Genomic DNA, 230,686 nt, shown 5'->3' on the forward strand with positions numbered 1-230,686 from the left:
CAGTATTGTAAAAATGGTAACGTACAAACATACAATGGTGTAAATCCATACACGGATGGTATGCCTACTTATGGTGGTTATTCTAAAACAATTGTCGTTAACGAAGATTTTGTTCTACATGTGTCTGATAAGTTAGATTTAGCTGCAATAGCCCCTTTATTATGCGCTGGCATAACTACGTATTCTCCCCTACGCCACTGGAAAGTGGGAAAAGGTCACAAAGTGGCTATTTGAGGATTAGGTGGCTTAGGCCATATGGGAGTGAAATTTGCTGTGGCATTTGGTGCTGATGTTACGGTGCTCAGTACTTCACCTAAAAAAGAAGCTGATGCTAAAAAATTAGGTGCCCACCATTTTGTTGTAACAACAGATCCTGAACAGTTTGAAGCGGCTAAAGGAACATTTGATTTTATATTAGATACCGTCAGTGCAGAACATGATATCGCATCATATTTGTCTCTCCTACGCACAAATGGAACTCATATTTGTGTTGGAATTCCTGCAGTTCCTTCTCAAATACCACCATTTGCACTACTGGATGGACGTAAAAGTCTAGCCGGCTCGGGTATAGGCGGTATTAAAGAAACGCAGGAATGTTAGATTTCTGTGCTGAACATAATATTGTATCAGATATTGAACTGATTGATATTAAAGATATTCATGAAGCATATAAGCGGATGGAAAAAGGTGATGTTCGGTACCGTTTTGTCATTGATATGGCAACGCTATAATCAATAACAGATACTGCTTTACCTACATAAACTGTACCTCTTATGAAACAACTCTTGCTGATTTATAATGTATTAATCAGCAAGAGTTTTAGGTATAAACAATGCGACTAATCATCATTTTTTCTATTTTCAAATAAAATGCAACTGTACAATTAAGTTTATGTTTACATTTAAGGTATAATAAGTCGCTCGATATTGGAGCAATAGAACCTGAAACAATCGTTTTAAATGATGATGCAAGAAATAGAAATATTTTATCCTATTGATAGTAGAGCCTGGCGCGAATGGTTAATGGAAAACCATCAGACAAAACAGGCTGTATGGATTGTTTTTCATAAAAAAGTTCTGAAAAAAAATCGATTACCTGGAGTGAGGCGGTTGATGTTGCACTTTGCTTTGGATGGATTGACAGTAAAAAGATTTCTGTAGACAACGAAACTTCTCATCAATATTTTAGTAAACGTAAACCTAAAAGCACTTGGTCCAAAATCAATAAACAAAAAGTGCTCGACCTTATTGACAGCGGACTGATGCACGATGCTGGTCATAAGAGCATAGAAATCGCAAAAGAAAATGGTTCGTGGATATTACTGGATGAGGTGGAAGAATTGATTATTCCAAAAGATCTGGAAGTCGCATTTGCAACTAAATCTCATGCTAAAGCATTCTATGTAAGTTTAAGCAAATCAGTAAAGAAAGCTATTTTACAATGGATTGTTCTTGCCAGACAACCGCAGGTGCGACAAAAAAGAATTACTGAAATCGTCGAATCAGCAGAACAAAATTTAAAGCCGAAACACCTTCGATAGAACAGCTATAATTTTTAAAAATATCTGGTTGGATATTCGGAATACTTTCTATGATATACAAAAAGGCACACAAGTAATATGTGTAATTAATTTAGAAAATCCTTAAAATAAAAAATATTTAAAATTATTTGAACTTTTTCTGAAGACAGGTGTTCATCTAGTACAAATCAGTAGTAAACATACTTTTAATTAAGTATAAAACGATAAATGACGTAGTACAGTAATAAAGTCCAATTGTCCCAAAACCATTTGGATGATGAAACAAAAAGAGGAAACGATAAGAAACATAAAATTACTGTGCAGTTGAACGCCAAGATAAAGGGTCTAATGAAAATTAGGCCCTTTTGATTTTATTCAATTTGTGACAAAGGCCTGGAGATGAACGCTGAACGTATAAGTTAAACAAGAAGATCGATTTATAAATTACATAGAGCAGGGAATTAAATTTCCAACGCAATTAAAACATCATTTTTAAATCATCTTTAACAACGAAATGTAATAAATTCGTATTTCCTTATGGCATGTAAAGAACAATCAAAAAATACCTAGCCTTCACGAATTTCTACGGTTTATTACTACAACACTACGTTATATTCATTCAAAAAATACTGTTTGATCGACAATGCTAATTTGTTATAAATTATCTTTCCATTGGATGGATATAAAAAACTTAATTCACTTATTTTTAACCGTTAAAACCTAAATAAAGTCCACTAAATGATGGTAAGGCATCTTTAAATAAGATGATTATCGGGAAGGTTTAATGCACCGTAAATGATCCGCTTGTAGAAAATTATAAAAAATAAGTTGCTTGTAAAGGCATAGTATTTGTAAAATTGATTCTATAATTAATATATTTTGAAATGAAGTCTACACATCCTGATAAAGACTTCATGTAACGAAAATAAATTTTATGATAAATGAGAATCTCAACATATATCTTCAAGCCTTAAATTCGGCAAACTCGGGTATTATTATCACAGATAATTTGCAGCCCGATAATCCTATCATATATTGTAACAGCGCGTTTGAAAAAATATCTGGCTACAACAAGGATGAAATAATAGGTCACAACTGTCGCTTTTTACAAGCACAAGACAGATCGCAAGCTGAGCGACAACTTATTAAAGAAAGTATAAGAGATGGGAAAGAATGTAAGGTTGAAATTAGAAACTACCGAAAGAATGGTCAATTGTTCTGGAATGAACTGTTCATATCTCCTGTTAAAAATGATGATGGAATGATCACCCACTTTATCGGAGTGCAAAATGATGTAACAGATCGGAAAAAGGTAGAGTATGATTTGCGTGAAGAGAAATCATCTGTAGAGGAAAAAATACAGCAACGCACGAAAGAGCTGATGGGAAAAGAAGCTTTTTTATCCAGTATCATTCAAACGGTTCGGGAAAGCTTATTAGTTCTCGATTCGAACTATGTTGTTTTGAGCGCCAATAATCATTTCCTAAGTTCATTTAAAGTGACTCAGGAAGAGACTGTCGGGAAAGTACTTTTCGAACTCGGAAACCATCAATGGGACATTGATACTTTAAAAGATCTCTTAACGAAAATATTGCCAACAAATAATCCGGTCACCGATTATGAAGTCGAGCATCATTTTCAACATATTGGAAAAAAAGTGATGCTTCTTAATGCTTATAGAATAGAGTTTGAAGGACAGTACAAGGATAGAATACTCATTGCTATAGAGGATATTACAGATAAAAAAGAGTTGGACCGCAGAAAAGATGATTTTCTTTCTATAGCAAGCCATGAACTGAAGACACCGTTAACGACAATAAAAAGTCTGATACAACTACTTCAGCGTATGGATCCTGCTAAAAACCCAGATCAGTTCACAACCTCTCTTGATAAAGTTTCTATATATATTGAAAAACTAAATAAGCTGATCTCTAAATTACTGGACACATCAAAAATTCATTCCGGCAATATAGAACTACATCTAGAACCTTTTGAAATTGATAAAACTATAAAAGAAGCAATTGAAAACCTATCTGTTGTTAATCCTGAGTATGAGATCTCATTTTCCGGATGTACAAATGCCTCTGTACTTGGTGATGAAATGCAGATTTTACAGGTGTTCAACAACTTAATTTCAAATGCAATCAAGTATGCTCCAGGATCTAAAAATATCGAAGTTTACATCAATACTGTCGGAAATTTTGTAAAAATTTCGGTTAAAGATTTTGGAATGGGTATCAGCCACCAAGATAAGATCAAAATCTTTGAAAGGTTTTTTAGAGCAAGTAATATTCAAAAGAAATATCCCGGATTAGGAATCGGACTATATGTTTCTCATGAAATTATCGTGAATCATAAAGGAACGTTATGGGTAGAGAGTGAAGTTGGCGAAGGATCGACCTTTAATTTTACGTTACCGGTCATAAAAAATTAATGCTATGGATAAGAAAAAGATAATGATTTGTGATGATGATCAAGGAATACTTGATGTGCTCCAGATGTTACTGGAGATTGAAGGGTTTGAGGTTTTGCCACAGATCAATAGTATTCATATTATTAATGAAATTTTAATGCAATCGCCCGATCTGCTATTGCTGGACCTTTGGATGCCCATCTTACCGGGGGATGAGATTTTAAAAATAATTCGGGATAATCCGGAGATAAAAAAGTTACCTGTTATTGTGATATCTGCGAGTGGAGATGGAAATAAGATCGCCATGGAAGCGGGAGCTGACAGCTTTCTAGCAAAACCTTTTGATCTCAACGAAATCATATCGGAAGTGAACAATTTATTGTCAAATTAATAGTAAAACCCAATTTTGATAATCGCGATGTTAGATATAGGAACATTCACTGGACATGCCAATGAAATGATTTTTAGCTGATGCAGTGATCAATATTCAAAATCTTTTTAGTGAAATTTTCTTTATGTGTATCTGGCTCTTGCCGATAATTCATTTTTTCAGAACCTAAACCGTCATGTACTACATTAACTTACTGACCTAAATGTGTATCTGTAAAAAAGCTATTTTCTTCATAATAATTTATTCACTTGACTAGATCTGATATGGGCCAAAAGTAACTATTTTTTCAATAGTGCTAATGCGTGCGTGAGGCGGATTTTTTATATGCGCCAGCAAATAATATGGCTAATATAGACGAAATTATAAGAACTAAACCAAAATCTTGAATCCACCCTGATACTGTAAGACCTAAACCGATAAGTGTATAATAGAGTAATCCAAAGAGGGCTCCCGCAGTTCCAACAACATCCTTATACTTAATAAGTGCCTGACTTAATATATTGGGTATTGCAATACTAAATGCAATCAGTATGAAAAGCATGGGAAATAAAAACCATAGACTGCCCTGCAATATAAAGGTGCCTACTGCACCGATTATAGAAATCGCCGATGAAATATAAATCAATCTATATGCAGAAAAATTTAAATGAATAAGTTTTTTATTCAGTACCCCCCCAGCTAATGAACCAATGGCAAGTACGATACCGCTATATCCAAAGTGTGTAGGACTATAGCCGGAGTGCTCAAATATAAATGGGGCTAGAGAATAGTAACTAAATAACATGATATTGAATAAGGCTACCAATAGTGCACTTAACCAGATCATCCGATCACTTAATAATTCTCTCAAAACTGCTCCAATTTTCGGACGGTCTTGTTTAATAGGCGCTTTTGTTTCAGGCAAAAACTTAATAGCATTGATTAACAACAATACCGCAACTAACAAAACTACCATAAATACACCCTGATATCCAAAGCTTTCAGTCATATAACCTCCTGTTATAAAACCGATAATAGGACTTAAAGAGAGCGCAATTCCAATAATAGAAAAAACGTAACCAAGTTCTTCTTTTCGATATACATCCCGAAGGATAGTCTGTGTTATAATAGAACCTACGGAAGCTCCAAAAGCAGCGACTACCCGAGCGATTAATATCATATTGAAATCCCTGGTTAATAGTGCCATAACAGCTCCAATTGCATAAGAAAATAGTCCCCAGATCATAGCACTTCTTCTCCCTATTATATCGGATAATATGCCCCAAAAGATTACACCAAATGCGAAAGCAATAAAGTAAAATGATAGGGTTAACGACGCCTGCTGATTGCTTACCTGAAAAGCTTGTGCGATACCGGGTAATGCAGGGCTATAAATTGTTTCGACAAATTGTGGAAACATAATCAAGATGATTAATAGCATTAAATTTGGTTTATTTTTCATTTTTCACTTTAATTATTTTGCAAAATAACACATGATTTATCGTATCTTGTTATTGGTATTAAGACAAAAAATATCAATATCAAGACAATGACATACATAGCTAAAGATGATTACTTTGATCCCGACAAAATAGATGCTGCTGTAATTGGTATTGCGTCAGAACTGAATGCTCATGATTCAGGAAGCCACAAACATCAAAAAGCCCAACTATTATATGCTCCAAGCGGATGCATGTCAATACGAACAGATAGTACACAGAGTTTATTACCGCCCACAATGGCGGCATGGATTCCACCAAATGTATTACATAGCGTTACGATTAGAAATACAGTCGCTTATCGTTCTATATATTTTGATCCCAGTAAGTTTAAAAATTTACCCGATGAACTAATAATTATGAATATCAGCCCTTTATTACGAGAGGTTATTGAACGCATATCGTATTGGCCTTGGGATATGCTCTGGAACAATCAGAAAAATATAACAGCTGTTTTTTTTGAAGAATTTCAGAACGCATCCCGTGAAAACTTAACTTTAGTAGAGCCATCGGATCCAAGATTTCAACCCTATATAGACCAATGGAATATAGGGAAGTCAAAACCTCCGCTAATGAAGAAATTTGCGTTAGAAATCGGGATAACTGAAAAAACAATTGGACGCATTTTTATGAAAGAAACAGGCATGTCTTATCAGGACTGGAGGCAACAATGGAGGCTGCATCAATCAATAGAATTATTAACCAATGGTAGAAATGTGAACGAGACGGCTCATGAATTAGATTTTTCTAGCCCGAGTGCATTTATAGAATTCTTTAAAAAATATCTGCGAAAAACGCCAAATCAATATTTATAATTTTAAATCTAAAAGAGCCAAAAGACTTAGTAGATCAACCTATTGATGTCAAAATGTAATGACCTCTTTCAATTTTCTTTTAACTCTTTTAAGCTGCTTTTCCAGCCATTGCATTTCTGTTTTGAATCAGATAATTTGATAGATTAAAAACCATTTCTAATGGCTATTTGTTAATCTTTTAAGCTCGCTTAACAGGCAATATTTACGATAGCAAATTATAAGCAGGCAAAATTAATCTAACTTGACTATGAAACACATTTTAAAATTTACAATTTATCTCTTCACTTTACTGATATGCGCCACCACAACTATTGCACAGCAAAAAGAAGATGTCATCTATCTGATGGACGGTGGACAGAAAAAAGGAAAAGTCATCACGATTGGGGACGAAATCATCAAGTTTTCTTATACCGGTGAGGAGTTACAATACGAACTTAAAAAATCTTTAATTGATAAAATTGTATTTGCCAATGGAAGAGAAGAATCCTTTAGGTCAGCTGGTAATCCCAGCAGTACAGTAAATGCAACAGCATTACAATCTAGCGCTATACAGGGCGGGAACAGACTTGCTGTTATTCCATTTGAAATTGCCAGTAATGACCAAGGTCTTACCACCGATGTGATGAGACGGGAAGTGCAGCAGGCCTGTGTCGATGCTTTGAGATCACGATCACTTTCTATTCAGATGCAAGATTCAAGGACGACCAACGCTACCCTTTCTAAAGCAGGTATTAATCTCGCTGATATTGCCAATCATACACCGGAAGAATTAGCAAAACTATTAGGTGTAGATTATGTAGTATTAGGGGTTTATGATATTGAAAATAAAGGAACATTCAGCTATGGATCTGGGGTAGCATCTTATGATGACAAGAAAAAAGATAATAAAACGAAGGGTACTGTTGTCCAATCAAACAACAGCTACACCAGTACAAATTATGACACAAAAGTTTTAATGACTATTTATGATGCGACTGGAAGGCAACTGTTTTCGGACACAAGAAAACCTTTTCTTGGCGGAGTCGATTCTTATAAAGGAGCATTAAAAACATTAGCCAAACGAGTACCTCTAAAATAATTATAGTTGACTGAAAGTATATAATATTATGTAATCAGAAAGATTAAAAATGAGCGTGAAATAAGTAATAAAAAAACAGGCCCTTACTACTGTAAGAGGCCTATTTTTATTAAAAAGCAATTCATATTATAAATTAGGATTTCTAACAATTTCTTCGTTTGGAATAGTGAATAGATAATATGGGCTATTAGCGACGAAATTAGATCCATCCGGAAATTTCACTACGCGATGTCCCTGTCCATTAACAAGTTTAGTACCTCCATTTGCTGTTTTGATCGAAACCTGGATTGGTTTACCTGTTTCATCAATAAACAATTTACGCTGTACTTTTCCTTGCGTTCTAATAATATCCGATAAAGCGAAGCCTTCTCCCCAAAGTTCTTTACGTCGTTCTATCAAGATCTCTTCAATTAAGTTTTTCCCTTGGCTCACATCATAAAGTTTTGCTTGACGGGCTGTACGCAATGTGTTTAATGCAGCAATGGCTTTGTCCTGCAGCCCTGCGCGCGCATAACCTTCGGCTTCAATCAATACCATCTCGGAAGAACGCATATATACGATATCTCCGATCACGTTGGGTTTAAATTTGAATTTTTTATATCTTAAAAACCCTTCACGTCCAGCCAATGGATCCCACTCGAATAAACTGTAGCGCGTATCGCTTTCGTCAAATAAATTCTTAAAATAAGGATCTGCCATAAAGCTGAAATAATAAGATGCATCGGAGGATACGTCTAAATAATGGAAGGTATAACTAGCATTGCTTTGTTCAGTAGTCTGCTTATGTCCCCATATCCATTCTGAATTCCCAAGATCATTGAACCCTGCCTGATAATCAGCTGCACCCATAAGATTGTAAGTACTTCTTGCTTTTTCTGCAGCCTCAGCTGCTAGCTTCCATTCACCCACCTGCAGATAGGTACGTGCCAATAAACCTTGAACTACATTCTGATTGATCTTATATTTCTCGGTACGGGTATATCCTTCAAGAAGTGTTTGGCTATCTTTTAAGTCACTTAAAATTTGATCGTAAAGTTGCTGTAGACTTGCTCGCGGATTTCCTTTGGTCGCTGTGGTGCTTGGTTCAGTATAAATCGGTGCTGTTAACGCATTTTTATCTTTCTGGTAGCTGAACTGATAAAAAGAGGCTAGATTTAGATAAGCAAATGCACGAAGTGCTTTTGCCTGTCCCTTTAACCGATTCTTATCTTCTATCCTGCCTTCAGCCCCATCGACTTTAGCCACTACATTATTGGCATTATCGATGACTTTATAAAGCAAAGTCCAGAAAGAGTTAATGCGGTAAGATCGGTTATTATTGAGTTCTGAAAATGTATAAGCATCGCGATATCCGTATTTTGTCGTCAAAGCAACGTCACTCCCCATGGCATCACTGGTACGCAAAATAGCTGAGTAGCCCGGATTGGCATACGTGAAAAACGTATCATTGAGGTATTTCCAAGTTCCATTAATAACCGTTTCAACATTCGCGGTCGTTTTATAAATCTCGGACTCAGCGACGGCAGTTGTCGGATTCGTGTCCAAGACATCTTTACAAGATGTACCGAGTAAGGAAACTGCCAAAAGTATATAGGTAGATTTTAATTTCATATTCATACTGTTTTATTTTTATATGATTGCCTAAACATTAAAAAACAAGCTGTAAACCTCCTGAAATGGTACGCATAGCCGGGTACCGGAAATAAGTAGCTCCATTTAATGTCTGCTCCGGATCCATTCCTTGATGTCCATAAAAAGTTAGCAAGTTTTCTGCTGTTGCAAATACGCGTAATTTACCGAGTCCAATTCGTCGGATTAAATCTCCAGGTAAACTATAGCCTAAACTCACATTCTTTAAACGCGCATACGTTGCATCATATAAAAAGCGTGTGGAGGTTGAAGTCCAGTTTAAATTATCTGTGGTCAACTTTGGGACGTTTGTAGCTGTATTTTCTGGTGTCCAATGATTCAACATTTCAACACTCCACGCTCTTCCCACATTATTTCCGGTATGCATCAACTGGATATAATCGTTATCCAATACTTGTCCACCTAAACTGAAGCTGACCAAAGCAGATAAATCAAAATTCTTATAACTAAAGCTATTGCTTACACCACCTATTAAATCAGGCAATGAGCTTCCGGCATCAAAAAATCCAGCTTTAGTATACTCAGATGTTTTTTGATCTGTTTTTTTCCCGTCCTGATCGGCCACATACCATTGAGGTAATCCATTTTCAGGATTTACACCCGCCCATTCCGGCATAAAGAAATCATAGATCGTACCACCAACTCGTAATGCACGTGTGCCCGTAATGATATCTTTGTTATTATTTGGCAACGAGGTGATTTTATTGGTATAATGAGATAGATTCACATCCAAGTTCCATCTGAAGTTTTCAGTCAGTACTGGGATCGTGTGTATATCGATATCGAATCCTCTATTTCGAAGTGATCCAATATTGGCATCATAACCTGAATAACCGCTCGAATAAGGCATCGGCATTGTAAATAACAGATCTTTACTTTGGCGATTAAAATATTCCACACTTAATGAAACTCGATTTTTAAAAGCAGCAACATCCAAACCCACATTAAAGTTCAAGTTTGTCTCCCATTTCAGATCTGGTGTTGGCAATCGGCTTGTAACCGTTCCGCCTTCACCTAAACTATTGGAAATAGTATATAAGCCTTGGTAAGCATAGTAAGTTCCCAAGTTGTCATTACCCTGGCCTCCATAACTAGCTCTCAAGGTTAACTGATTAAGAGCTGAAACATCTTTCAAGAAATTTTCCTGCGCAATTTTCCATGAACCGCCCACTGACCAGAAAGTTCCCCAACGGGTTTCAGGTGCAAAACGGGATGATCCATCGGTACGTAATGAGGTCGAGAAATAATAACGGTTATCATAGTTATATTCGGCACGTCCAAGGAAACTCAATAAGCTGTAATCGACGCTAGATCCTGTAAAATTATTCAATTGCGACGCTGCGACCGGTTCGTAAAATCCTGGAAGTACAAATCCCTGACGACTACCACTCATATTGGAACTGTTGAAATCATAATATTCCTGACCTGCCAATACATTCAAGTGATGTAGGTCAAACTGCTTATCAAACGTTAAAATATTGTTCCAAGTTTGTCCTACTGTTCGTACATTGGATTTGGACACAGATCCTTTTGTATCGACACCAAAACCAACCGTAGGATTGGTATAATTATGGGTATTACTATTGATATAGTCTAGACTATAAGTAGATCGGAATTTCAGATCTTTTGAAAAAACAGCCTCAAGGTAGGCTCTAGCGGCAACATTTTCTCTTCGGATATCATTTTTATCTAAAGGCAGTGAAGCTGCCAGATTGTTCTTTGGAGTAGCGCCACTCGGACGGTAAAGTCCAAAATCATATATTTTATTTCCGTTTTCATCCAGCACATAAGAACCGTCTGCTGCACGCTCGTAGTAAGGATAAAAAGAAGGTACTAAGCGGGAAAAATTGATAATATTAGCGGTGTTGCTATCTTCGGATTGCGGATATTTCTGCTGTGTACTGCTACCTGCTATATTGAGACCTGCATTTAACCAGGATTTCATCTTTCCATCGATATTGGCACGTACATTATACCGTTTGAAACCTGATTCAATTGCAATACCCTGATCATCCAAATAACTCCCGGACATAAAATAGGTATTTTTAGGACCACCACCACTGAAACTTAAATCTCCTTGTGTACGCACACCTGTACGTTGCAAAACATCGGTCCATGGATCATTCCATAATGCTTTTGCTCCTGGAACTAATTTCCCATCCAGTCCTACCGGCTGCGGAAATGCCGACCCATATGGATTTTTATTCAGATCAGTTATAACACTGTTCGTCGCATTTGTTGCTGCCTGCGCGGCTGTCAAGCCATTTGAAAGGTTTTTATTACGAAGTGCCTCCCAATACATTTGGAAATAATCATCCGTAGATACCTGATCGTAGTCACGAACCGCTCTTCCAGAATAACCTTGGGTAAAATTGAGATTGATCGTCGTATTTTCAGAAGACTTACCACTTTTTGTCGTAATGATAATGACACCATTAGCACCTCTAGATCCATATAAGGCGCTTGAAGCAGCATCTTTCAAAACAGAAACGGATTGAATATCATTGGGATTGATCGAGTTGATATCTCCTGAAAATGGATTTCCGTCCACGACAAATAACGGTGAACTGGAGGCGTTGATAGAACCGATACCGCGGATTCTGATCGCCGCATCGGTACCGGGCTGACCAGAAGATGCGACCGACTGTAAACCGGGTACTTGACCTTCCAAAGCTTTAGAAATACTGGATACCTGTCTATTTTCAATTGCTTTTGCATTGATCGTGCTGACTGAACCGGTAATATTCGCACGCTTAGAAGTACCATAAGCCACTACAACAACCTCATCAAGGTTTTGACTGGTGACCTGCAAAGCGACAGTCAGATTAGAACCATCGGCTTTTACCCGTTGTGACTCATAACCAATGTAGGAAAACTCAATAGTGGCGTCGGTAACCTGTTGTACAGGAAGTGTAAATTCGCCATTTAAATTGGTTGTTGTTCCCCTAGTCTGTCCAGTGAATACAACATTGACTCCAGCTAGTGCTTTTCCTGTTGTGGCATCTGTAACTTTACCTTGTACATTGCGTTGTTGTGCCTGGAGCTGGCTCACACTTGATACGGTTAATACCGTGGCTACTAATGGAAAAATTTTGTTTGTTAACTGCATGTAATACTGTTTAGAATTTTAATACTGCACTTATAAAGCATATAACATAGACACTATTTTTATTCATATTTATTGAAAATCAATAGTCTACTAATTAGGTAGTCTTTATTATGTGGCAAAAGTAATATTTTTATATATAGATTTAGTAGTCTTTTCTATTAAAATAGAAATTCAATCAGCAAATCACTCATTTTCAAGTAATTATTTTTTAACAAAATTTAACAAGAACATAATAGTCCGAAGTTGAGGTTTTATGAAATCTCACTTATCAAAAATTTATGGTTAAAAAATAAAGAAAACAGATTATTACCCTCAAATACAATAAATTAACTTATGTAAAATAAACAGTTTTAAATCTGCATAAACTAAAATAGTCTCTTACTCTAGCTATTCTAATAAAAAATACAGAGCTTAATGAAAAAATTAGAACGCCGATGTTTTGAATTTCATATTAAAGTACTATCTTGGTCCTGTCTTACGACATACTGGGGTATTAGCTCATTTGGTAGAGCGCTTCGCTGGCAGTGAAGAGGTGATCGGTTCGATTCCGATATGCTCCACATTAAAAAGGCTTATACATATTTTTATGTATAAGCCTTTTTATTTTTTATAAATAAATTTAATGAATGACCACATTCATTCTTGCTGAATTATCGACCACCTGTAAGCAAATTATATTTAATTATCTATTTCTTGCATGGTAATCTCGCTTTTTACCTCAGAACAAAAGCAAACCAATCCGTATCAGCCAACGCTAAAAACAAGAATATTTCTATGTGCCCGTACAAATACGCACGCTCTACGCTTAGTACTGTAGATAAGTAATAATCTACTTTAACTGACCTAAAAACTACGGTTATGTACATAAAAACAAGTTTTAGGTACATCTTTTGATTCACAATCTGCATAAAATAACGTAGCATTTATTTATATAATATATCATGGAGCATATCGATCAAAAAGCAAAAGAAATGGGCTTAGACAGGGGATACTACTTATTATTGATGGCGATTTTGGATATACCTGTTGAGCAGGAAGAAAATAACATTAATTAGTGGCAGTAATATGAAAAAGATAGTCATTATTAGTACCTGCCCTCCCCAACAATGTGGACTGGCAACCTTCACAAATGATCTGAAGCAAGGAATGGAACTCGATCCAGATGTTACAGTCGACCTTATTGCAGTATGTAAACTGGGTAAAGAGCAATTTGACAGTTCAGTAAGATTTGTTATTGATAAAGATCGAGTGGATAGTTATATTCAAGCCTCGTGCATCATTAATGAAGAATATGACTATTGCATATTACAGCATGAATTTGGAATTTTTGGTGGTGCTGACGGAATTTTCATCAATAACCTGATCAATAACTTAAATATACCATTAATAACGGTTTTTCACACTATAATACAAGATCCAACCTTAAGGAAAAAAGAAATCATGGAATCACTGCTGAAAAAATCAAAGCAGGTCATTTCTCTTTCGCCCAAAGGGTGTACAATTTTGAAAGAGATTTTTCCCAATCAGGATCATCAAAAGATTAAAATGATTCCACATGGGGTTCCTCAGTTTGATTATAACCAAGGGCTAGCGAAACAAAAATTAGGCTTACAGCAACATTTTATGATGATGACCTTCGGCTTAATAAGACGGAGTAAAAATTTGGAATATGCCATTAAATCTTTGGTAGGTCTCAATTTACCAGATTTTAAATACTTTATTGTCGGCAAGACACATCCTCATGTATTGGCAAGTGAAGGGGAATCCTATCGTTATGAATTACAAAATCTGGTCGAACAATTAGAATTACAGGATAAAGTTGTATTTGTAGATGAGTTTTTATCTGATGAGCAGCTTAAAGAATATCTTACAGCATGCGATATTTATGTATCTCCCTATCAACATAAGGAACAATCAAGTAGTGGAACACTATCGTTCGCAGTTGGAGCTGGAACAGCTGTTATTGCTACTCCCTATTGGCACGCTAAGGATTTATTGATCGATGACCGAGGCATACTCACACCTTTCGATGATATAGAAGCGATGCGCGAAAACATCAGTCTTTTATATCATTCCCCAAGATTATTGGCTTGGTATCGGTTCAAAGCGCAAAGTTTTGGAGAACTATCAACATGGAGATTGATGGCAAAAAATTATCTAGAACTGTTGAGCAACCGAACTACTCCCATAAGATCATTGGAGTATTTTGAAAATTACATATCTTTTGATATAAGAAGAGAAGCATAAGAAACCGAAGCCTCAATATTACAATACTGAGGCTTTTTTAATATATAAAGAAACTATAAAACAAGGCTGGTAGGCTTAAAACTTTGGTTCCCAAATTAATCTGGTCATAAAATCCATTTGAAACTCTTTTGATTTTATCGGAACACCGCATACTAAACCTACTGCAAAATTCGGAGATAATGCGAGCTTCATCTGAGGTCTCATGATATATTCCAAATGACCATGCTCCAAACGCATATCATTTTCAATACCGATATAATGACTTGAATTGGGAACCATATAATGCACGTTTGCATTTAATACAAAATTGGTTTCCATTTCTTTCTTTTTAAAGTGATATTCAAATTCAGGTCCTGTATAAATCAAGGTACTGATCTGATTAAAATTCTTAGCTGCTATAAAGAAGGGTGATGATACAAAACCATCAAAAAGAGGTGTATTTCTTACAGTTGGATTTGAACGGCCAAATTCCATTTCATGCACATACCCGATAGCCAAAGAAGTCTGGTGTTTCTCATCTACCAGAAACGTATATTGTGTTCCTAATTTTAAACCTTCTATATGATTGGTTCTTTGTCCTACATTATCTTTTGCAAATAGTACAGGAACTTCAACTTCCAGTCCCAGACGATTGGCAACAGCCCACTCGTATTCGATAAAAGCATTATGCTCAACTTTATTTTTGAAACGTCCAGTACCATATCCTACATTAAATTCTGCTTCGCCTTTTCTAGCGCCAAGATCCCGCATGAGGTCTAGATAGAGTGGTTCTGCATGTTTTACTTTTGCTGGCTTAGGTATTGTGGTTTCTTGTGCAAATAAAAAATTGGAAACGAATAGGAAAAATAAAAGTGTATATATAAATTTCATGATATTAATGTTTTAAACAAACTTATAGGCACATTTAGGAAAAAATTAGGAATTCTAATTTTATGTTGTCCTTATCTGAAATTTTTCACTTATATCAAAATTGCTCTTCATAAATTATAATGTCGAAGTGATAGTAAGCTTTTTCATAGGTTAAAACATGATCTTAATTTAACACCACCTTAATACTGACGTCATATGAGCACTAAGTAGCTCTTATTCGGCAGTTTAAAAATGGTTCTTAAAAACACATTAGGACGATGATCATTTTTTCTTTTCTAAAATTGTGACTAAACTTGCAGTAATATTAGAGTGAGAGAATATGGGGATGTTAGCCATTAAGAATAAAGCCTTAGATTTTAAACAATTCTATTTAACCTATAAAGACAAAGTTTTCAAGTATGCCTTTTTGCATTTTAAAGATGAAGAAATGGCTGCAGATCTTGTACAGGAGGTTTTTTCAAAATTATGGAATAAATGGGATACGCTGGATGAAGAGGGTAATATGCGCGCTTATCTATACACTGCTTCCCGAAATCTTGTTTTTGATGAACTTCGTAAAGTCAAAGTGCGCTTGGACTACAGCACAACAGATGCGAACAAAAACAATGAAATAGACAATTCAAATGAAGAGTCAATCGCTTATAAAGACTTAGAAAACCTATACAAACAAGCAATCGGTAAACTTCCCAAAGCACGATTAGAGGTTTTTCTATTGAGCAAAGAAGCTTTTTTAAATAATCAGGAAATCGCCGATCAATTGGGTATTTCAGTCAATACCGTCCGCGATCAATTGGTCAAAGCAAATAAATCTGTGAGACAATACCTCATAGCCCATATGAAGGATTCTATTGCGCTTTTAATTTTTTTAAGAATATTTTAAGTTCCCATCGTCTTTTCGTCTTTACCACCCGTATATACTATAACAATACGAAAAGATGCGTAAAGAAGAACTAACCCTTTTATATAAAAAATTTCTATCTCCCGAGACCTCGGATAGAGATCGTGCATTAATCTTGACGATTTTGCAGGACTGTGATGAACAAGATCTCCCAAACTTTGAAGACGTTTTAAACAGCGAGAACAGAAATATTGTTTTAAACGATCATAAATCGGATGAAATTTTTACGTCAATAACAGGTGAAAAATTATATCCTGCTGTTAAACCGATCTGGAAGAGAAAAGTTTTTCTAAGGGCTGCGGCCGCACTCATAATAACTGGGTTTTCTATCCTATTCTACTTGAATAATACTGGAATAATTAGTCCGAACCATAACAAACCTGAATCTAACTTCGAAAACACCACCAAATTTGTTAAGCAAATCAAATTAAATGATGGAAGTACAATCTCCTTAAAGCAAGGAGCTAAATTGCTCGTGCTGTCTGATTTTACAAAAGATACCATAAGACGTGTACAATTGATCGGAGAAGCTTTCTTTGAAATTTCAAAAAATCCTAAAAAAGCATTTGTCGTAGAAAATTCGGGTGCTTTTGATGTGAGAGTACTCGGAACAGCTTTCAACCTGATCAACACCCCTCACAAAAATCTACTAGTTCTAAACCATGGAAAAGTACAGGTAAAAAATGGTCTAAAACAAGTAATTATTCTACCGGGTCAAAAAGCTGCGTTTGATAAAACAAAACAATCTTTTGAGGTCTCTCCTACTGACACTGTTGAATCTTCCAACTGGATAAATAATCTACTTGCCTTTGACCGGGAACCGATACAGAAAATATTTTCGGATTTAAACAGTCTTTATCCTGAGCAGCGTCTACGACTTAATGAGAAATTTGAAGCGGAAATTTTCACGGGCTACTTACCTTCCAATGACCTGGATAAATCACTTGAGATCTTAAATCGAGCTTTTAATACGACAATTATTTATAAACATCAGTAATATGAAAAAAACCAATTACTATTTTAAAATTATGGGAACAGGGATCCTTCTTCAAGCACTTGCCTTACAGGTAATGGCGTCCCACGCGATGCAAGAGGAAGGGATTGGGTCTGTGATCACCAGAGTGGAAAAGAAACTCAACATCAAATTTGGGTATGATGCTTCTATTTCCAATCAACAGGTACGCGAAAATTCAGATTTAAGCAAAGTAAACAAAAGCAACATCGCGACTTTCATCCAGACGATTTCTAACGGGGAGTTATCGGTCAACAAAATTGACGACAAGATGTATGTGATCACGAAGAATGGTGCTTTGAAAGGTGTACAAAACAATCTAATCACAGCTAGTACACAGCAAAGTGACACAAAAGGTAAGGTCATCGACCAGGAAACTGGTTTACCACTAACCGGAGTAACGATCCGCATTTTAGGAACAACACATGCAACTAGTACCGATAATACAGGTGCTTTTAGTTTAAAAGTAACTGATCCTAATGCTGTTGTTCAGATTTCTTATATTGGATACGGTACTGTAGAAATACCATTATCACAGATTTCATTGATCAGATTGCAAAAAACGTCTTCAGAATTACAGGAAGTGGTAGTTACAGCACTCGGAATCAAAAGGGATAAAAAATCATTGGGTTATGCCACGCAAAATATTGGTGGGGAAGAATTATCAAAAGTAAAAGGGGTTGATATCGGAACAACACTAACCGGAAGAATTTCAGGTGTCCGTGTATTAAACAGTACTGAATTTAATACTACACCTGCTATTCAGGTACGCGGTTTAAATCCGATTTTGGTTATCGACGGTGTACTTTATGAAAATATGACACTGCGCGATATTCCAACTGATAATATCGCTGATATGAATGTTCTTAAAGGTGCCGCAGCCGCGGCTCTTTATGGAGAAAGAGGCTCTGGAGGTGCAATCATGATCACCACAAAAAAAGGATTGAAAGAACAAGGTGCTGAAATTAATGTAAATAGCAATAATATGTTCTTCTCTGGTTTTCTTAAGCTCCCTGAGGTACAGCATTCTTATTCGTCTGGAGAGGGTGGAAAATTCAACAATAACGATTATGTCTGGGGCGATAAAATGGATATTGGCAAAATCTATTCACAATGGAATCCGATGACCAAACAAATGGAGGATCAGCCTCTCACCTCTCGTGGGAAAGATAATTTCAGAAACTTTCTAGTTCCGTCCTTTATTTCGAATAACTCACTGAGCTTTACAAATCAGGGTGAAAACGGAAGTGTCCGTACATCCATAAGTCACATATACAACAAAGGGCAATACCCAAATCAACAGTTGAACTTAACCAATATATCGGTAACGGGAACAACCAAATTAAGCAATAAAGTCGATCTAGAAACAAATCTTGGCTACAACCGCAATTCGTCCAGCAGTAATTTTGGATCGGGATACAATAATCAAGGTTACATCTATAATATCTTAGTTTGGACTGGAGCAGAATATGATTTACGAGATTATCAAGATTATTGGCTGGTAAAAGACCAATCTCAAAATTGGATGTACAAAGGCTGGTATGACAATCCTTATTTGACTGCTTATGAAAAAACAACACCGGAGCTGATCAACAAAATTAACGCAGCAGTTACCTTAAATTATAAAGTTAATGACTGGGGTAAAGTGATTGTGCGTTCGGGCTATGATTATTATGGTAAAGAAAGAACGCAACAAAACCCGATGGGTATTTATGGTACCCGTGGAGGATTTGAAGGCTTTGGTGGATTTCATAATAAAGGAAAATTCCAGAATGCACAGTATAATGGATTCAGTTCTAATTCGGATATCATCTTTACAGCAAAGAAAACTTGGGGTGACTTTGGATTGGACGGAATGGCCGGTGGATCGGTTTATTACAAATTAGATAAAACGAGTAATTCATCTACCGTTAATGGCCTATCGATACCAGGTTATTATTCTTTACGGAATTCCATTGACCCGATCAGTACCGTTCAGAGTCGTTCGGAATTAATGACCAATGCGCTATATGGACGATTAGCACTTTCTTGGAGAAATGCTCTTTTTATAGAAGCTACTGGCCGTAATGACTGGTCATCGACTTTACCGGAAGAAAACCGCTCCTATTTCTACCCTTCACTTTCCGCAAGTGCATCACTAACTGATCTCATTGATTTTAAACTATCGTGGTTAGATCAATTTAAAGTAAGGGGCGCATGGGTAGTTACCAAAAAAACACCTAATCCTTATGATGTAAGACAAGCATTTTCAATCAGTAATAACGTATGGGATGGCTATCCAACAGCTTCTTATCCAAATTCAATAAAGGATTACGCCATATCACCTACTCAAAATGATTCATATGAGTTTGGTTTCGATTTTGCCGTTTTAAAAAATAGAGTTTTTGGTAACTATACCCGTTACTACCGTCTCGAGCATAACAAGATGCTTAATGCTTCTATCTCTAACATGACCGGATTTGAACGCCGCCTGATCAATACAAAAGAAGAGATCATGACGAAAGGACATGAAATCACCGTAGGTGGAACACCAATAAAAAACACCGATTTTCAATGGGATATTATTGGAAACCTATCTCAAAACATGAATTACTTCCATAAGCTGGATCCACAATATTCTGCTGATGCGCTGTATGTAAAAAAAGGGTTAAGAACGGATTACATTGTCTCTTCAGACTGGGAAAGGTCACCGAACGGGGAAATTGTACATAATAGTTCAGGAATGCCAATATCTGGAAAATATGCCGGTCAACTGATTGGCTATACAGCTCCAAAATGGTTCTGGGGTTTATCAAATCAATTTCGCTATAAGGACTTCCAACTATCTTTGAGTATCGATGGACGTATCAAAGGGATGTCCTATTCCGGTACAAACGCCCGTCTATGGCAAACAGGTGCCCACCCCGACTCGGATAATGAATACCGTTATGAAGAAGTGGTCAATGGTAATAAAACATATATTGCTCCAGGTGTAAAAATCGTATCGGGAAGTGTGACCTATGATAAGTACGGTCAAGCTGTAGAAGATACACGCGTATTTGCACCGAATGACAAAGTAGTATCGTACGAATCCTACTGGAAATCTGCATATTCTGGCCGTCGCAATTATTGGGATGAAACTTTTATCAAATTGCGCGAACTTTCATTGAGCTACGCTGTTCCAACAGCATTTGCAAGCAAAATGAAAGCTAAAAAAGCGAGTATAGGTATCACGGGACAGAATTTATTTCTGTGGACCAAAGAATATAAATATGCTGATCCAGATGTAGGATCGGAAGATTTAAGCTCGCCTTCTTTACGCTACATCGGATTTAATATTAACCTGACTTTTTAATGCAGACCAATTATACCATCATGAAAATAAAAAGTACATGGATAACAATGGCTACTTTAGCTCTTGTTAGTCTTTCAAGCTGTTCTAAATTTGACGAAATAAATACCAATCCGGAAACACCTGAAAAGGTAAAATCTTCGATGTTGGCAACACGGATTATTCTAAACATCAGTAATCAGTCCAGTCAGAAGAGTTTTATGCAACCCTATCTTTTAACAAAACAGATTGTATGGACTGAACTTGTTGAAGGCTATCAATATAATGGATTGGGAACCATGGATATGAGCTTAACGTCTATCAATGACGCTCACTTTATGGGTAAATTTGCAACCAGTGAAGCACTTAAAAGCTCTTATGACGGCTTAATGCATTTTGCGCGTGCCATCAAATTCTATGATCTAACGATGAGTCTTGGAGATATCCCTTATAGTGAAGCTCTTCAAGGTGAATCGGAGAAAGTGTATTTTCCAAAATACGATAGTCAAAAAGATGTATTCTTAGGTATCCTGAAAGAACTGGATCAAGCAGATCAATTATTTGCTGCCGGAACAAAATTTGAAGGAGATCCCTTATATGCCGGTGATGTGGCTAAATGGCGTAAACTTGTCAATAGCTTTCAGTTGAATGTATTGATTCAGTTAAGTAAGAAAGCTGATGATACTGATTTAAAAGTTAAAGAACGATTTGCAAATGTTCTAGCTGGAAAACCTATTTTCACTTCAAATTCAGATAACTTTCAATTAATGCGATCGGATAAAAGTGGTCAGGTATATCCTTTTTATAAGGTAGGAAATAACTTTGTCATTTATCCGATGGTATCTGATGAAATCATCAGCCCATTGAAAGCATTAAAAGATAGAAGATTATTTTTCTATGCAAATCCTGCAGCAGCCCAACTTGAAAAGGGTTTAAAGCCAAATAACTTTGATGCCTATACTGGAGTTGATCCTTCTTTACCTTTTGAAAATCTGAGCGGAATTGCAAAATCTAAAGATTTTTCAAAACTCAATGATCGCTATACAGAGCTGGTAACAGGAGAACCAACACAACAGTACAGTTATGCACATCTCTGCTTCGTAATTGCCGAAGCCGCATCCCGGGGCTGGGTAAAAGAATCAGCTGTTGACTGGTATAAAAAAGGAATTGAGGCCTCCATGAGTTTCATTGCTAGCAATACACCGGCTACAAGTCAATATACACACGATATGCCTATGGATGCCACTTACATAGCAAATACAACAGCGCAATATGGGGCAACATTTCCTGCAAATGCAGAAAAACAAATCGAGGCTATTATTAATCAAAAGTATTTAGCCAGTTTCTTACAGGCACGCATCACGCCGTACTACGATTACAGACGTACAGGTTATCCAAAATGGAAAATCAATCCTGCCTCTAGTTTAAATGCAGACGCTCCGACTAAAATTCCGGTACGCTGGCGTTACCCAAGTGTAGAGTTTCAAAATAACAGTGCAAATCTGGACGAAGCATTGAAAAGACAATTTAATGGTGTTGATGACATCAATAACCTAATATGGATCTTGAAATAAACCGTTAGCAAATGATGAAACTGTGGGAGAAAAAAATCTTCCACAGTTTTTTTTGAAACCTAATCGTTACATAACATACTTACAAATTCTTTTTACTTTTAAACCTAATTAAGACAATAAAACACGAAATGGACAATAGAAGAGATTTTTTAAAGAAAGCCTCCCTTTTAGCTGGAGCGATGGGTTTAGAATGGGGATTGCCCGACGCCATACAGAAAGCGATGGCAATCGAGCCTCTTGCCGGATCTAGTTTTTTAGATGCGGAGCACATTGTCATGCTTATGCAGGAAAATCGTTCATTTGACCATAGTTTTGGTACGCTGTCTGGTGTACGTGGTTATGGAGACCCTAGAGCGATACAATTACCGAATGGAAATCCAGTATGGTTACAATCTGGAAAAGATGGGAAAACGTTCTCTCCTTTCCGGTTGGATATTAAAAGATCTAAGGCGGCCTGGACGAGCTATCTACCACACTCCTGGGAGAATCAATCTGCTGCACGCAACCAGGGAAAACACGATAATTGGATCGACGCAAAACGCTCTGACTATAAAGATTTTAGAGATATACCTTTAACAATGGGTTATTATACACGGGAAGATAATCCATTTTACTATGCATTTGCTGATGCTTTCACAATCTGCGATCAAAACTTCTGTTCTTCAATAACCGGTACGACAACAAACCGACACTTTTTTTGGACAGGTACCTGTGTACCGGGTAAAGGAGAAAAACCATTAGTACGCAATTCGGATATTTATTTTAACCGCTGGGCGAGCTGGAAAACATTTCCAGAGAAACTTGAAGCGGCGGCTGTATCTTGGAAGGTGTACCAAAATGAAGTAAGCATACAATCTGGCCTACAAGACGATGGGTTATTGGGCAATTACACGGATAATAATCTGGAGTGGTTTTCACAATATCATATAGAATTTAAGGAAAGTCATTTAGCATTTCTAAAGAAACGCGTAGCAGAGCTTCCTGCTGAAATCGCTGGTATAGAGAAACTGCTTCAGGACGGTCAAGCAACAAGTGTACAAAAAGAACAGAATAAACTGAAGCAAAAGAAAGAACAGCTGCTAAGTTTTGAGAAAAAGCTTGAGTCATTAACACCGGAAGCCTTCAACAAGCTATCACCATCAGAACAAGCCCTTTTCCGTCGTGCCTTCCAAACAAATGAAAACGACCCGAATTATCGCGAAGCCATTACCGTAAATGAACAAGGTACAGACATTCGGGTTCCTAAAGGTGACGTATTACATCAATTTAGACAAGATGTAAAATTGGGAAACCTACCGACTGTCTCTTGGTTGGTCGCCCCAGAATATTTTTCAGATCATCCTAGTGCCCCCATGTATGGTGCATGGTTTACTTCAGAAATTTTAAACATATTAACTGAAAATCCTGATGTCTGGCGTAAAACAATTTTCATCTTAAATTATGATGAAAATGATGGTTATTTTGACCACGTTCCCCCTTTTGTAGCACCGAATCCTGCCGATCCTACTTCTGGAAAAGTATCGCCTGGACTGGATATTTCTGGCGAGTATGTCAGTCTGCAACAGGAATTGGACGCAGGTGTTGATAAGGAAAATGCCACCGAAGGACCTGTCGGACTAGGGTACCGTGTTCCTTTAGTTATAGCTTCCCCTTGGTCTAAAGGTGGGTGGGTCAATTCCGAAGTTTTTGATATTACGTCTACTATTCAATTTATTGAGCAATTCGTAAATAAAAAATATGGTAAAAATATCCATGAAGATAATATTAGTTCATGGAGAAGAGCAATTACTGGAGATCTGACATCTGTCTTTCGCACTGCTGTTTCAGGCAATGCTAAAAAACTTCCTTTCTTGGATCGTAATGCGCAAATTCGTGCTATTGATGAAGCTAAAAAATTACCACTGCCTAATAAATATCATCAATGGTCTGAAGTAGATATTGCGCAATTGAAACTTCATAAAAAAAGCAATTCGTTATTAGCGAAGCAAGAAAAAGGACAACGACCATCTAATGCACTCGCTTACGAACTATATGTGCATGAAAAAATTGATAAAAAAGAGAACAAAATTAATTTAAAACTAGAAGCAGGGAATTCCATTTTTGGAAAAATGGCGCTAAGCAGTCCATACAATGTATACGCAGGCTCAACTTATAAAGGTTGCGTGAAGTTTTGGCCTTTTGCTGTTCTTGCTGGAGAATCTCTAGATTTCAGCTGGAATTTATTGGACTTTAAAGACCATACCTATACTTTAACAGCCTATGGGCCGAATGGATTTATGCGCGGATTTAAAGGTAAAGATGAAGCGCTAGAGGTACAGTCTTCTTATGAATTGGATAAAGGAAAGCAGGCAACAGGTAACCTATTGATTACTTTAATAAATGAAGGAAAAGAAGCCTTACTTATTGAAGCAAAAGATAATGCATATAGCAACTGGCATAAAAAAGTATCATTACCTGCAGGAAGATCGATCACTTGGAAAATTGACACACACCAACAATCTGGCTGGTATGATCTCAGTTTACATGTAGTCAATACAGCTTTCGAACGCCATTTTGCAGGCCGTGTGGAAACTGGAAAACATTCAAAAACAGATCCGCAATTAAGTTAGTTCATTACTATAATCCAATAATAGTCGTCACTGTAATCTGAACGAATATTATTGGATTATTGATCTTTGCCCTTTCTCAAAAAGTGATTTTATAAAAGGTTTCTAAGTAATTCAAATGCTACTCCAGATATTTAGCAACAATATTTTCAAGATCCTCTAAATCAAATGGCTTAGCAAGATAATCATCTGCACCTGCATCTGCTGCAAGAGACGCGATATCACTATTTGCTGTAACGTAAATAACGGGTATATGTTGAAATAAAGGATGTTGTTTCAATAGTTTTGTTGCTTCTTTCCCTCCAATATCCGGAATCCAATTGTCCATCAAAATCAAATCGGGTGTCAGTTCAGCAACCTTCTCAATAATATCGTGAGAGGTCTCAGATATGGCAATTTGATATCCCGCATCTTCTAAAATAATGGTCACAATTTCTAAAATGGAAACATCATCTTCAAATATTAAAATCTTCTTTCTATTATCCATGGCTCTATCTTTAAACTGTTCGTGCTAATTTTTTTGTAGTATGTTCATTTTCATCAAGGGTGATACTGAGGTTTTTCACATTTTTGGAAGCTCGGGTAATTTTAGTGTACTACTCTTAAAGGAAGTGTAAAATAAAATGTGGTACCTTCACCTGCTTTACTCGTCATACCATATTGTCCCTCATGTTGACGGATAATTTCGGCACAGATATACAAACCCAATCCCAATCCCTGAAAGCGTACCGAAGTCTCCTCTACCCTATAAAATTTATCAAATATTGGCGCTTGATTTTGAAGCGGAACACCAATACCAAAATCTTGCACACTGACTTTCACTTCCTTATCATCCTTTTCCGTATGAATTATAATATGGTCAGAATCTGGTCCATACTTAATTGCATTGCTCATAAAATTGATCAAAACTTGTTCTATACGCATCTCGTCTCCAAAAATCGGGATTTCCAATTTTTCACCTGTGCGTTCAATATTTAATATTCTCTTTTCCTGAGTCTGATGCATCGTATCGACCACTGTATCAATCACAGCATCTAAATCAAAAAATTGGTGATCGACGTATAATTTACCATTATCAATTTTTGAAATATCGAGCAGGTCTGCAACCAAAGTACTTAGTTTATTTAATTGTCCTTCAACCCGGTTCATATATTTATATGCTTTTGAATGTGGCTCGTCTTTTAAAGAACGATTCAGAAGTTGCACATAACCACGCATGCTTGTAAGTGGTGTTTTTAACTCATGCGACGCAATACTTAAAAATTCATCTTTCTTTTGTGAAAGCTGTTTTTGATCATCAATATCTGTAAAAGTACCAACCCAATGGGTAATGAATTGATCCTCTTCAATAGGTACAATTCTTAAAAGATGATAACGGTAAAGTTGTGCATCTAAAGGTTTTATTCGAACCTCCATTTCCAGAGCAGTTCCTTTTTGAATGTGTGATCTTAAAGTTACCAGAATAGCTGGATCATTTGGATGACATTCTGGAAAATCATTTTGCGTCCTAGAAAAAGTAAACCAGTTACGATTAACAAAATCAATCCTCCCATCCGGTGTTACAGTAAATGCGATCTGTGGAAGAGCTTCTAATATCAAACGTAAATGATTGGCTTTGGCGACTAACGAATATTGGGCTTTTTTACGGCGTTCAATTTCGGCCTTTAAATCTTCTTGCACGGCATTAAGAACCAAAGTCTGTTCGTATAGTCGATAAAAATTTTTTACTTTGAGCAGTAATATATCCATATCAACTGGTTTGGTCACATAGTCAATACCGCCAGATTTATATCCCTGTTCTATAAATCTCTTGTCACGATTAGCTGCTGATAAAAATATAATCGGAATATCTTTGGTTTTGCTATACTTTGCCAAGTGATCAGCCACTTCAAATCCATCCATATCGGGCATCTTTACATCAAGAATGATAAGCGCATATCGATTCTTAAACGTCTTTCTCAATGCTTCGTCTCCTGAAAAAGCGGTATCTACACTAAAACCTCTAGACTCTAACAGTTGCTGCAAGGAATAGATATTCTCTGGTTTATCATCAACAATTAAAATCATAATTTAGTTCTTCTACTATTTGACTGTTTTTTATTTTGGGTATTAAATAAACTGTTTGTGTGCCGTAAGTTTATAATAAGTCTCCACGATAGTAAAATCAAAAATCAATCCAAATAGTTGCCATCTACTAGGTTAGCGAAAAAGATATAAATCACATTTTAAATCTTCACGAAATACTTATTTTTATAGAACAGGTATAAAATCAGAAATACGATATAAAAATTTCCGGCAGTTAATATGATTGGAGCAAGTTCCGCCCACTGGTTCTCTAAACCAAATGTCAAAGAATGAACTACTGATCTGAAGTTAACAAATTCACCAATAAAATAAGCAACAATAGAATTCATGCCATATATTTTTAACCATCTAAAGGGCTTAACCACCTTTTTAACATCAATCACATAATAAAATATAGCCATCAGAATAAAGCAGATTCCACCTGAAAACAAGGTCATACTACTGGTCCAGATACGTTTAATAATAGGCATTTGAAAATGCAATAATACTCCTGCCAATAAACATATAAAACCGATAGCGATCAAATCACGAAAAACTCTATTGGGATTAATACGTGCATTTTCTTTAATGATTTTACCTGCAAAACAGCCCATCATCACGGTAACTGTAAAGGTCAAACTGCTCCATATCCAAGAGTAATCATAGGTGTCTGAAAAATCCCAAATGCCCTGATCCCAGTACACTCCATCCATCCAGGAACCTAATATTTTTTTATCCACACGAATTGCAAAGTTTTCTTGCGGGCTATAATTCCCGTCCAGTACAAATGGGATAGCATATACAACCAATAAACAGACACTCAAAGTAATTAACTTTTCGTATCGGCAAATTAAAGTAAGCTAATGAAGTGAATAAATATCCCACAGCTATGGCCTGCAATGTATTGGAATAAAGTTTGAAGTAATGCCAATCAAAACTCAGTAGATTTCCCTGTATAATCATCCCTAGGAACCAAAGGGTAGCAAAACGTCTAAAAATATGCCTATATATCGGTCCAACAGGTTGCCCGATCTTACTGTCAAGAGAAAAAGGAATAGTAACACCGGTCATAAATAAAAACAAAGGCATAATCAGATCCCATAATCGGAAACCTTCCCAAACTTCATGATCAAATTGATACAAAAAGGCATGATAATAAGAATTGTCCCATACCTGACCGATCGCGACTAGCACAGGTTGTAAAGCAACCAATAAAAATAAGTCAAATCCCCGTAGAATATCCAGTGACTCCAGTCGCTGTGATTTTTGGTCTTGCATAATTAAGTTTAGTTTAGGCGTGTTGTTTTCTAAGCGAATATATACAATGAAGACGAATAAACAACTGTTGCTATAGCCATTTTACCTGGTAAATCAAGATATAAAAAAATGAACTGTAATTTTTATTTACTACATTTACACTAATAATATTAGCAAAAACAACATGAAACGTTCCGGGACAGCCGATTTACCGCTTCACTATGGAAAAGTACCTGCTTGGCTTTATGAACGTATGTCGGCTTTGGGACTTTCTATAGTAGAGGCAATTTTAACGGAATATGGTAAAGATGAAGTACTTCGTCGTTTGTCCGATCCATTTTGGTTTCAAAGTTTTGGCGCTGTACTCGGTATGGACTGGCATTCTTCCGGTATCACCACATCGGTAATGGGTGCTTTAAAACGAGCCATCAATCCAAATTCCACATCTTTAGGTCTATACATTTGTGGCGGAAAAGGTAAGTTATCCAAAGAAACCCCAATGGAGCTATTGCGGGTAGCCGATCATGCTGGTCTAGCAGGACAGGAATTAGTGCGTGCGAGCAAATTGACTGCAAAAGTGGACAACACCGCAATACAAGATGGATACCAATTGTACCTGCACAATTTCATTGTGTCCGATAAAGGAAATTGGACAGTTGTCCAACAGGGAATGCATGATCATGATGGGACTGCTAGGCGTTACCACTGGCATTCGGAACAATTAAAATCTTTCATCGATGAACCGCATACCGGTATTAACGGTATATCACAGGGGCGAATATTAAACCTAACAGCTTCGGGCGCTTCTTCCAATAGACAGGGAATTCTCGCCATTGCAAAAACAGATCCTGCAAAAACAATACAAGAATTTGCACATTTGATCATGCCTAAAAGACACGATATCCAATCTTCTGATGTTGATCTTAAAAGGCTTGGCGCCTTATTATATGTAACTCGTGAACTACAGACCGACAATTTTGAAGAACTGTTGCTTTTAAAAGGTGTAGGCCCCCGCACCATGCAGTCCCTAGCTTTGGTCAGTGAGGTTATACACGGTGGTCCGGCCCGTTTTCAAGATCCGGCCCGTTTTTCATTTGCACATGGTGGTAAAGATGGCCACCCTTTTCCCGTGCCAATAACAATATATGACAATAGCATTGCTGTTTTAAGAAAAGGAATAGAAAAATCAAAATTGGGACAGTCTGATAAATTACGTACGATCAATAAACTGCATCAGATTGTTCTTCAGGCTGAGGCGAATTTCAACCCTCAGTTTGATATTCAAGAAATCATTGAGCAGGAACGACGAGATTCCTGGAAATATGAAGGTAGAACTGTCATGGGAAAAGCCCAGAAACCCGACCCAAATAAACAAGGCATTCAACTATCTCTTTTTTAAACTGATACTGCACTTAATTTCCAACAAGCTTCATCCATTCTCGCTAAAAGCGAATCAGATTTCCTATCAATAAAGATGGAAATAAAAAGCTCCGAAATGGGGTTTCGGAGCTAACTAAACATAAATTGACCAAAGTAATAACAACTAATTACGTGTCATTTTCTACTTCTGCTCCTTCACATCATTTTATATCATTTTACCACCGTGTTCAAGGTAAATTTCAATACGATCATGTCATGATATTCGGTCTAAAACAAATATCGCATGTATAATCGTTTGCGACTTACCACAATTACTGAAATAGGTATACAAATTACTGTTTAACATGCTTCATAAAGTGTGACATCGACTACAATCTATTAATAGTCGATGTCCTTTTCCATATTGATTCCTTTACCAATGAAATGAATAAGCGGTTTGTACTTATATTAATTATGCATAAATAGATTTGCTATCAGGATTTATCACTAAATTTAAACTATGCGACCAGATATAAGTATTAAACGTATCTATGAAGAAACCGATAGTCATGACGGTTATCGAGTTTTGGTGGATAGACTATGGCCAAGAGGTCTTACTAAAGAAAAAGCTCATATTGACGAATGGGCTACTGAGATTGCACCTTCTACAGCAACCCGGCTCGCCTATGCTCATGTTCCGGAACGATGGGAAATCTTTAAAATCCAGTACAAAAACGAACTCCTAAACAATGAACAGTTAATTTCTTATCTGGATAAATGGGAAGAACATCCCATCATAACATTACTTTATGCTGCTAAGGATAAAGAGCACACGCATGCGCTTGTATTGCAGGAATATCTGATATTTTGCTACAATTCCCGAAAGTAATTTTAATAATAAACTCATCATAAACCTAAAACCTACACCCAATGAATAACAAAAGCATCGATTTTGGAACACTTGCCATACATCAATTGCATACTGATGGTCACCATTCTCATTTAGCACCCATATATGCCAGTTCCACTTTTACTTTTGACAGTGCCGAACAGGGTATGCGAAGATTCTCCGGTGAAGATTCTGGTTATATTTACTCCAGGTTTGGAAACCCAACTACTGATGCCACAGCTCAAGCTATAGCCGATCTTGAAACTTGGAAGATCTTAAATGAAGACGGAACGCCAATGCGCGCCAGGGCGCTGTTAACCTCAAGTGGACAGGCGGCGATGGCTACCTTATTTATTTCTTGCTTAAATGCCGGAGATGCACTATTGGCTACGCCTTCTCTTTATGGTGGCACTCATGAATTTATCACGAAAATGCTTCCTAAATTTGGGATCAAAACCTATTTTTCGGATATGACAGATGTTACTGAACTGGAAGCACTTTTGAAAGCAAATCCCGAAATTAAGCTTGTTCATTTTGAGTCCCCCGCTAATCCAACGATGCAATGCATCAATATTGAACGTGTTGTTCAGATTTCAAAAAAATATCAGAAGCTAGTTTCTGTAGACAACACTTTTGCAACGCCTTATTTACAACAGCCATTTAAATATCAGGTGGATTTTATTTTTCATTCCACTACAAAGTTTTTAAATGGACACGGTAGTGCAATCGGTGGTGTCCTGATTGGCCGTGATCTAAATGCTATGCAGACTTACGTGCACCAGACACATAAATTACTGGGTGTAAACAGTAATCCATTTGATGCATTTTTAGTTTTGCAGGGAATAAAAACGTTACCATTAAGAATGGAACAGCATTGCCGAAATGCCATGGATGTAGCCTATTTTCTGAATAATCATCCGGAGATTGCTAACGTACATTATAACGGTCTACCGAGCCACCCAGATTTTGAAATTAGCAAGAAGCAGATGCGACATGCGGGATCTGTCATGAGTATTGAGCTAAAAGGTGGATATGAAAAATCAATTGATTTTGTCAATAAGCTACAGATATGTACACGAGCTGTTTCAATCGGCACTGTAGATACTTTGGTCTCGCATCCGGCCTCAATGTCGCACGCTGGTATTCCTCGGGAAATCAGACTGAAAACCGGTATCACGGATGGTCTTATCCGCATCAGTGTTGGTCTGGAGTCCATCGAAGATTTAATTGCAGACCTCGAACAAGCTTTGCAATAAACTGAGCAGATCAGAATTTACATCAGAACCTTTTTATTAGATTTTTATTTTTAGTCCTATGAGATATTTCACACTGTCTTTGTTTTTAGTATTTACATACTGTAATCTGTTTGCGCAACAAAGCGACCCATGGTATGCATTTTACAATCAAGACAGTACTCTTATTGGTTTTAAAGATGGACTTAGCCATGTGAAAATCAAACCTAAATTTGAAGGTGTCACAAGAGCAAATCGTTTTGATGATATCTTAGCTGCTACTGAAAAAAATAATGGTCAATGGAATTCATTCTATCTAACAAAATCAGGCCGTAAAATTGGTCACGATAGCCTACATATCATCGACAATGGCGCCGATTGTGAAAGTGAGGGATTTATCCGATTTAGAGATCCACAAACTTATTTAACAGGTCTTTTCAACCGGAATGGCGATATCGTCATTCCCGCCATGTACAGTGGCTTGACCCGCGTTCATAATGGTCTTCTGGTTGCTTTAAAAGGAGCTACAAAAAAACGCGTCGGAATAGACAGCTTAATAACTTGGGTTGGTGGTGAAGAAGTACTTTTAGATACAAGTAATAACGTTATAATTGCAGATTTTAAATACCAACCAACTCTAAATTTTTTCTCTCTTCAAAAAACAAAAGAGCTTTTAGATGATCCCGCTCGAATTTCTTTTGTCGGAAATGACGGTTTACATTATTCCTTTATTAATTTTCAGAAAGAATTTGAAAATTGGTTAAAGACAGACTTACTGGTTGATTTAACAAAGTCAAAACTATTAACGGCAACTTATCCAAAAGTTACTTGGGAAACGTCCATTGCTTGGGAAACATCGGATAAAATCGTGTTTATCGAACATAATTTTGATCTTATTAAAAATAAATTGATGGAAATTACAAATTTAGATACGGATTATTTCATTTCGGCAGATGGCTTAAATCCCTTTATGTTCGATACCCCAGAATTTCAGAAATATTTTAATAATTGTGGTGAATCAAAAGATTGGCAATATCCGACCATGTCTATCATTATTTCCCATAAGAACAAAAAGGATATGGTTCAGGATCATCTTGAATTCTTAAGAACAGATGAAGGGTATCAACTTTTATGTGTCACCATCAGAAAAGGTCAGTTAAAATAGCTTACATATGCAGACCTATATTACGATTTATCGTGAGGTGGAAAGAAAAATGACCTCGGACTAATTTTAAAATAAATCCAGACTGCTTTTGCCATTTTAATCAATTCTCCAAAGGATAAATTACGGGATCGAAATGCGAGCGTCAACGATAATGAAAAACTAACAGCAAAATTAAAAAAACCAATAAGCCCTATACCTAAAATACCCCAGATCCACATATCAGTAGTCAGCGACATGTTATTCCCAAATAATCCTAAAGCTAAATTTCCGCTCGCAAAAGTAATATGCCTAATATCTAAATTAAGACCTAAAAACATACCGACTGAAGCTGTTGTTCCCATAAAAACCCCGAACCAGATATTAGAAACGATCCCTGCCCATTTCTTTTCATAAAAACGGGCAACTTTTGCAGTTTTCTCCTTACCGAATACTTTCTTTAACACCGGTTGTTCCTCGATTCGATAATACACTGAATTGTGTTTATCACGGTTAGAGATACTACCGGCAATAATTCCTGACAAAAACAAAAAAACACCTGCTATACAAGCATGCAAGATCATAGGAGTTTCGGTCGGATTAAGATCATTGACCAAGGTCATCCATTTCCCTGCTGCCGCATTATAATGGAAAAGTTCCTGTATACCCCAAATTAAAACAAGACTTACGGGAAAAGCCATTATCACATTACCTACAAATGCAATGAATTGTGAACGGAACAATCTTGCAAAAAATACCGCAAAATTCCAGTATCTGTGTCTGGTCTCATCTTGTGCTGATGACCCATTCTCAATTGCAGCAACTAAAGCAGACGCAGTCATTGCGGGTTGCTTTGTCGCTAAGGTTGCTCCAAATAGATAAATAGCTGTAAATCCGATCGCATAATTTATACTATAAAGTAAAGCATGTCCAAATTCGCTTGTCTCTACTTTACCTAAAAACAATTTCAGGATACACATAACGCCTACAATGATGCCGCCACCACAGGCCGAGCGAAACATATTCCAATATTCTTTCTTGCTGGAGGTAATATAATGCTCTCCGGTCTGTGCGGTATGGTGCGTGATTTCGTAAGCCAATAATTGTGTACTCTGTCCAACAAGTTTGCGAATATTACTCTTACGGCAGTTGTAACCGATCAACGTCTGAGCAAAAGCAATACTTTTATCAACCTTTTCCTGCTCTTTATCAATAACCAAAAAAGAAATGATGGCTTTAATTCTTTCCAATTGTTGCCGGATCCTTAATAAAGATTGATTGACCTTAATTGAGATGCCAAAACGATGAGAGTTTGCAAAGGCGGTATCAATATAATTTTCACATTGCTTATGCAAAACCAGGATTTGTTTATAAGCAAGATCATCGGAGGTCATAAAATGCAAGTTACCCGCTAAAAAACGATCGTTAAGTTCGCTAAACTCACGCATGATGGCAATAAATGGACTATCAAAATTTTGAAATTCAGGAACCATCTTGTTGACATCTGTTTCCATTGCCCTACCTGTAATACGTTGAACCAATACTTCAAGACCATAGAGAATCTCCTTGATTTCGAAGTTGACATCGCTCTCGTATAATGAATTGAAATCACATATCAGATAGAGTCGTTGCAACTGATCATTGGGAATGACGGCAACCCAATCTGCATCTTGCGAATGATAGAAAATCTGATTTAACACATATTGCAATGTTGATTTGGGAGGTTGTGAAGGAAGGTATTTCTCCGTTATTCTCTTTTTGATCTCATACCTAAAATCGGCATAACTGATAATTCCGGTATCTGAAATTAATTGATCAAAATCTTTATGATCAATAACTCGACGCACATAAGAAGAAAAACTGAACCTGACATCAGGTGAAGCTTCTAAATAAATCAATAATGGCGCAATATCGACCTGGTAATATAACGATCGTCGCTTTGGTCTAAAGATATCTATTAATGCAGCCAAAAAGTCCAGCTCGATGTAGGCTGGATCACTAAGTTGAGCCTCGAATCTCTCAAAAAGTTGTTTTATCTCTTGACTGGCATTTACTTTTTCTCTCATGTAGAACAGCTTGAAATTGCGTAATAATAAAATTAGAGTATGATGATGCTATTTACATTATAAAATACAGCAGGCATATGGCTGTTAAAAATTTCTCTTGTACTATTGGAAATTTCTAAAATGGTAAAACCTAAAGTCATCGTAATAATTCGTATACTTTTCATTTTTTACATTTCTTCAATGATAATGCCACTTTATCATTGCGTACAGAGAACTGATATGTTCCTCATCATCATATTAAGAGTTCTCTCAACTGACCTTATTGCTTAAATATACGACACAAATGATCAAATTGTGAGGAAAATAGTTAAAATCTGTTAAAATTCATGATCAATTATATTAATCGGCATACTAAATGCGTTTAGTATGTATTCATAATTTAGGTTAATAATTGGTTAGTTAAAACGCCTGGAGTTCCCCGCTTCAGGCGTTTTTTAGTACACCATGTAACGTTTTCTTTTAGAAATTTAACGCTATCCTTAATTTTTGCTAGATCAAACAATAAAAATCACTTTGTCTAATTAATGATTAAAACGAATCAAAAGCTATAACCATTTAGTCCAATTTGATGAAAAATATTTATATTGCAGCTTAAACAGTATAAATCGAAACATAACCAAAACCGTGTTTCAATAAAGCTATAAATTATGAATCACCTTCATTTGTCACGCATGCGTTTTTACATTCTTTTTTTCTTTGGGCTATTTCTATTTACCGCTTCTGAAACCAAAGCGGCCGAAAAGGATGGTCAGCCTATGTTCTGGACTTGGTTGGATTACAGACCTACAAGCAATTTTGATTCCTTATGCCGTGAAATGCAATATCTAGGTATTGACGGAGTGATGCTCAATGCACCATCACCCGACGATTACAGAGTTGCTATCCCGATAGCACATAAGTATGGGATTAAAGTTGTGGCTTGGTTATGGACCATGAATCTAGAACATGATCGCGAGAAGATATTAAAAGAACATCCGGAATGGTTCAGTGTAAACCGTAACGGAAAAAGCCTAGCAGATACAACAGCATACGTCGGTTATTATAAATTTTTATCTCCAGTCTTACCTGAAGTCAAAGACTATATTAAAAAGAAAATCGAATCATACTGTGCTGTAGAGGGCTTAGATGGTATATCGATCGATTATCACCGCTATGTAGATGTTGTGCTCCCAACTACACTTTGGCCAAAATATAATATTGTTCAAGATCGCGAATATGCGGCCTGGGATTATGGTTATCATCCCGTCGCAGTCCAAAAATTTAAGGATCAATATGGCTATGATCCTAGAACACAAAAAGATCCTTCCAGTGATCTTAAATGGAGACAATTCCGTTGTGATCAGATTACAGATGTGGCTAATATGATCGCAGACGTTGTACATGCTAGTGGAAAAATTATGGCAGCATCGCCATTTCCAACCCCTAAAATGGCATCCCGTATGGTAAGACAAGATTGGGGAAAGTGGAATCTGGATATGGTATTCCCAATGGTATATAGTAATTTCTACACGGAAGATGCTAGTTTCGTCAGAGACTGTACAATTGAAAATGCAAGAGATAAAAATAAAATGACCAGCTTATATTGTGGGCTGATGGCTAGTAATAGCGATGCTATGTTTACAGAGATGGACGAAGCTTTAAATCATGGTGCACAGGGAATCGCAATTTTTACGGTAAACAGCATCCGTGATCCTAAAGTCAAAGAAAAATTTAAAAATTATACTACACAGGCAAAAGCAAAAAAAGCAGCTAACAATGGAATAATGCCTCTTGTTGGGACGAATAAGGTTGAAAAAGATCCTTTCAAAAAAGAAGGTATTATGAATTCGATCACAGCTAAAATCCAAAAGATGGTATCTGGTTCAGAAACTGCAACCAGCCTTCCTGCGGTAAAATTATCAAGTTTCAAAAAAGTAGCTTCCTATGATGTTACAGAACGTTATTTGGTGTCTGATAAAATCAGTAATAAAAAATTCCACGTCACTTTTTATTTTTATGGAGGTATCCTATCAGGCTGGAATGTAGATGCAGTAAAGGAAACCGTGTAAAATTTACTCATCCAAGAAATCGGAACATATTTCAATATCGAAAAGGGTTGATCATAGCGATGATCAACCCTTTTTAATTTAACTCAAGTGGTAACTCTGGTTCTTGAATTCCATAGAAGTATAATATTTATATTTCTCATTATCCAGTGGATAATCCCAACAGCCCATACGATGAAAGATTTCACCACCAAACCCCGTTTTAAATCGGTACAATCCATACATCGGATGTGACTCATCTGCCTGTGGAGCAACTCCAAAAAAATCATATTCAGTACAGCCTTTTTCTTTTGCGATTTGCATAGCACGCCATTGCAATGCATAGGTTGCCATATAATTTCTATTTTCTGTGGCTGATGCTCCGTAAAGATATGTCCCCCTATTTGCTGACACGACTAAAAACATGGCTGCTAACGGTTTGCCCTCGACCTCAGCAACTAATAAATGAACATCTGCCGGTGAAAGGGTATCATTAGCACGAGCAGAAAGTACAATTCTAAAATAGCTGATATCATGTAAAAAGAAATTATTCCGCACTGCAGTCTGTTTATACAGGTCATACCAAATCGCTAAACTATCCATACCAAGAGAGCGAATGTTGACTCCTTTTCGCTTTGCTAAATGGACATTATAACGCGTTTTGGCCTTCATTGCACCTAATAAGCTATCTTCATCTTTTCTCAAATCCATAAAAATGGTATTTGAAGGTAAAATATCGGTATTGGCTTTTCTTAAGTTCCAATTATTGGTATTAAAATTAAAACGGATTTCCTGAATTTTTTTATCCGGAACTCCTAACCAGTTGCCATTGATATCATAACAGTCATCGTCTTTTGCCCAATGTGATTCCCAAGATAAATCATAACGAATCATAATGCAGTTTTTAGGTAAACAAGATCTTAAACTCTCGGACAATTGCTCCAAGAAATAGCCTTGATTTTCAACCGATGGTTCGATCTCTGGTCCATAGGGAACGTAGGCAATACTGTGCTCCTGATCGATAGCCTGAATCAAAATCAATAGATCTCCTATAAAATAGGCACTGTCTTCGGAATCGACATAAAGATCTGCTATTTTAGTTTTAAAATTAAATGCTTTTGAAGTTACACCCTGTAACCTTTTTACTTCAGACCAATAGGCCGTTTGCTGAATGATTGATGTTTGATAAATCTGTTTAATTTCTTTGTCTTCTATTTCGGCAATCATGACGTTTTTTAATATTAAATCAATGGGCATTGAAATTTGAAACTTCCGTTTTCAAATTTCAATGCCCAAAACGACAAACATAACCATAAAGATTAAAGACGGCAAGTCCATTTGTCAGGGACTTGTTAAAATGAAGCATAATTATCAAAGATGCGAGATCTTCTTGCTGACTTCAAATAAGAAAAAGGGTAAAGTAAGACTTAAAAATTATGAGCACTCTTCAAATTGGCTTAAAAATTCAATAACCAACGAAGAGTACTACTGAAATAACCCACAGTTATTTGAACAATTCCATTAATTCTGCAATATTAACTTTACCGAAGTAAGCCGTTACATCATGCTTTTCCAGTAATTGTGCAAGGTGGACAGCCTCATGTTTTTGTCCAATCAATATATTCTCCAGCTCCTCAATTGGTTTTGATGCAAAAAAATCTCCAAATATCTTCGCCTTTTCAATATACCCTTTATGGACATCTAAATGTATTTCAATAAATCCAGCAGGTATCTTTATCGCTTTCTTAAAATTGTAATTTGGAGAAAAGCCAAAATTCCATTCCCAGGTACTGTACTTTTCTGCTACCAATTTTTCGATCCCCAGAATATCTTCATCCGTTAGTTTATAAATCTTAGCTTCAGGATTATTCTTCCTCATCTCCTCAATCAACAATTGCTTGAAAGCTGAGACTGTCATATCTTGTGGTAAGTACTCATTCAGATTAATTACACGTGCACGATTGGACTTGACAGCTTTATCTATAAACTTCAAAGGATTAACTTTTAGCGCATCGCCCAGTACCTCCATCTGTGAACTAATCAATAACGTACCATGTTGGATCATTTTTCCATTTTTTGCAAGTTTGGCATTTCCACTAAATTTCTTCCCTTCAATCAACAGATCATTTCTCCCCTCCAATTTTGCAGGTATGTTCATACTATTTAACAACGATACGACGGGCTGAGTAAATGTCGAGAAATCCATAAAATCATTTTCGCCCAACAAGATGTGAAAAGAAAAATTCAGATTTCCAAGATCATGATAAACCGCTCCTCCCCCTGACATCCTTCGAACGACCTTTATTCCTTGAGCTTGAACATAATCCAAGTTAATTTCAGCTAATGTATTTTGAAATTTGCCTATGATAATTGAAGGTGCATTAATATACAGAAGGAAAATAGCTTCTTTTGGGTATTTATATAATAAGTATTCTTCCGATGCTATATTAAAATAAGCATTATTAGAAGGTGAATCGATAATCAACATAAGATTGAAATTTTAACAAAAATAATAAGTTTTTGACAGAAAGACGATGCCGGGCCTTCGGTGCTTTATACAGGATCAAGTCTGGTCAATAATACCTTCATAAATAAACAGTTTTAATCTCTAACAATGAAATAGCTTCAATAATTGAAAAAAGCGGAACATGGATTAAGAAAAATATTAAATGAAACCATTATATTTACAAGAGAAGAGCTATTAAAATAACGTTAAATACTTTTCCACGAAGTGTATTACGCTGCTTTTTTTATCAACTATACTTCGTTCAGATTACATTAGAGAAATAAATGATTAGAATTTTATTGCAAAATAATAGATCGTGCATATTAAAGAAATAAGGGATGCCAGAAGAAACAGAAAAAAAAATAGCGATCTTAATTGATGCTGATAATATCTCCTATAAAAAGATAGAAGAGATATTGAATGAAGTAAAACGATATGGGATCCCTACTATCAAGCGTATTTATGGAGACTGGACTAGTCCTTATGTTGAAAACTGGAAAGACAGTCTTTTGACTCATGCTATAACACCTATTCAGCAATACAGTTATACACAGGGCAAAAACTCGACTGATTCGGCTTTAATCATAGATGCCATGGATATCCTACACTCGGATCGGGTAGATGGATTTTGCATTGTTTCAAGTGACAGTGATTTCACACGTTTAGCAACTAGGCTACGTGAATCAGGAAAACTTGTCATTGGCATAGGAGAAAGAAAAACACCAAAACCGTTCATATCTTCATGTGATAAGTTTATTTATGTGGAAATTCTTGAGAAAGAAGTTTCAAAAAAGGCGGTAAAAAAGAAAAACAATAATACCAGTCCGACGCCATCACCAATTGAACGGAATAAAATATCAGCATTGGATGAAGAGACGCTCGAACTATTAAAAGACACTGTAGATGATACGGCTGATGAAAGCGGATGGGCATTTTTAGGGGAAATTGGTAGTTTATTTAATAAAAGAAAACCTGATTTTGATGCCCGTAATTATGGATATGAAAAAATATCGCATCTTTTCAAGGCTTATAAAGAAGATTTTGAGATTGAAGAACGGAATACTGAAAAATCAAGAATAAAGAATTACTACATTAGAAATATCATTAATAAAGTCACACCGGCTACTTCTGCCGTCCCGAAAGCGGAACATCCTACTCCTAATCAATTAAAAACGACACAGTCTCACTCCAGTTCCGCGCAAACAGGACATAAAGGACATAATCAAGGAAAGCAAAACAATCCGGGGCAAAATAAAGTGGTAAATACACCGAATTCCACCAAAACAGAAAGTGTATCTAGTCATCAAGGAAAGACTGTGAATACACAGAATCCCCCTGATCAAGCAGAAAATATCTCCGGAAATCAAAAACAAGAAAATACAAAATCAAGTTCTGCGAAATCCAAAAGTGCGACCAATAATCAGAAACAAGGGAAAGCGCAAGCTCACACTGAAAAAGCTGAAATTACTGTAACTAATCAAGGTAATGCAGACAATAATGCATCAGAAGCTACTCAAACAACTGATGGAACACCTTCAACAGTAAAAAATACAACAATAAATTTAGAAACGGCAATCCTTCCCTCGAAAGGAAATCAGATCACTGCAGAAGATGTTACTAAAAATCAGATTAGGATAACGAAGGATCTAAAACAGTTGTTCCCAAATAAGACAAAAAAAATCCGAATTCTTATTGATAATGAATATGAGTGTTCCTTTTCATATAGAAGGGATCGTTCACATGTGCTCAGTCTGGGAACTGCTGCCGCACAAGAGTTGGAACTTGAAGCGGGAATATCCATTAAAGTTACAAAACTAGGCGAAAACTCTTATCAATTAGAGAAAGTGATTAAAGAAAGTAACTAAAATTACTGTAAATCATGTAATATTGTTAATGTAACACAATTAATAATAACTAGTTTATCTTTTGGCACAACATTTGAAATAACTTTTATTCATAATTTAGATTAATAATTGGTTAGAAAATGCCTAAGGCTCCCAACCTGAGGCATTTTCATTTTTAAACCTTTATGCTCAGGTTCAGAATATTCTCAAATACTCATCTAATCCTTAATTAAACATCTTTTAATCTAATAAATTAAAAGCTTAACATAATTTTAATTTAGGATAATTAACAAATTACTAAACGAAATATTAAAAATCAATATCATAGTTTTATTGTTATAGTATATAAATAAGCCGTGCATAAATGATTTCCAAAACCGAAGTGAACTTAAAAGTACACAGTATGTATAGGGCAATAGAAAAAGTTATGAGCTAACTTCCGGAACAAGCAAATACCTAATGGATTAACAATAGCATTAATCCATGCGTAAAACAGGACAAAAACATGACGTAGGAAATTTATGGCAATCGTAATACAGTTAGGCTATGTGCACTTGTAAATTCATCCGGATAAAATCCTATTTTTAGAACAGTTATCCGATAGCCTGATCAGTGATGATCATTCACATTTTAACAACAGCCCACAAGCCTTAATTTAATTTAGCAAAAAAAAGTGTAACGAAACAACCAGACCCTGTACTTACTACCAAACAAACAGAAAGGAACATATCCCTAAGCAATAGGTTTATGAAAAGAAATAAGGCATTACTAATTAAAACATTTGCAAAAGCATAATATGCAGGCAGACTCTTTAATCGAAAAAACATTTTTAAACCTAATAGAGGTTCACAAAGGCATCTTGCATAAGGTCGCTCGATTGTACATGGACAGTTCGGAAGATCGGAAAGATTTGCAACAGGAAATCATCATACAATTGTGGAGATCCTATCATAACTTTAAAGGAGAGAGTGCCTTTTCGTCCTGGATGTACCGGGTGGCTATTAACACAGCCATTTCCTATTTTAAAAAAGAAAAACGAAGAAGTGATGTGTATACTTACGACAATATAAAAGAGCCTGAAAATGAAGATTACAATCCTGAAAAAGATAGACAGCTAGAGATTTTTTACCAGGCGGTGCAGGAACTAAATGCGGTGGAAAAAGCTTTGATCTTTTACTTTATGGAAGGACTATCGCATCGAGAGACAGGTATACAGCTCGGTTTAAGTGAAGGAAATGTACGTGTAAAATTGAATAGAACGAAAGAAAAATTACAACAAATCATAAAAAAAACAAATTATGAATCTTGATGAATTAAAAACGGCATGGAATTCCGAAAGCACAAATGATGTGCGTATTCCATCAAAAATAAAACAGCTCGGGCAGGCTAAGCATCCTTTAGATAAACTAAAGCGGAAAATGAAAAGCGAATTTTATCTGCAATCTTTCTGTATCCTATTTGTGGCTTTTATCCCAAAACTGCTGAATATAGATCCATCCCTATATGTTCTATATTATGCTTTCTACGCACTATCATTAGCGATATCAGCATATTATTTAAACCTTTTCCGATTATTCTATAATAAGATCAATCATTATACAGCCGATACAAAGGATAGTTTATTGGAAATATACTATGAGCTTAAAATTAATATTGAGCGCTATCATGCCTTTAGTTTTCTCCTGCTCCCAATAGCATTAGTTACCCTAGGTATGTATAGATACAGTATGCGATTGCAGTTTACAGAATTTACCGACCCGGATCAATCCGTAATTTCTTTTACCATATTAACTTTAACTGTAAGTATCATTACGATATTAATAGTCCTTACATGGACAAGATATTTTTATAGTCCTTATCTCCTGCAGTTGAAAAAAATATTAGATGAACTTAAAGAAGAAGAACTAAAAGAGAATGAGTTTAGTATAAATAATTCGAATGAAAATATACAAAAAGACGGTAGGCAATAAACGATATCAAAAATCAATTACAGAAAAAAGCATTTGCTGAACGGCAAATGCTTTTTCCATTATATGTTGACATCTCGATTACACCAATTGTTTAAGTGCAATTTCATATGCTTTTGAAGACAGATGTATTTTGGATTCTGATATTGCTCTAATCCGATCTATAGCTTGCCCGATAACACGAGATACATCCGAAAATAACGCATCATCAGAAATTTCTACATTGGGTTGCATCAGATAGGCAAACACCCGAGCCATACCACAATTTGCTATAAAATCTGGAATGACAGAGACTTGAGAATCGGCATATTCCATGACCGGCCCATAAAATATTTCCCGATCTGAAAAGGGAACATTCGCTCCAGAAGCAATCAACTCCAATCCGTGTGTGACTAATTCGCTTACCTGTTCTTTTGAAACCAAACGAGAAGCAGCTGCCGGAATAAAAATAGATGCACCCATACGCCAGATCTGGCTATTGACTTCTTCAAAAGATAACAAATCTGGGCTTGCTAGTTCATTTCCTTTACGATTTAAAAATAGTGCAGTGATCTCGTCTTCTGTAAAGCCCAACGGATTTATTAAACCTCCTGCACGGTCAATAATGCCTACAATCTTAACCCCTAATTTGCTTAAATAAAATGCAGCCGCCGCGGCTACATTCCCCCATCCCTGTATAATTGCACTTTTACCAATACAATCGGTATCGTAACATCTGTAAAAGTGTTTAACCGCTTCTGCCACACCGTAACCAGTAATCATGTCAGCAATTTTGTATTTGCGCTTCATATCCGGACTGTACTGCGGGTCTTCCAAAACTTTAGAAACACCGTACCGCAACTGCCCTATCTGATGAATTCGTTCATTTTCACGCACATTAAAATGTCCATTCAATACCCCCTCTTGCGGGTGCCAAAGGCCATACTGTTCTGTCAAAGGAATAACATCATGAATTTCATCGACATTCAGATCACCGCCTGTACCATAGTAATTTTTAAGTAACGGAGTGACCACCTTAAACCATCTATCAAGTACTCCTTTTTTTCGTGGATCGGAAGGATCAAAGTTAATTCCAGATTTAGCCCCACCGATTGGAGGTCCAGAAACTGTAAATTTAACCTCCATGGTTTTAGCCAATGATTCAACTTCATTTTTATCTAACCCCTTTCTCATGCGTGTCCCTCCTCCTGCGGCACCTCCACGCAAAGAATTGATAACGACCCAGCCTTCAGCCTCTGTTTCCGTATCTTTCCATTCAAATACAATCTCAGGTCTTTTACGCTCAAACGCCTGCAGCAGATCTTTCATGTTTTCCATATTCTCGCTAATCTATGATTATAAATTTCCTCGCTTTGCCTGTTCACGTTCTATTGCTTCAAACAAAGCTTTAAAATTTCCAGCACCAAAACTCTGAGCACCTTTACGCTGTATGATTTCAAAAAACAAAGTTGGTCGATCTTCTACTGGCTTAGTAAAAATCTGTAAGAGATAACCTTCATCATCACGATCAACAAGTATTCCGAGGTCTTGAATAATTTTTATTTCTTCATCAATTTGACCGACACGATCGGGTAACATATCATAATACGCTTCTGGTGGCGCTCCTAAGAATTCAACACCTCGCGCTTTCAGCTCTTTTACTGTTTTGACAATATCCTTCGTCGCTAATGCGGCATGCTGTACACCTTCACCTTCATAAAACTCCAGATACTCTTCAATCTGCGATTTTTTTTGTCCCTCTGCAGGCTCATTAATCGGAAATTTCACATATCCATTGCCATTACTCATCACTTTGCTCATCAATGCAGAATATTCGGTATTGATCTGCTTATCATCAAAAGAAAGTACATTAACGAAGCCCATAACCTGCTGATACCACTCGACCGTTTCATTCATCTTGTTCCAACCGACATTTCCAACACAATGGTCAATATATAGCAAGCCTACTTCTTCTGGTTGATAATCACTTTCCCATACTTGATAACCTGGTAAAAATACACCGTTATAATTTTTACGTTCTACAAACAGATGAACCGTTTCACCGTACGTATATATACCCGAGGTAACTGCCTCTCCATATTCATCAGATAATACCTGTGGCTCCTGATACACTTGAGCACCTCGCTTAGTTGTTTCTTCAAAAGCTTTTGTAGCATCATCTACCCAGAGGGCAAGAATCTTAACACCATCACCATGCTTTTTAACATGTTCTGAAATGAGGTGGTCTGATCGTAATGCGGTAGTCAACACCAGACGAATCTTACCTTGTCTTAAAACATAGGATGCACGGTCCCGTACCCCCGTTTCTGGACCAGCATATGCTTCGGACTGAAATCCAAAAGCCGTCTTGTAAAAATGTGCGGCCTGCTTCGCATTGCCCACATAAAATTCAATATAATCAGTACCGTTAATGGGCAAAAAATCTTGCGCCAAAGCTATTTTTTCAGCAAAAGTCTGTTTCATTTTAGATTTCTTTTATAATTTATTATTAACTCAACCAGGATTTAAAATATTCTTGATCTTCAATTTCCAAAGCTTCTTCTGTCAGCATTAATGGTCTAAAAGGGTCGATCATAACCGCTAATTCATCGGTCTGTTTCTGACCGATACTTTTCTCCACAGTTCCAGGATGCGGACCGTGAGGAATTCCTCCAGGATGTAGCGTAATTTGACCACGCTCTACACTTTTACGGCTCATAAAATCGCCATCTACATAATATAGAACCTCGTCGGAGTCCACATTGCTGTGGCTATAAGGAGCTGGAATCGAGTCCGGATGATAATCATATAGACGTGGACAGAAACTACAGACAACAAAACTGTCGGTTTCAAAGGTCTGATGTACCGGTGGCGGTTGATGCAATTTCCCCGTAATAGGCATAAAATCATGGATTGAAAACGCCCAAGGATAGTGATAACCATCCCAGCCAATGAAATCAAAAGGATGACTACCATATATATACGGATATATTAATCCCTGTTTTTTAATTTTCACTTCAAAGTCACCTAATGAATCATTAGTCTCTAATTGTGACGGTTTTCTAATATCGCGTTCATAAAATGGCGCATGTTCCATCAATTGACCAAATTCATTTCGATAGCGCTTTGGCGTACGGATCGGCGAAAAGGATTCAATAATAAATAATCGATTCTCAGATTGATCAAAATGAATCTGATAAATCACACCGCGAGGAATAACAATATAGTCACCATATGAAAATGGAATCTGACCATAACCTGTTTTAACGACACCTGATCCCTGATGAATAAAAATAATTTCATCTGCTTGACTATTTTTATAAAAATAATCCGTCATAGATTGTCTAGGAGCTGCTAACGATATATGCAAATCATCATTGACCAGAACCGGTACCCGACTTTCCAGATAATCGTCTTTCGACTTTATAGCAAATCCTTTTAGACTCGTGTGTTTCAAATGCTTTCGCCGTGCTATTTTAGGAGACACATCATAGGGTTCTCCAATCTGTTTAACTAATGTTGGCGGATGACAGTGATAAACCAACGAATATGTGCTTGAGAATCCGTGTGTAGAAACCAGTTCTTCGGAATACAAAGCACCATTAGGTTTCCGAAATACGGTATGCCTTTTAGAAGGAACTTTCCCCAATTGATGATAAATTGGCATAAGTAAATAAGTTTTAAAAAGTGAAATGATATATATAGTGAAGCATGGATCAAACGAATGACACAAGCACAGATAAATAAGAAAAGAGGAAAAATTTAATACTGCGCAAACACCACAGCAGCGATCAAGGCCTTCAAGAAAGCACTCATTCCGAAAATGACTCTTACATATGTGAGTCTGCTGGTGTTCATAATTGGATTTTTGTTTATATCAAATATAATATTTTAATTTTTAATAATTCATAAAAAACAAAGAAAGTTAACCCCGAACTTCCTATATTTAACCAAATTACATCAAACACGTTGTACAAAAATTCTTTTTTAACGTTGAAAACGTACATATAAATAAAAGAAAAAACCGATTTCAATACTATATTCATGACATTATGAAACTTGTTACCTGTATTCTGGAAGATAGTGAACACCTTGCTTTTTTAATTGGTACATCTATATATCCTTGTGGGAATGTTGATTCTAAATTTCCAGATTCTATGGATAAATATCTCCATGCAGCTTTAAGTATCAAAGCCGCCATGAAGGATGCCTATCAAAAGCTCTTTAGTTCAAAAAATGAAGAAACACACCATACACTTACTAACACAATTTTAGAAGCTCCCATACCCCGTCCAGGTTCTTTACGCGATGCTTATGCATTTCGTCAGCATGTAGCAACCTCCCGTAGAAACCGTGGTTTAGAGATGATTCCTGAATTTGATCAATTTCCTGTCTTCTATTTTTCAAACCACCGTGCTATCTACGGTCCAGGCGCTGTTTCCTGCATGCCCAAACATTTAGACAAACTTGATTTTGAATTGGAAGTTGCTATTGTTATTGATAAACAGGGTAAAAATATAACTGCATCAGAAGCGGACTCTTATATTGGTGGCTTCATGATCATGAATGATATCAGTGCCCGAGCATTACAGATGGAAGAAATGAAACTTAACCTGGGGCCTGCTAAAGGAAAAGATTTTGCTACGGTGATAGGCCCCTGTCTTGTCACAGCAGATGAATTGGAAAAATATCGTGTTGATCCGCCCGTGGGCCATATTGGCGTCTGTTATGATCTTGAAATGACCTGCTCAGTTAATGGAAAATTAGTATCCAAAGGAAACCTGCGCGATATGAACTGGACGTTTGCTGAAATCATAGAACGTGTATCCTATGGTGTTGAAGTATTTCCAGGAGATGTCATCGGCTCAGGTACTGTTGGTACTGGTTGTTTTCTGGAGCTTAATGGGACTGCGAAGCTGCATGATCCATCTCATAAAGAACAATGGTTACAGATCGGCGATCAAATCGTAATGGAAGTTACCGGTTTAGGTCGATTACAAAATTACATCATAGCCGCAAATAATTAAGAACACTAAATTAAATAAGCTACTCAACATATGACTACAGAAAAAACAACAGTAATAGATCCAGTTGAACAACAAGCAATATTTGATAATCTTATCAAATATGCGGTAGCTCCGCGCCCTATCTGTTTTGCAAGTACAATTGATGCGGCAGGAAATGTCAACCTGAGCCCTTTTAGCTACTTTAATTTTATGTCTCAGCAACCCCCTATCTGTGTTTTTTCACCATTGCGGCGAATGCGCGACGGTTCTACTAAACATACCTTGGACAACATGCTAGAAGTACCAGAGGTTGTTATTAATATTGTGAATTATTCCATGGTGCAGCAACAGTCTCTCGCAAGCACCGAATATGGAAAGGGAATTAATGAATTTGATAAATCAGGTTTTACGGCTATTGCTTCAGATCTGATCAGCCCTCCACGTGTGGCAGAATCACCAGTTCAATTGGAATGTAAAGTTCATGAAATTATCAATCTCGGTGATGGTCCGGGAGCAGGAAATCTCGTCATTGCAGAAATAGTCCGGATGCATATTCATGAAAACTTACTAAATGATAAAAATGAAGTCTCACAGGAATCACTTGATCTCGTTGCCCGTTTAGGTGGGAATTGGTACAGTCGAGTAACAAAAGAATCACTCTTCGAAGTCCCAAAGCCACTCCGCAATTTAGGTATAGGAGTTGACGCACTTCCCGAACATATCCGTTATTCGGATATTCTTACGGGAAATCAGTTAGGTCGATTGGCAAATGTAGAGCAATTACCTGTATTGAATGACGAGAAGACTTTATTAGTAAATCCTGAAATTATAGCAATCTGGGAAAAATCTCACGGAGATCTTGCCCTAAGACGTAAGTTGCTCCAGATGCATGCCGCAAAACTGTTAGACCAAGGTGAATTGATTTCAGCTTGGCAAATTCTTTTATTAGGAGCCTAATATTAAAATACGGTTCAAAATACATACTGCCATGAGCTATCAAACCAATAGCTCATGGCAGTTCTTTATTACTTAGAAGCCCTGAAAAGATTTATTAGTATCCCTGGATACATTTTTAAATCTCGTTCTAATCGTAGATATGCATTACTTAGGTCCTAAAAGCAATGCTATTTGGTCGTTTTTAGCTAAGTTAATGCCATCCAAAATCAATTTACTCCAATGTTGATGATCTTGAATAATTTCCAGCAATCGATTTTCAATTTGAGTTGCTAACAAATGATCTCCATCATGAATAGCCAATTCCAGTGTTTCAATATAAGCAAGCCAATCTTCGGGATAGTTATGTGTTATATTCTGATAAATCTCACTAAGTAAAACATCCGATTCTTGACCTGTTCTTCGGTCACGAATAACTTTATAAAGCTTATTTTTTGATTTTTCGACCTCATTTTGCTGATGCACGATTGTTTTAGTTTCTGACACAAAGGCTCCTTGCTCATACGCTTCTTTATCTGCTGCTCCACAAAAAACAGATATAATCTGTTTCCCTACAGCCATGTCATAAGTTCCCCATTCTGGATCAAATAGAATCTGACAGGATCTACTATCGACAACCTGACATGGAGAAAAGGTAATCAATTGATTTTTTTTATCCCGCTGTTCTATAGACTGAACAACTCCTCTTACCTCAATTCCAGAAGTAAAGATAAGTGTGGTGTGCAGCCCTATTTCAATGCCATATTCTTTTAGATCAGCAGCATCAAAATCTTCCAGTGCTTTGACTGCTCCTAACAGATACCCAACAGGGGACCCAAATCCATCAGCATGATACGTCTTTCCATGACCAGAAAGCTGTTTATCTGCATAAGCTAATGCCGTTGGACCAACAGTCTTGATATATTCTATTTCACTCCCAGCAATACCTGTCTGAAAAAGTCCGGAGACCTGCAATCCGGAGCTATACACAATAGTACATAGGTTCTTACAAGCAATAGCCTTTTCCAAACCAACTTTTCCCCCTACCCGAAATGACATGGTATTTGCAAATTGATCTAAAACCTCTCGCAACTGATTAAAATCTTCCGTAACAAACAATTGAGGTTGTGGCTTCGTAATATCGTATGAATATGCTAATGCTTTTAATGAATAAGGTAATTTAGGAACTTCTTTACGCATACAGGACGCACTTTCTCCAATTGATGACAAAAGCCCTGCCCCATAAATTTTGGGATCATCTACTGTTCCAATTAGTCCATACTCAACCGTCCACCAATGCAATCTACTCAATAATGCCATTTCGGAAGGTTCACCCATATTTTCTTGTATCGCAGTAAGCTTTGCTTCTGCACTTGACAGCTGCTCTTCGGTTGCACTACTACTTTCTTTAAGGATAGAAAGGTTACGAATTGCCTCATACAGTTCAAAATCTTTCTCTGAAAACATTGCCTTTGTACCAATCTCGCCAAAATATTGCAAATATGCCGCATACTCAGGCTCTCCAATGATCGGAGCATGTCCAGATGATTCATGAATAATATCTGGTGCAGGAGTATATTCAATATGTTCAATCTGACGTATATCTGCTGCTACCACGAGTACCCGATAAGCTTGAAACTCCATAAAAGCTGCAGGAGGAATAAAACCGTCCACTGTAGCCGCTCCCCAACCCATATGTTTAAGACTGTCGTTCATCGTTTGCAGATTTGGGATTTCCTCAATCGTTAATCCTGCTTTATGAAGCCCTGGAATATAGGGATAATATGCAATATTACGAAGATATGCATAGTTCTGGCGCATGACATAGCGCCACACAGCCTGATCAATTGCCGTATAACGATCATATTGTTGCGGTACAATAAAACGTTTCAGATGTTGGGGTAAGCGATTTAATACTGGGTTGCCGTAAGTTTCCATTTATAATTGAGCTATAAACAAATTTAACTTATTTTCTTGAAGATAAACGATAGCATATGAAACAGTTAGGTGTAGAAAAATCTATTTACACAAGCAAAAATGACAAGATTAGCAATGAAATCTTGTTCTTTTTACAATCTTCTTTGCACTAAGTTGAAATCATCTAACTAAAAGTCCGAGTTAACTCAAATTTTCGCAAAAATTAATGATTCTAATATCTCCTAAACATATGCGCTTGCACGTGTACAGCATGTTATATTTTAAAATGCAAAAAGCTCCTATTAAATCCCATCATACTTTGTAATAGTCATCTTTTCTAATTGCATACAGAACGTTGATACGGGTGGGTTCACCATGATAAGCCACTTCTTCCAAAGCTATTTTTTGTGCCCCTAATCTCTCCATTGCTTTTTTTGATCTTTCATTATTATTCCCAACATGAAAATATACAGTATCCACATGATCAAATATATAATCGAGCATCATTTTTTTTACTTGAGGATTTATACCAGTGCCCCATGTCTTTGTACCATAAAAAGTGTAACCGATGAAAATACTGTTATCATCGGAACTATAATTGTAAAAACGTGTACTTCCTAAGATTTCATTGGACAGTTTATCCTGGATCAGGTAGGCACCTTTACTGATTACCGCACCTTCAAAGAAATTTTCAAACATAGGTCTTTTATACCGATCTTTATTAGGGTGTTGCTCCCATACTTTAGGATCATTAGCGACAGCGAAAAGCCTTTCAAAGTCATTATCCTGTAGCGGAACTAGTCTTATCTTACTATTTTCGAGTGGTGCTTGAATAGAAAATGGAATCATTGCATATATATTTTAATAACAGAAATTCAATTGGGGTAAGCTTTGCCTTTATAAAAAATGAGCTCCCGAACAACAAATTAAGAAAACCATTCGTTAATTCAACAGGGATCTATGAAATATTTCTGGAAATTTATTATTTTCGTTTTTTTTCCGGCAGGTTATGGTTAAATAATAAAGAAGGGCTAAAAATCTAAATAACAGACTGTTTTTTACCGTGTTTTAATTGCATTACAATAATTTCACATATTTTGTCAACAGCAACTTTATCAAAATTATATTCTAAACAATAAAACTAAAACGGTATCATAACTAGACCGTTTTGCAAAACGGTTCAAAAAAAGTGATTCATCGTAATCATTTTGTCACAATCTTAATATTTTTCATACTGTTGTAGAAATTATCCTATTTTTACACCTCCTTTACAACTCTTTTTGGAAAAAAGAAAAAGGCAGAATAAATAAACATACTCATTAGAGATAATAAAATTAAACTAAATACCAAAAGGCGGATCATACTTGAATATGATAACCATAATATATGAATACAACTCTCCCGAATAAACTTTACGCTGCAATTACCGCAATCGGAGGTTATATCCCTCAAAATAAACGAACAAATTCTGACTTAGAAAAATTATGTGATACGAATGATGAGTGGATCATCAAAAGAACTGGTATCAAAGAACGCCGCATCTTAGAAGAAGAATTGGCGACTTCTGACATGGCCGTTCGTGCGATTCAGGATCTCGTAGCAAAGTATGGTAAAGATTTAGCTGAAATTGATGCAATTTTAGTAGCAACTTCAACTCCTGATATGCCCATGCCAGCGACTGCGAACATCATCGCTGAAAAACTAGGTCTTACAAATGTTTGGGCTTTTGATATAAACGCTGCTTGTTCTGGTTTTCTATATGCGCTGGATATGGGTGCTTCACTTGTTGAGACAGGACGATACAAAAATGTACTTATCGTAGGGGCTGATAATATCAGTACTTATGTCGATATCCATGACCGTTCAACCAACATCCTATTTGGAGATGGTGCTGGAGTTGTATTACTACAACCTTCTACAGAAGGAGGTGTTATGGACGCATACTTGAGAAGTAATGGAGATGGTCGCGCTTTCCTAAATATTGAAGCTGGTGGAACTCAATATCCAATAAGCTTATCGGATCAAGATACACAAAAAAGATACTTACGTCAAGACGGTAAAACCGTATTTAAACAAGCAGTACAATCAATGAGTGATGCCTGCACGCAGGTCATGCAGCGCAACAACTTAACCGTTGAGGATATCAACTGGGTAGTACCACATCAAGCAAACCAACGTATTATCGATGCTGTAGGTCGCTCATTAAATATTCCTGAAGGCCGTACCTTAAGTAATATTGAGTACCTTGGGAATACAATCGCAGCGACAATTCCATTATGTATCTGGGAAAATGTAAAACAGATGAAGACTGGAGATCTTGTTATGTTAACAGCTTTTGGGGCTGGTTTCTCTTGGGGCGCAAGCTTATTCCGTTGGATGATATAAAAAATAAACCGCTTACTGAAACTGGTAAGTCTGTATAAAAAAAATCCCGCTAATCATAGATCGGCGGGATTTCTTTTTTGTGTGTTAATTTATTTATTTGTAAATCTAAACCAATTGAAATCGGCATACCCATCAACGCCAGTCTTAGTTTTACTATAATTAAACAAAGCAAAACGATTGGCTGTCCAATATAATTCTAATTGCATCTTGAGATCATTTCCGATAACATAAAAGTTTTCTCCATCTATACTGTAGTAAAACTTAGCAATAAAATCTCGATCAGTAACACGTGCTCTGATCCAAATTTTATCACCCTTAAAATTATCGATCTGCTCGATAATCTTATCATTGTTATTCATAATAATACGTCTTTGACCATCCGTCTGTTCTACTGCTACAAAAGCATAAGGAAACTGAAACACTCCGAATCCAGCGACATTACCATCTTTCAGGCTCATTAAATCAATCTCAACTGTTCCTTCTGAATTGGGGCCTTGAACGCGTTGTGTCAGTGTATTACGTGCAACTTTTAATGAATCGGCATAAGATGCTTTTAAGCGCATATATCCTTTGCGCTCTGTTAAGGACCATTTTTCATTGTCAGGATTATGATTCCATTGCCATTGCAAACCTAATTTTTGCTTTGTAAACTCATCTGTTGTTGCAGGACTTTTAATAGGATACACTTTACCAACATTAGGTTTTTTATAAGTAATCACGTCTTTATTTCCGCTTCCTAACATCGGCCAACCGTCTTTCCACTCAACAGGCAAAAGAACAGGTACTCGACCAATCGCCCCACGATCTTGCATAATAATAAACCACCAATCTCCATTTTTTAACTGCACCATTCCACCTTGGTGTAAACCATTTGGTGGATAAGAACTGCTATCATTGATAATTAATTTATGCTCATAAGGTCCGTAAATATTGTCCGACCGTAGACAAATCTGCCATCCTTCCGTACCTCCAGCTGGACAAGTAATATAATATTTTCCATTAATCTTATACATATGAGCACCTTCCATACCAAATCCACCTCCAAATTCATTAGCGTTTTTAAAACGTTTGTCCCAAATTTTAACGTCTTTACCTTTTACAGATTTAGCATCGGCATTTAATTCCGTTAGGTACAAAGTTCCTTGACCATGAGCTACATAAACTTTACCATCATCATCAAAAAATAATCCTGGATCGTATAAGAATTCTGGAAAAATAGTTCTTTCCCATGGTCCTTCTGGTTTATCAGCAATACAGATAGAAAAATTTCCTTTATCCCATCCCCAGTTCTTAGGTGTACAAAATCCAACATAAAACTTTCCATTATGATGCTTGATGGTATTGGCCCACGATCCATTGAGATACAAAGTACCACCTTTCATATCAAAACGTGGATCTTCATCATAACGCTCTACAGGATACCCAACGATCTCCCAGTTCACCAAATCTTTAGATTTTGCTATTGGGCTTCCAGGAACATAATGCATGCTTGTCGAGATCAAGTAAAAGTCATCTCCGACACGGATGATGTCCGGATCGGGCCAATCACCCCACATCAATGGATTTGTAAATGTTCCATTTCCATTATCTGGAGACCAAACCTGCTGCGCATTAGCAGTTGAAAAACATGACAAAAACAGTAGGAAGCAAATCATACTCCTAATGCTGTACTTCAAAAATTTAATCATAATATCTTTTTGGCATCTGCCCATAACTTTACCTGCTGTTGATAAACACGTAATATCAAATATTATTGCAGTCATTAATTTTTATCATTCATTGAGCGCATCCTATATGATGATGATGCGCTCAAGATTACCTTATCTTCTTTTCGTTATCTTCTCCGCTTCCCCTCTCACACTATATCGCACCAATACTTCTGTTGGAGTATCATCTTGTACGTCACAGGCAAATGCAATACTTGAATTACCTTGAGGCAAAACGGCTTTACCTTGGACAGGAAGCTTCTTTATCGTATTAAAATTTTTGTCCGTCAACAAGGCATTTCCGTCATGATCCAATAATAAGTATTGATCGGTTTCGATCGCTCCTTCTATTTTAATCACACCTTTGGAAGTTGTAAATGAAGGATTTGAAATTGTTCCTCCACCTTCTACTTTTAAACGTAGCGCATAAGTTCCTTCGTTGGGGGCATGCCAGGACCAATCAGCTCCGCCAGGTTGTCCGGGTTGCATTTCCGATAAATCACAACGATAGCGATCTGAAATATAAAGTGGATAGAGCAAAAACTGATCTTCAGTTACTTTTTTAAGATGCCATTCCGTTTCTGGATCCCGCAAACGCTTCATTTGATCGTCATTAAAAGCTTTCGCTTTTCGCAACACATCCCAATTTTTCATTGCCTCTAATAACTGATCAATCTGACCATGTTTTCGGAGTGTCTGCATATTAATACTCATTGCATATCCGGAATCAAAACCAGCTGACTCTGATAAAGCCCATTCCAGATCTTCTAAAGTTGTTGTTTCAAACTTACGATCTGCCAAACGAACCAAAAACCAACCTAGCATACGTGGAAACAGATTGCGTCTAAAATATTCCTGATTCTTGATTCTATTTTCGACCTGTCCCTTACGCATTTCTTCACCCCACGGCTCTCCCCAATTCATACGGGTATGCGTATGCCATAAAAAATGATCCAATCGACTTGCATCATTAATCAAATCGGTCTTATCTTTCAAGTTTTTATAATATTCTGTGATAAAACGTGCTGTAGCATAGTAGTCATGACCCGTATACATACTGCCCTCAAGGCCATCAAATGAAATCTGCTTGAGGCCTGTTGTATTGAATATGGTCGCTAGTCGTTGTGCAAATTCATCCTGTAGCACCAAATCAGGGAATAATGTCTTGTAAGGATAATCCCATAATTTATACAACGGTTGTACCTGATCATGTGCAGTAGCCTTTGTTCCGAAAGCCCCTCTTTTACAATCTGTCAACCGCATCCGATTGTTCATTTTCTCAACTTTACCAAATGTAATCAGCTCATCATCTATCTGCATAGCATTAAGGGAAAGTGGCATTTCAAATAAACCGGACACTTGAATTTCTATTTCTTGCTGATCTGCATTCAAATTGTGCAATAACTTCAACTCACCTTGTTTAAGCAAGTGCTTACTTGGAATCGGAGTGACATAAGTATCATTAGTGGTTAAAAAATTAGTTAACGTATGCACCCCAACACGAATACCTTTAGCCTTCGCTTTGTCTACCAGAACCTTTACACCCTGATCTCCATCCTTAACAAAAGACGATTTCCATTTAAAATGGCCCCATGTCTCAAAAGGATCCGTATGGTACACATTCCTAAAACCGGCCATCTGTACCTTATCCAAAACAAAGTCGAAATCCTCTTCTGAAAAATTTGAAATCAGGTAAGAATCCATCGCTGATCGGGATATTTTATCCCATTCACCATCAAGCATGGGATGTGGTAATCCTTGTTCCAATTCTACATGCCCTATGCGATTTAAAATTGCATCCCTATGATCTCCAAAGAGAGCGATCTTTGCACCGATTATCGATCCATCAGGACCAGAAACTGGAAGTGTCAGCGATTTTTCCAACTGTTGCACTTTCCGGTATTCAATTTTTTGTCTATTACGGGCTGACAATTGAAAAACCGTTCCATCTTTTGCATCAACCGCGACCAGATTATAGAAAGGAACGCTGGCTACTGAAAGTTCCGTATTAGCACCTGTGTATGTAAATTTAGAACTATATAAACTTGCTGATTCCTGTGGTATTCCACCATTGGTTTTCGCATTTAATGATTGCATTCCAAATGCGACATCAACATCCTGTGCAATACCTACAATTTCTCCAACAACCTCATGTGAATTGATCTTTACCGGACCAAAAACAACCATATTGTATACATCACTGATCTTAATGATTTCGTAAGTGATGGCTTGCGCCAGCTGTTTTACCTTAAGTTCAATTTGTTGACCATCTTCCATCGAAAGCAAATACTGATCTCCTTTAATCTTTAATTCTTTAGGTAGAATAATCTGTTGTGCCTTGACTGCTGACAAAATCGGATAACTACCTTTGCCTAACAATTCCTTTCCTGCAACTTTAATCGAACTGTAATATCCCTTGCCATCAAGTGTAATTTGAGTTTGTTTCGTTTTCAGTTCTACACCCTGACTCAGATTGGTCAACATGAAGATGAAACATAGTGTCCATAATATTTTCAACTTGTTCCTCATAGTTTAGTATTTCATTATATTTTTGTGTTTATAGCTCGTACAACCTGGTTCACTCATCTCTACTTTTAGTTTCTACTCATCAACTTGATTTTGATCGATTTTATTTAAAGATTGATTTAATTCTACTTAAAAACATGATGTGCAATAACTAAGTCGATTCAAAACGAATTCTCCCTAGTAAAAAAAATAGAAAATTGCAATTACTGATCCGTACTGATTAAAGCAAAAAAGCCATCGGAAGGAGACATCCCGATGACTTTTTTGCTTTAATTCGGAATAGTACTCTCCGCTATTTAACCGGAGTACTTCCCATTTCTATAATTAATTTACCTCCATTTAAAACATCACTTTGAGGAATTAAAAATCCTTCGACTTTCTTTCCATTAAGTGTTACATTTTGGATATACTTATTTTCTTTTGATGCATTTCTTGCTTCAATCACAAATTTTTGACCACGGCCATAGCGTCCTCCCATATTTAGTGTTACTTTAGGATAACGTGGCGAAGCCAACTCATAAGTAGGTGTCGTTGATGCACCACCATCTAATTGAAACAAACCCAAGGCACTCATTACAAACCAACTGCTCATCTGTCCAAGATCTTCATCACCCGGATATGCATTGTAAGGTGTGGTTCCATAATACTGTTCTTGTATGGCCCGCGACCACTTTTGGGTCAGCCAAGGAGAACCAGCCCAATTAAATAAATATGCCACTTCCATTGATGTCTGATTACCATGGTTCAACGGATAAGCACTAAAATTATCACCGGCGGCATTAAAATTTGCTTTTGCGGATTTCTCCATTGCCTCATCCAGTCTGTTTACAAAACGTGATTGTCCAACACCTTCTACTAACCCTTTGGGATCATGTGGCACAAACCAGCTGTAATTAAAAGAATTTCCTTCTACAAATCCAGGCGTATGATAAGGATCAAATGGTTCTATCCAATTTCCTTTTTCATCCTTCGGTCGCATAAAACCGGTTTTAGGATCAAAAATATGTTTCCAGTTTTCAGATCTTTTCAGGAAATAATTATAATCATCTTTTTTTCCTAGCTCTTTAGCCATTTGGGCTAGACACCAATCGTCGTAGGCATATTCTAACGTATTGGATACATAACCTTTTCCAGCAGGAACATATCCATACTTTTTGTAAACGTCTAGATGTTCCACCCCAACTGTACCACCGCCTGGATAACGTTGAGGAGAAACCGTCAACATTTTTTTTAATCCGTCATATGCTGTGCTGAGATCAAAGTCTCGAATACCACTTTGCCATGCCCCTTGAATCTGAGAGGCTACATGCATCGCGACCATGACACCAGTATGTTCAACACCCGCGGGATCGGTATTAAACCAACCCGTATTCTGATAAAGTTGTATAGCTGAACGTGCCCAAGTAGAAGAAATCTCCGGTGCAATGAGATTAAACAGTTGCTGATTATTCCAGAAAGTATTCCAATATTCACCCGCTACAATAGCATCCTTCTTATCCTTTAATTGTCTGATCTCCTCATCTTCATCACGATAACGACCATCCACATCACTCCAGATTGCTTTAGCCGATAAAGCTCTATAATAATTTGTGTAGAACTTCTTTTTTTGAAGGTAATCATCTGTTTCAACCTCTATACGTCCTAGATAATCTTCCCAGATTGTTCTCGAATTAGCAACAACCTGATTAAAATCCCATCCAAATGGAGTTGAAAGTTCAGTTTTAAGGTTATTTCTTGCCCCAGCGATATCCACAAGTGAAACTCCGGATCGTACGAGTATTTCTTCTCCCTCGGTGGTCTTATAATTCACAAAAACACCAAGATCTCCTTTTCCATGAATTTCATTGATATCCATGCGGATGTCATTTGTACTTTTAAACTCATGATTCCGGTTCCATTCCGGTATATAACCTTTCACTGCCTCAACACCTTCATTAACCCATCCTCCCATAGCATCAAAAGGTTTACTAAATTGCAAAACAAAATGGACGGTATACTCCTGTTGAAGAGAATAACCTGTAAAGGCGTTATAATAGGTTGCATAGCCTTCAATTTCACGATCATTTACCTTGGTTATTTTAGCATCCGTCAAATTATGCGGATACTCACTTGGTGTAAACATATCGATCATGATGCGTGCATCATTGCGCTTAGGAAAAGTATACTTCTGCAATGCTGCTCTACGTGTGGCAGTCAATTCAGCCTTTATCTTCGTATCGGTCATAAAAACCGAATAATGTCCCACTTTTGCTTCCTCCGTTTTTTTATCGATACGAGACCGGTACCCCTCATCAGGAAAAGCTTCCCTTCCAGGAGTAACTTGGAGTTCGCCACAAGTAGGTTGCATTAAGAGTCCAGTCATGGTCCAATCACAAAAGTGGCTAAAACCCATGATATTCTCAATCGTATATTCATAGCCGGCTTTCCAAGTTTCATCCTGATTATCGGGTGCAATCTGTACCATGCTTAATGGAAGTGCAGGTGATGGCTTAAACATCCACCTAGAATTACCCGTTCCCATTAACAAATCAACATAATCTGTCCGTTTATGCAGCTCTTGAAACGAACGTTTTATGGAACCAGTAAAGACAATGTTTTGGCCATCTTTTATGGTTAAGATGGAAATTTTAACTCCATTTTTTTTTAGTAATGCAGGTAAATATATCTCTTGAATAGAAGCACCGACTTCAATGATACGTGTTTCAACTAATTTACCATCCACTTCAAAACTCAACTTTCTAGCTACATCAAATTGAGACATATCTACAAGAACGGGCTGTACACGCATGCCCTGATCTCGTAAATATTCAAATGGCGCTGTCTCGGCCGATCGAATTAATGTAGAAGATGCTTCCTTTAATATAACTGCTACAGGAGTTTTCAATTGCATCGCATCAAAAATAGACCAGCTACCAGCTATTGTCCCTAATTGAATCTTATTCATACCCTTGTTCAACCAAGAAACTGGAAATCGAATCTTGATATGAGCTGGGTTTGCTTCTTGCGCTTTCCCTTCCAAAAGCGTATTACTATCCACTCCTTGAATATCTTCTTCAAAACGATGCCCATTCACTTCGATACGAATCTTGTTGGTTCCCGTTTTCGCACCTACAAAATCAATTGTAAATTCACATTCACCTTCAATTGCCAATTGCACTAGCTCAAAATAAAGCGACGGAAAATGACGCGGATGAAATCCCGCCCAATAACCACCACCTGCCCAATTGTCCAGTGGTCCTGGTAACACATAAGGCCATTGTTTATTTGAAAAAGAATAGCCCACATAATATGTGGGCTCTCCTGAAAAACTAGCTAGAAAACTATCATATTGGTTTGGAGACAATGAAAACTCAGAAGACTTACTATCCTTTTCTCCCACTTCAAACAACACTTTGTCTTGTGAAAATGTTGATCCGGTTAAGCAGATCAACGATAACATTGTAAAAAATAATTTCATTTTAAATTACCAGTAAATCATATACAGCGCGGTCGTTAACAAAATAATCAACAATGCACCAATTATAAATCCGGTATGCGGTTTAAACATTGTTCTGTCTATTTCCAATCCTTTTGATACAACGCCATTTCGTTGATCGATTAAACTAATGATCAACATACCAATAATACAGATGACAAAAACAAAACCCATACGGTCTAAAAATGGAATTTCGTACAGTCCTGACGCTTTATTTAAAACAGAAAAACCAGTCGAACTTAAAAACGACAGATCTGCAATATGCGGTAAAAATTTAAATAGAACGGATAAAATAAACCCGCCTATTGTTGCAAATAAAGCTGCATTTGAAGTTGTTTTCTTCCAGAAGAATCCTAAAATGAACATGGCAAAAATACCTGGTGAAACAAATCCGGTATATTCTTGAATATATTGAAAACCACCTTTACTATCTATCCCTAAATGAGGTGCTATGATCACCGCAAGTACCATCGAAAATATAATGGTTATCTTACCGACATTAACCAATTGCTTTTCACTTGCTTTTTTATTGAATACCTTCTGGTAAATGTCCAATGAAAAGATAGTTGCAATACTATTCGATTTACCGGCTAATGAAGCAACTACTGCGGCAGTCAAAGCGGCAAATGATAGACCTTTTAAACCCGAAGGAAGTAAGTTCAATAATACTGGATATGCCCGATCTGGATTTACTTCACCATTCTGAAGCATTTCAGGTTGAAATAACCCATCCTTCCATAACACATACGCAGCTATTCCCGGTAAAACAACAATAATCGGCATCAAAAGCTTCAGGAATGCTGCAAACAAAATTCCGTTTCTAGCCGTTTTAAGATCTGCACCTAAAGCTCGTTGCGTGATATATTGATTACAGCCCCAATAATTCAGGTTTACAATCCACATCCCCCCAATAAGAACAGTAAGCCCTGGTAAATCCAAATAATTCTCGTTATCCTGATGTAGGATCATATGAAAATGATCCGTGGCTTTAGTAGCCATAATCTGATATCCTTCTAGCACCCCTTCTCCACCGTAATTTTCTGCCACTAATTTCAGCGCCAAATACGTGGTTGCCAGACCTCCTAGAATCAAGAAGAAAACCTGAATAACATCTGTAAACCCAATAACCCGCATTCCTCCCAATGTAATAATAACAGCAAAGCAAGCGATGGCATACATACACACTTCTAAATCGAAACCCGAAATGCTACTAACGGCGAGTGCTCCCAAATACAAAATTGAGGTTAGATTGACTACTACGTACAACATCAACCAAAATACAGCCATAATCATGGCAACCGTGCCGTTGTAGCGTTGATGCAGAAATTGAGGCATCGTAAATATCTTATTTTTAAGATATACCGGAATAAAAAAAACTGCAACAATAATCAATGTCACAGCTGCCATCCATTCATAAGTAGCAATAGCAAGACCCATCTTAAAGCCCGAGCCGCTCATACCGATAAACTGTTCGGCAGAGATGTTAGATGCAATCAAAGAAGCGCCGATGGCCCACCAAGTTAGTGAGCCTTCTGCTAAAAAATAATCTTTAGAATCGGTACCATTAAGTTTGGTCTTCTTTTGCCGATAGACCCAAATACCGTACCCCGATACGATGATAAAGTAGATGAAAAAAACCAAATAATCTTTGGTCGCCAAGATATTATTCATATAATTAGAAGTAGGTTTATAATAAATGAATAATGTGCTATATATAACGGTTGATCAAATTCTCCATAAACTCCTGTTGACCACTGATCAACTTAGGTTCTCCCTCATTGATAGCATGAGCACGAAGATCTTCAAGAGACAGTTTACCTTGCTCAAAATCTGCTCCAGCACCTGTATCAAAACTACTATAACGCTCTTTTCTCAATTCTCTATAAGGGGAATTTTGAAGTAAATTATCTGCAGTAACCAATGCGCGTGCAAAATTGTCCATACCGCCGATATGTGCATAGAATAAATCCAAAGGATCTGTAGAATTACGTCTCACTTTAGCATCAAAATTGACACCTCCACCTTGTAATCCTCCTGCTTCAAGAATAATCATCAGTGATTCTGTCAATTCGGTTAAGTCGGTTGGAAATTGATCCGTATCCCATCCATTTTGATAATCACCACGGTTTGCATCAATTGACCCCAATAAACCAGCATCAGCAGCAACCTGTAGTTCATGTTGGAATGTATGGCCCGCTAATGTGGCATGATTTACTTCAAGATTAAGTTTAAAGTCATCCATTAGATCAAATTCACGAAGAAATCCAATCACTGTTGCGGCATCGTAGTCATATTGGTGTTTTGTTGGTTCACATGGCTTTGGCTCAATGAAAAACGTACCTTTAAATCCATTTTTACGTGCATAATCTTTTGACATATGTAGAAATTTCGCTAAATGCTCTTTCTCTCTTTTCATATTTGTATTAAGCAAGGACATATACCCTTCACGGCCACCCCAGAATACATAATTCTCACCGCCTAATGCAATCGTTGCATCAATTGCCGCTTTAACCTGAGCACCTGCATGGGACAAAACATGAAAATCAGGATTGGTAGATGCTCCATTCATGTAGCGATGGTGACTGAATAAATTTGCTGTTCCCCATAGCAATTTCACACCACTCTGTTGCTGTTTCTCTTTTGCATAAGCAACAATCTCATCAAGATGGCGTTCATTTTCATGAATATCATCGGTATAATCCACTAAATCAACATCATGAAAACAGTAATATGGCAACTGCATTTTCGTCATAAATTCAAAAGCAGCATCCATTTTATCTTTTGCACGCTCCATGATTGTTGCTTTCTTATCCCATGGAAAAAAATGCGTTTGACCACCAAATGGATCTGCCCCATTACCATTAAAAGAATGCCAATAGGCACAGGCAAATTTAAAATGCTCTGCCATGGTTCTTCCTGCGACAACTCGTGTTGGATCATACCAACGGAAAGCCAAAGGATTGTCAGAATTTACACCTTCAAATTGAACTTGTTCTACATGCTTAAAGAACACATGATTTCCTGTCAAAATTTTCATCTTATCTTAATTTATAGTTTGTCTTCTAATAATTGTTTCCATTTACCGTATACTTCCTCATATTGCGAAGTATGTTCTGGTTCGATTGTTTTGTATTTTCGAAGCCCCTTAAAAGCTTCTTGTCGATTCGCAAATATGCCAATACCCAAACCCGCTCCTAAAGCAGCCCCTACACTTCCATCATTATCATAAAGCTCTACTGGTGTATTCGTTACTCCTGCAAATGCTTCTTGAAAAACAGGACTCAAAAACATATTGGCATGACCAGCTTTAATCACTTGCGGTGTGATCCCGTTTTCCCTTAACAGATCTAATCCATAGCGAAAGGAAAATGCTATTCCCTCTTGTGATGCCCTCCAAAGATGAGCCGTGCCATGTCTGAGGAAATCTAAGTTTTGGATATGTGCTCCTATCGTTTTGTTATTCAACATCCGCTCGGCACCATTTCCAAAAGGCAGTATATGTACACCTTCAGATCCAATGGGTATACGTGAAGCTTTCGCATTCATACTTTCGTAATCATTTCCATTACCAGTGACCTGACTGATCCAACTATTTTGTATACCTGTCCCATTGATGCACAATAGAACCCCTAACCGTTCCGATTCGGATTCATAATTAACATGCGCGAAAGTATTTACCCTGGATTGCGGATCATGAGCTCTTTGATCAGTAACCGCATAGATAACGCCAGATGTACCAGCAGTAGCGGCCACTTCGCCTGGTTCAAAAACATTTAGGGATAATGCATTGTTGGGCTGATCACCGGACTTGTAACAAACCACTGCTTGCGGTGATAATCCCAGTTCATTTGCTACATCCCAACGAAGCGATCCATAATTAGAAAATACAGGTTGTACTTTAGGCACCAATTCGCGATCAATACCGTAAAAAGTTAGTAACGTATCTGAAATTTGCTGCTGATCAAAATCCCATAGAATTCCTTCTGATATCGAACTTACATTTGTATTGATTTCACCAGTTAAGCGCATGCTCAGATAATCTCCAGGTAGCATAAACTTGTCTATTTTTTCATAAACATTTGGTTCGTGTTCTTTCACCCATGCTAATTTTGAAGCTGTAAAATTACCTGGTGAATTGAGATGACTATTCAAGAATCCCTTTCCTTCTAATACAGAAAAGGCATTTTGACCAATATTTACAGCACGGCTGTCGCACCAGATAATGGCGTTACGTAAGGCGCGTTGCTCTTTATCTACCACTACTAGCCCATGCATCTGGTAAGCGATACCAATAGCCATAATATCCAACGGGTCATATAATCCAGACGCATTTGCTTTTTTAATTGCCAAACACGTATTTTCCCACCACAGATTAGGATCCTGCTCTGCCCAACCACCCTGTAGGGATATAATTTCTGCTTCTGTTTCAGGAAATTGGCAGGAAATAATTTTATTATTTGTAGCTGCATCAATAACAGAAACTTTGATCGAAGATGTACCTAGATCTATTCCTAATAATAACATGTCAATCTTATTTATTTAATTACAAACCAATGCGAATCTTTCGTGGAATATTGACATCAAATCCCACCGAATAATATAACCTTATTTTTGTATTTTGAACACTTACCTGCAAGCCTTTACATATAGGTTGCCTGTATCGAATTATTTGGTATTGACTTACCTTAATTCAATTTTATAAATAAAGCTAATGAAAGAAATATGATTTTCTTTTCCCCCACCATTCTTTACTATCCACAGTCATACTACATTTCTTCCAACGTTGTCATAATTTAAAGTTTAAGAAACGAACAAACCGGTCAAAATTTACTGATCACTACTCGAATAGTATTGGTTATATTATTAATCGCTTTTATTCACCTTCCTGTCAAAATATAAATCTCAACAAATCGGACGTCCTTTATTAGCAGTATTTTAACTTATTGTAATGCTATTTTAGCCTCTTTTAATCACGGTACGTCTATATGCTATTGTTTCAAGTCTAGAAAAAATCATAGAATCAGCTATCGGATTTAAAAAGTGTACAACATGCATTCATCCTCAGAGATGTTAATGAAACGCGATTTGGTCCCAAACCATTATGGACATATGAGAGCGCCCATTACGTTTTGCTATTTTTAGAAACCGTAATGGGCATTTATATATCCTCTGCTTCAATTACAGATTGCTAAAAATCGAGTTCTAATACATAATCTACATCATCGGGCACTGTATCAAGCAATACTAATACGCCTTCTTTTCGTTGCACGAATTCTACTGTTTTTTTATTGATAAATACTCTGGCTGATTTTACCTTTTTATCGGTCAAAGGAATAAAAAGAGCTTTATCTTGCAGATCCAATATATGTACATATAATTTATTGCCTTTTTGTGTTGTCACTCCCCATTTGTGCTGTCCAATACTTCCGCCTCGGGTACCAAATATAGTTTCACCATACAGTTTTAACCACTGTCCCATAGCTCCAAAGCGCAACACTGCCACATCAGGCAAAGTTCCATCAGGTCGAGGTCCTACATTCATCAAAAGGTTTGCATTATTACCTGCAGCTTTTATTAAATATTGGATCAAAGTTTTATCCGATTTATAATTATTATCGGTGATTTTATACCCCCATGATGTATTCATCGTCTCACAAGTCTCTAGGGGTAGTTGCGAGATTTCTACTCCATGCGAATAGCCAGCCGCGTTTTGCCCAGGAAGATCGCGTTCAAAAGCTTGCGCATCTTCTCCCTCTAATGCCGCCCAATGGTGATTATTAATCACAAGACATCCCGGTTGTATCGAATGGATCAACGCATAAATTTCATCAAATTTCCAATCAAAAGTCTTGCCTTTATCCCAAGCTCCATCAAACCAAATCGCTCCGACATCACCATAATTTGTCAGCAGCTCCTTCAATTGATTCAGCATGAATTGATGATAAGTTTTATAATCGGAACCATATGACTTTGAAGCCAGTTTACCATCTACATTATAGTCCGTTCTTCCCCAGTCCAGTAGTGAATAATAAAAATGCAATTTCATTCCATGCTTGTGACAGGCATCCGCCAATTCTTTTAAGACATCTCGTTTGAAAGGTGACCCTTTTACAATATTGTAATCCGAGTATTTGGTATCAAACATAGAAAAACCATCATGATGACGAGAGGTGATACAAATGTATTTGGCACCAGCAGCTTTTAAATCAGCAACCCATTGCTCTGCATCAAACTTAGACGGATCAAAACCTCGAGCCAATTTACTGTATTCATCAAAGGGAATATTCTTTTGCAGCATTGCCCACTCCCCATCAGCCAGCATGCTATAAATCCCCCAATGAATAAATACACCGAATTTATTATCTTGAAAAATTTTACGGTTTTCTAAATTTTCTTTAGTTGGCACATAACCTTTTTGAGCCATAGTAGGTAAAGTGGCTACTGCCAATAGTAATCCTAAAAGATACCTCTTCATAATAATTGTTAAATAAATAATTTTTACGGTTGATTTATAATGATTTAAAAATACATTTCTTTTTTATGAAAAAAGCGAACTACTTGTCAACTTCAAAAAAGTTACAGTATAGATTCTTTAGATAAAATCTTAATTATCAAAACGTATTCAATAGCAGCTGTTTTATAACATTAGTATTCATGACAAAATTCTTACATCAACCTAAATTCGTTCGAAATAAAAAATATAGGTGTTACTATGACGAACGAAATAACCGATTCCTAGAAATTTATTGTTCTATTTTAGATAATCATTGAGTAAAAAATAGAATTAAAACCCGCCAACTTTTGTAAGCATCCAATTTATCAAACACATACTACCAAACTTTAATTAGAGATTTTCCATTTTTTTTGATTTCAAAAGGTCCCGGAGCAGGGTTGGCTCTATTTCGTTTCATTCCCAAATAATCAAGATCCATTCGAATATGCGTACCATCCGGATTTTCGAATGGTAGATTCGAAATCACCGTCTTATTTAGATTTTGCGAGGTAACCATATTACGCTTTTGATTTAACCATTTATCATTAAGAGTCAATTCAAGAAATATCTGATTCTCAACTTTGCTCAATTTTGCTCCAACAACAAAACTGGTATCCATTAAAGCATTCTTTTCCACCGCATTCCTGATCTTATAACCTTTCATCTTGTTTTTACCTTCTGTATTCATTTCACCGAGTTTTTCATTCTTTGAATCAGGAGTTACAAGAACAGAACCTTTTGTATATACATTTCCATTCAATAAAACAGGCAAAAATGCTTTACTATATTGACTTACATCTGCGCCTTGGACGAAGAGATTATTCAAAAATTGCACATCACCACCTGGATTATCCTCCAATGCTTCTAGATCCGTAACGTGTGGTTTTTGATAAGGTGTCAAACGACTATCGTAATTGATCACATCCATACCTCCGGCAAATAAATTATGAACAAACGCTGCTCCCTGAGCATTCATCAATAAACTTTTATTCGAAAGCATGATATTATTTGCGAGTAACATGGGGCCATGCGTAACCTCTAAAAACACATCGAGATCATTTTCATACATTAGGTTGCCCGCTACCTGAGCCCCTTGCGCCATCCAATCCAACCAAATCGCTTTATCAGTTCTATAGATTCGATTGCCAGAAATCTTCGTATCAACAGCACCATGAAATTTGATACCCGCCATCTCGGCTCCCGTAAATAAGCGTTTTATATGAATATCATGAATGACATTATTTTCTATTCTACTGAAAGAACACCCCATGCTTCCTACAATTCCTGCTTGTTCACAATGCGCAATGGTATTATTCCGAACCACATGTTCACCTATTGTACTCTTATTCCAACCAAAATTTAAAGCCCTCTTTATTGTCCCTACATAGCCCTCAGCAGATTCAGTCATATTATTATCGTATTCATCACCATACTTACCTAAAGTAATACCTACACATTTAGAATAGCGGATATCATTATTTTCAATAATCCAACCTTTACTCCAGTGCGTTCCAATTAATCCAATTTGCTCTGCAGTTGGTGGGGCCCAATTTGTCGCCGCATGTTCCATAATTAAGCCACTTACCGTAATATAATTCACAAATGGCTTATCCGGATAGAATAACGTTTGACGTACATTAACTTCAATTGTTTCCTGATTTGGATCAATATCTTTAAACTGCGCCCAAATGGTCGTCTTCAATGAATCAACCTCAGCCCACCACAAAGGATTTTTGTCATCTACCCCTTTCAAGACCTCTTGCTTCTCAGCAGCTTCCATCAACCAGTGTCCATTGAGATACACAGCACCTGTATGATATTTACGTTCTTTAGGCGTTGGCCAGAACCAATCGCCTTTAATTTGATCCCGAAAAGGGTTAAATTTCCCAAATATCCTATTTGACACCTTTACTTCCCACGTATCATTCCCGATTAGTTTCCATCCTTTTACAATTTCAGAGCCTTTAATAATAACTTTTTCTCCAGAAGCCGCTCTATAAACGATCCGCTCCTGATTGGAATTTCCTCCGCGAGGTGGAGTTATCTGCTCCCTATAAATCCCTTCATGTATCGTAATGATATCGCCAGGCATCGCCTTTTGAGCTGCGGCCATTATCGTCTTAAAAGGCTTTGTATTATTTCCATTGTTCGCATCATTACCCGATTGCGCAACGTGATACTCTTTTACTTGTATTCCTGTTTGTGCTGTGCCATTCAATCCGAATAGCAACAGTACGATCAAGTATTTATATTTCAATTTTTTTGTTTTAAAATTTAGATATCTTAATATCCCGTAGCCCTAGTCAACTTTGCTATTAATTGTCTCCCTGAAGTTTTGTTGTTGACACGATATAGATTCCAGTTATTTGTATCCAACTCTTCCAATCTAAAACTCTGGGTCGGATCGACAAGATGTTGTTTTACCCATCTTGGAAAAGCATTTGCAGCACGCGCATTTTCCCAAGTACGGATCACTTTAAAAATCTGATCTTTCTCTGGGCAACTTTCTACATTTTTCTGATTTAATTTGAGGCTATATGTGGCACCCGTACCAACAGCCATTGCCTGAATATGTTCATACTCTTCTACTTTTGATTTTTCTGTAATCGGAAAGTTTCCTCCCATTCCCACAGGAAAATAATTAGCATAAGAAACATCTCTTAGATCTTTACCCTGACTTGTGGCACTGCCCCATTCTCGTGTCTCAGCATCATACAGATTCTTACCCCCACCTACATTCCAGATACTTTGATAGTGCCAAGAGCCTTCCGAAAGGGTAGCACCAGTAAAACGGATATCAGCTATACCGTGCACCTTAGCTTTCTCAAACATTTTTCGGAAAAACCTTTTGGTAGAATAATACCCATGCCCGTTGTTAAATAAAAACTCTTGACCATCAAAATCATAATACCCCAATCCATTAATATTGGCTAAATCAGCATAATACTCGGCAATCTTATCCTGCAATTGCATATTCGGAATCAGTCCGTCATACCCATAGTTAATCGTTACCTGCAGTTTATAAAGTGTATCAAGCGCCTGATGTGAAGTCGCTTTTGTATACCAATATCCTCTCTTAACATTCAACAATCGATATGGAGCCTTATCCGACACACCTAGATAATGAATAAGCTCTTTACCAATTTTAATAATGTTCAAGCTCTTTGAATGGCCTTCCCAACTTCCAATTTCCTGCAAATGCGTCGGATCGTTTACATATAGCAGCGTATCGACTGCATCAATATTCTTCGCTAATAAACGTTTCTGTTGGTACCATATGCTATCGCTAGGAATGGGGCTAGCATCTTTCGTTCCAGGGGCTAAAGAATTAGTAATAGGAGTTCTTCCGATCACGATATTATACTTCTTCGCCAAATCAGAAAATTCTTTATGAGATAGATTTCCACTCGCCAATTTCAAAGGTTTCTTTTCAAAATTTCGTCCATCTAAGTAGCCCAAATTTCCACGATCCGGCCTAACGAAGCCCTGATCATATAAACTAATTGCTTTAAAACCCAATTTATGCGTGTAGTCAATCATATGATCATATTGTCCTCCTTCAGTCAGCACATCTGGTACATAGGCCGCAGGATCTTTTATCCATTTACCGTTTACAGTTGGATAAGGCAAACCTTCGGCTTTGACAATATTCTGAACAACATCCATTAATGCTGTGCTATCCGGACTTCCCCAAAAAGCAATGGAAGATCCGATATAATCTACACCAGGTAAAGGTTGTACCTGTAGGTGATTAGGAGTATTGATCGCCATATTCGGGATCAATGAAAAATAAACCTCACGTGGACTTCTTCTATCTCTAGATTGATAAGTAATCGAAATCCGACCATTTTTATCCACCTCAGCAGCATTTCCATATAAAATTCGGTAGTAAGGTTCTTTATGTCCATAAAATGCAACATCATTAACACCATCCCCCCCAAGGGTAAAAACCTGTCCTTCATGCAAATGGGCAGGCAACGGAAACCGCTTATCATCTGGTGAATGAATGATGTATTGAAATGGAGCAGCATCACCTTGAATGTCAGCAGTACCGCCAATGGTATTATCATTAAGGGCAAGCATACCAATGGCGTAATTTACCGAGACACTGGTATCTCGGCTCACACCAATAATCTCTCCCATCAGGTTCGTGATATTTGTATGGTATGAACCCCATTGAATCGCTTCAATATCTTGTGAATTTGTCAAAGACAGCAACTTCATTTTAAAATATTTTGCATGCGGTTCAATACGAATCCTAGCAGAAGATCCATTCGAATAGACTACTGTAATAATTTTTTCACTTTTCGAATAGACCGCTTTTTCGGGATAAGAATAAACTCTTTTTTTTGCATTATAAAGAGTCATCAAAGGTGAAGGTTTGTCTGCAGGACTAAACTCTCTGAAAGGCCGTTTTGTTATGTTCTGCATACTGGTTATATACCCCTTTCCATCTATCGCAATCTTAAAATATGCAGTCTGTAAAACAGTTTGTGCCTGCAAAGTATTTCCGATTCCCACCAGAAGCAGAAACAAACTACAACATTTCAAAAAATTCTTATTTACGTACATCATCAATTATTTTATAAGTTGAATTTACTAAATTTTTACTGTCGCAGACTTGCCTGCTTTAATGGTTACCCTATTCTTCCAATCCAAAAAAGCATTTTCACCCAAAGGTGTCGAAGCCTGTTGCTTATCTTCTGTTAATAGCGTTACTGTTGCATCGAATGTCGTTGGATTAAAAATTGTCAATGTCATACCAACTTTCGTTTTCTTGATCTCCTTAACAACAACATGATCAAATGTATAAACCGTTCCTAGATCTTTACGTATATATATTCCAGGTATTTCCAAAGCCATTAAGGCTCCATTTGTCTCATTCCAACCTGTTTGACCTCCATCCCCACGTGAACCACGACTATCCGCGTCACAGTAAGTCAACCGTTCTGTAATCTTTCCATTGGGCTGTATTCCCTCTGCATGGGCATGAATAACATCTCGTATAAAATCTGCATATAGCGTATCTTGTGTTTTACGGTACAGTTTAAAAAGCACATCACCAGATTGGGTACAAAATCCCGGAGCACCATGCTTATTCTGTGTACTGGCCCAAATAGCTCCAGTTAAATTTGCTCCTAACTTTGCTAATGCCGTATTTTTTGGTAGACGATACGGAAATGAAACCGTCCATGATGCTGTGTAATCTGCCAATTGTTTTGTCTGATCCAGATATTTCTGTTCACCTGTCACTTCATACATCGTCATTAAAGATGTCGTCAGTGCAATAGCAGTTTCTGAATCAGCATTTTGAAGGATATCTCCACAAGCACCAGAAGTAAAACCGACCAAAGCAAAACCATCGTAATAGTCCTTGGCTGCCAAGTGAGCTACTTCCAAATATTCTGGAACATTAAAATACAACGAAGCAAGTGCTAGGCCACCTACTGCCATAGCACCGCCCGTTGTGTTATATGCAGCTACCTTTCCCGATTCAATAGCAAAATAATTACCCCATGTTCCCTCTTCTTTCCAGGTTTTTACAAAAGCATCAGCAAGCTGTCGTATATTCGTTTTCCATTCATCTGAAATCGCATTGGATCTCCCCTGTTTCTCCAGCAACATAAACTGTTTGATCATCCAGTACAAGATATCTGCATTTTTTCGGGTCAATCCGATTCCAGGAATCCACTTCGCTGCATCGCGGTTTATGACTTTTCCGTCGGCACCAAGGACATCATAGTAATATCCGCTTTTACCTTTACCTTGGGGAAGAGCAAAATCAAATGTATTCTTCACTTTTTCCAAATGTTCTTTATCACCTTGTGCTAACATGGGATAGGTATTCATCAAACCTCCGACCCATCCATAGGACATCCAATTTGCATTTTCTGGACAATAAAAAGCAACACCATCACCAACGTAATAACGCTCATCGATATTTTTCGCCATCTTGAGGAGTACCTCACTCATCGGCATCAGATTTCTTGGTTTTTCCGCTGTCACATGTGCCTTTCTTTCACGCATAAAACGATTATATAATGTCGCAACATCTTGGCTTTGAAAATTAATCTTTGTCACTCGAATCGTAATTTCCTCACCAGCGGTGACAGACACCCCTCGATCCGGACTTTCACTAAAACCAATAAATTCAGGTTTCTTTTCCCTTACTCCAGGTGCACTGATAATGAAGCTGGCCACACGACGATCTAAACTCTCTTCAATAATCAAAGCATGATCTTTCACTTCCTCTTTCCAACTTATACCCTGATCTGTAAATAAGAAAGTCCCCTTTCCTATATTTCTGTTCAAATAAGCGATCATGGGCGTTGCTGTGTTGCTCACATTAACTTCGATGCGGGATTTAGCCCCAAATTCAGGAGAAAGCTGTGGAATCGGATTAGACGTTAAAGCCAGATCTTTTCTAAAATAATCCGACTTATCCAATCCTGTTGCATATTCCCGATTAACAATGCGTTGTCTATTTCCGTTATAAACCACTGCTGGTATCATCACAAAATTGTCGCTGTTCCAATCGTATTCATCAAAAGCTACTGCAACACCAACATTGTCCATTGTTCTTTTAGCTTTAAAAGTAAACCGATAGATCGATTCCTCACCATCTTTTATGGTTTCTACTGTCTGCTTAACCTCCCAATTATCCGAATTTGATCCTATCACTTGGCTCTTTAGTAATTTCGCTTTATCATACTTGCAGTCCAGCAAACGTAATTTTACTTGATTATCTCTTTTCACAGGCAACCAATCTTGCCCAGAAACAGATATGGAGATTAAACATCCGCAGGCTATTGCTACTACTTCACTTATTTTCATTAGTTATTTCTTTTGTGCATCTTCAATAACATACCAAGCTGTACCACCCGGTTTAACCTCTACGGTCATCTCAATATCTGCTTTATCATCCAAAGCTTTTGCCGTCGTGATACCTTCTTCATTGGTAAATATGGCCTTATCTTTAATACCAGTATAATACAGCGGAAGTCTTACCTCCTTCTTGATCGTTTTATCCGTTGGGTTAAAGAAAATCACCATACCCTTTTCATTAATAAACGGATTTACATGTAGCATGCAGTCGAGGTCACGACCATTTGGGCGGCTTACATGAATAATTTCTGAAGTTAATATTTCGCGGTGCTTTTTGAACCACTTAATCTTCTGTGATACCATTGCTTTAGTTTCGGGAGTATCATACAGTCTATTGCCCCTAATTGTTAATTGACTGCCGCTTGCTAGAAATTGCATCAATTGACGTTCATAGCGATCCAGATTTTGAGCTAGCGGTTCGAGTCCAATTTTTGGATCGTTGGAATAGAATCCGACCAATTGTAAACTGATCCAGCCCATAGTTGGTAGTTTATGCCATGTACCGTCATAAATATACTGTCTTCCTAAGAGCATCTGCTGATCAGGAGTCAGATTCGCACTCGCTTCCCGATACCCCATACCTGTTGCTGATTGACCATTTAAAAAATACCAATCCGGTATCGGTACATACATATTTCGACGTTGCAATTCATGTATTACCTGCACCTGACTTTTCCACTGTTCCCATTGAGAATCGTAAAGGCCATGATGATGTGGATGCACTGTAGAAGCACAAGGATCGCCATGATAAGGACCATCCATGTTGTAGGTCATTAAGCCTGTTTTATCAAAAAACTCCCACATCTTCTTATAGTAGGTATCTTTCCAAGTACTGGCAATACAAACACTTTGTCCAAAAAGACTTCCCGGTTTTCCCGTAACGGGATGAACACAATCTACTTCCGCACCACGACCTCTGGAGGCTACCTGTAATTCATAACCGCCCATTACAATTCCCTTATTTTTCGCGTATGAGGCAATATTTTTCCATAAGGCTACATATTTATCATCCAGATTATCATGACTGATCCCTGGCCATGCCTGAATATCCAATCTTTCCATACCCAACTCCCCCATCTGATCGATAAAGTTTTTAAGCGTTTTTTCATCATGAGATGTGATGCCGCCAGTCAGTAAGGATTCCGTTGTTTGAGGCGCCAATTTTTTATACATACGACGATGTGCCAGACTTTTCCTTTCTCGGTCGTCTGCGTCTTGTAGCAATTCAAATGTCAGGTAGGATTTGAATGACTCTTTATTCGAAATATCCACATCGGGTCCCATCGGTAAATGGCTGACTAAAAGATTACGATGTGGGAAATCAAGAAAACCGTCCTCCGCTTGGTTGTGGGTAGCCCAAGTATTATATTCTTGATCCACGATCCATTTCGTTGTGGATTCTCCAGCTTGATATGCTTCTATTTTATCCCCTTGATAGTGCATCAGCGCACTACCTTTTAAGTTCGCATTAACCAATGCAAAAGAAAAGTCACTTTCGACATGAATACGATTAATTTGATCTTGGTTTACGGCCAGAACTTCTGTTTCAATTTGATTCAACCGAATCAAATTATCACTATTATTCAAAACTTCAACCCATTTGGTAATAACAGGAAGTCCCTGATAAATCTCATAGTTTACCTTTACTTCGATATTTTTAACCATGTCCATTCGCTCGGTAGGTTTGAAAGTCAAAATCAGACGAAGTCCTTTTACCGGCCAATCAGTAGCTACAGCATTGTATTTTTGTTGCCATGGATATCGTTCCAACGGAGCTGCTGTTTCAATGGAGACTAATTCAAAAGCTTGATCATCCGTTTCCATTTCAGGCAACCAGCTTTCCATCAGATAAGACTTTTCAGGTTGCCCCTTGAGCCCACCCACTTCATACCAGATACTATCGAGCATAACTCTCGCTTCCGGTTTTACTGCTCGGACATATTCTGCCTGATTGGATAAATTCTTGTAACCTATACATGCTAAGTTATCAGCTACATAAAACGTACGGGACACTAAACCATTATTCAATTGAAATTGAGCAGTTTTATTATCTTTATTTTCTTTTATATATAAATTTGTAGCATCCTTTACTGGAGCAATCAACCAGTCAGTTCCGTAGCTCTTATTTTCAAATTCACTAACCACACTCTTACCTAGACCAGGCTTTTGGATATTTTTCATTAAAGCCAATCTAGAGAGATCTCTGCTTCTATCCCGTTCTTTTTTCTTTTTATAATTGATTAAAAAATCAGATTCTTCATCGAACCCCTGTTTCTCAAAAGTACTCCATCTTACTTCATAAACTTCTCCCATAAAAGCTTGTTTTCCTTCATTAGAAATTGCAATTGAAAAATGAGGAGCTATTGTTTTAGTCGCATTAAAGCTTCCTGTTTTTTTTCCATTCATCCAAAGTTCACCAACTCCATTCCGTAATGTGGCCGCTAGATGAATCCATTGACCTTTGACTGCATTCCCAATACTTGTCGTGCCTTTATCTGCTGAAATAAACACCCAGCTTTTCCCACGTTGCGCAAAACCATAACCTTCCTTTGTCGTACCGTTCAAAGCGACAATATTCATTTCACCAGATTGTGAATCTATTTCCTTTGCTTTTACCCAGACTTCAAAAACAAAATTTTCTGTAGCTACTCCTATTCCAGATGACATACTATAACCATCAGTTTTACCATTAAATAAAATGGCTCCTTCACCCTGCTGTGCTTTTTCAGCAGGTGCATCAGCATAAAACAAGGGCCTATCTATTCGTGTCAACGTAAAATTCCCTTGCGTTGATTTCACCTTTTCAGGCCCAATTGCATAGGTTACATTTCCTACTTTCCCAAAATTAAAATGCCCTAAAGGCTTCACCTTTGCCTGTAAGGCATGATGAAGGATAATAAAAAATAAAAGTATCTGTATTCTTTTCATAATCAACTGCTAACAACCCATTAGATTAACATTGGGATTTTTATTACTGGTTAAAATCGAGAAATAAAGCGCTGGTTTTCCTCTAAAAACTTTATCTCAAACGATTCAAATGTAAACTTCACTATATTCTATCTTGATTACCACCAATAATTTGATCTATTATAATGTTATTTTGCACTTATGCTTATGATCAAAACTAATGATGGCTTCTCATGAAACAAAACGGCGACTTATTTTGTGAATAAGTCGCCATTTTATCTTAGTTAAAAAAATCTTAAAGTAGAGGATCAAATGTTCCTCCCCATTCTTTGTTTTGTTCTATTTTAGAATTCCGATTCAGTACATCCTTATGGACCGGATAAAACCAATGGTTTAGATCCAATTTAAATTGATATTGTTTATCACCATCTAGGCATTCTACAAATTCAAAACGGAACAACTTGCGTACTGATGGATCATACATATCTTTAGCCCAATCAAAATTTTTCAAATCTTGTTCATTTTTAATTACAGCATTAAGTCCAGAACGAAATTTAATAGTATTCAACAAATCATATCTTTTCCATCGACGAATATCAGTCCAACGTTTACCTTCATAAGCAAATTCAATGAATCTTTCGTCCATATAGGCTTTGCGGATGCCAGCTTGATCAGTAGCTGTAATACCATAATTTCCTGTTCCCAGCTCAATTCCCGCTCGCTTACGTATGTCATATAGTACCTGTAATGCCTCTGCACTTTTTCCAACCTCATTGGCACATTCACCATAGTTCATGAGCACTTCTGCAAAGCGGATTTCAACCCAATCTGTCTGTGCATCATATACTGTAGGTATGGTCAATGCCTTATCAATACCTTTGAGTTGAAAGTATCCGGAAGCACTACCACCTACTCCCTTACCTAACTGATCAAATATTAGGGTGGTATACTTAAAGCCAGATTCTGCTTTCGGATCGGCCACTTTACGCCAGGCATTCCAATATTTCATCCCTCCTGACAGTACATCACTTGCTGGATAAGCTGTACCTGGAGAAAAAACAGTAGCATAGAAGCGTGGATCCCGATCCACATAAAAATCGGTCATAAACTGTTCGTTATAGGCTGGATCATTTTTCAAACGATTTTCATCCAAGACAAGTTTTGATCCATTCTTTTTAGGATAAGCCATTAATAGGGGTAAAATAGCTTGATTAAAATTGGCATTATCTTTAGTTAATGGCTCAGGACGAATATTCTTTTGATCCAATCTATGATCAGGATAGTAATACTGATTGACCATAATTACTTCATTATTACGTTCGCTATACCAGATATCTTCAAATTTGCCATTAAACAATCCTTTTCCTACTGTCTTTAAAAAATCAACAGCCACTTTATTTGCTAAATAAGCTTGGTCCCATCGTACCTTATCATTAGATGGATTGAATAGCGGGCTTGCATACTGCAACAATAGACGTCCCTTAAAAGCCAGTGCAACTCCTTTATCAATTTTCCCATAATCTGCACCGGTCCAAGTATCAGGTAATACGGCGATTGCTTCATCCAAGTCCTTTAATATTTGAGCAACGCATTCTGAGGTAGTATTGCGAGAGACAAACAAGGAAGGCACATTTGTAATATCTTGAACATCCAAAATAAGTGGTACGCCTCCTGTTGCCCATACCTTACCCCAATAATCCCAGGCTCTCCAAAATTTAGCTTGACCAATCATCGTTTTCTTTTCTGAATCGGACAATACCGTCACGGTCTCCAATTGTTTTAAAAAGAAATTAATACGATCTATATTTGCATAATCCCACTTTTGACCTTGATTATCGACGTCGATCAATCCCCTAGCCAAGTTTCCCATATCTGTAGGACCATTCATACCTTCATCCGTTCCATTAGCAGCTATTGGCCACTCTGGCAACATCCTTCCATAAATATCTGTCATAAAAGCATTGATCATAACTTTATCAGACCATACATTTTCTGGACTAATTGTAGCCGTATTTTCATAATCTAAACTACAGCTGCTTAACAGCAATGCAAAAGCAGTACTATATATAATATTTTTAAGTTTCATATCGTCTTAGGTTTAGAATTTAACATCGATACCAAAATTGTAAGACCTTAACACTGGAAATGCATTCCCATTACCGATCTCAGGATCATAATATTTATTGAATTTGCTCAACACAAATAGATTCGTACCTGTAGCAAATAAGCGTACATTCTCAAATACTTTATTGTAAAATGCACCATTCTTCGGCAGATTATAACTCAGTGTCAAATATTTCATTCGCATGAAACTAGCGTCTTTCAACCAGTACTCGCTATTCGTTTGATATGTTTTTGCATTATTGGCTCCGATACGCTTTGGCAAAGTTGCATTTGGATTTTCTGAAGTCCAGCTATCATCATACCATTGATCCCACATTCGGTTCCACTCGACTCCACCTGCTAGATCTGACATCCATTTCTTTTCCCCTAAACGTCCAGATAACATCGTTTCCAAATGAAACCCTTTCCAACTTATTCCTAGATTCAGACCAAATATGACAGGGAAATTTTTTGACCGGAGCATAATCCGGTCCCAATCGTTTATAATTCCGTCAGGAACACCATCAGGTCCGTTTAAATCTTTATAGACCATCATTCCTAATTCAGGCGATAATCCATTATGTTTATATTTAGGATTGGCTTGATTAAAAGCATCTAATTGTTCCTGAGTACGGATAATCTGATCGAACGCCCAACCCGTGATATTGCTTCTAGATTTACCGACAGGAATATCAATCCATTGCGCATTCTCTGCATAATCCTGTTTAATTACTTTATTCCATCCGTAAGACATAGTTAAGTTTGCAAAATAACTTACTTTTTCATTTCCATCACGAAAGCCTAGTTGCAAATCCATTCCTTGTGCATCAATCTCGCCATAATTTTCAGCGGGCATTGATAAACTATAAGTTGACGGTAGTGTATTTTGACGGTTTCCTAAAATATCATAAGAATTACGGAACCAGTAATCCGCAGATAAATTCCATTTTTTCAAAAAATTCATATCCACACCAAAATTGTAACTCAGTGCTTTCTCCCAAGTTAGATTTGGATTAACTACGCTTCCATAAGTTAACCCTACTGATCGCGATGGGCTAGTACCAAAATATGCTGAACTACCCGATTGATACGATTGTTGCCATTGCCAACCTCCTACAGCATCGTTACCAGTTAAGCCTACGGATCCACGCAATTTTAAGGTCTGAACGATTGACTTATTAAAGAAGTTTTCTTCAGAAATCACCCAACCAGCAGATCCAGCGGGAAAAAAGCCCCAACGTTGTTCAGGTGCAAAATTCATAGAACCGTCTTCACGAAAAGAAAAGTTAAACAAATACTTATCAGCGTAAGTATAATTAAACTGACCTATATACGACATTCGTCCACTCACCCAATCCGTATCTCCATCTCCCCACGTGTCTGCCCTAGCACCACTAGCTGCCCAAAATTGATCCGTTCTATAAACTGGAAAGGTTTCGCGTCCCCCCGTTACACCAGAACCAGCACCTTCATACCATTCAGTAACTAAGGCTGCAGCTACGCGATGTTTTTCATTAAAAACATTTGCATAGTTCAATTGCATATTAAACTGTTTGTCATCGCTCCAAGTTGATTTACGCTCAATAAAATCTTTACCTACCCATGTTGATCTCCGCACACCTGTAATATCATTATCATCGGTAGACACAATACGATTATTCGTTCCGCTTCTCTTCATCACCATCATATCGTAATTTGTAAAGAAGCGATTTCTCATATTATTAGCCCAACTTCTGCTATACATCGCTTTTGCACTCAGACCTTTTAAAAAAGGAGCTTTATAAGTACCGCTCAAAATCAATTGTGGCTTCAAATGGTTTTCCTTATCGTAACCACTAGCACCTGCAACACGAGCCCCAACATTACCGATCCATCCATAATCTATAAACTGACCATTATTGGTATAAACGGGTTGATCGGGTTGCCAGATCCTCAATTTACCATAAGTATCAGCAGGATCGGCATTATCAGCAATGCGTCCTGTCATGTCATTGTACAACGCAAATCCCGTGAAAATTTCTAAATCTTTCGTAATATCAGCTGTCACATTCATTCTCACATTATACTTATCGTAAGTCATCGGTTCTAAAAATCCCTTTTGCTTTACGTAAGACCCTGCCCCAAAATAACGCACCCTTTCACTTCCACCATTAACACTTAAATTATTGGTTTGCGTTGTTGGATTTTGCCAGACATCCGCCAACTGATCGTAGCCCCATCCATTATTGATATTTTTATAATGGTCCAATTCTTCCTGTGACCATGCCCAACCAGCAGGATCTGCTGATCCATTGATGCGCGAATACAATTCCCCCGCTTGTACTGCGCTGGTTAGACCCATATTTTTAGTACGTGTATCGATACTATATCCCGTCGAAAAATTAAAAGTCGGTTTACCTAAACTTCCCTTTTTTGTCGTCACTAAAATAACACCGCCAGCAGACCTAGAACCATATATAGCTGCTGAGGCGGCATCTTTCAAAACGGTAATATCATCAATCTCGTTAGGGCTTAAATTGTTAAAATCTCCTGCACCTCTCACCACACCATCAATCACGTAAGTTACGTTTTGATCATTAAGAGATGATCCTGTTCTAATACTGATACTTGGTTGCGATCCAGGAATCGCATTTACAGTACTAACATTTACACCAGGCAGTTTTCCAATCAATAAATTTCCCGCTGATGTTGTAGGAATTGTATTTAATGTTTCATCGACTTTCATTGTAGAAACCGCTCCTGTCAATAATGATTTCTTTTGAGAAGTATAGCCAATAACTACAACCTCATCTAAATCACTGATTCCCACTTTCATTGTGATATCATGAACACTTTTACCCTGAACTGCACGCTCAAGAGTCTCATATCCGATGTAGGTGTAAACTAAAGAACTTGAAGAAGAAACTCTTATTTGATATTTACCGTCTTCTTGTGTTTTCTGTTGGTTTCGTTTCCCTTTTTCAGCTACAGTAACTCCTTTCAAAGGATTTCCATTTACATCGACGATCCTACCGGAAACAATTATTTCTTGTTGATTATTTTTCTGATTTTCAAGCTCAATTTGACCAGTATTTAAAGTAACAAATTCTGTTGCTGCATGGGTCGAGTTATTGATCGTAGCCAGCGCACATAATAGTGTTAGATTCTTTGTCTTTTTGCCAAAATTTAGAATGTGTATTAATTTGACATTTTTCATAATTTAGTATATTCTTGATTAGTTAATTAGGAAATTAATGGGCAATGAAGGAGTCGCATTCCTTCATTGTTTTTTCATTCGTCTATATTCTTATCCATAGGCAATTATATTTTTCATTAGAGTATTTATACCTAAAGAATTGCATAGTCTTTAGTTTATGCCTGTCTTCCAATAGTATAATTCATAATTTGGTTTTGATATGCTAACCTGTGGTCGCAGATTGTTTATCGGAATAAATCTCAAAATTATATAAAGGGATAACCACCAATAATTTGATTTTTTATAATGTTATTTTTGCGCACAATTATATTTAAGCAGAACAGCTTTATTTAGTTACATTTTTTATATATCTTTAGGTGCACTAAGAATATAACCCGTTATAATATCTGCTCTTCTACCAGAATTTATTACTAATATTATGCAACACATCTACGAAAATTTCACCTTTCCGCCGGATCAATCATTTACGATTCGTGCAGAAGAATTGGAAATCAAGAAATATACTTCCTTAAAATCGCATGTGAATTTTGAGATAGCCTTATTGGAAAACTGCACTGGAAAGCGTTTTATAGGTGATCATATTGAAGATTTTAAGGGAGACGAACTCGTACTTCTGGGAAGTTATTTACCTCACTGTTGGCAATATTACAATACGATAAACAGCAAGCGTCCTGCTGATGCTATTATTGTACATTTCTATCCCGATTTCCTCGGAAAAGATCTATTGACAAAACCTGAGGCAGTACACTTGAATCAACTTTTCGAAAATGCATCAAAAGGGGTATTGTTCACCGGTACAATTGTGGTTGATGCAAAGGAAATATTATACCAAATGTTAACGGCTACAGGACTTACACGTGCAGTTCTAATGTTACAACTATTGGACAAATTGGCTTTATCGACTACATGCAAAACACTATCATCACCCTCATTTCATATTATCGAAACTTCAACTGAGGCCAATCGAATTAATCGTGTATTCGACTATATATTTAAGCATTTTAAAGAAGATATTTCTCTTCAGGATGTGGCTTCTGTCGTACCAATGTCCACCTCTGCTTTTTGTCGATTTTTCAAAATGCAGACTAACCGGACATTAGTTGATTTTATCAAGGAAATACGTATCGGGCATGCTGCCAAATTATTAATGGAAGGAAATTACAACATCACGGAAACCTGCTACAAAAGTGGTTATAATAATATTTCCAACTTCAACAAGCATTTTAAAGATGTCAAGGGAAGTTCACCTCGAGATTTTGCCAAGAAATACAAAATTACCGCCGAGATTGAAACACTTTAATTGTTAAATTCATAGAAGGGCAAAGCCTCTACCCACTTTTCCCCTTCTTCTGTTCCATTGACACCTTTTTGATAGGTATTCATTAACTTATTCCATGAAGCGCATTTGGGATTATGGGCTTCAGCTACTTTCCCCATTTCATCTAGATCAGCACCCACAGGTACAGATATCGCCATTACAATGAGATCTTTAAAATGATAAAGTGTGATCCGCTTATAGCCTGCTTTCTTAAATCCAGCCTCAACTTCAGGCCATACCTGCTTATGATAAGTTAAATATTCCTGTAGCTTTTCATCATTATCAACCGTATTCACAACAAATACTTTCTCTTCAAATGTTGTAGAATCCTGATTATTTTCAGGTTGCTTGCACATGACAAATAAGATAGAACTGCATAATAAAACAAAACTTATCCCAAAATTTTTCATAACTATATCAATTAAAATAAATATATATCGCAATCATGACCGTTGCAAGAGCAGCCCATGTCCACCAAATAGAACTAGAACTGCCCATTTTATCTTTAACGTCCAATAATGTAGGGATCTCCGTCTTAACTTCAGACTTTGTTAATAAAGTTATAGCAACAATAACGACACTCAATGCTACAAAAATATAAAAAGAAAGCATTAAAAAATGAGGCCAATATCCTTCATAAGGATAATTAAGTACATGACAAGCACCTAGAACCAAGCAAATGAATCCTCCACCGTAGAGTACGACTTCAGCCGCTTTACCATTAATACGCTTCCAAAAAATGCCCCATAGAAAAACCACAGCGAGCGGTGGCGAAAGAATGGACACTAATCCTTGTGTTAGATCGAAAAATCCTTTACCGGAATACGAAAATAAAAGTGCAATACCTACCCCAACAATCGCTGCGACCACCGTAACCCATTTGCCCATCCTGACCTGCTGTTCCCGATTAAGCACCTTAAATTGCTGGACAACATCCAATGTAAAAACAGTACAAAATGAATTCAAGCTTGATGATACAGTATCGACCAACGAAGCAATCAATGCGGCAATACTTAAACCAAGAAGACCGTGGGGCATCAATTCTTTGATCATTGTGATATAAGCATTATCAGGCGCTGTATCTCGAAACAAAACATAACACATGATACCCGGCAGGATAAATATAATCGGCATAATCACTTTTAGGGTTCCAATAAAGATAGCACCGTACTGGCCTTCTTTCAAATCTCTAGCCGCCAACACTTTCTGAACAATGGTCTGATCGGCACACCAATAGTAAATTGCGACGACAGGATAACCTAATAAAATTCCTACCCAAGAATATGCGGCATTGGATGCTGGCAAAAAAAGTTTCCAATAAGATTCTGGCGTTTGACTGACTAATGCATCAACACTGCCAATTTTTTGAAACCCTAAAAAGGTAAGTATAACAGAAGAGATGATAATGATAACAGATTGAAATACACCGGTCCGTACCACTGCTTTCAACCCTCCAATTGCCGTAAAGCTTGTTGCAATAACCGCGATCACGGCGATCGCAGTAAATAACGAAATACCGAATATTCCAGATATGAGCAAACCTCCTGCATAAAGCGCACTTCCTAACCACACCACCAGAATAGAAATCAAACTATATACAATTAAAAAATTATAGGATCGCTTACCGAAACGTATCAGTAAAAATTGAGGGATTGTAGTGATCTTCGTTTTCAAATAATAAGGAAGAAAAACCATCGCGAGCAACATGAGAAAGACCCAGGCCAATAATTCAAAATTACTGGCAACAATACCATGTGTAAAACCTATACTGGCAAAACCGATCAACATCATAGGGCCAGCATTAGCACCAAAAATAGAAAAACCGATCTGCCACCATTTCAGTGTACGTCCACCCAAAAATATATCCTGCTGATTCTTTTCCTTTTTATTAAAACGAAATCCAACATATAATAAGATTAACGCGTATAATCCTAAAACTAAATAATCAATATAATTGAATGATAAGCTCACAATATGGTTGTTTTTATTTTATTACATCGTTACTAATGGGTTGTAATTCGAGACTTGATGCTTTTCCCATACCTGTTCCCGTATTACTTTATTTTCTTTATAACAATAATCCCAATCTATCCGTACTGGTAATCCTTCACATTCAGGTAAATGAAACTGTCCATTGCTTAAAGTAGGGCTTATCAAAAAATACTTTTCTAATCCATACATCAGCGAATAGAGGTATTCGATCATTCCATTATCATCGGCAGTGGTCATTAGGAAGGTCGAATATAAAGAATAACCTCCAGAAGAAAGCTGTAAATTGCGTGATTTACATAAATCACGTACCTCCATCCATTCTTTCATTCCTCCAAATTGTGTCGGCACCGGTTGCAGGTGGCCAACTCCACAATTAGCCAGCATAGGAAAAATTTTTGAAGTCCTTTCCGATTCTCCATAAGCGACAGTCAATGAGGTTTGCTTACAAAGCTCTTCGATCTGATCGTATGCGGCAGAATGGATCGGTTCTTCTATCCAACACAGAGATTGCTCGCCGATAGCGTCAATAAATTTAAACACATCTTTACACGACCAGATCTGATTGGCATCCACTGCCACCTTCATCCTATTGTTCACCAAACGTTGAACATGTTTTACGCGCTCAATATCTTCACTGATATTTGTTCCAAAATCTTTTCCGATTTTCATCTTGTAGCAATCCACTCCAGCTTCCATAAACACACGCACCTCATCCTCCAACTGTTGCAGCGTATAATTCGTTCCGCCACCACTACCATATATTTTGACCGTATTTCGAGTGCCACCAATATAGCGGTACAGGGGAATATTTTTACGTCTAGAAGCTAGATCGTACAAGGCCATATCGACCTGCCCCAATAAGGCTGAAGCCGCACCTTTAAATCCTTCATTTCGAATAGACCAATATAATTTTGGAAAAAACTCTTTGTATGGAACACCTTTACAGTGAAACAAAATTGGAAATAAGCAAGTCTCTAAAATATTCGTGTAGCTATTATATACCGGAGCCTCTCCAATATAGCCATCCTCATCTTCTATTCTGATAATGGACAAGCCAAAAGACGGGAAGGGACCCATTGTTGCATCCTGAAAGGGCGTGACGTTAGCCACTGGTTCTAAAACTCTAATGCTAATTTTTTGAACATTAAAAATTTCATCATCAATTTCATTCATTTATTATTTTTTAAAGGTTTGAAGGATTTCATTATAAATAGCTGCAGGCAAAATACCGGCTTCAATCGCATGGACCGAACTCTTAAGTTGCTCATGATCTGCGGCCCCCAGCACCATTTTAAATGAAGCAGGGATTGTACATATAAAGCGTAAGGCCAATACATCTAAGGGAATATGATATCGTTGCGCAATTGCATCTATCTTCTGAGCTTGTTCTATACTCTTCATATCGAGCCAACTTGGCGGGAAGTTTAAAAATTCTTGAAAATTACAGCCTAATAGTCCCATATTTAGTGGGCTAGCCGCATAATAGTATTTATGGGTATTTTCACAACTTCGTATAGTTGTACGAAGCGCATCAATGCAACAAGCGTTAAGCCTATTATATTCCATGATAACATCAAATACATCATCTTCAAGGTATGGCGCAAATGCAACAGGTAAATTACCCCCAATACCTATTTTCTTTGCAAAGCCATTTTGTTTAAAGTATCGCATTCGCGAAACAACATTTTCGATTTTTTCAGTAGGAATTGCCGCTGGATCATGTAAAAAAAGTACATCAATAGTCGAAATACCTAACGTTTTTAAACTATTTTCCACACTTCTTTTCATCCCATCTGCAGAATAATCATATGATGCCTGATCGGCCTTATAACTTTTTAGCCGTCCCACTTTAGTGCTAATCTTAGGTAATTCACCTTCCCATTGTACAAGTGCTTTGCCTACAAATTCTTCAGCATCTCCATATGCCGGAGCAGTATCTATTGCACTTATACCATGCGACATGGCATACTCAATTGTAGTGATCGATTCCTCTGCCTTTACATTTCCCCATACACCACCTAAACCAGCAGTTCCCAATATTATTTTATCTATTCCCAGATTGTACATTCCTAAATTTTACTTTTCAAAAAATAACTAAAGCATTTCACTGTTTACTTCAAATTCTGCATCCCTTTTTATATTGTCTGGACTTCACCTACATATTTAATTTTGTAAAACATTTAACATATCTCACTTATAAAAGTCCAATTAAATATTCACCCAAACCAGCGGTATTTTATCCAAAACATATGTTTTCTTCCCTAAGACCAAAAACTAATTTTTGTTTTTAATACATTCAATTTATATAAATTATAGCTTATAAGGTTCAAAATAATTTTAGTTGTACCGATCATAATGTTTTTAACAGGTGATTTTTTTTCATCGATCTTCGTCCATAAATTTAAAAATAACACTATGATTCTTATGTGTTGTTTTTATTCCGTTTAAAATTGGAATATTTAGCATTTTAAAACTACCCGAAACTTGACTTTTTGTAGTATTTTCTTTGCAGATTTAACAAAATATCAAAAAAAACCGTTAGCTCGAATCTCTTCAAGACTAACGGAATTCAAATGGCTTAAACAAGTTATTTTATTATAACAAAAACGATTAATGTAAAGTAGGGTCAAAGTTTCCTCCCCAATTTTTATTCTGCTCCAAGTTTGGATTTTGGTTAATATTCGACAATTGAATAGGGAAAAAATAGTAACTTTCTGGCATTACCATTGCCTTAGGTCCATTTGTAATCAATTCGACTACCTTATACGTAAAATGCTCCGGCAACAATTCAAAGCGATTAGCTTTCAGAATATCATCAGCCGTTATTTCTTCCACGGTGCGTCCGTTCACAGCTGTTGCCATGAGACCATACTTATGCATACCATCCAATTTATGCAATAAACGATGTCGTCTCAAATCCCAGAATCGCTTTCCTTCAAACATGAATTCGACATACTTCTCATCCAGTAATGCGGTACGCATTTCTTCACGGCTCATCCCCACTTTTAAGCCATACATTCCATCTATGCCCGGCTCAATACCAGCACGATGACGGATAGCTTTTAAAACTGCTAACGCTTCAGCTGGTTTTCCTATTTCATTAGCCGCCTCAGCATAATTAAACAAGACCTCTGCATACCTAATTTCTGGCCAGTCGACATCATTCAAAGTCACTTGTGCAGATGGGAGCTCCTCCATGATGCCCTTTCTCGTATAAAAACCTGTACGACTAAAATTCTCTCCTTGAATCACGAAACCAAAAGCATCCATAGACTTTGCGATTCCAGCCATCGTATACTGCCGGCGTCCTTTTATTCCACTCAATTCATAAAGCTCACCGTTCCAGACCATCGTTGCATCGAATCGAGGGTCACGATTTTTCCAATAATTCTGCAAATTATAGCTATAGGCAGAACTTGGATCACCAGGTTTCTTTCCGTCTTTCATTGGAAAAGCCTCTGCCATTGCCCAAATCGGCTCATCATTTCCTGTCGCATTTTTTGATTCAGAAAGTGGACGGATACCATCCTCTCCTCGTCCATTCGTTTTCGCTGGATTGACATAAATTACTGAAAACACATTTTCCTTATGTCCTTTAGTTTCAAAAAGTTTTTTAAAATCTTCCAATAAGCCATAACCATTCAGATCCAAAAAATCTTTTGCATCCTTATTGACAGTATAAGCATCCTGCCAATAAGCATTTCCATAAGGGTTGGTTGGATTAAATTGAGGTGAAGCTTTATACAGCAAAACTCTCCCTTTAAATGATTTCACAATTGCCTGATCAATTCGTCCTCTATCGTTATCTGCGTACTTCGCAGGTAACACCTTCGCTGCTTCATCCAAATCCTTAATAATAAAATTAAAACACTCTGCAGTGGAATTTCTTTTCACTTTTAGGTCATCAGTCAACTCCTGAGGTATTTCAATGATAGGAACACCACCATGGTAATAAACCATTTTGAAATACAAGAATGCGCGTAAAAACTTGGCTTGTCCAATCATAGGGTCTTTCTGCGCAGCTGATATCGTACTTTTCGACATCTCTTTTAAAAAGATATTGATACTTCTTACCGCGGCATAGGGCCAAAATTTCATAGTTCCATTATCAGTCGTAATTGCGCCATCTCCAATAATTCCTTTTGACTCATCACTGTAAATCCCATTATTCACAGGCCAACCCGATAAGCTTCTGGCATATAAATTATTTAAATATGCTGTTGCCGTGAGTGGATCTTCAAAAGTTCCTTCAGTAGGATAGCGACTTAAGTCATCTACATCATTCAATACTTTGCTACAACTTGAAAAGATAGCCATCATAGTCATTATAGAGAAGAAAATTGTAAATTTTCTTTTATTATTTCGTACAGTTATCATCGTTAATTTGCTTTAAAAAGTAATATTCAATCCGCCAGTAAAAGTTTTCATCAGTGGATAAGAATCCAAGGTTTCTTGTTCCGGATCATGCTCTTTTAGTCCAGTAAGGTAGAAGAGATTTGTTGCATTAAAATAAAACTGAACACGACTTAGACCAATAGATTTAAACCAATTATCTGGTAATGCATAAGCAAGATCTAAATTTTTCAATCGGATATATGCCCCATTTCTAATCCAAAATGTAGATGGTCCACCTCCTACATCGGCCACTTGAAACTCTCCTGAAACTCTTGGATATTCGGCATTTGGATTTTCAGGAGTCCAATAATTATTTGCCCATAACTCAAAATAAGGACGGTCATTTTGGAATACACCACCACCATTTCTAGTACTCACCATTCGATCATAGGCACCCACTCCTTGGAAATGCGCATTTAAGCTAAATCTTTTCCATTCAAAGTTAAAACCAATTCCATAGTTAATACGAGGAGACCCATTATCCGACAAATAGGTCATATCATTATCGTCGATTTTACCATCAGGACCTTCTGAGAAATTAGCCCCTCTAATATCTTCAAACAAGAGGTATCCCAATTTAGGAGAACGCCCATATTGTATAAACCCTTCCGGTAATTGGTCCAGTTGCTCTTGCGTCCGGATAATTCCTTTTGAGACTAAACCATAAACCCGATTTGCTGGTTGACCAATTGCACTTCTCCAATTGTCTTGATATGTTCCATCTCTAAGCGCTGCTGCCTCATCAATTATGTCCCATTGATCTACAGCATAACCCATATTAGCATAAAAAGAATACTGAAAATCATTAACTGATTTATTTTTCCAGTTAACGGAAAAATCAAGACCTTTCCATGAGCGTTCAGCATAATTCACATCGGGTAAACTAGCTCCCAAAGTAGAAGGAGTAGAAGCAAGTCTTGCTCCTAAAATATCGCTTTGCGTTCTTTTGAAAAAGTCTATTTCACCTGTTAATTTTTGACCAAAAAAGCCATAATCAATGCCGAAATCAAACATACGAGAAGTAGACCAAGTTATAGATGGATTGGGCATTGGTCCTGCTGTTAAACCGTCACGTAAGGATGAACCAAATACAAATCCAGAACTTTTAGTATAAGCCTGAGTCCAAAGAAAAGGCGCTACAGATTGGCTTCCTGAATCATCATTACCAGATGAACCATAAGAAGCCCGCAGTTTCAAATCACTTAACCAAGGCAAATCCTTCATAAATTGCTCTTGCGAAACCCGCCAAGCGGCTGATGCTGAAGGGAAAAATCCCCACTGCTTACCTGGTGCGAATTTATAATTACCATCATAACGGAATGAAACTTCAGCGATATACTTGTCAGAATAAGTATAGTTAAAGCGTCCGATCCATGAAGCCCGTGCACTTTCAGACTCATTACCGTCAAACCATCGTTTCAAAATATCGGAGGAGGTATTATAAATTTGATCTATGTTCGTCGTTAACAATTCATCTGCACGACCTGTCAAGTATTTACCATTGCCACCCGCCTGTTCATAGCCTCCTAAGGCTGAAACAAAATGATTACCAAAGGTATTTTCATATTTTAAATTCCAGTTGAGCTGATACGAATTATCTAAATTGACCTGTTCATTGATATTCGGGTAAGTCGAACTCAAATTGTGAATATTTACTTTTGTCGGATCAATGGGACCTGGGATAAATTTATTTGTTGTACTTGCCGACTGAAAGATATATGCTTTATTGTGAAGCACAAAAGCTTTTGAGTTACGATCTGAAGCCATATAATGTCCTTGCAAGCTGGTACTCAAACCTTTCAAAAAATCTGAAAGATCTAAATCAAGCCGGACAATTCCATCCAAATTTCGATTTTTTTTATGTCGATAACTGCCACTATTTTCCATTAACTCAATTGGATGCCAAGCTCCTGGAACCACAGGAAACGCCTTTGTATCCGAAGTTGGATTGCCATTTTCATCCACATAAAAAGGGTATAGACGAGTCCAGTTAAACGTCGCTCGGTAAAAATCTCCCACGTTAAAGTCATCTTCACCGTCATATGGCCAATACCATCGATCATAATTTCGTTGATTTCCACTCAAATTTACACTCACTTTAAATCGATCTGTAATCTTTGCGCTTACATCAGATCGGAAATTATAACGATCATACCCTAAATTTTTATAGGATCCCTTTTCCGTATGATAGCCCATCGAGAAATAGTAAAGGATCGATTCACTTCCACCTCTTGCAGATAAATTATGTTGTTGTACTGTTGGAGACTGCCAGATATAGTCGTTAATATTATAACTTTTATCCTTGAAATAATCTACGATATCAGGTCCATAAGGTTTTTCTTGATCTTTTGTAACAGCAACCTGATTCAAAAATTCTATTTCTTCTGCGGCACTATAATCCTGAATAGGTTTTGTAGGCGATGAGGATGAGAAAGATGTTTTATACTCAAATACTGGCTTTTGACTCACACCTCTTTTTGTTGTAACAAGTACAACACCATTACCGGCCTTTGATCCATAAATAGATGCAGTTGCAGCATCTTTAAGAAAATTGATCGTTTCCACCTCATTGGCATCTAGCGCATCAAAATCTGCCTTTCCACTTATGATACCATTAATAACATACAAAGGCTCTGCAAAACTTCCACGAATTCGAATCGATGACGAAGCTCCTGCCAATCCCGAAGTTCCAACAGCTGTTACCCCGGGAGCTCTTCCTGCAATTAAATTAGACAGATTTCCTGCTGGGATATTCTTAATTTGTTCTGTGCTCACCGAGGAAACTGCACCTGTTAGGTTTACTTTCTTTTGTGTACCATAGCCCACCACGACTACTTCTTCCAAATCGGAGGCACTTTCCGTAAGAACAATATTAATAACAGACTGATTATTGACCGGTATTTCTTTTGAATTTTTACCGACATAAGAGATCAGTAATACCGCATTTGCAGGTAAACTTGATAGTTCAAAAGTTCCATTCTTATTTGTTAAAGTAGCATTTTTTGTACCTTTAACCTTAATTGAAGCTCCTTGAATAACGTTACCTTTTTCATCGGTAACTACCCCAGTTACTATTGCTTGTTGACTACTTAAATCTAATAGATTTTCTTTTGTTACAAAAACTGAATTAGATCTTATCACTTTTGCTGATGCAAAAGTAGGCAGTGTGTGTATCGCAGAAGCGATAATCATGACGCCCATCGTCAATACTCCATTATTTAAATTTGGTTTGTAGAGTTTATATTTTTCATTCATAATTTCATAGGTTAATATGGTTAGCATTGGATAGTAATTTCTTTGGAAAAGAATATTATCAATTCCCTTACTAAAGAGTTTTTAATCAGTTTTTATCATAGGCGATCACTTTTACGGTAACGATTTAAGGTTAAATTAATTTATTATAATTCGATTAAAAAAAGAGGTTATTGATCAATTATTGACTTAACAGCTTCAGGTTTGCCTATAGTCTTGAAGTCAAACTTTAAAACAGGGGACTGCTCGCCTGAAAAATCGCTTGTAATCACAACTTCATTTTTACCCTCATCCCAATGCGGCATACTCCCTATTTTTATCTCTTTAAGCTTGTTCCAAGTTGCATCACATAAATAAAGTACCTGGCCATCACACATCAGCTTGTCACCTGCTTTAATTGATTCATCTATTTCAATCACTTGAAACTTATTTATTTCTAGCTTTAAATTGGTTATTGTTGCCGTTTTATTTCCTTCAATTGTATTCGCTTCGATATAGAATTGAACAGGTTGAGCACCGAATGAATTTTCTATATTAAAATGACTTGCAACAGGTTCGCCAGTCTGTACTTCTCTAAATTTGTGTTCATTTCCCATTGATAAACGAACAGGATAAAGCTCCCAACTAGAATCTGTCAATTTCTTCAAGTGAAACTCCTTTTTAGGATCTTTAAACATCTCAATCTGGGCAGTGCTAAATGCCCGACTATTTCTAGCCTTCTGCCATTCTCGGATAGCTTCAAAAAAATGATTTTTAAAACCGCTTTTTTCAATACTTTCGTCAATTCGCAAGAGGTAACCTGCATCAAATGCAGCACTTCGAGCCTGTATCCATTCGATTTCTTCTGGACGATAGCTTGGATCAATTTTAAACCAACCGAGCATGCCGGGCATATAATTCCGTTGAAAATAACGCTGATTTTCAATACGATAATTGATCTGACTTTCTCTTAACCCACTATACCATGGTTCTCCCCAGTTCATAAAAGAATAGATATGCCAAAAATAATGTGCCGTATTTGAGCCGCAAACCAAACGATCACGATCCAACGTCTTATACCATTCGGATATAAATTTATTCTCACCGTAAGTACCATGCCCCGTCGCCTCAAGACCTTCAAATCCATCAAAATCCATCAGATCTATACCGGTCTCATTACATACTTCAGCTAATCTTTTGGCATACTTCTGTTGCAGATATATATCAGGTAAAAATCCATTATAGCTATTATTTGGTAATTTATCGACCTTATCCCCCACCTTATGTTTTGCCTTAACCGTTTTAAACTGACCTCTAACCAAACCTTCTAACCGCCATGGTTCTTCTTTCGAAACAGACTTGTATGCCATCAACTCATCCCCAATTTTAATGGTATGTGTTGTCCCCATATTGTTAAACCATAAAGGATCTTTTATAAATAGCTCCCGGTCATCTTCACCTAGATCCTTTAGTAAAATAGAACTACCTGTTTTTGCCAAACTATCATTAGGAACTGGAGAAACATATGCATCGTTTACCCCAGTAAAAGTAGTCAGGGTATGTATACCAATCGATATACCTGCATCTTTAGCTTTTGCAGTAAACTTTTTAATATCACCAGCTCCATTTGGAAAACGTTTAGTCCGTAATCCGAAATGTCCCCAACTTTCAAAAATATCGCCAATATGTACTAATCTGAAATTAGCCTGTTTAGCGTAATTTAAACAGTGGTCCATATTACTCCCTTCATACAACATATAAGCTTCCGAAGGTCTTCTTGATCTTTTAGTCCAAACACCATCAATCATAGGGTGCGGTAGGCCCTCACCCAATTCGATTGCTTCAATCACATTCAATACCTCAGGCTCAGGACAACCAAAAAGTGCAATAGCACTACCCAAAAAATCGGAATCGATTGCAGGAACATACTGAATAGATGCATCCGCACCAATGATTCTAGGTATATTTCTATTTCTAGAAAACAGACGGAGTTCACTACCATGTGGCTTCTTTACAGCCATACTACCTCTATACATCCGTACATATTCCGGTAAATCACCATCCTTATTGACATCAATAGAAACCCTTTTGCCTATTTGATCTCTTAAAGATTCAGGCAGTTGTTGTCCTGGTAAAGGGTCAATAAACATGCCTCCACCAGCATTATCTCCACTTTCAGGAATCCCTTCTATGGTATTGATATTCAATGCTTGTATACCCAAAGCAAATTCCTTATCTCTCACCACTCCCACTGTTTCACCTACTATTTGGTTTATAGTTGTTTGATATGGCCCCCACACTATAGCTTCAATATCTTTACTAGAACTTAAAGAAAGTAACTCCAATCGGAGGTATCTTCCTTTATTGATTATTTTAACAATTGCAATATTCTTGGATGGATAGTATAGACTTATTGTCTGGGCAGTTTTATTATAGACTGCTTTTTCAGGATGGATATAAGTTGATTTCTTGTAAAGACTTAATATAGGGGAAGATTGTCCATTAGAAAAATACTCCTTTTCTTTAGATTTATCAAACAAACTCTTAATACTTCCTTTATCATCAATAGTAATTTTCAAATAGTCGCTCTCAATATGAAACTTGATGTCTACTCGAAAAGAGGAAAGTATAAATAGGCCACATAGTAGGGACAATTTAATCCATATTTTATAGTTTTTCATTGGTTTATAATACTTTGTAAGTAAACTTGGTTATTTATCCGATCATAACAGTTGGTCTGTTATGTCCTGATCATAGATGGTTAATAAAAAAACAATAATCGTTTACGAGAAACAACATTGCTTATTTATACTGTAAAGATTAAAATATGTTGCCTGAGCAGCTACGCTTATTTTGACTTTTATCAATGTTTTTTTGCACAAAACATCGGATGTACAACTAATTTTATAGTATTGTAATGACACAAAATTCACTTCATAATAGATTGTAAAATTTTAATCAAAATTTCATATCCATGAAAATTTATCCAAAGAAACACTTTAAGTAGTAGGCGAGAATAATGATAAACTAGACTTTGGTTATATAATCTTTGAGATTGACCGTCATAACTTTCAAAGCTTTTGTAATGTGATATTCCACACCTTTCACGGTAATACCCAACTCCTCTGCTATTTTCTTACCGCACAGATGCTGATGTCGGCTTAGTACAAATACTTCTCTGGTTTTTTTTGGTAAACACTCTAAAGTCTTCGCAGCTATTTCTTTGATTTCTTTCGAAAAAAGAACCTCTTCATCTCTTTTATCTAAAGTATTCATATGCTGTTGCAACTGCTTTCCATTCCATTCATCAATAGATTCGACAAATCTTTTCAGAACTTTTTGATGTTTGAGATAATCAAGAGCCTTGTTTTTTACAACTCTAAAAAGAAAACTCTTAGGAGATTGAACAATTTCAACATTCATTCGCTCCCACAACACAATCAGCGCTTCGGAAGCAATGTCTTCCGCTACTTCATTGATATGAACAAGAGATCGTGCAAATAAAAATGATCTTTGATGATATTCCTTAAACAACTCATTAAAATTTTGTTTTACCTGTACCTGCTCCATCATTCAATTCCGAAATAAAGAATAGACAGTTTACTTTGCGTATCGTATTTTTTATTAGGTTATAACAACATCGTTGTTTTCGCAGTAATATATCTTCTATTCGTACATGGTAAAGATTCGCAATTCATATAAATACAACCACGCTTAATTTGACCTATATCTATGTTTTCTTTGCAAATAGTACTATTATTCGAGAACTAAACTTTAACTAGGATATTGTCAGCTATTCTTAAATAGGTTCTAGAAACAAAATGTATGATTGAACTGCAAAAAATATTATAATAGGAATATAAATAATCCATGTAAATACCAATAAACACAAAGGGCTCCAATGCAATGGAGCCCTTTGTGTTTCACAATAAATTAAAATTACAATTGAACAATCAGCGGTTTATCGGCCGTCACCTTCATCTTTTTCAACTTGTTCTTATAACGAATGGATACCTGCTTCGTCTCGGTCGCATGTACCGTCGCTGAAGTCAGTACTCCATTTTCCCACTTCATATCCACAACCAGTCCGTTACGTGCCCGCAATCCTTTCATTTCACCTGTTGTCCAAGTCGGTGGCAATGCTGGTAAAAGATGAATCTCCTGATTATGGCTTTGAATTAGCATCTCTGCTATACCTGCAGTTCCGCCAAAGTTACCATCAATCTGAAATGGTGGATGCGTATTAAACAAATTATCCAAAGTTGTTTTAGCGAGGAGCTCCTGCACATTTTTCCCAGCCTCATCACCATCCAGCAAACGTGCGTAAAAATTGATCATCCAAGCTCGACTCCATCCTGTATAGCTTCCCATACGGTTGCCTTCATTCTCATTATAAAAACGACGACGGGCTATCGTTCTGCGTGCAGCTTCAAAAATTTCAGGGTTATTTGCATTAATTGATTTCCCTGGATACAAACCAAAAAGATGCGAAATATGTCGGTGCCCCGGTTCAACCTCTTCATAATCCTCTATCCATTCCTGAATCGTGTTATAGCGTGGACTAATTTTAACCGGAGGTAGTTTTTTCATTGCATTTTTCAAGCGATCAGAAAAATCAGATTTTTGACCTAAAATTGTTTCTGCTTCCACACATGCATGGAATAATTCATTGATGATCTGTACATCCATGGTTGCACCATACGTTAACATAAACTGCTTTCCATCAGCCATGCGATATTGATTTTCAGGAGAATTCGAAGGAGCTGTAACCAAATTTCCATTTTTATCTTCGACAAGATAATCCAACATAAACTGCGCGGATTCCTGCATCGACGGATAAGCCTCTTTTCTCAAATATTCTTTATCCTTTGTAAACAGATAATGATCCCATTGATGCAGTACCAGCCATGAAGCTGCAATAGGAAAAGTACCCCATCCAACACCATCCGTTATCGCGGTACGTCCGAATAAATCCGTGAGGTGGTTCATTGTCCATCCCGAAGCATTGTATGTTTTCCGGGCGGTGACACGACCGGGTTCACGTAAAGCCGAAATAAAGTTTGAAAAAGGCACGACCGTTTCAGAAAGATTACACACCTCTGCTGGCCAATAATTCATCTGGATATTGATATTGGTATGAAAATCAGAACTCCATGGCGCATTCATATCCTTATTCCAGATACCTTGCAGATTAGCAGGAAGTACACCTGGCGCACGGGATGACCCCATCAATAGATAGCGTCCATATTGAAAATATAGACTAATCAGAGACAAATCCAGTTGACCGTCTTTCACCATTTTTAGACGCTCATTGGTGGGCAACAGAGAGGGGGTACCCATATTAAAAACCACACGGTCAAATAATTTACGATGATCCATTACATGATGTTTCTCAGCCTCGTCAAAGGGTAAATTTTTAACCTTATCGATGATTTCCTGACAACGTAAAAATGGATCGATCGTACGGTCATAATTTAATATCGAGAAATTATAGTCGGTCGCAGCGGTAAAATAGAACAACACCTCATCGGCATCTTTCACAAAAAACGAATTGGCTGTCGCCACTAGGCTACCTCCTTTGTTTACGCCTCGCATCAAACCTGCAAACTTCATATGTAGACCTGGTTCACTCGCATCTTTCTGTGGCAGATCTGCAATCTGTCCCTGTATGCGCAGTTCCTTTTCACTCTGTGGCATCGCAGTAGCATCCTGCTCCCTACCGTACGATAAACGAAAAGTAAGCTTACCTGGTTTATCTGCCGTCAAGCGGATGACGATCACATTGTCAGGAGCCGATACAAAAACTTCTCTTTTATACTGTACCCCATTCAACTGATATTGGACAGCGGCAATACCACTTTGAATATCCAATTCACGTCTATAATCTGTAATCTGTTCAGGTTTATATCGTTCGTTCGCAAAATCAATCTGTAATTCTCCAAAAGATTGGTAAGAGCGTATTCTTAACGGATCACTTTTTAGGTATTTTTCGGATAGCGCAGCAGCTTTTTCAATTTCACCAGCGATCAATAACGCTTGTATTTCTGGCAATTTTGCAGCAGCATCTGCATTTGCATCTTGTTTGGTACCTGCCCATAAACTTTCCTCATTAAGCTGTATCGTCTCTTTATTATAATCTCCAAATACCATAGCACCCAAACGGCCGTTCCCGACCGGCAATGCTTCATTCCAGTTTTTAGCAGGTTCTTTATACCATAAAACATGATCCTGATGTTGCGCCCTTACATCCACAACAATCATAAAGAAAAGCAAGAAGGATAGCCATACTTTCACTGAAGTAAAATATGGGATTAACTTAGTTGAAAACATATAATTTATTTAAAAGATCATATAGCACAAACACCTCTAAAATATCCTGTCGATTCGGCCAGACCTGCCAAAGGATCCTCCATATCTTTTTCATGTTCCAAGCTACACTTACCACTATAGTTCACCTTACGCAATGCTTTTATAAACAAAGGAATGTTAATGACTCCACGACCAAGCTCACAGGTAGTCCCTTCTGCAGTTGCTGAAGTGACATTTTTGAGATGTATATCAAATATTCTTTTGTGATATTGTTGTAAATCTTTGATCGCGTCCTGTCCATCCCGCGTATCATGTCCCATATCAAAACACATCCCCAGGTTAGCATCTAAATCTTTGATCAGATCGTAGATCAAAGTCGCATTGGGATATAATTTATCTTCAGGACCATGATTATGAATCGCAAAACGGATACCTGTTTCCTTTGTCTTATTGGATAGATAGGTCAAATCTTCTTTATTCGGAATACCGATGATTAAATTAACTCCTACACGTTTAGCATAATCGAAAGCATCGTCGATTGCTTTTATCGAATTGGTGTAAATCGGACCTACAGCATACCCCGTAACACCAGATTGCTTTAGCTTTTCATGAAAATTACTAATTTCGGTTGCTGTACTCTTAAAAGGAAGATGAAAATCTTTGATGCATAGGTGTTTAATATCCATCCGCTTCATCATACTTAAAGACTCATCTAACTTAAAATTGACAAAACTATAACCTGCAACTCCCAAATGGAACCCATCTTCATTTCCTTTTTTTACTAAAGTAGTTGCTTGTGCCTCCAATTGAAATGTACTGGCTAAGGCTAATCCAGATATTCCCAAAAATCCCTTTTGGAGAAATTCTCTTCTTGCGTTCATAATAATCTCGGTATTACTCGAATGGTTTAATTGATAGTGGTCATACCTGCTGTCGACCTAGCTCTAAAGATATTAATTTAACACTAAATAACCGATAAATCACAATAATTTTACGCTCCAAAAAGGTATAATAGCGTTTCAACGCTTCATACAACAATTGCCTAACATTTGTTTATTTAACTTAATTTCAGTATCTTACATAAATGTGATTAAAAACTGAGATTACGCTACGTCCTCGTTCATTGATAACGACATCTCTCCTTCTATCTTTCTGGCTTTAGGCAGATCGTCTGCACTTAGCGATTCCTGCTCTTCGTAGTGAGCGGCATCAACTATTTTTTCATTTTTATATTCAGTATGAAACAAAACATTATGGTCAGCTATCCGAAGAAGACCTCTACTCCGGTCCATGTTCATTATAGCATTACGCAACAAGGAAATTTTAAAACCATCACCTGTGCCGTACCCAGTATCGAGGAGATTCCAACCTGGCTGGAACTACGCAAATTTGAACTTGTTGCAATGAAATATAACGGTAATTTTGAACTTCTATTTGAACATAGGAAGTATGAAAAAAATATGGATACTGTACTCTTTATGGACAAAGTATTTGAAAGCATCATCGCTGTTTCAAATTAATTTCCGACAGGACTATTACCTTTCGTCTTATATCCTAAAATAAAGTTTTTAAAAGATTTCATCCAAAGATTGGATGAAATCTTTTTTTACGATTATACTCTAAACAAACATGCCTACCATTTCAAAATGGCAGGCATGTAAGATATAAAGAGCAGTTCGAAATGATTGTAAAAAAGTGCTAGTATGTTCTAAATTCACTCACAATTTCTTGACTGGTCAATTTTTTATTATAAACCTTTAGCTCATCTAAAATAGCATTTTTTAAGCTGATCTCGGACAGCGGAAAAACTAAGGTCTGCACTTTCTTATATTTGATTTCTTTACCATTATTCTTATCCTTATAAGGCATCACCACATCAAAAGGTTTCATATCCTTGATCAATTTACCGTTCACATACAATTGTGTACCGATATGATCACCTGTGATGCTTACCTGACTCCACTCATTTATAGGTAAAGTATAATCAAAATAGTATTGATAACCGTCACGAGCATATCCAAGACCTTTACCATCACTGAAAACTTTTGCATTTTTCGATACAAACAGATCACCAACTAAATTTGTTTCAGGTTTGATCCAGAAAGACACCGTATACTGCTCACCAATTTCAGTAATAGGTAAAATCAATTTACTTGTTTCACCCGTAAACTTAAGACCATTATCTTTTATACCTTTTTCAAATTGAGTACCCGTGGTGCTAGCTTCTTTCCATTCGTTATCCATTTGATTGCGCGTTTGCGAATCAAAATTCAGGTGAACAATCACAGGATCAAGAGCCGCATAATGACCTCTCATATTTAGACCTGGAGCTTCAATGACTGATTTTTTCTTTTGATTGAAAGTAAATAAACTTGTATGTTGATCTGCTGCTCCCCACATTTTCTCAGCAAGTACCTGTATGGCCGGGAACACACGGTTATGCACATCTTTTTCCGATATCCCATTTCCTGCGATATCATTCCAAACGGCAAACATACCACCATCAACGATCGGATCACCTTTTTCAAAGGTGATATCACCAATCATTCTCGGCTCCCAATTATTATACAGGTGGTCGGTATTGAGGTAGTCGTAATAATAACCCGCAGCCGGTACGATATATAACCAACCATCAGGTGTACTGATCTGTTGGTAACCCAATTTTTTCATCGCGATAGGATCGGCATAACCATTGTACCACATGTTTAATCGTACATCCTTAACCCGAACAGGTGTTGTTCCTTGAGCATGTGTCAAAGCACCCCAGGCACGTACTTTCTTACCATTATCCTGCACCACTTTGATCACGTAATCGGTAAATTTTCTAAATTTCTCAGATTCACTTTTTGCATATTCATCCGTTCCGATATGTACCTCTTCTCCGATAAACACCGGATTAGGGCCTTTTGTATATTCATCAAAAATATTTTTGACCACCTCATAACTTTTTGGATTATCCAGATCAAGATGATCCATTCCAAACTTACGGCTCCCTACTTCAGGAATAGCATGGCTAATTGCCAATGAATGGGCAGGCACATCGATTTCCGGAATAATAGTCACCCCATAACGAAGCGCCTTTTTCTGTAAGGCAATAAATTCAGCTTTGGTATAGTGTCCATCTTTAGAGGCAAGATTTGGATAGCGTTCATTTTCTAACCGAAAACCTGCATAGGTTTTATCCCAATCGTAGTTAAAATATTTATCGAAGGCGTTATCCGTAAGGTGGATATGGAAATTTGACATCTTGTAATAAGACATCATCTCCACATAATCATTTAAGAAATCGATCGTAAAAAATTTACGTCCCACATCCAGCATAAATCCCCGCACCTCGTATGTAGGATAATCACGAGAGAAACCTTTCGATATGCTCAGTTGTTTTTTATTTTGAGCAAGCAATTGAAGTAATGTTCTCGTTCCGAAAACCTTACCGTTATAATTTGGAGCCTGAATACTGAAGACATCATCAATTTTTAGCGAATACCCTTCATTTCCCAGAGCCTTATCACCTTTAGATCCAATAAAAATATCACCCGCTTTTGGTTCTCCAGTTCGCACAGGCAGATCCAGTCCGATCAACTTTTTGATATCCTCTTTTAAAAGCTGTGCAACTTTTGACGACTCTTCATTTTGTTGTTCCAGCACGATCGCTGACTCAGGACGCAATTGGAATACGCCATCCACACCATACCACTCGCGCAAGGAAGGAATTACGAAAGGTTGTTCCCCCACTCCTTTATCACCATATACACCTTTGATGACAATATCTTTCATCGGAATTTCACCAAAAGCCCGATCCGATTTACGTACGATCTTATAGAGTACATTAACTTTTTTATCGATCAGAGGTTGCGATATATGACCATTTAGGTCAATCACCACTTTATTATCCGACCCGATCAGAGAGACTTCATATCCTTTTATCTGTGGGACAACCAGCTTGTTATTCTTCAGAGTCGGTTGAGAAAAGAGGGGACTTAATTTTGTAACAGCAAGGCTATCGAGCTGTTCCTGTGCAAAAAGACCTCCAGCAATAAGCTGGAATGCCAATATTGCATAGATTTTTTTCAATTTCATAATGATCTTATGTTCTTTAGATTTGATGTTGCTAAAGTGCAAAAATTTATTTAAAAGAGGGTGAATTTCCCTTATTTTAAGTATTTAAAACGCGATAAGTAAAAAGCCCCTCACTTGACGTGAGAGGCTTAATAATCCCTTCCCTGTTATTTACTTACCATTAACGGTCCAACCGTAATCAATATAGTCCCATTTGAATTTATCACCGTTCACATCCACTTTTAGGTAACCTTCTTGTGTACCATGAAATGGGCCACCCCACCAGCTCGCACAGATAGCACCTGCAGTGATAAACTGTACACCTTTTACTTTGATTTCCTCATAAAGGTGCTGATGTCCCTGCAAAACCAACTTCAGGTTATGATTACCAAAAAGATCAAAAATAGCTTTCTGATTACTAAAGGTATCTGCATCTGTATACTTTCCTTCCAATACTGGATAGTACAGCGACAAGAACGGAACGTGTGCTACTACAACGATCGGCTGGTTTTTCGGAGTACTTGCCAGCACTTGCTCTAACCAAGCTTTTTGTTCGTCATCGACACAATATTTACCATTACAAATTTGAGCCGAATTGAGCACGATAAAGCGCCATCCTTTATGCTCAAAACTATAGTAGCTTTTACCGAATACAGATTCAAACAATCCTGCACCATCCTTACCATCGTAGTGCCAATAACGATCGTGGTTACCAATAGCGTAGTAATACTTCATTTTAGAAGCATCGATCTGATCCTTGTATTTCTGGAACATACTCTTCGCTTTCGGTAACTGATCTGCTTTGTAAGCGTCGACATCAACATTATCACCACCCGATAGAACAAAATCTACTTTTTTAGACTTTGCGTGTTCCAAAGCTTTCCCTAAAGCGTCAAAACTTTTGGTTTCTTCACTCGTATTCAAGTGCAGATCTGTAAAAAATGCAAAGGAAAACTTTTCCTGCGCTTGTGCTAAAAAACTAACGACGATTACACCGATCGTTAAAAAAACTGATTTCATGTTATGAATTATTATGTTTTTGAACTTAAAAGAGCTTCACAGTCTGTCTACGTGTATCGTTAGACAGGGGCCAAAGCACATCATGAGCAGCAGGATAATCCTTCGCAACCACCTTACGTTCTAAAAGTACATGACTTTCAAACCCATCGACACGATTATACGTAATCTCGATCTCCTGACCTTTGTACCGCATCAAATCGAAACTGTTCATTCTCCAATCTTTAGCCTTCGGGAGTATCATACCTGCTTTTGCATATCCGGCAAAGGCATTCAACTTTGCTTTTTCCGATTTCGATGGAGCCTGAACTTCTCCATTGATGCGTACCTGTACATCGTGCGGCCAGCCAATAACTAACAATTCGGCTCTGTCTTTGATAGCTACAGGTACCTGCAATTTCGTCGTAACCTGGTCCACTCCTTTTTCGGTTTTAAACACCAGCTTTGAAACGACAGGTTTCATCGACGGAACTGCTCCCTCTCTAAATTCCAAAGCCATCGTTGAATAACCCGGAACCTCAATCTCCATCACCTTACCTGATGTAAAGGTTTTCGCATATTGATCATGATAAGGGTAAACCACCTGCGCATGATATCCCATGTTTTTAGCTAGTGAAAAACCTACCGTCTCATTAAAAGGGATGCGAATTGTCTGCGTTTCAGCTGCGGGATTTCTGACAGTCAGAACACCTTGTTTGCCCTCCCAGCCTATATAACCGTACACGGCTCCTTCATCAGGACGACCACCTACATAAAATGTTTTATTGAGTTCATTACGATGTTTCTTAGCCCAGTTATCTACCAGACACAAGACCTTCCATTCGTCATCTGTCATCGAAGCAGCCGAGATATACCACTCCTTCAAGAGGGTACCGCGTCCATAATGCATCAAGGCATAGTCCATCCAATCCTGCAATGTTTCATTTTCCGAAGCATCGCCCGTTTTCACGATACCATGTGTCATAATTCTGGAAATCGGCACCAAGGGACGGTCGCCAGCGTTTCCCCACATGCGCGCAAAATAAGCATCGCGGTCGGTAGATTTCATTGCCCATTTGGACAATTCAGGCCAATTTGCGTTCATTCCATCATCACCAGCCAGCAACCATAAGTAATCGGAGTAAACCAACCAGTAAGGCGAAAACCAGACCCAGTTGGTAAGATTCTGTATAATATCAGGCTTAACTGCACGAGTTGCCAGTAAAACGTCGATCTGTGCATCCAGATTAGCCTCATGTCCATGCCTGTCTGTCCCAGGATGGTTGTTACCGGTACTCTTATCCGACAGGTCATTGAAATCATGTTTATAATAAACCAAATCCAGTTCTTTCGCAATTGCAGGGATCTTTTTCATGACCTCATTTTTATACTTATCGGCACTCAAGCTGTAATAGCGACCATACTGTGAAAAATATTCATTACGCACCGCTTCTGCATAACCTGCTGCTTTCCCCCAATCAATATTGTTGGTATAACCCGATATGGATAGCCACAAACCGAAATCTACACCCTCTTTTTTCAATTTATTGCGCAATAATTTAACATCGGCCATACCATTCGGAAAGTAGCGGGGCGAAGGCTCCCAGATCGATTTTCTGTCCTGCCATCCATCATCGGCCACCATAGCGTCCATTTTCACGCCATAGGGTTCAATTGCTTTTTTAAAGCTTTTATACACGTTGAGCAGTCCGTCACCGCTCAGGTCTTTCGCGGCAGCGTCAAACCAGTTATTATAATGTAAAAATGAACGGGGTGCCTTCCACATCGTCGATAGATAGTCCATAAAAGATTGCTGGATAGAAAGATCTTCTTTAACAACCCCAGTAGCTGCTATTTTACTGTCTATGGTAAAGCCACCCGTCATATTTTGTTTCGCAAAACCCGGAAAATGCATCAGGCGCATGGCACCATTTTTTGTCTCCGGTTCGATATCCCGGCCTTCCAGATCGATGAAACTGTAATTACCAACTTTTTCAAAATTACGCGCATCTGCTTTAGGTAAATTACCATCGGTATGTCTACTGTGCCCCGCAGGATATTCAAGACCAAAAAACCACGCATTATCAATAAACACAGGCTCTCCGCGTCCACCTCCGTTAGCATTCTTCTGCATATACATACGCTCTACCTCCAGACGGTCTACCGTTACTTTTCGGGCATACGATAATTGCATTTTTTTTCTAGAAAAACGTTCGTCGGCCACCACAAAATAAGTGATCTTCAATTCTTGGGGAATCTCTAAAATTTGCTTAAACTCATCCTTCGGACGATAACTGATCTCAACAAAACAGGTATCTCCTTTGTTGAATTCTTTAGGTTTATTTACGGCTATAAACGCATCAATGCTATAGCCTTTAGTAGTTTCCATTGGTAGAATATGGATTTCATCACTCGTTACTTTCAATTTTCTTTTGTGATCCATATCCGTAAAAGAAGTTGTTCTCCATACCTGCCCGTCATAGGTCAATGTGCGCTGTATTTTATCATTCTTCAGGACCACCTGCTGTGCGAAGCTATTACTACCGAGCAACAATAACCCACATACAAATGGTAACCTCAGGAAGGCATCTTTTTTCAGTATATTCATATTATTCGTTATCTAGATTTTGGTATTTCTTCTTTCAGATACAGCTAAACAAACAGCATATTTCAAATAAAAGAGAATACCACAAATAAAAGACGACTCCACAAGACTTAACCCTAGTCAATCTCAAAAAATTATTCAACAACAAGTTCTTTAATTTCAAAATCAGTCAAAAGAATAAGCCCTTTCATATAATACAAAAGAGCTTATTGCAAAAAACTATTCCCTTTTTCGGATCCTACCAAGCAATCGACTTGTCACAAAGCTAACAACGGTTCCTAATGCGGCCATTAGCATGGTTTGGAGCACATCACCGAATGAAACAGAAGCCCAGATGGAACAAAGTGTCCCACCCAAAGCACCAAAGCGGATATCATTCAATTTCATCAGGCACCTCCTTTTCTTTATGTGACACGATCTGCTCTGGTGGCGGTGACTCATCCTCTTCATTTTTATCTTTATCATCCAGTACCGTCTCCACTACACCAAGTCCAAGTGCTATATACCTGATGATGTTTAAAGCTTTTCCCGGCAATTTAATCGGTGCCAGCAGTACAACTTGGAGTGCGCGACCTATCTTTTGAATTATTTTTTTCATTTGTATAAAAGTTAAAAGGTTAGTAAATAATTAGAAGGTTATGCAGTTAGAAGGTTAGTAAGAAAGTTATAAGTTGAGAGCGTTAGTAGGTTAAATAGTATTCCCCGTCCCCCCATTAATTGTTACTCCGTCACTACTCTACTCATTACGTTACTCCTTTACTAGTCACTTCTTTACTAGTTACTTCTTTACTAGTTATTTCTTTACTAGTTACTATGTTACTTCGATAAACACTTCCCCTAATACCATTAATTCCAACAGCAAGGCATACAATTTCTTATACGCCGTAACTGACTGCACCAATCGATAATCCCCTTTTTCGAACACATAACCCGTTCCTACGAGCAGACAACCAGCCGTTTCCTTATGCGTATTACCGATATGGAGATAGACGTAGCTGAAACCTGGAATAGCCTTGATTTCGATCATACCTTTGTGCAGTTTCGGAAAAAGGTCGTAATAGTTACCGTTCATCCCTCCATCACGGTTGAAACCAAGCTTATATCTTCCAGCGGGAATACAGGTACTGCCAGGTATTTTCTTTTCACGGGGGATGTCCTCCAAACCATAGCAGATCAACTGATTATTCAGGTAAATTTCCGACAGGGTACTGTTCTTTCCCTGCTGGATACGGATCACTTTTAAATGCATAACCATCAGATTAATATTTCCCCAGATACTCACTTCTTGAGACTTTCCGTTTGTCCCGGTCATGCAGCATCAAGTAAAGATGCACCTGTTTTCCCTTCAAAACAGAAGGAAGCTCAAGCATCATGCACGCATCCTTTCGGATTACCTGCTGTTCATTAATCGCCGCATTGCCCGCTTCAACATCATAAGCACATAACACCAACTCATCATCCCAGTTACTGTGATCCGGAAAAAAACGACCCGGTAAATGCCACTTCAACGTAATAAAATCACCTCCCCTTTCCACTTTGTCGAGCAGTACCTGGGCCAAAGTTCCTTCACTTATTTTTGCTTTAGCAGGATCGATCGTAATATCCGGATATTCTCCCGTGAGCGCATTGCATAGATGATGGGACATGGCTCTGCCAAGAGCAGTTTTTCCTTTTTTACGGGTTGCAAATCCAATCTGGATCAAAAGATTGAGCGGATTGAGGAAATACCGAACCACTTTAAAGCCAAGCTGGATGGATTTGATTTTATTAGGTTCGGGCTTCGTTTCTTTTTTATTTGATATTACTAACATATCGACACATTTTGAAGATCAGAACCAGGAGAAACTTACGCTTCTCCTGATCTGATGAATGAATAAAACTGATTACAATAAATCTATCTCTCCCAGATAGGTGCTACCGGAAACCTTTGTACCTTTACGGTCTGCAAAAAAGATCCATACATGACCTTTCGCACCCAGCAGATGGTCCGGTATGGAGATATCAATAGCGCTATCTGCACGCAAAGGTGGTGTCGGCGCCGTCATAAATTCATTCGCTGTCGGCTGGTACATCAGGATGATGACCTGATCATCGGCCTTGGACTGGTATAAAGTACTGAGCGTCGCGTCCCAGGTTACAGACAGCAGACCCAAAGAAGCCGAGGCACCTGTCGTACCACCACCGATAAATGAACCCGCGCTGATCTTGATCTTGCTATAGTCCAGCTCAAAATTTGGATAGGTTCCGATCACTGCCTGATCGATATTCTGTTTGAGTGCAACATTGGTCGGCGTCATCCTGTCGGAATTCACCAGACCGAATCCCAGACGTAGAATCGGTGCTATCGGCATTAAGAATTTTGTCATTGCATAAAAGCGTGCCTGCACGATCAACTGTTCCTCCGAAGCTGCTTTTGTCCGCTTTCTGGACAGCCCTTTTATGTAGTCGATACCCTTCCAACTGCTGCCTATTATTGAGCCGGTCTTACCGCTAAAACCCCCATTTGCGCCCTGTCTAATTGTTCCCATTTTTCTAATTTTTAAAAGATTTGACCATACGTAAAAGCCTGATGCATACCGGTATATTTCGCTTTACGATGACAAACATAGCATCTGGACATAGGGTTTGTCAAGAGGCTAAGTGAGATTGTCGGTGTTTGTCGGCGTACCGGTATGATATTGTCGGCGTTATGTCGGTGTATCCCATGAGCAGGTTCCGGTCATACGCATCTTCAAAGCAAAAAAACTCAGATCTATTACTAAAAATAAGTACCTCTTACCAAACATTAGGCTACCTGCTGGTAACCTGCTTTTAACAAAAGCTACAACTGCGTCGTATGTGCACCGTCCCTGCGCCGTCCCTGCATCGGGGAAAGGACGGTGCAACAGCTTTGCAAGTACTTTGCAACAACGATAGAACTTAAAAGCGGGTTAAAATAAGGTCCGAACAAGGTTAAAAGAAGGTCCGAATAAGATCATGGCAGATGTGTAGGCCTATAGCCCCGATATGCGATATAAAGCTGTACCACATCCTGCTTTGAAAACCTATTCTTTTTCATATTTTTAGCGATCGGACTGATCAGACCCTCCTTTACCTTGCGTTCAAAAGTGCGTTTTGAAATAGCAATAAACGCGGCAGCCTCTCGGGTATCCATCGTGCCGATGAGTCCGGCATATTCATCATTTTGTTGATCTTCCAGCAGCAGCAATACACGGTCAATTTTAGTATGCAGCAATGCTATTGCCGCATCTGGATGAGTAGGAATATTGTAAGAAAATCTTGTACCAACGCATGTTGCATTTGTTGCATAGCTGTTGTAGGACTCCTGCCACGCAGGAGTATTTTCATAAAAAAGCATAAGTAGGTTCGATAAGGGCGACCTACCGCCGAGATCCATAACCGTGCAACGCAGTAAACCTGCGCTGACCGGTCCGATCGATCTGGTTTATAATTGGTTAATTTTCAATTTATGTCAACGGAACAAAAGCGTTCCAACCTTCGTAACTAAGATCAAATCGCGATTTCAAAAACTCCTCTATATATTTATTCTTTACCTTACTTCCTTGTGCACATATTTTTAGCACTTCATTTTGGGTCAGATTTTCTCTTAAAGCCTGTAAGGTCTGGCTTTGTATCTTGATATATCCACCTGTTCTATAGTCCATAAAACACACATGCATCATATTGATATAATGCGCCTTATTGACTTTAACCAACCATTTTAGAAAACCTTTATTTTTCAGGGTACCAATAATTTTAGGACAGTCAATCCGCATTCCATCGGTCAATATGACAACAGCATGATTAGAATGCGACTCTATAGCAAAAATATGGAACAGTATGACACTTTTGAGATCGTTAAAAGATGGCTCAAGCCTAGTTGGGCTTTTAGCATATAAGCAGGCATAAAGATTCTCGAGCAGGATATTATCCAGACCATCACGCTCATTTTCAGCCTCTTCTAGTACCTCCTTAAATAACTGTTTTAAAGGTATTGTATGGAGCAGTTGCTCATCTGCAGTACTGGGAACTTGATGATCAGCAGCAAATTCCGACAGCGCATCTTTAAATAGTCCTTTTACCTGGGTATCATGCCATCTATTTTCCAGTACGGATATTATCTTATCCTCCACAACTTGCGATAGCTTTTCTACAGTATTGTCAATTTGGATATCAGGATGCATCGGTTCACGACTAGCAAGGACACCGGCACCATCAACTCTTTCTTCTATGATTACCTGAATGGGAAGTTCATGCGGAAAATACATGATCAGCAAGTTACGTTCCGGATTTGCATCCAGCCAGACCGTAAAAGATATCATGATGACCAAGTATAACAGAAACCGAGATTTCGCATGCTCCCACAAGATTGCATACATCTGTTCACCATCATACCAGATATACTTAAATACGATCAAAATGCATAGCCCTAATCCAATTGGCAGGATATAAAACAAGACTCTAGCGGTTCCATTCTTCCATACAATCTTAAAATCATTTTCTTGAATGGTACCTTTCCGTTGAATCAGAATACCTACTGCCGTTATAAAAACAATCACTAATGCAGTGAGCAGAAAAAGAGATCCAAATTTAAAAGAAAAAACCGGTAAGGCAGTCCAGGTATAATTATAGGTAATCTTATTGTACAGCAAAGGTAAACAGACAAGAATCAGATAATAAAAATAATATGACCTGAAGTGTCGATATAAGACATTAATATTTAAAATATGCTTATCAAATAGGTTAATCATCATAACAGGAAAAACATTGCCTAATTAGGTCAACATGCAAGTTAATAAAATTTCATTATTAAACAAAGTCGTCTGTAAGTATAAAATATAGGTCAGAACCTTTTATTTAAATAAATTTCAAGCTCATTTTAGAACTTAAAGGACTTTTTTAGGGTACTTTAATCTCAAATGTCCACTTTAATGGCACGTTTAACTCTCCCTTAGCCTATAAGTAGCTAAGAGTTCTTTTCGCAAAAAGATATATTTCCCAAATTTGAAATTCAACAATTATAACAAACAATGAATATTTTAATCTTTAATCAAGCAGGAGTCAACTATCTGCAAGCGCACATCCTTGGACTTTCAATGACACTATTGCTGATTGAAATGAACGAAATCCGAACTGATTTTGATAGTTGGCTTTACAAATGGTTCAACCTTACGGTAAGTCAGCTATCACAGCTCCAAAATATGGATCCCGCGTTTAAACAAGAATTAGCAAATGCCATCGCCAACAACTATGCTGCGGGCCTAACCGTCAATTTTATTAAAGAAGATAAAGACGAGGCAGAAGTGCCAGACAAAAAAAATATGGTTGTTCATGGATTGGACGAGTGGCAAGATCCCGTAGGGAGTCATTCGACAAATATGCTTATTCTTCCACTCATGATCCGTATACAATACAGCTAAACTGAGCTAGATAAATATCACTTTGCTTGGGGCGGAACCGAGATCCCCGCCCCTCAAGCAATTCCAAAACTCCTTTATAAATTTTAATACGCAATTAACCATTACAAAATAATAAACATTGTGAAAGTAGCCGACAGTTCACAGCATTCCATTTAGACGCCAATAGTATGAATTATGGAAAGAATGAAAAATTTCTTCAGTAAATACCATGAAATGAGTACCGCATCACAAGCATTCCTCAAAGAACATGGCAAGCTCAGTTTTTATAAAAAAGGAAATTATTACAAGATAGCCGGTATTCCGATGTCGACTTGGTGTTTTATTATTGATGGTGTCGTCGCCAAAGAAGTTCTCGAGGCCGATACGACCGTTCGCATAGAACGCATCAGCGGGAAGAACGAATATTTTACGGGGACCAATCATCCCTATAGCGATACCGCAACAGCAGTAGCCATCAAATTTTTGCAACCCACGATTTTATATGAGATCAGCAATACCGATTTCAAGCATGCACTTGTTCAACATCCTGAACTGAGTGTGATCTTCCATATCCTCAAGCAACATAAGGTCAACAGATTGCAGGATATTGTTCATATTCTCAACCTTCCTCCTGCACATCGCGTACACGAGCTATACCTCAAAATGCCTCATATCATGCCTTTGCTCACGATCAAGGAGCGTCGTTCCTTTTTAAATATTTCTTGTAACCGGGATTACTAGATCGCTTTACGATACCATATTAAACAAACGTAAATCTTGTAGCAATGCAACAACATCAAGATGTATATTGGTTATAACTTTAATTTAATTAGCTGAAGATAATTGTATGTGCTTCACAAGGGATAACACCTTAAACAATAAAATTTAAATAGGTAGCTATGCTACAAGACAACGAAGATTATAGACACTAATTTTACTTTAAGAAACATAACGCAAATAATAATCTTGAAAATATAGTTTTACGATTTAAATAAAAAAGAAACATGAAACAAGTTCACAAAGGTATCCAACAATACCGACGCAAATTTACGGTCTTCCCCGCTTAGCGGTACAGACATAAAAAAACAACCAAAAAAGCCGCGTTTAGATGGCATACCGTTTGGTATTCCGCAGCAATTTTAACGTGCAAAAATTATGATAACAATCAATGCGTACTAGGTATACACATTGAAATAATACAAAAAATTTCACTTTATTTATACTTGTCAATTATGGCACTATTTAATTATACGGGCTCAGACCCATCGCAACCGAGTTCTTATACTTTAGCTTCAGGTACACCAAGCTGTCCTGGCGCAACAGAACAGATGTGTACTTTAGAAGCCGCTAATAATGGTAGCGGACAACCTGTGATCACCGATGCATTGAAAAATGAAATGATTAATTCATTACAAAATCAGGTCAATGGCACGCATGTGAAGTTGAAGGAAAGAATATAAATATTGATTTAACATCTGTATTTCCTTAACGCAGAATAGGGTATGAATTTCCATACCCTATTTTGTTTTATATTACTCCACCTCTTCAATTACCAGAACCTCCTGCTCGCCCATTCCAATTTCTGCTACGATACCATAGTTGGCAAGCTGTTCGTTCAACTCATCCAACTTGCTATATTCTCCAAGTTTTATAGTTTCCTTACTTTTAACCATGTCCAACACTGGTGGAAATTTAGCTCCCATATCTAGCATAACCGCAAGAACTGAACTCCCTTGAAATGTCAAACCATTGAGAGGTAATTTACCAGTATATGATTTTACTGGACAAGGCCTAAGTATGAGGCATTCAATATTCTTGATCTTTTTATAGGTACGAATCCCCATTAAGCTATGTAGATCATGTAGTACGATTCTTGCCTGGGCAGAATCATTTCTTGATATAGCATCCAAGCGCTCATAAGAAATTGCATGTTGCACATACCACATAGCCCCAACATTAACAATATCCCGATAACGATTCGGATCGCCTACTTTCAAGCATAATCGCTCTGATCTGGGTATATAGTCCGATTTTTCTATCTTGGCCCAAATTGCCATAACAGTACTATAGATAGAACTATTATAAAAAGAACTTTTTTGCAAACCGGTTATGCTGTCCTGCTTTATTCTAAAGGATTCGAAAGGAACACCATTTTGATAGCCCAATAACGATACAGCCCCCTTTATTTGCATTTCATTTTGAGCTCCTCTTATAAGATTTCCTTTTCCAAAGTCATCTTTGAGGGGTAGATCAATTGTTCCATTAGCGTATAATTCCATAATATGCTCAGCAGTAATCACCTTATTACTCGCTATTGCCTGCACTTTTCCTTGATACAGGAATACGACATGAGGAACACTTTGATGAGGAAATCGCTCTTTCAAATACACATCCGAATAAATAACAGGTAAATTGACCTTATTTTCTTTGAGAAATTTATTTTTCTCAAAGAACTCCTCCAATGTCGCTTTATCCTGCCAACTAACAGTGATGATCTGCACCCTGTCCTTCAGTTTATCCTGTAGTTGCTGTAATTTAGGCATGGTCTGAATACAAGTGCCACAAAAGGTATCAAAGAAATCCAAGATCACGACCTTATCCGCTAATTTCTGTAGATCGATAACTTTTTCATTGCCGCGCATCTGTTGTACTGCGCTTGGCGCAACAAAAGTATCCCCCACTTTAAGTGCTTTACTCAAATCTATTTTTCTATCAGACTGTGCAGTGACATATAGAGCCGACATCAGTATCACGGACAGCAGTGCTATTATTCTTATATATTTCATGTTGCTTTTTTTTATGATTAGCGAATATTTTGAGGTATTTTTCCATTATTGATCACGATTTCAGGCAGTCTATAGGCATATTTTCGACTATTGGGTTCTAATTGGTAAATCACCCCATACATCTCGCGCTTCAACGTTTTCTGAAACTTCGAATCCAAGTTCAATCTTTTCAGATCAGACCAGCGACGACCGCGAAAGACCAGTTCTTTTTGTCTTTCTGTCAAGATCAGAGGTAATAATAATGTTGGATTACGTTCTGTAACGGCCATATATTTGTTCGGTTCATATCGTTTTTGACCCAAAGTATTCAATGCTGATAGAGCCTCATCAATCTTTCCGATTCGTGCAGCTGCCTCTGCCTTGATCAGATAGACTTCACTTGTAGTAAGCCCTACAAAGAGATTCGCCATCGAATTATCGTAGCTCCCTTTATAGCCATAAGAATGTAAGGGATAAATGTTATCTCGAAAGAAAATACCTTTGCGCAAATCTAACGACGAATAGCTCCGGTAAAGAGTCGAATCAACCAATCCATTATTGAGACTCATTGGCCCTGCAGTTGCCGATATTGCAGAAAAAAGCACTTCCACATTGAATCGATCAATTGGCAAATCCCTATTTTTATCAAGTTCGTTAAAGTCCATCAGTTCGGATTGCAATTGCAAGCAGGAGTCTGCATATAAATAGGCATTTTCATACTTTCCCATTACTAGATATGTCCTTGCCAAACCCGCATAGGCACTCGCACGCGAAGGTCTACCCTTTACTCCTTCTGCAATTGGCAACTTATAAGATGCCTCCTTGTAATCTGTGATGATCTGATCGTAAGTTTTCTGTAACGAAGCGCGGACAGAAGGTTCATCAATACCTGGATTCAAACGTAATGGGATACCCATTTCAGTAACAGCAGTTGCTTCTTGATATGCCGGTGCAAATACTTCTACCAATTGATGGAAAGCAAATGCCCGAAAGAAATGCGCCATCCCCAGTAGGTTCCTGGCTTTAACAGTATTCTCAGCAGTTCCACCAATATGAATGATTTCAATGATTTGATTGGCATTGTATACGGCTTTATAGGGTCTTTGCCATTGTGCGACATCGTCGTAGATGATATCCATCCAGGTGTAAGTATTGCGCTGGTCAAAATCTAACAGACCATCAAATATTTCGGATGTAACATAATATTCATCAGCAGACCATTCCCCATAAATCGGGTACCCTGTGTTCATCGCACTATAATCATTGAGCAATAGCTCGGCGTCTTCCAAACTTTTCGGAACGACCATTTTGATATCCGGCTTGACTTCTAATAAGTCATTGCAGCAACAAAATGATAACATCGCATAGATGCTACAGATATAAATGTATATTTTCATAATTTCGGAGGCTAAAGATTAAAATTAAGACCTACTGAAGACATCATCGCATCTGGTATATTGGAGCCATATTCGGTATCAATACCCAACCTATTGCCTCGCCAAATGGTACCTATATTTTGAAGGTAAGCGTATACACGACAATTTTTCAATTTAATCCTACTCGCAAAAGGCACATTCAGACTCAATTGGATATCGCGCAATTTGATCTGCCCGCCATTCTCCAACAGGGCTGATGATCGCATAAACACTTGACTACCTAAATCAGCAGGATACTTCAAAGCAGGTTCATCAGTCGTTAATTCATCGCCTGGCCTCTGCCAGCGCATAGAATAATCCTTATGCCCAATATTACTGTTTATAAATAATAGGTTATCAAATGAATTTCGTAGGAATTTATGCCCCAATTGATAGGAAATATTCCAAGAAAGCTCGAAGTCCTTATAGCGAATACTATTGCGCCAGCTCCCCGAGTACAAAGGAACTGTTGATCCATAGTTTTCAAGATCGCTTACCTTCGTAGCTAATATGGCATTATAATCTTTGGAAACCTCTCCATTAAGATAAGCACGAGCTTGCCCCGTTTCAGGATCTAAGCCTGCCCATTTATACGCCAATTGGCTATAGAGATCCATGCCTGCTATTGGTGTCCTTGCATTAGATTGTGCTGAACTGATAAAGTCTTTCCCATTCTCATTTTCAATGTAAGATTGTAACACTTTCGTGTGGCCGTAGGTAAAAACCACATTACTGTTCCATGTCCAGCTTTTGCCTTGAATAGGAATCGCATTTAAAGAAATATCCCAACCTTTCGTACGAATATTACCACTATTGATCATCAAGGTCGTAAATCCCGTACTAGGGTCTACCCGATCTGGAGCAATTAGATCTTTCGCATTTTTCACATAGTACTCGATGCTCCCCGAAAGCCTATCTCCTTTTAATGCAAAATCAAGCCCAAGATTCGTAATTGCTACTCGTTCCCATCGTAAACTAGGATTAGGTGGAGTGCTAATCATCCCATAATTTTGATTAGTGATATAATGTGCCTCACCTTCAATGGAAATAATGGGATAAGCAGACACACTGTTGTTCACATTTCCATTATAGCCATAGGTACTGCGTAATTTCAAATAATCAAATGGACTGCCTTGCAGAAATGATTCCTTAGATAGTACCCAAGCTCCACCAAGGGACCAAAAAGGCTGTCCACGATCATTACTCTTGATACCAAACAGATTGGAAGCATCTTTCCGATAAGAACCACTAAACAAATAGCGCTCTAAATAGGTATAACCCGCATTGGCGAAATACGAATAAAAATTATTTTGATAAAGTTCATAACGACTTAAATCATCAATAGTCGATGTCCCCATGATTCCATTTAATAAGGGCACCTCAACACCGTATGGTACAGATTTATAGGATCCATTTTCCGGATTAAAGCCATTGTATTGACTTGAGATTACATTTTTCTGAATTTTCCTAAATTCAATTCCTGAGAACAATGACAACTCATGTTTACTGTTCCATTTTCGACTATACTCAGCTGTTCCTCGACTATGATGTGTACGACTATCCCAATTGATAACGTTTAACAAATCACCCACAGGAAGATTCCATGTAACCTTTGCATCATCCCAGCTTGCATAACGATTAATATAATCCCGCTGTATCCTCGATCCAATGCCTCTCCACATTTCTATTTCTGTTGAAGAACGCTGATAAGCATACAATAGATTCAATTTTAAACCAAAATCAAAGTAATAATCAACCTTTATAGTCGTGAAAAACTCATTGATATTCTGAGTTTCTTTTGTATCATTCAATTCTTTCAAAGGATAATAGGACCAATCCAACAAACGTCCTCCAGCTATTGTATCCTTAAAAACAGGATTATAGCCCCCAACGTTTACCTCTAAAGGATTCCTATTTTCATCAGCTAACCGCATATAAGGATAATTTTGCATACCATTTGCTAACCTATTATAGCCAACTGGCAACAACGACTCTTGAATTTTACTTTCAGTGTACATGACACCTAAATCCAGCACCATATTTTTAATGGGCTTGAACTGGCTATTCGATTTCAAATTCAACCGATGATACGCTGAAGTGATAACATCATTTAAATTCTTATCATAACCAGCTGAAAAAAGTGTATTGACCTTCTCCCCACCAGACTGCAACTGTGCATGATATTGTTGATTGACTGCATTGCGGTACATGTATTTCAAGAAATCATCGCGCATATCCATATTTTTCATTTTACCAATCTCAGCGTTAAATTCGGATTCGGATAGATCACCATTCTTTTTCTTGAACATGAGCCATACTGCTGGTTGCGGATTTCTAAATTTATTCCTAAACCAGCTATTGTATTTACCTTGATCAAATAAATATTGTTGTGCATCGATATAATCTGATGTAGCCATTTGCGGATAATAATACAAATCTGGCTTAGCTTTGACACCAACATTAGAATTGAAACTTAGCTGGGTACGTTCGTTAAATTTCCCTCTTTTCGTCGTGATGACAATTACCCCATTACCAGATTGTGCACCCCAAATAGACGATGCTGCTGCATCTTTTAATACTGTGATACTCTCGATATCATTGGGGTTGATGTTATTAAAAGTTCCTTTTCCAAAGTCAGCATTTTTATTGTCATATGGCACTCCGTCAATAACAATTAAAGGAAACATTTCAGAACGTAAAGTACTTAACCCTCGCACATTCATATTTAAATAGTCTCCTCGACTATTACCTGTCTTATTAAAGGTCAAACCCGGCACGACATCCTCTAACCTACTCACAAAGTCTGTCGAGACTTTACGATTCAGTAACTTGTTGTCTACAAACTCAAAACTACCAGTGGCGCGCTCTTTTGGGATCTTCTGGAATCCTGTCGATACGACCTCTACCTCCTCTAGTTTATTGTCTTCAGGTATCAATTTTATGGTTAACGATACTCCTGCGGTATAACTGATCTCTTGAGTTCTGTAGCCTACATAAGTGAACTTTACCATCCCTTTTCGGTGTTCTACAGGCAGGCTGAATGTTCCGTCTTTCTTGCTGGAGGTTCTCTCCTTTTCGGCTTCGATTCTAACAGATACACCGTCCAATGGTCTGTTGTCTACAGCAGATACGATTGTACCGCGTAGTACATTATGATCAGACCCTTCCACCCCGCTGTCCTTGCGGGGTGTCTGAGCTGATAAACATAAACTATGAAATACTGCGATCATCATGATAGATGAGATCGCAATAACTTTTATGGCTTTTAATAAGCATAGTACAAGATTAAAGGCTAACAGCATAATGTATGTCAACCAATTGCTGACTACTACAGTCCATAACTGTTTATAATATTTTGTGTAGAGAGGTAGACCATGACCAATAAATAATGACTTCGTCTCTCCTTTCCTAGATTGGATATAATTTTTCAATACGTTTAATTTTCGGTCTGTTTTAAAATAAAGACCAATTGATACCCCTGAAGTCGGGACAATTCTTTCCCTTGGGAATAGCGCATAGCTCTCCCTATTGCAAGTTTTTTGCATTTTTCGTTAGTTAATTGAAGGTGAAACTGGAGCTAAAATCTAAGCAATAAGCTCCCTGTTCAACCGTTCAATAGTTAAAAAATAGGATGGAAAAAATGCAATATTAAATCTTCGTCAATTGGTTATAATATGGTCTTCGTCATTGCATTTCATTGTAATAAGTAAAAACCGACCACTCTTATATAGAAAAGCTATACAAAGCCGCATCAAACTATTTGGTTATCTAATTCTTTAGTGCTACTTTTAAAGTGTCTGACGCTTGAAATAGCATTTTTAAGGAGTGATAAACTAAATAAGAAATTGCAATAAGATGTATCGGTAAAAACCTCAAGCAGGGTTTTATCATTTGCACGGTTAAGCGCAATCGTAAGAACATACTGTTCCTTTCCCCTATTTTGGTTTTTATTTCTTGAAAGTAATCACTCTGGCGGAGCGATGACGTTCTTTAATGGTGGTGATCTGTAAGACCTACAACCCGGATCGTTGATCGTGCAATACAGGGTTTGAATTTGGTTTTTAATCGTTCTCATAATCTTTTGGTTTTATGCGAACGAGTCTAAAATGAAAAGATGGGCTTGCTCCATCACTCTTTTCACCAAAGCCTAAGCTTTGGCTCAGCCCCAAAGATAAATCTTCAGGGGATACCCGAAAGTGACTTCACAGCAAGACCCATCCCTACATTATATACAAAGATATAATATCCGTAGGAAATGAGCTAATCTTACTGCCTCTTTCTCGGGTATCAATCGAAAAGTTAGAGACTCATTCAGTTAATTAGGTTTTACCCAATTACAGCTCAAACAAAATTGGATTAGCTATTTACTAATCATATACAAATATACTAAAGTTGATTTTAAAAATCAACAATTATTTAAAATAAATTATGTCAGAAAATAAAATAAATCGGATATCAGAAGTCTTAGAAGAAAAAGGAATGAAAAACAATGATTTAGTAATTCATTTTAAAGTGAAAAAGGAGACTGTTTCAAGATGGGTAAATAATAAACAACAACCAACATTGAATACGCTTAATGAAATAGCTGAATTTCTTAATGAAGATATTAGAAATTTATTATACCAAAGCAAGTGGACGAAATACCAAAAGTAAGTTCTACATATGAGTTAATATTAATTGAAAAGGCTATAGAAAAAAAGCAAGGTGAATTATTTGAAATAGATGAGTCTTTGTTGAAAATTAGCCATTCCAGAAGACCTATTGGCTTAGCGAAAGCTTTAGACACGGAATTAAAACGTCTGATTAAGATTGAAAAAATTGCATTTGCTATTGAAATCGAAGTAGACGACCCTAAAAATGGTGGTAAAAAGAAATTCGATGTCATAAATCCTGAATTAATTAACAAAGTCAATCTATTTGCTGAAGAATTTAAAAGCTAGAACTTTTCAAAAATTGCTATTTATATCGACAAATCTTTTCCCGAGATCAGCAAAGAAGAGCTAAAGGGCTATGAAATTATTATTTGCAATGCTGAGGAAACTACATCAGCAAATCTAGAATTTCAGGTCGTCCATGTTGGTCTAGAAAATAAGCTAATAGCAAAATTTAATCGACCTGTCGATGCTGAAAATTATGTAGATCTAATCCTGCGAGGTTATGTACAATTTGAAGATAAAGGCTAGTGCAGTGACTCTAAATTCAAAAAGGAAAACAATCTATAGAATTTAATCTGAATTGGCACCATGGTTTGTGCTAAGATCAATTTTATGGCAATACCGAGCCTCAATTTACGGAAAGGATACCTAAAAAACTGTTAAAATGCAGTTACTACTGATTAAACTATATTATGATAAAAACAAAAGCCGGGATTTATTTCTGTGTATTATTTATTTTCTTTTTAGGGAGCTGTGCACCATTACGCTATTTCAAAAATGCAGATCAAGGTTTTATTCAAACCACAAAAGAAAAAGTTAAACATTTTCAACTAAAACATGCTAGAGATACAATTGATTTTATAGTATTGAGCGATGATTTCGATAAAAAGAAACCCGTATTGTTCTATTTACAAGGGTCTACACCTGTTCCTCTTATTTATGATTATAAATCGGATGATATGAAAGCTCTTTTAGTTTTTTCTTTTTTGAAGGATGAGACTGTAAAGAAATTGAAAGAAAAGTATCACCTTGTAGCTATTTCGATGCCAGCAGTTCCATTATCCCTTGGCAGCGAAGACCTCAATGAACAGGCTTGGCATGTTAAGGAAAAAGAACCATATATTATTTTTCATACTGAATATAATGCTGCAAATGTATTATCTAATTATGTAAATCGAACAAAAAAAGTGATTGATTTTTTAACTAAACAACCTTGGGTTGATCAAGATCATATTACTTTATTTGGACATTCGCAAGGGGCTAAAGTAGCGATTGCAGCAGCTTCTGGGAATAAACAGGTATATAAAATTGGTTTTTCTGCAGGTAATCCTTTTGGTAGCATTGACCATTTACTTAGAGAATATCGATACGAAGCGATGTTTGGCGACATATCGCACGAACGCTCGCAAGAAAAGATTAATGCTTTTTATAGCGTATGGAAAAATATTGTTGCTAATCCGAAAGTACTAGATGAAAGACAAGGTGATTCAAACAGGAATTGGTTAAGTTTTGAGCAATCCTTAATTCCTTATTTTCTGAAGACAAAACAACCCATATATGTTTGTTATGGTACAGTAGATCCTAAATCGGTGATGTGCGATATCTTACCTATTTATTTTATTAGGGCAAAAAAAACAAATCTAACGATGAAACCTTATCCTGGATTAGAACATAATTATCGTCCTGTTGATGAAAAATTAAAAATTGCGGGAGAAAGTATCATGGATTCAGTCATTATGGATTTTACAGAATGGGATTTTAAATAACTTTTTGTCATTACCCATATTTGAGAATACTGAAGATTTAAAAAAGCTCCATAGGACAGCGAATTGATCCTTGACTTGGTTATATTTCCGAAAGGAGCTAGGCTAAACTAGACTAAGCATATAATTGTACAAAAATTTGAAAGAACAAGTTAACTTTTAATCCCTTGTTCTACCTCTCCATTTTTAATATTTTAAATTTTTTGTAAAATTTAACCAAATTCTTTTAAAAATAGACTGATCCTCCGTAATTATATCACCATCTGCCAGAATACCCGGTTTCAGCTTAATAAGGGAATCATGTTCATTTCGGGCCAAGATAACCTTCGAAAAGAAAACACTGTCTCTGATCGGTATTTCAGAACAGTTACATTAGGTATAGGTTTATGCTGATTGTCAACTAATTTGCCTGAAATGGTCGTTTGGGGAAATAAATTAGTATAATAGCAGAGGGTGAATAAAAATGCGATTAAGTATTTTGACATAGTTTTTTACTGTCTTGATAACGTGTGTTTTAAAAAACAATATATTTTGTATTAATAGCATCTACCGGATTAATTCAATTGGATTATTATATGTCTTACTTTTTTCTTTTCTTCTTTCTATAGCTTGTTGTCTTTCATCTGCTGACCTAAAAGTAATTTCTCCACGAGCTTCAGAATCTTGTACGTTATTTTCAAATAATTGACGCTGTAAGCTATGGAATTCTTTTTTATTCATATATTTCGCTTTTTCTAAAAAATTTGAATTAAAGGAATTATGATTCGAGTGGATTAGCCTCAGAAGAGAAAATTTCCAAGTGCCTTTTTCGTCTGATATCTCAAAAATAAGTCCTGGAAGCCCTGAAAACTTATAAGGACCATCATTGATTGGGATCTCTTTGTTAAAATAGGCTATCCATTTTCTCTTACTGTAATTTAGTGTTGCTTTCTGGAGAGTGATGCCATTCCTAACAATTGTATCAGTTGTTATCTTCCAATCCTGCTGATTTACATGTTCATCGTAATAACAATAATCTTGAAAAATAGCCCTTAAAGGGGAATAATAACGAATATCACCTGTGTTATAATTTTTATTAATAATATAATTTAATTCATGTTCATCACGAGGACTATATCGATTTCGAGTGGGTAATTGATAATACTGTAATGTGTCAAATACACCTCTCGAAAGCGTTCTAAACCAGGATTCATTGGGATAGATGAGTAATTCGGTCATCAGTGTTCTCTTACTATTAGGATTAAGACTATCTCGCAACAATTCTAACTTATAAGTTGCCTGCATCACATCTGTATTAGCTTTTTCTTGCGCTTGTAGATGAGAAAAAGAAAAACAAAATAGTAAAATGTTTAAAAATAGAAATATTCTCATATTAATTATGTTTTTTTTAATTCTTTGAATACATCCCGATTCATTTGAATCGGGATGTATCTTAATTTAACACTTGCTGTCACATAATCCTACCATTTGATCTGATGTTAACCCGGCGCAACTTACAGATATATTGTAATATGAACCATCAGTCCCTATACATTCACAATTAAAAGAACAATTTGACCCTCCAGTTGGCAATGGAATTGTTACAGTAGTTCCTCCACCATACCCACCAAGCACATTTTTCAATTGTTCACGAGACAAGGCTTCTGTCTCATTCAGATTCAAGTTTTTTTATGAAATCTTTTTCATAACTTTGTTTTTTATTTTAACAAATCTTGCTATTCACTATTTCCTGAATAGCATGGAAAGGTCTTTTACAGGTAGCCTTCTGTTTACCTGAGTACATTTCGAACTGGCTCAGGCATTCTTATTCTAGAAAAAATTAATGAGATCCTTTATGCTATAATGATCAGGCAGTTCTTTACCATTAATAAATACTGTTGGATTTGCCCGAATCTTCATATCATCACACCACTTTCGCATAGCAACTATTTTATCCCTTTGAAGTTTCAGTTCTCCATTCATCGGATATTTTGAAGCAAATGTTATATAATCCTTATTCGGGGACATGTACCAAGCATCCAATGCTTCGTTTACCTTAGATCTTCCATACTTTTCTTGAATAGCTAACAAATGCTGTACTGGAGCAGTTTTAGCATCATGCTCATCTCCAGTAGATGTAAAAATTATCCGAACACTAACATCTTTATTTTTTTTCACAATCTCCTCTAAATCAGGATGTGCTTTAGCACATGGCCAGCAATATGGATTACATACTTTAATAATCTCTATACTGGCATGCTCATCTCCAATCAATATCCCTAAATCATCACTATCAATTGTAACAGGATTAATATTTTGGAGCAATGAATTAAAAATGGATGGATTGTAACATAATTTCATCCATTTACTTCTATATTCCTTACTATCATTTGCTCTCTTAATAACTGGAATTACAAAGTAAACGAGCAACATAGTGGTTAATCCTAAGAATAAAACTACAAATACATGATGTGCTTTTGTTTGTGAAAAATCAATTGAATGATATTGAAAATAAATAGTGGAGATTAATAATTTAATTATATATAAAATTGATTAAAATATTAATAGATGTGTAAAACTATCGCTCTATCCAATTGTTATCCTTTTTACGAGCATTAGCGTAGTTTTTTTTCATATTAACATTATTGACGTCACCTTTCATTCGAAGATTAAGTGTACCAGCAGCCTCTTGAATATCTATCATATTATCCAACATCTCTTTCCTCATTTTAAGAAAGTCTGCACGCGGAATTTCCTTTGGTTCTGGTAAATATGATAAGTTAATTTTTATATCTCCTCCTATCTTTTCTATGGTTGAAAGTATAAAAGACCATGAATTTGTTACATCATTCATTTTTACGATTAAACCTGGTAATCCAGCGAATTTGTAAGGACCATCACTAATCGGGATATTTGGATCAAACCAAGCTGTCCACTTTCTATTCCCAAATTCAATTTCAGCTTTCTGACATAAATGATTTCCAATCGTCATCGTATCGCTCAATAATTGCCAGTTTTCCTTATTTAACATAGGCTCATCATAATAAAACACACTTTTATCTTTCAGAATATCTTCATAAAATGTCAGCTTGTTCGTGTTATAATCCTTAATAATATCAATTGGATAGGGTGTATAATTCGACGACTTTTTTCTTTCTATTCCATGATATCTGATAGAATCAAACTGTGCATGATTACTCATCTGAAACAAAGATCTCCCTTCGTTAATAATTAATTGTGCTTCTTCTCGTATCTTATGAGACTCTGTCGTGTCACGTTGATAAGCAGCAAGGTAAATAATCTTATAATTTTGGGCAAAGCTATTTGTAGCAATGAATAACCCTAACACTGCCATGATGATCAATGGGCTGATTTTACATTTGTATATCATAATTATTATTTCCCTTATTCCTAATCTTTGTAAAATTTACAATAAAACAGAAGCCTTGCCTTATAGCAAAGCCTCCATAAACATGGTTCCCTTTACGGACAGCCATGCTTACAACATCATATTCAGCTAAAACATCTTATAAAGAAAGTAATGATGGATACTCAATATGAGCTTCCAAGAGATTTTGAAGGTTTAATTTATTGTACTTAACCTTTGCACTGTCTAGTACAAATTCGCAAGCACAATAAAGGTCACTCTGTTTTTTACTTTGCAGAAAATTAAAACTGCCCATAAATAAGATATTTGGTTACTTAGAAAACTATTATGTAATATATAAAGAGACTTCTAAAACTTAAGTTTATACTCTAAGATAATTAACAGCTATCAAAAATTAAAACATTAAATCAAATCAATCGATTGCGTAATTTTTAATAAAATATAAACAAATACAACCATTACTCCATTAGTTAGCAAACCTAGTTTAAACATAAACTTAAAAAACAATCACACAGATAGGAATTTCCAAATAGACTCTAAGTATAGAATAACATTCAAAGCTTAATGTGAAGCTAGTAATCATTTCACATCGTTAAAATAATAATCGATCGATTTTTCCATTTTAACGATGAAAACATCATTTAATATAAACGCTATCAAGAAGAAGCTTGATTAATATCGTTGCATATGCAAAGTAAAATATAATCAACCATTCAAATAAAATCATAAATATACGCCATTATCTACTAGTCATTGAATAATGAATAACATAATAGATCTAAATAAACGAAATCCAGAAGTTTGAATTTACTTCCGGATCATAAACCTTGATTTACATAATACGATGATAACAAAACGCATTCGATATGCAAATGCTAAAAATTATTTAGGCCTAATCCTGCGCTGATATGTACTTGCTGAAGGTAAGAATATTGTAATTACTGTAAATTGAAAAAGGAAGATAATTGAAAGAATTTAACTTATATTGATTGAGATAGAGGAATTTAAACTCGATCAAGCAAATGAAGTTTAGGAGCGTATAAGAAGTGGAAAGACCAAAGGGAGAGCTGTCTTTGTGCCTTAAAGACTTTTCTTATCAGATCATAATAAAAGCCAAATTTCGAATCGCATCTTAAGGAGATTTTCTTTCAATTAAACAGAACGAGCAATAAACTATCGTTTATTGCTCATTGACAACCTTAATTAGAAAGATTGATCACATCTGCTATTTATACTTTACATTACAATCACGCCGATTTCATTTATTTTCATTCCACTTTGATCGGCACCAATTACCGCAAGGGCTTCCAATTTAATAAAGCGAGCCTGCTTTTTACTTGGGAACATCACCTGCTGTTTTACCGGATTATTATTGATATTTCCAAATACCTTATCCGTTAGGATACGATCCCAATCTTTTCCGTTCCTACTAACGTAAAAATTGTATTTAGTAACAGTTCCGCCCGTATTACCATTGTTAGCAGGTGTATAAGTAAATCCTGCGATTTCCATTTCCTTGCCCATATCAATTGCGATTTCATAAATACCCGTAGATCCAGCAGGATTAGCTTCCCAACTAGTCCTACCGTTACCATCAAAGGCCCTGTTTATCTGCGATTCTTTTTTAGATTCACTTGCATGCAAGACTTTCCAATCGGCTGTCGAAAGATCAAAATCTGCGATCACCACATCGCTAAAATCTTTTCCGTTATTAATAAAAGCCTTTGCTTTTACAGTTCCTCCTTTTTTCAGCTCAAAGGGTTGATTGTAACGCATACTTTTCATGTTGGGTTCACTACCGTCTAGCGTATAAGTAACAATCGGATCCGGACTATTCGTCTTAATAGATACTATTCCTTCCTTGGTTCTATTGATAACAGGTACATCAAGCATTTCTGGAGCTAAATAAACCTGAATTTCAGAAAGTACTGGCGCGGCATTAGCCTCGAGTGTAATCCGAAGTTTATTCGTCGCTATTGTCGGAAAAGCAAGGATTCTTTTATAACCTATTGTGCTTTGCTTAACCAGTGCTACATATTTCTGACCGTTCCAATAGGCTACTTCAAAGGATCTTACCCGCTGTCCAAGCGGAATATACTCCTGTAGAAGTAAACGATTTAACTTTGTTTTTGTTCCCAAATCAAGTGTTAAAACTGCTTTTTTAGCGTTGCCTTCAGCTCCCCAATAAGTATCATAATTATCATCTGTGATTTGAGGTGCGCGAGTCGTATTGATCAATACAGTTTTCCCTTTAGCTAAATTTGTCTTAAAAGTAGCATCCACAACAGCTCTAAGCTCCATTAAGCGTGTCGAATCTGTCGGATGAATCTTTCCAGTACGGCTAACAGGAACATTGAGTAGCAAATTAGCATTACGTCCCACTGAAGTATAATAAATACCCAGCAATTGACTTAAGGTCTTTACTTTATCATCTGTATCCGGGCTGTAAAACCATCCAGGTCTAATGGAGACATCCACCTCACCAGGTATCCAATATTTACCGTTTTCATCACCAGAATTTAAGATTGCTTGTTTTGGCGCATCCTTTCCCATTCCAAAACCATCCGTATTGAGCGTGCTCCAGTTGGTTTCTCCTGCAAAGCCAGACTCATTGCCGATCCAGCGAGCTCCTGGGCCAATGTCGCTAAATATAACCGCATGAGGCTGATGCTTATACACCACACTACGAAACAATGGCCAATCGTAAACTTGCTTTTTACCATTTGGTCCCTCTCCATTTGCACCATCAAACCACATCTCATAGATATCACCATAATTCGTCAACACCTCTTCCAGCGTTTTGGCAAAGATATCGTTGTATTCAGGAGTTCCATAAGAAGGATGATTTTGATCCCAAGGAGACAGATATACCCCAAACTTCAATCCGTATTCTCTACAAGCTTCAGAGAGATCTTTTAACACATCACCCTTCCCACCTTTCCATGGACTTTCACGTACCGTATGTGTACTGTATTTACTTGGCCATAAACAAAAACCATCGTGATGCTTAGCGGTTATAATAATAGCTTTCATACCCGCATCTTTAGCTGTTTTAGCCCATTGACGCGCATCGAGATCAGTTGGATTAAAAACCATAGGGCTTTCCTTGCCATCACCCCATTCCTTATCCGTAAAAGTATTCGGTCCGAAATGGATAAACATATAGTATCCTAATTTCTGCCATAAAACCTGGTCGGCACTCGGCAGCGCCCCATAGGGCGCTGGAGCAGCCTGTTGCGCATTGACATGCCATGTCGTAATAAGGGTTATCACCCCTAGCGCTAGACTTTTTTTGATATAATTCATTCCTTATTAATCTATCAGTTTGTCCAATTATTCCCATCCCGGATTCTGCACATAAGCACCTGGCTTGCCTGCAGTAAGGTTAATCTGATTCAATGGTATTGGATTAAAATAGTATTTATCGTTCCATTTGCGACCATTACTGTAGTTCGTATTTACAATGATCAAAGCATTATTATCAGTCGCAATCTTACTCACATCATAACTATACTTTTTCCTCAAATCAGCATTCAGCTTCATTCCCCTCACCGTTTTTATACCTTCGATAAGTTTTCCGGCTTTCCATCTTTTGATATCATTCAATCGAAATCCCTCTCCCATGAGTTCGATACGGCGCTCTCGACGTATTTCGTACAGTAAAGGCGTCACCACATATCCATAATCAACCGGACGTGGGTCTGCTGAAACCATTGCTGTTAAATGTGGCATACCTACACGGTCACGAAGTAAATTAATACTTTTATCCAGATCAGTTTGACTTAGCGTTTTATTAATTTCATACTTCGCCTCTGCATAATTCAGCAATACCTCTGCATATCTAAAAATAAAAGCATCAATATCCGATTGATTCGCGATCTCTTGAACAGGATCACTTGACCGCCCTTTGATTAACCAATATCCACTAGAAGTCTGAGACGTTCCGATCAAAGGTAGCCCATAAGCAAGTGGTGCAACCGTACTCGTACCTATCCGATAGATAAAACCCGGGCTGGCAACCGTTTGCTTATACCGAGGATCTCTATTCTCCGCTTCTTTAGCAGGTTCGCTATCATCCGTTGGAAAAGAAGTCAAACCGCTAGGTTTTCCATCTTTGTACAAGTAAGCCTCCATCAGATCCTTACTGACACCTGTATTATTCTCATTTGCAGTACGCGTATAACCTTGTGTCAAAGTTCCAATAATATAAGCCCAATGCATAATCGACTCAGGGTTTGGTTTCAGATCAGTCTGCGTAAATAAATCTTGATAATCTTTATCCACATTTCCTGTAGTGTACAAACGGTACTTTCCACCATTTATCAAAGCCTCAGAAGCCGTTAACGAAGCCTGCAGTACAGGCAGGGGGTCGCCCAAGCCGTGATACTTACGAAAAGTTCCTTCCCATAAAGCGATTCGTGACAACAAAGCATTTGCAATATCCTTATTTAGGCGCCCCGTTTCTTCAGAACCTTTTTCAGGTAGATTACTCGCGGCATATGTTAAATCCAACAAAACCTGATCCATCACTTCATTACGCTTGACACGAGGTCCATACAATTCTGGAGAGGTCTCATCCAGATCCGATAGTACCAATGGAACATCACCAAAAGCCGTTACTTTTTGCCAATAGAAGAGTGCCCGAAAAAAACGCACTTCGGCAGCATAACGCTCCTTATTGGTCGATTGTACTTGTTCATAACGCTTAAGGAAGTAATTACATCTGCGAATCGGGAGCCAGTCATCAGTAGCCCAACCTCCGCCAGCAGAAGGGACTGAAACTGTACCGCCCAACAAAGCATCGGAAGTCGCTGGAAGCATATTATCCGAATTATTATCAGCCGAATAATTGTTCACAAATGGTAAATTATTATAAAATAGATTGGCAAACAATTTTAAATCGTTTTCACTTTTAAAATAAGTCACCTCACTAAATTCATTTTTAGGATAACGATCTAAAAATCCATCATCCTTACAGCTATTCAGACTAAGGAAAAGACCTGAAGCGAGCAATATATTCAAATATTTATGGTTGTATTTCATGGCTAGAATGTGATTTGAGCTCCCAAGGAGATATTTTTACTTAATGGATACGCAGTTCTGTCTAATTGCTCTGGATCAAAATTGTCAAACATCTTGGTAAAGGTGAACAAGTTTTCTCCAGAGAAGAATAAGCGGATCTTTTCAATTTTCGCTCGTTTCAAAATCAAACTTGGCACAGAATATCCGATCGTGATATTTTTGATGCGCATATAAGAAGCATCCTGCAGATAACGGGTCGAAGTCACTGTATTACCATTCCCTCCAAAACGGAGACGTGGAAAATACGCATCTTGATTTTCTGGCGTCCAGTAGTCCATTTGATTTTTAGTTGGCACATCCCATTCACCACCACCAAATGCATAAAAATAAGTACCACCTACTACAGCATCACGACGTCCTACACCTTGCAAGAATACCGATAAATCAAAGTTTTTATAATCAGCACCGAAACGCATACCATAGGAGTATCGAGCAGTTTGGTTACCGATAATACGCATATCACCCGAATTACTTAACGTATTGCTACCGTTATCAATTTTTTTATCCCCATTCAAATCTTCAAAACGAACGTCACCACCAAGCCACGTTCCCGAAAAAAGTCGTTCTTTATTCAAGCCATCATTTGCTTCGGCATCACTCTGATATAACCCATTGGAAGTGTAGCCCCATATTTCATCGATTTGCTTGCCGACATAATGTGACGTTAACTCACCCGTTGGGTTAAGGTCATATTTGGTGATTTTAGCCTTATTATCACTCATATTAAAGCTGACAAAATAGTTGAAGTCACTGATCTTATTGTTGTATTTAACTTCAAACTCCCAGCCTGTTGTTTTCAGATCCGCCGCATTTCTATTAGGAGCACCAACACCCAGAATCGCTGGCAATGGCTGTCCACCCACCAACATATCACGGGTATCTCTGCGGTATAAATCAAATGAACCACTCAATTTATTGTCCAACAGGGCGAAATCTAAACCAATATTCTTAGATGTCACTTTTTCCCAGGTAAACAACGTACTTACAAGTCCAGGAGCTGTAATATAGGATTGGTTAGCATTTCCAAAGATATAATTGGTGGTACCATAAGGCATCGTCGCAATGTATGGGTATAGTGAACCATTAGTCGGATTGCTATTCAAATCAATACTTTGATTAGGTAGTGTACCATAAGAAGCCCTGATTTTTAAATCGTTGAAAGTTGGTTTCAAGAAACTTAAATATTCTTCATTCGAAAGGCGCCATGCAACACTTGCCGAAGGGCTAAAGACATAGCGTTTATCTGCAGCAAAACGTGAAGAACCATCATGTCTACCGTTGATTTCTATTAGATAACGATTATCATATATATAATTAACGCGAAAAAACTGTCCCAAAAGCGCCCAATCCAACGGTAGAGAGCCTACGATAGGCTTATCGTCATTATTTAAATTAAGGTATGGAAAATCTTGATTCAACAGGTTTTTAGCACGTGCACTAAAATTACTATAAATCTTCTCTTCCCTATTATACCCTGCCATAGCTTTCAAATAATGCTTTTCAGCAAAGGTATTTTCATACTCCGCATAAATATTGATTGCTGTATAACGATCCTTTGAGTTACTCTCCGAAACCCAAGGCACACGGTTATGTGGGTAAGGTCCTACCAGATAAGCATTGTCCGGATTTGTAGGATCTTGACCAGCAGGAACCGCTCCGTATTCATCATATGATTTTGTGTTGATCTTATTGTTATAATTATAGCTATTCCAGGTCAAATCCCCTACCACTTTAAAGTTTTTAAGCGGATGAATATTGAATCCCCCCGTCAACCAGATATCGTCGGATTGATAAGTATCACGTCCATTATACTCGTTCATAGCAAATGGATTGGTCGTACTACCCTGGCCCGAGTAATGACCATCTGGATGTCTAATCGGAATATTAGGTCTTAGATCTGTCGCAATACGATCTCCAAAAATACCCTCAATAGCGGCAGACCGCGCGGGCTTGTCATCCTCCTTACGATTTAAACGAACCTTAGCATTCAGATCCAACCAAGAGGTTACCTTTGTCTCCAATCCCATATTGACATTATAACGCTTGTATTTTTGGTTCGCCGATTTAAACAAACCACCTTGATTTAAGTATCCCAGTGAAGTGTGGTATTTTATTTTCTCACTACCTCCAGTCAGACCCAAATTGTGTTCGCTCATAGGCGCCCATCCCGGAAACATTTCTTCCCACCAATCGGTATTGCCAACATAACGGTAGCGTGTAGGATTACTTGGATCAATATATACCGCATTTTCAGGAATTGGATTGGCCATGTATTCCTTCATTTTTTCAATATCAGTATCTGTCCAAACTTCCGATCCACGACCACCACCAGAAAGGTTACCCGTCAGATCCGCATATTTATACATATCTACATATTCTAAAGAATTAACCGTCTTTGGAATAGTGGTCGGTCTGGAAAAACCTTGATTGAAAGAATAATTGACACGTGTCCCCGAATTATAGTTTCCATTTTTGGTCGTGATCAAAACAACTCCATATGCTGCACGTGCTCCATAAATAGCAGACGCTGCTGCATCTTTTAGAACCGTTACGTTCTGCACATCTTGCGGATTGAGCTGATTGGGATCCATCTGAACACCATCGACAAGAATAAGTGGTCCGCCACCATTCAACGAAGTATAGCCTCTTATATTAAAACTAGCACCAGCACCTGGGCGACCATTGGAAATTCCGATATTTAGGTTAGGAACTGCACCTTGTAAACCAGCACCTATGTTCGTAATCATACGATTTTCAAGTACTTCAGAACCAACAGAACTGACAGCGCCAGTTAGGTTAATTTTTTTCTGAGTACCATAACCAACCACAACCACCTCATCCAAACCACTCATAGTTTGGGTCATTGTAATGGTTAAATTTGCAGCTATTGCACGAACTTCCTGAGTTTCATACCCCACAAATGAAACAATAAGTGTCGCATTCTTATCAGAAGTACGCAGTTGAAACCGACCGCCCTCACCACTCACCGCCGTTTGCGTTCCACCCTTAATTTTAATCGTAGCACCCGTAATCGGCATTCCTTTGCTATCCACAACTTTACCCGATAGGTTATCCTGCACCGGTTTCTCAGTTTCTTCAGCTTCTAAGGATACCGACTTACTACTAACAATGATCGAACTATTTTTAATTTTAAAATTTAAATTCTGATGCTCAAAGATCTTAGTCAAAACTGTTGATACCTTTTCATTTTTAGCATTAATGGTAACCGGTTTAGCATTAATCAACATACTCTCAGTCACCAGAAAATCATAACCCGTCTGTTTTCTAACCTTTTCCAAGATATTTGCCAGCGGAGCATTTCGCTCCGACAATGTTACATTTTGAGCAAATGAGCTTCCATTCACCCTGAGTACCATGGCAATCATTAATACAACAATCAGTTTCATAACCAATAGGATTTTAGCTACGCCCATAGTAGAAGGCCGTAGATTTGGTCTTAAATTTTCATACATTTGTTAAGTTTGGTTATACGAATATCAATACATTGTCCAGATGGCTGATATTCGTGGTTTATAATACATTAGCAATAAATTAAATCGTCCAAACAAGACCAGGATTTTGATTAGCATCAATCCTGGTTTTCTTTGATTACTATAGTGGTATAGCTATTCCATCACAGTAACCCTCCTTCCCTTGATCTTGAAATGCACCGCATTCGTCAATTCCAATATTTCCAATACCTGATCTATATCCTTATTTCGAGATACTGTACCATTAAATTTTTCTTTAGATATCACTCCTTGAAATGAAACATCGATATTGTACCATCGCGCAACTTTTCTCATGACACTTTCAATACTTTCATTATTGAATCTAAAATATCCCTCTTTCCAAGCCACTGCTTCCTCCAGATCAACTTCCAAGACATCAATTCCATCTTTCTCTTTGTTAATGCGAGACTGCTGCCCTACATTTAAAATTGAAACTACATCGTCATTTTTAACCTTTACACGTCCTTCCAGTAAAGTTGTTTTTATATACTTTTCATTATCGTAAGCATTGATATTAAAATGAGTCCCCAATACTTCTACAGTCTGTTTTCCGCTGACAACGCTAAAAGGTACTTTTTTATTCGACGCTACTTCAAAATAAGCTTCACCTGTCAAGGTTACTTTTCGCTCCTTTTTATCAAAAACAACAGGATATTTTAAGGATGATCCAGCATTTAACCATACCAGCGTACCATCAGGAAGGTTGATGGTATAGGTTTCTCCGTTCATCGTTGCAACTGTATTTAATTTCATTCTTCCAGTAAATGTATGGTCAACCTCGTAAATCAAATTGCCATCTGCGGCTTTAGTAATCAGAACACCATCTGCCTTTACCGTTTGACCAGTCTTGAGATCGGATAATTTTATTTTCTTGCCGTCTGATAATGTAAGCGTTGCAGATTGCGTACCTGGTAATATGACAGTATCTACAGCCGCTTGTTTAGGATCACTTCCATTTACATTTCCATTGTTTTGGAAATAAAAAAACAAACCCATAATAAGGAGAGCTGCGGCCGCAATACTCCACCATTTCTTTGGATTGTTTTTATTCTTTGGAAATTGTTCTGCAGTTATTCTATGCATAATATTTTCATGCATACGATCGCGGATCATTTCCACATGTGGTACATAACCCTCGGGTAGTTCTAAGATATCATCCTTGTGTTCACGATACCAACGGTCAAAATAATCCTGTTCCTCAGGACTAACTTGACCTAGTTTTAGCTTATAGGCTATCTTCAACAAAAGTTCTTTGTCGTATTCTTGAATCATAATTTGGGGTAATTTGAAGATATAGTACTGAAAAATCAGACCGACCCTTAGTCAAGATGAAAAAAAATTATTTTTCGAATAAATAGAATAACACAAGCGGAGAAATCGTGACCAGATCAGTACGCAAATCTTTTAAAGCTTTGGAGATATGTGCTTCAACTGTCTTTTCTGCAATACCTAATTCAACTGCGATCTGTTTATTAGGCATTCCTTCTTCACGGCTCAATTTGAAAACAATGCGACATTTATCTGGCAATCTATTGATAGCAGCAGAAATACGTTCAATCATTTCTTTTTCTAAAATGGATTCATCTGCCGATGGAAGATTAATCGATGAGGCATAATCGGAAATATACTTTTCTTTTCGTTCAGCCTTACGGTATTGGAGATCCAGCTGTTTAATTACCTGATATTTTACCGCTACAGAAAGATATGTCGCTAATGAGAATCGAAGAACCAATGTATGCCTACGGCTCCATAAACTACAGAATAGATCTTGTACACATTCCTCTGCTATCGTAATATCATCAAGCCGATGAGCCGCAACAACAAGCAATTTGTTCCAATAGCGGTGATAAAGCGCAGAAAGTGCCTGCTCATGATCTTTTTTCATAAGATCAAGCAGTTCAATATCTGAATATTCATCATAACGCTTCATAAGTCGATACAGATTCAATTCTTTGAAATTTGAATCAGAATTGGTTTGAATGATTTGATAAACTTACGAATATCACCGTAGATATAAAAACAATTCTGAAAGTTTACATCAGTACAAAAAAATCATTTAAAATGATAGTTCTAAATCGAAACAGGTCAACCTTCAAGAAATAATTGCAAAATAAAGTTCGATCAACGAACTTTCCGCTATCAATATGCGAGAGAACGGAGAAACAAAATCCAATCATATCACGTAGAGATTTTATTACCATAAATATAAGAGATCGCAGGTATGACCAATACAACAAGTAATAGCAATATAAATCCAATATTTTTATCTACACATTTTCCATTGCAACCTTATGACGAATAAACTTTAGCAGAACGCATTTCAAAATAAGACAAAATCAGTGTCTCAATATTTCTACTGCTTTATCCAACACTTCATCTTTCCCACTCTTCACGCCTCTTATTGTTGGATTGACTATAATATCTGGAACAATACCTACTCTTTGAGTCTCTCTACCATCAGGATAATATATACCTAATCCGGAGATTGTAGTTGATATGCCTCCTGGTAAGTTTATATACGAAACATCGCCGTCAGCTCCAGCTGTGGTATTTCCAACGATTAAAGAGTTTGGGAGAGCACGCAATGCCATTGCAGTGTATTCGGATTGGCTCTGAGATATTTCATTAACCAATATAACTACCTTTCCTCCAAATGGTTTCCTCTTTTTAATCGGATAAGTATATTTATCTGATTCAATCATTGGCCCTCTCCTAAAATTAAACTCTCCTGGCTTTTTGATATTCGCAACAGAAAATTTCACAAATTCTTTTTTATTAGAAACAAATAAAGAAGGTAATTTTAAGGCAACAAAATTATTTGGATAATTTCTAATATCTATCACGAGCCCCTTAAGATCTCCAAGCATATTTTTGAGTTCATATACATCTGAAAATTCAACATTTTCTAAGGTAAAATATCCAATACTATCTGTCAAAAACTTGAATGTAGGTTTTTTCTTCCTCTCTTGATACCAGGCTTGAATATTTAAATCTTTGTGATCATAAAGCATAATCTTAGTCTGCTTATGTTGATTTGATGAACGATAATTAATCGGCATAGTACTTTCGGAAGATCGCAATAAATCTCTGGCAATATCTCTACGCATAGCTGCTTCATTAGAATGGGGATAATAAGGTCGTAAACTATCTACAAGAGATTCAATAGTTTTTCCTTTTATATGTGTAATGACATCTCCTATTTTTAATTTTGTCATTCCTGGAAAATCAGACTTATAATAATCAGTAACGACCAATTGATTTTCGATAAAATCAGTTTTGAGCGGTGCATAGTATCGACCTCGCAAATGCTGAAGTTTATCTCCGCCACCCCATAGATTTGCATGTGTATCATTAATTTCTCCGATAACTCGGAGTGTGGCAAGCTCATATTCTAACTTATCCTTTGCATTCAAAAAAACAGGAATATACTCCTTCAATACGGTATTCCAATCTTTATTTGCTAAGTGTTTATAGGGAAAGAAGTATTGTATCATATTCCAATATCTGAACAGTGAAAGTAATCTAAAACCATCATCTGGATAAAGCATATCACTATATTGTTTTTCATTCCTAAAATCCGGATTCCCTATGCCAGCGTGTAGTGAAATATAGTAATGTTCCCCTTGATTTCTATTATTATAGAGATCATTGAGTACATTTTTCAATTTTCTTGATATACTCAAACGATTTATCCATAATAGATCTGGTTTTACCACCGCTTCATTATCAGTTTCCTTACAGGTACTACAGATTGGTAAACTTCCGAATTTTTTAATCCACTTCTCTAATAATTCATCTCTTTCTGTATTATTTTTCACCTTTAAATAATCTGGTAAAAACCTTAACAACTCAAAATCCCAATTGTATTCTCCTTTTGCAATATTCGGATGATAATATTTCACAAACCCCCAAACTCTTCCCAGTAAATCTAGATTATTAATGTCCTGATTATTTAGTTTAGGAAGAATGATATTCGAACCGTTACTAAACTCTCTATCTCGATCTGCATTGCTCCCCCATAGCTCAAGATTGGGATGCTCCAATGATTTCCCATCAACAGTAACTTTTAGATCATCCAACCACATCTTTCCTTTTCCAACCAACAAACCACCGATCAATATTTTCTCTGTTTTTTCTGGATAAAGTGGGAGTGTAACTTCATATTCTTTCCAATCTGTTGTACCTGTTATTCCCCTATCACCCATATTATCAAAACCAATTTTAGGATCGATCCGTATCCATAATCCAGCATACCCTTCTCTTACATTTTCTGTTTTAATATAACCAGACAAGTGGATAGATTTACCTTTATAATTATCAGGTAGAACGAGAGAGAGTGCTTTAAAACTTGCGCTATCGCCGGTATTTTCTATTACTACAGAATATCGGCCACTCCTAGCCTCTACAGAATCTACATATATCTTATAACTCCCATTTCCAAAGTAATCCCACTTTTCCGGAAAACCCTTCTCATGAACTTCAAAATCAAGATTTAAATCTTGATTTTGAGAGATCAATGCCTGTGAGCACCCTATTAAATAAAGGGAAAATAAAACAACCACACTTGAAAGTATCTTCATAAAATATTGATATTAGTAATCAACGGCTATATTTTATTCAAAACTGGTAACCTTTCTTTCTTTTAAGACTTTTTTATAAAGGTCTTAAAAGAAGAGTTAAACAATTATAAGATAAGAATTTGTAATGAAACTACACTATAAAACCCAAATTTTCAGATAGTACATTTTGGTTTAGGAAATAAAATGATAGCAAAATTCAATTAACACATAGATGCCAAAAATTATCTAGACCTAATCCCGTGGAGTTACAGACAATTTGAGAATAAAGACTAGCATGATAACTGAAAATTCAAAAAGCAAAATAATCTATTAAATTTAATGTAAATTATCACCGTGGTTGTGCTAAGAACAATTATATGGCAATACCGAGGCTCAAATTACGGAAAAGAATACTTAAAAAACTGTTGAAAATGCAGTTACAACTGATTAAACTATATTATGATAAAAACAAAAGTCGGAATTTATTTTTGTGTATTATTTATTTTCTTTTTAGGGAGCTGTGCACCATTGCGCTATTTCAAAAATGCAGATCAAGGTTTTATTCAAACCACAAAAGAAAAAGTTAAACATTTTCAACTAAAACATGCTAGAGATACAATTGATTTTATAGTATTGAGCGATGATTTCGATAAAAAGAAACCCGTATTGTTCTATTTACAAGGGTCTACACCTGTTCCTCTTATTTATGATTATAAATCGGATGATATGAAAGCTCTCTTAGTTTTTTCTTTTTTGAAGGATGAGACTGTAAAGAAATTGAAAGAAAAGTATCATCTTGTAGCTATTTCGATGCCAGCAGTTCCATTATCTCTTGGCAGCGAAGACCTCAATGAACAGGCTTGGCATGTTAAGCAAAAGGATCCTTATCCTTTATTTTATCCCGAATATCACGCTGCGAATGTTTTAAGTAATTATGTAAAAAGGACAAATAGAGTAATTGATTACTTAAGTAATCAATCTTGGGTTGATCAAAATCATATTACTTTATTTGGACATTCACAAGGGGCTAAAGTAGCAATTGTAGCAGCTTCAGGTAATAAGCAAGTATATAAAGTTGGTTTTTCTGGAGGTAATCCTTTTGGAACAATTGACGACCTCCTTAGAGAGCATCGATACAATGCGATGATGGGAGACATATCTTATGAACAATCACAAAAATCTATTGATTCATTTTATAGATTGTGGATCGATATAGTTGCAAATCCCAAAACCATCGAGGATAAATCTGGTGATGCTAATAGGACTTGGTTGAGCTTTGACGAAAATTTGGTACCTTATTTTCTAAAGACAAAACAGCCCATCTATGTTTGTTATGGCACAGTAGATCCGAAATCAGTGATGTGTGATAATTTACCAATTTATTTTATAAGGGCAAAAAAAACAAATCTGACGATGAAACCTTATCCTGGGCTACAACATAATTATCGTCCTGTTGATGAAAAATTAAAAATTGCAGGAGAAAGTATCATGGATTCAGTCATTATGGATTTTACTAAATGGGATTTTAAATAACTTCTTGTAATTACCCATATTTTAAGGAAGCAGTTTCTCAATATTATAAATCAAAAGAGATGACTATTATTGGACTTAATATTTAGCAACCTTTCCTTTACAAAAGTTAAAATCCAAATTTTCTTGGAAAATATGTCAAAGTCAACATAAAATACTGTGCTAAATTATTCCGCTGTCCACTTGTATATTCATTAATTCCATTTTTAAAATAGATACCTTTATTTTGATTTAAAAGATCATACGCCGCAATTTTTGCTTCGAAATTATTTCCTTTACTAAAACGACAGTTCAAGAACGTATTTAATAGTAGGATATCGTCATTTCCAAAAGTTGATGATATATATTTAGATTTAAGCTCGGACTTAAAACTGATCTTCTTCGAAAATAGATAAGAAAACCCCATACCTACTGACCAATCTTTATTGAGATAATTATTTGCATTAAAGTCTCGGTTACGCCTTTGATATCTATTTAAATCATTCAACAGGCTCATTGAATATCGATTATTAATAGTATAATAAAGCTTTATATCTAATTGTTGATTGTTGTTTAGACTTTTAAAAAATTGATCGTTCACGTATTGAAATCCGTTATACCAGTTTAAACCTATTAGACTTTTGATAGCTAAAGTATGTCCTTCTTTAAAAAGATATGATTTTTCAAATTCAAAATTATTATTCCACTCATACACTGTTCTCGGACTATTAATATAATGAATCTCCTGTTGATCCACCACATAGGCAACACTATCCATAATACCTTGAGTTTTCCCCTGAATAGTGGTATTAAATTTAATAGCATAACCATGGGAACGATTTTGCACAAAAGCAGCATTTAACATCAGCAAATTGACCTGTTCCTGCTTTAAATTTATATTGCCAAAAATGCGGAAGGATGGATTAATATCATCATACACATTAACAAGTTGGTGTATCATAGGATAATACTCATCGTATTTATAAGCTAATCCTGTACTGAACTCGTACTTTCCTAATTTAGAAAACTTATAATTCAACGTTACATTAGGTTGATAGGTATAGTATTTCTTCTCAATATTTAATGCCTCAATGGATGAACTATTTGCCAATTTAAATAATTTCAGTCCTAATTCTGTTCGTACTGTTAAATATTCTGATTCACGACCGCTAAGTTGTCTTTGCATAACATTAAACGAATAATTTACTGACGGGATGTACGATAATTTTTTTAGATTTGAAAGGTATGTAAGCCCGTAATTAGTTGTATCTATTTGACCTATACGATCCCGAACAATCCGGTCTACAAGCTCTTCACTATTTTTCAATTCATTTGTCAATTGAAAGTTCTTTAAACTCACTCCAAAAAAAACATACTGTTGTTTACTTTCTAGCTTTTCCTGATAGCCTCTATTCGAGCTTTTTGTTTTGTTCGAATCTATTAAATTATAATAGTTCCCTATGGCATTTTTCGTTAAGTATTCATCTTTCCATTCTGGTGTAAATTTAATTGTAAATGCCAATTGATCTACTAAATTTATACGACTATCCTGCGATGAAAAGAGACTCATTGGATCTTTAGAAGAAATATCCATTTCAAGTCCTATATTCATCAACTTGGAGTCTGAATGAGTTGAAACTGCATTTGTAAACTCCGACTTATTATTGGTATAATTATAAATGCTTTTCGAACTTGAATTATCGTTCCGTTGTTGATTGTTATAATCAAGATTTGATCGCAACACGATTTTTCTTTGAGCAATCTCTTTGGTAAATCTATAATCAACAGTTGCATGTTGCGACTTTCTATTTTGCTCCAATGCTAAGGAGGAACTACTTTCATTTGTATGATCATCTTGACCTGCTAACAGCCGGGTAATTGATTTATCTTCATATATTTCTTTATCCCAATGGATGAGGTAATTTGCTGAAAGTATATTTTTGGTTCTTTTGTCTTCATTTTTTTTAAAATCATACTGAACTCTTCCTCCTAAAACATTTTGAGCAATGTGACCTGAACGACTAAAGTCCGAGTCAAAATCTGACATGATACCGATTCCTTTAAAAGTGGTATTGCGGAGTAGTTGATTTATACTCGTCAGGCTTCGATTCGTATTATTCCGCGAATAAGCTAATGTACTCTGCAATTTTTTATTGGCATAATTCAAATTTAGATTACCATCATATTTCCGATCGGTTCCAACACCGGAAGCGATCGTTCCGAAGTACATATTTTCTTTACCGTCTTTTAGAACAATGTTCATTTCGTAGTCATTGTCAAATGGATTCTGAGCTTTCTCTGCTTCATCACGTTTATCATATACCTGCAGTTTATCAATGGCATTTTTGGGGATATTTTGCAGGGCTATAACTTTATCACTTCCAAAAAAATCCTTTCCATTAACTAATACTTTTGGTATAGGTTTCCCTTTATAGGTGATCTTTCCATCTCCCCAAACCACAATGCCCGGCAACTTATGTAACAGATCTTCAGCAACGGCATTCGTGTCCAATTTGAAAGCATCAGCATTAAACTCAAGTGTATCTCCATTCATCACAACAGGAGCTTTTACTTCTATGGTTTCAAGCTGTATAACTCTTTTTTGAAGGCTTATCCTACCAAGATCCCTTTTTTCATTTTGAAACAACTGAAACGTAATGGTTTTACTCTCAAAACCGTTATAGGAAAATACTGCTTTAAATATTTTATTTGCAGGAAGTGATAGTACTTCAAATCGACCAAACCTATCTGTTAATGAAACTTTTTCGACGGTTTCAATATTTTGTTCATAAATAGATATAGTTCCTGAACCGAGTACATTATTATGTACTGAATCAACTAGAATACCTTTTAAAATGCTTTGAGCAAATAAAACATTACAAACAAGTACGAGCGAGAATAGGAAGAAATATTTCAGTTTCACCATTATTTAAGCTTGAAACGAACTAGAATAGGATTGTTGAATTTTGAAAGATTTTTGATTTTATCAGGAACAACTTTTCCTTTATAAAATTCATTAATACATGCATTAACATCATTACTATAAATGATACTATATAAATAAGTACCATCTGATACAATGTGTGGATTAATTGATGAAAAGATTGGCAAATAATCATTACTTTGATCAGGTACAATTTGTGCTAAATTGATCAGTTCACCATTACTTAAAGAGTATGCAAATCGACCTTTCAATCCCCTATTAAAGTTAAAAAGGAGATATTCTTTATATCTATTAATATTATCAATAGCGACTACTAAATCTGAATTTGCTTTAAAAAAATTGAATTTATTGTTATTATATGTTTCGTTATCATATACTTCAAGTGAAGCTGTATTTTTTAATGGAAGAATAAATTTATAAACTTTATTTAAGCCCCCTTTAGACACTTCCGCAACTTCATAAGTAAATGGGTTTGAGTAATACAAGTAATTCACCCCCTTAGCAAAAGATGTGAAAAATTGATTCATGTTATGGATCTTTATTTTGCTATAATCGCGATCGGTAGTATCGATGCTTAATAACGGCAAGATCTCTTCTGAGGTTATTTTTTGATATAGAATTACATTATTAGACTCTTTATAAGCACGCTGTGGCCTAGAAAACCAAAATTCATCTTTATCAAACCGAACTGTACCTTCTATTAGCAGCTTTTTACCCTTATATTTTTTATGTCTTAAAGGAAATTCTTCTAATACATCTCCATTTAAAGAAAATTTAATTCCATCTGTTATAACTCCGTCTGAATTTACTTTTTCACTATAGATATCACTTAAATACAAATGTGTATTATCCACATTATAAAAAATGGTATTATTACGGACAATATCACTTGGTACATTAAGTTTCTTGATAAACTGTCCTGTCAAATTGTAGAGCCACATATCTCCTTTTATAAGACCATCTGAAAGCACTAATTTATCATTGATAATATAATAATTGTGCAAATTACCAACCCAGTCCTTACTTGGTTTTTCAAGCTTAATATATACAACACTATCTAATAATTCGGAAACAGTACCACCGAATGCGTCTGATGGGGATATTCGAATCTCCTGTATAACAGTCGAATCAGGTATTAAGAGTTTTTGCCCATATAAACTCGCACTTACAAATAAAGCAAAGAATAGGTGTATTATCTTCATAAATTATAATTGATCTTGTTAAAATACGACTTTACTTTCGTCGGAGTAAGTAGCTCTGAAAAATATATTTCCACCATTCGTAAACTTCCTACAGAGTTAAACAGTACACCTCCTTCGAGACGAATGGACAAATTGAAATTTGAGGACTGTACCCCTGATGGACTCTGATCTTGGTTAATCAATTTATCTGATTCTGCAAGTTGTAGAGTGCCCAATTTTTTAAAGTAGGGTCTACTATTCGTACTAGAATCTAAAACGGTATTTGCATTAATAAATATTTCTGTAGCTTTATAGTCTTTAGGTATTTTAAAATAGCTAACCGTAACGCCATCATTGATGAGCGCTACTGAACGAAATAGTTCATTACCTTTCTCATCGATTAGTTTCATGTACATATTGTGAAGATCTTTTGCAAATAAACCGTCTTTCATAAAATAACCTTTGAACCATACCGTATCGCCCGGAAAATAATAGTCTCGATCGGTATGTATAAAGATATTGCTGGATTGTGCCATTCCAAACTTGGTAATGATAATAATCAGAAGCACCGTAAATAAAAATGAAAATACTGTAGATCTGTTTTGAAAAACGGGCTGATTAGGATGCCTATTTTTTATGCCAAATTGTTGTGAAAATCTTACATAGATCATGAACAATATGTTCGATCGCCTATCTTTTAATGTTGAAAAAATGCGCATAGGTCTAATTTAATATTTATATAAAAATTATACATGCCGCCCATATGGACGATATACTTAAAAAAATAAATAGAACTTACTTACAGCACTTTAGGTCTATTTTAGCGACTAGCGCAACCAACTTATCCTTACCAGTCTGCTTATATTGAATGCTGAAGTATAGATCATTTATTTAAAATATTTTTTTTGGTAAAAAACTAACTTACCGGACTGGGTTACACCTTGAATCGTGATCCAATATCCCTTAGCGCGACTGTTATTATAAAATGTCACACTTTGTTTTTGTTGCTGTATTTCAAAATCGGGATTCCAATATAAAGTGGGCCGGTAATCATAATCGGATACGAGGCGTTCTAAAGTCTGGTTATAGACTTTGTTCTGAAATTTGACACCTCCTAAATAACCTGCCACAGTTTGCTCGTCTATACGTTTACCGAAATCTTTATCGATCTCACTGGGTGCTAATTGATAGAGACAGGTAGCACTACGAAATTGAGCCCAAGCGAACATTTCAAAATGTTTAATGTATGCAAATTGACTTACATCTGTTTCTAGAAGATCATGAATTCTTTTTGAATCAACCACCTCCCATCCGTTTAAAAAAATTGCTCCATAAGAAGGTCTTCTAATTTTTTCTTCTAAATACTGTCTTAAAGACATGCTCCGCTTGATAACCTTTTCTTCATTAAGTGGAGCAAAAACAAATTCGGCTTTTCCTTTGAAAAAACCACTTGTATATTTCTCTTCCAATGCATCCAACCGCTTTTGTTGCTTAGAGCGGAATATCGGAACTTCACGGATATGCCGCATACCTTTGTTGTCAATGTAGTAATCTGGGCCGTAGTAATAACGTTGGCTGTTGATGACACCAATATTGATCCCCTGTTCTTCTTTTGCCAGTAAATGCAACTTTTCCAATGGAGGAATATTCGAAAACTGATAGGAGATCTTATATTCATCAAACTTCAGATCGCGGTAGATCTGCGAAAATCGGGTCTCTAAAGAGTCATAAAACGTCAATCCCGGGATGGAAAACCAACCGTTTGAATCAGGAATGACTTCGGTGTAGGTCATTTGCTTATCACCTTGTTTCTTATAACCAAAAGAGGCGCCCCGCTGACCGATCTTACTTTTCTTGTCATTGGAGATCAATTTTTGGTAACGTGAGTAAAATTTTGACCATTCGTTTTTACGCATCTGGATCTTCCCGCTTAAATAAAGTAGACTATCCTTGACAATAGACAGTTGATCCAATTCAGTAAAGTCAATGGGCTTTAAATCATTTTGCAAGATATCTTTCAACTTATTGCTATTTTCTAGATAATGCTTCAAATCATTATTTTTCTTGCTTAAAAAAGGCTTGAGATAAAGATCACCAACGATATTATCGCTTGAATCTACGGGCATCTGAATATCGGTAATGGCAATGGACAGATAGGCCGCCTCTTCTCCTGGAAGGGAGACCGAAAATACATTTTTTCCCTTTTCTTCGTTAGAGTTTTGTGTAAAGGTCAGCTCAGGTGTAAGCGATAGTTCCGATGGTGAGCCTAACAAATAGGCTGAACGCCCCGATAGTTTGCCCGTATTGTCTCGAAGGAACACTTGCAGTACACCTTGTTCTAAATCTGATTTCTTTAGGTATATATTCTTCTGTCCGGATACGGAGAAGTCGATGGGACTGCTAAAAAGCTTACGGTAATTGATTCGGGCTTCTAATTCATAATTTGCTGTAATATTGCTTTGGACTGTAATCCGAATGGAATCGCTACCAATATCCTGCACAAGCACCTTACTTGATGCATAATTAATATCCAAGGCGCTCATCGTCTCGTGTGCAGCATCTGCAAGAGTCCAAAAAACTTTATAACTCGTTTGTGGATCGGGGTTAAGTTTTATTTGCGCATAACCACTGCTATCTGTCTGAAAGGAGATACTAAATGTCCCTTCCGAATCTGTAATTCGTCCTTTCGTGGAAACACCCTTTCCTCCTTTAAAATAGGACTTGACCAGTAACTCATTTTCAACTCCCGCAATGTAGCTACCGCCAATAGGATAAGTCTCCAATTGAAGCTCGTTGTCTTGAAAAAGAATATCTGCAATTAGAGGAGCTGTTGTACGCTCTTGAATTAGAGGTATGGCCTTGATATAATATAGTTCAGGATAGGAAGCCATTGCCTTGGTATAGGCATTGAGGAAAAGGTTAGTTGCGCTGCCTTCTTTGGTAATAACAAGATGACCCGCTGCCATACCATTTTTGAGCAATAGAACAGATCGTTGCTGAATAACACCATCGGCATTCCCAATATTCAAGTAAAGATTCTGGCTTTCTGTATCCAATAGTCCTTCATTCATGACATAAGCTTTGAACCAAACCGTATCGCCGGGGAAATAGGCACCACGATCTGTATGTACATAAATCTGAGAAAGAGTCTGAGACTTTAACATAAATGGCAACAGTAATAAAATCAACAAATAGTTTCTCATAATTTGGTTATAAATCGACGCTGAACTGTTGTAATCTGAATGGCCCCTTGATACAGTTTATTTTACGCGCTCTTTAAAAATTTAACTCTATCCAGTTGTTATCTGAATCAACGCTCTTTTTTCAACTTTTTTGCTTTTCAATTTTTTCCGAAGAACTAAGTAAAATGAATAATTTATGTCCACTTATTTAAAACCATCGGACATAGAGAGAAAATACTAAATTTTAAATCTCATTGCTATCAAAAACTGTCTTGGCCTGATTTCGAAATAACTCTGTATAAGCTCATAATCTGAAGAAAACTGTTGCAAATAATTCCTATTATTCAAAATATTGGATGCCGTCAACTCTAAATCTGTACGCCATCGTGTTAGCCTGAACCGATAATTTGCATCCATAAAATATTGGCTCTTTTGTGCCTTTACATTATTCCCATACAATGAATTGGACAACGTTATTAAATGTCGATGATGGGGAACAAATACCAGATTGAAAAAATGATTGTTATACAACAGCTTATTACTCAGCCCATCGGGCAATCTATTATGCGTGCGCCCCAGAGAAACCCGATAATCTCCAGAAATCATAGATGAGGATGAATTGATCAACTCAAAAGTTAACGATTGGCTATTTACATGTTGCTTGACCAACTGCTCATTGAGCAGATAATCTGATACACTCCAACTTAGGTTTCCGCTCATTTTAGTAACAGTTTTGATGCTTATAAATAATTTGGAAAGTCCTCCTCTTATCCCCTGAGATAGACTCTGTGCATCTCGGTTATTAATACTGGTGGTGCTGCGTCCCAAACTATCCAATGCGGTACTAAACATATAGTCGCGCCAGCTCATCCTGACATTATAACCCAGATTGGCAAAATTGGCCTTCAACGTGTTTTTATACTCGTAATTTATTCCAGTACTGAGATTTTCATCTTTGAGTAAGCGTGCATCATACTTTTGGATACTGCGATACTGACTGATGATGTAACCATTATAGAAGTTACCAAGCCCACCAAAGTTTCTTCCTCCGCCCAGGTTTGTACCGAGGCTGTTTTTACTGTTAATCAGATAGGTCATCGAAGCAGATGGATTCCAACTGCTCCGGAATTCATTTTTCAAGCGCTGTACCCCTTGCTGTTTGACATTATAGTAATATTGACTGAAGGGCAGATTGAAACTGTATCTAAACTTACGCACTTCTTTTCCAATTTGGAGCGCCATACGCAACTGCATCTGCGCGCTATTCATATCATTGAAATAACCAGTGTCCAATTTGTGAACGTCATCCTGATTTTGTATCTCGATATGACTGTTCAACTTACTGCTGTTATAGTTCAGATGAACACTGGGCGAGAATGTCCATCTTTTGATCTTTCGTGATAGACTCAAGCCGTTTTCAAAATTAAAGCTTTTAAAACGGACGATCTGCCCCATCCGATCATATGGCTTCCCGTCATTGATCAACGATTCAAATTGACCTGGATTGACCGAAAGACGTTGGGGTGTACTGTGCCACTCTATAGTAGATGTGATATTGACCAGCTGTTTACCTATGAAACGGCCAAGTGAAAAAGAATTAAGAAAGGCTTCGTCTGAAAATTTTTTGTCCTGATGTATAGGGGTGTCTTCATTAAAAAGGATATTTCCGACACTGTTGTTCCATTGTTTACGATAATTGGTACTGTTGCGGAGAAAAACATTGGATTCATTTTTCTCGACCAATACCCCAATATTCAACTCATCAACGCCGTAACTATTGTCCACGACTTCTTGATTTTGAATCACTTCATCGTTAGTAAAATACTGGGTCATGGTCGCCCCCTGACGCTTTCGATTATCATGGAAATAAGAAAAATTGCCTTTGACTTCGAGACCACTCTTCAACTTTTGAATCATATTACTACTCATTAAAAAAATCTGGTTGTCCAACCATTTTTTCTGATCGAAACCCGGAGTGGCCACATCGCGAATAGAAAGATAAGTCGGACTATCAGAAAAGCTAGATCGAGCTGTAAAATAACCAGTACCTGAATAGAATGGTTGTAACTGCTGTGACACGTCATCACCAATATTGTTGCTCTGAAATGAATTGAGCATTTGAAAGGTCTTGGCAAATGTCATCGGCGTTATATTCGCATCCCAAAGTACGGGAGTGGCCCCCAAACCAATTTTACCTGTACCTGTCGTGGTGAATTTCTTAAGCTGTAGATTAAGTGTGGCGCGATTGGAAAAAACCAACTTATCCAGCATTTTAATCGGTTGATGATTTTCAAGAATCTGTACTTTCAAAACCGCATCTGCTGGGAGATTTTGATTGATAAGGCCGTAACGCCCACCCATCATATCCAAGCCATTGACGCGATACTGCTGAATCGGTTCACCTTGATAAAAAATCTGACCTCCACGCATCTCTACTCCTGGAAGCTTCTTGATAATATCACCTATTACCCGATCTTGTTTTCCCGTAAAGGAGGCCACATTATAATTGATTGTATCTTTTCGATTGTAAACGGGTACATCAGATACCTTTACTTCTTGTATCTTCCTCACCTCGCTTTTTAAAATATAAGCATAGTTAGCGCTAGCATTGACAACATTTACGCTTCGCTTGGAATAACTAAGATGATTAAAATCCATCTGTACTGAATCTACATCGGTGACTTTGATCGTCAATTTGAAGGCTCCACCTGCATCACTTTTTGAAAACCCCAACAATGCTGCAGAACCGATCTTTTTATAGGATACCGAAACATTAGCGATCGGTTTTTGATTTTCGTCGAGTAATTTTCCCGTAATAACAGTTTGGGCAAATGAATGGACACTAACCAATATAAAAATGACTGTAAAAAAGAGCTTATCTCTCATATGATCTTTTTGCTCATCAAATTAATACCGCTCGATGTGGTTATTATCTGTTTTCATTTCTGCACGGATATTGACTTTACTTGCGTCAGATAATCTAGCACCGGTTAATAGCGCATATTCGGCCATCGTGTTTCTTAAGTTTTTACGCGCTTTATAAAAAGATTCTTTTGTAGTTTTTTGAAGAGCAAGATCTGGACGTAGTTGATCAAAAGTGACGGAGACGCTATTTACTTTACTTATGTAAGCTATATCGAATGTAAAAAACTTATCCTGATCTGATATGGACAACACTAAACCAGGAAGTCCACAAAACTTGTAAGGTCCATCTGAAATAGGAATATCCATGGTAAACCACGCTGTCCATTTTCTCCCTCCCCAATCTGCTGTCGCTTTTTGACAAACAAAATCATGTATATGAGCAGTGTCCGGATGCATTTCCCATTGCATATCCCCCTTCTTTTCTTCGTAATAGGACAGTTCATTATTCCAATCTAATTTGATCCCGTTGACAGGTTCATAGGTAGCAATAACATCTCCTCGTTTAACAATCAAAAAGTTATTGGGCTCTATACGACCATAAGTGTAGACAAACATATTACTACCTTCTTGCAGTGCCAATGCTGAATCGCTTCTAAATTTTGATAGGGTCTGAAAATGACTTTCTTGATCACCAATCATCAGTTGTGTAAAAACACTTCTTCGCGAGGCACTGGAGGTACTATCGTTCTGATAGGTAAACTTATAAAGGATCTTCGTATCAAATTTCACAGGTTTGACCTGAGCTTGAACAGTGAATTGAAACAATAAAAAAAATAGTGGGCAAAATATTATTTTCATAATGCATGATATTATAGAATGGTCAAGCTAATTCTTGACTATTCTTATTTGATTCAGAAAGATCCACTGGTGGTTATTAAAATTTAAGTTTATACTTCAAGATAAATAAATAGTCTCAAATATTAAACTAATAAATTAAATCAATCGATTGCGTAATTTTAAGCGCAAATAAATAACGTTCAGTGATATTACAAAGAAGGAATTGATTTTAGCCTAAATAAAGCTAAAACTATTATGATAATGGCGAAGTGATAAAGAAAGTGGAGTTTCAATCTTTGGAACTTACCTAATTCCGGATAAAAAAAGATGGTTTTTGGTTATTCGAAAATACTAAAAGAGATGGATAATCCTGTCTGACTATCCATCTCTCTTGCATTTTATAAAAAGAACATATGGCGATGAAAAAGTAAACCACTGATTTAATTCTCCATAGAGTTACCTAAATAAAACCAACTGGCTTCCTGAACGTGCTTTACTTTGGTCAATTCAAAAATCAGTTCTTCAATTTTATCGTCACTTTTACCAACTGTTGAAAGTTTTACATTTAATATGACCGTGTTTGCATTCTCTACAGACACATTGCGTAAGACAGATCGTAGCAAATATGTATGTCTATTTTCGATCTGACCAACAATATGACTCCGGATATCGGTTTCATCTTCAACTTTACAGGCGACTTTGATTAAATAAAAGGCTTCCTGTACTTTTCTGCTTTTATACGATTTTAATGCTCCTAACCAATCACTAAACGGACCCATCGCAATATGAGTAAACAGGATCGCACCGGTCACAATAGTAGCCTCGATATATAAGGCCATACCACATAACGTACCGACCGCAGCCGAACACCAAATCGTTGCGGCGGTATTGAGTCCACGTATCGTCAATCCATCTTTCATGATAACACCTGCGCCAAGAAATCCTATGCCGGTCACAATCTGTGCTGCAATACGTCCTGGATCGCCACCATCTGCACCATATAGGTATACTGATAAAAGCATGTATGCGGCAGCACCAATGGATACCAGCGCATTTGTACGTAGGCCGGCGCTCTTGTCCCGCCACTGACGTTCTGCTCCTATTGAAAGACCTAAGGCAAATGCGATGGCAATTCGCGTAATAAAATCGACAGGATCTAAATAACCAGTTTGTATGAGTAAAAATTGAATGTTCATGCTTATAAAATATCTTTTTAAAGTTAGTCTTTACTTCTTTAAATAGATATGAAATCTTATTTTAAAAGAGCTGAATCCAATTATTATGTTGCTACCCTCTATTTTTATTATACTAGATCATAGCATTGCTGGAGTAAACCTTATAATTCAACATCTTTAAATTTTTCTGGAAAAACTCTTCTCAATTCATAATCTAGATTGTGTGAAGCGAAATTATCATCTCTGATCTTGCCTGATTCATCAACAAGTATATAGCGCGGTATACCGTTAAATTTGAATAATTCTCGCAATGCAAGGTATTCATCGGCTGTAACACGATAGGAATTTTTAAGGAAATTTGTCTGATTGTAATCCTCAAAAAATTTGACATCTGGAGTTCCACTTTCGTCTGTTACGAAAAGGAAGTCAAGATCCGGGTTATCCACTAATTTTTTTCTTTTCGCTACACTGCCTTCGATTCCTACACGACATGGGCCACACCATTGCGCCCAAAAATCTATGACCAATATTTTACCTTGATGCTTCTCAATCAATTTTTTAAATATTTTAGCACCATAAGTATCAGGAAGATCATAACCTGCTTTTTTTAACTCTTTTAACTGCAGCAATCGTGTAACTTCATTTTGAAATACTGGTGCTTCTACACTGGATAAAAAGTTTTGGACATATTTGTCAAGAACACTATTTATTGAGATGTCATCAATATAACCTTTGACTTCCCTGAGTTGAGCAATCTGATAAATAAAGGGTGTTTGTTGGGTATGGTATATTTTTTTAAAATTTTCTAATATCAACTTTTCCCTATTTTTATCACTTTGATACTTAAACCTGTCAAATAGCGGTGAAAATTCAAATCGATTAATAAATGTAGAAAACTCTTGCGAAGTGAACAGAATATAGTCATCCAAGTCTAATCGATTTATAAAACTATAATAAGATGGCTCTATTTGAATTTTTAAAATCTGATTGTTCGTATTTTGTTTACTGTAATAATCTCGACCCGTTGTATAATCAAAAATATAGTTTGCATATTGAAGATTGGCGTTGTTTCGAATAAGCTGACTTGCAAGTGGCAACTTCGGGCTATTCTTTAATATTTCATCGATTCGTTTTATTTCTTTATCCCAAGCTTGGAACTGATTTTGAAGAAAAATAGTTGGAGTTTGATTTTTTTGAACCTCTCTGAGTATACTGTAATTGGGTTTATTGATCTTAAAGTTCCAGATTTGTTCATTGATTTGTTTAGATGGACCTAAATAAGTTGTATACTTCATGGTATAACTACGATCGCGATAACGGTCCATCTGAAGAAAATCTTTCCAGTCCAAGACCATTCCCAAGGTTTGTCCAGGTTCGATATAGAATGGGAACGGCTGGTCCTTAATGTAAAGATTGTTCATCATCGGGTGAAATACTGCGATTTTAACCTCGAATCGGCCATCAGGATAAATCTGTATGGTAGTGGGTAGGTTTTCTCCTGTTAAAGAATTTTGATGATAAATAATCCCGCTACTGAACACCTAACGAATGTCATATCCTTTGATATAACCCACAATGCTGGCGCTATCTTTTTGAAAAAATGAAGCATTGTTCAGTTCGCTAGTCTGCTGATTTTTTGACTTTGAGATTTGACTATCCATCCATTTTTGTACTGACTCTGGGATAGCGGTATTTTTTTCTTGATCATTGCTTTTAGATAGAGAAATACCACAAAACAATGCTGATTTGGCCTCACCGTAATTGACTTTATTAGCAGCTTGTGGTAGAGGTGGAAAAAACAGCTGAATCAAAGTGTCTCCTGATGCTGGAGTAAAAAGTTCTTTACCTAGGACTGCTCCACGTAAAGAGTCTACAAAGTACTTCTTATTGGTATCGTAATCTTCTAAGTAGATATCTTTATCAAATTTGGTCCACCAATTTGGTAAGAAAGTAATTCTTAAATCCACCACAGTAGCTCTGGGAAGCTTTTGTATCTTTTCAATCTTGTATAACCCGGTATTCGTAAATTCTATTTCGGGATTGCTTATCGTCTGTGCATAGGACATGGATTGGCATAGGATGGCGATTCCTAAGGTTATAATTGATTTCAACATTCTACATGGTTTATAATTTACTTAAAGATAATTAATTTCTATTTGTTATTCCTTGTTTTTCTGAATCTAAAAGTTTCGTTTTAAATTCATTATCTATATTTCTTGATATACGTTGATTTGGAGTTAATAAGCAATGCAATATTCACTATCTATATAATATTAGTTGACTCGACAAGCTCCTGTCTCTTCCAATTTTTAAATTATATAATATGATAAGAGAAATATATGCTAAGGAATAAATGATATCGCATTAGCACGCTTTTTCAGATTAAACCAAAAATCACCAGAGGTGGTAATGACGATTTTTTTTACAAAAAAATCACTGACATTCAATACATTAATCAACACCATGTAAAATCCTAAATAATAATTCTAAAATTAAAGATAATACCATTGAGTAAATATTAATCCAATTCATTATCTTGCAGCGATATTTACTTACCTAATCTATGATATTAACCTATTGCCAAATATTAGATTAAGATTTGTAACTGTACCATATATTTAACTGATCTAAAAAAATGAAAATGTTTTTCAAATTAGCAGCTGTTGTAACAGTTTTTGCTATGCTAACTTCTTGTTATTCTTACACGAGTGTGGTAGGAAATGGGGCTCAAGGAAATCAATCAACCACAAAATGGAATCACTATGTGATAGCTGGTTTAGCACCTGTAGGAGTATCGGACTCTAAAGAAATGGCAGGAGGTGCCGAAAATTACACGGTTCATACGAGACAATCTTTTGTTAATGGTCTTTTATCGGCAATTACTTTTGGTATCTATACACCAACCGTTACAACTGTTACTAAATAGTAATTTCTGAAATTTACTAAAAGACTACTTCTTAAAGAGTAGTCTTTTAACAATTGGTCCAAATAAGAGATATGAAAAAAGTATATTATTACTTAACGATCGCATTCTGCATTTGCATAATATTCAATATATTGACAGCAATATTTTCGTACCAAAAACCGTTAGATGCTTATAACTATGGATATTTAGTAGGTAAATTCCTTTTGCTGATTATTCTGATTTATACCGCTATAAGAATACGCTCCAAAATAACCTCTTCGCATTAATATACTCTTTTCTGATACATCAATAAAAAACGCTTACAGTGTCTTGAAACCTTTGCATCAACTATTTATTGTAAATGATAGCTTACAAACTGTATTCGCTCCAATCGTTATCTGATTTCTTTAAACTTGGAATCACCTTAGGCTCAACTGCATATATTTATTATGAAAATGACTATTCTCATCTTCCAGACTTATTATAAATTCTTTATCTCAAAGAGATGATCTAAAAAAGGATGGTATTCTAATTGGTGATTTTTTTCTAATAGGCAGCAAAATCTAATTGATAATATTTCACTAGTTGCTAAATAGCACATGTATGAAAGCAACGATCAAATCTTACATACACAAAATTGTTTTTAGATCATTTTTATTAGATTTAACCCATGAAGCTTATAATATTTGATTTAGACGGAACATTATTAGATACACTACAAGATTTGGGTGATAGTTGCAATGCGATCCTTGAGCAATATGGCTATCCAACTCATCCTCTTGAATCTTACAAAAAAATTGTGGGAAATGGTGTCCGAATGCTTATCGAAAGAGCACTGTCTCAAGATGCCAGGACAGACGATATTATAACCCACCTACTGTCAGCATTTAAGAAATATTACGAAGAAAAAGCCGAGAGCCATACTAAACCATATGCCGGTATTATTCAATTATTACAAGATCTGCAGTCGTCAGGTTATTTAATTTCGATTGCATCGAATAAATACCATGAGGCTGTCCTGCCATTGGTGGCAAAATATTTTTCGGAGATTTCATTTGATCTGATATTAGGTCATCGTAATGGACACCCGGCTAAACCTAATCCTGATATTGTATTCGATACGCTCAATATACTGAACGTAAAACCTGATGATTGCTTTTATGTCGGTGATTCGTCGGTCGATATGGATACTGCCAACAATGCTGGTGTGCAAGCAATCGGGGTCTCATGGGGCTTTCGCGAAGTCGAAGAATTAAAGCGACATGGAGCAACATTCATTATTGATAAACCGAAGCAACTGTTGGATATTTTGACATCATCGTCAATATCGCTACAATAATTAAAACCATAAAAGCCACATCGCTACGCTGTATCACGAAGAGTTAGATTCTTTCTATTGATCATCAACGCGATGTGGCTTTTTCATAAGTGTATAAATTATTAGTCCTTTAAAACTATCTCTATTCATACACTATAATTCAATTTTTTCAATATTTCTATAAGGGGCATCTCATTAAAAGATGAGATCTTTTCTCCTACTTTCGGGCATCACTTTCAAGAATTCCATTTTCCCATTTTTATAAGTACCTTCAATAACCGTGTTTTTAAAAGCATGTACTTTAAAATTCACATCCCAGTCTTTTGGCCAAGCCGGCAACATATAAATCTTATCTCCGTCACATTGAACCAACATTTCCTGTAAGGTATTCATCATATTGCCAACACCGTCATAGTCTGGCTTCCAATCGTGCGGGCTATCCATGTATCCTTTAAATCGAAAACCTTTTAGATATGCACCGCTACGGGCTTTAATATCTTTGGCAGCTTCTGCGGCAAGACCCAAACGAGCAGCAAAAATTCCTGTTTGATACCAGCATACCTGACCTGGATAATTCAATTTCTTTGCCTGCTGTATATAGCAAACACTCATTCTTAAGATCTCCATATTACTGTTTTACTTGGCCTTTGATTTTATCACAATGGCATTCTAAATTAATTCGCACCTATTGTTTTTCCTTTCGTTTTTTGATAGTTGGAAAAACCATGGTTGGAATCTCTTAAAGAAAAAATGTTATAAAATGTTAAACTACTATTTGTATTTAATCTAAATAAACATATATTTGTCCCGCAATAAAAACTCAATCACCTACACAACTAATTGAAATGGAAATAGTTAATAAAATGCCACAATCCCATATCACTTTAAAAACAAATTCATAATACTGATAACATGTTAAAGTCAACCTACATTTTTATTATATCGTTATTATACTTAAGCTCGCTAGCACAGGCTCAAACATCTCTTTCGGGATATGTTAAAGATACCTTTGGAAAAGGAATAGAAAGTGCTACGGTATCTGTCATCGGAACCGATACCCGAACCTCCACAGATGTAGACGGTTTTTATAAATTGAAGATAGCTTCCCAACAGAACCTTAAAATTGAAGTGACTTCTGTGGGGTATATTACACAAAGTATCCTGTTGAAAAATAATGAAACATACAAAAACTTTCAGCTAAAAAATGACGAACGCATGCTTGAAGCTGTCAATGTGAAGGGACAAACGGAAAATCAACGACGGGTCAACGAAATACAACGGTCAGGATTTAACGTTAATGTTATTGACATGAATCGATATGCCAATCAAACCGCCAATGTGAGCCAGATTCTTCGTACAGCACCGGGTGTTACCTTTCGGGAAGATGGGGGTTTAGGTTCAAATTTTGTTTTTCGGATCAATGGCCTGGCAGCTAAAATTTATATCGACGGCGTACCTATGGATGATTTTGGTCCCGCCATGTCGTTAAATAATATTCCAGTCAACTTAGTTGATCGCATTGAAATATATAAAGGTGTTGTTCCAGCATTTTTAGGTTCGGATGCATTAGGCGGCGCAGTCAACATTATTACTAAACAACGGAATAGACACTTTCTTGATTTAAGCTATAGCTATGGTTCTTTCAATACCCATCAGGCTTCACTAGTGGGCATGTATACCAACCCCAAAAATAAATTATCGGTACGTACCAATGCCTTCTACAACTATTCGGACAATGACTACAAGATGTATACAGAAGAAAAATACGGTGTAATTTTGGAAAAAGTAGTCAACAATAAATTCGTACCTATTGCTGAAGCGAGACGTTTCAAAGACCGCTATTATTCGAGCATGGGTCAAGTAGAAGTGGGCCTACGAGATAAAAGCTGGGCTGATCAGTTTTTTGTTGGTCTGACTTATTCGGGCAACAATAAACAAAATCAGCTTGGTGCAACGATTAATAAGCCTTATGGTGGTAATTGGACCGAATCGGCTTATATTATGCCGACCATTAGCTACAAAAAGCAAAACTTTCTTGTAAATCGCCTATATGCCGATATCTATGCCAATTATGGCTTTGACATTACCCGCAACCGAGATACGGCTAAATATAACTATGAGTGGACTGGCATTCCGATCACCAATGGAACAGGTAGTCAAGCTAACCCCGAGAAATACATAAAAGATAATACCAATAGCGTACTTGGAAGAATAAACTTGAACTACGATTTTGATGAGAGCCGCAACCAAAGTTTAAACCTCAATTATAATGTCAGCACCAATGACCGTCAAACCTATGATAAAATTTTAAATCACAATAGTTCCGGATTACCAAAGAATATGGTTAAACATATTGCCGGATTAGCATGGCAAAGTCAATGGTTTGACAAACGATTGGTTGCCAACCTTGCTTTTAAATACTATGGCATCGATACCTACCAAAAGATTGATGAACGGAAATATGATGCTAACAATCAATACGTGAGTGGTGACATTGTTACGCAAACAAGATATTTGGGGTATACAGGCTATAGTGCAGCTGCCCGATATCGAATATTCAAAGATGGTGGCGTGAAGTTCTCTGCCGAACGTGCCTACAAGTTGCCCGAGATGACTGAAATATATGGCGATAATTTCAATATTCTTGCCAATTGGGATTTAAAGCCTGAGAATAGCGATAATCTCAACACTGGTTTTTACTACAATACATTCTTTAACGAAAACCATTTTATCAATGTTGATCTTTCCGCTTTTTATCGCCTGGCAAAAGACTATCAAAATGTACGTGTTGTAGCAGATAATGGACAGGACAAATTTCAGTACTATAATATTCCGGGGGTAAAGATCTACGGTGGAAGTTTTGAATTTCGCTACGGCTATAAAGATATCATCACAGCCGCATTAAATGGAAGTTATGACAGAGCCATCGACAATCAGAAATATACCGATGAGACAAACCAGCAAGTTAACTTGACCTATGGCTACCAAATTCCTAATCGTCCTTGGGTCTATGGTAACCTTGATCTGGGTTTTGCGCAAAACGACTGGTTCAGTAAAGGCAGCCGCACACAGATCAACTGGACGACGCAGTATACCAAATGGTTTTATTTAAGCGATAGCCATCTTGGTTCACTGGCATCCAAAAACTATATTCCAACGCAGCTCGTCCACTCTTTGTTGGTCAGCTATTCGTGGAACCGCAACCGTTATAATATTTCCGGTGAGGCCCGCAATATATTTGATGAACGTGCGTATGACAATTTTCGTCTCCAAAAGCCCGGAAGAGCATTTTTTGTAAAATTTAGAGTTTCAATATTATAATTAACTAAACATCCTTAATAATCATGAAAAAAAATAGACTATTTGGCTATTGTACACTAGCTGCAGTGCTGATATCCTCATGTAAAGACAGCCCTAGTATTCCTGAAGTTATAGAAAAAATACCATCCAAGTATTCAGTATGGGTTGCGACAGCAAATGGATCATATCTCCTGACAACCGATGAAATCATGAAAGACACTTTATTATCACCTGCAAATAATAAAGGGGTTGATATCACTGGTAACTTGCCTCAAGCCCGATACGCAGGTTATGCTTATGTTTTTAACGGTTCTTATTACCTATCCAATGATGGTACACGTTTTAGCAAGCATCAATTGACAGATGCCGGAGAGTTTAAAGAGGTTGATAACTACGCTTTTCCGAGCGATTTTTATCTTGGAAAAGTAGCAAGCCAATTCAGTACCACTGATGAAATCGTCTTTACATCTACAGGCGCCAGTGATGCAAATCTGGAGAAAAAAGTATTTGAAAAAGACATTTACTTTATGAATACTAAGGATATGACGCTCAATAAGACATTAAAAGCCCAGATTCCAACCTTAGATTATACGGTTTACAAACCAGATGGCAGTATTGATCCAACCATATTAAACGTAACCAGTATGCGCATTAGTGGTGGCAAAGCATATTTCGGGTTCTTTTATTACAACGTCGATTATAAGCCTGTCAACACAAAAGCTTACGCTTATATCTGCGATTACCCCAGCATGGCAAATGGCCATATCATGAGCGACGATAGAGCGAGCTATGTTGCAGGTCACTGGCAAAGAGAAAACTATTCATTCCTTGACGACAATAATAATCTATATCTTTTAACCAGAGGCAAGACAGATGGTACTTATGCGATTTTGCGTGTAAACAATGGCCAGACCAGCTTTGACAAGAGCTATCTTTACGATCTTAAAGACTATGCTGTAAAGGGAGGGGATTTAGCTTGGTTAGGGGACGGCAAGGCTTATATCAGACCTTATGTGATAGATGTTGCCAACAAAAAGATCATCGCAAATTTAGCTGAAATGACTGGCGGAGATCCAACAACTACAATTAACCTGATCGAAAATGGCAATCTTTACACAGCCGTAAAAACGCCTGCATCAAAGTGGTTCATTTATGAGTACAATATTAAAAATAACAATGTAAAAAAAGGTGCTGAAATAGATCCTGGCGTTACACAGGTTTATCATATCAATAAGTTGAAATAATTCAAAACATAAAAGCCACATCGCAACGTTGTATCACCGCGAGTTAGACTCTTTTTATTCACAGTCAACGCGATGTGGCTTTTCATAAGTGTATAAATAATTAGTAATTTCAAACTATCTCTATTCATGCACTATTATTCGATTTTTTCAATATTTCTATAAGAGGCATCTCATTAAAAGATGATATCTTTTCTTCTACTTTCGGGCATCACTTTCAAGAGTTCCATTTTCCCATTTTTATAAGTACCTTCAATAACCGTGTTTTTGAAAGCATATACTTTAAAATTTACATCCCAGTCTTTTGGCCAAGCCGGCAACATATAAATCTTATCTCCGTCACATTGAACCAACATTTCCTGTAAGGTATTCATCATATTGCCAACACCATCATAATCTGGCTTCCAATCGTGCGGGCTATCCATGTATCCTTTAAATCGAAAACCTTTTAGATACGCACTGCTGCGGGCTTTAATATCTTTAGCTGCTTCTGCTGCGAGTCCCAAACGGGCAGCAAAAATTCCTGTTTGATACCAGCATACCCGACCTGGATTGGGCATATTGAAATAGGCTCGCTCAACTTCTTTAATATTGGGTTTGTGGATCCCATAAATCCGAAATGGAAATAAACAATATAAATCCGGTGCTTCATAATTTGTTCTTTGAGGATTATAAAAAGCGGCATTGTCCACCACAACGTTCCCAAGACTATCCTTTTTCTTAGGCAGATCGGGAATAGTGGACAGCATGCTAGTCCAATTCTGTTTATCTTCAGGAGTTAATGTACTTTGAGGTAGTTTTAAAAGTTCTTCTAATACATAATGTAGTCCGGCAATAGAAGGCATATCATTGACAACATCCTTCCAATATGTTTCTAATCCGTGGCTTGGAAAAATATGTAACTTGCCCTGCTCATCTTTCTTAAAACGTGTATTGTAAAACTGAAGTGCTTTTCGTGCCCAAGGCAACGCTTTTGTTTTTAAAAACGCTTCGTCACCGGTATAATGATAGTAATAGAGCATCATCACTGACATCTCTAAACATTGTTGCCATATATCTTTTGTATATTCTTCAGAATATACATCGGATTCCAATCCAAAATCGCCCATTCCCGGTAAGCCGAATGTACTGATACATTCCTGCATATAGATACCCGATGCACCATAATATTTGTTTGATCTGGCTTCAAAAGTCTTCGCTTGCTTGATGTAAAAATCAAAAAACGGTTTCATCATGTCAAAATTACCCTGTGCAAACTGTGGTAGGTATAAAAAGCGCACATTCTGCCACCAGTAATTCACGCCGTAAAATCGATAATCTGCCGAGTAATTCTTTTGACGTACATCAGGTCCATAATAGGCATACTTTGGATCTACATTAAAAATTCCTCCCTGGAACCGAGCAGGAAATTCATTCCGCATCTGACAGGCCATCTGATATTTAGACAGAATATAAGTCTGGGTGTACGTTGATAGACTATCAGAACCATTATTGATATCAATCCATCCTCTATTCCAAAAATCTGTCCACCACTTAGCGGTTTGTTGATAGGCTTTTTTAGGACTAGGAGACTGAGCAATCCATCGAGCAATTTCCTTTTCCCAAGTCGCCGGATCAGGCGTTTGCCGGGTATAACCGGCGATCCGAATATCAATGTTTTTTAATGGTCTCTTGGTGTATAAAACGCTATCAGAAAGACTTACTAAACCTGAAGCTTGGATATAACCACCAAAAGTATTATCCTTCAAGGGATCAATAATCTGATTCGCAAAGTCTTCCATTCCTTGTTTCTTAATGTGCACAGGCACACTACTATAGGCATTTCGATGATACCAAGCAATAACATCCGTTTTTTTAAGAAAAACATCTGCAGATTCCCAGGCTTCTGCCCCGTCCGGAACTCCGGTTCTATAGAGCCAGGTAGAAGCAAGTTCTTCCGTATTGAGTTCATGTTTATTTTTTCTCCAGTTTTCCAAAGTCACCTTTACCTGAACTGGTTTTTCACTGTATCCAGAAATATACATCACAGGAGAGTTTGCATCAATAAAGATCTTTAAATTTAACTCCTCTCCTTTTTTCCCCGCTAAAATTTTTAATGTTCCTTCTTTCAGATTCAATTCCTGACGAAAGGGCTTCCCTTTAAAAAAAGGATTATCTGAAAAGGAAATCCTGACCCTTCCTAACTTCAGCAGCCGCTGTAATTCAGAATGTGAGTCATTACGTGACAGATATAGTAAAAGATCGCCATTCTCTTCTACCCAGACGTTACTGCCTAGACTGCCATTACCAATTGGAACATTACCTGTTTCGTTGATAGATGGCGTATTAAAAACGATTTTATAGTTATTCTTCTCTTCCTGCGGAAATGCTTCGAATATCAGCAATTGCACTATAAACAAGATGGTTAGTCGGAGTCTACTCATTTTTTTAAATATTTTAAATGCAAACTGCAGATAGCACAACTTTCATAAATTATAGGAGATCGATCAAATCAATGTGTCAATACGAATTGATCTATTAATAGCTTGCCTAATCAACTTTTAAAATAAATAGATGCTAATAGCTGCAATTGGTTATTATTAAATTGTTTTTCTTCCTATAAAGCTATAGAGTAAAGTCATAAAGTATGCATTCAATATTAACATGAAATACATGCATTATTAACTTCTTTAGAAAAGGGCTAAATGACTTATTAAATGATGCTTAATAATTTATCAAAGAACCAGGTAGGATTACTTTTATAATTTAAACTATCTTTGTAAGACAATCTCTTAACACTGTCAAGATGGATTTTGAAATCTTATTGAAACAAATTGATTTTATAAAAGAAATCGATAAGGTCAAATACATACAACGGAAAACTAAATTGTTCAATAGTAACCGTAATGAAAATGATGCGGAACACAGTTGGCATCTGGCGATGATGGCATTGATTTTGGCTGAACATGCAAACGAACCAATTGATGTATTGAAGGTGGTAAAAATGGTTCTGATCCATGATATTGTTGAAATTGACGCTGGAGATACCTTCATCTACGATACGCAAAAAAATCATGTTAATACAGATCAAGAAAGACTAGCTGCTAATCGAATTTTTGGCCTGTTGCCTCAAGAACAGTCGAAAGAATTTATTGCAGTATGGGAAGAATTTGAGGAAGGTTTAACCGCTGAAGCTAAGTTTGCGAGAACAATGGACCGACTGGAGCCTCTCTTGCAAAACACTTCAAATAATGGGGGAACCTGGAAAGAGTTTGATGTTGATTACAGTAAGGTTATCGAAAAAAAGAAAATCATTAATGAGGGATCTACTACGATATGGAAGTATGCTGAAGAACTCATCAACGAAAGCGTGGAAAAGGGTATTTTAAGAAAAGATTAAACTGCAAATAACTCATTTATTCTAGTTGGTCGAACGTTTTAAGGTAAGAACTGTGATTTCGGGCCATACGCCCACCCTGCCTTTCAGACCATGATAACCGAAGCCTCTATTGACATATAAAAATTTTCCATCTCGTTGGTACAGCCCTGCCCATTGTTTATAAAAGTACTGGATAGGACTCCATTTAAAACCAAAAAGCTCAATTCCAAATTGCATACCATGCGTATGACCGGCCAAGGTGAGATGAACATGTTTAGCGTGATCTACAGTAACTGCATCCCAGTGTGATGGATCATGCGACATTAGGATCTTAAAGGAATCGGCAGGTATAGCAGCTGTTGCTTGATTGAGATTGCCAAACTGATGGAAACCGCCTTTGCCCCAATTCTCCACCCCGACTAATGCAATACGTTGTCCATGCTTATGCAGTAAGACAGCTTCATTAAGTAATAATTTGAAACCCATCTCACTGTGTATTTCTTTAACACGCATCAAATTTGCCTCTTTAAGTGATGTACTGGACCATTTGGTATAATCACCATAGTCATGATTCCCTAAAACAGAATACTTCCCATAAGGAGCTTTTAAGGTGGTAAAAAGATCAATCCATGGATCCATCTCGGAAGCCATGTTGTTGACCAGATCTCCTGTAAATAAGAGCAGATCACTGTTTTGGGCATTCGCAAGATCAATACCTTTCTGTACACCTTTGATGTTACTTAAACTACCAGAATGGATGTCGGACAATTGTGTAATGGTAAAACCATCGAAAGCTTCGGGTAAATCTGAAAAATGTAAGATCTCTTTTCTAACCCTATAAAAATGACGACCTCTAGTCAGCCCGAAAATAATCGCCAAAAAGACTATGCCAGCAAGTGCTGCGACAAGTTCACTGACGTAAAAATTCCTGGGCGGAAAACTACGGAATAGTCGACCAATGTCTTCCAATAATAGAATCGGAACAGAAAATAATTTTGGAATAAAGATAAGCAGCATCGCTGTGATCAAACTCGATGCATAACGCTGAATATCGCTAATACGTTTCCGCAGAAATATAGTGACTATAATAGCACCCAGTACAACAATATCAATAAGCCAATAAATGACATGGATCAGCGGATTTGAAAAAAGTGTAATTATTACCTGATAAAAATAAATATCTCCTATCAGGAATAGTAATAAAATTAAAATAAGTCTCTGTGCCATATCGAATAATACTATATAGAGTAAGGCGAATGCCGTGCCAAAACATAAAATGAGTTACAGAACATTTATTCCTATTCGACAGGTATGCGTAAAATTACTAATGTACCGCCACCTTCTGGAATTTCTGTAATAGAGACACTTGCTTTTTTACCCAATAATTGTATTCGCTCGTGACTGATCGTACCTGATAATGAACGATGTGCAGGATCAAAATTACTTTTTTCAGTTTTACCACTATCTGCAATCTTTACTTGTAAGATATCTTGTTCTATCTCAAAATGAATACTGATATCTCCTAGACCTTCTTCCAAATCAATCCCGTGAAGTATCGCATTTTCTACATAAGGTTGTATAAGCATGGGCGGAACCATAATTGCTCCCAGATCATGTTCGCTTGATTGTAATATAGTATATCTAAATGCATTTTCATAACGCATTTGCTGTAAGCTTAAGTAGTTTTCTAACGTTTCAATCTCCTCATCTAGAGGTACAAGATTTTCACGGCTGAGCTCCAGACTGCTACGCAATAATCGACTAAAACGGTTGAGGTATTTGATGGCAATTTCTTTTTTATCCAACCGCACAAAACTCTGTACAGCGGCTAATGTATTAAAGATAAAATGGGGTTCCATCTGTGTGCGTAACAATTGTTGCTGCAATAGTATTTTTTCTTTTTCTTGAAGATAACGACGTTGACGAAAACTATAAAACAAAAACAATACGGTGACACCAAGGAGGATAATACCTAAAACAGATACGGCAAGCCATAAACGATTTTGTTGCAATTGCAGTTTATTAATTTTTATACCTTCATTTAATTTATGAATAGAGCGATCTTTAGTCTGCAACTGATGAAGAGCATTCATTTCTGCAACAGCTTGTGTATTTTCTGTCTGATAGATTCCTTTTTGTAATTCTGCTGTTTGAGTCAATACCGCTATGGCTTCATTTTTCTTTCCCTGTAAATTGTACAATGACGCCAAGCTTTGCTGATAAACGAGATCACTGTCTGCGAAAATTAGTCCTGTATGTTTTTCCTTTAGAAATTTTGCTTTTTCAAGAAATTGTGAGGCTAATGTTGCGTGTTTTTGAGCCGTATAAATAGCTGCAATATTGCAGTAATCGATAAAAAGATTATTAATTTCACTCGAAGTTGCCTCTTCATTGTACAGATATCCATCTGATTTAATTTTAAGAAGCTGATAATGAAGTAACGAATCAAGTTGCTTATGTTTTTCAAAATATTGAATTTTAGAATCGTATAGAAAACTAATATTATATTTATTAGGGTTCTGCGCATGTAACACTTCCAGTTTTTGAAGATAAAAAGCCATACTATCTGCTGGCCTCTGGCGCTTATTCAAAGTCTGTATCATTTGTACCAGCACACGTTGTCGATTAATATGTCCTTGTGGCAATGAATCTGCCATAGGCAAAGCAGCACGGTTCATTTTTTCAGCTAAGTCATATTGAAAGCTTAAGAGGTTACTTTGTGCTGCAGATAGTAACATAGATGTTTTTGCTATAAATGACAGATCTACCGTTGAGTCTGCTAAAACAATTGCGGCTGCTTTGTTATAATAATAACTGGCTTCTTTCATCCGGGCTCCCATACTCAAAACATTCCCCATCCCATTGTATATAAGCGCCTTACTCTTAAAATTACCATCAGTAGGATCTATTAATTCAAGTGCGCTTTCGATCAGAACGCGAGAAGAATCATTGCCCAGCATACTGTAGAGCCTTGCCAATTGATATTTAACGGTTGATGATTGTATGGTATCATTTTTCACAATGGGGTTTCGATCGAGTTTTCGCCAAACAGTAATCAATGAATCTCTATTGGTGGGATTAGCTCCTACTTTTTCCAAATCCTTTATCTGAACCGAAATGGCATCATCAGATTTTGCCAACAAAACTTTCTTGTTATTGTCTTTACAAGATGAATAACCTATAACCATCCATAAATAAAAAATAAGTAGCTGTATACGTATCATTTTTTCAAAAAAAGTTGGGTTAATATCGTATTCTTCCGTCGTGTAGAGATTGGAATCTCTTCTTTATTTTTCAGAACAATATATTCGGATCGGTTAATGCCTGAGATATATTGCTGATTAACCAAATAAGACTGATGCGTGCGTAAGAAATGTGGAGCTGGCAAAAGTTCCTCGTAATACTTAAGAGGTCTTGAGATAAGCTCCTTATCACCATTACTTAAAATGAAAAGAGTATATGGACCATCACCTTTACAATAGACAATATCACTAACAGAAACAATGCGTGTGTTATTAATGGAATTCAAAACAATACTTTCTGGTAATTCACCTATCTGGATTGAGGTCTGTGCTAAAGACAATTGTTGCATCCATTGCGGATTATTTTCCCTTCGACGACGATATCGCTCTAATGCCTCCTGGAGCTCTACCTCATCAATAGGCTTGAGCAGATAATCGAGTGCTCCGTACTTGATGGCCTTTATAGCAAAATGATTATATGCAGTAATGAATATTATATTTTGTGGAATGGGCGTTAATTTTTTCAACAAATCGAATGCTGTTCCATCTTTGAGCTGAATATCCATAAATATTACATCTGGTTGCTTTTCTTCAAGCAACTTAATGGCTTTATGTACGCTGTCTGCCCAACCCACAAGTTCGGTATTGGTTTCTTGCTGTATCAGGTAAGCGATCTCTTTACGAACTGCAGGCTCGTCTTCTATTATGGCAACGGTTATCATCTTTTCACTTTTAGCTATTGTAAAGATAGTATATTGTAAGTGCTCTAAAATAAATTCATTTTTTAAATTTAACGATATAGCAATAAGAAATAAACATTTGGAAATAGTTTAAAGATCAGCATCGAGATTGGAACGATCATTTTTTTAAGTTCTATTCTCATAAGATGATAATCGAATAACGTATTGAATAACAAAAGCGCCAGATCTTTATTAGATTGGCGCTTTTGTTATCTATTGAACTGGATACTTATGTTTCCTGATCAACAACAGGACATACTTATTTCAATATTTTAAAAGATTTTGCTTGTTTCATTACTTTAAAAAAAGCAAATGCACATAAAATCGACATTGTAGTAAAAAGCAAATCAATAAATAAGATATCATATGATTTTGTTTGAAATGTATTCCAGATCCAGAGATTTGTGGTGATACCATTTACAATCGGTACTGCCAAACCCAAAATGGTTGATAAGAATAGGGTATGCTTGTTTACTTTCGTTAGATCACGCAGTATTAATAAATAGATGATCATCACTAACCAACTATAAAAATAAAGACTATAGATAAAACTCTGATTTACGACAGCTGAAAATTTTATGACAATAAAGGTAAATGCAGTAATAGGAAGCATACTCAATGACATGGATATGAAAAGATTGGCTGCCCAAAAATTAAACTTCCTTTTATATGCAGGAATATTAGGTTTTTCCCGTGCAACCAGCCAAATCATAATGCCTGAAATAATGACGACACAACCCAGTAAACCCAAAACGAAATAAACGATACGCAAGGTTCTGCCTCCAAAATCTCCAAAATGAAGGTGATAAACCAAACTCTTAACCCAATCAACATATGTTGCATCTGTTGTAGGTGATTTCACTGATGAAGGTTTTCCTTCAGCGGCTTTCATAAGAACGTAACCAGATCCCGCAAAACTAGCGCTGGGTTTAGGTTTAGTTTCTAAAGCAATTTCCATACTTTTATCTCCAAAATTTCGGATATAAAGTCTCGAAATATCCGATTCTGGCCATTCATTCATCCAGTGGTTTACAAATGCGTTGACATCTAATTCTTTGGATAAGGGCTGATAACTGTAAGTTGGTTCCATCGCTCTGTTATACTGAAGCTCCTGGTATAATTTATTCTGATCACCATTGTAAATTAATTTACTAAATGGTGAAATCAATACATAATTGACGATAAGAACAACTCCTGTAATGGCAAATATCAATTGAAATGGAAATCCGATAACTCCCAAAACAGTATGCATGTCGGTCCAGACTGTTTTCCATTTACTCCAGGGTCTAAATAAAAAGAAGTTATTTTTAATCTTATCCCAGTGAAGAAATAAACCTGTTATCAAAGCAAAAAGAAATAAGAATGAAACAATACCCGCTAGAAGGTAGCCGAAAGGTGTTCCGAGTTGGATTGGAATCTGATTGAGTGGAGCTAAGAAATGTAAGCGGTATAAAAACTCACCCATATTATAACCTTCTTCATAAGAACTTTGCGTCTTATCTACGAAAGAGTGTAAAAAATAGGCCGAATCTTCATTTTTTTCACCTCTTCTCTTTCGACCTTTCGCTTTTTCGGTTTTTGGCTTAGGTTTACTAATAGTGGTATCTTGTGACACACTCATATTGACATAAGTTCCGTGCCCTTGTCGCAATAAATAGAAATCGAAATTTCTACCTTGGAGATTATATTTTGTTCCCATCGAATCCAATATATAATTGAAGTCAGCGGGAGCTTCTACATTGCTAAGCGATTTACCTTTTTGCCATGCAGCGATATCATCTTTAAAAAAAGAGAAAGAGCCTGCAAAAAAGATCACATAAAGCAGTGCTGCGATAACAATACCACTGATCGTGTGGGTATGAAAGTAAATATTATATTTTCTTTGATCCATGGTATAAACTTAATGATTGATAATATAAGGTAGCGAAAACAATAAAGTAAGGCCAATATAAGTTAGTGCCAACCGCCACAATTTAGGCTCTAAAAATGCCCAGAATAATAAAAATGCCCAAAGTAAATATCCGGTAAAGAAGGCCGTAGCAATTACATTTTCTGGTGGAAATAATGCTGTTAATAATACATGAAAACTGATCATGACCGTATAACCACCTAGGGTTCCCAACAAAATACGACAAAGCCTTATCCAGGGAGATTTTGTTAAATATTTTTTATTAGCAGGCATATATTAATGAATAAATACTTCAATCAGAAATGAACATAAATAAATTCCTAAAACTACACGATAACCAAAGTAGGAAAAAGGAAAGAAAAAGACTCCTAGACAGCCCATACACATCAGGATAACAAAAAAAGCAAATATTCCACTTGCTATACCTACAGTATAAATCAAGCAGGCAATAGCTAATAGGAACAGAACTATTGCTATTGTACGTGATTGTTTTTTTCGATCGGCGAGATAGGCCCAAAGTTTGGATTTATTCTTCCACGCAATACGTTTGGAAGTATTCATCCATAACATAAATGCAATAAACAATATTAAACATACTGTACTTATCATAATGAGAAAAGCAAATTAAAAGATAGAACTTGGGAATCTCTTTGAGATTCCCTTATGCTCTACCTGTTATTGATATGAAACAATTTTTTATACTAAATATTTATTGAATACGTGTGACAGCAGTTATTGATCCACCTTCAACTTTCAAACCCTGTGTTGCTACTGCAGTAGACGCATTAACTTTATACACATAACTCACCGCATCTGTTAATGCAACTCCAATAAAAGCATTTCCATCTTTTGCTGTATAATTATTATATGAAATTTCCTTAATTTTACTTAGTTCAGGCATTCCGGTTACATCTTGGTATGTTTTATTATAAACATCGAGTATACCGATACGTTTCCCATCTGCATACCCCCCTTTTTCTGCTTTTGTGGTCATTTGAACTACAAATTTCCCCTTACCTACATAGATCCAATTTGTAATGTTTTTTCCACCGCTGATAGCTTCGATATCGATATAATATGCTTTATCAAATTCAGTAGTTCCAGATTTTATACGTAAAATAGCAGAAGGTTTTTTAGAGGTAATAGCTCCACCTTTTGTGGCTACTGCTGAAGAAAAAGCATAAACATCTCCTTGCTCATCAACGGCTAATCCATCTCTAAAATAACGTCCGATATAACTCATTCGATCATCTTTTATTACCTTATCCAATTTCATTTCGGGGTATGAATATACCGCAACATATGCACTATCAGGATAAGCGGTGTCAAATGCTGCTTTACAGCAAGCCTGAATGGACATATAAGGAGCATATACTTTATTTCCGACTTGTTTTATCCAAGTGAAGAATGCTGACTCTCCGTTTCCGGCAACTTTTTGTACATTTATAGTTCCTTCTCCTGCTAACAAGAGATTATCGGTATTCAATCGATAATAATTTACCAACGGATTAGTCATTGCTCGTGTAATTTTCATCATCACGATGTCTTCATTGACAGGTGCAAAAGCCTGTACAGTTTCTGTCACAAAATCAGAAAGCTTGTTTAATCTACCATCTAATAAATTATAAACGGCTACTGCTCCGGGGTTACCTTGGCCGTAAAGCATAGAAAAAAACTTATTATTGTGTGTAACGTAATAACGATAGGTACCATCTTGCTCCACCCCCTGCCCAGCTGTGGTCACTCTTCCCGATTCCAGATCTGGCGCAGTCAGTAAATAATCTGCCACACCTGTTGATGCAACAGGTGAAACTGCCAGTACATAATTGCCCTTAACTGTATCAAGATCTATTTTATCCTTATCGTTACATGACACTGTCGTGCTTGCTAAAAAAGCGATGGCAATCACGGTTTTAAGTGTATTATTCATGCTATATGTATTAATATTTAGAATTTATTATTTGTTTATTTATGATCACGCTGAAAATAATAGCGTAAGTTAATCGCGAAAGAGCGTCCCGGTTTTTGCAGACTAAAATTGTCATAAAGATTTGCATTCGCCAAATTGCGTCCCTCAACACCAATATTATATTTACCAGAACCTAAGCTATATACAAGATTAACATCGTGGCTTAACTGTTTAGGAATTTGTTTTTTATTTGCAGATGAATTTCCACGACTAGGCCAATACAGCCAAAAATCGTGCACGTACAATAGATTGTAACCGACCGTTAGCTTATTATTTTTCCCACCAAAATCATGGAATGAAACATCTACATTGGTATTTCCAAATAGATAAGGAATATTTGGCATCTGGTCATTATAAACAGGGCTAACTCCTGTATACCCTGGTTCATACTTTTGCTTATTCTGTAAATACTGATAAGTCAATGAACCTCCAAAATTCAAAAAGTTTTTATAAGAATAATGTACATCTAGGTCTCCTCCACGTGTGCTTACACCATCGCGGTTGTCAGCCACCAATTTCGACTGATTGTTGTTTAATCTATTATAAATAAAATCAAAAGAATAGCGATATATCAGATTTCCAGCTACAGAAAAACGATGATCATCGCCCTGCTTCCAGCCATATATAGCTCCCAAATTAATATTGTGACTACGTTCGGGTTTGAGGTTACCATTGGCTTCTTGATTTTCCAGATCACCAAAGATCTCGTAGGAAGTCGGCATTCGATTGGTCATTTCATAAGAAGCTTTTATCTGTAGATCCCGCTGAATAAAATATGTAGATGCGAGTCCATACCCGAAGCGGGTAACTGAAGCGGACTCAGCTTCCTCAAGTTTATTATTCTGTGTGATCATTTTTCCAAAAACTGTTGTACTCCAATGATCTTTGACATCATAACTATAGCCTAAACCCATCACGTTTTTGATAGAACGTTGGCCTTGTTCAAGATTACTATTTTGAGGATTGAGTTCATCCTCTCCTTTACGGTTAAAAGTAGTCGCGACATTACTTAAAGAAAGAGACTGACGATCAGAAAGTCTATAGTTAGCTGCTAAAGATGCAATACCTTCATTGTTTTTATAAACATACAGCTGTCGACTACGCTCCCCATTGGTACCCATTTCTTTATAATTACCGTACCAATCGTACCGTCTATTCAGCGTATCAATATTCTGTTCCTTACCAAAGTTGTAGTTAGCGTTTAAAGTAACATCCAGACCCTTTATCAAATTATTTTTCTGATATTTTAAAGTCGGCATAACTGTATTTCCGCGACGGTGCCAACCTCCAAATACCGAAACCATACGGGCTCCGGTTTGGATTTCTTTGTAGTTCTGCCCCAAAGTAATACCTAGCAATAATTTGTCTGCATAACTTTTATTGGACACGCCAACCTGAGCTACTAAAGCCTCATTATGGTACTTATCATGAAACCGCTTTACTTTAACATTTTCTTTCGATTCCCAAGTATTGATATTAGAGACTAATGTTGTTACGGTATAATCGTTGTCTGAGTAATTTTGATAGGCATTTAACAATACCGTAAGCCCGTTTTTATTGGTAACACCAGCATTGACAGCTGTTCGGTGGGTATTAAAAGAACCATAGGAATATGAAGCATCTACAAAGGTGCGTGCTTTAGTAGACGTGACAATGTTAACAGCTCCCCCTAAGGCATCAGAACCTAACCAAATGGGAACAACACCTTTGTATACTTCTACTCTTTCTGCTAAATTGATCGGTATATTATTAATTTGAAAAGAAGTACCGAAATTGTCCATTGGAATTCCATCCAAAAAGAAACGGATATGATTACCGGAGAACCCGTTAAGTGTCAGACTCGTATTCGAACCCACACCACCTGATTCACGTACACGTACACCAGATACTTTATCCAGTGCATCTGCAATATTTAATGTTGAATTATATAATTTTGTTGCATCTATCGCTGTAACATTGAAGGCTTGACGATTTATCTCTTTAATTTTTGTAAGCCCCATCACTTCTACTTCATCGATCCCTTGACTATCATCTTGCATTTCGATAAGAATAGGACTATTGAAGTAATTGGACAAAACCACTTGCTGTCTATTGACCGTGATTTTACCAACGGCAGTTATTTGGATATCAACAGTAGATTTGTTATTTGTAAATGAAAAATTTCCATTTTTATCAGCACGAATAATTTGTTGATCTATTTTTACTGTTGCGAAAGGAACCACCTCAGTCGCAGATCTTACCTGGCCTTTATAACTATTGGTTTTATTTTGCGCTACGCCATTCAAAACGCATAACGACATACCAATAGTCAATATTATTTTGCTATTTTGCATTGTCTTTTAATTGTAACACTTTTAGGGATATACTACATGCTTAACGTAGTAGTAAAGGCAGCCTAATTACCGTTAGACTACCTTTGGCGTCATTCTAGAATTACCGTTCTAGATGACGCTTTTTCTTTTATTTTACTTGAAAACTTGCGGTAAGTCCCTGCCAATTCTTATTGTAGGTTTTATCGTTCCAAGTTCCTGATTGATCGGCCATATGACTGTTTTCGATTACGTAAGTACCAGCCCAGATAGCCTCTGCCTTAATTTTACCTTGACTATCAGTCTTATAGTTTTTGCTCCAACCGTTTGGAGACATCACTAAAACTTCTTTATCAGCAAGCGGACTATTCCCACGTAACAACTGAATTTCTACCAGATCATTTGTTTTAAAGATTTTGTTTTGGAAGATAAAGTGAGCAGCTAACGGTATTGCTGCATATGCAGCGTCTTTACCTACTTGAATTTGGCTTTGCGCTAAAAATTCGTATCGTGTGGTGCCTCCAAGTTCTTTCGCAGGGTGAGAAACAAAGATCTGATAAATACCATCTTTAGCAGGTACAAAACTAGCTTCTAAATAATCTCCTTTATCAGTAAGTTTTAGTTCAACCTTATTCTCAGAATTTACAAGATTCAGTTTTAACTGATTCAAGTCAGAATACCAGTCTTTTGTTTTTTCAATTTCTCCAGTTGCATATTCTCCGTAATAAACCCGGATGGTATGAGATTGATTTTTAATACCCACAGGATTACTTTCAATCCAAATCGCGTGAGCTTGAACTATTTGGTTACCGCCAAAAAGTACAATCATCGCAATTAATAGTTGCTTAACGTAGTACATTGTTATTTAGATTAATTAAAGATAATGGACAAATATACAAACATTGACAAAATATCCAAGTCAATTTATTAATTCTATTAAATGAATTTATATGCGGAGTATAATGGTTTAGTGGATTGGCACCCGTAATTACCTTTGAGCAATGAAGTATTAAGAAATACCAAAATATCATTGTATGAAAATTGATTACTCATTTCTATCTTCTGTAATTGTCTGAAAACAATCACAAAACCAGAGAAAACAAAAGAGGTTGTATCTGATGATACAACCTCTTTTGTAACGTTTAATAAAAATCTATGGAACCCCTTATAATGAAAGTATCCATTTAACAATTTCATTCGCATCCTCTTGCTTTAATGATGGATGAGCAGGCATGGCTACCTCACCCCAGACACCGCCTCCACCATTGATGATTTTCTTAGATAACAACGATAATGCGTCCTTATTATCTTTATAGTGTTTAGCAACTACAGTATATGCAGGACCAACTGATTTCTTGTCGATACCGTGACATGCTTGACAATCAGAAGCTAACACTAAAGCTTCTCCTTGTGGTGTATCTGATCCTTCTTTATGCCCCAATGCTCCGTTTGCTTTATCTAAATCTTTATAAGTCGTATCACTTGGTGATTTTTTTGCCGAAACAGTTTTATTAACACGTTTTGAAGCTAATTCACCTGCATTATAATCGATTCTTGATATTGCTGCATCTGCATTTTTACTGAACCAACCGTTACCATATTCTAAAAGATATATTCTTCCATCAGGACCAACTTCCATATCAATCGCAGAAGCTAATTTTGTATGTGGCATAAATGGTTCCATTTTATCAAAGTCTCCATTTGGTAACATAGTGACTGCTTTGATCCATCCTCTAACCCAATCGTAAATAAATAGCTTGCCATCATAGTAATCTGGATACCTCGTTTCTTTTGGATAAAGATCCGAATAGTATACCGGCCCGGCCATCGCATTACGCCCTCCTGAACCCACCTGTGGAAAATCTGTTGATTCTGCATAAGGATACCATATAAAGGCCGGTTGTGCGGCCGGTAATTCTTTTATACCGGTATTATTCCGGGAACTATTAATTGGCTTTTGAACCTCAAATGCCTGTCCACTAACTCCAGTTTCATAATTATACGGATTGTAGGCATAATTATTACCTACGAAAAATGGCCACCCGAAGAAGCCTGCCTTACGCGCTTGGTTTACCTCATCATATCCGCGAGGACCTCTACCTAAACTATCGGTATTGGCATCAGGTCCCACTTCTCCCCAATACAAGAATCCATTTTTCGGGTCAACAGATATCCTATAGGGGTTTCTATTTCCCATCACGTAAATTTCAGGTTTTGTATTTGCCTGTCCCTCTGGAAATAAATTTCCTTTTGGAATCTGATATGAACCGTCTTTTGCTATTTTTATTCTCAAAATTTTACCACGCAGATCATTGCTATTTCCAGAGCTACGTGCGGCATCATACTGCTCATGTCCAGCCCTATCATCCCGCGGTGAATAACCATTGCTGACAAATTTTTGATCCTTTTCGTCAAATGGTGTTGAGTTGTCTCCTGTTGATAAATAAAGATTTCGGTCTTTATCAAATGCCAAAGAACCACCAGTATGACAGCAGATATCTCGTTGTGAATAAAACTGAAGCACAATCTTTTCGGTTCCGAGGTCTAACTTATTATTTTTGAACTCAAAACGTGACAAACGATTAACAGATGTATCCTTTGGACTATAAAAAGCGTATATATAATGATTATCTGCAAAATCCGGATCTATTGTTAACCCCATAAAGCCTTCTTCTGCATTAACATTGGGTGTTTCAGTTTTGTGATAAACATCTAACAGTCCCACTTGAGTTACTTTTTTTGTTTCTTGATTGTAATGAAGCAATTCTCCCCGACGTTGTGCTACTAAAATATCCAAATTAGGAAGTATGGCCATTTCGGTAGGTTCAAAGAACTCGCCTACAGCCAGTGAAACTTTCGTAAATCTTTCCTCTTCTGGAACTCGCTTTGTTTTAGCCTTACCATAATCTAATTCGTAATTATCTCCGATTGCATATTCGATAGCACCTAAGATGTGCTTTAAGAATAAAGGGTCTGAATAATCTTCATCTTGATGACCTAAACCTGTATAAAAAGAACGGCCACCATCAAAATCATGATACCAGGCCATTGGTGTCTCGGCCATTTGTTCTGGATTTGCATATACCTCCTTATTGATATTCATTAACACATGGGTAGCTTCATAACGTTTTTTAAAGACATACCACTCATCTGTATGTACCCAAATATCGGGAAGCATTTTTGTTGCCGGATGTTTTTTATCAACCACTGTTAATCTTCCTTCTTTGACTTCAGGATGAGTAGCAAAGTATCCACCTACCAACCTTCCATACCAGCCCCAATCATACTCGGCATCGGCAGCTCCGTGAATACCGACAAAACCTCCTCCAGCTTGTATATAACGCTCAAAATCAGCTTCCTGATAATTATTCAAAAGATCACCAGTCGTATTTAGGAATACCACAGCTGAATAATTTTTTAACGAATCTTCGGTGAACAAATCTGCATTTGTTGTTGTATCAACATCAAAGTTATTTTCGAGTCCTAACTTCTGGAGGGCAATATTTCCTTTTTCAATAGAATTATGGTGGAAACCTGCAGTTTTACTGAAAACCAATACTCTTGGTTTTCCGGACCTCTTTTGATGGCAAGAACTCAAAACTGATATAAAAATCAATAGTAAAGAAATCTTAGACAAAAGTGTTTTAATCATAATAAATTTTAATATTATCGGTTGTACTTACTTAAATTTGTATTCTTGACATAAAGATGCAACTATAACCCCACTCATACTAGCTTTATTTTAGCCAATATATATATTATTTTGCTGATCCATTTTTAGAGGCTATTTTACCAGTAATATGAATATTTAGAAATCATAGCTTAATATTAACCGCAACAGTCAGTATATTCACTTTGTTACACAAAATCCTTTTAGCAAGCACAAAAATTACTATATTTAAATTTTTAAACCTAGTACTCCATATGAAATTAAACTATTTGAAGTTCGGAACAACCGGCCTATGCTGGTTATTTGGAACGACATTATTACTAGCCCAACAGCTAACCGATCAATCGGAAATTAAACTTAATGATCTTGCTGCCTTCAATGCTACAGGAAAATCTTGGACTATTGCTGAAAAAGTAATCTCTGACCCAAGAAATGAGAATGAATTGAAAGCTACAAAAGGATCCGGTATCCTTGTTAACATCACTTCTAATAAAATGAAGGGGTCTGACTTGTTAACAAATGCAGTTCATGGAAATATAATTCTTGAAGTGGATTACTTAATGGCAAAGAACTCAAATTCAGGAATCTACCTACAGGGAAATTATGAAGTTCAACTTAAAGATTCTTGGGGAGTGCTGCAACCCATGTCGTCTGACAATGGCGGTATATACGAACGTTGGGATGATGCTAGACCAGAAGGATCCAAAGGTTTTGAAGGTTATGCTCCTCGTCAAAATGCAAGCAAAGCACCGGGTCTATGGCAACACTTAAAAATTGCATTTCAAGCGCCTAAATTTGATGCTACAGGAAAAAAGACTGCAAATGCGAGAGTTTTAGCTGTGGAACTTAATGGTGTTTTAGTTCAGGATAATGTTGAATTGTTTGGTCCAACGGGCGGAGCGGCCGATAAAGAAAAGCCGTTAGGTCCACTGCGTCTTCAAGGCGATCATGGTTCAGTTGCTTTTCGAAATATTAAAATATCAAAACTTCCCGAAGAACAGATTAATGTAAACAATAGAGGCGGTGGTGATGCTGACCCTATTTATATAGATGCACCTTCTAATACCATGATTAGAAGTTTTGTGAATTATGCACCTAAGTTGCTTGCTGTTCACGCAATATCTGTCGGCAGTCCATTAAAGACACATTACAGCTATGATTTGGACAATGGCCTATTGTTGCAGGGATGGCATGGCGAATTTATTGATGCCACTCCTATGTGGGACGGTAGAGGAAACGGTACTTCTAGAGCCCGTGGAGCAGTAACTTCTTTTGTAAAGAAAGCTTCTCCTGCTTTAGCACAGCTGGCAACGGTTCAAACCACATGGCCTGCTGACAGTACTGGTAGTGGATTTAAAACTAAAGGTTATATTATCGACAATGAGGATAGACCACAATTTAAATATAATATATATGGCGCTGAAGTCACTGATATCATCACAGTTTCAAATGATGGTAAAGGACTGAACAGATCCATAAACATAGACAAAACTGTCCCTAACTTGTATGTTTTACTGGCAAATGCAAGTTCAATTGAAGAACTAGCGAAAGGCTATTACCTCGTTGATGGTCAGTCTTATTACCTTGAACTTGACAAAGGTGCTCCTAAACCTATTATTCGAGATGCTAACGGAGGAAAAGAATTAATCATTCTCCTAGACAAACAATTAAATTATTCTATTTCATTCTAATTGAGAGAGTACAAATATTATATGAAACACACTTTTAGAATGCTAGCAATGCTAGCTTTGAGTTTTGGCTATACTGTTTCCCAAGCTCAAGAAACACCAAAAGAAGAAGATTTTTTTAAGATCATGAAAGTAAGAATGCCCGAAGGACCTGTTTTAGAGGTTGGTGGCCTGGTTACTTTACCTAATGGAGATCTAGGCATATCCACCCGTAGAGGTGATGTATTTATTGTTGAAAACCCCACCAGCAACAGACCGTACTTTCGAAAATTTGCAACGGGTCTTCACGAGATTTTAGGTCTTGCTTACAAAGATGGTGCGTTATATGTTGCACAAAGAGGTGAGCTAACGAAGCTAATTGACAAAAATATGGACGGCAAAGCTGATGTTTATGAAACTGTGTATGCTTGGCCTTTAAGCGGACATTATCATGAATATAGTTTTGGTCCTAAAATCGCATCTGACGGTTCTTTTTTCGTATCTGGAAATGTTGCTTTTGGTGATGAAGAATGGTGGCGCGCAGAAAGTCGTGTTCCTATGCGTGGATGGATTATGAACATTAGCGCAGATGGAAAAATGCAACCATGGGCTGCAGGTGTGCGTTCTCCAGCAGGAATAAATGTGATTGACGGTCAACTCTACTATACAGAAAACCAAGGTGACTGGGTTGGTTCCGGAGGATTATGGAAGGTCAGTAAAGGAGATTTTATGGGACATCCAGCCAGTTTAGTATGGACAAAAAGACCTGATTCACCGTTAAAGTTATCATCTGAATCTTTCTATTCTAAAGTAGATGAACGTCGTATCAAAAATGCGGAAGGTCGCTACATCAAACCTGAAAATAGAGTCAACGAGAATTTCAAAACTGTATTTGAGATGAAAAAAGAAATTCCAGAGATTCGTTTACCGTCGGTATGGTTGCCGCATGGTATTCTTGGTATTTCAAACTCTGAACCGGTTAAAATTCCGAAAGGCACATTTGGTCCATTTGAAGGACAATTACTCGTTGGTGACCAAGGTATGAGCATCATTTCACGTGTTTTCTTAGAGACGGTAAATGGTGAAGAGCAAGGCGCCGCATTTTTGTTTAAGAGTGGTTTCCGTTCTGGTGTTTTGAGAATGGCGTGGGGACAGGATGGATCTTTATTTGTCGGTGAAACCAACCGTGGGTGGGGTTCTGCAGGTGAAGCAAATGAAGGACTTGAGCGCTTAGTATACAACAACAAGACGCCTTTTGAAATGAAAGCAGTAAGAGCTATGCCAGACGGTTTTGAGATCGAATTTACACAACCTGTAGATTTAAAATCTGCTGAAGATCTAGCTTCATACAGTGTTGAAAGTTTCATCTATAAATACCATCCTGTATATGGTTCTCCTCCAGTAAATAAAGAGACTTTAAACATAAAAGGAGTTAAGGTTTCTCCTGATGGACTAAAAGCAAGAATTGTTGTCGATGGTTTACGTGAACATTATATCCACACCATAAGTGTAGATGGTATTCGTGAGAAACAAAACTTTTATTCAATTGTCCATCCTGAAGCTTACTATACTTTAAATGCAATTCCATCTGGAGAAAAACTAGCAATAAGTGCACTTAGCACCAGAAATTCAACTCATGATCCTGTAGTTGATGTTACAGCTAAACCGGCAGAAAAGACAGTAACAGCAAATAATAAAACTGTTGCCGGTAAAAAAACTACGACTGTTAAAACAAAAAATACAGAAGCAAAACCTGTTGAAGCAAAGGCTAAAGTAAATGAAGTGAAAACAGTAACTAAAGCTCCTACTTATGCTGAGGTGAAGGGAATATTGACTAGCAATACTTGCTTAGCCTGCCACAATCCTACGAAAAAACAGATTGGACCGTCATTCACTGATATTGCAAAACGCAAATATTCAAATGAGAAAATTTTGCAGCTCATCTACAACCCTAAACCAGAAAACTGGCCTGGGTATGCAACAGAAATGCCGCCTATGCCACAAGTTTCTAAGGCTGATGGATTGAAAATTGCAGCGTATATCAACTCATTAAAATAATGAGTTGATCTTTATCAACGTATTATTAAAAAACAAAGCCATTCTTAAAAAAGAATGGCTTTGTTTTTATTCTTGAAAAGAACATATATTGTTCTTGATCGGATTTTACTGTGAGTCACTTAATTCTTTTTACTATGCAAAGATTTCCAAATTAACTCATATACTTCTGTTGCCTGTATACTGCTCTTATTTAATTCCGTATCCGTAATCAAAACAGGATGAAATTCGGAAGATGTATTGACACTACCATGTGAACCTTTTACCAAATTAGCATTTAAAGGTATTACATCCATAACGTAACGAAAACCTGCTTTTTTTCTCAACAGTTTATATAATGCACGAAATTTAGAAGACATAAACATTTCAACAGGATCATATCCTGGTTTTTTATGGATATCGACGCATCTTGCATAATCGGGTGCTTTAGCATCATCCTGCCAGAAATAATAAGTAAACCAACTTTCTGGATTTGCAACCAAAACAAAATCTCCAGCACGGTCATGGTCTATCCCATATTCCTTTTTACCTTCTTTGTCAAGCACTACCGCAATTCCTGATAATTTATCTAACATATCCTTCACCTGATCAACTACCGATAAATCATTGATATAGACATGTGCAACCTGATGGTCTGCCACTGCAAATGCTTTGGAGGCTCCTGCATCCAATAATTCCAGACCTCGTTCTACACGGATCTGTAATAATCCGGCTTCCCTTAGTATTCGATTGATATGAATGGGATTATTTACAGGTACAATACCATATTCCGAAAGAATAATAATGTTCGCTCCTCTTTTTTCATAGAATTCAACCAAGTCCTTAATCAGAATATCGATCTCACCTAGTTCCTTACCGATATTAGACCAATCATTTCCAAATTTTTGCAAACAATAATCCAAATGTGGCAAGTAGATTAAAGACAGTGTAGGATCATACAGTTCATCTGTGATCATAGATGCATCAGCAATCCATCGGCTTGATTTAATATTAGCACCAGGTCCCCAAAAATTAAAAAGAGGAAACTGACCAAGCTTTTCCTGCAAAAGATCTCTCAATGTTGCCGGTTCTGCATAACAGTCCGGAAGCTTTCGACCGTCGGCCAGATAATTAGGTCGTGGTGTAACGCTATAATCTGCATTTGAATACATATTATACCACCAAAATAGATTTGCGCACGTAAAGTTCGGGTCTTCTTTTTTTGCTCTATCCCAGATCTTTTCCGCTAATACAAGTTTGTTAGACTGCTTCCAAAACTTAATTTCCGAATCTACATGATCATACCAACCGTTTCCAACCACACCATGCTCGGTAGGTTTTTTACCTGTAAGATAGGTAGACTGGACGCTGGTAGTAACAGCCGGTAACATTGGAGCTATAGTTGCTAAATTTTTTCTTTTTATGTATTGTTCCAAAAATGGGGTATATTTTCCAATTAAATTTGCAGATAGCCCAACTACGTCAATTACAACTGTTTTCTTCATCTTATACATTTGTTTTAATTACCCACTCCAGTTCATTACTGATAGATGCAGCTATTGGTATCTTTAACTGTTCGGGCAATACTTCCCAAGTATAGGTTTCAACTTCCAAATGTTCGGTAAAAGGGGCAACTTTTTGGAGATTCAACACTTCTATAATATCTTGTTGCGTTGATTGCAAGACTCCAATATCCCGAACAGATATAGGAACATGAAAATGTGCGCGCCACTGCATCACATCCTGGTGCTCAAAATCTGCTATGGCTGGTGTTAGATCTGTATAACGAATAAGCTTGCCATCTCTTTTTAAGGCCACTACCTGATGTAGATATGTCGGTTCGTTGAATTTTTGAAAACTTTCTTTAATAGCTATACGCTGATCAGGGGACTGATCCATATTTGCTTTCAAAGCAGCAGATATCTGTATCTTCCCTACTGCAATACCTTTCTCCTTAAGTTCTTTTAATACATCGGCGTGATCTTCATAGCCAATTGCAAAATGGCATACGTCATAACAAAGGCAAAGATGTCTCTTGGTAAGAGCTTCAGCTTCGATAGCGGTAATGCCAAATGAATCTACAAGATCTGAAATAGCAGTTGGAAGCAGATCGTCTGTATACCAATCTATAAATTCTCGTCCAGTTTCAATGATTCCATCAGGTTCTGGTTCCAAGTCAAGGTGCATAACCGTACCTGTTGCATTTGCTATTGTAACTAATGCTTTTATTACAGCAACTATATTTATCGTGGCAGCATTTTTGGCTTCCGTAAAATCGGTAGTCGTTTTGAACCAGTGTCTATAACTAAGCGGCGATGTCGAAATTCCACCGACCATTCCTTCTGGTAATAAGGATTGAAGAATAGTGAAAAGTCTGATTGTATAATCTTTACGTGCTTCGGTAGTCCAGTCAGGGGTATGTACATCTTCTTTGACAACAGTACGATGAAATTCTCCATAAGGAAATCCATTCATTGTAAAAACATAAGCATTATTTTCTTTTAACCAATGTTTAAATTCCGCTATATTACCCTGCTCGCTAAGTTCTAAACTCGATACATTTGATAATCTCAATCCTATTCCCAATGGCTGGCCAGGCGAAACTGATTCTTTGATAAAAGAAAAATTATCTTTTAGAGCTGTAAAATCATCATTCCAATTTTTCCCTGGATGAATATTGGTGCAATAGGTTAAATGTCCTGTATTAACTTTCATTTTAACTAATTTAATGATCCAAACCAGCTGTTGCGCTGGTAAAATTTAAGACATAGTTACTTGCCGCAATCAATAACTGGTGATCCATGTGGTGAACTTCCTTACCTGTTCCGAGATCCGTCAATAATGTAATGGTCAATTTACCGCCAAGATGTTCCTGGAATTCAGTTAAACCGCGAAGTATTGGCGATTCATCATCATTGATCTGAATAAATGGATTAGAAATATCAAATGATAAATGAAGCAGCACATTCAATATGCGCAAAAGCTTATCTTCTGTTAACAATCCACTTAAGAAAGAATACGTGCTATCCAAAGCTATTCCCATGGCTACAGCCTCCCCATGCAGCACACTGAAATTACTCAATTGTTCTAGTTTATGTGCACTCCAATGACCGAAATCTAATGGTCTCGCAGATCCCATCTCAAATGGATCGGCTGATGCGATATGGTTTAAATGCAATTCGGCACAACGTACAATTAAGTAATCCATGGTCTCTAAATCACGACTCACCAGTTTCGCTGCATTATCTTCGATCCAATAAAAGAATGTAGGATCTTTGATTAAAGCAACTTTAACTGCTTCAGATATTCCGGACCGCCAATCTCTATCCGTTAATGTTAACAAAAACTGATCATCATTAAACACAGCCGCGGGGGGAGCAAAAGTGCCTAAAAAATTTTTCTTACCCTTATAATTTATACCGTTCTTAACACCAATCCCAGAGTCATTTTGCGAGAGTACAGTCGTTGGTATACGAATGTGTTTAATTCCACGATGTGACACTGCGGCTGCGTAACCGACAAGATCAAGCACGGCACCACCACCGATCGCGGCAATGTAAGAATGTCGGTCTATTCCATATTCATCTACTGCTTCAACCAAACGATCGAATAGACCTGTATCATTTTTTGAGGCTTCTCCTCCTTGTATAATCAAAATTTCAGAAATCAGCTGTACTTCTTGCTGATGATCGAAATAGGTTCTGATCGCTGAAACCAGATCTGGGTGTGCATCAGCAACTCCCTGATCTAGGACGAAAAAAATCTTACGCAATACATCTGTAGGATTGCTTTTAAAAAAATCTGTAAAAGTAGGGTTATCGGTGTGAAATAACGATTTAGTAAAATGTATTTTATATTCAAATTTCACACTAAATGACTGTTCTAAAAAGCTCATAATTGAAAATCATTAATTAAGTAACTGCGAATGCTTTACTCAGTATAATAGATAATGGTAATAAAAAAATAATGACAAGTGCAATTTTCCAATCTGCAAATACACTTGCCCATGCAGCATTCATGAGGATCAATGCAATCACTCCTGCTTTAACGGCTTTACCTATATTGGGGCCTATCGGATTATTTATAGCTCTTAATAGGGGTTTAAAAATCATCCAAGCGAACGGAATGATAAACAAAAGAGTAATAATAATATCCCCCTTCGTTTGTGCAAAAAATAAAATGCTAGCGATAACAACTGCATAAAGAACAGCGGCAAAATAAAGCATTTTTTTACTTCCTCCATGTACTTCTCCCCGACTAATCATTGTAATAGAAGCGATGTAGATAATAGGTACAATAGCCAAGAACCACCATTGACTTACCTCTGTACTTATAATACTAACTCCCAATAAGAGGTTTAGGCCACGGCAAAGTCCCATATTAAGCGGACCTAAAAATGAATGATGTTTTGCCCATCTGTTGTAGACAAGACAAGCTAAAATAATCGCTATGGCTAATATTACTGTGATATTTCCTACGAAATAGGCTGCTATTAGTCCAACTAAGAAGAATAAAGATCCAAATACTGTGGCCTCTTTTTCGCTGATCAATCCACTAGGTATGGTTCGCTCAGGTCGTTCTATTCTATCCAGATCTGCATCAAAAACATCGTTAAAAATAATTCCACCACTATACAGCCCTATTGTTGAAATGCAAAGTAAAATAATAGGTACTGGAGAATTCCATCCTTCTGTTAATAAATATCCGGATATTGCTATACCAGCGAGTGCGTCGGCTACTGCAGTAACGACATTTGCTGGTCTCATTAATCGTATATATCCTTTTAATTTTTTCAATATGTGTACGATTAAGTAATAATGATCGAATTCTTATCTATCCTTGGTTGTTGACCACCACGCAAAATAGAATTACTTTCAAATTTTTGAGACTGATCAATATTTTTTATAGTTACAAAATCACGTTCGTCTATCTGTCCACTTTGACCAAAAGCCGTAATTGCATTCCGGTAACTCACCAATTCAATATCATCTAAACTAATACCTGATTGTTTCATCAGAGCTGCCGTTTTAGGAACAGCGAGCGGATCAGAAATTCCCCAATCTGCAGCTGAATTAATCATAATTCTTTCAGAACCATATTGTTTAACAACCTCAACCATACGTTCATTTCCCATTTTCGTAAAAGGATAAATCGTAAAAGCTGCCCAAAACCCTCGATCTAAGACTTCTTTAACCGTTTCTTCATTATTATGATCTATAATCACTGAATACGGAGAAAGTCCATGTTCAATAGCAATATCCATGCTTCGTTGCGTGCCTTTTTTCTTGTCTCTATGTGGTGTGTGAATCTGCACTGGAAGTCCAGCTTCTTTAGCAAGCTCCAGCTGTAACCGGAAATATTTTTCTTCGGCAGCAGTCTGATCATCAAAACCAATTTCACCAATACCGACCACACCTTCCTTGAAAATAAACTGAGGCAGTAATTCCATCACCTGTTCGGCTAATTGCTCATTGTTCGCCTCACGTGAATTTAATCCTATAGTACAATAATGCTTAATACCAAACTGAGAAGATCTAAATCTTTCCCATCCAATTAAGCTACTGTAGTAATCCGTAAAACTATCGATCCCTGTTCGAGGTTGTCCTAACCAAAAAGCAGGTTCAATAATTGCCACAATCCCGGCATCAACCATTGCTTGGTAATCATCGGTAGTTCGTGAAGTCATGTGAATATGAGGGTCAAAAAACTTCATTCCACTAATATCATTTAAATCAAGAGTACTTTGGTTTCTTTCGCCTAAATTTCTTTCTTGGAAATTTTCATTACAGCACATAATTCAATATTTTTTTATTTTCCTAATTCTATTAATTGGTAGATTTCTGGATGAACAGTTCTATGGGCCGCCAAGCGTTCCTGTACATAATCGTTCAAGGTATTCGCTAAAGCCTGATTAACGCGCTCTTTTAATCCAGTAATTTTTTTAACATCTTTCTCTGTAAAAAATGCTTTCAAAATCATTTGATTCCATGCTCCTTCTGAAAGCATAACTGATGGATAAGGATTATGATACATAATTGCTTCCAATACAGTACCTATATTACTACGGATTCCTTCTTCACATTTACCGACCCATTCTTCGGTATGGCTCAAGAAAGGTAAAGCGGAGTATAATGCAATCAGTTCATTCATTTCTGAAGCAATAAATAAAGTATTGATTTTTTTCAGATATTGTTCCTTGTTCTGATCAGGTAACTGCATCAACAACCATACTCTACATAATCGATCAATGGTCCATGTTTCCAAAGAAAAGCCAGGTAATAATTGTTTTAGATCAGCAACATCTTCGGATTGGACAACAATATTTTCTTTTCCAAGCTTTCTTGGGAGCTGGGAAAAACTCAAATTTAATTGAAGTGTTTTTTCTTCATTTTTAATCAATTCCACTTTATTGTCCAACCAAGACCATGCATCTAATTCTAGGTTTTGTTGGATAACTTTTTGAAATATATCACTTAGCTGTTTTTTCCTTTTTAAATCAATCACAAGTATAAATTTTATAAATTAACAGCAACAAAATAATTTATAGCTAATGCGCCACTAACAATCAGAAGACCAAAAAACTCTCTTGTCTTCTCAATATATGGCTTCGTTGCTTGCATACTTTCCACAATACTTGGTCTACGATATTTCATCAACCAATCGCGAACGCCATCTTTTGCAAAAAAAAGTATAATTGCATAAACTAGATAAAATACAATAGCACCAAGGTATATAAATGGATAGTAGAAATTAAACACGGCTAGTCCGCAACAAATAGAGGCCAGCATATAAATTGGGATCCATAGCCATGAATCTTTATCATTGAGATTTACATAGGCAAATCCAATAAAGGCAATACAAAAAATAATATTTAAAATAATTAACGCCATACGGTTAGGTTTATTCGATGAAATTTCATCATTACTGATACACAAATAAACAGATTATAAATCTGTTTTAATCAGTCAAATTGTAAAAAAATTAAGACGAAAGTAAAATCACAATAAGAGAGATGCTTAAACAACTAATAAATAGGTTTAAATTTCATCTTTTTCTATCCATTTAGTAACCTTGGGTGCTTCGTACCGTTCCATTTTTTCTAATAACTCTTCAATGGTATTTCCAAACAGAAGCATGGATTTATTCTCTTCTTTCAATAAACCTTCTGCCGTCATGTGATCAATAAATAGCAGGAGGTGATCATAATAACCATTCGTATTAAGAATTCCAACTGGTTTTTTATGCAACCCCAGCTGACCCCAAGTCACCATTTCAAATAGCTCTTCGAGTGTTCCAAAGCCCCCTGGCAATGCAATGACTCCATCTGAATAATCGTGCATGATTCGCTTGCGATCATGCATGGTATCTACTGTAATTAACTTTGTAACCCCTGTATGCTCTCTTTCCTTGGAATTGAGAAACTCAGGAATGACACCTATCACTTCGCCTCCTTTTTCTAGTGCACCATTGGCAACTGCCCCCATCAATCCAACTCGTCCACCACCATATACTAGACAAATACCTTTTTTCGCAAATACATGCCCGACATGAGCAGCTTGATCCTCATAGATATTTTCTTTACCTAAACTAGAAGCACAAAAAACAACAATACTTTTAATTTTTCGCATCATAACACTTTTTTTATTTAAACAATTGAGGAACAAAATCATTGAGATATTTCCTCCAGTTGCTCCAGGTATGACCGCCTTCTGATTCGACATATTGATAGCTAAAATTCATTTTATCGAGTTTATCCCTGAAGCCGGCAACATGCTTGTATAAAAAATCCGTTTTCCCAATGGCAATCCAGTACAAGCGGTAAGCGTTGTTTTTTTGAACCTGAAGCTTGGCATCAAGATTTTCGTAAATTGTACTTTTCTTATTTTCTGGAGGAAGAATTGCAGGAGAAAATAATCCAATATAATCAAAAGTTTTAGGTTGGTTAGCTGAAATATACAAGGAATGAAAACCTCCCATTGAAAGTCCAGCAATAGCTCGATTTTTCGCATCAGCTTTCACCCGATAATTCTGTTCTGTAAAAGCTATGATTTCATTAAAATTAGCTTCCATATCTCCTGTAAAAATATCCGGAGTTACCATATCAATTTTATAAAAACCCTTAGAAGACTCCCCTGGTGCAGCCGCATTACTCGTGTGACCATTAGGCATAATGACGATCATCGGCTTTGCTTTTCCTTGCGCTATTAGATTATCTAAAATTTGTGAAGCTCTCCCTAAGGTCATCCAAGCTTCTTCGTCCCCCCCCATCCCATGCAAAAGATAAAGGACAGGATATTTTTCTTTTGAAGCCTCATAACCGGGAGGTGTATAAACGGTTAATCTACGATCTTCTTTTAGCCCTCTTGAAGTATACCATCTTTTAGCAACAGTACCATGAGGGACATTTTGAACAGTATAATTAGATGATTCTGATCCATTTACGATAAACATGCTCATGACAGAACTCACATCCCGAACCTGATAAGCGTTATTGGGATCAGTAGCTTTAACTCCATCCACAATAAAAGAATAGGTATAAATATCGGGTTTCAGGTCTTGATTTGTAAACGACCATACTCCCCTTGAATCTTTAATTCCAGAATTCAAGTCATCAGTTTGCATCCAATTTCCCTGTAACTTTACAGTCTTCGCTTCTGGAGCCAAAAGTCTGAAGGTAATCTGTTTTCCGTTAATCTCGGGAGAAACAATGGTTTTATTGCCACTAAAATCGAGATTTTCCTGGGCGTTGCCAATTAGGGGCCCCAATAGCAATAAATATAAAATGGATGTGATCTTCATTTCTATGTTTTTATGAACATTAACAATACAAGCTTGACAAAAAGCTTAAGGCTAATAAGATATTGATTAACTAAACCCGCTTAATATTGGAGTATTTAAATTTAAGGAATTTCAGTGGGAAATACGAATATTTAAAATCACCATATGCTTTTAAAATGATAAAACGAATATTGTATTTCATCACCCCATATTACAGCACTTTAAGTAATAGTCAATTGAATATAAAATAGACATCACATTTAATTACCACACACTAGCATCAATCAGATCGATCGGAACAAAATAAACGTCAATAATAGAAAACAGAGTCAATTCTAATTTTTGAGTTCTACTATCCACTATAGCAAACACGAAGTTTTATTCAGCAAATCATTAATCACAAAAAAAGCACTAACAATTTGACTGTTAGTGCTTTTTAACTGTTAATTATTCCAATTATTATTTTCCGATACAGAATTTCGAAAATATATTATCCAACAAATCATCGGTTGAAACAGAACCTGTAATTTCGCCTAAATGATATAGTGATTGACGTATATCCATGGCTAAGAAATCAGATGTAACCGGGTTGTCAATTCCGTTGAGTACACGTTCCAAGGATGTTCGTGTATGCTGAAGAGCTTCTACGTGACGGATATTGGTTACTAAGACATCGTCAGTATTTAAGTTAGATAGATTTACTTGATTTAATAGTTCATCTTTTAGCTCTTCTACCCCTATTTGTTCTTTTGCAGATATGTATAGCGGTTTTAAAACCTCATACTGCTTTTTCTGCTCTACTGTAAGCAAGTCAGCTTTATTAATAATTGTAACAAAAGGTATGTTCAATACTGCAACTTCTGCAATCTGCTCCTCAATATCTACCACCTCGTCTTGTGTAGGATCAAATAAATAAATGATTAAACGTGCCTGCTTCATTTTTTCTCTTGTACGCTCTACTCCTTTAGCCTCGATAACATCGATAGTTTCACGAATACCGGCAGTATCAATAAATCGGAAAGTAATTCCTTTGATATTTATTTCATCTTCAATCGTATCTCTTGTGGTACCCGCAATGTCCGATACAATGGCACGCTCCTCATTCAATAAAGCATTCAACAAAGTAGATTTTCCGACATTAGGTTTACCTGCAATTACGACTGGAACACCATTTTTCAAGACATTACCTTGTTCAAATGAAGAAATCAACTTACTCACCACTTGATTAATTTGTTTAATTAAACTTTTCAATTGATCGCGGTTTGCAAATTCTACATCTTCTTCTGAAAAGTCGAGTTCTAATTCTATTAGTGATGCAAAGTGGATCAAATCATCTCTCAATTTTTTCAACTGATTGGAAAATCCGCCTCTCATCTGTTGCATCGCAATTTGATGGGAAGCAGCAGAATTTGAAGCAATCAAATCAGCAACAGCTTCTGCTTGAGAAAGGTCCATTCCCCCATTTAAAAAAGCACGTAATGTGAATTCCCCTGCTTTAGCTGCTCGTGCTCCTTTTTTAATAAGCAAACTCATCACACGTTCAATTATATACTTAGAATTGTGGGTGGAGATCTCAACTACATTTTCTTTAGTATAAGAATTAGGACCTACAAATAGTGAGACCAATACCTCATCAATGATTTCTTCTCCATCTCGTACTGTACCGAAATGAAGAGTATGTGAAGCTTGCTTAAGCAAATTCTTACCCCGAAATACCTGGTTGGTTATTTCAATAGCATCTTTACCAGAAAGACGTATTACAGCGATAGCACCATTACCACTTGCTGTGGCTAATGCCACAATTGTTTCTTGTTCCAAAATAGCGTGTTCAGACATGATACAAAGATAAGGATTACTACTTTAGTTCATGGGCAAATAAATTACAAATTGACGTATAAAAAACGAATAGCGAATAAATATTTTTTAGTTATTTTAATCTTTCACAAACGTGTAATCTCCATCGATCATTTATCCTATTTCTAAAGTTTGTGTTAAAACTTTTCAAAATGAGTTTCAACCTATAGTCATCCTATAAGCTCATTCGGCTATTTGTTGTGCGTATATTGTGCATAGCAGGTGCATAGATAACCTATTCATTGTGTCGATCTAGGCTGATGGTATAGTCAATGTTATCTACTTGCAGGCTCAATCCTATGTCGTGCTAGGGTGATCGTATAGCCATTGTTATCATCCTGCAGGCTCATTCTTATATCGTGCTAGGGTGATCGTATTGTTAATCTTAAAAATACAAAAAGCATCACCTTTGTGGGGTAATGCTTAATATAAATAATAATAATTCCAGTTATTTACCGTCGTAAATTAATTTATTTTCGATCATTCGGTTATTATATTGCTGTTCAAAAGCTTTAAATTTTGTTTCCATGGTATCTAGCACTAGGGGTGGTTGTTTCAATAAATCATGTTTCATCAACCGATCTTCTTTTAGATTGTGGAGGGAAATATTTTTTATTCCATCGTTGATCAGCAAATAATCTTTGTAATAAAAATTAAATATTCCTGAATTATTGTTGACTACAAAATTTTCCTTTGTTGGATTTAATGCATCGAAACCAAATGCAAAATATGGTTTATCATAATTCAAATAATTTAAAACTGTAGGCATGATATCTATCTGTTGCGCCAATTTATCACTTCTACCTTTTAAATCTCCTCCTGGATGGTAAAGGATAATAGGAATCGCATAACTATTGGCCGCAGTCTGGTATTCTGGCAATGCGCTTACCGTTGCATGATCTGCACAGATAACAAACAAGGTGTTTTTATACCAAGACATAGAAGATGCAGTTTTAAAAAATTGACGCAGTGCATTATCAGTATAACCTATAGGTTCTTGAACAGGTAAAGGTCCCTTTGGAAAAACTCCTTCATATTTTGAGGGTACTTTAAAAGGGTGGTGAGAAGAAAGCGAAAAGAAGCTTGCAAAAAATGGCTGTTTAAAGGAGTTAATTTCATTAGCCATATATTGCATAAACGGTTCGTCCCATATGCCCCAGATACCGTCAAAGTCTGCATCGTTATTGTATTCATTTTTACCATAATAATGTTGAATACCGGCTAACTTCATATATGCAGAAAATCCCATACTTCCATTTGGAGCACCGTGAAAAAATGCTGTTTCATAACCTTTATTTGCTAACAAATTAGCAATACTGGTCGTTTTATTACCTGAATATACCGACAATACAAATGGTTCACCTACAGATGGTATTCCTGTTATAACAGAAGGCAGTGCATCAATTGATTTACGTCCGTTAGCATAGGTATGTTCAAAAGTATATCCTTCCCGGATTAAAGAATCCAAAAATGGTGTATATCCTTTATACTGTCCGCCTTGAATATCTTTATTTAACTCTCCAAAATGTTCTTTTGCAAAGCTTTCCAAAATTAGAAAGACAACATTCATTTTTTTAAAAGGCTCCTTACTTTGAGGATAATGAACAGGATTATAAATTGTAGTCAGCTCTTGTTCGGTATACGTATGAATAGGTTTTAAATTAACCGCTTTTAACGTCTTCATTAAACTAAAAGGAGTATTTAATACAATATTCATCTCTTCGGGATTCGTTACATAATCTCCTGCATTACTTAATGTAATAGGCCTTGTACTATGCGCCCATCCACCACGGACACCCCCAATAAACAGAAAAATAGCAATTAAAAAACAAGCCGATTGAATGCTATATGTAGGCCATCTAAACAGTAGTGGACGCTGCACTTGTACGAGATCATATAGCTTAATTAAAGCATAAACCAATATCGCAAATAGTACAAAAAGATACCAGTAGTCAAGGCAAAAATCTAAAGCCAAGGAACCTAAATTTTTTTCATTTGCAAACTGATCAAATACCGTCCCTGTAGTTCGTTTCAAGGTGAATGGATAATAAGCAAAATCAACTAAATTTAAAGCGATTCCGATTGAATTGGTAATAATAAAAATCCACTTTGCTATTTTTTGATATAAGGTATTATACTTGAATGGTGCAGGAATAATCTGCATCAATAAATAGAGTATATTTAAATATAGTAGCGCTACGATATCAAATTTAACCCCACCCCATAACATATACAATAATTGAGCATTATCTACATGGGGAAAAAGAGCATAATTAATCCCATAAAAACCCAGTCTTAAAAAAGCATAAATCAACAACAGTATGAGAAATCTAATCAGCAAACCGAGATATGGTGCAAATGAACCTTTCAACTTTATCATATTTTCTATCTAATATTTTAAAAACTCTTTATACACTTCTTGGTAATAAGCTTTTCCTATATTGAGTAAACTATCTGTTTTTACAGGAGAATAGTCACTATTCTGTTTATAATTAATAATCTTCCCTACATTATCAAAACTCACGACTTGATCTGGTGTAATTACACCAAAAGCATCTTTAGAATTGTAAAACGCAATTTGAGGTGTGGTTGGATTCAATAAGTCGCGACTCCAATGGTATCGAGTAGCCGGAAGATTTAATTGATGAAGCAATGTAGCTACCATATCGGTCTGATTACCGATACGGTCGATTTTTTTACCTCTGAATTCGGGTTTGATTACATCGCCAAAAAATAAAAGTGGGATATGAAAACGATGCGGGTTAGACAACTCCCATTTCTCTGCAGGCAACCGGTGTCCATGATCTGCTACAACAACAAATAGGGTATTTTTATACCAGCTTTTGGTTTTGGCTTGATTAATAAAATCATAAACAATCGAATCTGTATAGAAGGCCGTGCTTCTAAATTTATCTGCATTTGATTTAGTCCCAAATTTATAACGCCCTGGCAAGTTAAAGGGTTCGTGATTGATTAGTGTAAAAATTGTTGAAAAGAAGGGGGGTTTCTCGGTATCAAAATCATGTAGCATTCGTTTTAATACAATATGGTCATAGACACCCCATGAAGCCCGTGAAACATCTACACCAAAGTTTGCATTATCGACAACTTTCGAAACACCGTGCATCAACATGTACGATTTAAAATTGTAAAACTCACTTTGACCCCCATGATAAAATGAACCATGGTAACCTGCACTGCTTAATTCTTGACCTACGGCCGGCAAATTCTCATGTTTATCGATATACTTAATAATGCTTTCGGGGCCTTGTGCCGGAAAGGCACTGAATATTCCCACCATTCCTTTATCAGATCGATCTGCGGCCGCATAAATGTGATCAAAAAATACGCCTTGATTAATTAATTTCTCAAAATTTGGTGTAATTCCTTTTTCTCCTCCCATTGATTCAATAAGACCGCCAACAAAACTTTCTAACATGATGACAACAACGTTGGGACGTTTCGTAGTCAATATAGAAACGGATGAATCTGGATTTGCATTAAATGCAGGTTTTAAAGTCGAATGGAGCTGGGCTTCATCATTATAAAACTGATAAGGACTTTTTAACCGGGTACTTTTCGCAAAATAATCCCGCAACAATGCCCATTGTGTATTTACCGCAGCATGATTATAAAAGCTTTGCTCAGAAAAATAAGCTTTACTCGGATTTAAAGTTGCTCTTCCATATCCTCCTCTTATAAAAGTAAATAGCAAAATAGCTCCAATCAATAATTTAATAGCATTCTGCCAAGGCAACTTAATATTATAAAAATGCACTTTTTTGAACATCCAACGATATAAAAAATAGCCCACAACGATTCCGACAATCATTCCAAAAACTGGAAAGAATACAGGTGTTGATTCGGCAGAAGCAACGGCTCCAGATGGTGATGCTAAAAAAGCATCAATTGCTCTCTTTGAAATTTTATCGCCCCATTCCCTATAAATATTGATATTAATAAAAGAAACAACAAAATAAATAACGAGTAAAGTGATGGTGTACACATCCAATATTTTTCTTTTATAATGTACATTCGGTAAAAAAGATAAGATACAGTAGATAAGAAATGGAACTGCACAGATATAGGATACTGCTGAAAAATCTAAACTAAGGCCGTGATAATAGATTTTGAAAATCTCTGAGAAATTTTTCGATCCAATTTTATCAAAAAAAGCTGTTATAAACAGCAATCGATCAATAAAACATATGATAAGCCAAAATAAAAAGTACTGAGTTAGGGCCTTTAACTCATTGGCAATTCTATTCATTTTTAGTATTTATGTAAAACACGCAAATGTACGCTATTTCAGTAATAATAGTCTAAAATGTTATGATTATGTTATAAAAATATTACCATAAGGTCAATTTCAATTTTACAAGAGAAATGGTTGCAAAACCAACACTACAACAAGATCATACTCAACACATTAAAGCTTGATAAAATTTAAGATATACTCTTAATTATATATTTACACTTACTAATGTGGTTTTATACGCAATGAAAAGCATAAATGAGTCGAAAACCAATTTTTGAAATAGCAATATTAAACTTCTATAAAACAACTAAATTCGCTAAATTTGCAAACGATTTTGAAAAAAAATTATCATGAGTATAGCAAAAACTTACAATCCTAAAGAAGCTGAAGACAAATGGTACAGCTACTGGATGGAGAACGGATTTTTCCGTTCTACACCTGATGAGCGTGAACCGTACACAATAGTAATGCCTCCTCCGAACGTCACCGGTGTATTGCACATGGGACATATGCTGAACAATACCATTCAAGATGTATTGATTCGTCGAGCACGTATGCAGGGTAAAAATGCTTGTTGGGTCCCTGGAACCGATCATGCCTCTATTGCAACTGAAGCAAAGGTTGTCGCTATGTTGAAAGAGCAGGGAATTGATAAAAAATCATTATCGCGTGAAGATTTCTTAAAACATGCTTGGGAATGGAAAGAGAAATATGGTGGTATCATCTTAAAACAACTTGAGAAATTAGGTGCCTCATGTGATTGGGAACGCACAAAATTTACAATGGACGCTGATTTATCAGAATCAGTGATTGACACCTTCATCAAGTTCTATAAAGAAGGTTATATTTACCGTGGTGTCCGTATGGTAAACTGGGATCCACAGGGAAAAACAGCTTTATCTGATGAAGAGGTAATCCGTAGAGAGGTCAACCAAAAACTATACTACATCCGTTATCAAATTAAGGATTCAAATGAACAAATCATCATTGCTACGACTCGTCCAGAGACGATCATGGCCGATGCAGCTATCTGTATTAACCCTAATGATGAGCGCTATACACACCTAAAAGGTAAATCAGTTATTATCCCATTAATAAATCGTGAGATTCCAATCATCGAAGATGAATACGTGGATATAGAATTTGGTACAGGTTGCCTTAAAGTAACTCCTGCTCACGATTTGAATGATTATGCTTTAGGTCAAAAACATAACTTAGAAATCATTGATTTATTAAACGATGATGGAACATTAAATGCCAATGCTCAAATTTTAGTTGGTGAAGACCGCTTCATTGCTCGTAAAAAAATTGCGAAACTTTTAGAGGAAGTCAATCAGATCGAAAAAATTGAAGATTATAAATCTCAAGTAGGCTTTTCAGAGCGTACTGATGCTGCTATTGAACCAAAACTTTCCATGCAATGGTGGTGCAAAATGGATAAATTAGCTCAACCTGCATTAGATTATGTTGTAAGCGGAGAAGTAAATTTAATTCCAGACAAGTTTACATCCAGCTACAAGCATTGGATGGAAAATGTAAAAGATTGGTGTATTTCTCGTCAGCTATGGTGGGGTCAACGTATTCCGGCATGGTACAATGAAAAAAACGAATGGGTAGTTGCAAAAACTGAATCTGAGGCAATTCAAGAGTTTAAATCTCAAGGTAAAGTTGCTGGTGCGATCCGTCAGGAAGAAGATGTACTCGATACATGGTTCTCGTCAGGTTTATGGCCGATGTCGGTATTCGACGGCGTTCGCAACCCTGAAAATGAAGAATTCAACTATTACTACCCTACAAATGATTTAGTAACAGCTCCCGAAATTTTATTTTTCTGGGTAGCACGTATGATGATCATGGGACATGCATATACGGGTAAAGCTCCTTTCAAAAATGTATATCTAACAGGTATCGTTCGTGATAAATTGGGCCGGAAAATGTCCAAATCATTAGGAAATTCTCCTGATCCGATCGAACTGATGGCTCAATACGGCACCGATGGTGTACGCGTAGGTATGCTACTTTCTTCGCCTGCTGGAAATGACTTAATGTTTGATGTCTCTTACTGTGAGCAAGGCCGTAATTTCGCGAATAAAATATGGAATGCATTCCGTTTAGTTAAAGGTTTAGAGACTATAGATGCTCCTGCAACTGAAGCTCAGAAAACTGCGGCAAAATGGTTTGAAAGCAAATTTAATGCTACTTTAATTGAGATCGAAGATCACTTTAATCATTATCGCCTATCCGATGCCCTGATGTCTACTTACAAATTAGTATGGGATGATTTCTGTGCTTGGTATTTAGAGCTTGTAAAACCTGCGTATCAAACTCCTCTTGAAACGGAAACTTTTGAAGTGGTAAAGGGATTTTTCAAACGTATACTTACATTGGTTCATCCTTTTATGCCTTTCTTGTCTGAGGAACTTTGGCATGATGAACTATTTGGAGAACGCGATGCAAAAGATTGTATCATTGTTGCAGAGTATCCAACGGTTGGCGCTATCGATCAAAAAATCATTAAGGAATTTACTTTTGTTCAGCAGATTATTTCTGAAGTTCGAAATATCCGTAATACTAAGCAGATTTCACCTAAAATTGCTTTACCGTTAGCTATCAATGCAACAGAAATTGATTTTACAAACTATCAAGAAAGTATTATCAAGTTGGCTAACATTGAAAAACTAACCTTTGTTCAAGAAAAAGTAGCTGGAGCAGTTAGTTTCTTAGCTGGCAAAGAAGAATGTTATGTTGCGCTTGAAGAAAACATAGATGTAGACGCTGAACGTGAAAGAATCACAAAAGAAATCGATTATTTAAAAGGATTTCTCGTTTCTGTAGACAAAAAATTATCGAATGAGCGTTTTGTTCAAAATGCGAAGCCAGAAATTATTCAAAATGAACAAAACAAGAAAGCTGATGCTGAATCTAAAATTAAAATATTGGAAGATAGTTTAGCTAGTCTTGCTTAAATCATTTCAGAATTAAAATTTAAGAGGGCCAATTTTCATAAAAATTGGCCCTCTTAAATTATAGAGTTTCATCCTTATAGCCAATGCTACCCTATATTAAAAATATGTGCGTTTAAAAGACGATATAAACAATTAAACTTCAAACGCATAGAACTGAACAATATTTTTATTTATAATGATGTGTAAAAATAATTGTATTCATATCCCTAATTGGAATCAAATTTGTCATCTAATTGATTATGATCATTACAAAATAAGTATTTTACACAAAAAACTAGATTGTTAAAAACATGAAAAAAAAAGCACTTCTCTTTCTATTCTCAATTACCTTTTTATTGGTTCGTGCACAGGAACAACCTGCAGCGTATGCTGTAAGTGATGAATACACTTTATGGAATTTTCAAAAAGGTGATACAGCTTATGTATTCGCTGACGTGGCATATGTACGTGAAAATGCGGATACTAAATCGAAGTTGGTCGATTCTCTACAAGAAGGCGCAATGGTTGTTATTAACAGTGAGGGGTACAATGGAAGTACGATAAGAGGATTTTATGCGCCATGGCATAAAATTAATTTTATAAAAAACAATGTCAAAAAAGAGGGTTTTATATGGTTAGGTTTACTAGCTCTCAACAGTATACGTAACCAGGAGGGCGAACAGTTCATTTATGGTTTCAAAAAATTCCGTTCCTCTACTGAAAATTCACCATCTTATTATGACGCCGAACTCAAAGTCTTTGATCGAGAAAAAAACGTTATTGCGCGCGCTTCATATCAAGCTGAGGTAAATGATCAAACTGGTACCGAGACTAAGATCTTAGGAGGAATGGGATTAAAAAACATTAAAAATATTCATCGTTCTGCTTTTTTAGGTGAGGCATGTGGAATCGCTACCCAATATTACTATTTTGCATGGACTGGTCAAGAATTGATTCATTTCCCAAGCAAAATGTCTGTTTCTGATGCGGGTGTATTCTATTACGATGAAACAATCCTATTCCCCTCCGAACATAAAGGTGATCCCACTATGATCTACAAAAAAATAGTTGAAGGCGAAAATATTGATGACAATTTAGATGAGCCTAATTACAAGGAAACAAAAAGTCAAAAGAAATACACTTGGGATGGAAAAACGTTAAGTGAGCTCATCGAAATGAGGTAAGCAATTGAAAGAAGGAATTTATTCACCTTTTTATAACCTATGTTCGCCGATGCTTCTTCTAGGTTTACCTAAAAAAGACTTGAATAAATTATTGTAGGATTTATCTTTGACTAAACAAAGAAACAAAAGATATGATCTTAATAGCAGTATTATTACCTTGGCTTTCCTTTTTTTTAAGAGGGAAAATATTTTCTGGAATTTTATGTTTGATTTTGCAATGCACACTTATCGGTTGGTTGCCCGCGGCAATATGGGCAGTAGCTTCACGAGTTGATGGTAAAAATAAATCCAGATTTAATCAGTTTAAGCGTGAGCAACGCTTTTAATATTTCGATCCAATTATTTGGACAATAATGATTATATTTATTGGACATCATTTTAAAAATCAAATCATTATGAGCATTAAAGAAACTTTCTCGATTACAGGTGAAAATCTACTAAAGAAGATTAAAGAACTCATTGCGGATGGAAATGTAACGAAAATCAGCATATCCGATAAATCAGGAAAAGAAATCATGAGTTTCCCTGTTACTGTAGGTGCTATAGGCCTCATCTTTGCCCCTATATTTGCAGCAGTTGGTGCTATGGCGGCTTTATTGACAGAATGCAAAATAACTGTCGAACGACAAGAAAAAGATGATAATGACCAAGACAATCAAAATACATCTCAGAGTATTGAGGTAAAATGATATACAGATGAAAGAGAGCACTTATGATTCTCTCTTTCATATTATGCTTTTTATTAAGAACTAGCTAATCACCGTATCTTTTACTTCTACTTTTACCCAATACTTACTATATTGATCAATCCCAGCTAGATGATCTGGATGTTCTTCATATTTTGTAATTGCTTCCAGATTTTCAAAGGTCAACATGATATGATATGAAAAAGAATTATCGACCACTGGTCTTGGATTAGTTTTAGCGGGTTTACCGATATGGCAAGATTGTACTCCCGGCACTTTTTTCAAAATGTCAAAAAACTTTAAAAAATCCTTATCTTCCTCTACCGTGATTCCATCTTTTAACCAGAAATAGACGCTATGAAATATAAATCCGGCATTGAATCCGGCTTGTGTTATTGTTGTTTCATTATTACTTTGTGTATTTAGACATGAAGTCAGTACTGTTCCACCAACGCTCGCTAGCGCTAATGAGCTTAAAAATTTCTTTCTTTCCATTTGTTTTATGTTGATTATCTCGAATATACGTAGAAAAAAAGCAAAAAACCAATCTAAAAGCCAAACTTAAAAATAGAGGTTGTATACTAGAAATAAGGCACTATTTTTGATTAATTTCGACAACATTACAAATACTTCTCCCTATATTTAGTTCTTGGAGAAAAACTGGAATATCCATCCTTCTTTGTAATAAAATTAAATGTAAAATAGTAAATAAGATATAAACATAATCACTTGTTTTACGTTATAATAATAAATTAAGGTTTATATAAAGACTAAAAAATATTTTGAATAAATTTAGCCGTATCGCATTAAAGACCCTTTTATGGATTATTGGATCTGTCATTGGACTCTTACTTCTCATTATTTTTTTGATTCGACTTCCTTCCGTGCAAAATTTTATTGCCGGAAAAGTAGCCACTTATGTTGAGGGCAAAATTGGCACGCCCTTTCATATTGGTAGCATCAATATTGAATTTCCAAAAAAACTTGTTTTAGAAAACATCTATCTGGAAGATCAATCTAGAGATACATTAGTAGCAGGTGAGGCCATCAAAGTGGACATCAATATGATGAAACTACTAAAAAGTACAGTAGAAATCCAGCAACTGGAGGCTACTGGCATTACCGCAAAAATACGCCGGTCTATGCCTGACAGCAGTTTCAATTTTGACTATATCATAAAAGCATTTGCGAGTCCCGAAAGTACCAAAGCAAAAACTGATACTTCTTCTGCTATGGTATTCAATATGGACAAAGTTATCTTTGATCGTTTTCACGTGGTATATGCCGATGACGTAATTGGTACAAGCGCTGACGTCTATTTGAAACATTTTGATACCAGGATCAAGAAATTTGACTTGACAAAAAATATGGCATTTGATATGCCAAAAGTTACTATTGATGGCTTAAGTGCATTAGTCACACAATGGAATCCTACCCAAGAAGGCGATGGCCCCAGTGTTGAAGATTTTGGAATTACTGATTCCACTGCAATTGCCACTTCTTTATTACCTGATATTGGTATTAATACGGCAGACCTGCGAAATATTAATGTTCGATATGAAGATAAAGCGGGAAAACTGAGAACAAGGTTTGCCATTCAAAAGCTATACGCGGATATCAATAGTATTGATCTTAATAAGGAAATTGTTTCAATAAAAAAGATTAATTTAGAAGGATCTGATTCACAGGTGTTTTTTGATAAAATAGCAAAAATAACTAAACCAGCCGCAGATAAAAATACAACAGCATCAGCACCATCCAAGGTTAATTGGATTGTTTCTGTTTCTGATATCAACATCAATAATACCAATGTATGGTATAAAGATGACAATCAAGCACGGATGAAAGGATTTGATTATTTCAATATTAAAATCCCTGCGATCAATACTGCGATGACTGATTTGTATTATAGCGCAGATTCAATTAGCGGATCGCTAAAATCATTAACAGCAAAAGATCATTCCGGTTTCGAAATTAAAAATCTAAAAGGTGATTTTATCTATACCAATACAGGTGCTGAGATCAAAAATCTGTATGCTGCAACTTCTAAAACATTATTACAAGATTATATTAAAATATCTTATCCTTCTTTAGAGGCTATATCGGAAAAACCTGAATTGCTTACTGTCAATGCCAACATTAAAAAGAGTCATGTTGATATGCGCGATATTTATTACTTTGCTCCGTTCTTGGATACTATGGAGATCATGCATCCGCTCATGAATAAAAAATTCAATATTGACGGAAAAGTAATGGGAAAACTGAACGATCTCAATATCCCACACTTAGATTTCAGCACATTATCGAATACAAAAGTAATTGCCAGTGCTAGACTCAAGGGTCTTCCTAATGTTGATAAGATGTCTATTGACCTTACGCTCAAAAAATTCACAACTGGCCGATCTGATATTGAACAACTTGTTGCCAAATCATTATTTCCTAAAAATCTTGAACTTCCAAATGCAATAGGGCTTACTGGGACATTTAAAGGGGGAATGCAATCATTCAACACCAATTTATCCTTAGTGACGGAAAAAGGAACTGCTAAAGTAAATGGTAAATTTGATATGGCAAAGCGTGATACGACATATGATGCTTACGTATCTATTAAAGACTTTGACATCGGAAAAATTTTGAAACAAGATTCTGTTTTAGGTATCTTATCATTTGAAGCTAACGTAAAAGGGCATGGATTAGATCCTAAAAAAGCGATAGCGAATGTGGACGGAAAACTAATCCGTCTGGATGCTTTAGGATATCAATACCATAATATCGATATGAATATGAATGCTAATGCAGGCGATATCGAAGCTTCAATTAATAGTATTGATCCAAATGTCAAATTCAATTTAAATGCTACCGCTAATATGCATGCAAAATATCCGAAAGTCGATTTTGAACTGATGGTCGATAGCATTAATTTACAGAATTTAAAGTTAATGGATGATGACTTCCGTTATCATGGCAAAATGGTCGGAAATTTTGAAACAGCAGACCCTAATTTCCTGAATGGAGAAGCACATATCATCAATTCTTCTATTGCATACAATAATGACCGCTACACTCTTGATAGTATTTCAATTATCGCTCGTTCGGATAGCAGCTCAAATCTTTTAATGTTAAAATCTGCCTTTTTAAATGCCCATTTAGTTGGTAAATATAAATTAATGGAGCTTGGTACAGCAATACAAGACATTGCACACGTTTATTATCAACCTGGAGCTCCGGTAACTATTCCAAAATACGAAGATCAACAATTTGAATTTTCTGCTCAGTTGACCAGAACAAAATTTATAAAGGACTTCTTACCTGATCTGACTGAAATGAAAGACATCACACTTGATGGTATGTTTAATAGTAAGAACAAGTTAATCCAGGCTAAGCTCGATGCACCAAAAATTGTTTATGCAGGCACAGATATTAATAGTGTGACTTTTGATCTTACAACAGTTGACAGCACCATGTATTATTCTGCTTTGATTAACAAAATAAAAGTTAGCAATATCGAATTGATCAATACGGTACTCAGTGGTAAAGTCATTAAAAATAACTTAGATTTTGGCGTTTGGATTAAAGACAAAAAAGATAAAGAACAGTACCATTTAGGTGCCCATATGAAAGTAGATCGTGGCAACTTTCTTTTTAGCTTACTAGAAGATGGATTAATGCTAAATTATGATAAATGGAATGTCGATAGTACGAATGTTTTATCCTTTGGTAAAGCGGGTATTCAAGCTCATAATTTCATTCTGGAAAACAAGGGACAGTTATTGGAAATTAAATCACAGGATAGTGTTCTGAATTCACCTATAGATCTACTTTTTAAAAATTTCAGAATTGAGACCCTCAGTAAAATGATTGCTGCTGATGACATGAATATTGGTGGTGGTATTAATGGACAAGCAACGATTTCACGCCTTGAAAGTAACCCTGTTTTTGTATCAGATATTGGAATTGATAAATTTTACTTAGGGACGGATACAATTGGAAATGTCAATATTAAAGTTAATAATGAAAAAGAAAACACGTATGCAGCCAATGTCAGTATTACTGAAAATGGTAATAACGTCAGTTTAATCGGAGAGTTTATAAGTCCTCCAACCGGAGAAGCTACTTTTGATGCTACGCTCAACATTGCTCCTTTAAAAATGAAGACAATCCAAGCTTTCAGCTTTGGGTACTTAAAAGAATCTAAAGGGGATGTCCAAGGAGAGCTTAAAATATCCGGGACGACTGATAGACCTGTTATCAACGGTGATCTGAATTTTAATGGTGCTGAATTTAATGTTGCTATGCTTAATGCGGCGTTCTTAATTGATAACGAAAAAATTAGTTTTGATAATAGGGGAATCTCTTTATCCAATTTCAACATAAAAGATAAAAAAGGCAATACTGGTGATTTGAATGGTACCATTTTAACTAAAAACTATACAGATTATGACTTTAATTTGAATCTTAAGACTGATAACTTTGAAGTTGTGAATTCGACTCGGGAGGATAATGATCTGTTCTTTGGTAAAATGTACGTTTCTTCTGATCTACGTATAAGAGGCACATTGGATAAACCTGTTGTCGATGGAAATATCAAAGTTCAAGATAAAACGGATTTTGTATTCATTATGCCGAATGATGACCCTGGAATGGTGGAGCGAAAAGGTGTCGTAGAATTTGTTGATAAAAGTGATACAACAAGAGCAAATGTTTTTGCAAAATTGGATTCACTAACAACAACAAAATTAACAGGAATCGATGTGACGCTGAATCTTCAAACTGACAAGAATGCTAAATTCAAAGTTATTCTTGACGAAGGATCTCAGGACGCCTTAAACATCCAAGGTGAAGCTGAATTAAATGCAGGTATCGATGCGAGTAACAAAATCACCATGTCGGGAACTTATACGGTCGACAAAGGAAGTTATTCGTTTTCTTTTGGACCTGTGAAACGTGAGTTCTTATTTAAAGAAGGAAGTACAATTACATGGGCAGGAGACCCGCTAGATGCGCGAATGGATATCACTGCAGTATACAAAGTCAAAGCCCCTACCCTTGAGCTAGTACAAACTCAACTTGGAGCAGATAACTCTAATCTATACAAACAGCGAGTACCATTTAATGTCAATTTATTAATCACAGAAAAGTTATTCGAGCCTAAACTAGGCTTTGATATTGATCTGGATGAAAATAACGCCATTGCGTCTCAAGATGTGGTGAGTAAAGTCAATAATGCCCTTTCACAAATACGAACAGACCCTTCTGAAATGAATAAGCAGGTTTTCTCATTGATCGTATTAGGACGCTTTTTGGCTTCTAATCCATTTGAAAGTTTATCTGGTGGTGGCGGTGTCGAATCTATGGCTCGTAATAGTGTGAGTTCATTACTAACGTCACAGTTAAACCGACTAGCTTCGGATTTAATTAAAGGAGTGGAATTAGATTTTGACTTACAATCCGAGCAGGATTTTACAACTGGAGTTGGGGAAACACGTACCGATTTAAATATTGGTGTTTCAAAAATGCTATTTAACGACCGTTTGAAAATCACTATAGGTTCGAATTTTGAAGTTGAAGGGAATTCAAGACCTGGAGAGCAGGCTGCGAATATTGCCGGAGATATTAGTCTAGATTACCAACTGTCTCAAGATGGTCGCTATTTCGCTCGCGTATATCGGAAAAACCAATATCAGGTAACACTTCAGGGCCAATATGTTGAAACAGGTATTGGGTTTATCATCAATATGAGCTACAATAAATTCAGAGAAATTTGGATGAATTCTAAAAAATTAAATGAATATAATACCCGAAGCAAAAATTTCCGTAAACGTTTTGACGTCGAACGTATGGAAACCGATTCCGTTTACAGGGATAGCGTCCGCTTTGCAATTCGAGATAGCATGATGCGTAACGATCCTAAGAAATATAAAGAACGTTACTTGGATAGAAAACAAATCCAGCAAACCAAACCAAGCAATAAGACTGATTCAACGAATCAGAAAACAGATACAATAGGAGAAAAAGTGATTAGAAATGAAGAAAGGGAGAATAATGAAAAATAGCAATCAATTTATAGCTTTTGTTGTATTTATAGGGTTTTTCATTGCTTCTTGTTCGACCACAAAAAATTTAAAAGAGGGTCAGTCCTTATATGTGGATGGCCATGTCGATATTGAATCGGATACGATTTCTAAAGAACATAAAAAGGCCTTAGCTACGCATCTGGAACAGGTATTAATGCCTAAACCCAATAAGACACTTTTTGGATGGCGTTACAAACTAGCTTTTAACAACATGGCTGGTGATTCAGTTGGAAAAAACTTCATTCGCAGACAACTAAAAAAAATGGGTGAAGAACCCGTTTTATTGAGTGATGTAAATAGGGAATATAATGAAAACCTGTTAAGAAATCGACTTGAAAATATTGGTTTCTTTAATGCAGAGGTAAAGTCTGACACTACAATTAAGGATAAAGAAGCGACCATACACTATATTGCGACGACTAATCTGATTTATAAAATAAAATCTGTTACGTTTAATGTAGACAGTACGATACAGCTTGGCCGAGATATACTCCTATCTCGTGATAAGTCTCTTTTAAAGGTTGGTAAGCATTATAGTTTAGATGATATCCTGAATGAACGAGATCGGATTGATAATGAACTTAAAAATATTGGGTACTATTATTTCAGTCCCGACTATATATTGGTGGAAGCAGATAGTACAATTGGAGATAATAAAGTCAATTTATATGTCACTATTAAACCTGAAACACCTGTTATAGCTAAATCACCATCCAAGATAAATAATATATACATCTATCCAAATTATACGGACGAAGGTACAGGATATCAACGTGCTCCACGTAATGCGCAATTATTCGATAGTTCATATTACTTTATAGATCCAAAAAATACCTTTAGAAAACCCGTTATAGCTAACCATATTTTCTTTAAAAAAGGAGATCGTTATAATCGCGGTGCCCATAATAAAACAATCAGTCATCTTGTAAATCTAAATAGCTTCAAATTTGTTAAAAACAACTTTGTTGATAGTAAAGATGTCAAAAACGGACTAGATGTATATTACTATCTTACTCCTCTTCCTAAGAAATCTATTCGTCTCGAATTGTTAGGAAAAATGGCTTCGGTATATAATGGCTCCGAACTTAATGTGAACTGGCAATTACGCAATGCCTTTAGAGGTGCCGAACTGTTAAGTCTAAATGTGTTTGGTGGATACGAAACACAGACCGGTGGAAGTGTAAGTCTAAACTCAAGCTATTATCGCTATGGTGCAGATCTTACTTTAACGTTTCCCCGTATTCTTTCGCCTTTCAAAATAAATCCCAGTCGTAGATTTATACCAAAAACCTACATCAAAACGGGATTTGAATTCTTAAATAGAACTCGAGCATATACATTACGATCTCTAAAACTGGACTATGGTTATATCTGGCAGGAATCTGAAGAGAAACAACATGATTTGGGACTATTGGAGATTACATATGTACAGCCCAGTCGTATTTCAGATGAATATAAAGCCCAGATGGATACGGTACCAACGCTAAAACATGCTATAGAACCACAGTTTACTATTGGTCCAAATTATAATTTTACTTTATCCAATATGATGAACAAAAATCTAAAAAACACCTTTTATTTTAAAGGAAATTTAGATTTATCTGGTAATGTATTGGGATTGATAAAAGGTGCCAACTACAATGAGGGTAAAACATTTAAATTATTCAACGCTTATTTTTCTCAATATATTAAGGCAAGTGGTGATGGTAGACATTATTTAAAACTAAGCGAAAATTCACAATTAGCATCGCGAGTCAGTTTAGGTCTAAGTTACTCTTATGGTAACTCCCGTGCTTTACCCTATCTAAAACAGTATTATGTGGGTGGTCCAAACAGTATTCGCGCTTTTGCTGCTCGAGCAATTGGTCCAGGAACTTTAAAACCTCAAAACATTGGGACCAATAAGTTCTATGCTGATCAAACTGGAGATATAAAATTGGAAATGAGTACAGAATATCGTGCTAAATTGGCTGGTTTTGTCCATTGGGCGGCGTTTATTGATGCCGGTAATGTGTGGCTACAAAATACAGATGATGAAAAGCCCGGAGCAAAATTTAGCAAAGATTTCTTGACTGAATTAGCTGTCGGTGGCGGTTTAGGTTTAAGATTTGACTTTACTTTTCTTATATTAAGAACAGATTTTGCTATTCCATTCCGTATTCCATATTTGGATAAAGGAGAGCGTTGGGTCTTGAAAGATATTGATTTAGGAAGTAGCAGATGGCGCAAGGACAACTTAATGTTTAATTTAGCTATTGGCTATCCATTTTAATAAAAAGGAGAACGAAAGTTCTCCTTTTTATTTCCTATCATTTTTTATACAACTTAATTGCTTTCCTACTATTTATTGAGTAAATTCAAAGAAAAATTAATGTCTAAGGACCAAAATTAAAAGGCTTATGAAAGTTACAATAGTTGGTGCAGGAGCAGTTGGAGCGACAACTGCAGATAATTTAATCAGAAGAGAGGTTGCTGAAGAAATCATCCTTTTAGATATCAAGGAAGGGTTTGCTGAAGGTAAGGCACAAGATATGTCACAGACTGCTGCTTTATTGGGATTCGACTCAAAAATAATAGGTGTAACGAATGATTATAGTGCAACCGCAGGCTCCACTGTTGCAGTTATTACTTCAGGAATTCCTAGAAAACCGGGCATGACCAGAGAAGAACTAATCGGCACTAATGCAAATATTGTTAAAACAGTAGTTGATAATTTGATAAAACATTCTCCTGAGGTCATTATTATTATTGTTTCAAATCCAATGGATACCATGACATATTTGGCTTTAAAAAGCTCTGGTCTTCCAAAAAATAGAATCATAGGTATGGGGGGAACATTGGATTCTGCAAGATTTAAATATCAGCTAAGTCAAAAATTAAACGCTTCTGCAAGTGACCTTAATGCAATTGTTGTCGGCGGTCACGGCGATACGACCATGATTCCTCTGATCAAACATGCCACATGGAATAGTATTCCTGTAACTGATTTTTTAACTGAGGAGGAGCAAGAAGAAATTATTCAGAAAACAATGGTAGGCGGTGCAACTTTGACATCCTTAATCGGAACCTCTGCATGGTATGCTCCTGGGGCAGCTACTGCAGCTGTAGTTGAAAGTATCGTTAGAAATCAAAATAAGCTTTTCACAGCAAGTGTATTTTTGGATGGAGAATTTGGATTATCGGATATCAATTTAGGTGTTCCAGTCATCATCAATAAAAATGGATGGGATAAAATTGTACCTTTGAAGCTTTCGGAAGAGGAAAAGCAAAAACTACACAAAAGTGCGGATGCTGTTCGAAACATGAATAATGTACTAAAAGATATTAACGTTTTATAAAAATAATATGCAACTCTTTATTAAAAATATGGTCTGCAATAGATGTAAGATGGCTGTAGAAAATATATTTAAAGAGTTGCATATCCCTTATCATGATCTACAACTAGGTGTTGTTACGTTGGACCATTCACTACAGCCTGAACAACGAAAGAAAATGAAGGAAAATCTGCATGCTATTGGTTTTGAATTAATCGATGATAAAAACACGCGTCTTATTGAAAAAATAAAATTGCTGATCATCGATTATACACGCTATCCTTATAACTATCTGAATAAAAATTTATCAGATATATTAAGTGATCATTTACATGTTGAATACAGCTCTTTAAGTGCCCTCTTCTCTTCTGTAGCAAGTATCAGTATTGAAAAATATGCAATCTTCCAAAAAATAGAATATATTAAGGAGTTATTAATTTACGATGAACTTTCATTAGCTGAAATCGCTGAAAAACTTAATTATTCAAGCACCGCATATCTCAGCAATCAATTCAAAAAAAACACAGGTTTAACACCAACGCAGTTTAAAAATTTAAATAATCCTACCGCTTTACGGCAAACTTTAGATCAAGTGCATTAATATATCTAAATAAAGATACTTTAACTTTCATGAAGCACATATTTTTTCTATGTTTGGAATATGGCAATCATCCCCTTACAGATTTTACAATTACAGGAGCAAGGCACTCATATTTTAATAGAGGTCACTTTATACGAAACTACCCATTTAATGGTTTTAGATACTGGAGCTTCAAAGACTGTTTTTGATAAAAACCAATTAGAAAAAATTCACACAGACCAATTCCAATTAGAAAGTACCGATACGCTTTCAACAGGTTTGGGCACGAATAACATGGAAAGTTTTTTGATTCATATTCCTCTTTTTAAAATCCATGATTGGAAAATAAAAAATTATAGGGCTGCAGTTCTTGACCTCAGTTCTATTAACTATGCTTACGAACAGATGAATCTACGTCCTGTGATTGGAGTGATCGGAGGAGATATTTTAGCTCCTTATGGCGCAGTGATTGATTACAAAAAGAAAACGCTTAAATTACTCAAGAGAAAGTTAAAACTTAAAGAGCCTTTTATGAATATGCAAACGTAAATATAGATAATAAGATAAAGCAATCAAAACACCTGCTCCACCCATAAAATATAAGACACTACGTAATCCGAAATAGCTTGCTAGAGCCCCTATAAGCAAACTACCTATAGGGAAAATACCTTGAAATGCCATTACATAATAAGAAATTGCTCGTGCTCTATAGATCGGCATCGCATGCGTCTGTATATACGTATTAATACTGGAGTTCTGCATCATCATAGCGAAAGAAACGATCGCCGTATATAAAAGAGCAAGAACTAAAACAGATGAATGCCCGAGTAAAAACAAGGCGGCTCCCATTAACAGTGCTGCGCCCATTACTTGGTAGCGCATATTAGTTCCTGATTTTAGCCGTGCCATATTAATCGCTCCTATCATTGCCCCAAGACCAGCTGCACTTTCAAACCATGAAAATGTACCTGCATCGCCATTAAACATTTCTTTTGCTACAGCAGGTAATAAAGAAGTATATGGAATTACTAATAAGCTAGAAAAAGTCATCACTATAATAAGCGAAAAAATATGGGGCGATCTTTTCAAATAGTAAAACCCTTCGACCAAGCCCTGCCAATTACTTCCTTTGCTTAAGCTTGCTGTACTTTCTGTGACATTCATCATCCATAAAGTAATCAAAACAGGGATAAAACTCAGAAAATTACTACTGAAACACATCATTTCACCGTATGTACTCAATAATATACCACCAATAGCCGGACCAACCATACGCGCTGCATTAAATATAGAAGAATTTAGTGCTATTGCATTAGGCAGATCTTTTCTATTATCTACTAGATGTACCATCAACGATTGTCTTCCCAACACATCGAAAGCGTTGATCACTCCTTGTGCAAATCCCAAAATAGACAACCACAATACTGTTTCCATCTTCAGGTACACTAAAAGTGTTAAGATTCCTGCTTGAATCATTAGACCTATTTGTGTAATAAAAACAAGCTTATACTTTTTATGTTTATCTACAAAGCTTCCAATAAAGGGAGATAATACCAAAGAAGGAAGCAGGGAGATGAAAGATACAAAACCTAACCAGAAAACAGAATCTGTTAACTTATATACTAACCAACTTATAGCAACACGTTGCATCCATGTGCCCATCAATGAGATTGCCTGGCCAATTATATGTAATCTAAAATTTGGATACTGAAGCGAACGAAATATCTGCATATCAATGAATAATAGAAGTAAATGAAAGGAATGATCTAAAATGAACAGTAATGACTAAGCAATATTTGTGCAGTAATTTCATTTCTGCACAAGATTAGTGAATTTTAATCGATAACTTTGCCACTTAATGGTAAATAAACCAAACAATTAACAATCAATTCAATACAAGATGAAATTTTTTATTGACACAGCAAACTTAGAACAAATCAAAGAAGCACAAGATTTAGGTGTATTAGACGGGGTAACAACAAACCCAAGTTTAATGGCTAAAGAAGGAATCAGTGGTGACGAGAATGTAATCAATCATTACAAAGCGATCTGTGCTATCGTAGATGGCGATGTAAGTGCGGAGGTAATTTCTACAAACTACGAAGAAATGATCAAAGAAGGAGAAGCACTTGCAAAGTTAGATGACAAGATTGTTGTTAAAGTTCCTATGATCAAAGATGGTATCAAGGCAATTAAATATTTCAGCAAAAAAGGAATCAAAACAAATTGTACTTTGGTTTTCTCTGCAGGTCAGGCACTCCTAGCTGCAAAAGCTGGAGCTACTTATGTTTCACCTTTCATTGGTCGTTTAGATGATATTTCTACAGATGGTTTAGGACTTATCGAAGAGATCCGTTTAATCTATGATAACTACAGTTTCCCAACACAGATCTTAGCAGCTTCGGTACGTAACAGTGCGCACATTTTAGGTTGTGCTAAGATTGGAGCTGATGTGATGACGGGTCCTTTATCTGCAATCACAGCTTTATTAAAACACCCATTAACAGATAGTGGCCTTGCTACTTTCTTGGCTGACCACGCGAAGGCGGCAGGAAAATAAAATCGATATAAAACGACTTTAAAGAAACGGTCAGAAACGAGTATGAATAACTTGTTTCTGACCGTTTTTTTATATTAGAATAATGATGTATTTTTGTATTATGAGTAAAGAGCAACAACAGGAAAAAACAGTACATGAGCGTGTCGATTTTACAACTTTACTAAAACAATATCAGCTTAAGGTTACACAGCCTAGACTGCGAACTTTAGAAGTTATATCGACTAAGAAATCAGCCATTTCACAACCAGAGCTCGAAAAATTAATCGGTAAAGAAATTGATCGTGTCACCCTCTATCGCGTGTTAGCTTCATTTGAGGAGAAGGGAATATTGCATAAAATTTTTGATCTAAATGGTACAGCTACTTACGCCCTCTGTTCGACCAACTGCTCCGAGCACAATCATCATGACCAACATGTGCACTTTATCTGTAGAAACTGTAACTCCGTATTTTGCATGGATGAAATCACACTTCCAAATTTCAACATTCCGGAAGGTTACAAACTTGAAGCCGTAGCGATAAATGCACTGGGTCTTTGTGATCAATGTCAGGAAAAATAATCAAAAACAAAATTTCACTGAATAAGAAGGAAGGTACCAACATTTCTGAAAACCTTTACTTTGCACGTGCTTCTCATCAATCCTGATGCTAAAGTCCTTTCTTATCGTCAACTAAAATTTATCAAAAAAAAACCTAACTAATTGACACAGATTGTTTTATTAAATTTTAATAAATAAGAATTTGATAAAAACACATTTAGCAAAATATTAAAAATCGAGCAGAACCTGAAAGTATATTGTTTATCAACATTACAAATAATGACTCATTAAGCTATTTAATATTTAATACACTGTTTATCAAAATATTAAATAAGCTAAATAGAATTAAATATACACTTAATTCTATAACCAAAACAAAGAACATTTATATATCCACAATTTCGGATTAATATTTGTATATTGTATGTGATAAGACATCGGGAATAGCCTAAATAGCAATGGTATTATATTGCAAACTACAGTAGCCTTCTCCCCCACTTACAACACGATAAAAGTAAATAAAAACGTATGACGACAAAAAAAGAAAACCCGTACCAAGAGGTTTTAACACAGCTCATCATCGACATCTTCGAGAAGTCAAACAACAAGCCACTCAACTATAAACAAGTCGCATCAAAGCTGAACGTTCACGATTCAGATTCAAAAATAGCAATCGCCAACATTCTGACTGACCATCCAAGAAACAGCCCTTTTTTAGAGGTTGAGAAGGGTAAATTCAAACTTCGTCAACTTAAAGTTTACGTGACTGGAAAAGTCGATATGACTGCTGAAGGATCGGCTTATATTATACCTCAAGACGAATTTGAGAATGATATCTTTGTGGCGCCTAGAAAATTACGTCAAGCACTGCATGGAGATATTGTTAAAGTACATACTTTTGAGAAGAGCAGAGGCCGTAAAAAAGAAGGAGAAGTTGTTGAAATTATACAGCGTGCAAAAACAGATTTCACAGGTATTATCAATCTTTCTCAAAACTTCGCATTCTTTATTGCAGACGATAGAAAGATGTTGCATGATATTTTTATACCGCTTGATAATCTTGAGGGTGCTAAGGATGGAGAAAAGGTGGTAGTCTCTATTATTGACTGGCCACAAGGTGCAAAAAATCCGATTGGCAAAGTCAAGACTATTTTAGGTAAAAAAGGAGAAAACAACACGGAAATGAATGCTATATTGGCAGACTACGGATTTCCATTAAAGTTTCCTAAAAAAGTTGAAGAAGAGGCAAATGCTTTACCAGAGACCTGCTCTAATGAAGAAATTGCAAAACGCAGGGATTTTAGGGCAATCACCACATTTACAATTGATCCTGCTGATGCAAAAGATTTCGATGATGCAATTTCTTTTCAGCAATTAGAAAATGGGAATTATGAAATCGGAGTCCATATTGCCGATGTTTCGCACTATGTTATTCCAGAGACTGAACTGGACAAAGAAGCATACGAAAGAGGTACTTCAGTATATCTTGTCGATAGGGTAATCCCCATGCTTCCAGAGCGACTTTCCAATGGTGTATGTTCATTACGACCACATGAGGATAAACTTTGTTTCTCAGCGGTCTTTGAGCTTGATGAAAAGGCAAATGTTGTAGAGCAATGGTTTGGAAGAACTATCATTCATTCTGATCGACGCTTTTCTTACGAAGAAGCTCAAGAAGTTATTGAAACAAAAACAGGAGATTTTTCTTCAGAGATACTAAAACTAAATGAACTTGCTTATATTCTTCGTGAGCGCAAATTTAAAAATGGTGCAATTGCATTTGAAAGTGAAGAAGTAAAATTCACGTTGGATGAGAACGGTAAACCAACGGGGGTCTATACCAAAGTAAGAAAAGATGCGCATAAACTCATTGAAGATTTCATGCTTTTAGCCAATAGAAAAGTTGCTGAATACATTGGGAAACAGGGAAAAGGAAAAAATAAACTACCATTTGTTTATCGTTTTCACGATGTCCCGAATCCAGAGACATTAACTACATTTTCTCAATTTGCTGCTCGGTTCGGGCATAAGTTAACGATCAAATCTGACAAAGAAACTGCAAAATCTCTCAATGCTTTAATGACTAAAATTGAAGGCAGTAAAGAGCAAAATATGTTAACATCCTTGGCGATTCGTTCGATGGCAAAAGCGATCTATACGACAAAAGGAACAAGTCATTATGGTCTTTCATTTGATTATTATACGCACTTCACTTCACCTATTCGCCGATATCCTGATGTAATGGTACATAGATTATTAGCATACTATTTAAGTGGAGGTGATAAAATCAATGCCGATCATTATGAAAAAATGTGTGAACACACTTCACAAATGGAGAAGAAGGCAGCAGAAGCCGAACGTGCTTCAATTAAATATAAACAAGCTGAATTTTTACAGGAACAAATCGGGACTGAATATACAGGAATTATCTCTGGTGTAACTGAATGGGGTATGTATGTAGAAATTGAAACCAACAAATGCGAAGGTATGGTTAGATTACGAGACATTAACGACGACTTTTATGTATTAGACGAAAAGAACTTTGCAATCATAGGTCAACGCAAGAAAAAGAAATATCAATTAGGTGACGAAGTACAGATCAAAGTTAAAAAGGTTGATCTTGACAAACGTCAAATCGATTTTACTTTAATCAGTTAAGTCATATTAAAATACAATGGACGCCTCCAATCAAGTAAAACACTTTTTTGGGGGCTTTTCATTTCAAAGAGAAACTAACCATCCAAATGTCTTAACATCTCATCTGTAAAATGCTCAATATGCCTAGTCTGCGTAAATTTAACAGCATTAAAAACTTCTGATTCGCCTTTCGGGATGGATAATGACTTCCAATTATTCCCTTTCATCATTTTTCCCAACATAACAATTTGTCCTACATGATAGGGATAATGAGCCAATTGTCGATTAATTGCTTCTACGACTGTATGGCCCTGATTACGGATATAAATTAGCTTTCCTAGATCTTCAAATTCCAAACACTTCAAGGTGTTAAATAAATTGTCCCATGCTTCATTCCACTCCCGAAACAACCTATTCTTGTCCTGATCCACCAATTCAAACTCTGCATCACGATTTCTCCATTCTTTTTCACCATCAGAAGTAAGAAAATCTGTAAAACGAGACTTCATATTACCGGATATATGCTGAATAAGTACAGCTACACTATTACTTTCATCATTGTAGCGCCAAAATAACTGGCTATCACTTAACTGATTCAAAGTACTATCAACTAAATGCTTATAATACAAAAACAATTTTTGAACATCCTCTAAATAATTCATAACAATCTGATTTACAAAATAAAACAATCTCTCATACACCTTCCAATTATTCTTAAATCTAAGTAGAAAAATTCACTTTTTTTTAGGTAAAACACAAAAATTGACATTCAATTGAAAAAAACATAGCCATCATTAATAGTATATTTTAAAAAACCATTCGTTTTCCTTGCTCCGGAAAAATAAAATTAACTTTATTAGAATTATTTTCCAGCAATTGCCGTTTAATCGTGTCAACATTATCGGAAACAGGCTTCATATGGGTAACAATAACATTTAAACCTTGTACCATATCTCTTCCGGTAAAACTTGCTAGCTTTCCCAATTCCTGGTTTAAAAGTTGAGGTGTTAAATGTCCAAAAAGTGATTTTTCTGGTTGAGCATTAGGAAATGAAACTTCAATCATTAAAGCTTTCAATCGTCGTGATTTAATTATGGGTGCTATAGATTGCCATAAATTTTCAAGATTTGTGACCTTTTCCACACGGTCTGCTCCTGTATCTCCTAGGTATACGATAGAACTGTCGCCTATAGTTACTAAAACTGCTGAACTCTTCATCGGGTTCACATGGCTTAAATCAAAAGCCTGAATAGTCATTCCGGTATTTGTTACCGTATCGATCTGACCAATTTTTAAACGTTTATATTGATATTTCCGTATGGGTAAATCACCTTCATTAGCAAAATTAGCCCATGTATCGTTTATAAAATAATGCGCTTTCAATACATCTATCATTGCTGCTGTTGCGTAAATATTTTTTGCAGCATCTGAGGGAGAATTGATTATCATCCCTGCCAGATGATCAAGATGTCCGTGCGAGATGAAGTACCCTTTGATATAATCTCGCAATACCCTGCCTGCTGGAGCCTCAAATGTTTTTAAGGTTATTGCTTTTCGAATTCCAGCATTTATAGTACCGGCATCTAGCGCTAAATACGCATTTGCCTTATACTTACCAATCAAGTATGAAGATAGATTATCTTCATGATCTCCTCCATAAACTCCCAAAGGCACTACTTCAAATGTCTGACTATATACTTTAGAACACAACAGAGTCAGCGTAAGCAGGATGATTTTTTTCATATTGATACTTTCTATTTTGATAAACGATACAAAAATATCATAAAAACATGAACGCAATTTCATGTTTTATGATATTGTCTAAAAAATAAAATGGAACAAAATTTAATAGGTGAAATAAATTATTTTGTTCAGATTTGCAGTTTACAAGTTACTTTAAAAATGAAATTTAGAAATGATATAGGGGCATTACGTGCTTTAGCGGTACTGGCAGTAATTTTTTTTCATTTCAAAGTACCCTATTTTGATGGTGGCTTTAGTGGTGTGGATATTTTTTTCGTCATCTCTGGCTACTTAATGACCCGAATTATTTTAAAGGGCTTTGAGAATAGCAACTTTTCTTTTAAGCAATTCTACACTAAACGTATAACACGCATTATTCCTGCACTTTTGTTTCTTCTTGTAGGTGTGTCTATTATTGGGAGTTTTATATTACTTCCAAAAGACTTACAGCAACTTGGAAATAATGCATTTTTCAGCATAATCTTTAGTTCCAATATTGAATATTATTTAAATAGTGGATATTTTGATGTTGCCTCTCAAAATAACATCCTTTTGCACACATGGTCATTATCGGTCGAATGGCAATTTTACCTTTTATACCCTGCCCTCTTATTCCCTTTTAAAAGTCTTTACTCGAACAATAAAATAAGGTTTGTTAGCTTTTTCATCTTTTTGATTATGCTGTCATTAGGTCTGAACTTATATTTCAATAATACAGATCAATCCTTCAGTTTTTATATGTTCCCGACTCGGGCATGGGAAATGTTAATTGGGGGACTTGCATTTTTAGGAGAGTCTTATACTCAAAAGTCGATACCCAAGCTCTTCAGAAAAGTAGTTGCAATTACGGGATATGCTATTTTAATTGTTAGTATCTATTTATTTAACGAACAAAATATAAGCTGGCCTTCCTATTATACACTTATTCCTGTCATTGCGACCTTTGGTATCATTATAGCACAGTGCGATTTCAATTTTTTATCCATTAAACCAATACAATGGGTAGCGAAACTATCCTATTCTTTATATCTATGGCATTGGCCAATTTATGTATTCGCCATTTATCTTGGATTGAATCAACCTCTTATTATCATTCCCATCCTCACACTATCTTTACTCTGTGCAAGTATTTCCTATTATTTCATCGAGATCAATAAGAAATTTGATCAACTACCATTTACAATAGCTGCTACCATCGCTGTTGGGTTGCTAACAGGAATTATGATGTTATTTCCTTATAATCGATTACAAATAAACAAAGAAATTGATTACCTGACGAACTATAACACCAATTACAGAAAAAACAGACTTGCTTCACAATTCAGAAAAGGCATATGCCATCTGGATATAGACAATACATTTAAGCAATATAATTTTGAAAGCTGTGCCACTATCATTCCAAACAAAAAGAATATTCTTTTACTAGGGGATAGTCATGCGGGTGTTTTCGGACAGAGTTTAAAAGAGCAATTAGAAAAACAAAATATCAATCTTTTACAAGCAACCGTATCCACCACTTATCCACTTTTGGACACCAAAGGGCCAAAGGCATCTTGCGAACTGATCGACTATATGTATCAAAAATTTATACCAGAAAATACGAAAAAAATTGATGAAGTGATACTTGTTGGTTTTTGGGGCTCGCAACAATATCCAGATGAAACCTTAAAAATAAAACTTCAGCAAGTAATTCAATATTTCAAAGAAAATGGTATTCCGCTTAAAATGATCGGACAGACCCCTAGTTATTCTATCATCTTTCCAAATATTTTGGCTCTACAGATAAAAAATAAAAGTGTAAAAGAAGAAAACTACGTTGAATCCCGATCTGCACATATCAACACTTATCTAAAAACCTTTATTCCAGAAGATATTTACATTGATATTTACAATTTACCTGAAATAATTAAATACAATGGTCAAGATCCCTACATGCATGATGACGATCATTTATCGAAATATGGAGCTGATCAAGTTGTTCGTTACTTATTACAAAAAAAACTAATCTAACAGCTAACTCTAAGATTTTCAAGCAAAATGTGGAAAACTAATTGACTGGACATTTCGATTTAACAATAAAATGGTTATCTTTGCGAACTTATAATAATTTAAGAATAAAATTAAATAACAAAATCAGGTAAATGCCTACTATTCAACAATTAGTTAGAAAAGGTAGAGTAGCTCTGGTTGACAAGAGTAAGTCACCAGCGTTGGACTCATGTCCACAGCGAAGAGGTGTATGTACACGTGTATATACTACTACCCCTAAAAAACCAAACTCAGCAATGCGTAAAGTAGCTCGTGTACGTTTAACAAACGGTAAAGAGGTTAACGCTTACATCCCAGGAGAAGGTCACAATTTACAAGAGCACTCAATCGTTTTGATTCGTGGTGGTCGTGTTAAAGATTTACCAGGTGTACGTTACCACATTATCCGTGGTGCATTAGATACTTCAGGTGTAGCAGGTCGTAACCAACGTCGTTCTAAATACGGAACTAAACGTCCTAAACCAGGACAAGCAGCGGCTGCGCCAGCAAAAGGTAAAAAGAAATAATTAAACGGAGGAAAGAAAAATGAGAAAATCAAAACCAAAAAAGAGAATCATTTTACCTGATCCAAAGTTTAACGACACTCAGGTAACACGCTTTGTAAACAATATGATGTACGATGGTAAAAAATCTACAGCATACGAAATTTTTTACAATGCAATTGAATTAGTAGAGCAAAAAACTAGCGAAAGCGGTTTAGAAGCTTGGAAAAAAGCTTTAAACAACGTTATGCCAGCTGTAGAGGTTAAATCTCGTCGTGTTGGTGGTGCTAACTTCCAAGTTCCTATGGAAGTTCGTCCTGAGCGTAAAATTGCTTTGGGTATGAAATGGTTAATTTCATATTCACGCAGACGTGGTGAGAAAACAATGTTTGAAAAATTAGCAGGAGAAATCATTTCAGCTTCTAAAGGTGAAGGTGCTGCTGTTAAGAAGAAAGAAGATACGCACAAAATGGCTGAAGCTAACAAAGCGTTCTCACACTTCAGATTCTAGTTTTGAACTTACACACAAAAATATGATTACACCGATCTTTGGTAAACGTTCATTCTTTTATCAGGATCGGTGTACTTATTTAGACAGAAAAATATTTAGCTCCATCTGGGCTAATGCTTAAAAATATTATGGCAAGAGATTTAAAATTCACTAGAAATATTGGTATCGCTGCTCACATCGATGCTGGTAAAACAACTACAACTGAGCGTATTCTTTACTACTCAGGAGTTAATCATAAACTTGGTGAAGTGCACGAAGGTGCTTCAACAATGGACTGGATGGAGCAAGAGGCTGAGCGTGGTATCACGATTACTTCTGCAGCTACTACAGTTTTCTGGCAGTACCGTGGTAACAAATACCAAGTAAACGTTATCGATACTCCAGGTCACGTAGATTTTACGGTTGAAGTAAACCGTTCATTACGTGTATTAGACGGATTAGTATTCTTATTTTCTGCAGTTGATGGTGTTGAGCCTCAATCAGAAACTAACTGGAGATTAGCTGATAACTATGCCGTTCCACGTATCGGTTTCGTTAACAAAATGGACCGTTCTGGTGCTGATTTCTTAAAAGTTGTTGGTCAAGTAAAATCAATGTTAGGTTCTGAAGCAGTTGCTTTGCAATTACCTATCGGCGCTGAAGATACTTTTACTGGTGTTGTTGATTTAATTAACAACCGTGGTATTGTTTGGAACGAGCATGATAAAGGTATGACGTTTACAGAAGTTCCTATTCCAGAAGATATGTTGGAAGAGGTTGCTGAATACCGTGAGCGTTTATTAGAAGCTGTTGCGGGTTATGATGAGTCTTTGATGGAAAAATTCTTCGAAGATCCTAATTCATTAACTGAGCGTGAAATCTTAAATGCTTTACGTGCAGCAGTATTGGATAACTCTATCGTTCCTATGGTTTGTGGTTCATCTTTCAAAAACAAAGGTGTTCAAACTATGTTGGATTTAGTAATGGAATTATTGCCTTCTCCAATGGATTCAGAAGGTGTTAAAGGTACTCATCCAGATACAGGTGAAGAATTATTACGTAAACCAGATGTTAACGAGCCTTTCGCAGCATTAGGTTTCAAAATTGCAACTGACCCTTTCGTAGGTCGTTTGTGTTTCATCCGTGCTTATTCAGGTAAGTTAGATGCAGGTTCTTATGTATTGAACACTCGTTCAGGTAACAAAGAGCGTATCTCTCGTATCTTCCAAATGCACGCTAACAAACAAAACCCTATCCCTTTCATCGAGGCTGGTGATATTGGTGCTGTTGTTGGTTTCAAAGACATCAAAACTGGTGATACTTTATGTGATGAAAAACACCCTATCGTGTTAGAGTCAATGAACTTCCCAGAGCCAGTTATCGGATTAGCGATTGAGCCTAAAACTCAAGCTGACATCGATAGATTAGGTATTGGTCTTGGTAAATTAGCTGAAGAAGATCCTACATTCGTAGTAAAAACTGACGAAGAAACTGGTCAAACAGTTATCTCTGGTATGGGTGAGCTTCACTTAGAGATCTTGATCGATCGTTTGAAACGTGAGTTCAAAGTTGAGGTTAACCAAGGTGCTCCTCAAGTATCGTACAAAGAGTCTATCAATGGAACTACAGAACACCGTGAGGTATTCAAAAAACAATCAGGTGGTCGTGGTAAATTTGCGGACATTAAAGTTGTTATTTCTCCAGCTGATGCTGACTACGATTTAACTAAATCTCCTCTTCAATTCGTAAATGAAATTGTTGGTGGTAAAATTCCAAAAGAATTTATCCCTTCAGTTCAAAAAGGATTTGAAACTTCAATGAAAAATGGTGTATTAGCAGGATTCCCATTATCAGGAATGAAAGTTCGTTTGATTGATGGTTCATTCCACGCTGTCGATTCAGATTCATTATCGTTTGAATTAGCTGCTCGTTCAGCATACCGTGAAGCATTGCCAAAATGTTCTCCTGTCTTAATGGAACCAATTATGAAAATAGAGGTTTTAACACCAGAAGAAAACATGGGTGATGTAATGGGTGACTTAAACCGTCGTCGTGGTTTAATGCAAGGTTTAGATAGCCGTAATGGTGCTCAAGTAATTAAAGCATTAGTTCCACTTTCGGAAATGTTTGGTTACGTAACACAATTGCGTACTATCACTTCAGGTCGTGCAACTTCTACTATGGAATTTGATCACTTCGAAGAAGCTCCACGTAACGTAACTGAAGAAGTTGTTGCAAAAGCAAAAGGTAAATTAAAAGGAGAATAATCCTTTCTAATATAAAGTAAACCGATCTCCTGTTGATAATAGCTCTAACGGGAGATCATTTTAAACAAAAACAAAAATGAGCCAAAGAATCAGAATCAAATTGAAATCATACGATTACAATTTAGTTGACAAATCAGCTGAGAAAATCGTAAAAACAGTAAAACCTACAGGTGCAGTTGTTAGTGGTCCTATTCCATTACCTACTGAGAAAAAAATCTATACAGTTTTACGTTCTCCACACGTTAACAAAAAAGCGCGTGAGCAATTCCAATTATGTTCATACAAGAGATTGTTAGATATTTATTCATCTAACTCTAAAACTGTTGATGCATTGATGAAACTTGAATTACCTTCAGGTGTTGAAGTAGAAATCAAAGTGTGATAGAATTGCACTGATTGAAAACAAGAAAGGCTTCTAATGTTAAATTAGAAGCCTTTTTTATATGCTGCTTTTTACTACTTATGGAGCCTTGTAATGAATAATTTATATAATTCCTAACATAGGTGTGACTTGAAGAAAAAACAAGCTTTAAGCTCAAATACAGTATTTAAATCACAATGACTTTTAAGTCAATTCCAAATCATGGCTTTACGCTGAAATACTCCAAAAAAACTAATTTATTGTTACTTCTTAGAACTTATTGTATTACGTATAGTGGAATCTTTATGATCTTCTTCTCCAAGCAAGTAGCCCCATGGCTTCAATTCTTTTACACGGTCCATCACAATTTTGCAGATAGCTAATATAGGAATTGCTAAGAACATACCTGAAATCCCCCATATCAACTCTCCTACGATTATCGCCATCATCGCAAATAAAGAATTTACTTTTACTTTTGAGCCAACTACCTTTGGAACAATAAAATTACTATCAATAAGATGTATAATAATAAGTGCTCCAGTCACAATCAGTACATGTGTAAAGGAGGTCGTCGCAAAAGTAAGTAGTGCAATTACTAACATAGACGTGAAAATACCAATATAGGGAAGCACATTAAACACGCCCGTGATAATAGCTAACAGTAAACTATATTTCACTCCAATGATACTCAAAGCTGCAAATACCAATGTAGACACGATCAGCATCTGTAGCAATAAACCAATCAAATATTTTTTTACTACATACTGCACTTGGCCAACGACATCCATAACGATATTGTGATGTTCTTGATGATTTAACAATAACAGAAATCGCACGATGTGACTACGATAGATAAGTAGAAAGAAAGTGTAAAGGAAAGTAAACACAAACAGTATCAAGAGAGAAGATAAAGATAACAAAGCTGTTCCCAGTAAGAGCGTACCGCTATCAAGTGACTTAGTTGCCGTCTTATTAAGGATATCCATTTGTTCGTTATGCATAACGCCAAAGCGATCCGTAACCCAGATCTGCACATTATGAAATCCCACTAATATTTGTTCCTTAAAAGCTGGCCAATCTTCCTTAATCATCGATAATTGTGAAGCAAGCATGTAAAATCCAAATCCTAAAAGGCCAAAAAAAAGTAGAACGGTAATAATTCCAGCAAGAGTGCGAGGAAATTTCAATTTTCTCTCAAAAAAATTACTTACGGGAACGAGCAACAATGCTAAAAGCAGCCCTAGTATAAAGGGGACTAATATTGTATCCCCTATCTTTGCGAGATAACCTAAAATAACAATGGAAATTAGCGTACAAGCTAATTTGACGTAAAATGGTAAGCCCAGGAATTTTGTCATAGTATCATCTAATTGTAATTGTCAAACAATACTACTAATGTAAAGTTTTAGTTGACAATAAAAAACCCCTGCTCAAAAAGCAAGGGTTTAATTTTAAAAGATTTAATTAGAATCTTAATCCTTTTAATTAAATTCCGAATCCGAGGCCTATTGACCAAACACGGTTTTTAACATCTCCTTTTCCAATAAATTTAGATCCAGCAATGTTAGTTAAACCTAAGCCATAACCTGCATTAATAGATATTCCACTACCCAATTGATATCCTGCTAAAAAATTCACACCAAAGTCTGTACCTTTAAGAGTTTCATCTTTACCAAATTTGAAATCATCGCTAACAGATGTACTTCCACTTCCTGATTTAGCTTCATATTTATTTTTTCCGCTTAAACCAAATGATACATATGGACCAGCTCCAACAAAGAATTTACCTTCTCCAGCAGTTGGAAATTTCAATACAAAATTCACTGGTACTTCTAACCACATTGTATTTTGTTTCACTTCATATGTATTTTCACCAATTTTATAATCTGCAAACTTAGCTCCTTTTCCTTGTAAAGAAACTCCTGGTTGAATATAAAAGTTGCTCGTAACAGGTGCATCTAAATAACCAGTAACATGAAAGTTAACAGTGGATTTTGAATCAGAAAGGTCACTTCCTCCGTAACTGTAAGAAGGAAGATTGACACCTGCTTTAACTCCGTATCCTAATCCTCCTTGTGCATATGCACCAACAGAAAGTAATACTGCTGCAGTAGTTGATAATAATAATTTTTTCATCGCTCTATTATGTTATTAGTGTTTTCACAAACAATGCAAGTTACACGCCAAATGGATAAACCACTAATATTCAGACATATATTAAAAAAACAAAAGTCAAGATTACTGTACAATAAAATAGACAAGGACCTGTTTCTTGCTACAGTCTTTCTGAAACGCGGAGTATCAAAAAAAAATACAAAAAACAAAACAGCTTGATAATGATTATTTTAAAAAATAATTGCACAATAGTCTTTTTTAATCCAAATATTAATTTTACTTTTGCATTCCCCTAGGGGAACAAATAGGGTCGGATGGCCGAGTGGCTAGGCTGAGGTCTGCAAAACCTCCTACAGCGGTTCGAATCCGCTTCCGACCTCGTTTTATTGAACAATAAAAAAATTTATCAAAATGGGAGTTACACGTTTAAAAAGAAAAGATAGAAGAAATAAAACTACTTCACGTGTTGAAGTTCAGTTCTTAAGTTTAGGTAGTAATGTTGAACTTGGTTCAAGATCTAAAATGAAGAAATCAAATCAAATCGTTAAAAACGATGCTATCTTAAACCAATTAGTTTTAGAAGCTAAATAGGTTAAAAAATATTAGGAACAATAGCGTTGTAAATTACAACGCTATTGTTTTTTAAGGATGTCTACCAATTGGTGGACTTTTTCTTTTGATGTACGATAGATCGGTTCATTCATACCTTCCACTTCACTTCTATCATAAGACATTTGTGAAAAAACTGTTTCTTTCGCGGAACTATGTATAGCAGTCGTTCCAGTTGTCTTTAAGATCATTTCAATGTTATTACTATCCACTCCTGCACCAGGCATAATAACAATTTTTCCTTCCGCATATTTGACCAATTCTTTAAGTAATTCAACTCCATCCACGGCTTTATTTTGCAATCCTGAGGTCAATAAACGATCAATTCCCAATTCGATTAAAATAGCTAACGAAGACAGTGGATCAGCGCACTTATCAAATGCGCGATGAAAGGTTACATGCATAGGTCTTGCAGCATCGACAAGGGCTTTCGTTCGTTCAATATCAACTGTTGCATCGCTCTTCATTACTCCTATCACCACACCATCACAGCCAGCCTCTTTACAAAACTGTACATCAGCCATCATCTCATCAAACTCTAAATCGGAATAAACAAAATCACCTCCTCTTGGACGTATGAGGACATGTATTCCAATATCGATCAACTTTCTTGCTTGAACGATCTGACCGTAAGAAGGTGTGATGCCGCCATTTTCCAAATTTTGACAAAATTCGATCCGCGTAGCCCCACCTTGCGCAGCAAACAATGCAGATTGAGGTGAATTGGAACAAATTTCCAATTGATACCCGTTTATAGTGATTTCTTTTCCCATTAATTTAATATACAATAATCTTTTCTGAAGTTTTCGAATAAAAAGGGAGAAAGATCAATTTGAACTTCCTCCCTTCTATATTAAGTACAAAATCCCAATTATACTCAACCATTAGGTAGATGTAGAGTCCTGTAACAGCCTCTAATCTTATTTACCTAACAAAGGTACAATAAACTAATAATATACACTAAAACTTCTTTAAACTAGCTGTATGGGTGATATAAAAAGCTCGATGCAAAACAAAAAAACTTTATTTCGTTTTTTTTGTTTTACACTATTGTAATTTAAAATGATCAAAATTTTAATTATATTCATACAAAAAGGGGTATTATGTCAATCGTATCAAAAGATTTTGAAATTCAAGAAAATCTCATTGTACTCATTGAAGATCTTGAAAGCACGATTTATGATCTTAATCATCGTCTTGCTGGTTACGGCCAGCTCTATAATAAGGCACGTAACCAAACGAATGACTCTAGCGTAGCGTATGAAGAAATTGCAGATCAAATTGGTGAAAAGCATCATATTTTATATCACAAGATGAAATCGCTTAATCATTTGCTCGAAATAATTAATGACTATCGTGACAGCAATGGTATTTTTCAGGACCATAATGATCTAATAATACAAATACAGGATATTATGCTTACTCATGCTGAAAAAGAGTCTTATGAGGAAGCTGCGACTATCAAAAAATGGTATGACCGACTCCATTCAGCTGTCGACGTTAAGTAAAGCTCCTTGAACTTTATTTGTAGCCTGTTAATCTTACTTTTGTACCT

159 protein-coding genes, 2 tRNA genes and 1 pseudogene are annotated in these 230,686 nt (G+C 36.5%); 61 read left to right on the forward strand and 101 right to left on the reverse strand.

Translation table 11 applies throughout. From position 1 onward, the window contains the following. The 5 genes and pseudogenes from FHR29_RS19720 to FHR29_RS19735 all read left to right on the forward strand — a co-directional run. Positions 1–731 (forward strand): annotated as a pseudogene (locus FHR29_RS19720) (NAD(P)-dependent alcohol dehydrogenase); the annotation flags it as partial. Positions 732–959: 228 nt separating this feature from the next. After that, positions 960–1,160, forward strand: coding sequence for a hypothetical protein (locus FHR29_RS26675; protein WP_260292285.1), 201 nt, complete (start codon positions 960–962; stop codon positions 1,158–1,160). Positions 1,161–1,234: 74 nt separating this feature from the next. Further along, positions 1,235–1,540 carry a YdeI/OmpD-associated family protein gene (locus FHR29_RS26680; protein ID WP_311732309.1) on the forward strand — a complete coding sequence of 102 codons (306 nt, stop codon included), beginning with the start codon at positions 1,235–1,237 and terminating at the stop codon, positions 1,538–1,540. A gap of 913 nt (positions 1,541–2,453) precedes the next feature. Then, positions 2,454–3,953 carry a PAS domain-containing sensor histidine kinase gene (locus FHR29_RS19730; RefSeq protein WP_132845049.1) on the forward strand — a complete coding sequence of 500 codons (1,500 nt, stop codon included), beginning with the start codon at positions 2,454–2,456 and terminating at the stop codon, positions 3,951–3,953. A 4-nt stretch (positions 3,954–3,957) separates the two neighbouring features. Continuing rightward, positions 3,958–4,323, forward strand: coding sequence for a PleD family two-component system response regulator (locus FHR29_RS19735; RefSeq protein WP_183911720.1), 366 nt, complete (start codon positions 3,958–3,960; stop codon positions 4,321–4,323). A gap of 295 nt (positions 4,324–4,618) precedes the next feature. On the opposite strand, the gene FHR29_RS19740 is transcribed toward FHR29_RS19735, so the two are convergent. Then, entirely contained in the window at positions 4,619–5,764 is a 1,146-nt protein-coding gene (locus FHR29_RS19740) for a multidrug effflux MFS transporter (protein WP_183911719.1), read from the reverse strand. Between the two features lie 87 nt (positions 5,765–5,851). On the opposite strand from FHR29_RS19740, the gene FHR29_RS19745 reads away from it, so the two are divergent. Beyond that, positions 5,852–6,616, forward strand: a complete 765-nt coding sequence (locus FHR29_RS19745; RefSeq protein ID WP_132845053.1) for a helix-turn-helix domain-containing protein — start codon at positions 5,852–5,854, stop codon at positions 6,614–6,616. A gap of 247 nt (positions 6,617–6,863) precedes the next feature. Next, positions 6,864–7,694, forward strand: a complete 831-nt coding sequence (locus FHR29_RS19750) for a hypothetical protein (RefSeq protein WP_183911718.1) — start codon at positions 6,864–6,866, stop codon at positions 7,692–7,694. Between the two features lie 126 nt (positions 7,695–7,820). On the opposite strand, the gene FHR29_RS19755 is transcribed toward FHR29_RS19750, so the two are convergent. Both FHR29_RS19755 and FHR29_RS19760 read right to left on the reverse strand, forming a co-directional pair. After that, the gene (locus FHR29_RS19755) at positions 7,821–9,311 is read right to left on the reverse strand and encodes a RagB/SusD family nutrient uptake outer membrane protein (protein WP_260291215.1); all 1,491 of its coding nucleotides are present in this window, start codon (positions 9,309–9,311) and stop codon (positions 7,821–7,823) included. A gap of 31 nt (positions 9,312–9,342) precedes the next feature. After that, complete coding sequence (locus FHR29_RS19760) at positions 9,343–12,453, reverse strand: TonB-dependent receptor (RefSeq protein WP_183916761.1); 3,111 nt, start codon at positions 12,451–12,453, stop codon at positions 9,343–9,345. Positions 12,454–12,940: 487 nt separating this feature from the next. Here FHR29_RS19760 and FHR29_RS19765 point away from each other — a divergent pair. Together FHR29_RS19765 and FHR29_RS19770 are read left to right on the forward strand one after the other, a co-directional pair. Beyond that, a tRNA-Ala gene (locus FHR29_RS19765) sits at positions 12,941–13,013 on the forward strand. Between the two features lie 505 nt (positions 13,014–13,518). Continuing rightward, entirely contained in the window at positions 13,519–14,700 is a 1,182-nt protein-coding gene (locus FHR29_RS19770; RefSeq protein ID WP_183916763.1) for a glycosyltransferase, read from the forward strand. A 75-nt stretch (positions 14,701–14,775) separates the two neighbouring features. Here the strand turns inward: FHR29_RS19770 and FHR29_RS19775 are convergent, their stop codons facing one another. Continuing rightward, positions 14,776–15,570 (reverse strand): HAEPLYID family protein, encoded by a 795-nt coding sequence (locus tag FHR29_RS19775; RefSeq protein ID WP_183916765.1) that lies wholly within the window; start codon positions 15,568–15,570, stop codon positions 14,776–14,778. Between the two features lie 319 nt (positions 15,571–15,889). Here FHR29_RS19775 and FHR29_RS19780 point away from each other — a divergent pair, with 319 nt between their 5' ends. The 5 genes from FHR29_RS19780 (at position 15,890) to FHR29_RS19800 (ending at position 24,973) form a co-directional block, all read left to right on the forward strand. Beyond that, a complete protein-coding gene (locus tag FHR29_RS19780; RefSeq protein WP_183916767.1) occupies positions 15,890–16,450 on the forward strand; it encodes an RNA polymerase sigma-70 factor in 561 nt (186 codons plus the stop codon). A 55-nt stretch (positions 16,451–16,505) separates the two neighbouring features. After that, positions 16,506–17,465 (forward strand): FecR family protein, encoded by a 960-nt coding sequence (locus FHR29_RS19785; RefSeq protein WP_183916769.1) that lies wholly within the window; start codon positions 16,506–16,508, stop codon positions 17,463–17,465. Between the two features lies 1 nt (position 17,466). Next, positions 17,467–20,814 carry a SusC/RagA family TonB-linked outer membrane protein gene (locus FHR29_RS19790; RefSeq protein WP_183916771.1) on the forward strand — a complete coding sequence of 1,116 codons (3,348 nt, stop codon included), beginning with the start codon at positions 17,467–17,469 and terminating at the stop codon, positions 20,812–20,814. Beyond that, on the forward strand, positions 20,814–22,364 hold the full coding sequence (locus FHR29_RS19795; protein ID WP_183916773.1) for a SusD/RagB family nutrient-binding outer membrane lipoprotein: 1,551 nt from the start codon (positions 20,814–20,816) through the stop codon (positions 22,362–22,364). Before FHR29_RS19790 ends, FHR29_RS19795 begins: the two co-directional genes overlap by 1 nt. Positions 22,365–22,492: 128 nt before the next feature. Then, a complete protein-coding gene (locus FHR29_RS19800) occupies positions 22,493–24,973 on the forward strand; it encodes a phosphocholine-specific phospholipase C (RefSeq protein ID WP_183916775.1) in 2,481 nt (826 codons plus the stop codon). A 118-nt stretch (positions 24,974–25,091) separates the two neighbouring features. Here the strand turns inward: FHR29_RS19800 and FHR29_RS19805 are convergent, their stop codons facing one another. The 4 genes from FHR29_RS19805 to FHR29_RS26475 all read right to left on the reverse strand — a co-directional run bounded on the left by FHR29_RS19805 (position 25,092) and on the right by FHR29_RS26475 (position 28,312). Further along, positions 25,092–25,457 carry a response regulator gene (locus tag FHR29_RS19805; protein ID WP_168127205.1) on the reverse strand — a complete coding sequence of 122 codons (366 nt, stop codon included), beginning with the start codon at positions 25,455–25,457 and terminating at the stop codon, positions 25,092–25,094. A gap of 101 nt (positions 25,458–25,558) precedes the next feature. After that, entirely contained in the window at positions 25,559–27,037 is a 1,479-nt protein-coding gene (locus FHR29_RS19810) for an ATP-binding protein (RefSeq protein WP_183916777.1), read from the reverse strand. Between the two features lie 158 nt (positions 27,038–27,195). Beyond that, on the reverse strand, positions 27,196–27,858 hold the full coding sequence (locus tag FHR29_RS26470) for a hypothetical protein (protein ID WP_221197897.1): 663 nt from the start codon (positions 27,856–27,858) through the stop codon (positions 27,196–27,198). Next, the gene (locus FHR29_RS26475) at positions 27,800–28,312 is read right to left on the reverse strand and encodes a DUF5009 domain-containing protein (RefSeq protein WP_221197898.1); all 513 of its coding nucleotides are present in this window, start codon (positions 28,310–28,312) and stop codon (positions 27,800–27,802) included. The genes FHR29_RS26470 and FHR29_RS26475 overlap by 59 nt, the downstream gene beginning before the upstream one ends. Positions 28,313–28,475: 163 nt before the next feature. On the opposite strand from FHR29_RS26475, the gene FHR29_RS19820 reads away from it, so the two are divergent. The 4 genes from FHR29_RS19820 to FHR29_RS19835 all read left to right on the forward strand — a co-directional run bounded on the left by FHR29_RS19820 (position 28,476) and on the right by FHR29_RS19835 (position 32,936). Beyond that, positions 28,476–29,690: a DUF763 domain-containing protein gene (locus FHR29_RS19820; RefSeq protein WP_183916779.1), complete on the forward strand. Its 1,215-nt coding sequence runs from the start codon at positions 28,476–28,478 to the stop codon at positions 29,688–29,690. 480 nt (positions 29,691–30,170) lie between these two features. Next, entirely contained in the window at positions 30,171–30,539 is a 369-nt protein-coding gene (locus tag FHR29_RS19825) for a DUF488 domain-containing protein (protein ID WP_168127201.1), read from the forward strand. Between the two features lie 41 nt (positions 30,540–30,580). After that, on the forward strand, positions 30,581–31,795 hold the full coding sequence (locus FHR29_RS19830) for a PLP-dependent aspartate aminotransferase family protein (protein WP_183916781.1): 1,215 nt from the start codon (positions 30,581–30,583) through the stop codon (positions 31,793–31,795). Between the two features lie 58 nt (positions 31,796–31,853). Continuing rightward, positions 31,854–32,936 carry a WG repeat-containing protein gene (locus FHR29_RS19835; RefSeq protein ID WP_183916783.1) on the forward strand — a complete coding sequence of 361 codons (1,083 nt, stop codon included), beginning with the start codon at positions 31,854–31,856 and terminating at the stop codon, positions 32,934–32,936. A gap of 20 nt (positions 32,937–32,956) precedes the next feature. On the opposite strand, the gene FHR29_RS19840 is transcribed toward FHR29_RS19835, so the two are convergent. Both FHR29_RS19840 and FHR29_RS26685 read right to left on the reverse strand, forming a co-directional pair. Then, positions 32,957–34,978: a recombinase gene (locus tag FHR29_RS19840; RefSeq protein WP_183916785.1), complete on the reverse strand. Its 2,022-nt coding sequence runs from the start codon at positions 34,976–34,978 to the stop codon at positions 32,957–32,959. Positions 34,979–35,010: 32 nt separating this feature from the next. Then, a complete protein-coding gene (locus tag FHR29_RS26685) occupies positions 35,011–35,142 on the reverse strand; it encodes a hypothetical protein (RefSeq protein ID WP_260292297.1) in 132 nt (43 codons plus the stop codon). Positions 35,143–35,625: 483 nt separating this feature from the next. Between FHR29_RS26685 and FHR29_RS19845 the strand changes: the two genes are divergently transcribed. Then, a complete protein-coding gene (locus FHR29_RS19845; protein ID WP_221197899.1) occupies positions 35,626–37,026 on the forward strand; it encodes a family 10 glycosylhydrolase in 1,401 nt (466 codons plus the stop codon). A gap of 78 nt (positions 37,027–37,104) precedes the next feature. On the opposite strand, the gene FHR29_RS19850 is transcribed toward FHR29_RS19845, so the two are convergent. Both FHR29_RS19850 and FHR29_RS19855 read right to left on the reverse strand, forming a co-directional pair. Further along, positions 37,105–38,229, reverse strand: coding sequence for a peptidoglycan bridge formation glycyltransferase FemA/FemB family protein (locus FHR29_RS19850; RefSeq protein ID WP_168127197.1), 1,125 nt, complete (start codon positions 38,227–38,229; stop codon positions 37,105–37,107). A gap of 277 nt (positions 38,230–38,506) precedes the next feature. Beyond that, positions 38,507–39,490, reverse strand: a complete 984-nt coding sequence (locus FHR29_RS19855; RefSeq protein WP_132770750.1) for a lipoate--protein ligase — start codon at positions 39,488–39,490, stop codon at positions 38,507–38,509. A gap of 356 nt (positions 39,491–39,846) precedes the next feature. Here FHR29_RS19855 and FHR29_RS19860 point away from each other — a divergent pair, with 356 nt between their 5' ends. The 3 genes from FHR29_RS19860 (at position 39,847) to FHR29_RS19870 (ending at position 43,322) form a co-directional block, all read left to right on the forward strand. After that, positions 39,847–41,373 carry an NYN domain-containing protein gene (locus tag FHR29_RS19860; protein WP_183916787.1) on the forward strand — a complete coding sequence of 509 codons (1,527 nt, stop codon included), beginning with the start codon at positions 39,847–39,849 and terminating at the stop codon, positions 41,371–41,373. Between the two features lie 760 nt (positions 41,374–42,133). After that, entirely contained in the window at positions 42,134–42,661 is a 528-nt protein-coding gene (locus tag FHR29_RS19865) for an RNA polymerase sigma factor (RefSeq protein ID WP_260292301.1), read from the forward strand. Then, complete coding sequence (locus FHR29_RS19870; protein WP_132845089.1) at positions 42,651–43,322, forward strand: hypothetical protein; 672 nt, start codon at positions 42,651–42,653, stop codon at positions 43,320–43,322. The genes FHR29_RS19865 and FHR29_RS19870 overlap by 11 nt, the downstream gene beginning before the upstream one ends. 78 nt (positions 43,323–43,400) lie before the next feature. On the opposite strand, the gene FHR29_RS19875 is transcribed toward FHR29_RS19870, so the two are convergent. Genes FHR29_RS19875 through FHR29_RS19885 form a run of 3 tightly spaced genes read right to left on the reverse strand, consistent with a single transcriptional unit; the run spans position 43,401 to position 46,965 of the window. Further along, positions 43,401–44,636 carry a Glu/Leu/Phe/Val dehydrogenase dimerization domain-containing protein gene (locus tag FHR29_RS19875; RefSeq protein ID WP_260292304.1) on the reverse strand — a complete coding sequence of 412 codons (1,236 nt, stop codon included), beginning with the start codon at positions 44,634–44,636 and terminating at the stop codon, positions 43,401–43,403. Positions 44,637–44,654: 18 nt separating this feature from the next. After that, complete coding sequence (hppD, locus tag FHR29_RS19880; RefSeq protein WP_132845091.1) at positions 44,655–45,782, reverse strand: 4-hydroxyphenylpyruvate dioxygenase; 1,128 nt, start codon at positions 45,780–45,782, stop codon at positions 44,655–44,657. Between the two features lie 25 nt (positions 45,783–45,807). Beyond that, positions 45,808–46,965 (reverse strand): homogentisate 1,2-dioxygenase, encoded by a 1,158-nt coding sequence (locus FHR29_RS19885; protein WP_183916789.1) that lies wholly within the window; start codon positions 46,963–46,965, stop codon positions 45,808–45,810. 385 nt (positions 46,966–47,350) lie between these two features. Here FHR29_RS19885 and FHR29_RS19890 point away from each other — a divergent pair, with 385 nt between their 5' ends. Together FHR29_RS19890 and FHR29_RS19895 are read left to right on the forward strand one after the other, a co-directional pair. Next, positions 47,351–48,325, forward strand: a complete 975-nt coding sequence (locus FHR29_RS19890) for a fumarylacetoacetate hydrolase family protein (RefSeq protein ID WP_183916791.1) — start codon at positions 47,351–47,353, stop codon at positions 48,323–48,325. 30 nt (positions 48,326–48,355) lie between these two features. Continuing rightward, a complete protein-coding gene (locus FHR29_RS19895; protein WP_183916793.1) occupies positions 48,356–49,261 on the forward strand; it encodes a flavin reductase family protein in 906 nt (301 codons plus the stop codon). Between the two features lie 144 nt (positions 49,262–49,405). Here FHR29_RS19895 and FHR29_RS19900 read toward each other — a convergent pair whose 3' ends face one another. Next, positions 49,406–51,175: an aromatic amino acid hydroxylase gene (locus FHR29_RS19900; RefSeq protein WP_183916795.1), complete on the reverse strand. Its 1,770-nt coding sequence runs from the start codon at positions 51,173–51,175 to the stop codon at positions 49,406–49,408. A gap of 291 nt (positions 51,176–51,466) precedes the next feature. Then, positions 51,467–52,003, reverse strand: a complete 537-nt coding sequence (locus FHR29_RS19905) for a GNAT family N-acetyltransferase (RefSeq protein WP_183916797.1) — start codon at positions 52,001–52,003, stop codon at positions 51,467–51,469. Between the two features lie 537 nt (positions 52,004–52,540). Here FHR29_RS19905 and FHR29_RS19910 point away from each other — a divergent pair. Next, a complete protein-coding gene (locus FHR29_RS19910) occupies positions 52,541–53,539 on the forward strand; it encodes a beta-ketoacyl-ACP synthase III (RefSeq protein WP_183916799.1) in 999 nt (332 codons plus the stop codon). A gap of 89 nt (positions 53,540–53,628) precedes the next feature. Here FHR29_RS19910 and FHR29_RS19915 read toward each other — a convergent pair whose 3' ends face one another. The 13 genes from FHR29_RS19915 to FHR29_RS19975 form a co-directional block, all read right to left on the reverse strand. Continuing rightward, positions 53,629–55,227, reverse strand: coding sequence for a glycoside hydrolase 43 family protein (locus FHR29_RS19915; protein ID WP_221197900.1), 1,599 nt, complete (start codon positions 55,225–55,227; stop codon positions 53,629–53,631). Positions 55,228–55,359: 132 nt separating this feature from the next. Beyond that, complete coding sequence (locus FHR29_RS19920; protein ID WP_221197901.1) at positions 55,360–57,774, reverse strand: hypothetical protein; 2,415 nt, start codon at positions 57,772–57,774, stop codon at positions 55,360–55,362. Between the two features lie 289 nt (positions 57,775–58,063). After that, entirely contained in the window at positions 58,064–61,228 is a 3,165-nt protein-coding gene (locus FHR29_RS19925) for a GH92 family glycosyl hydrolase (protein ID WP_183916801.1), read from the reverse strand. Between the two features lie 6 nt (positions 61,229–61,234). Beyond that, a complete protein-coding gene (locus FHR29_RS19930; protein WP_132845100.1) occupies positions 61,235–62,917 on the reverse strand; it encodes a sodium/sugar symporter in 1,683 nt (560 codons plus the stop codon). A gap of 37 nt (positions 62,918–62,954) precedes the next feature. After that, positions 62,955–64,283 (reverse strand): xylose isomerase, encoded by a 1,329-nt coding sequence (gene xylA, locus FHR29_RS19935; protein WP_132845102.1) that lies wholly within the window; start codon positions 64,281–64,283, stop codon positions 62,955–62,957. A gap of 11 nt (positions 64,284–64,294) precedes the next feature. Beyond that, positions 64,295–65,770, reverse strand: a complete 1,476-nt coding sequence (locus tag FHR29_RS19940) for a xylulokinase (protein WP_183916803.1) — start codon at positions 65,768–65,770, stop codon at positions 64,295–64,297. A gap of 664 nt (positions 65,771–66,434) precedes the next feature. Next, entirely contained in the window at positions 66,435–67,721 is a 1,287-nt protein-coding gene (locus FHR29_RS19945) for an alpha-L-fucosidase (RefSeq protein WP_183916805.1), read from the reverse strand. Positions 67,722–68,076: 355 nt separating this feature from the next. Then, on the reverse strand, positions 68,077–69,996 hold the full coding sequence (locus FHR29_RS19950; protein WP_132845107.1) for a right-handed parallel beta-helix repeat-containing protein: 1,920 nt from the start codon (positions 69,994–69,996) through the stop codon (positions 68,077–68,079). Positions 69,997–70,022: 26 nt separating this feature from the next. After that, positions 70,023–72,314 carry a hypothetical protein gene (locus tag FHR29_RS19955; RefSeq protein ID WP_183916807.1) on the reverse strand — a complete coding sequence of 764 codons (2,292 nt, stop codon included), beginning with the start codon at positions 72,312–72,314 and terminating at the stop codon, positions 70,023–70,025. Between the two features lie 24 nt (positions 72,315–72,338). Then, positions 72,339–74,573, reverse strand: coding sequence for a hypothetical protein (locus FHR29_RS19960; protein ID WP_183916809.1), 2,235 nt, complete (start codon positions 74,571–74,573; stop codon positions 72,339–72,341). Between the two features lie 3 nt (positions 74,574–74,576). Next, complete coding sequence (locus FHR29_RS19965; RefSeq protein WP_183916811.1) at positions 74,577–77,552, reverse strand: LamG-like jellyroll fold domain-containing protein; 2,976 nt, start codon at positions 77,550–77,552, stop codon at positions 74,577–74,579. A 274-nt stretch (positions 77,553–77,826) separates the two neighbouring features. Continuing rightward, positions 77,827–79,617, reverse strand: a complete 1,791-nt coding sequence (locus tag FHR29_RS19970; protein WP_183916813.1) for a RagB/SusD family nutrient uptake outer membrane protein — start codon at positions 79,615–79,617, stop codon at positions 77,827–77,829. Positions 79,618–79,629: 12 nt separating this feature from the next. Next, positions 79,630–82,830 (reverse strand): SusC/RagA family TonB-linked outer membrane protein, encoded by a 3,201-nt coding sequence (locus tag FHR29_RS19975; protein ID WP_183916815.1) that lies wholly within the window; start codon positions 82,828–82,830, stop codon positions 79,630–79,632. A 418-nt stretch (positions 82,831–83,248) separates the two neighbouring features. On the opposite strand from FHR29_RS19975, the gene FHR29_RS19980 reads away from it, so the two are divergent. After that, positions 83,249–84,130 carry an AraC family transcriptional regulator gene (locus tag FHR29_RS19980; RefSeq protein ID WP_183916817.1) on the forward strand — a complete coding sequence of 294 codons (882 nt, stop codon included), beginning with the start codon at positions 83,249–83,251 and terminating at the stop codon, positions 84,128–84,130. Here the strand turns inward: FHR29_RS19980 and FHR29_RS19985 are convergent. The 10 genes from FHR29_RS19985 to FHR29_RS20030 form a co-directional block, all read right to left on the reverse strand. Beyond that, the gene (locus FHR29_RS19985; protein ID WP_183916819.1) at positions 84,127–84,558 is read right to left on the reverse strand and encodes an L-rhamnose mutarotase; all 432 of its coding nucleotides are present in this window, start codon (positions 84,556–84,558) and stop codon (positions 84,127–84,129) included. The two genes, FHR29_RS19980 and FHR29_RS19985, sit on opposite strands and share 4 nt — an antisense overlap. 7 nt (positions 84,559–84,565) lie before the next feature. Then, positions 84,566–86,119: an SLC5 family protein gene (locus FHR29_RS19990; protein WP_183916821.1), complete on the reverse strand. Its 1,554-nt coding sequence runs from the start codon at positions 86,117–86,119 to the stop codon at positions 84,566–84,568. A gap of 21 nt (positions 86,120–86,140) precedes the next feature. Continuing rightward, entirely contained in the window at positions 86,141–87,313 is a 1,173-nt protein-coding gene (locus FHR29_RS19995; protein WP_183916823.1) for an enolase C-terminal domain-like protein, read from the reverse strand. Between the two features lie 3 nt (positions 87,314–87,316). Beyond that, positions 87,317–88,207 carry an aldo/keto reductase gene (locus FHR29_RS20000; RefSeq protein WP_183916825.1) on the reverse strand — a complete coding sequence of 297 codons (891 nt, stop codon included), beginning with the start codon at positions 88,205–88,207 and terminating at the stop codon, positions 87,317–87,319. 543 nt (positions 88,208–88,750) lie between these two features. Further along, positions 88,751–90,460 carry a RagB/SusD family nutrient uptake outer membrane protein gene (locus tag FHR29_RS20005; RefSeq protein ID WP_221197902.1) on the reverse strand — a complete coding sequence of 570 codons (1,710 nt, stop codon included), beginning with the start codon at positions 90,458–90,460 and terminating at the stop codon, positions 88,751–88,753. 69 nt (positions 90,461–90,529) lie between these two features. After that, on the reverse strand, positions 90,530–93,790 hold the full coding sequence (locus FHR29_RS20010) for a TonB-dependent receptor (RefSeq protein ID WP_183916827.1): 3,261 nt from the start codon (positions 93,788–93,790) through the stop codon (positions 90,530–90,532). A gap of 167 nt (positions 93,791–93,957) precedes the next feature. Next, positions 93,958–96,447: a hypothetical protein gene (locus FHR29_RS20015; protein WP_183916829.1), complete on the reverse strand. Its 2,490-nt coding sequence runs from the start codon at positions 96,445–96,447 to the stop codon at positions 93,958–93,960. Between the two features lie 346 nt (positions 96,448–96,793). Beyond that, positions 96,794–97,339: an RNA polymerase sigma-70 factor gene (locus FHR29_RS20020; protein WP_168127175.1), complete on the reverse strand. Its 546-nt coding sequence runs from the start codon at positions 97,337–97,339 to the stop codon at positions 96,794–96,796. 366 nt (positions 97,340–97,705) lie between these two features. Continuing rightward, positions 97,706–100,096 carry a glycosyl hydrolase family 95 catalytic domain-containing protein gene (locus FHR29_RS20025; RefSeq protein WP_183916831.1) on the reverse strand — a complete coding sequence of 797 codons (2,391 nt, stop codon included), beginning with the start codon at positions 100,094–100,096 and terminating at the stop codon, positions 97,706–97,708. A 17-nt stretch (positions 100,097–100,113) separates the two neighbouring features. Beyond that, positions 100,114–100,956 (reverse strand): sugar phosphate isomerase/epimerase, encoded by an 843-nt coding sequence (locus tag FHR29_RS20030; RefSeq protein WP_183916833.1) that lies wholly within the window; start codon positions 100,954–100,956, stop codon positions 100,114–100,116. 357 nt (positions 100,957–101,313) lie between these two features. Here FHR29_RS20030 and FHR29_RS20035 point away from each other — a divergent pair, with 357 nt between their 5' ends. Continuing rightward, entirely contained in the window at positions 101,314–101,595 is a 282-nt protein-coding gene (locus tag FHR29_RS20035; RefSeq protein ID WP_132845133.1) for a hypothetical protein, read from the forward strand. Between the two features lie 178 nt (positions 101,596–101,773). Here the strand turns inward: FHR29_RS20035 and FHR29_RS20040 are convergent, their stop codons facing one another. From FHR29_RS20040 to FHR29_RS20080, 9 genes are all read right to left on the reverse strand, one after another. Further along, on the reverse strand, positions 101,774–104,155 hold the full coding sequence (locus FHR29_RS20040) for a family 20 glycosylhydrolase (protein ID WP_183916835.1): 2,382 nt from the start codon (positions 104,153–104,155) through the stop codon (positions 101,774–101,776). 150 nt (positions 104,156–104,305) lie between these two features. Next, positions 104,306–105,154 (reverse strand): metallophosphoesterase, encoded by an 849-nt coding sequence (locus FHR29_RS20045; protein WP_183916836.1) that lies wholly within the window; start codon positions 105,152–105,154, stop codon positions 104,306–104,308. A gap of 25 nt (positions 105,155–105,179) precedes the next feature. Next, a complete protein-coding gene (locus FHR29_RS20050; RefSeq protein ID WP_183916838.1) occupies positions 105,180–107,738 on the reverse strand; it encodes a hypothetical protein in 2,559 nt (852 codons plus the stop codon). Between the two features lie 370 nt (positions 107,739–108,108). Next, complete coding sequence (locus FHR29_RS20055; RefSeq protein ID WP_183916840.1) at positions 108,109–108,333, reverse strand: hypothetical protein; 225 nt, start codon at positions 108,331–108,333, stop codon at positions 108,109–108,111. A 213-nt stretch (positions 108,334–108,546) separates the two neighbouring features. Next, complete coding sequence (locus FHR29_RS20060) at positions 108,547–109,047, reverse strand: DUF5675 family protein (protein WP_260292321.1); 501 nt, start codon at positions 109,045–109,047, stop codon at positions 108,547–108,549. Continuing rightward, positions 108,995–109,546: a DUF6266 family protein gene (locus FHR29_RS20065; RefSeq protein WP_183916842.1), complete on the reverse strand. Its 552-nt coding sequence runs from the start codon at positions 109,544–109,546 to the stop codon at positions 108,995–108,997. The genes FHR29_RS20060 and FHR29_RS20065 overlap by 53 nt, the downstream gene beginning before the upstream one ends. A 72-nt stretch (positions 109,547–109,618) precedes the next feature. Continuing rightward, complete coding sequence (locus FHR29_RS20070; protein ID WP_183916844.1) at positions 109,619–110,263, reverse strand: DUF6266 family protein; 645 nt, start codon at positions 110,261–110,263, stop codon at positions 109,619–109,621. Between the two features lie 446 nt (positions 110,264–110,709). Further along, positions 110,710–111,093 (reverse strand): helix-turn-helix domain-containing protein, encoded by a 384-nt coding sequence (locus FHR29_RS20075; protein WP_183916846.1) that lies wholly within the window; start codon positions 111,091–111,093, stop codon positions 110,710–110,712. A gap of 109 nt (positions 111,094–111,202) precedes the next feature. Next, positions 111,203–112,489 carry a hypothetical protein gene (locus tag FHR29_RS20080; RefSeq protein WP_183916848.1) on the reverse strand — a complete coding sequence of 429 codons (1,287 nt, stop codon included), beginning with the start codon at positions 112,487–112,489 and terminating at the stop codon, positions 111,203–111,205. 276 nt (positions 112,490–112,765) lie between these two features. Between FHR29_RS20080 and FHR29_RS20085 the strand changes: the two genes are divergently transcribed. From FHR29_RS20085 to FHR29_RS20095, 3 genes are all read left to right on the forward strand, one after another. Beyond that, entirely contained in the window at positions 112,766–113,155 is a 390-nt protein-coding gene (locus tag FHR29_RS20085; RefSeq protein ID WP_183916849.1) for a hypothetical protein, read from the forward strand. Positions 113,156–113,329: 174 nt separating this feature from the next. Then, positions 113,330–113,875, forward strand: a complete 546-nt coding sequence (locus FHR29_RS20090; protein WP_183916851.1) for a Crp/Fnr family transcriptional regulator — start codon at positions 113,330–113,332, stop codon at positions 113,873–113,875. 491 nt (positions 113,876–114,366) lie between these two features. Beyond that, positions 114,367–114,594 carry a hypothetical protein gene (locus FHR29_RS20095; protein ID WP_183916853.1) on the forward strand — a complete coding sequence of 76 codons (228 nt, stop codon included), beginning with the start codon at positions 114,367–114,369 and terminating at the stop codon, positions 114,592–114,594. A 72-nt stretch (positions 114,595–114,666) separates the two neighbouring features. On the opposite strand, the gene FHR29_RS20100 is transcribed toward FHR29_RS20095, so the two are convergent. Genes FHR29_RS20100 through FHR29_RS20110 form a run of 3 tightly spaced genes read right to left on the reverse strand, consistent with a single transcriptional unit; the run spans position 114,667 to position 120,859 of the window. Continuing rightward, positions 114,667–115,920, reverse strand: coding sequence for a TlpA family protein disulfide reductase (locus FHR29_RS20100; protein ID WP_183916855.1), 1,254 nt, complete (start codon positions 115,918–115,920; stop codon positions 114,667–114,669). A 17-nt stretch (positions 115,921–115,937) separates the two neighbouring features. Continuing rightward, positions 115,938–117,296, reverse strand: coding sequence for a RagB/SusD family nutrient uptake outer membrane protein (locus tag FHR29_RS20105; RefSeq protein WP_183916857.1), 1,359 nt, complete (start codon positions 117,294–117,296; stop codon positions 115,938–115,940). Between the two features lie 11 nt (positions 117,297–117,307). After that, entirely contained in the window at positions 117,308–120,859 is a 3,552-nt protein-coding gene (locus FHR29_RS20110; protein WP_183916859.1) for a SusC/RagA family TonB-linked outer membrane protein, read from the reverse strand. A gap of 883 nt (positions 120,860–121,742) precedes the next feature. Between FHR29_RS20110 and FHR29_RS20115 the strand changes: the two genes are divergently transcribed. From FHR29_RS20115 to FHR29_RS20125, 3 genes are all read left to right on the forward strand, one after another. Continuing rightward, positions 121,743–121,967 carry a helix-turn-helix transcriptional regulator gene (locus tag FHR29_RS20115; protein ID WP_183916861.1) on the forward strand — a complete coding sequence of 75 codons (225 nt, stop codon included), beginning with the start codon at positions 121,743–121,745 and terminating at the stop codon, positions 121,965–121,967. Next, entirely contained in the window at positions 121,946–122,254 is a 309-nt protein-coding gene (locus tag FHR29_RS20120; RefSeq protein WP_183916863.1) for a hypothetical protein, read from the forward strand. Before FHR29_RS20115 ends, FHR29_RS20120 begins: the two co-directional genes overlap by 22 nt. Positions 122,255–122,661: 407 nt before the next feature. Next, positions 122,662–123,735, forward strand: a complete 1,074-nt coding sequence (locus FHR29_RS20125; protein WP_183916865.1) for a hypothetical protein — start codon at positions 122,662–122,664, stop codon at positions 123,733–123,735. Between the two features lie 543 nt (positions 123,736–124,278). Here FHR29_RS20125 and FHR29_RS20130 read toward each other — a convergent pair. The 9 genes from FHR29_RS20130 to FHR29_RS20170 form a co-directional block, all read right to left on the reverse strand. Next, the gene (locus FHR29_RS20130) at positions 124,279–125,103 is read right to left on the reverse strand and encodes a GLPGLI family protein (protein WP_183916867.1); all 825 of its coding nucleotides are present in this window, start codon (positions 125,101–125,103) and stop codon (positions 124,279–124,281) included. Between the two features lie 438 nt (positions 125,104–125,541). Continuing rightward, positions 125,542–126,072: a thioredoxin domain-containing protein gene (locus FHR29_RS20135; RefSeq protein WP_183916869.1), complete on the reverse strand. Its 531-nt coding sequence runs from the start codon at positions 126,070–126,072 to the stop codon at positions 125,542–125,544. Positions 126,073–126,289: 217 nt separating this feature from the next. Further along, the gene (locus tag FHR29_RS20140) at positions 126,290–127,102 is read right to left on the reverse strand and encodes a GLPGLI family protein (protein ID WP_183916871.1); all 813 of its coding nucleotides are present in this window, start codon (positions 127,100–127,102) and stop codon (positions 126,290–126,292) included. Between the two features lie 1,233 nt (positions 127,103–128,335). Next, the gene (locus FHR29_RS20145; RefSeq protein WP_183916873.1) at positions 128,336–130,405 is read right to left on the reverse strand and encodes an alpha-L-fucosidase; all 2,070 of its coding nucleotides are present in this window, start codon (positions 130,403–130,405) and stop codon (positions 128,336–128,338) included. Between the two features lie 27 nt (positions 130,406–130,432). Next, positions 130,433–132,142 (reverse strand): RagB/SusD family nutrient uptake outer membrane protein, encoded by a 1,710-nt coding sequence (locus FHR29_RS20150; protein WP_183916875.1) that lies wholly within the window; start codon positions 132,140–132,142, stop codon positions 130,433–130,435. Positions 132,143–132,144: 2 nt separating this feature from the next. Continuing rightward, entirely contained in the window at positions 132,145–135,588 is a 3,444-nt protein-coding gene (locus FHR29_RS20155; protein ID WP_221197903.1) for a TonB-dependent receptor, read from the reverse strand. 219 nt (positions 135,589–135,807) lie between these two features. Further along, on the reverse strand, positions 135,808–136,965 hold the full coding sequence (locus tag FHR29_RS20160; RefSeq protein ID WP_183916877.1) for a FecR family protein: 1,158 nt from the start codon (positions 136,963–136,965) through the stop codon (positions 135,808–135,810). Between the two features lie 67 nt (positions 136,966–137,032). Beyond that, positions 137,033–137,578, reverse strand: a complete 546-nt coding sequence (locus FHR29_RS20165; protein WP_183916879.1) for an RNA polymerase sigma-70 factor — start codon at positions 137,576–137,578, stop codon at positions 137,033–137,035. A 451-nt stretch (positions 137,579–138,029) separates the two neighbouring features. Continuing rightward, on the reverse strand, positions 138,030–140,273 hold the full coding sequence (locus FHR29_RS20170) for a S41 family peptidase (RefSeq protein ID WP_183916881.1): 2,244 nt from the start codon (positions 140,271–140,273) through the stop codon (positions 138,030–138,032). 438 nt (positions 140,274–140,711) lie between these two features. Here FHR29_RS20170 and FHR29_RS20175 point away from each other — a divergent pair, with 438 nt between their 5' ends. Beyond that, positions 140,712–141,785, forward strand: coding sequence for a hypothetical protein (locus tag FHR29_RS20175; RefSeq protein WP_183916883.1), 1,074 nt, complete (start codon positions 140,712–140,714; stop codon positions 141,783–141,785). A 106-nt stretch (positions 141,786–141,891) separates the two neighbouring features. Here FHR29_RS20175 and FHR29_RS20180 read toward each other — a convergent pair whose 3' ends face one another. From FHR29_RS20180 to FHR29_RS20220, 9 genes are all read right to left on the reverse strand, one after another. Continuing rightward, positions 141,892–144,687 carry a hypothetical protein gene (locus FHR29_RS20180; RefSeq protein ID WP_183916885.1) on the reverse strand — a complete coding sequence of 932 codons (2,796 nt, stop codon included), beginning with the start codon at positions 144,685–144,687 and terminating at the stop codon, positions 141,892–141,894. Further along, positions 144,687–145,907: a hypothetical protein gene (locus FHR29_RS20185; protein WP_183916886.1), complete on the reverse strand. Its 1,221-nt coding sequence runs from the start codon at positions 145,905–145,907 to the stop codon at positions 144,687–144,689. Before FHR29_RS20185 ends, FHR29_RS20180 begins: the two co-directional genes overlap by 1 nt. After that, entirely contained in the window at positions 145,904–146,557 is a 654-nt protein-coding gene (locus tag FHR29_RS20190) for a hypothetical protein (protein ID WP_183916888.1), read from the reverse strand. Before FHR29_RS20190 ends, FHR29_RS20185 begins: the two co-directional genes overlap by 4 nt. A 216-nt stretch (positions 146,558–146,773) precedes the next feature. Beyond that, complete coding sequence (locus FHR29_RS20195; protein WP_183916890.1) at positions 146,774–149,089, reverse strand: hypothetical protein; 2,316 nt, start codon at positions 149,087–149,089, stop codon at positions 146,774–146,776. Between the two features lie 216 nt (positions 149,090–149,305). Continuing rightward, on the reverse strand, positions 149,306–151,954 hold the full coding sequence (locus FHR29_RS20200; protein ID WP_183916892.1) for a hypothetical protein: 2,649 nt from the start codon (positions 151,952–151,954) through the stop codon (positions 149,306–149,308). A 21-nt stretch (positions 151,955–151,975) separates the two neighbouring features. Beyond that, on the reverse strand, positions 151,976–152,791 hold the full coding sequence (locus FHR29_RS20205) for a GLPGLI family protein (RefSeq protein WP_183916894.1): 816 nt from the start codon (positions 152,789–152,791) through the stop codon (positions 151,976–151,978). 419 nt (positions 152,792–153,210) lie between these two features. Continuing rightward, a complete protein-coding gene (locus FHR29_RS20210; RefSeq protein ID WP_132842725.1) occupies positions 153,211–153,966 on the reverse strand; it encodes an MgtC/SapB family protein in 756 nt (251 codons plus the stop codon). 140 nt (positions 153,967–154,106) lie between these two features. Then, complete coding sequence (locus FHR29_RS20215; protein WP_183916896.1) at positions 154,107–155,369, reverse strand: TlpA disulfide reductase family protein; 1,263 nt, start codon at positions 155,367–155,369, stop codon at positions 154,107–154,109. A 117-nt stretch (positions 155,370–155,486) separates the two neighbouring features. Further along, the gene (locus FHR29_RS20220) at positions 155,487–156,059 is read right to left on the reverse strand and encodes a hypothetical protein (RefSeq protein ID WP_183916898.1); all 573 of its coding nucleotides are present in this window, start codon (positions 156,057–156,059) and stop codon (positions 155,487–155,489) included. Positions 156,060–156,586: 527 nt separating this feature from the next. Between FHR29_RS20220 and FHR29_RS20225 the strand changes: the two genes are divergently transcribed. Both FHR29_RS20225 and FHR29_RS20230 read left to right on the forward strand, forming a co-directional pair. After that, positions 156,587–156,871, forward strand: a complete 285-nt coding sequence (locus FHR29_RS20225; RefSeq protein WP_232789190.1) for a Bor family protein — start codon at positions 156,587–156,589, stop codon at positions 156,869–156,871. A gap of 649 nt (positions 156,872–157,520) precedes the next feature. Then, a complete protein-coding gene (locus FHR29_RS20230) occupies positions 157,521–158,189 on the forward strand; it encodes an HAD family hydrolase (RefSeq protein WP_183916902.1) in 669 nt (222 codons plus the stop codon). A 174-nt stretch (positions 158,190–158,363) separates the two neighbouring features. Here the strand turns inward: FHR29_RS20230 and FHR29_RS20235 are convergent, their stop codons facing one another. Beyond that, positions 158,364–158,795, reverse strand: a complete 432-nt coding sequence (locus FHR29_RS20235) for a hypothetical protein (RefSeq protein WP_183916904.1) — start codon at positions 158,793–158,795, stop codon at positions 158,364–158,366. Positions 158,796–159,080: 285 nt separating this feature from the next. Here FHR29_RS20235 and FHR29_RS20240 point away from each other — a divergent pair, with 285 nt between their 5' ends. Both FHR29_RS20240 and FHR29_RS20245 read left to right on the forward strand, forming a co-directional pair. Continuing rightward, a complete protein-coding gene (locus FHR29_RS20240; RefSeq protein ID WP_183916905.1) occupies positions 159,081–161,489 on the forward strand; it encodes a TonB-dependent receptor domain-containing protein in 2,409 nt (802 codons plus the stop codon). 23 nt (positions 161,490–161,512) lie between these two features. Further along, positions 161,513–162,712 carry a hypothetical protein gene (locus tag FHR29_RS20245; protein ID WP_183916908.1) on the forward strand — a complete coding sequence of 400 codons (1,200 nt, stop codon included), beginning with the start codon at positions 161,513–161,515 and terminating at the stop codon, positions 162,710–162,712. A 173-nt stretch (positions 162,713–162,885) separates the two neighbouring features. Here the strand turns inward: FHR29_RS20245 and FHR29_RS20250 are convergent, their stop codons facing one another. Then, on the reverse strand, positions 162,886–165,132 hold the full coding sequence (locus tag FHR29_RS20250) for a DUF5703 domain-containing protein (protein ID WP_183916910.1): 2,247 nt from the start codon (positions 165,130–165,132) through the stop codon (positions 162,886–162,888). 362 nt (positions 165,133–165,494) lie between these two features. On the opposite strand from FHR29_RS20250, the gene FHR29_RS20255 reads away from it, so the two are divergent. Further along, on the forward strand, positions 165,495–166,088 hold the full coding sequence (locus FHR29_RS20255) for an HD family hydrolase (RefSeq protein ID WP_183916912.1): 594 nt from the start codon (positions 165,495–165,497) through the stop codon (positions 166,086–166,088). Positions 166,089–166,109: 21 nt separating this feature from the next. On the opposite strand, the gene FHR29_RS20260 is transcribed toward FHR29_RS20255, so the two are convergent. The 10 genes from FHR29_RS20260 to FHR29_RS20305 all read right to left on the reverse strand — a co-directional run bounded on the left by FHR29_RS20260 (position 166,110) and on the right by FHR29_RS20305 (position 179,888). Further along, positions 166,110–167,294 (reverse strand): metallophosphoesterase, encoded by a 1,185-nt coding sequence (locus tag FHR29_RS20260; RefSeq protein ID WP_183916914.1) that lies wholly within the window; start codon positions 167,292–167,294, stop codon positions 166,110–166,112. Between the two features lie 71 nt (positions 167,295–167,365). Then, positions 167,366–169,291: a sensor histidine kinase gene (locus tag FHR29_RS20265; RefSeq protein ID WP_183916916.1), complete on the reverse strand. Its 1,926-nt coding sequence runs from the start codon at positions 169,289–169,291 to the stop codon at positions 167,366–167,368. Continuing rightward, positions 169,288–170,031 carry a LytTR family DNA-binding domain-containing protein gene (locus FHR29_RS20270; RefSeq protein ID WP_132842741.1) on the reverse strand — a complete coding sequence of 248 codons (744 nt, stop codon included), beginning with the start codon at positions 170,029–170,031 and terminating at the stop codon, positions 169,288–169,290. Before FHR29_RS20270 ends, FHR29_RS20265 begins: the two co-directional genes overlap by 4 nt. Positions 170,032–170,308: 277 nt before the next feature. Next, positions 170,309–171,940, reverse strand: coding sequence for a PepSY domain-containing protein (locus FHR29_RS20275; protein WP_183916918.1), 1,632 nt, complete (start codon positions 171,938–171,940; stop codon positions 170,309–170,311). Positions 171,941–171,949: 9 nt separating this feature from the next. Further along, positions 171,950–172,231 carry a hypothetical protein gene (locus FHR29_RS20280; protein WP_021189975.1) on the reverse strand — a complete coding sequence of 94 codons (282 nt, stop codon included), beginning with the start codon at positions 172,229–172,231 and terminating at the stop codon, positions 171,950–171,952. 3 nt (positions 172,232–172,234) lie between these two features. Continuing rightward, on the reverse strand, positions 172,235–172,567 hold the full coding sequence (locus FHR29_RS20285) for a hypothetical protein (RefSeq protein WP_183916920.1): 333 nt from the start codon (positions 172,565–172,567) through the stop codon (positions 172,235–172,237). A 100-nt stretch (positions 172,568–172,667) separates the two neighbouring features. After that, complete coding sequence (locus FHR29_RS20290; RefSeq protein WP_183916922.1) at positions 172,668–173,888, reverse strand: DUF4374 domain-containing protein; 1,221 nt, start codon at positions 173,886–173,888, stop codon at positions 172,668–172,670. A gap of 35 nt (positions 173,889–173,923) precedes the next feature. Next, entirely contained in the window at positions 173,924–176,260 is a 2,337-nt protein-coding gene (locus FHR29_RS20295) for a TonB-dependent receptor domain-containing protein (protein WP_183916924.1), read from the reverse strand. Positions 176,261–176,387: 127 nt separating this feature from the next. Next, positions 176,388–177,095: a hypothetical protein gene (locus FHR29_RS20300; protein WP_183916925.1), complete on the reverse strand. Its 708-nt coding sequence runs from the start codon at positions 177,093–177,095 to the stop codon at positions 176,388–176,390. A gap of 306 nt (positions 177,096–177,401) precedes the next feature. Next, on the reverse strand, positions 177,402–179,888 hold the full coding sequence (locus tag FHR29_RS20305; RefSeq protein WP_183916927.1) for a ThuA domain-containing protein: 2,487 nt from the start codon (positions 179,886–179,888) through the stop codon (positions 177,402–177,404). A 272-nt stretch (positions 179,889–180,160) separates the two neighbouring features. Between FHR29_RS20305 and FHR29_RS20310 the strand changes: the two genes are divergently transcribed. Beyond that, positions 180,161–181,597, forward strand: coding sequence for a DUF1080 domain-containing protein (locus FHR29_RS20310; protein ID WP_183916929.1), 1,437 nt, complete (start codon positions 180,161–180,163; stop codon positions 181,595–181,597). Between the two features lie 21 nt (positions 181,598–181,618). Next, entirely contained in the window at positions 181,619–183,631 is a 2,013-nt protein-coding gene (locus FHR29_RS20315; protein WP_183916931.1) for a c-type cytochrome, read from the forward strand. A gap of 119 nt (positions 183,632–183,750) precedes the next feature. Here FHR29_RS20315 and FHR29_RS20320 read toward each other — a convergent pair whose 3' ends face one another. From FHR29_RS20320 to FHR29_RS20375, 12 genes are all read right to left on the reverse strand, one after another. Next, positions 183,751–185,112, reverse strand: a complete 1,362-nt coding sequence (locus tag FHR29_RS20320; protein WP_183916933.1) for an alkaline phosphatase family protein — start codon at positions 185,110–185,112, stop codon at positions 183,751–183,753. A gap of 1 nt (position 185,113) precedes the next feature. Beyond that, complete coding sequence (eboE, locus tag FHR29_RS20325; RefSeq protein WP_183916936.1) at positions 185,114–186,322, reverse strand: metabolite traffic protein EboE; 1,209 nt, start codon at positions 186,320–186,322, stop codon at positions 185,114–185,116. 10 nt (positions 186,323–186,332) lie between these two features. Then, positions 186,333–187,502, reverse strand: coding sequence for a 3-dehydroquinate synthase (locus tag FHR29_RS20330; protein ID WP_183916938.1), 1,170 nt, complete (start codon positions 187,500–187,502; stop codon positions 186,333–186,335). A 16-nt stretch (positions 187,503–187,518) separates the two neighbouring features. Then, positions 187,519–188,403 (reverse strand): UbiA-like protein EboC, encoded by an 885-nt coding sequence (eboC, locus tag FHR29_RS20335; protein WP_260292343.1) that lies wholly within the window; start codon positions 188,401–188,403, stop codon positions 187,519–187,521. A gap of 11 nt (positions 188,404–188,414) precedes the next feature. Then, positions 188,415–189,401 (reverse strand): TatD family hydrolase, encoded by a 987-nt coding sequence (locus tag FHR29_RS20340; RefSeq protein WP_021189017.1) that lies wholly within the window; start codon positions 189,399–189,401, stop codon positions 188,415–188,417. Between the two features lie 14 nt (positions 189,402–189,415). Next, complete coding sequence (locus FHR29_RS20345; RefSeq protein WP_311732310.1) at positions 189,416–190,111, reverse strand: EboA domain-containing protein; 696 nt, start codon at positions 190,109–190,111, stop codon at positions 189,416–189,418. Positions 190,112–190,122: 11 nt separating this feature from the next. Then, positions 190,123–190,497: a transmembrane 220 family protein gene (locus FHR29_RS20350; protein ID WP_132842762.1), complete on the reverse strand. Its 375-nt coding sequence runs from the start codon at positions 190,495–190,497 to the stop codon at positions 190,123–190,125. 147 nt (positions 190,498–190,644) lie between these two features. Further along, complete coding sequence (locus FHR29_RS20355) at positions 190,645–191,238, reverse strand: TIGR00730 family Rossman fold protein (RefSeq protein WP_183916939.1); 594 nt, start codon at positions 191,236–191,238, stop codon at positions 190,645–190,647. Positions 191,239–191,248: 10 nt separating this feature from the next. Next, positions 191,249–192,406 (reverse strand): esterase, encoded by a 1,158-nt coding sequence (locus FHR29_RS20360; protein ID WP_183916941.1) that lies wholly within the window; start codon positions 192,404–192,406, stop codon positions 191,249–191,251. 438 nt (positions 192,407–192,844) lie between these two features. Beyond that, positions 192,845–194,221, reverse strand: a complete 1,377-nt coding sequence (gene mnmE / locus FHR29_RS20365; protein WP_132770820.1) for a tRNA uridine-5-carboxymethylaminomethyl(34) synthesis GTPase MnmE — start codon at positions 194,219–194,221, stop codon at positions 192,845–192,847. 466 nt (positions 194,222–194,687) lie between these two features. Further along, positions 194,688–196,619, reverse strand: coding sequence for an LTA synthase family protein (locus FHR29_RS20370; protein ID WP_183916943.1), 1,932 nt, complete (start codon positions 196,617–196,619; stop codon positions 194,688–194,690). A 9-nt stretch (positions 196,620–196,628) separates the two neighbouring features. Continuing rightward, the gene (locus FHR29_RS20375; RefSeq protein WP_183916945.1) at positions 196,629–198,509 is read right to left on the reverse strand and encodes an LTA synthase family protein; all 1,881 of its coding nucleotides are present in this window, start codon (positions 198,507–198,509) and stop codon (positions 196,629–196,631) included. A gap of 338 nt (positions 198,510–198,847) precedes the next feature. Here FHR29_RS20375 and FHR29_RS20380 point away from each other — a divergent pair, with 338 nt between their 5' ends. From FHR29_RS20380 to FHR29_RS20395, 4 genes are all read left to right on the forward strand, one after another. Further along, complete coding sequence (locus tag FHR29_RS20380) at positions 198,848–201,463, forward strand: valine--tRNA ligase (protein ID WP_132842769.1); 2,616 nt, start codon at positions 198,848–198,850, stop codon at positions 201,461–201,463. A 290-nt stretch (positions 201,464–201,753) separates the two neighbouring features. Next, positions 201,754–202,626 (forward strand): hypothetical protein, encoded by an 873-nt coding sequence (locus tag FHR29_RS20385; RefSeq protein ID WP_183916947.1) that lies wholly within the window; start codon positions 201,754–201,756, stop codon positions 202,624–202,626. A gap of 131 nt (positions 202,627–202,757) precedes the next feature. Next, positions 202,758–202,952, forward strand: coding sequence for a YqaE/Pmp3 family membrane protein (locus tag FHR29_RS20390; protein WP_021188471.1), 195 nt, complete (start codon positions 202,758–202,760; stop codon positions 202,950–202,952). Between the two features lie 69 nt (positions 202,953–203,021). Next, entirely contained in the window at positions 203,022–203,315 is a 294-nt protein-coding gene (locus tag FHR29_RS20395; protein WP_037525171.1) for a DUF4342 domain-containing protein, read from the forward strand. Between the two features lie 60 nt (positions 203,316–203,375). Here FHR29_RS20395 and FHR29_RS20400 read toward each other — a convergent pair whose 3' ends face one another. Further along, positions 203,376–203,807 carry a Dabb family protein gene (locus FHR29_RS20400; protein ID WP_183916949.1) on the reverse strand — a complete coding sequence of 144 codons (432 nt, stop codon included), beginning with the start codon at positions 203,805–203,807 and terminating at the stop codon, positions 203,376–203,378. Positions 203,808–204,094: 287 nt separating this feature from the next. On the opposite strand from FHR29_RS20400, the gene FHR29_RS20405 reads away from it, so the two are divergent. The 5 genes from FHR29_RS20405 (at position 204,095) to FHR29_RS20425 (ending at position 213,829) form a co-directional block, all read left to right on the forward strand. After that, positions 204,095–209,365: a translocation/assembly module TamB domain-containing protein gene (locus tag FHR29_RS20405; RefSeq protein WP_183916951.1), complete on the forward strand. Its 5,271-nt coding sequence runs from the start codon at positions 204,095–204,097 to the stop codon at positions 209,363–209,365. Beyond that, the gene (locus tag FHR29_RS20410; protein WP_260292349.1) at positions 209,355–211,658 is read left to right on the forward strand and encodes a BamA/TamA family outer membrane protein; all 2,304 of its coding nucleotides are present in this window, start codon (positions 209,355–209,357) and stop codon (positions 211,656–211,658) included. The genes FHR29_RS20405 and FHR29_RS20410 overlap by 11 nt, the downstream gene beginning before the upstream one ends. A gap of 127 nt (positions 211,659–211,785) precedes the next feature. After that, on the forward strand, positions 211,786–212,724 hold the full coding sequence (locus FHR29_RS20415; protein WP_132770832.1) for a malate dehydrogenase: 939 nt from the start codon (positions 211,786–211,788) through the stop codon (positions 212,722–212,724). 49 nt (positions 212,725–212,773) lie between these two features. Next, positions 212,774–213,301, forward strand: a complete 528-nt coding sequence (locus tag FHR29_RS20420) for an AraC family transcriptional regulator (protein WP_260292351.1) — start codon at positions 212,774–212,776, stop codon at positions 213,299–213,301. A gap of 60 nt (positions 213,302–213,361) precedes the next feature. After that, positions 213,362–213,829 carry an aspartyl protease family protein gene (locus tag FHR29_RS20425; RefSeq protein ID WP_021188476.1) on the forward strand — a complete coding sequence of 156 codons (468 nt, stop codon included), beginning with the start codon at positions 213,362–213,364 and terminating at the stop codon, positions 213,827–213,829. Here the strand turns inward: FHR29_RS20425 and FHR29_RS20430 are convergent. After that, on the reverse strand, positions 213,791–215,011 hold the full coding sequence (locus FHR29_RS20430; RefSeq protein ID WP_021188477.1) for an MFS transporter: 1,221 nt from the start codon (positions 215,009–215,011) through the stop codon (positions 213,791–213,793). The two genes, FHR29_RS20425 and FHR29_RS20430, sit on opposite strands and share 39 nt — an antisense overlap. Before the next feature lie 169 nt (positions 215,012–215,180). Between FHR29_RS20430 and fsa the strand changes: the two genes are divergently transcribed. The 3 genes from fsa to rnr all read left to right on the forward strand — a co-directional run bounded on the left by fsa (position 215,181) and on the right by rnr (position 219,036). Continuing rightward, positions 215,181–215,840, forward strand: coding sequence for a fructose-6-phosphate aldolase (gene fsa, locus FHR29_RS20435; protein WP_021188478.1), 660 nt, complete (start codon positions 215,181–215,183; stop codon positions 215,838–215,840). Positions 215,841–215,940: 100 nt separating this feature from the next. Next, a complete protein-coding gene (locus tag FHR29_RS20440) occupies positions 215,941–216,399 on the forward strand; it encodes a Fur family transcriptional regulator (protein WP_132842779.1) in 459 nt (152 codons plus the stop codon). A 507-nt stretch (positions 216,400–216,906) separates the two neighbouring features. Continuing rightward, positions 216,907–219,036: a ribonuclease R gene (gene rnr, locus FHR29_RS20445; RefSeq protein WP_183916957.1), complete on the forward strand. Its 2,130-nt coding sequence runs from the start codon at positions 216,907–216,909 to the stop codon at positions 219,034–219,036. A 74-nt stretch (positions 219,037–219,110) separates the two neighbouring features. On the opposite strand, the gene FHR29_RS20450 is transcribed toward rnr, so the two are convergent. After that, positions 219,111–219,677: a DUF1572 family protein gene (locus FHR29_RS20450; protein ID WP_021188481.1), complete on the reverse strand. Its 567-nt coding sequence runs from the start codon at positions 219,675–219,677 to the stop codon at positions 219,111–219,113. Between the two features lie 145 nt (positions 219,678–219,822). Beyond that, a complete protein-coding gene (locus FHR29_RS20455) occupies positions 219,823–220,758 on the reverse strand; it encodes an MBL fold metallo-hydrolase (protein WP_183916959.1) in 936 nt (311 codons plus the stop codon). A 159-nt stretch (positions 220,759–220,917) separates the two neighbouring features. On the opposite strand from FHR29_RS20455, the gene FHR29_RS20460 reads away from it, so the two are divergent. The 5 genes from FHR29_RS20460 (at position 220,918) to rpsJ (ending at position 226,428) form a co-directional block, all read left to right on the forward strand. Further along, the gene (locus FHR29_RS20460; protein WP_183916961.1) at positions 220,918–222,768 is read left to right on the forward strand and encodes an acyltransferase family protein; all 1,851 of its coding nucleotides are present in this window, start codon (positions 220,918–220,920) and stop codon (positions 222,766–222,768) included. 131 nt (positions 222,769–222,899) lie between these two features. Further along, a complete protein-coding gene (rpsL, locus tag FHR29_RS20465) occupies positions 222,900–223,313 on the forward strand; it encodes a 30S ribosomal protein S12 (RefSeq protein WP_002993550.1) in 414 nt (137 codons plus the stop codon). A gap of 19 nt (positions 223,314–223,332) precedes the next feature. After that, positions 223,333–223,800, forward strand: coding sequence for a 30S ribosomal protein S7 (gene rpsG / locus FHR29_RS20470; RefSeq protein ID WP_021188484.1), 468 nt, complete (start codon positions 223,333–223,335; stop codon positions 223,798–223,800). Positions 223,801–223,928: 128 nt separating this feature from the next. Then, a complete protein-coding gene (fusA, locus tag FHR29_RS20475) occupies positions 223,929–226,046 on the forward strand; it encodes an elongation factor G (protein ID WP_031287331.1) in 2,118 nt (705 codons plus the stop codon). Between the two features lie 76 nt (positions 226,047–226,122). Further along, positions 226,123–226,428 carry a 30S ribosomal protein S10 gene (rpsJ, locus tag FHR29_RS20480; RefSeq protein WP_013667229.1) on the forward strand — a complete coding sequence of 102 codons (306 nt, stop codon included), beginning with the start codon at positions 226,123–226,125 and terminating at the stop codon, positions 226,426–226,428. A gap of 242 nt (positions 226,429–226,670) precedes the next feature. Here the strand turns inward: rpsJ and FHR29_RS20485 are convergent, their stop codons facing one another. Both FHR29_RS20485 and FHR29_RS20490 read right to left on the reverse strand, forming a co-directional pair. After that, positions 226,671–227,765: an AI-2E family transporter gene (locus FHR29_RS20485; RefSeq protein WP_183916963.1), complete on the reverse strand. Its 1,095-nt coding sequence runs from the start codon at positions 227,763–227,765 to the stop codon at positions 226,671–226,673. A gap of 127 nt (positions 227,766–227,892) precedes the next feature. Continuing rightward, positions 227,893–228,543, reverse strand: a complete 651-nt coding sequence (locus FHR29_RS20490; protein WP_132842788.1) for a porin family protein — start codon at positions 228,541–228,543, stop codon at positions 227,893–227,895. 287 nt (positions 228,544–228,830) lie between these two features. Here FHR29_RS20490 and FHR29_RS20495 point away from each other — a divergent pair. Both FHR29_RS20495 and FHR29_RS20500 read left to right on the forward strand, forming a co-directional pair. Further along, positions 228,831–228,901 (forward strand) — tRNA-Cys (locus FHR29_RS20495). Positions 228,902–228,933: 32 nt separating this feature from the next. Then, the gene (locus FHR29_RS20500; protein ID WP_021188488.1) at positions 228,934–229,113 is read left to right on the forward strand and encodes a hypothetical protein; all 180 of its coding nucleotides are present in this window, start codon (positions 228,934–228,936) and stop codon (positions 229,111–229,113) included. 41 nt (positions 229,114–229,154) lie between these two features. On the opposite strand, the gene FHR29_RS20505 is transcribed toward FHR29_RS20500, so the two are convergent. Next, on the reverse strand, positions 229,155–229,904 hold the full coding sequence (locus FHR29_RS20505; RefSeq protein WP_132842790.1) for a copper homeostasis protein CutC: 750 nt from the start codon (positions 229,902–229,904) through the stop codon (positions 229,155–229,157). 330 nt (positions 229,905–230,234) lie between these two features. On the opposite strand from FHR29_RS20505, the gene FHR29_RS20510 reads away from it, so the two are divergent. Next, complete coding sequence (locus tag FHR29_RS20510) at positions 230,235–230,639, forward strand: hypothetical protein (RefSeq protein ID WP_021188490.1); 405 nt, start codon at positions 230,235–230,237, stop codon at positions 230,637–230,639. The last annotated feature ends 47 nt before the right edge of the window (positions 230,640–230,686 follow it).

This window comes from Sphingobacterium sp. JUb56, from assembly GCF_014191365.1.
GTDB classification, from domain to species: Bacteria; Bacteroidota; Bacteroidia; order Sphingobacteriales; family Sphingobacteriaceae; genus Sphingobacterium; species Sphingobacterium anhuiense.

Bases quoted from the DNA above. Each gene is read 5' to 3' on its own strand.
- FHR29_RS20005 (WP_221197902.1), bottom strand. From the start codon at position 90,460: ATGATGGCTATCTTTTCAAGTTGTAGCAAAGTATTGAATGATGTAGAT.
- FHR29_RS20300 (WP_183916925.1), bottom strand. From the start codon at position 177,095: ATGTACTACGTTAAGCAACTATTAATTGCGATGATTGTACTTTTTGGC.
- FHR29_RS20270 (WP_132842741.1), bottom strand. From the start codon at position 170,031: ATGATAACCGTTGCCATAATAGAAGACGAGCCTGCAGTTCGTAAAGAG.
- FHR29_RS19995 (WP_183916823.1), bottom strand. From the start codon at position 87,313: ATGAATGAAATTGATGATGAAATTTTTAATGTTCAAAAAATTAGCATT.
- FHR29_RS20510 (WP_021188490.1), top strand. From the start codon at position 230,235: ATGTCAATCGTATCAAAAGATTTTGAAATTCAAGAAAATCTCATTGTA.
- FHR29_RS19755 (WP_260291215.1), bottom strand. From the start codon at position 9,311: ATGAATATGAAATTAAAATCTACCTATATACTTTTGGCAGTTTCCTTA.
- FHR29_RS19805 (WP_168127205.1), bottom strand. From the start codon at position 25,457: ATGGATAATAGAAAGAAGATTTTAATATTTGAAGATGATGTTTCCATT.
- FHR29_RS20170 (WP_183916881.1), bottom strand. From the start codon at position 140,273: ATGAAGATACTTTCAAGTGTGGTTGTTTTATTTTCCCTTTATTTAATA.
- FHR29_RS19895 (WP_183916793.1), top strand. From the start codon at position 48,356: ATGACTACAGAAAAAACAACAGTAATAGATCCAGTTGAACAACAAGCA.
- rnr (WP_183916957.1), top strand. From the start codon at position 216,907: ATGACGACAAAAAAAGAAAACCCGTACCAAGAGGTTTTAACACAGCTC.
- FHR29_RS20490 (WP_132842788.1), bottom strand. From the start codon at position 228,543: ATGAAAAAATTATTATTATCAACTACTGCAGCAGTATTACTTTCTGTT.
- FHR29_RS20280 (WP_021189975.1), bottom strand. From the start codon at position 172,231: ATGCCTGCTAATAAAAAATATTTAACAAAATCTCCCTGGATAAGGCTT.
- FHR29_RS20190 (WP_183916888.1), bottom strand. From the start codon at position 146,557: ATGATCTATGTAAGATTTTCACAACAATTTGGCATAAAAAATAGGCAT.
- FHR29_RS19915 (WP_221197900.1), bottom strand. From the start codon at position 55,227: ATGATTAAATTTTTGAAGTACAGCATTAGGAGTATGATTTGCTTCCTA.
- FHR29_RS19985 (WP_183916819.1), bottom strand. From the start codon at position 84,558: ATGAAAAATTTTGGGATAAGTTTTGTTTTATTATGCAGTTCTATCTTA.
- FHR29_RS19955 (WP_183916807.1), bottom strand. From the start codon at position 72,314: ATGATGTACGTAAATAAGAATTTTTTGAAATGTTGTAGTTTGTTTCTG.
- FHR29_RS20065 (WP_183916842.1), bottom strand. From the start codon at position 109,546: ATGTTAGTAATATCAAATAAAAAAGAAACGAAGCCCGAACCTAATAAA.
- xylA (WP_132845102.1), bottom strand. From the start codon at position 64,283: ATGAAAATTTTGACAGGAAATCATGTGTTCTTTAAGCATGTAGAACAA.
- hppD (WP_132845091.1), bottom strand. From the start codon at position 45,782: ATGAAACAGACTTTTGCTGAAAAAATAGCTTTGGCGCAAGATTTTTTG.
- FHR29_RS19740 (WP_183911719.1), bottom strand. From the start codon at position 5,764: ATGAAAAATAAACCAAATTTAATGCTATTAATCATCTTGATTATGTTT.
- FHR29_RS20160 (WP_183916877.1), bottom strand. From the start codon at position 136,965: ATGATTCAAGAATACGACAAAGAACTTTTGTTGAAGATAGCCTATAAG.
- FHR29_RS19785 (WP_183916769.1), top strand. From the start codon at position 16,506: ATGCGTAAAGAAGAACTAACCCTTTTATATAAAAAATTTCTATCTCCC.
- FHR29_RS19905 (WP_183916797.1), bottom strand. From the start codon at position 52,003: ATGATTCCATTTTCTATTCAAGCACCACTCGAAAATAGTAAGATAAGA.
- FHR29_RS19925 (WP_183916801.1), bottom strand. From the start codon at position 61,228: ATGAAATTATTTTTTACAATGTTATCGTTGATCTGCTTAACCGGATCA.
- FHR29_RS20260 (WP_183916914.1), bottom strand. From the start codon at position 167,294: ATGGCACAGAGACTTATTTTAATTTTATTACTATTCCTGATAGGAGAT.
- FHR29_RS20220 (WP_183916898.1), bottom strand. From the start codon at position 156,059: ATGTTGAAATCAATTATAACCTTAGGAATCGCCATCCTATGCCAATCC.
- FHR29_RS19795 (WP_183916773.1), top strand. From the start codon at position 20,814: ATGCAGACCAATTATACCATCATGAAAATAAAAAGTACATGGATAACA.
- FHR29_RS20330 (WP_183916938.1), bottom strand. From the start codon at position 187,502: ATGAGCTTTTTAGAACAGTCATTTAGTGTGAAATTTGAATATAAAATA.
- FHR29_RS20290 (WP_183916922.1), bottom strand. From the start codon at position 173,888: ATGAATAATACACTTAAAACCGTGATTGCCATCGCTTTTTTAGCAAGC.
- FHR29_RS20500 (WP_021188488.1), top strand. From the start codon at position 228,934: ATGGGAGTTACACGTTTAAAAAGAAAAGATAGAAGAAATAAAACTACT.
- FHR29_RS20255 (WP_183916912.1), top strand. From the start codon at position 165,495: ATGGATTTTGAAATCTTATTGAAACAAATTGATTTTATAAAAGAAATC.
- FHR29_RS20155 (WP_221197903.1), bottom strand. From the start codon at position 135,588: ATGAAACTGATTGTTGTATTAATGATTGCCATGGTACTCAGGGTGAAT.
- FHR29_RS20320 (WP_183916933.1), bottom strand. From the start codon at position 185,112: ATGAAGAAAACAGTTGTAATTGACGTAGTTGGGCTATCTGCAAATTTA.
- FHR29_RS26475 (WP_221197898.1), bottom strand. From the start codon at position 28,312: ATGCAAGACCAAAAATCACAGCGACTGGAGTCACTGGATATTCTACGG.
- FHR29_RS20000 (WP_183916825.1), bottom strand. From the start codon at position 88,207: ATGTACAATCTGGGAATAGATAAAATAATATTGGGAACTGCTGGTTTA.
- FHR29_RS20310 (WP_183916929.1), top strand. From the start codon at position 180,161: ATGAAATTAAACTATTTGAAGTTCGGAACAACCGGCCTATGCTGGTTA.
- FHR29_RS20150 (WP_183916875.1), bottom strand. From the start codon at position 132,142: ATGAAATACAACCATAAATATTTGAATATATTGCTCGCTTCAGGTCTT.
- FHR29_RS19910 (WP_183916799.1), top strand. From the start codon at position 52,541: ATGAATACAACTCTCCCGAATAAACTTTACGCTGCAATTACCGCAATC.
- FHR29_RS19980 (WP_183916817.1), top strand. From the start codon at position 83,249: ATGCAACACATCTACGAAAATTTCACCTTTCCGCCGGATCAATCATTT.
- FHR29_RS20315 (WP_183916931.1), top strand. From the start codon at position 181,619: ATGAAACACACTTTTAGAATGCTAGCAATGCTAGCTTTGAGTTTTGGC.
- FHR29_RS20015 (WP_183916829.1), bottom strand. From the start codon at position 96,447: ATGAAAAACTATAAAATATGGATTAAATTGTCCCTACTATGTGGCCTA.
- FHR29_RS20060 (WP_260292321.1), bottom strand. From the start codon at position 109,047: ATGACCGGGACAAACGGAAAGTCTCAAGAAGTGAGTATCTGGGGAAAT.
- FHR29_RS20505 (WP_132842790.1), bottom strand. From the start codon at position 229,904: ATGGGAAAAGAAATCACTATAAACGGGTATCAATTGGAAATTTGTTCC.
- FHR29_RS20025 (WP_183916831.1), bottom strand. From the start codon at position 100,096: ATGTTTTCAACTAAGTTAATCCCATATTTTACTTCAGTGAAAGTATGG.
- FHR29_RS20235 (WP_183916904.1), bottom strand. From the start codon at position 158,795: ATGGAGATCTTAAGAATGAGTGTTTGCTATATACAGCAGGCAAAGAAA.
- FHR29_RS20250 (WP_183916910.1), bottom strand. From the start codon at position 165,132: ATGAGTAGACTCCGACTAACCATCTTGTTTATAGTGCAATTGCTGATA.
- FHR29_RS20045 (WP_183916836.1), bottom strand. From the start codon at position 105,154: ATGAAATCAGTTTTTTTAACGATCGGTGTAATCGTCGTTAGTTTTTTA.
- FHR29_RS20360 (WP_183916941.1), bottom strand. From the start codon at position 192,406: ATGAAGATCACATCCATTTTATATTTATTGCTATTGGGGCCCCTAATT.
- mnmE (WP_132770820.1), bottom strand. From the start codon at position 194,221: ATGTCTGAACACGCTATTTTGGAACAAGAAACAATTGTGGCATTAGCC.
- FHR29_RS20110 (WP_183916859.1), bottom strand. From the start codon at position 120,859: ATGCAAAAAACTTGCAATAGGGAGAGCTATGCGCTATTCCCAAGGGAA.
- FHR29_RS26675 (WP_260292285.1), top strand. From the start codon at position 960: ATGATGATGCAAGAAATAGAAATATTTTATCCTATTGATAGTAGAGCC.
- fsa (WP_021188478.1), top strand. From the start codon at position 215,181: ATGAAATTTTTTATTGACACAGCAAACTTAGAACAAATCAAAGAAGCA.
- eboE (WP_183916936.1), bottom strand. From the start codon at position 186,322: ATGAAAGTTAATACAGGACATTTAACCTATTGCACCAATATTCATCCA.
- FHR29_RS19835 (WP_183916783.1), top strand. From the start codon at position 31,854: ATGAGATATTTCACACTGTCTTTGTTTTTAGTATTTACATACTGTAAT.
- FHR29_RS20440 (WP_132842779.1), top strand. From the start codon at position 215,941: ATGAGTAAAGAGCAACAACAGGAAAAAACAGTACATGAGCGTGTCGAT.
- FHR29_RS19810 (WP_183916777.1), bottom strand. From the start codon at position 27,037: ATGATTTTAATTGTTGATGATAAACCAGAGAATATCTATTCCTTGCAG.
- FHR29_RS20415 (WP_132770832.1), top strand. From the start codon at position 211,786: ATGAAAGTTACAATAGTTGGTGCAGGAGCAGTTGGAGCGACAACTGCA.
- FHR29_RS20085 (WP_183916849.1), top strand. From the start codon at position 112,766: ATGAATATTTTAATCTTTAATCAAGCAGGAGTCAACTATCTGCAAGCG.
- FHR29_RS19965 (WP_183916811.1), bottom strand. From the start codon at position 77,552: ATGAAAAGAATACAGATACTTTTATTTTTTATTATCCTTCATCATGCC.
- FHR29_RS20305 (WP_183916927.1), bottom strand. From the start codon at position 179,888: ATGATTAAAACACTTTTGTCTAAGATTTCTTTACTATTGATTTTTATA.
- rpsG (WP_021188484.1), top strand. From the start codon at position 223,333: ATGAGAAAATCAAAACCAAAAAAGAGAATCATTTTACCTGATCCAAAG.
- FHR29_RS20230 (WP_183916902.1), top strand. From the start codon at position 157,521: ATGAAGCTTATAATATTTGATTTAGACGGAACATTATTAGATACACTA.
- FHR29_RS20210 (WP_132842725.1), bottom strand. From the start codon at position 153,966: ATGAACATTCAATTTTTACTCATACAAACTGGTTATTTAGATCCTGTC.
- FHR29_RS20385 (WP_183916947.1), top strand. From the start codon at position 201,754: ATGAAAAAAAAAGCACTTCTCTTTCTATTCTCAATTACCTTTTTATTG.
- FHR29_RS20420 (WP_260292351.1), top strand. From the start codon at position 212,774: ATGGCTGTAGAAAATATATTTAAAGAGTTGCATATCCCTTATCATGAT.
- FHR29_RS20395 (WP_037525171.1), top strand. From the start codon at position 203,022: ATGAGCATTAAAGAAACTTTCTCGATTACAGGTGAAAATCTACTAAAG.
- FHR29_RS19830 (WP_183916781.1), top strand. From the start codon at position 30,581: ATGAATAACAAAAGCATCGATTTTGGAACACTTGCCATACATCAATTG.
- FHR29_RS26685 (WP_260292297.1), bottom strand. From the start codon at position 35,142: ATGAAAAGTATACGAATTATTACGATGACTTTAGGTTTTACCATTTTA.
- FHR29_RS19735 (WP_183911720.1), top strand. From the start codon at position 3,958: ATGGATAAGAAAAAGATAATGATTTGTGATGATGATCAAGGAATACTT.
- FHR29_RS20215 (WP_183916896.1), bottom strand. From the start codon at position 155,369: ATGATGAACAATCTTTACATTAAGGACCAGCCGTTCCCATTCTATATC.
- FHR29_RS19920 (WP_221197901.1), bottom strand. From the start codon at position 57,774: ATGAGGAACAAGTTGAAAATATTATGGACACTATGTTTCATCTTCATG.
- FHR29_RS20380 (WP_132842769.1), top strand. From the start codon at position 198,848: ATGAGTATAGCAAAAACTTACAATCCTAAAGAAGCTGAAGACAAATGG.
- FHR29_RS20205 (WP_183916894.1), bottom strand. From the start codon at position 152,791: ATGAAAATAATATTTTGCCCACTATTTTTTTTATTGTTTCAATTCACT.
- FHR29_RS20090 (WP_183916851.1), top strand. From the start codon at position 113,330: ATGGAAAGAATGAAAAATTTCTTCAGTAAATACCATGAAATGAGTACC.
- FHR29_RS19945 (WP_183916805.1), bottom strand. From the start codon at position 67,721: ATGAAGAGGTATCTTTTAGGATTACTATTGGCAGTAGCCACTTTACCT.
- FHR29_RS20130 (WP_183916867.1), bottom strand. From the start codon at position 125,103: ATGAGAATATTTCTATTTTTAAACATTTTACTATTTTGTTTTTCTTTT.
- FHR29_RS20075 (WP_183916846.1), bottom strand. From the start codon at position 111,093: ATGCTTTTTTATGAAAATACTCCTGCGTGGCAGGAGTCCTACAACAGC.
- FHR29_RS20455 (WP_183916959.1), bottom strand. From the start codon at position 220,758: ATGAAAAAAATCATCCTGCTTACGCTGACTCTGTTGTGTTCTAAAGTA.
- FHR29_RS19825 (WP_168127201.1), top strand. From the start codon at position 30,171: ATGCGACCAGATATAAGTATTAAACGTATCTATGAAGAAACCGATAGT.
- FHR29_RS20370 (WP_183916943.1), bottom strand. From the start codon at position 196,619: ATGATAAAGTTGAAAGGTTCATTTGCACCATATCTCGGTTTGCTGATT.
- FHR29_RS19960 (WP_183916809.1), bottom strand. From the start codon at position 74,573: ATGAAAATAAGTGAAGTAGTAGCAATAGCCTGCGGATGTTTAATCTCC.
- FHR29_RS20185 (WP_183916886.1), bottom strand. From the start codon at position 145,907: ATGAAGATAATACACCTATTCTTTGCTTTATTTGTAAGTGCGAGTTTA.
- FHR29_RS20080 (WP_183916848.1), bottom strand. From the start codon at position 112,489: ATGATGATTAACCTATTTGATAAGCATATTTTAAATATTAATGTCTTA.
- FHR29_RS20070 (WP_183916844.1), bottom strand. From the start codon at position 110,263: ATGGGAACAATTAGACAGGGCGCAAATGGGGGTTTTAGCGGTAAGACC.
- FHR29_RS19900 (WP_183916795.1), bottom strand. From the start codon at position 51,175: ATGGAAACTTACGGCAACCCAGTATTAAATCGCTTACCCCAACATCTG.
- FHR29_RS20125 (WP_183916865.1), top strand. From the start codon at position 122,662: ATGATAAAAACAAAAGCCGGGATTTATTTCTGTGTATTATTTATTTTC.
- FHR29_RS20400 (WP_183916949.1), bottom strand. From the start codon at position 203,807: ATGGAAAGAAAGAAATTTTTAAGCTCATTAGCGCTAGCGAGCGTTGGT.
- FHR29_RS19800 (WP_183916775.1), top strand. From the start codon at position 22,493: ATGGACAATAGAAGAGATTTTTTAAAGAAAGCCTCCCTTTTAGCTGGA.
- FHR29_RS20485 (WP_183916963.1), bottom strand. From the start codon at position 227,765: ATGACAAAATTCCTGGGCTTACCATTTTACGTCAAATTAGCTTGTACG.
- FHR29_RS20425 (WP_021188476.1), top strand. From the start codon at position 213,362: ATGGCAATCATCCCCTTACAGATTTTACAATTACAGGAGCAAGGCACT.
- FHR29_RS19975 (WP_183916815.1), bottom strand. From the start codon at position 82,830: ATGAAAAATGTCAAATTAATACACATTCTAAATTTTGGCAAAAAGACA.
- FHR29_RS20175 (WP_183916883.1), top strand. From the start codon at position 140,712: ATGATAAAAACAAAAGTCGGAATTTATTTTTGTGTATTATTTATTTTC.
- FHR29_RS20295 (WP_183916924.1), bottom strand. From the start codon at position 176,260: ATGCAAAATAGCAAAATAATATTGACTATTGGTATGTCGTTATGCGTT.
- FHR29_RS20350 (WP_132842762.1), bottom strand. From the start codon at position 190,497: ATGGCGTTAATTATTTTAAATATTATTTTTTGTATTGCCTTTATTGGA.
- FHR29_RS20040 (WP_183916835.1), bottom strand. From the start codon at position 104,155: ATGAAATTGAAAAAAATCTATGCAATATTGGCATTCCAGCTTATTGCT.
- FHR29_RS19845 (WP_221197899.1), top strand. From the start codon at position 35,626: ATGAATCACCTTCATTTGTCACGCATGCGTTTTTACATTCTTTTTTTC.
- FHR29_RS20460 (WP_183916961.1), top strand. From the start codon at position 220,918: ATGAAATTTAGAAATGATATAGGGGCATTACGTGCTTTAGCGGTACTG.
- FHR29_RS20450 (WP_021188481.1), bottom strand. From the start codon at position 219,677: ATGAATTATTTAGAGGATGTTCAAAAATTGTTTTTGTATTATAAGCAT.
- FHR29_RS19770 (WP_183916763.1), top strand. From the start codon at position 13,519: ATGAAAAAGATAGTCATTATTAGTACCTGCCCTCCCCAACAATGTGGA.
- FHR29_RS19970 (WP_183916813.1), bottom strand. From the start codon at position 79,617: ATGAAACTTAAAAATATTATATATAGTACTGCTTTTGCATTGCTGTTA.
- FHR29_RS20180 (WP_183916885.1), bottom strand. From the start codon at position 144,687: ATGGTGAAACTGAAATATTTCTTCCTATTCTCGCTCGTACTTGTTTGT.
- FHR29_RS20285 (WP_183916920.1), bottom strand. From the start codon at position 172,567: ATGATAAGTACAGTATGTTTAATATTGTTTATTGCATTTATGTTATGG.
- FHR29_RS20115 (WP_183916861.1), top strand. From the start codon at position 121,743: ATGTCAGAAAATAAAATAAATCGGATATCAGAAGTCTTAGAAGAAAAA.
- FHR29_RS20240 (WP_183916905.1), top strand. From the start codon at position 159,081: ATGTTAAAGTCAACCTACATTTTTATTATATCGTTATTATACTTAAGC.
- FHR29_RS20105 (WP_183916857.1), bottom strand. From the start codon at position 117,296: ATGAAAATATACATTTATATCTGTAGCATCTATGCGATGTTATCATTT.
- FHR29_RS20195 (WP_183916890.1), bottom strand. From the start codon at position 149,089: ATGAGAAACTATTTGTTGATTTTATTACTGTTGCCATTTATGTTAAAG.
- FHR29_RS19855 (WP_132770750.1), bottom strand. From the start codon at position 39,490: ATGTTGATTATCGATTCACCTTCTAATAATGCTTATTTTAATATAGCA.
- FHR29_RS19820 (WP_183916779.1), top strand. From the start codon at position 28,476: ATGAAACGTTCCGGGACAGCCGATTTACCGCTTCACTATGGAAAAGTA.
- FHR29_RS19870 (WP_132845089.1), top strand. From the start codon at position 42,651: ATGAATCTTGATGAATTAAAAACGGCATGGAATTCCGAAAGCACAAAT.
- FHR29_RS20200 (WP_183916892.1), bottom strand. From the start codon at position 151,954: ATGAGAGATAAGCTCTTTTTTACAGTCATTTTTATATTGGTTAGTGTC.
- fusA (WP_031287331.1), top strand. From the start codon at position 223,929: ATGGCAAGAGATTTAAAATTCACTAGAAATATTGGTATCGCTGCTCAC.
- FHR29_RS20430 (WP_021188477.1), bottom strand. From the start codon at position 215,011: ATGCAGATATTTCGTTCGCTTCAGTATCCAAATTTTAGATTACATATA.
- FHR29_RS19760 (WP_183916761.1), bottom strand. From the start codon at position 12,453: ATGCAGTTAACAAACAAAATTTTTCCATTAGTAGCCACGGTATTAACC.
- FHR29_RS20225 (WP_232789190.1), top strand. From the start codon at position 156,587: ATGTTTTTCAAATTAGCAGCTGTTGTAACAGTTTTTGCTATGCTAACT.
- FHR29_RS19875 (WP_260292304.1), bottom strand. From the start codon at position 44,636: ATGGAAAACATGAAAGATCTGCTGCAGGCGTTTGAGCGTAAAAGACCT.
- FHR29_RS20375 (WP_183916945.1), bottom strand. From the start codon at position 198,509: ATGAATAGAATTGCCAATGAGTTAAAGGCCCTAACTCAGTACTTTTTA.
- FHR29_RS19890 (WP_183916791.1), top strand. From the start codon at position 47,351: ATGAAACTTGTTACCTGTATTCTGGAAGATAGTGAACACCTTGCTTTT.
- FHR29_RS20275 (WP_183916918.1), bottom strand. From the start codon at position 171,940: ATGGATCAAAGAAAATATAATATTTACTTTCATACCCACACGATCAGT.
- FHR29_RS19840 (WP_183916785.1), bottom strand. From the start codon at position 34,978: ATGAGAGAAAAAGTAAATGCCAGTCAAGAGATAAAACAACTTTTTGAG.
- FHR29_RS19780 (WP_183916767.1), top strand. From the start codon at position 15,890: ATGGGGATGTTAGCCATTAAGAATAAAGCCTTAGATTTTAAACAATTC.
- FHR29_RS20030 (WP_183916833.1), bottom strand. From the start codon at position 100,956: ATGAACGCAAGAAGAGAATTTCTCCAAAAGGGATTTTTGGGAATATCT.
- FHR29_RS20165 (WP_183916879.1), bottom strand. From the start codon at position 137,578: ATGAAAAAAGATCATGAGCAGGCACTTTCTGCGCTTTATCACCGCTAT.
- FHR29_RS20410 (WP_260292349.1), top strand. From the start codon at position 209,355: ATGAAAAATAGCAATCAATTTATAGCTTTTGTTGTATTTATAGGGTTT.
- FHR29_RS20135 (WP_183916869.1), bottom strand. From the start codon at position 126,072: ATGAAATTATGTTACAATCCATCCATTTTTAATTCATTGCTCCAAAAT.
- FHR29_RS19790 (WP_183916771.1), top strand. From the start codon at position 17,467: ATGAAAAAAACCAATTACTATTTTAAAATTATGGGAACAGGGATCCTT.
- FHR29_RS20390 (WP_021188471.1), top strand. From the start codon at position 202,758: ATGATCTTAATAGCAGTATTATTACCTTGGCTTTCCTTTTTTTTAAGA.
- FHR29_RS19940 (WP_183916803.1), bottom strand. From the start codon at position 65,770: ATGTTATTATTAGGAATAGATCTAGGTACATCTTCGATCAAAGTTTCT.
- FHR29_RS19745 (WP_132845053.1), top strand. From the start codon at position 5,852: ATGACATACATAGCTAAAGATGATTACTTTGATCCCGACAAAATAGAT.
- FHR29_RS19850 (WP_168127197.1), bottom strand. From the start codon at position 38,229: ATGATTGCCGAAATAGAAGACAAAGAAATTAAACAGATTTATCAAACA.
- FHR29_RS20145 (WP_183916873.1), bottom strand. From the start codon at position 130,405: ATGAATTATATCAAAAAAAGTCTAGCGCTAGGGGTGATAACCCTTATT.
- FHR29_RS20100 (WP_183916855.1), bottom strand. From the start codon at position 115,920: ATGAAATATATAAGAATAATAGCACTGCTGTCCGTGATACTGATGTCG.
- FHR29_RS19860 (WP_183916787.1), top strand. From the start codon at position 39,847: ATGCCAGAAGAAACAGAAAAAAAAATAGCGATCTTAATTGATGCTGAT.
- FHR29_RS19775 (WP_183916765.1), bottom strand. From the start codon at position 15,570: ATGAAATTTATATATACACTTTTATTTTTCCTATTCGTTTCCAATTTT.
- FHR29_RS20010 (WP_183916827.1), bottom strand. From the start codon at position 93,790: ATGAATGAAAAATATAAACTCTACAAACCAAATTTAAATAATGGAGTA.
- rpsL (WP_002993550.1), top strand. From the start codon at position 222,900: ATGCCTACTATTCAACAATTAGTTAGAAAAGGTAGAGTAGCTCTGGTT.
- FHR29_RS19885 (WP_183916789.1), bottom strand. From the start codon at position 46,965: ATGCCAATTTATCATCAATTGGGGAAAGTTCCTTCTAAAAGGCATACC.
- FHR29_RS20050 (WP_183916838.1), bottom strand. From the start codon at position 107,738: ATGAATATACTGAAAAAAGATGCCTTCCTGAGGTTACCATTTGTATGT.
- FHR29_RS20035 (WP_132845133.1), top strand. From the start codon at position 101,314: ATGAAACAAAACATTATGGTCAGCTATCCGAAGAAGACCTCTACTCCG.
- FHR29_RS19930 (WP_132845100.1), bottom strand. From the start codon at position 62,917: ATGAATAATATCTTGGCGACCAAAGATTATTTGGTTTTTTTCATCTAC.
- FHR29_RS20020 (WP_168127175.1), bottom strand. From the start codon at position 97,339: ATGATGGAGCAGGTACAGGTAAAACAAAATTTTAATGAGTTGTTTAAG.
- FHR29_RS20245 (WP_183916908.1), top strand. From the start codon at position 161,513: ATGAAAAAAAATAGACTATTTGGCTATTGTACACTAGCTGCAGTGCTG.
- FHR29_RS20340 (WP_021189017.1), bottom strand. From the start codon at position 189,401: ATGTGCTGTAATGAAAATTTCCAAGAAAGAAATTTAGGCGAAAGAAAC.
- FHR29_RS20355 (WP_183916939.1), bottom strand. From the start codon at position 191,238: ATGATGCGAAAAATTAAAAGTATTGTTGTTTTTTGTGCTTCTAGTTTA.
- FHR29_RS20095 (WP_183916853.1), top strand. From the start codon at position 114,367: ATGGCACTATTTAATTATACGGGCTCAGACCCATCGCAACCGAGTTCT.
- rpsJ (WP_013667229.1), top strand. From the start codon at position 226,123: ATGAGCCAAAGAATCAGAATCAAATTGAAATCATACGATTACAATTTA.
- FHR29_RS19730 (WP_132845049.1), top strand. From the start codon at position 2,454: ATGATAAATGAGAATCTCAACATATATCTTCAAGCCTTAAATTCGGCA.
- FHR29_RS20055 (WP_183916840.1), bottom strand. From the start codon at position 108,333: ATGAAAAAAATAATTCAAAAGATAGGTCGCGCACTCCAAGTTGTACTG.
- FHR29_RS19750 (WP_183911718.1), top strand. From the start codon at position 6,864: ATGAAACACATTTTAAAATTTACAATTTATCTCTTCACTTTACTGATA.
- FHR29_RS20265 (WP_183916916.1), bottom strand. From the start codon at position 169,291: ATGATACGTATACAGCTACTTATTTTTTATTTATGGATGGTTATAGGT.
- FHR29_RS20140 (WP_183916871.1), bottom strand. From the start codon at position 127,102: ATGATATACAAATGTAAAATCAGCCCATTGATCATCATGGCAGTGTTA.